This window comes from Brenneria tiliae, from assembly GCF_023347575.1.
GTDB lineage: Bacteria > Pseudomonadota > Gammaproteobacteria > Enterobacterales > Enterobacteriaceae > Brenneria > Brenneria corticis.
Map to the genome: position 1 here is coordinate 57,672 of NZ_JAKPCB010000097.1, position 215,875 is coordinate 273,546.

Here is a 215,875-nt window from a genome sequence, read left to right on the forward strand (position 1 = left end):
GTGGCGATCACCGACGGTCTGGTCAGGCTGTTCGCCAACCGCTACACCGCGTTGGAAATCGGCCGCAATCTGGGGCTGGCGGCGATGAATAATCTGCCGATGATGCGCGATGCCCTGGCCCGGCGTACGCTGGGCTGGGTGGAGCGTTAACCGGACACAACGGGGAAAAACCAATATGCAATCATTCGACGTGGTTATCGCCGGCGGCGGCATGGTCGGTCTGGCGCTGGCCTGCGGTTTGCAGGGCAGCGGCCTGCGCATCGCGGTGCTGGAACAACAGCCGGTCGAGATCCGCCCGCTGGAACAGGCGCATGCGCTGCGGGTGTCCGCCATCAACGCCGCCAGCGAATGTCTGCTGCGCCATCTGGGCGTGTGGGAAAATCTGCTGGCGCTGCGCGTCAGCCCTTACAACGCCATGCAGGTGTGGGATAAAGACAGCTTTGGCAAGATCGGCTTCAGCGGCGAAGAGTTCGGTTTTTCCCATCTGGGACATATTATTGAAAACCCGGTCATCCGCCAGGCGCTGTGGCAGCGCGCCTCTCAGCTGAGCGACGTTACGCTGCTGGCGCCCGCGACGCTGAAACAGGTGGCCTGGGGGGAAAACGAAGCCTTTATCACCCTGCAGGATGACAGCATGCTTACCGCCCGGCTGGTGGTCGGCGCGGACGGCGCGCACTCCTGGCTGCGCCGGCACGCCGATATTCCGCTGACCTTCTGGGACTACGGGCATCATGCGCTGGTCGCCAGCATCCGCACCGCGGCGCCGCATGAATCGGTGGCGCGCCAGGTATTTCACGGCGACGGCATTCTGGCGTTTCTGCCGCTCGGCGATCCGCACCTCAGTTCGATCGTCTGGTCGCTGCCGCCGCATCAGGCTCAGGCCATGCTGGAGCTACCCGCCGGGGAGTTCAACCAGCAGTTGGCGGTGGCGTTCGATACGCGGCTGGGTCGGTGCGAGCTGGAAAGCGAACGGCAGACCTTTCCGCTGACGGGGCGCTATGCGCGCAGTTTCGCCGCCCATCGGCTGGTGCTGATCGGCGATGCCGCGCACACCATTCATCCTCTGGCCGGCCAGGGCGTCAACCTGGGTTTTATGGACGTGGCGGAATTGATTTCCGAGCTGAAACGCCTGCAAGCGCAGGGCAAGGATATCGGTCAGCATCTCTATCTGCGGCGTTATGAACGCAGGCGTAAACACAGCGCGGCGCTTATGCTCGCCGGCATGCAGGGCTTTCGCGAGCTGTTTGACGGCGACAATCCGGCCAAAAAACTGCTGCGCGACGTCGGCCTGCTACTGGCGGATAACCTGCCCGGCGTCAAACCGACGCTGGTGCGGCAGGCCATGGGATTAAACGATTTGCCCGCCTGGCTGGAGAAAGGGAAATAGCCCTCAGGGGGTCGCGCGCGAGCATTATGGCATCCGCCAGCCAGACTTGAGCCTGTTCTGATGACTTGTACCGGTAATGACGCTACTGGACTATAGGGTAAACTGCACGGGTTATTATTGTTTGAAACGGAAGGGAGATATGGCCCGCGCGGCGATAGTTCTCCATTGAACAGACAGGGTAAAAGGATTTCCGGGTAATGACTGAATTGACGACAAGACCGGCCGCATTGCACTTTCCTCATCGCGTTTTTGAAAGCCGGAATAAAATGGATGACTATCAGGCGCCGGACATGCGCTATGGCGACCATAGCGAATCCACCCTCAAAACTATCTTCAGCCTCACGGACGTTTCTACGCGGGTTAATCCCTATACGCACGCCGAGATAGAGGCTCCCGTCTGGACTTACCCGTATGAGCTGGGCCGCAGGCCAAACACCCGATACCTCACCACAGAAAAATGCCTGAGCCGCCTGTTCGCCGAGTTTCACGATCTTGCATGGCCTTTCGCTATGCGCGGGCCTTATGCGCCCCTTATCCATCAGATGATCGACCATATGCGCTACGGCAACGGAGCGACCTTCCGCAGCCCGCTGCTTGATCAGGCGCTGAGAGAACAGCTTGTCGAGGATTTGTCGAAAGACAGCACGGTACTTAATATCAAGGAGTCTCTCCGAGAAAATATCGACTGGAAAAATAAACTGTTTCCGGCAACGGCAGAAAGCGAAATCAAAGAAGCGATAATGAACAGTAAATTGCCAAAGTTTAACCGGCTCGTTGACAACGTCAACGGTATGGGCATTACCGTCCATGATATCTGGTCAGCCCATATCACTCTCAAGTCTCTGCATATTGGCGATAACGACTTTCACGCCGTGATTAACTACCGGGTGCAGGATCATTTCGGGCTGAATGACGAGGATATATTGAAGTGGCTATTTCGCCAGTTTCGTTTCTTTCGCATCTGGTTTGTTCTGCAACACTACGGCCCGCTGGCGCACCGGCCGTTTATCAGCGAGATGGAAACCGAGGTGGAAATAACCGGGACGAGAGGATAAATGAAGATGTTATCGAAAAAGCGTGTAATCGCCGTGCTAACCGTTCTGGCCGTCCTCTACGGCATTATCTGGCTTTCCCGGCCGGTAAAAATCGTGGCGATTCATCAGAATCAGCATTTCAGTCATGTACTGGTGCTGAACTTCCCGCTGACCAACCGTGGGAAAATCGACTGGTGGCTGAAGAATAGAGCGATGCTGCAAGAGCAATACGCCATCCCCAAACGCTCGTCTTATGGCTCCTTCAGCATCACCTTCTGGGATTTCGGTGAGGGGTACAAGGAAAGCGACTACGATCGCCGATGCTTTGAGGATATGCCGGCAGAGAAAAACTGCATCGAAAAACAAATGGTTTTCGCTATAAACGACAATGGCAGAGGCGATATTACTCTTAAAACCCCTAGCCAGTGGTACAAACAGCAGCCGGACGAGAAAATCGTCCCTTACGAACCCCGAGTGCATATAGTCAGATGAATGTCTCATGAGGAAAACAGCCGTTTATCAACGGGATGATTACCAGGGATGAGCCGTATAAAGATTTTATCGAAAAAGCGAGTGATTGCCGTTTTGAGCATTTTGACCGCTGTGCACGCCATTATCTGGCTTTCCCGGCCGGTAAAAATCGTGGCGATTCATCAACGCAACAATTTCAGCGATGTGCTGGTGCTGAACTTTCCGCTGACCAACCGCGGGAAAATCGACTGGTGGCTAAAGAATAGGGCGATGCTGCAAGAGAAATATGCCATCCCCAAACGTTCGTCCTATGGTTCATTCACCATCGATTTCTTGGACTTTAGCGAGGGTTACAAGGAAAGTGAATATGATCGATTGTGCTTTGAGGATATATCGGCAGAGAAAAACTGCATCGAAAAAGAACTGGTTTTCTCTATAGATGACAATGGGAAAGGCAGTATCCTTCTCAAGACGTCTACTCAACTATACAAACAGAAACCTGACGGCGAGTTCGTCCCTTTTGAATTTCAAATGGAAGTTAGATGAATACCTATATGTCGATGCACAGCCTATTCCCCCGCCTCGCAGGCGGGGATGTCGTAATAGCAGGAGATTATTCGTCCGCGCCGACGCGCACCACCAGCTTGCCGAAATTTTTCCCTTGCAACAGCCCGGCAAACGCCTGCACGGCATTTTCCAGCCCGTCCACCACGTCTTCGCGGTATTTGATTTTGCCTTGCGCCACCAGCGGAGATACGGCTTGCCAGAATTCATCGAACCGCGGGCCGTAGTCATTAAAAACAATGAACCCCTGCATGCGGATGCGCTTTTTCAGCAGGGTTCCCATCAGCAGCGGCAGGCGATCCGGCCCATCCGGCAGACCGGTGGCATTGTAGCTGGCGACCAGTCCGCATAGCGGCACGCGGGCCGAGGTATTGAGCAGCGGCAGCACCGCATCGAATACCTTGCCGCCCACGTTTTCGTAATAGATATCGATACCGTCAGGACAGGCGGCCTTGAGACGATCGGCAAAATCCGCCGCGCGGTGATCGATACAGGCATCAAATCCCAGCACCTCAACCGCATAGCGGCACTTCTCCGCCCCGCCGGCGACGCCCACCACACGGCACCCCTGCAGTTTTCCGAGCTGTCCGACCGTCGCCCCCACCGGGCCGGTGGCCGCCGCCACTACCAGCGTTTCCCCCGCCTTGGGCTGCCCGATATCCATCAGTCCCATATAAGCGGTAAAACCCGGCATCCCCAGCACGCCCAGCGCATAGGAGGGATGGTCGGGGGACTGCCCCAGATTGGTTAACGCCCGGCCGTCGGAAACGGCATAGTCCTGCCAGCCGCTATAAGCCTGCACCCAGTCGCCCGGACGATAATCCGGGTGTTTCGAGGCAGCGACCCGACTGACCGTCGCCCCGACCATCACCTCCCCCAGTTCGACCGGTTTGGCGTAAGAAGGCGCGTCGCTCATGCGCCCGCGCATATAGGGATCGAGCGAAAGGAAAACCGTGCGCAGCAGGACTTCCCCCTCTTTTATCTGCGGGATCGGCTGCTGCTCCAGGCGAAAATTATCCTGCGTGGGCGCGCCGTGCGGACGTGAAGCCAGCACAATCCGGCGATTGATCCGATCTGTTTGCGGCATGACTATTCTCCTCTCGAATAAAGCGGAAGCCGTTCCGGAATCTCCAGAAAACGATAAAAGGCGAGAGACGTTCGGCGTCGGCTACCGGCGACATGAATTTAAGCATAGCCTACCGCGCCCTGGCGCCGCTGCATACGCAGCAGAATATCGACAACGTCCGTTATCAGGAATAATCGTAGCCAAGGAGAGTAAATTTTTTATTTCTTATGCTATAACCCAGCCATAAAAATAATATATTTACAGGCTTAATTTTCTCAATGTATTATCCTCATGGCCGGCGGATTTATTATCTTGCCGCGCCATTCGCAAGGATATTCAATTTCATTTTTCGCATAAGTAATACCAGCATGTTGATGCGGTGCCGACAGTCGTTGATTAAAGGAAGGTCCATTTATGCTAAAGCCCAAGGATTGCCGTAACTTACAAGACGTAAGAGAAGGTATTGACGCCATAGATAAGCAGATATTTACTCTTTTCCTGCAGCGCCTGGATTATGTCTATTCGGCCAGCCGCTTTAAGCCCGACGAAGCCAGTATTTCAGCGCCGGAACGCGTGGAAACCATGCTGGATGAGCGCCGGCGCTGGGCAAAAGATCATCATGTCGATGAGAATTTTATTGCGTCATTATACGAAAACATTATTCATGAATTCATTAGTGCGCAAATTAAATTTTGGCGGACCAGTAAATCGTCATAGACTAATTTAATTAAAATATCATATCTATATGATACAAAAACTGCCAGGGAATGAATGGATACGCCGAAATAATAGTCGCGTTTATTTCAGTGCTTCACGACAAAAGGAAGAGAGTATGGGAACGCCATTTCATCACCACAGTTTCTTGTTTTCGTCCGCATTTCGCAGCCTTTATACCGAAGGCGTATTTAAAACCTTAACCTGGCCCGCGTCCGATCCGTCCGCGCTGTGCCAAAAAGTGGCGCATGGATTCGAACAGGCGCGTCTTGCCGGCATAACGCATCCGATCGTGGTGGGCGCCATCCCCTTTGATGTGCGTCAACCGTCATCCCTGTATATTCCTCACGCCTGTCATTTTTTGTCGCGTGAAGCATTCAAACGGAAACTGAGCGCGACGCCGCAAACGCCGCTGCGCATCGTCGACCAGCAGCCATATCCGCAGCAGGAATATTTTCTCGCCATGGTGGAAAACGCCGTAAACACCATACGCCAAGGGGAATTGCAAAAAATCGTCTTATCGCGCCTGCAGTCATTACAGGTTGAGCATCCGCTGAATACCATCGCTCTGCTGGCAACGCTGGCCGATCAAAACCCAAACGGCTACTACTTTCACTTACCCCTGGCGGAAAAGCGCTATTTGTTTGGCGCCAGCCCTGAACTTCTGCTGCGACAACAGGGGCGCGCAATCTGGACCACGCCGCTGGCAGGCACCGCCAAGCGCGCCGCCGATGAACGGCAGGATCGGGATAACCGCGATCGGCTGCTGGCATCGCGTAAGGATCGTCACGAACACCAACTGGTGATAGAAGAAATTCGCAAAACGCTGGCGAGCTACTGCTCATCCCTCAGCATTCCGCCACAGCCCGAACTATTGCAGACGCCCAACCTCTGGCATTTGGCCAGCCCGATAGCGGGAGAGCTGAAAGCCGACAATAGCCAGTCGCTGTCGCTGGCCGGCCTGTTACACCCTACCCCCGCCCTGTGCGGCGTGCCAAAGGAAAAAGCCCGCCGGTTGATTGGCGAGCTGGAACCTTTTGAGCGCGGCGTTTTTGGCGGCATCGTGGGGTGGAGCGACGACGAGGGAAATGGCGAGTGGGCGGTAACCATTCGCTGCGGCACCAGCCAGCAGCAAAACATTCAGTTGTACGCCGGCGCCGGTATCGTCGCCGACTCCGACCCCGCCGCCGAATGGCTGGAAATAGAGGCCAAGATGCGCACCATGCTGCGCGCCCTCGGTCAATAGACGCGTATGGGAGCGCCGGAATCCCCAGAAAATAATTAAGCATTATTTGATACATCGCCTTAGATAGCAGGATGTGGTTTTTTAAAGGTTCTCCTTCGCGTAAAAAATCGCGCTGAGGTGGGCGTGGCCGCCGGGTGAGCGGCACGGACGCCGCGAAAGCCAGTGCCGCGCCGGGAGCGCGTCAATGGCGGCCCGACCAGCGGTCACGAACGCCGAAGGCATCGCGTAGCGACGCGATTTCGCGAAAAGCCCGGGGTCACGGGGCGGCGGCGACTGAGCCGCCTCGTGTCGGGCGCGTGCTGCGACGGTGGCAAAAATCGACTGGGGTTAGTGCGCACGAAACCCTCACTGCGCTTACAGAATTCCTTCTCCAGATTTGTGGAGGAGCCCTCAGCCCAATGGGGGATTAGCTGACGACAAATACCCGGCAATGCAAAATATGCGAACCATCGCACGGTTATTTTATCGCCCGATAAAATAATATATACGCTTAAACACACGGCCGATGCAGAGTTATTATTTATTCAGCGCGCAAAAATCAGCCACGCCCGTCGCATATGCTTATTTAATTTAGTTAGTAAAGCTATTATTTTAAATCGTTATAATGCTAAATAATTAGCCATATTAGTTTCATTTTAAAAATAAATATTTACATAGATATACAATTTGAAATAACAAATAACCCACATCTCGACATCCGGCATCATTATTTTCACATTATCTGCCGTCATATCAGCAATATAAAATCGATCATGTTTGGCGATAGGTGTATTATCATCGCCGAATAAGAGCCGATCCCGATAGATAACGGCGTTGTTGCCCGTTTGGATAGGCTGGTTTGCCAATATCAAATGCTTCTCATCATTGGTGAGGATATGTGCGGCCCAGCGTTCCTGACGGCAAATAACAGCGCGCTATGTGGATTGGTTCTTGCTCCATTTCCATCGGTCACTCTATTAATTAAACAACGTGATGCTTGACTGGATTTAATTCCGCACAGAATTTGTACGGCATTAAACCTGTTACCAGGTTATTAAGGGAGAATAGTATGCAGTTACGAACCACAAAGGAAAAAATCCTGTTGGCAATACTCGTCGGGATAATTGCCGGCCTCGTTTGCGCCCTGGCCAAGTTTGGCTGGGAAATTCCTTTTCCGCCAAGAACGCCGCTGCGGGATATGACCAACCCGCCGCAGGAGTTACTGCAACAGCTCGGCATGTCCTATGAACTGTCGCACATCACCTATCTGTATAATGGCAACGCCAGACCAATCATGAGCTTTATCATGCACTTTGGTTTTTCTATTACCTTTGCCGTGCTCTATTGCGTCATCGCCGAGTTTAATCCCAAAATCAAACTCTGGCAGGGCGCCTTTTACGGTCTGGTGCTCCACATTGTATTCCACGTTTTCCTGCTGCCGCTGTTCGGCACCGTTCCGGCGCCGTGGGATCAGCCGTTCGCCGAGCATTTCTCTGAGCTTTTCGGCCATATGTTCTGCTTCTGGCTGGTGGAAATCGTCCGTCGCGATATACGCAACCGTATTACTCATGCGCCGGATCCTGAAGTCGCCGCGGCTGAAGCCACGCGCTGATTTCTCCTGCTCCGCCATACCGGCCGCCTTATCCACAGGCGGCCGTTTTTATCTTCTCGCCGAACCTAGCCGTTTCAACTCGCTTCCCGCCGGTACTACCGTTGTTGCTATATGCTTTTTTTGCATTAAAAAGTATTTTTTGTGCTTTTACTCCTTGACGCGACCTCCCTACATTTACAACACATAAAATGGGTTAACGTAAATTTCAAGGACTCAGGGAATGGAAAAAAAATCATCAGCAGCGCGGTTTCCATCGGCTAAACTTCTCACCGCAGGCGCTTTATCCCTGCTTTTTGCCTTCAGCCCCAGCGCATGGAGCGCCGACAATAGCGAAAAACCGGTTCAGGGCGGCATACTCAACGTCGGTCTGGGTAGCGATACCCCAACCATCGATCCCCACACCACCGCCTATTCCGTCGCCGCGGTGGTCACGCGCAACGTTCTCGACTCGCTGGTCGGCCAGGCCGAGGACAACAGCTTTACCCCCTGGTTGGCGGAGCGCTGGGAAATCAGCGACGATCGCAAGGTCTACACTTTCCATTTGCGCAAGGATGTGACCTTCAGCGACGGCACCAAGCTGGACGCGGCGGCGGTGAAATACAACTTCGACCGCATTCTGGATCCGAAGACCATCTCCCCGTACTCCAAATCGTTGCTGGGACCGGTCGAGGCCGTCGAAACCCCGGACGAGCACACGGTGGTTTTGCGCTACAAGGAAGCGTTCGCGCCGCTGTTGCAGGGGCTGAGCCTGCCCTACCTGGGCATTCAGTCGCCGACCTACCTGAAGAACACTCCCAACACCAGCAACACCGTGGTGGGCTCCGGTCCGTTTATTCTCGACTCATTCGTGAAAGGTAGCGGCAGCAAGCTAAGCAAGCGCGCCGATTATAATTGGGGGCCGGGCTACGCCACCCATCAGGGTCCGGCTTATCTGGACGGCATCGAATTCAAGTTCCTGCCGGAAGCCGCGGTGCGGCTGGGCGCGCTCAACAGCGGACAGGTTCATGCCATCGACGCCATTCCGCCGGTCAACCACGCGCAGGTGCTTAAAAACGGCAAATTGCAGGTAGTCTCCTACGAAAACCCCGGCGTCAACCGCGTGCTCTACCTCAACATTGCGCAGGGACCCTTCCAGGACGTCAAGGTGCGCCAGGCGTTCCAAAGCTCGGTGGACGGCCCGGCGGCGGTCAAGGCTACCTTCTTCGGCACGCTGAAAGCGGCGGACAACGTTCTCGGCCCCTCCACGCTGTACTATGATCCAGCCATCGCCTCCACCTGGGGATTCGATACGAATAAGGCCAATCGCCTGCTGGATGAGGCCGGCTGGTCGACGAAGGACGCCCAGGGCTACCGCACCAAAGACGGCAAACGCCTGACCGCGCGCTTCATTTACGTCCCCAACAATGTGGAATCGGCCGATGTAGCCCTGTTTCAGGCGGTACAGTTCCAGGTCAAACAGACCGGGTTCGATCTCAAGCTCGATCCGGTGGATTCGGGCATCTTCTCCAGCCGCACCGCCTCCAGCGACTACGACATCGCCTCCAACTTCTTCGTGCGTCCCGAGCCGGACATTCTGCGCACCGTATTCCACTCCGCCTACATCCCGCCGCAGGGCAACAACCACGCCCGCGTAAACACGCAGGACGACAAACTGATCCGCGCGGTGGGCGCCGGCGACGAGGAACGCAAGCGCCTGTACCATGAAGTGCAGCGTGAAGTGATCGAACAGGCCTACGTGGTGCCGCTGTACGTCCCGGCATACCAGTTGGGGCTGTCGAAGAACGTGCATGGCGTCAACTGGGCCACCAACGCCAAACCGAACTTCTACGATGCCTGGATTAGCCGCTAACCTACGCGCCGCCGGCAAACGCCTGTTCACCATCGTCGCCGTGCTGTGGGGCGCGGCGACGCTGTCGTTCATCGCCGTCAAGCTGATTCCGGGCGATCCGGTGTCGATTATTATCGGCGGCGGCGACGCCGTGGTGGACGAGGCGTTCCGCGCCGAGCTGGTGCAACAGTTCGGCCTCGACCAGCCGCTGTGGATGCAATACCTGCGCTACTGCGGGCAGGCGCTGAGCGGCGATCTCGGCGACAGCTACCAGTTTCGTCAGCCGGTGGCGACGGTGATCGCCGGCGCACTGAAGGAAACCGTGCCGCTGGCGCTCAGCGCGCTACTGCTGGCCCTGACTCTGGCGATCGTCAACGCGCTGGCCACCGCCGGGCGGCAGCACCGCCTGCGCCGCCTGCTCTCCGGACTGGAACTGATCCTGCTCAGCACCCCGGTGTACTGGATCGGCATCCTGCTGCTCACCCTATTCAGCTTCAAGCTCCAGTGGTTCCCGATTACCGGCAACGACGGCATCGCCGCGCTGGTGCTGCCGGTGATCACCCTGAGCCTGCCGCTAATGGCGGTGTTCAGCCAGGTGCTGCGGGACGGCCTGGAAGAGGCGCTGTCGCAGCCCTTCGCTCTTACGGTGCGTACGCGCGGCGTCGGCGAGACCGCGCTGCGCCTGCGTCACGCCCTGCGCCACGGCGCGCTGGCGATCTCCACGCTGACCGGCACGCTGCTGGCCGGCGTGCTGGGCGGTTCGATCCTGACGGAGACGGTATTCGGGCGCGCCGGCATCGGCCAGATTACCCTGCTGGCCATCGAAAACCGCGACATGCCGCTGGTGCTGGGGCTGGTGATGTTCTCAGCCTTTCTGTTCGTGGCGATCAATCTGCTGATCGACGCGCTGTACCTGCTGATCGATCCGCGCCTGAGGAAAAAGGAGTTGCCCCATGAGCAGTGATCCCGTGCTGCTGCCGCGCAGGCCGGCGCCGGTTTACCGTAATCCCTGGCTGGCGCCGGGCACGCTGCTGCCGGCGCTGATCGTCGCGCTGCTGGTGCTGGCGGTGTTCTTTCCGACGCTATTTACCCGCTACACCCCGAACGACATGGACTTCGCAGCGGTGTTGCAGCCCCCGGGCCCGCACCACTGGTTCGGCACCGATCAGCTTGGCCGCGACGTGTTCGCCCGCGTGGTCCACGGCACCTCGCTGTCGCTGACCATCGGCGTCGGCGCCACCCTGCTCGCCTGCACGGGCGGCATCCTGCTGGGAACGGCGGCGGCGCTGGCGCCGCGGGCGCTGCGTCAGCTGCTGGTGCGCCTGCTGGACATCCTGCTTGCCTTTCCCGACCTGCTGCTGGCGCTGCTGGCCATCGCCGTGCTGGGACGCGGCCCTGAGAATACGCTGCTGGCCGTCGGGCTGGCCGGCATCGCGGGCTACGCCCGGCTGGTGCGCTCGCAGGTATTGCAGGTCAAGCTGTCCGGCTACGTCGAGCACGCCGTTGCGCTGGGAGAATCGCCGCTTTACATCATTCTGCGTCACATCGTTCCCAACACCGTGCGTCCGCTGCTGATCCTGGCGACCATCGGCATCGGTCAGGCGGTGCTGGCTGCCTCCGCGCTGAGCTTCCTGGGGCTGGGCGTGACGCCGCCCACCGCGGAGTGGGGAGCGCTGCTGTCCGACGGCCGCAACTTTCTGGACAGCGCGCCCTGGGTCAGCCTGCTGCCGGCCAGCATGATCGCCCTGTCCGTCATCTCCATCACCCTGCTGGGACGCCGGTTGCAATCCATCGTGGCAAAAGGCGGCGCATAATGACTTCCCAAACAAAGCAACACCCCGCGCAACCGCTGCTGCGGGTGGAGGGTCTGCACGTTAGCTTTCCCTCTCCACACGGTCCGGTGGAGTCGGTGAAAAACCTTGGTTTTCAGGTTAATCCCGGTGAAATTCTGGCGCTGGTCGGTGAATCGGGTTCCGGGAAATCGGTTACCGCGCGCGCGCTGGTCGGCCTGGCGGGCGAACATGCCGACGTGCGCGCCGACGCCCTCGATCTGCTGCGTCATGACGGCAGTCGCTGCGACCTGCGCGACCTGACCGATCGCGACTGGCGGGGCATCCGCGGCCGCGAGATCGGCTTTATCCTGCAGGATGCGCTGGTCTCCCTCGATCCGCTACGCAGGATCGGCCAGGAAGTGGCGGAGCCGATCCTCACCCATCGGCTGGCGCCGCGCTCGGCGGTCGCCGGACGGGTGGCGGCGCTGCTGGAACAGGCGGGCATTCCCGACCCGGCCAACCGCGCCGCCCAGTATCCCCATGAACTCTCCGGCGGCCTGCGCCAGCGGGCGCTTATCGCTTCCGCGCTGGCGGGCGGTCCGCAGCTATTGATTGCCGACGAGCCTACCACCGCGCTGGACGCCACGGTGCAGAAGCAGGTGCTGACGGTGTTTACCGCCCTGGCGCAGGCCGGCCACGGCGTGCTGCTGATCACCCACGATCTGGCGGTGGTCTCGCAGGTGGCGGACCGGGTGATCGTCATGCAGAAAGGCGAACTGGTGGAGTCCGGCTTGGCCCGCCAGGTGCTTTCCGCGCCGCAGCACCCTTATACCCGCCGCCTGCTGGCGGCGATCCCCACCGCGGCCACGCGCGGCAACTGGCTGGCGGGCGAGAATCCGCTGCGCGATCTGCCCGCCGGGGTCTTGTCGTCGCTCAGCGCGCACGACGAAACGGTTTCGGAGGTGGCGCTGAAGGCGGATCGGGTATCGGTCTCCTTTACCCGCCCTGACGGCAGCCGGATGCATGCCGTCAATCAGGTATCGCTGGAAGTAAAACGCGGTGAAACGCTGGGCATCGTCGGCGAGTCCGGTTCGGGCAAAACCACCCTGGGGAAAGTCATTCTGGCGTTGCGGAAACCGGACAGCGGCGAGGTATGGCTGGCGGATAATCCCTGGAGCGCGCTGCCGGAGCGTGAACGCCGCCCGCTGCGCGCCCGAATCCAGACCATCACCCAGGATCCGCTCGGTTCGTTCGATCCGCAATTCACCGTGGCGCAGATCCTCCAGCAGCCGCTGCGTTTACGCCGCGATCTCAGCCAGGCGGATCGGCAACGGCGCATCCTCACCCTGCTGACGCTGGTCGGACTGACGCCGGACCTGCTGGCGCGCCGCCCGACCGCGCTCTCCGGCGGTCAGCGGCAGCGGGTCTCCATCGCTCAGGCGCTGGCCTCGGAGCCGGATCTGCTGATCTGCGACGAGCCGGTTTCCGCGCTGGACGTCACCACTCAGGCGCAGGTGCTGGATCTGCTGGTGGCGCTACAGCGTCAGCTGCGGCTCACCATGCTGTTTATCTCCCACGATCTCGGCGTGGTGCAGCATATGAGCCATCGCATCGCGGTGATGAAAGACGGCGAAATCGTCGAAACCGGCGACGTGGAGCAGATCTTCAACCAGCCGCAGCATCCTTATACGCGGCTGCTGCTGTCGACGGTGAATTAATCCGCGGGGTGATTGTGGTTCTCATCGGGAAACGTCTGCTGGCGCAGCGACTTGGGCGCCAGCGAAAAGGCTTTGCGAAACTGGGTGGAGAAATGGTTGCTGTCGCTAAATCCGCAGGCATGGGCGATGGCGGTGATCGAATCATCGCTTTGCTGCAACCGCCGGCGGGCCTCCAGCAGCCGCAGACGATTGAGATAGCGCTGCGGCGTCATGCCGGTATGCTGTTTTAGCTGCCGGTGCAGCGTGCGCAACGGCAAAGCGAACTGCGCGGCCAATACCTCCCAGTCTATCTCTTCGGTGTAGTTGTTCTGCAGCCACCCCAGCAGGGCCTGAATCCCCTGGCGGTGACTGCCCCGCGCCTGGGTCTGAAAACAGTGTTGCCGCAGGTCCACCAGCATCTGTAAAAACAGGCTTTCGCTGGCGGCGATATCCTCCGCCGTTGAACTGCGCGCCAGATTGGTCATGATGGCGATACGCTGCTTCAACTGCTGCATGGCGGCTTGATTCAGCTGCCACTGTCCCTGCCACTCGCCGTCGGGGCCGTAAGGCAGAAACGCGGTAATATCGGAAAGGAAACGAAAATCGCGCGGGGAGCGGTACAGCACGTTGGTCAGGCAAAGTCCGTCAACGTTTTCAAACAGATGGCGATCGTTATCGCGCACAAAGAACACCGTGCCGCGGCACAGGGCGTAGGGCTGGTCGTTAAATACGTGTACGCCGGCCCCCTGCTCCACCAGCACAATTTCCCAGAAATCATGGTAGTGCTCAGGAAAAGCCACCTGCGGCGTACGCGGCTCCACCGCCACGGTCACCGCCCGCGAAGCAAAAAATTCATCACCACGTAGTTGCGTCATTTCAGTTGTTACTCCAGCCAGACACTCGCCAACCCGTTACTCAATAGTAGCCATTCGCCGCATGGCGAACCTTAAAATATCCCTGTCGGATCACAATAGCATCCCCGTAATCTTCGGGATTGTGAGCCAATTCACAGCCAGCTTTGTCGTTTTGCCAGTCCCCCCCGTCAAATGGCACTCACCGAAAGGTTGCGCACGCGGCGAATCCTTACACTCGTTCTCATCGAACAGAAAGGGGATACGGCTATGGCGGTGAAGAATATCGTGGCGGTGGATCTCGGCGCCTCGAGCGGGCGGGTGATGCTGGCCACGTTTCAGACCACGACGCAGCATCTGGCGTTGAAGGAAATTCACCGCTTCAGTAATCAGCTGATTTTACAGGACAACCATTACGTCTGGGATCTGCCCGCGCTGGAACAGGCGATCCTCACCGGTTTGCACCGGATAGACGATATGGGGATCCGCCCCGACAGTATCGGCATCGACACCTGGGGCGTGGATTACGTGCTGCTGGATAAAGCCGGCTCGCTGGTCGGCCTGCCCTACTCCTATCGCGACCACCGTACCGACGGCGTGATGCCGCACGTCATCGCCGAACTGGGACGGGAAAATATTTATCGGCGCACCGGCATCCAGTTTCTGCCGTTCAATACCCTTTATCAGCTCAAGGCGCTGCGCGACCGGCATCCCGAATACCTGGAGCAGGTGGAGCATCTGCTGCTGATCCCGGACTATCTGCACTACCGCCTGACCGGGAAGATCACCAGTGAATACACCAACGCCACCACGACGCAGCTATTCAACCTGACCGAGCAGGACTGGGATGCGTCGCTGCTGGCGTATCTGGGGGTCCCGCGGCGCTGGTTTAGCCGCCCGGTGCAATCCGGCCACCCTATCGGACAATGGACGGCTCCCAGCGGGCGGCGGATTCCGGTTACCGCCGTCGCCACCCACGACACCGCCAGCGCGGTGGCCGCCGCGCCGCTGGATGATGAAAACAGCGCCTACCTCAGTTCCGGCACCTGGTCGCTGATCGGCATCGAGAGCGCCGTCCCCTATAACAACGCCCAGGCGCTGGCCGCCAATATCACCAACGAAGGCGGCATCGACGGCACCTTTCGGGTGCTGAAAAACATTATGGGGCTGTGGCTGCTCCAGCGCGTCTGCCGGGAGCAGGGCATTCAGAATCTGAACGCGCTGATTGGCCAGGCGGCGCAACTGCCGGAATTTACCAGCCTGATCAATCCCAACGATGCGCGTTTTATCAACCCGCCGTCCATGAGCGAGGAAATCCGCGCCTTTTGCCGCCAGCACCGGCAGCCGGCGCCGCAGAGCGGCGCCGAACTGGCGCGCTGCATCTTCGACAGCCTGGCCCTGCTTTATCACCAGGCGATTGAGGAGATCGGCGCGCTGCGCCAGTCGCCGGTGCGGCAGCTGCATATCGTCGGCGGCGGCAGCCAGAACGCGTTTCTCAACCAGCTCTGCGCCGACGTGTGCCAGATCCCGGTCCTGGCGGGACCGGTGGAAGCCTCCACGCTCGGCAATATCGGCTGTCAGCTGCTGGCGCTGAACGCCGTCGCCGATTTGCGCCAATTTCGCCGTTTGTTAACCGAGAACTTTCCGCTGCACCGCTACACCCCACGTTCAGATATTGATTTTACCGGGCATCGTCGTCGCTTCCTGACGCTGTGCCGGACCAACGAGGAGCCGTATGAACAACACTGCAATTGAAACCGCCTGGCATCTGGCGAAGACGCGTTATGCCGGTATAAATGTCGATGTGGATAGCGTACTGGAGCAGTTGGACCAGATTCCCGTGTCCATGCACTGCTGGCAAGGCGACGACGTCGCCGGATTCGAAAATGCCGCCGGCGAGCTGACCGGCGGCATTCAGGCCACCGGCAGCTACCCCGGCAAGGCGCGCAACGCCGACGAACTGCGCGCCGATCTGGAGCAGGCATTCACCCTGATCCCCGGCCCCAAACGGCTGAACCTGCACGCCATTTATCTGGAGTCGCCGAGCGCCGTGCCGCGCAACGCCATCGAACCCCAACACTTCGCCAACTGGGTGGCCTGGGCCAAAACCCACCGCCTGGGGCTGGACTTTAACCCGACCTGCTTTTCCCATCCGCTCAGCGGCGACGGTTTTACCCTTTCCCACCCGGATGAAAAGGTCCGCCGCTTCTGGATTGAACACTGCCAGGCCAGCCGCCGCATCTCCGCCTACTTTGGCCGCGAGCTGGGTACGCCGTCGGTGATGAATATCTGGGTGCCGGACGGTATGAAAGATCTCACCGTGGACCGTCTGGCCTTCCGCCAGCGTTTGCTGCACGCGCTGGACGAGGTGATTGCCGAACCTCTCGACCCGGCGCATCACATCGACGCCGTAGAGAGCAAACTGTTCGGGCTGGGGGCGGAAAGCTTTACCGTCGGCTCCAACGAATTCTATCTGGGCTACGCCGCCAGCCGCGGCACCGCCCTCTGTCTGGACGCCGGCCATTTCCACCCCACCGAGGTGATTTCCGACAAGATTTCCAGCGCCATACTCTACGTTCCCCGCCTGCTGCTGCACGTCAGCCGCCCGGTGCGCTGGGACAGCGATCACGTGGTGCTGCTGGATGATGAAACACAGGCCATCGCCCATGAGATCGTGCGCCATCGCCTGCTTGATCGCGTGCATATCGGGCTGGATTTCTTCGATGCGTCCATCAACCGTATCGCCGCCTGGGCGATCGGCACCCGCAACATGAAAAAAGCCCTGCTGCGCGCCCTGCTGGAACCGACCGACACGCTGCGCCGGCTGGAGCAGGAAGGCGACTACACCGCCCGCCTGGCCCTGCTGGAAGAACAAAAATCCCTGCCGTGGCAGGCCGTCTGGGAACAATACTGCCAGCGCCACGATGTCGCGCCGGGCGGCGAGTGGCTGCAACACGTGCGCCAGTATGAACAAACCATCCTCAATCAACGTCAAGGGTAAGATTATGCAAGCGATTCACGCCTCCTGGTTCGTCCGGGGAATGATTAAAGCCACCAGCGATATGTGGCTCAAAGGGTGGGATGAGCGCAACGGCGGCAACGTCAGCCTGCGCCTGACGGCCGAGGACGTTACGCCCTATGAGAGCGACTTTTACCCGCAGCCGCGCCATGAAGCCTTGACTCAGGCCATGCCCGAACTGGCGGACAGCTGGTTTATCGTTACCGGGTCGGGTAAGTTTTTCCGCAATGTGCAACTGGACCCGGCGGATTCGCTGGTGCTGCTGCAGGTGGACCCTGACGGCAAGGGCTATCGTATTTTCTGGGGGCTGACCGGAGGAGGATTGCCCACCTCGGAGCTGGCGTCGCATTTCCAGTCGCACATCGTACGTATGGACGTTACGCAGGGGCGCGATCGGGTGATTATGCACTGCCACGCCACCAACCTCATCGCCCTCAGCTACGTGCTGGAATTGAACAGCCCGGTATTTACCCGCGAGCTGTGGGAGGGCAGCACCGAATGCCTGGTGGTGTTCCCCGACGGCGTCGGCATCGTGCCCTGGATGGTGCCGGGCACCGACGCCATCGGCACCGCCACCGCCGAACAGATGCAGCGCCACTCGCTGGTGCTGTGGCCGTTCCACGGCATCTTCGGCAGCGGTCCGACGCTGGATGAAACCTTCGGCCTGATCGATACCGCCGAAAAATCGGCGGAAGTGATGGTGAAAGTCAGATCGATGGGCGGCAAGAAACAGACCATTTCCACCGAAGAGCTTATCGCCCTGGGCCAACGCTTCGGCGTAACGCCGATGGAAGCCGCGCTGCGCGTGGCGCCGTAAAGCCCGGCGGCATTGACGTACAGGAGCGCGCGCCATGTTGCGTAAAGCATTTGTGATGTCCGTTTTTCCCGGCCGCCACGCCGAGTACCGGCAGCGGCACAACCCTGTCTGGCCGGAGCTGGCCGCGGTGCTGAAAGCCCACGGCGCGCATCGCTACAGCATCTTTCTGGACAAACGGCGTAATCTATTGTTCGGCTACGTTGAAATCGAGTCCGAAGCGCGCTGGAACGCCGTGGCGCAGACGGAGGTATGTCGGCGCTGGTGGCGATATATGACCGAGGTGATGCCCGCCAATGCGGACAACAGCCCGGTCAGCGACGAACTTGAATCGGTTTTTTATCTGGAATAGCAATTGACACCGCACCTTCAAGGTCGGCTGCCCGACCGGGAAGAGTGCGGTTTTCCATCCGGCGCCGCAAGCGCGCTACTGCGCCGTCGCAGGCAGATAGCCGGCGGTCTCGCGATAACCGGCGGATTCGTGATAACCGACGGGCTCGTTGACGTGGAACTTATCCACCGTGCGCGACAGCTCCTGCGCCTGATCGCTCAGCGACTTCGCCGCCGCCAGCGCCTGTTGCACCAGCGCCGCGTTCTGCTCGGTGCTCTGATCCATCTGGGAAACCGCCAGATTCACCTGCTCAATCCCCGCGCTCTGTTCCGAGCTGGCCGAACTGATCTCGCCCACCATGGTGGTGACGCGCTGCACGCTCTCGACGATCTCGCTCATGGTATCGCCGGCGCGCTTCACCAGTTCCGTACCCTCGCCGACTTTGGATACCGAGTCGTCGATCAGGTTTTTGATCTCTTTCGCCGCCGACGCGGAGCGCTGCGCCAGCGTACGCACTTCGCTCGCCACCACCGCGAAGCCCCGGCCTTGTTCGCCCGCGCGCGCCGCTTCCACCGCCGCGTTCAACGCCAGAATATTGGTCTGAAACGCAATGCCGTTGATCACGCCGGTGATGTCCACTATCTTGCGCGAGGAGACGTCGATGGAGTCCATGGTATCCACCACCTGCTTCACCACCGAGCCGCCGCGCAGCGCCACGTCCGAGGCGGACACCGCCAGTTCGTTGGCGTGGCGCGCGTTCTCGGCGTTCTGCTGTACGGTCGCCGTCAGCTCCTCCATCGCCGCCGCCGTCTGCTCCAGCGCGCTGGCCTGCGATTCGGTGCGCGACGACAGGTCTTCGTTGCCGGTGGCGATTTGCTGCGAGGCGGTGGCGATGGAGTTGGTGCTGCCGCGCACCTGGCTCACCAGATGCGAGAGGTTATCGCGCATGGCGCGGATGGCATACAGGATGCTGGTCTGGTCGCCGGCGCGGGTCTGTACGTCCACCACCAGATTGCCGTCGGCGATCTGCCTGACCACCTCGACCGCGTACTGCGGCTCGCCGCCCAGCTGGCGCAGCAGCGTGCGCAGCATGTTCCACGCCAGCGTAGAAATCACCAGCAGCAACGCCACGCCGATAGACAGCAGGATAATGGCGTTGCGCCAGAAAGCCTGCTGGATATCATCGATATAGTCGCCATAGCCGATGGTCCAGTCCCAGGGTTCGAATTTGATAATCGCGTACAGCTTCTCAACGGTATCCGTGGCCCCCGGACGCGTGCCGTGGGCTATCACCTCGCCGATGACGTTACCCTGCAAGGCCGCGCGATAACGCTCTCCGGCCTCTTTGCCGCCCTTGGCGTCGACGATGCCCACCCGCTTGGGATTGGGATGGACGTAGTTGATATCGTTGGTGAAGCCGCGCACGAAGAAATAGCGATCGCCCTGATGAAAGCTGCTGATGGCCCGTTTGGCCTCGGCCTGCGCCGCTTCAGACGACAACTGGCCCGCCTTTTCAAGATCGTAGGCCTTCTGCGCGGCGGCGTGGGCCAGCTCCACCAGGGTCGAAAGCTGACCGACGCGCTCTTTCATCATCGACTGGTATAGCGTGTTCAACGCCACCGCCGACAGTATAATTAATCCCAACAGCGTGGTACCGCACAGCAGTATAATGCGTGTTTGCAATTTCATAGCGTCTACTCCCTGGCACTTTTCGGATTATTCTTAGGGTAAAAATTGCACTATACATTATGGCTTTACGTTACACCATAGCTGCCGGGGGCTAAAACAAGGCGGGCGTTGCCGCCGGGACGATCCACCGATTTTTCCGCCGCCCGGCGACTTAAAACGCCATCACCGCCTGTAACAGATGCCGGGCGTAAGGGTGCCGTACCTGCCCCAGCGTCGTCATATCATCGACCCGTTCAATCACCCGCCCCTGCTGAAGAAAAATGACCCGCTGACACAGATAGGTAATCGCCGTCAGATCGTGGCTGATAAACAGATAGGTCAGCCCCAGTTGCCGGCGCAGGTCCGCCAGCAAATCGAGGATCTGCACCTGCACGGTGACATCCAGCGCGCTGACCGCCTCGTCCAGCACCATAAAATCCGGCTTGCCGGCAATGGCGCGGGCGATGCAGACACGCTGCATTTGTCCGCCGCTGAGCTGATGCGGGAAACGCTCGCACACCTCCTCCGTCAGCCCGACCTGATCCAGCAGCCCGACCACCTGCCGCCGCACCTCGTCGCGCCGGACGCCGCCGCGCACCAGCAACGGCTCGGACAGGATATGCAGCACGTTCATAAAGGGATTGGCCGACGAGGTATAATCCTGAAAAACCGCGCTGACGCGCAGCGGTTTTTTGCCGCGCGGTCGCCAGAAGCGCAGCGGCGCATACAGCGGCCGGCCGCCCAGTTTGACCTGCCCGCTTTTCGGCGCTTCCAGCCCCAGCAAAATGCGCCCCAGGGTGCTTTTGCCGCTGCCGCTCTCGCCGATAATCCCCAGGCATTCCCCCGCCCGCACGTCGAACGACACGCCGTGCAGCACCGGCTGCCATGCGGCGGCGCCGTCCTGGGCGCGGTAGCCATGATGCACGTTGTCCACTTCAACCAATATGCTCACCGACTTTCTCCTGACTCACGTCTTCCGGCCCCTGGCGCGGCGGATTGACCAATATCTGATAACGCTGCTGCAACGCCTGGCGCGACGCCACCAGAAAGCGGGTATGCTGATGTTGAGGCTGGCGCAGCACCTGCCGTACATCGCCCTGCTCCACCGCCCGGCCCTGATGCATCACCAGCACCCGGTCGGCAATGCGGTTTACCACGCCGAAATCGTGGGAAATAAATATCATGGTGGTGCCCAGGCGTTCACGTATCGCGCGGAACTCCTCCATAATGTCGTACTGGGTTACCGAGTCGAGCGCGGTGGTGGGCTCATCGGCAATCAGCAGCTGCGGCTCCAGCGCCAGCGCAATGGCGATCATGATCCGCTGCAGCATGCCGCCGCTGATCTGGCTGGGGTATTTATCAAACAGCAGCGTCACGTCGCGCAGCCGGACGCGCCGCATCATCTCCAGCGCCATCGCGCGCGCGTCGCGCCGATTCAGCGGCAGATGCGCGCGGAAGGTCTCAACCATCTGACTGCCGAGGGTCTGCAAGGGATCGAAGGCGCTCATCGGATGCTGCAGGATCATACCGATGGTTTTACCCCGCAGACGGCGCATCGCTTCCGCGTCCTGCGCCAGCAGATCCGCGCCATCCAGCCAGGCCAGCCCCGAGCGGGTAAACTGTCCGCCCAGCAGCCCCATCAGCGCGCGGCAGGTCAGGCTTTTGCCGCTGCCGCTTTCGCCGACGATGCCCAGACAGGCGCGGCGCGGCAGGGTAAACGAAATATCATGCAGCAGATCGCGTCCCCCGGACGCCAGCCCGACCCGCAAATTTTCCACCCGTAATAGATCGCTCATCGGTGAGACTCCCTTGGGTCCAGCGCATCGCGCAGACAGTCGCCCAGCAGATTAAACGCCGCCACCACCACCAGAATCGCCAGCCCCGGCGCCAGCATTTGCGTCGGGTGGCTCATCATCACTTTCTGCGCTTCGCTCAGCATCGTGCCCCACTCGGCCGTCGGCGCCTGTACGCCCAGCCCGAGGAACGACAGCGCGGAAATATTCAGGATCACCCAGCCGGTATCCAGCGTCGCCAGCACCACGATCTCCGCCAGCGCATTCGGCAACAGGTGGCGCCGCAGAATAAACCCCAGCGGGGTGCCGCTGGCCCGCGAAAACAGGATATAGTTTTTCTGGCTGTGTTTGATCACGATCCCGCGGATCATGCGGGTATACCACGCCCACTTCACCAGAATATTGGCCAGGATCACGTTAAAGATCCCCACGCCGAGGATGCCGACGATCGCCAGGATCATGATCTGGCTGGGAAACGACAGCATAACATCGCAGCAGCGCATCATAATCTCATCCAGCCGCCCGCGAAAATAGCCGGATAAAAAACCGAACAGGCAGCCGATCGCGATGGTGATCGCCATGGTGAGCAGCGCCAGAAAAAGCGTGGTGCGCACGCCAAACATCAGGCGCGATAACACACAGCGTCCGAGATGATCGGAACCCAGCGGGAAACGCGCGCCGAAGTCGGCGTATTTGCGGGCGATATTGATTTTATTGGGATCGTTGGGCGCCAGCCACGGGGCGAAAATACCGATGGCCACCACCACCGCGAGCATCAACAGGCAGAGCAGCGCGACCTTATCGCGCAACAGTTTGTGCGAAAACAGCATACTATCCCTCTTGCCGCAGAGCGGGGTCCATCCAGCGCTGAATGATATCCACCAACAGATTGCAGATCACAAACAGCACGCCCATCATCAGGATATAAGCCTGAATCACCGGATAATCGCGGTTGAAAATAGCCGAAATGCATAACCGCCCCACCCCCGGCCAGGCAAAGATATTTTCGATAATCACCGTTCCGGCCAGCAGTTGCGGAATGCTCATCCCCAGCGCGGTAATACTGCTGTGCAGCGAGTTTTTCAGTACGTGGCGCAGGATGATGCTTTTTTCCGTCAGCCCGCGGGCCCGCGCGTAATACACATAGTACTGCTGCATATTTTCCAGCATATTGTTGCGGATCAGGCGGATATAAATCGCCACGTAAACCATGGACAGGGTGACGGCGGGCAGAATGATATGTGAAAAGGTGCCGCTGCCGCTGGTGGGCAGCAAATCCCATGACAGCGCAAACCACCAGATAAGCAGCAGCCCCAGCCAATAGCTGGGCATCGCCGTTCCCAGAAACACCAGCGTGCGCACCAGACGATCGAAAACGCTGTCTTTAAACACCGCGCTCAACACCCCCAGCGGCACGCTGACGCACAGGATAATGGCCAGCGCCAGCGCGGCCAACGCCAGCGTCGCCGGCAGACAGCGGGCGATCTCGTCCAGCACCAGACGGTTGTTGACGTAGGAATAGCCAAAATCCAGCCGCACGGCGTCATACAGCCAGTTGAGATAGCGCAGCAGGAAGGGGCGATCCAGCCCCAGCTGCAGGCGCATCTGCGCGATGGACTCCGGCGTCGGGATGATCTCATTCACCCGCAGGGCGACTTCCGCCGGGTCCGCCGGCACCAGATTCAACAGCAAAAAAGAGAGGAACGAGATCCCCAGCAAAATCGGCAACGTCAGCAGCAAACGGCGACAGAGATATCTTTTCACACGGCAACCTATACTTTCACTGGCTTGTCAGACCGCTTACCCGCCGGTTAATCGCGATACATGCGATCAAACGGGATCTCAAACTGCGACGGATTGAAATCCACGCCTTGCAGGCTCTTCACATACACCGCCCGGTTACGTTCATAGGTCAGCGGAATATAAACCGCTTCTTCATGCAAGGTGGTCAGCACATAGCGGTATAATTCCTGGCGCTCCTTTTCATCGGTGGTGACCAGCGCGTGCGCAATGCTGCCGTCGATCCGCTTTTTCTGCGCCAGCCCCTGCTGGGCCGCGTAGTCGCCGTAGACCGGCAGTTTCATGCCGGAGAGGAATGACTGCGGATCGTAAGGCGTGCCCCAGGAAATATTGAACACGATATCGAAGCTGCCGGCTTTCTGCCGGTCGCGATAAGCCTGTTCCTCTTCGCCATACAGCCTGAGCTCGATGCCCAGCTCGGCGAACTCGCTTTGCAGATACTCGGCGATGACTTTCTGCGAGGCGGTGTTGCTGTCGTAATAAATGCCGATGGATAACGGCTTGCCCTCTTTCTGGCGCCAGGCCCACCCGCTTTTCTGCCGCCAGCCCGCCGCATCCAGCAGCTTTTTAGCCTGCTCAAGGTCGTAGGCGTAGGGTTGCAGATCGATATTGCTGTACGGCACGTTTTTCGCCAGCAGGGTATCCGCCGGCACTTCGCTGCCGTTAAAAATCCCTTCGGCGATATCGACTTTATTCACCGCGTGCTGCAACGCCTGACGCACGCGCACATCTTTCAGGTTTTCCGACGTCGTATTAATCAACAGCATGCGGGTCGAAACCGGCTCGGATAGTTGCGTAGCGAATTTTTTATCTTTACCCAGCTGGGCGAACGCATCGGCATCGATCATGTTTTTACCGTAGATCAGCTCGATCTCCCCTTTCTGCAAGGCCAGCAAACGGGTTTGCGTATCGGGAATAACCTTCATCACCACTTTTTCCAGCTTCGGCTTTTCGCCCCAGTAGAGCGGATTGAGGGTGAATATCGCGTACTCGTCGGTTTTATGCTCGCTCAGCACGTAAGGGCCGGTGCCGATATAGCCGTTAACCCCCTGCTTCGTTCCCCCCTCTTTCATGGCGGCGGGTGAAATAAAGCGCATCGGCCGGGTAACCGCCAGCTCGATCAGGAAAGGGTAATAGGGCTCTTTCAACGTAAAGCGCAGGCGGCGTTCATCCAGCGCTTCCACCTTGTCGATGATGCGCACCATCTCCAGCCAGCCATGCCGTTCGCGGTTAGCCAGTATCGCATCAATGTTCTGTTTCGCCGTTTGGGCGTTGAACGCCGTCCCGTCGCTGAATTTCACATCTGAACGCAGTATAAAGGTATACACCTTGCCGTCCGCCGAGGTTTCCCATTTTTCGGCCAGCCAGGGCTCAATGCCCTGCGGCGTCACTTTCACCAGCGATTCATACAGCATGTTCTGCGCCCAGATCTCGCCGGAGTAGATATGCGGGTTGAGATCGCGGGTGTCGCGGAAATTGGCGAAGGTCAGGGATTGGGGCTGCTGAGCGCCAAGCGGCGCGGCGGCCAGGGAAGAGAGGCAGAGCAACAATGAGGTAAAGAGCCGGCGGGATTGGCGTTTTCCGCCATAAACAGCATCTTTCAATTCAGGCATAGTAATAATCCGTTTACCAAAAAAGCGCCGAAGCGCAAAAAAGTAATGTAAAACCGCCCGCTATTTTACCGGCGATCGCCCAAATAATACTCATTATCGTTTTTGAAATTATGACTTGGCGCAGAGAAATCGCCGGAATTGATGCCCGCCCGGGGGCCTGAGCGAACATAACGGATTAACGTAACCGCAACGCATATAGCCGCAGCGCAATACCGGGATCAGGCGGGTAATTGCGGCGACTACATTTCATTACGGCGTAAAATGGTATTACAATCGGGCCGAAACCGTTTCGATTTCCCAATGGCACGAAAAGCAAGAGCGAACACCATGACAACCGCAATCCCCGTCGACCTTTTGATGCGCCCGATCACCGCGCAAGACAACGCCGCCATCGCCCGCGTTATCCGCCGTGTTTCCGCCGAATTCGGTTTGACGGCCGACAAAGGCTACACGGTATCCGACCCCGACCTGGACCACCTGTTTGAGCTGTATAATCGGCCGGACAGCGCCTATTGGGTGATTGAGCACCTGGGGGAAGTCGTCGGCGGCGGAGGCATCGCGCCGTTGACGTCGGGCGATGAGGACGTGTGCGAATTACAGAAAATGTATTTTCTGCCGATTCTGCGCGGCAGAGGACTGGCCAGGCAGTTAGCCATACAGGCGCTGGATTTCGCCCGCCGGCGGGGTTTTCGCCGCTGCTATCTGGAAACCACCGGCCACCTGACCAGCGCCATCCGGCTGTATGAATCACTGGGGTTTGAACATATTCCCCATTCCATGGGCCATACCGGCCATACCGATTGCGAAGTGACCATGCTGAAAGTGCTGTAATCAGCGGCCGGCTTTGCGACCGCGCCGGGAGGGAAGCGCCGCCGCCGGCCGCGGGCGGTTTCACCCCCGCGGCGTTGCATAAGGCGGAACGCGGCGATTAATGACGTTTTCCGTCGTCATCTTCGTCGTAGAAATCCTCGTCGGTCCCTTCTTCGCCGTCGGGATCCTCAAAATAGGTGCCCCAGCCGTCATAGTTGACGCCATAACGCTCGGCCAGCGTCAAAAGCTGTTCCACCTGCGAGTCGATCAGCTCCGCATTCAACGCCACTTCGCTGATGGCGTCGCAGCACATCAGTAAAATCCCGTCTTCCACTTCAAGCTCTTCCGCATCCGTCACTTCGTAACCCAGTTTGAACGCTTCCACGGCGACCTTTTCCAGCACCTCGAACTTCTCGGCGGAGAAATGGTGCTCGATGGTATAGAGCGCATCCGGGTCGCTGCCGTCATCCAGCAGTTCTTCGATGATCAGGCGCGTCTCTTCACGTTGTTCTTCCAGCAATTCGCGGTTAGCCATGCCTCTATCCTCATTAATCGGCGTAATATTGCGCCATTCTCCCACAGCGTCGCGGCCGTCTCCACCATAAAGTTTGCCGCCGACACTTGAAATTGAATAATTACACATATAAAGTGAATTTTAATTCAACATCTAGCGTTGAGCCGCATGGAGATATGCCTCATGAACCCGTTTTACAAGCGTCATTTTTTAAGATTAATGGATTTTACGCCGGTAGAAATTACCGCGCTGTTAGCCCTGTCGGCGCAGCTGAAAGCCGATAAAAAAAGCGGCGCCGAAGTCCGCCGCCTGTCGGGCAAAAATATCGCACTCATCTTCGAAAAAGATTCGACCCGCACTCGTTGCTCTTTCGAAGTTGCTGCGTACGACCAGGGGGCGCAGGTGACCTACCTGGCGCCCAGCGGCAGTCAAATCGGGCATAAGGAATCCATCAAGGATACCGCGCGCGTTCTGGGCCGCATGTACGACGGCATCCAGTATCGCGGCTACGGTCAGCGGATCGTGGAAACGCTGGCGCAGTATGCCGGCGTTCCGGTGTGGAACGGGCTGACGGACGAATTCCACCCGACGCAGCTGCTGGCGGATTTACTGACCATGCAGGAGCATTCACCCGCCAGGGCGCTGTCCTCCATTAAGCTCGCCTATGTGGGCGACGCCCGCAACAATATGGGCAATACCATGCTGGAGGCGGCCGCCCTCACCGGGCTGGATTTGCGGCTGGTGGCGCCCGAAGCCTGCTGGCCGGAAGCGGGACTGGTGGCGGAATGCCAGGCGGCGGCCAAACGGACCGGCGGCAGCATTACGCTGACGGAGGATATCGCCGCGGGCGTGGCGGGGGTCGACTATATCTATAGCGACGTGTGGGTCTCCATGGGCGAACCCAAGGAGACCTGGCAAGAGCGCATTACGCTGCTGAAACCTTATCAGGTGAATATGGCGATGATCGCCGCCACCGGTAATCCCCAGGTGAAATTCCTGCACTGCCTGCCGGCGTTCCATGACGACCAGACCACGCTCGGCAGACAGATGGCCGAGCAGTACGGACTACAGGGCGGAATGGAAGTCACGGACGAGGTGTTCGAGTCCGCGCACAGCATCGTATTCGATCAGGCGGAAAACCGCATGCACACCATTAAAGCGGTGATGGTGGCGACGCTAAGCCAGGATTAGCGCGCCCCGGCCTCCTCCCCTTCGCCGGCTGTCTCTATACACAAATCCAAGGAACCTCTAGAGGCCATGTGTCTTCTGGTCTTGGGTTCATTCTTGGTTCTTTGTTTTTTGCTTTTCGTCGGCGTAAGAAATCACGCTGAGGTGGACGACCCCGCGAATGCGCCGCAGGGAAGCGGCGCAAGCCAGTGCCGCGTCGGACAAAAACGCGGGGAGCGTTTTTGAACAGCACTTGTGCTGGCCCGTTAGGGCGAGTCCCATGGATGGGACGAGTATTCCGCGTCACTGGCGGTTCGGGAAAGGGGGCGACCGCCGAAGGCATCGCGTCAGCGACGTGATTTCAGCCACAGCCTGGGTCCGGAGGGTGGTGGCGCTTGAACCACCCTGCGTCGGGCGCGTGCTGCGACATAGCAGAGAAATGACGGCCTTCTAGCGCACGAAATAACGCTGAACTCACATATAACGTTAACAGTATATGTGACTAAGAGACAGCCTTCGCCGGGAAGGAGAAAACAGTCAGCGCACCAGCGACGCGTCGATTTTCACCACCGCCTTGCGCACCGGCGCGGGCTCACCCACGGCGCACAGCGGCTTGTGTACTTCGCCGGGGAAAAAGACCACGAAGTCTCCCGGTTGTATCACCAGCTGTTTTTCCTGCTCGCCCGCCGGTAAAAAGGCGATATCTTTATCCGCCAGCCAGTCGACGTCCGCTTTACCCGCCGGCAGGTTGCTGAACGTCATCCCTTCCACGCCCGCCAGCACAATCTGAATATCCAGATATTTGCCGTGGTACTCGGCGCGGCGCTGTTCCAGCGCCTCGGTGCTGTCGTTGGAAATCAGCACGAAGGCGTTATCGCCGTCGATATCATGCCTGCCCAGCGGCGTATCCGCCGTAATGTTGCGCTTAACGTACTCGATGGCGTCGCGCAGTTTCGCGGGCAGATAAGGAACCAGTTCAAGATGGTGGATATTGCCAGTGATCATGATTATCCCCGTTTTAGAATGAAACCGTGTTTTATAAACCCTAATCGTACCCAAGGTTATACGCTGCAAACCCGTTGCCCGCCAGTGCGTTATCCTGAAAAGGTGAGCTGGATTTTATGAGAGCGTTGACAAAGCTATGGGTAACAGCGACTCCAAATCCGTCATTCCTGCGTAGGCAGGAATCTTCCTGACATCAACGCATTAGCTGAAAGCAGATCCCCGCCTGCGCGGGGATGACTATAGCGGAGTGGGTTCGTCAGCAGTCTGTGGATTTTATGCTGTTATTCTGCCGCCACTTAGCGCAGGGGCTACTCATTTCGCAATCGATTGCCATGAGTAAAAAATCATCTTTTCCGCTTGAATTAGCGTCATCGGCGCGTATAATTTCCGACAATTTGCCGGGAGGGAACATGCACTGCTGCATAACGAAAAAACCCGCTGACTATGCTGGTTATCAACCGCAACTGCCATCCGGCAGGCAGCCGGCGTTTTCCTTTCCGTTGCTTGACCGATCGTTGATGAAAAGCCCCTCGATGAGGGGCTTTTTTTTGCCTGTCGTTTATGGCGAACCAGACAACAGCGCCGTTTACCGGACCTAACCGTGGGGAGAAAAACAAAAATGGTCAATCCGCTTTATCAAAAACACGTCATTTCAATTAACGACCTCAGCCGAGAGGAGCTGGAGCTGGCATTGCGGGTGGCCGCCAGCCTGAAAGCCAACCCACAGCCGGAGCTGTTAAAGCACAAAGTGATTGCCAGCTGTTTTTTCGAGGCCTCGACGCGCACGCGCCTGTCCTTTGAAACCGCGATGCACCGGCTGGGGGCTTCGGTGGTGGGTTTTGCCGACAGCAGCAACACCTCGCTGGGCAAGAAAGGCGAAACGCTGGCCGACACCATCTCGGTTATCAGCCAGTATGTGGACGCCATCGTCATGCGCCACCCGCAGGAGGGGGCATCCCGCCTCGCCGCCGAATTTTCCTCCGGCGTGCCGGTGCTTAACGCCGGCGACGGCGCCAACCAGCACCCGTCGCAAACGCTGCTCGACCTGTTTACCATTCAGGAAACCCAGGGCCGCCTGAGCAATATCAATATCGCCATGGTGGGCGACCTGAAATACGGCCGTACCGTGCACTCGCTCACCCAGGCGCTGGCGAAATTCGACGGCAACCGCTTTTATTTTATCGCTCCGGATGCGCTGGCGATGCCGGACTATATCCTGACCATGCTGGAAGAAAAAAATATTCCCTACAGCCTGCACAACGGCATTGAGGAGGTCGTCTCCGACCTCGACATTCTGTATATGACGCGGGTGCAGAAAGAGCGGCTGGACCCGTCGGAATATATCAACATCAAATCGCAGTTCGTGCTGCGCGCCGCCGACCTGCACAGCGCGCGCGATAACCTGAAAGTGCTGCATCCGCTGCCGCGCATCGACGAAATCACCATCGATGTGGATAAAACCCCCTACGCTTACTATTTCCAGCAGGCGGGAAACGGCATTTACGCCCGTCAGGCTTTGCTGGCGCTGGTACTGAATCGAGAACTGGTTGCGTAAGAGAGAGGAATAGTCATGACTCACGATAATAAATTACAGGTAGAAGCCATCCGGCGCGGCACGGTTATCGATCATATTCCCGCCCAGGTGGGTTTTAAGCTGCTGACCCTGTTCAAGCTGACCGCCACGGACCAGCGCGTGACCATCGGGCTGAATCTGCCCTCCAACCAGCTCGGCCGCAAGGATCTGATCAAAATCGAGAATGTGTTCCTCACCGAGCAGCAGGCGAATCAGCTGGCGATGTATGCGCCGCAGGCCACCGTAAACCAGATTGACGACTACGACGTGGTGCGTAAGCTGGCGCCGACGCTGCCCGACCATATCGACGACGTATTAACCTGCCCCAACAGCAACTGCATCAGCCGCAGCGAGCCGGTGTCATCCTCGTTCAGCGTCAAACAGCGTGAAGGCGACGTGCATCTGAAATGCAAATACTGCGAAAAAGAGTTCGAGCGCCGCGCCGTTCTGCAGGATCGCTAGACAGGCTTTCTTTCATCGCCCCGCTTACGGCCATTGCCTGACGCGGGGCTTTTTTGAATAATGGCGTCGTCAGTATCCTTTTACCCCCAATCAGGAGATATCATGTCACGCTCTATCAGCACCGAACAGGCTCCGGCCGCCATCGGCCCTTACGTACAAGGCGTCGATCTCGGCAGCCTTATCTTCACCTCCGGCCAGATCCCGGTTGACCCGCAAACCGGTCTGGTCGCCGATGACATTACCGCCCAGACGCGCCAGTCGCTGAGTAATGTGCAAGCCATTGTGGAAGCCGCCGGTCTGAAGGTTTCCGATATTGTGAAAACCACGGTATTCGTTAAAGACCTGAACGATTTCACCACCCTCAATGCGGCCTATGAAGCCTTCTTTACCGAGCACAACGCCCCTTTCCCGGCGCGCTCCTGCGTGGAAGTGGCGCGCCTGCCCAAAGACGTGAAAATCGAGATTGAAGCGATCGCCGTACGCCGCTAAGTCCGGTTAGCGGTCATAAACCTCAATAGACGCGCCGTTCGGCTGCGTCTTTTTTATGGCGGGCTATCCTTGCCCGCCACCCTTACGGGCCGTCGCTGGAAGCGACGTTTAAAATTTCTCCCGGAAATTTTTTATGGCGGGCTATCCTTGCCCGCCACCCTTACGGGCCGTCGCTGGGAGCGACGTTTAAAATTTCTCCCGGAAATTTTTTATGGCACGCCATATCCCTGGCCGCCGTAAGCGACGATTTTTTATCCGCCGGCGAGCCGCCACGGTGCAGGCCCCAAGGCGTCGCCCCAATAGAGTGCGACATTTTGCGCCAAATGATGGCGCGGACGCTCTTTGTCAAAATGGCGCATTTTATGCATTGCACTATTATCGCTATTAAGCGTGATGCAGGGGATGACAATGATAAAAATGACGCTTCCGACACCGTCTTACTATGATGAGATGCTTTCCGTAGCAGGCGAACAGCGCCGGCACTACGACTCTTATTGGCAATGGCTGCAACAAACCGACCAGCAGGCGATCAGGCAGAAAAAGGAGCAGGCCGAGCTGCTGTTTCATCGCGTCGGCATCACTTTTAACGTCTATGGCGAAGAAGGCGGCACCGAGCGTTTAATTCCTTTCGACAGCGTGCCGCGCATTATTCCCGCCCATGAGTGGCGCCAGCTCGATCGCGGCATCCGCCAGCGGGTGCAGGCGCTGAACGCCTTTCTGTACGATATCTATCACCAGCAGCATATTCTTAGAGCCGGCATTATTCCCAGCGAACAAGTGCTGGCCAACGAGCAATATCAGCCCTGTATGCAGGGAGTGGATCTGCATAACAATATCTATGCCCATATCACCGGCATCGATATGGTGCGCAACAGCGACGGCCGCTATTACGTACTGGAAGACAACCTGCGCACCCCGTCCGGCGTGTCCTACATGCTGGAAAACCGCAAAATGATGATGCGGCTGTACCCGGACCTGTTCGCCAGCCAGCATATTGCGCCGGTCGAACGCTACCCCAGCTACCTGCTGCAAACGCTGCGCGAAAGCACCCCGGTCGACGACCCGACCGTGGTGGTGATGACGCCGGGACGGTTTAACAGCGCCTATTTTGAACACAGTTTTCTGGCGCAGCAGATGGGCGTGGAGCTGGTGGAAAGCGCCGATCTGTTCGTAAAAGCGGGCGCCGTGTATATGCGCACCACCGAAGGCCCCTGCCGGGTGGACGTTATTTACCGGCGCGTGGATGATGCCTTCCTCGATCCGCTGGCGTTCCGCGCCGACTCCATGCTCGGCGTTCCCGGCCTGCTGTCGGTGTACCGCGCCGGCGGCGTGGTGCTGGCCAACGCCATCGGCACCGGCGTGGCGGATGATAAGTCCATCTACCCTTACGTACCGGAGATGATCCGCTTCTACCTCTCCGAAGAGCCGATTCTGGGCAATATCCCCACCTGGCAGTGCCGCGATCCGCAGGCGCTCAGCTATGTCCTCGGCAATCTGGAGAACATGGTGGTGAAAGAGGTTCACGGCGCGGGGGGATACGGCATGCTGGTCGGCCCCAGGGCGACGCGCCAGCAGATTGAGGACTTCCGCCGGCGGCTGCAGGCCAATCCGCACAATTACATCGGCCAGGAGACGCTGGCGCTCTCCACCTGCCCCACCTTTGTGGAAGACGGACTGGCTCCCCGCCATATCGATCTGCGTCCGTTCGCGCTGGCGGGGGAAGAGATCCGTCTGATACCCGGCGGATTAACCCGCGTGGCGCTGACGGAAGGCTCGCTGGTGGTCAACTCGTCGCAGGGCGGCGGCACCAAAGATACCTGGGTCATGGAGGAGGAGGAATAATGTTAAGCCGCACAGCCAGTGAACTCTATTGGATGGCCCGCTATCTGGAACGGGCGGAAAGCCTGGCCCGGGTGCTGGACGTCACCTATAAATTATCCATGATGCCGCGCCACAGCCAGCAGCAGCGCGACCTGGCGCTGCCGCTGAATCTGACCTATACCCACGAGCTGTTCCAGCAGCGCTACGCCCGTTTCTCCATGAACAACCTGCTGAACTTTTTCGCGCTGGACAGCCAAAACCCCAGCAGCATCTACAACTGTATCGAAATGGCCTGGAACAACGCCCATGCCGTGCGCGGCAGCCTCTCTTCCGAAGTCTGGGAATGCATCAACACCACCCGTATCGATATCCGCAGCCTGCACGATCAGGGGGTGGATAAAATCGGCATCGACGCGTTCTTCGACTGGGTGAAAGAGCGCGCGCACCTGTTCCGCGGCGCGATGTTCGGCACTCTGCTGCGTAACGACGCCCAGTGCTTTATTCGCCTCGGCACCCTGATCGAACGCGCCTACGCCACCGCGCAGCTGCTCAGCCTGAAAGATCGGCAGTTGAATAGCGATCCCGATCCGGTGCGCGAATATTACCGGCTGGATACGCTGCTGCGGGCCGTCAGCGCGCGCGAAGCCTACCATAGCATCTATCGCCAGCCGATCAGCCGGGAAACCGTGACCGAATTACTGGTGCTGCGGGGGGATGTGCCGCGCTCGCTGCACGCCTGTATCGACGATCTGGTGCAACAGCTGGAAACCATCGGCAGCCAGCGGGCCAAGGTGCCTCACCGCCTGGCCCATCTGCTGCGCGTGGAGCTGCGCTTCAGCACCCTTGACGACATCCTGGCCAAGGGCCTGGAAGCCTACCTGAATGAATTCATCAGCAAGATCAATGAACTGGCCGACAGCATCCGTCATACCTATCTGGAGGCGCTATGAAACTGACCATCAACCACCTGACCCATTATCACTATGATGAGGAAGTGAAATTCAGCACCCAGTACCTGCGTCTGACCCCCAAAAACTCGGCCCGCCAGCAGATCAGGGAGTGGAAGCTGACGCTCCCCGCCGCGGCCGTCGCCACCACCGACGCCTACGGCAATGTGCTGCACGTGATGACCCTGGACGTTCCGCATCACGACATCACCATCCACGCTCAAGGCGTGGTGGAAATCGCCGATAACGCAGAACAGGCCTACGACGGCGGCGCAGCGGATGCCCTGTCGCCGCTTGTGTTCCTGCGCACCACGCCGCTGACGGAAGCGGATGGCAGCATCCGCGCCTTTGCGCAGCGCTATTACCGGCCGCAGGAGGCGGAAGAGAGCCTGAACACGCTGATGGCGGAATTACAGCTGAAAATGCCGTATACTCCCGGCGCCACGCAGGTTCAGGACACCGCGGCGCAGGCGTTCGCCATGGAGAAAGGGGTGTGTCAGGATCATACCCACGTCTTTCTGGCCTGCTGCCGCAGCCTGAATATTCCGGCCCGCTATGTCAGCGGTTACGTTTATAGTCAGGATACGCAGCATGTGGCCATGCACGCCTGGGCGGAAGTCTGGCTGCACGATCGCTGGCAGGGATTTGATATTACCAATAACACCCGTTTGCTCCATCAGCATCTGTGGCTGGCGGTGGGCATGGACTATCTGGACGCCTGCCCGGTGCGCGGCTCGCGGCTGGGCGGCGGATGTGAAGAGATGTTTTCCGAGGCTGAAGTACGTCTGTTCGAACGCCAACAGCAGATACAGCAGCAACAGTAGATTTTAACGAAAAGGTGCTTTATGACGTACTGTGTGGCCATGCGTCTGTCTGACGGTTTGGTATTTGCTTCGGATTCCCGCACCAATGCCGGCGTCGACCACATTTCAACGTTTAAAAAACTTCATGTCTTTCATGAAGATAACCAACGCGTGCTGGTGATCCAGTGCGCCGGGAATCTGGCCACCACCCAGAGTATCATCAGCCTGCTCTGCGCCCGCATCGAGGCGCAGGAAACGCCCAATCTGCTGCAAGCCGGCACCATGTACCACGCCGCCATGCTGCTGGGAGAAACGGTGCGTGAAGTGATCCACCGCGACAGCCAGGCTCAGCAGAGCGGTAGCAACACCAATTTCGGCTGCAATCTGCTATTGGGCGGTCAGATCGCCGGCGAGGCGCCCAGGCTGTTCCATATATATCCTGAAGGCAACTTTATCGAAGCCACCGAGGATACGCCCTATTTTCAGATCGGCGAAAGCAAGTACGGCAAACCGATTATCGATCGGGTGCTGAGCATGGATACGCCGCTGGAGCAGGCGATGTGCTGCGCGCTGATCTCCATTGACTCCACCCTGCGCAGCAACCTGTCGGTGGGGCTGCCGCTCGACGTGATGATCTACCGGGCGAACAGCTTCGACACCCGCGAACAGCAGCGTGTTACCGAAAATAACCCCTATTTCATCCAAATCCGCAAGGCGTGGTCGGAAGGGTTGCTGCATACCTTTCGCCAACTGCCGCCGTTTCCGGAGATAAAATAGTCATCAATAGGTTACTTACGCCTTGGCGGCGCTAACCTCCCGCAGCCAGCCGCAGCGCATCTCCGGCACGGCCATCAGCAGCCGCCGCGTATAGTCGTCCAGCGGCGGCGATAATGCCTCCGCCACCGGCCCCTGGCGGACGATCCGGCCGTGGCGCAGCACCGCCACGCTGTCCGCCACCTCGCGCACCACGTGAAGGTCGTGGGTGATAAACAGGTAAGCCACCCCGGTTTCCTGCTGGATCTGCCGCAATAGCGCCAGCACATCGCGCGCCACCAGCGGATCGAGCGCCGACGTCGGCTCGTCGCACACGATCAGCTCAGGCTCCGCCGCCAGCGCGCGGGCGATGCACACCCGCTGTTTCTGGCCGCCGGAAAGCGAGCCGGGATAGCGCTCGGCAAGCGCGGCGGGTAAGCCGACCCGCTGTAGCAAATCCCGCACCCGCGCGCCGCGTTGGGCGACGGGCAAATCCGTCAGGCAGGCTATCGCGCGTTCAATCTGCACCCCGACGGTCAAACGCGGATTCAGCGCCGTATCGGGATGCTGATGAATCATCTGCACCGCCTGAAAATGGCGGCGGGTACGCTGCGCCAGGCGCGGCGGCAGCGACTCGCCCTGCAAGACGACGTCGCCGTTCTCCGGCGCCAGCAGCCCGCACACCGCGCGGCCCAGCGTCGATTTCCCCGAGCCGGACTCGCCGATCACCGCCAGCGTCCGGCCGCGGGCCAGCTGCAGGGACACCGTTTCCAGCACCGGCTGCCGGCCATAGCTGGCGCTGACGCGCCGAATATCCAGCACGATGTCGTCCGACGGCGGCCGCGGCGCTTTAGGTTCCCCCCGCGCCAGCAGCAGCTGGCGGGTATAGTCTTGCGCCGGCTGGGCCAGAATCTGCGCGGTGGCGCCGATTTCCACCTGCCGCCCGCCGCGCAATACCATGATCCTGTCGCTAAGCTGCGCCACCACCGCCAGATCGTGGCTGATATAGAGCGCGGCGACGCCGGTCAGGCGAATAATGTCCGCTATCGCCTGCAATACGCCCAGCTGCGTGGTGACGTCCAGCGCGGTGGTCGGCTCGTCAAAAATGATCAGATCCGGCCCGGCGATAAGGGCCATGGCGATCATCGCCCGCTGGAGCTGGCCGCCCGACACCTGGTGCGGATAACGGCGGAAAAACGCCGCCGGGTCCGGCAGGGAGAGCCGGGCGAACAATTCCAGCGCCCGTTCGGTGGCCTGCCGGCGCGCTAGCGCCCGGTGGATCACCGCCGCCTCGATCACCTGTTCGCCGATGCGCCGCGCCGGATTAAACGCCGCGCTGGCGGACTGGGCCACGTACGCGATGCGCCGGCCGCGCACCTTGCGCAGTTGCCGCTCGGACAAGGCCGCCAGGTCGCTATCCGCAAACCAGATATGCCCTTGCCGAATGCGCATACCGTGGCGGCAATGGCCGAGAATGGCCTGCCCGATGGTGGATTTTCCGGCGCCGGACTCGCCAATCAGCCCCAGTACTTCCCCTTTGCGCAGGTTGAAGGAGATATCGTCCACCAGCGTCCGATCGCCGGCCGCCACCTGAAGATGCTCCACCCGCAATAAATCAGCCATGACGGCCTCCCCGCCAGCTACGCGCGTTGCGGCTGAGCAGCCAGTCCGCCACCAGGTTCAGCGATACCGCCAGCAGCGCAATCGCCGCCCCCGGCACCAGCGCCGCCCAGACGCCGAACAGAATGCCGTCCTTATTATCCCGCGCCAGACCGCCCCAGTCCGCCGTGGGCGGCTGGATCCCCATGCCAAGAAACGACAGCGCGGAGAGAAACAGCAGGATGAAAATAAAGCGCATGGCGAACTCCGCCACCAGCGTGGTGGCCGCGTTGGGCAGGATTTCGCGCCACAGGATCCAGCGCATGGACTCGCCGCGCATGCGGGCGACCTCGATAAACTCCTGCGCGGCGATATCCACCGCCAGCGAACGGGCCACGCGCAGCACCCGCGTGGCTTCAAGCACGCCGAGCACCACAACGATGATGGCGGTGTTTTTCGGCAGCAGCGCCAGCACCACCAGCGCCAGAATCAGTGTCGGGATCGCCATCAGCACGTCATTGACGCGGGAAATCAGCTGATCCGCCCAGCCGCCGCATACGCCGGCCAGAAACCCCAGCAGCGTGCCGAGTAAAAACGCCAGCAGCGCCGCCAGCGCCGTTACCGTCAGCGACGTGCGGGTTCCCCAGATCAGGCGGGAAAACAGATCCCGCCCCAGATTGTCCGTCCCCAGCAGCGCCTGTTCCGTCGGGCCGATCCAGGGACCGCCCACCACCTGATCGGCCGGATAGGGCGCAATCCAGGGCGCCAGCACCGCCAGCAGAATAAAAACGCCCAGCCCCAGCAGGCCGAGCAGCGCGGAAGGTTTTAGCGCGGGCATTCGGCTGGCTCCTTTTCTGTTTGCATATTGCACTCTATTCTTCGCCGGGCTGATTCCATTCGGGGATCAACGGGCATGGCGCAGACGGGGATTGGCGATCAGCGCCACCACGTCCGCCAGGAGATTCAACAAGATATAAATCGCCGCCAGCACCAGCGCGCAGCCCTGAATCACCGGCATATCGCGCTTACTGATGCTGTCGACCATATACTGCCCCAGTCCGGCATAGACGAAGACGTTTTCCACAATCACCACGCCGACCATCAGATAAGCCAGATTCAGCACGATCACGTTGATGATCGGCCCCCAGGCGTTCGGCAGGACATGGCGCAGCAGGATGGCGGAGGGCGCCAGGCCTTTCAGCAAGGCGGTATCGACATAGGCGGCGCTCTGGGCGTTAATCAGCGCCGCGCGGGTCATATTGCTCATATGCCCCAGCACCGCCAGCAGCAGGGTGACGCCAGGCAGGACTATCGCCGTCAGCCGGGATGACAGCGGCATGCCGGCGCTGACGTTGCTGTTGCTGGGCAACCACATCAGGGTGATGGAGAACACCAGGATAAGCAGATAGCCGGAGAAAAATTCCGGCAGCGCCACCGCCGTGCGGGTAAAGCTATTCAGCAGTTGATCCAGCCAGCCGCCCTGATAGCGCACGGAGATAAAGCCAATCAGCAGCGCCAGCGGCACGGCGATAGCCGCCGTCCACCCCGCCAGAAACAGCGAATTCTCCAGGCGGTAGGCCAGCACCGGGGCGATGCTCTGCCGGCTGGTAAAGCTCTGTCCGAAATCGCCCCGCACTATCCCGCCCAGCCAGGAAAAGTAGCGGGATAGCGCCGGCTGGTCCAATCCCAGCTGCGCATTGAGCGCGTGCACCGCTTCCGGCGTGGCGGACTGGCCCAGGATCGCCGCGGCCGGGTTGCCCGGCAGCAGTTGAATGCCGGCGAAGATCAGCACCGACACCACCGCGAGCATCGCCACGCCCGCCAGCAGCCGGCGGGCAATCATCAGCGCCAGCGGAGAGCGGGGGATTAAAAACCTTGGACTACCTGATATCACCGTCGCATCGCCCGTTTTCAACTCGCCAGCCATACTTTTTCGGCGGCGCGGTTACCGCTTAGCGGGAAGCCGGGGATGGCATGGAAACCTTTGACCTTATTGTTGCAGGCATCCAGCGTATCGGCATACAGCGGGATGATTTCGCTGCCTTTTTCCACCAGCATCACCTGAATATCGTGGTAAATCTGCCGGCGTTTATCCTCGTTCTGTTCACCGCGCGCCGCCTGCACCAGCTGATCAAACGCCGGCTCATGCCACAGCGATTCGTTCCACGGCGCCTTGCTGGTAAACACCAGGGACAATAGCGCATCCGCCGTCGGGCGCATCGACCAGTTGGAAGAGACGAACGGTTTCTTCATCCAGACGTTATCCCAGAAGGCATCGTCCGGCACGCGCTCCACCGTCAGCGGAATGCCGGCGCGCTGCGCGGAAGCCTGATAGAGCTGGCCGGCATCCACCGCGCCGGGAAAACCGGCATCCGCGACCGACAGCACCAGCGGACCTTTGAAGCCCGCTTTTTTCCAGTGAAACTGGGCTTTTTCCGGATCGTAAGGACGCTGCGGAATATCTTTGGCGAAATAGCGGTTCGACGGAAAAATCGGGTTGTCGTTGGCGACGCTGGCGTAGCCGCCCAGCACGGTATCGACGATTTGCTGGCGATCGATGGCGTATTTCAGCGCCAGACGGCCGTCCAGCGAATCGAACGGCGCCACGTTGCCCAGGCCGGGGAAGGTGAAAATAAAGCCGTCGCGCGTACGCAACAGTTGCAGGTTGGGCATCCTTTCGATGCGGCTGACAACGCGCGGATTGACGCGGTTGATAATGTGCGCCGAGCCGCTCACCAGCGCCGCCACGCGGGCGGTGGAGTCGTTCATCGCCAGCGTTTCCACCGAATCCACGTGGCCGCGTTCGCTGTTCCAGTGATTCGGGTTGCGCTTAACCAGCGTGCGCACGCCCGGCTGGAAGCTCTCCAGAATAAAGGCCCCGGTGCCGATGCCTTTATCAAAGGATTCATTTTCCGCGGTAATGGCGAAGTGAACGTCGCTCAGCAGCGAGATAAATTCCACGTTCGGTTCGCTCAGGCGAATGGTGACCTCATGGGCGCCGGTCGCTTCCAGCGAGGTGACCGGGTCCAGATAGCCTTTTACCGATGAGCTGGACTGCTCGCCGCGGTGGTGATTGAGGGAGTAGACCACGTCTTTCGCCGTCAGCGTGCGCCCATCGTGGAACTGCACCCCGGAGCGGATATTCAGGATCCAGGTGCGGCCGCCTTCAGCGCTGGACCAGGACTCCGCCAGCGACGGGATCAGTTCGCCCTTTTCGTCAACTTCGACCAGGTTGTTAAACAGCTGGGAGCCGACGAAATACATATAGGTTTCAAACCAGAAAGCGGGGTCGAGACGGTCGGTGCTGGAGGCGTTGTCCACCCCGATAATCAGATGCCCGCCTTTCCGCGGGACGTCGTTGCCTTCCGCTCCCCACGCATAGCCCAGAGGCCAGCCGGCGGTCGCGGCGACGGCGGAGACAGCGCAGGCGCCCTTGATAAAATGACGACGATTCATGTATTTATTCCTTTCGTTATCCCACCGTTGCCGATGGCTTTTTTCTTCTTCGCTGCGGTAAATCCATTCAAGATTTATGCCTGCAACAGTAGCGTGCGCCCGCCCTATTCCGCCGTCCGGCATCGAACCCGCTACGCCCTGCGTATAGCCCGTTGCGCGAACTGAAAAACGGTGCGCTCACCTTAGTGAAAAAACGTTTGGATGTCTAGATGCCTTTATAGCCAAAACGTCGCCGCAGGGCGCGATACCGCGCCCGCCAGGGCTTAGCAAATTCCCGGCATTTTATTGTTGTTTTTTGTACAAGAGTGAATTATCTACGACACTCGATTTTCTTTGCTCTACGTCAAAAAAATGGTGATACGCAGGCGCAAAATTCAATATATAGTGTCTATCATATAAAGTATGAACTATATATAGTGCTTATCCACAATATCATCCACAGCCCCCGCAGCCCTTGCGCGCCGCGGTTTTCCCCTGTGGATAACATTGACTGAGGAAAAAAACGTGAAACCAGTAGTGATTAAACGGGACGGCTGCCAGGTACCTTTTGATGAAGTTCGCATCAAAGAAGCCGTCGAGCGAGCGGCGCAGGCCGCCGGCATCGACGACGCGGACTACTGTGCAACCGTAGCCTGTGCGGTCGCTCAACAAATGCAGGATAAGCGACGCGTAGACATTCGCGACATCCAGAATGCGGTCGAAAACCTGTTGATGTCCGGCAAATACAAACAATTGGCGCGTACCTATATTGAATATCGCCACGATCGCGACGTCGCGCGCGAGCGTCACGGCCGGCTGAACCAGGAGATCCGCGGGCTGGTGGAACAGAGCAATATGGCCTTGCTGAACGAAAACGCCAACAAAGACAGCAAAGTCATTCCCACCCAGCGCGACCTGCTGGCGGGGATCGTCGCCAAGCACTATGCCAAACAGTACATTCTGCCGCGCGACGTGGTGCTTGCCCATGAGCGCGGCGAGATTCACTATCACGATCTCGATTACTCCCCCTTCTTCCCGATGTTCAACTGCATGCTTATCGATCTGGGCGGCATGCTGACCAAGGGATTTAAAATGGGGAACGCGGAAATCGAGCCGCCGAAATCGATTTCCACCGCCACGGCGGTCACCGCGCAGATTATCGCCCAGGTCGCCAGCCATATTTACGGCGGCACCACCATTAACCGTATTGATGAAATTCTGGCGCCGTTCGTCGCCGCCAGCCATAAAAAACATCAGGCCGTGGCGCGGGAGTGGAACATTCCCGATGCGGAAGGCTATGCCCTCACCCGGACGCAAAAAGAGTGCTACGACGCCTTCCAGTCGCTGGAATATGAGGTGAATACGCTGCATACCGCCAACGGCCAGACGCCGTTCGTCACCTTTGGCTTCGGGCTGGGCACCAGTTGGGAATCCCGGCTGATCCAGGAGTCCATTCTGCGCAACCGCATCGCCGGGCTGGGTAAAAACCATAAAACGGCGGTGTTCCCCAAACTGGTGTTCGCCATTCGCGACGGGCTGAACCACAAGCCTGCCGATGCGAATTACGACATCAAGCAGCTGGCGCTGGAATGCGCCAGCAAGCGCATGTATCCCGATATCCTGAATTACGATCAGGTGGTCAAGGTTACCGGCTCCTTTAAAACGCCGATGGGCTGCCGCAGTTTCCTCGGCGTCTACGAAGAGGACGGCGAACAAATCCACGACGGCCGCAATAACCTGGGGGTGATCAGCCTGAACCTGCCGCGTATCGCGCTGGAAGCCGAGGGCGACGAGGCCCGCTTCTGGACGCTGCTCGACCAGCGCCTGGCGTTGTCGAAAAAGGCGCTGATGACGCGTATCGCCCGGCTGGAAAACGTGAAGGCCCGCGTGGCGCCGATTCTCTATATGGAAGGCGCCTGCGGCGTGCGCTTAAAAGCGGACGACAGCATTGCGGATATCTTCAAGAACGGCCGCGCCTCTATTTCGCTGGGCTACATCGGGCTGCATGAGACCATTAACGCGCTGTTCGGCAATGAGGTTCACGTCTTCGATAGTGCGCAGCTGCGTGAAAAAGCCGTCGCCATCGTCGCCCGTCTGAAAGCCGCCACCGAGCAGTGGAAAAAAGAAACCGGCTACGGCTTCAGCCTGTACAGTACGCCGAGCGAAAACCTGTGCGACCGCTTCTGCCGGCTGGATACCGCCGAGTTCGGCATTATTCCGGGCGTAACGGATAAAGGCTACTACACCAACAGCTTCCATCTGGACGTGGAGAAGAAGGTCAATCCGTACCAGAAAATCGATTTTGAAGCCCCCTACCCGCCGCTGGCCAACGGGGGATTCATCTGCTACGGCGAATACCCGAACCTGCAACATAATCTGAAAGCGCTGGAAGACGTGTGGGACTACAGCTACCGCCACGTCCCTTATTACGGCACCAACACGCCGATCGACGAGTGCTACGAATGCGGCTTCACCGGTGAATTCGAGTGTACCAGCAAGGGCTTCACCTGTCCGAAATGCGGCAATCACGACTCGGCCCGCGTCTCCGTCACCCGTCGGGTGTGCGGCTATCTCGGCAGCCCGGATGCCCGGCCGTTCAACGCCGGCAAACAGGAAGAGGTTAAACGGCGCATCAAGCACCTGGGCAACGGGCAGTTGGGTTAACCGCGCCGGGCCGCGCCAAAACGCGGCTTTACCCCTTATCAAACGGCCTTTACGCAGATGAATTACCACCAGTATTACCCCGTTGACGTGGTCAACGGCCCCGGAACGCGCTGCACCCTGTTTGTTTCCGGGTGCGTGCATCAATGCCCCGGCTGCTACAACAAAAGCACCTGGCGGCTTAATTCCGGCCAGCCGTTTACGGCGCAACTGGAGGATCGAATCATCGCCGACCTCCAGGACAGCGAGATCCCGCGGCAGGGCCTCACCCTGTCCGGCGGCGATCCGCTCCATCCGCAGAACGTGCCCGACGTTCTGCGCCTGGTAAAACGGGTGCGCGCGCAGTGTCCCGGCAAGGATATCTGGCTGTGGACGGGCTATGTGCTGGCGGAACTGACCGAGGAACAGCGGCAGGTGGCGTCCCTGATCAACGTGCTGGTGGACGGTAAATTCGTTGAGGATCTCAAAGATCCGGCGTTAATCTGGCGCGGCAGCAGCAATCAGGTTATCCACTACCTGCGCTGATAGCCGCACCGCGGCTACAAAGCCGTTGTCTGCCCGGCCAGCGTACGCAGCTGGTCGGACTCCAACACCGCCACCTTCGCTTTCGGCTGCGGCGAAAACGCCTGATTCAATAAGGCCTGCGCCACGGTTTTCCCCTCTATCGCCCGCCATTTCGCCGGAAAAAAGCGAAAGAGCGCCGCGAGCAGGCTCTCCAGAGGACGATGGTTTTCCCTCTCCCCCACAAGCAGCGAGGGGCGGGCCAGGGTCAGATGTTGCCATCCCTGCTGGCGCAGGGACTTCTCGGCCGCGCCTTTGACTCGCGAATAAAAGAAGGGCGACGTCGCATTGGCGTTGAGCGCACTGACCACCAGCAGATGTTTCGCCCCCAATGCCAGCGCGGTTTTCGCCCCCTCCACCACCAGCGTGTAATCCACATAGCGGAACGCCTGTTTACTCCCCGCGGCCTTCAGCGTCGATCCCAGACAGCAAAAGGCGATATCGATGGGGGAAGTCAGTTGAGAAAGCGCCGCGGCAAGATCGGCGTTGTGGGGATTCACCACTTTTTCGGCAGAAGGCAACGGCTTACGGGTGGGCGCGTAAATCGTTTCAACCCGGTGATTGGCCTTTAAAAGCTGCAACAGTTCATTGCCTACCAGTCCCGTCGCCCCTAATAGCAATACCCGGCTCATATATTCTCCTGTGGTTATCTATGTTTTTACTATCATGGCGTCATGCCCGGTGCGTTGCCAATAGCGTTTCTTCCCAAAACCCAGCGCGTTGTCCGTCATTTTCAGTTCGGTCAGCCGCAAGCGCCACACCGGCGCCGCGGAGGCCCTGGCGACCGGGAAACGCGCGTTGTACCGCTCCCGCGCCTGCCGCTCGTCCTCCCCTTGCAATAACTCGGCCTGCGCGCGGAACTGCACCCCTTTAATCAGCAAAACGCTTTTCGGCTGGCCGCTGACCGCCCCGGCGACCCGCGGCTGCCGCGACATCAGCTCGCCATGACGAGTGTGCGGCTCGGTCATCAGATAAAAAGCCACCTGTTGTTCGTCATAAGTGTAGAAGCAACTGGCGCACCATAAATCCGAATTATCGCCCACGCACAGCGTCAGTACGTGCAGCTTCTTCAGATAACGGGAGATGGCGTTAAGGTCGTTTTCTGTTTCCACCTGTCCTCCTGCCATAAGTTGGCATCTCAGTTAACCTTCTGGACATAGGTATCCTGCGGCGCCAGTAAACGCCCTTCGGCGGAGCGGGGCGCCATCGCCGGCAGGGGATTGTCGGTTTGCCGCTCCAGCAGCCGGGAGTGCGCTTCACCCGGTTCAAACAGATGCCGCTCTCCCCACTGGCGCAGCACCACCACCAGCGGGAAAAGCTGAGCGCCTTTGGAGGTCAGCACATATTCCTGATAGGCCGAGCCGTCGGACGCCGGCCGCACCGCCAGAATATCCTCTTCCACCAGACGGCGCAGACGATCGGTAAGAATATTGCGCGCCACCCCCAGACTACGCTGAAAATCGCCGAAACGCCGACGATCGTCGAACGCATCGCGAATAATCAGCAACGACCACCGATCGCCGATAACATCCAGCGCACGCGCCACCGGGCACGCATCCTCTTTCATACTTTTGCGTTTCACCATCGGTCTCTTATCCCGTTTCCGTCTTATCAGACCCTGCGCCAGCCGGCTGATTTTTCACTGGCGCCATAATTCTGGTTGCATTTTAAAACCCCTATCATTAGGCTGCAACCAGTTGCATTTTGAAACTCATTGCGCGGAGTTGTATCATGACCACGGAAAACCGTATCGCCGTCTCAACCCTACCCGCCCCCATGCCGCGGCTGATGGTTCTTTTGCTGGCCGCCGCCTGCGGGCTAAGCGTGGCGAACGTCTATTATGCGCAGCCGTTGTTAGACGCGCTGTCGGCGGATTTCGGCATCGGCACCGCGGCGATCGGCGGCGTCATGACCGCCACCCAGGTCGGCTGCGCGCTGGCGTTGCTGCTGCTGGTGCCGTTGGGCGATCTCGTTAACCGGCGTCATTTAATGTTAGCCCAGCTCGGCGCCCTGACGGCGGCGCTGATCGCGGTGGCACTGGCGACCACGCCGCTTTATTTACTGGCCGGCATGTTGGCCGTAGGAATGCTGGGCACCGCAATGACGCAGGGGCTGATCGCCTATGCCGCGACCGCGGCGGCACCACAGGAGCGCGGGCGCGTTGTCGGCGCGGCGCAGGGCGGCGTGGTGATCGGGCTGCTGCTGGCGCGCGTTATGGCGGGCATTATCGCCGACTTGGCGGGCTGGCGCGGCGTTTATCTCTTTTCCGCCCTGCTGATGCTATTGCTGGCCGTCGCGCTGTGGCGCGCGCTGCCGCATCAGGCCCGGCCGGCGCGGCGCTCATCCTATCCGGCGATGCTGTTCTCTATGCTGGCGTTGCTGCGCGAGGAGCGCACGTTGCAGATACGCGGCGTCATCGCTTTACTGATGTTCGCCGCCCTGAACATCTTCTGGAGCGCGCTGGTATTGCCGCTAAGCGCCGCGCCTTATTATCTTTCCCACACCGCGATCGGCGCCTTTGGGTTAGTGGGCGTGCTCGGCGCCCTGGCCGCCGTCAAGGCGGGCGACTGGGCGGACAAAGGGCGGGGGCAATGGGTCAGCGGAGGCGCCCTGTTATTGCTGCTGGCGGCGTGGCTGCCGCTGGGGCTGACCCCCTATTCGCTGTATGCGTTGACCGTCGGCATTATCGCGCTGGATCTCGGCGCGCAGGCGATTCACGTCGCCAACCAAAACATGATTTTCAACACCCGCCCGGATGCCCATAGCCGGCTGGTAGGGTGTTATATGCTGTTTTACAGCGTCGGCAGCGGACTGGGCGCGATGGCGGCGACCATGGTTTATGCCTCCGCCGGCTGGACGGGCGTCTGCCTGCTCGGAGGCGCCGTCAGCCTGTCGGCGTTGGTTTTCTGGGGCATCACCCTGGGCAGGATGCCGGTTTCCGCGCCGTCGCGATCTTAACGCGGTTTTTTACCCCGCTTAGCCGGCTTTTGAGCGGAATGCTTAGCGGCTGCGCTATTTTTACCGCCCGGCGCCGTTTTTTTAGCGGCGGATTTATCGACGGCGGCCGGCGCGGTAAAGCGGGTCAGCGCGGGGCGGCCGGCGCCCTTTGTTCCTGCTTCCGCACGTTCTCCCGGCGCGGCGGCGGGGATCAGGCAGCCGGGCCGGTTGCCGATCAGCCGCTTCATCCCCATGGCGCTCAGCGCGTCGCGGATCAGCGGCCAGTTCGCCGGATCGTGATAGCGCAGCAGCGCCTTATGCAGCCGGCGCTGGCGCTCGCCGCGCGGCACCACCACGTCCTCGCTCTTGTAATCCACCTTGCCGAGCGGATTCTTGCCGCTGTAATACATGGTGGTGGCGTTCGCCAGCGGGGAAGGATAAAAGTTTTGCACCTGATCCAGGCGGAAACGGTTCTCTTTCAGCCACAGCGCCAGATTGACCATATCCTCATCCCGGGTGCCCGGATGCGCGGCGATAAAATAGGGGATCAGATACTGCTGCTTTCCCGCCTGTTGCGAATAATCGTCAAAAAGCTGCTTAAAACGATGATAGCTGCCCATTCCCGGTTTCATCATTTTCGACAGCGGCCCGGCTTCGGTGTGTTCCGGGGCGATCTTCAGATATCCCCCGACGTGATGCTCGGCCAGCTCCTTGATATAGCGCGGATCTTCCACCGCCAGATCGTAACGGACGCCGGAGGCGATAAGGATTTTCTTGATCCCTTTCAGACTGCGGGTGCGCCGGTAAAGTTTAATGGTCGGCTCATGGTTGGTATCCATATGCGGACAGATTGCCGGATAAACGCAGGAAGCCCGCCGGCAGCTCTGCTCGGCGCGCGGCGACTGGCAGCGCAGCATATACATATTCGCCGTCGGGCCGCCCAGGTCGGAGATCACGCCGGTAAACCCCGGCACGTTATCGCGGATCTCCTCAATCTCTTTGACGATCGACGCTTCCGATCGGCTCTGGATAATCCGCCCCTCATGCTCGGTGATCGAACAGAAGGAACAGCCGCCGTAACAGCCGCGCATAATATTGATCGAAAAGCGGATCATATCGTAGGCCGCAATCACCGCCTTACCGTAGGAAGGATGCGGAACGCGCTGAAACGGCAGCGCGAACACCGCGTCCATCTCCTCGGTAGAGAGCGGGATCGCCGGCGGATTAATCCACACGTAACGGTCGCCGTGCTTTTGCATCAGCGCCCTGGCGCAGCCGGGATTGGTTTCATGATGTAATATCCGCGACGCATGGGCGTACATCACCTTATCGCCTTTCACTTTTTCAAATGACGGCAACAGCACGTAGGTTTTTTCCCACGGCTTGGGTTTCGGCGCCCGCACGGTAATCGGCCGAGCCGCCTCCGCCGCGGGAACCTCCCCCTCTGAGCAGGGCAAATCCTCGCCGTAGGGATTGATAATCGGTTCGATGCGGCCGGGTTTATCAAGCCGGGTGGAGTCAACCCCCGTCCAGCCGACCAGCGCCGTTTTACGCATCACCGCGGTATTGCGCACATCGTGGATAGCGCTTATCGGCTCACCCGCCGCCAGCCGGTGCGCCACCTCCGCCAGCGGCCGCTCGCCGTTGCCGTAGATCAGCATGTCCGCCTTGGCGTCCACCAGCACCGAGCGCCGCACGGTATCGGACCAGTAATCATAGTGGGCGATGCGCCGCAGGCTGGCCTCGATGCCGCCGAGGATCACCGGAATATCGTTATAGGCTTCCTTACAGCGCTGGCTATACGCCAGCGTCGCGCGGTCCGGCCTTTTCCCGCCGATATTGCCGGGGGTATAGGCGTCGTCATGACGTAATTTGCGGTCCGCGGTATAGCGGTTGATCATCGAATCCATATTCCCGGCGGTGACGCCGAAAAACAGATTGGGCTTGCCGAGACGCATAAAATCGTTTTTCGACGTCCAGTCAGGCTGCGCGATAATACCGACGCGAAACCCCTGCGCTTCCAGCAGCCGCCCGACGATCGCCATGCCGAAGCTCGGATGATCGACATAGGCGTCGCCGGTCACCACGATCACATCGCAGCTATCCCACCCCAGTTGCTCCATCTCCCGGCGCGACATGGGAAAAAACGGCGCGGTGCCGTAACACTCGGCCCAATAACGCGGGTACGAGAACAGGGTTCGTTCGGGCTGGATCAGGCTGGTCGGCATAGAGGTTCTTCGTTGTCGGGAAATACCCCGGATAACGTTTGCTGGCCGCATAACCGGGAAATGGGTGCGGAATTATACGCGGACCGCAATAACGCCGCTGGCCGGAATCACTCCGGCATGCGGCGGATCAAGCTTTTTCGCCGGAAACCGCGTTTAAAAACGGGGAGTCGTTTATTCCGCCAGGGGCGGTCTTTGCTAAAGTTCGACCGTAATAAGAAGCGTAAAATATATTTTATGTGATATAGGCTTCATATCAATAATGAATGTTCGATTCACCTCACAGAAAAATAATAAAAATGCTCGGCAGTATTACCGTGATTTTATTTATTACCAGTCTAATAATTTTTCTCGGTATTACTTAAAACAAGAAGATAGTTATGCCTATTATCGAGACCATCGAATCGCAAGATTTGAACAACGCCATCACGCGTATCCTGCAGAGGATTTCGTGCGAACCTGCCCAGCGGATGGTGCTCTATAAAATGCTGTCACTTTGCGAAACCGCTCGCTCGGCCGTCGAGATCGAGCAGGCATTGCTTTCCTATCCCGAAATGAAAGTGGTGCTGCAGCCGCCGTCGGTGCTACTGGCATGGCTGGCACAGGCGGGTGGCGTTGAACAGCTTGCGGGGGAGGATTCGGCGCCGCGATGGCGTACCACTCCGGCTGGCAGGCATGTGGTTCGGCGCGAGCACCCCACAGCACGACTGACCCGCCTGCTGGCTCAGGAACCGGTTTACCGTCCCCTCTATCTGCAGGTTCTGCAAGCCTGTGTGGTCCCAAAAACCAAATCCGGGATCGATGCAATGCTGCGGGATAATCCGCTGTTTGAGCATCCCAAAGTATATGCCAGTTATTTTATCGAGGCGCTGGAACAGGCGGGGGGACTGGAGTGGAACGATGGATGGCAGACCACCCGCAGCGGAATAAAAGTAATCGACGAAAATAATTATCCTGACTGATATCTAACCTATTTCCGATTTCTGTTTTTGGTATAGGAAACATCCACTATAAAAATAACAGAGAGAAGCATATGGAACAGTCGGTACTCAGTAGAAGAGATTTTTTCAAGGCAACGGCCATAACCGGCGTTGCCGGAGTGCTCGGGGGTTCACTGTGTGATGGACTGATCCCGCGTGTAACCGCGGCGACTCAGCCTGAGGCGGAAACGCCGGTCACGACGAAAATCGTCAAGACGAACTGCAGAGCCTGTATTCATAATTGCGGCGTGCTGGCCCATGTCAGAAACGGCCGGGTGATCAAGCTGGAAGGTAATCCAGAATATCCCATGTCCAAGGGCGCTATATGCGCCAAAGGTCTTGCGGGCATAGCGGCCCTTTACCATCCCAATCGTAATAAATATCCGATGCTGCGCGTAGGGGCGCGCGGGGAAAATAAATGGAAGCGCATCACCTGGCCCGAGGCAATTGACACTATTGCCAAAAAACTGATGGAAACCCGAGAGAAATATGGCGCGGAAACCGTTTTCGGTTCTACCGGCGGCGGCGGCAATCCCGAGTTTTTCAGCCTTCAACGGTTTTGCAACGCATTCAATACGCCGAACTGGTTTGAACCGGGCTGCGCCCAGTGCTACCTGCCGCGAACACTCGCTTTTGGACTGATGTATGGTGGTCCAGATACCAGTATTGCCGATTCGAAAAGTCTGGAGATTTACAACCCCGATACCGAAATGAAGACGCTGGTGATGTGGGCGACCAATGCCTCCTATAACAGCCCGGCGGGAGGAGGACGTGCGGTGAATGAGCTGCGCGCCAAAGGGGTGCGTACCCTGGTCATCGACCCACGATTCACCCCTGATGCCGCCAAAGCCGATATCTGGCTGCCGATCCGGCCGGGTACCGACGTGGCGCTGATGCTGGCCTGGATCCGATATATTTTGGCCCACCAGCGTTATGATGAGGAATTTATCACCCGCTGGACCAACCTGCCGTTCCTGGTAAATACCCGGACCCGGATGCTGCTGCGAGCCAGGGATCTGACGCCAGACGGCGAGCCTGACGTCTATGTAGTCTGGGATGGCAAAAGCAATTCCGCCCGGCCGCTTCCTTACCCCTGGGACGATAAACTGGAGCCGGTGCTGGATGGCGAATTTACCGTCAATGGCGAGGTGTGTAAAACCGGCTTCCGCCTGCTGAAGGAAAGGGTGGAACCCTATAGTCTGGATAAAGCGGCTGAAATTTGCTGGCTTGACGTGGAGAAAATCACCAAAGCGATCGAACTTTATCTACAGGGACCCGGCGGCATTTCGCTTGGTGTGGCGACCGATCAAAATGAAAATTCGGTACAGGCCGCCATGGGGGCGGTATTACTCAATTCGTTGATGGGGAATGTGGAGAAACCGGGTGCGCTGATGCAACGTTTCCCTTCGAGCGGCGTCGCCCCTTTCGATACCTATATCGTGCCGACGGCCAAGAAGCTGCTTTCGGAAGAGCAGTTGAATAAACGGCTGGGCGGTATTGAATATAAAGGGCTGCTACAGTGGTGGGCCGCGCATCCCTCAAGCGTGCAGGACGCCATTCTGACCGGCAAGCCTTATCGGCCGCGGGTGTGGCTCGAACGTTCCGGCAACAAGCTGGCCATGCAGGGCAATGCCTCATCCTGGCTGCCGGCGATTGAGCAGATGGATTTCATCGTCCATATGTATATATATCCCACCTCGTTCTCGGCTTATGCCGATATTTTGCTGCCCGCCGCAGAGTGGCTGGAAACGGATATGCTGGTGGAGTCGCTCAATACCGTGTTTGCCAGACAAGCCGTCACCCATATTTGGGAAACGGAGAATGAGACGCTGTTCTGGGCCAAACTGGCCAAACGCTGTGCGCAACTGGGGCATGAGAATTGCCAGAAGGCATTCGATGCCGAATTTATGGGCGAGGATTTACCCTATTGGGAGACGATGGAGGAACTGCTGGATGCCCGGCTGGCTCCCCTGAATATTTCCTGGAAGGAGTTCATTGGCAAAGTCCCTTACGAATTCCTGCCCTATCAGCAGTGGTTACGTTATTTCGTTTACCGGCAAATTGATCCCCATACCGGCCAGCCCACTGGGTTTGACACGCCCTCAAGGAAACTTGAACTCTACGGCGAGGTTTTCATCACCCTCGGGCGAACCGGTGAGCCTTACACCACCTATAAATTACCTCCGGCATCAAAAGACTACGATCCGCTGCCGTATTACGTTGAGCCTGCCGAAAGTCCCAACCAGGAGATTGCGAAAAAATACCCGTTGGTGATGACCAACGGACGCCTGCCGATTTTCCATCACGGCACGTTAAGAAATTCGCCGTTTATCCGGGAAATTTATCCGGTAGCTGAAATCTGGATTAATCCGGTCACGGCGGGCGAGCGAGGCGTGGCGCAGGGAGACTGGGTGTGGATCGAATCACTGCGCGGCAAAATCAGGGCCAAAGCCCGCGTCACCGAAGGGATCCCGCCGCGGGTGGTTTATATGGAACGGTTCTGGAATCCCGAAACGCTCAATACGCCCACGCAGGGCTGGCGCGAAATGAACGTCAACATGCTCACCAAAAACGATGCCCCTTTCAACGATGTCGTCGGTACGTACACGCTGCGGGGATTTCAGGTCAACGTGTCGAAAGCGGATGGCCCGCCCGCCGGTATCTGGCAGAAGCCGGAAGACTTTACGCCCTGGCTACCGCAACCGTCCGATCCGACGAAATCAGTGGAGTTCTAGCTATGGTACAAAAAACATTGGTTATCGATCTGGATCGCTGCATTGGCTGCTATGCCTGCGAGGTCGCCTGCAAGCTGGAGAACGGCGTCGCGCTGGGCGTGTTTTACAATAAGGTTCTGACCGTGGGACCCAGCGGCACGTTTCCGGATCTGGAACAATACTTCCTGCCCACCGTCTGTCAGGGATGTACGGACCCGCCCTGCGTGAAAGTGTGCCCTACCGGGGCGTCGTACAAGACCGACGATGGGCATGTCCTGATCGACAAGGAAACCTGCATCGGCTGCCGGTATTGCATGATGGCCTGTCCGTATGGGGCGCGCTCTTATAATGAGGAGACCCATACGGTGGAAAAATGCACGCTTTGCAACCATCTGGAAGCCGTCGGTGAACAGCCCGCGTGCGTAAAAGCCTGCTGCGGCAATGCACGCTTCTTCGGCGATATCGACGACCCGGACAGCAATGTCGCCAGGGTGCTTAAGGAAGCGGGAAGCGATAGCGTGCATGCCCTGCCTGACGTGGGGAATCATCCTTCGGTTCGCTATATCTTGCATCTCCAGACGGCCCTATGGCGGGAAAATCAACCGGTCGACGCCTGGAGGAACAGACAAAATGGGTAGCGAATGGGCGCTGGTGTTCTTCACGGCGTTTGGCGATCGGTGGTCTGCTTGGTGTTTTCGTCGGAGCAGTCGTGTTTAGCGTGCGGATGTTCAATCCGGGCTCTTCCATACGGCATTTTTTCTGATTGGCTGAATGGCAAGCGCTTAGTTACGGGAACTGGCGAAGTCCGGGAGAGCATATCCTCCCGGACCGCCGGTGGTGTCGTCATCGGAAAGCGGGTGGATCATATGCGGGAATACGCTGCGCTCATAACCAATCGTGAAAATTTATACCGATTACTGGGGCGCCTCTACCAGGCCGAAGTGGATAAGTCCTTGCTTGGCCGGATGGTGGAACTGGGTTTCCCCGCCGAGTGCGAAGAACCCGAACTGAGCGGGGGATATCGTATGCTTACGGCTTATCTGCAGAATTCCGGCCCGGATCCCTTGACCGACCTGGCGGTAGACTATGCGGCGGTTTTCCTGGGGGCGGGCATTGCCGAGGGCATTGTCGCCTACCCCTACGAGTCGGTTTATACCAGCCCGGAGCGGCTGGTCATGCAGGATGCCTGGGAGCAAGTGGTGTCGTTATACCAGGCTAAAGGATTGAACAAGGCCGGGGCACTGGATATCCCGGAAGATCACATCGCTCTGGAATGTGAGTTTATGGCGACCCTGTGCCGCGATAGCGGGCAGGCCGTTGCCGCACAGGACCTGCCGGGCGTTTCGGCCAGCCTGCGGGAACAGCAGAGGTTTCTTGCGCAACACCTGCTGAATTGGGTTCCTGCGTTCTGTGCCGACATCCAGAAATGCGCCCAAACGGACTTTTATAAGGCTATTGCGGGTATCACCACTGGCTATTTGCGCCTTGAGCAAATCCTTATTGAGGATTTGATCCACGCAGTGGGAGATTATCGTTCGTAGGCCGTCCAACTTAGCCCTGTCTTGGCCCGTAAGGCGGTTAATCCGGTGTCCTTATGCCGTATTCAGGCATCAACGAGTCTGAATCGGGGTTTAAGATTATTGGTGGCGGCGGCCGTCACCGCACGGAGGCCGGCGACCAAAAAACGGGCCGACTATGATGAATCAAGCTGAAGCAGAAGGCGATACGACACCCGGCTTATCGCCATCAATCGTCATCGTCCGGGAACGTTGTACTCATTACCGGCACGCGGCGTCAACCTGCTCGCGCTGTTCCTCGGCCTGTCCGGTTGGGGCGATAAAACTGTCTGAAAACCATCCCATGTTGTCGCCGATGGATTGTACGGCGTGCGGCGCCTGTGCCGCCGTGTGCTCAATGGACGCGATAGCGCTGCAAACGCCTACCGACCGCGCGCTGGCCGCGGACATCGCCGTGACGGCCAGCCGCTGCGGCACGGTCACGCTGGCCTGTAAACAGGCGGCAAATGTATCGCCGAAGAATCTGTCCCTGTCCTGCCTCGCACGTCTCGATCCATCTTTGCTGCTCCAGGCGCCCGCCAACGGCGCTCTGGAGATTAGAATGTTCACAAATGATTGCGGCAGGTGCCCCGCGGGGAATATGTCTCCCCACTTGCACACCATAAAAGCCAAGGCCGAGAAGGTTGCCATGGCGCTTGGTATTCACCTGCGGATTTCGATCGATATCTCCGCATCGGACGTTGATTTTTCTCGCCGAGCCTGGTTGACCAAATTGCTTGGCAAGGGAAATGGCCTCGAAGGGACGATAACCATTGCGACAACATTCCGTGACGCAGCTTCCGACCATGGCGAAACCGCCGTCCTGCCGCCGGAAAAGCGCCGGCGTTTCGTCGCATCGTTACGTTCGCTGGCCGAGCGGGGAGAAGGAACCTTCAGCAATAGCACCGCTCTATTCCCCTCGCCTGAACTTGATGCGGAACGGTGCGTCGGGTGCGCGCTGTGTGCCGACTTTTGCCCGACCGGCGCGCTGGCGTCCGAAAACGACGCCGGAATGCTGCGTATCACCTATAATACCGCTGCCTGCACCGCCTGCGGCCTATGCGTCGATGTGTGCTACCGCCAGGCGATCGCCTTTTATCCGGCTGGCGATATCGGCAGCATTCTTGATCCAGAGCCGCTAATACTGATAGAACGACGCGAAAACAACGACCTTCTGTCATCCTGCGAAGACAAAATAAGCGCTCTTTTAGGAACGCAGGTCTACCGTACGTAGCCAATCGCGTAGATATAGCATTATCCTCCCGTCAGCGGATAGCCGTCGGCCAGCGCCGCGATATGTTCCCTCTCGGCCGTATCCTGTGGCTTTTGCGCGTAGCCAATCTGTTCCTGACCCGGCGTTTCCGGCGTCAGCGGATTTGACTGGCCGATAAATACGCCGCCTTTTTCAATCGACAACTCATCGGAAAAAATCTCGCCGGTCATCTTTCCCTGAGCCAGTATGGCAACCGTACCGGCGTAAATGCGCCCTTCGACATCGCCGTTAATAACGATCTGCTGCGATTTCATTTCGCCTTTGACTTTGCCGATGTGCTCCACTTTAATGGTGTTTTCGCACAGCACCTCGCCTTCGATATGGCCTTCAACGGTGATATTGCCTCCGGCTTCCACCTTGCCGGTTATCTGCGCGTCCTGAGAGATAAAGGTGTCTTTTTTTACCCGCACCGGGCTGACGGAATTAATCAACGCGGCGGGATTGTTTATTTCGCTCATCTCCGGCGATTTTTCCGCTGTTTTTTTGTTTTTATCAAATGAGAACATGAGGTTATTCCTTTTAGCCTTATAATAAAGCGCCGTCAGCGCAGGTATGCCGATTCCCAGCGCGACCGCCAGCGCCTGAGCGTAAAACAGCGCGGGCAAATCCAGGTAAATATCCGCCAGCCAGACCATCACCAGCAGCGCCCACGCCGCCCATAAAACCCATAACAGATTGTAATTACGCACGGCGGTAGCGCCGGCATCGCAGCGTTTCCGGAAAGATAAGGGGGTGACGGCTCATATCCTTTCTCCTTTTAGCCATTAATCCTGATGCCTGACGCCATGCCAGGCTGCTCCTTATCAGGTATCGGATAGAACGCGTTTTTGTTTAACCCGTTGCGGCATTCAGCAGGGATAAACCGTCGTTGTCATGGCGAAAGCATGATGCCGGTATCATTTTTTACGTCCTTCTCTTACACATCCTTTGCTAATAAGTTGCGTAGCTAAACCGATTCTTCTATTTTAGCAAGCAGTTTAAATATCCCTGATAAGAGTAATTTTATGGCACACAAAATTTGGGTGATGGGCGACGCCGTCGTCGATCTCATTCCGGAAGACGCCGATCGTTACCTCAAATGCCCGGGAGGCGCGCCGGCGAATGTGGCGGTGGGCATCGCCAGACTGGGAGGGCGCAGCGCCTTTATCGGCCGGGTAGGCGACGACGTTTTCGGCCGCTTTCTGCAAGAGGTGCTGGAGCGGGAACAGGTGGATACCCGGCACATGATCCGCGACCGCGAGCATCGGACCTCCACCGTGGTGGTGAGCCTGGATCAGCAGGGCGAACGTTCGTTTACCTTTATGGTGCGCCCCAGCGCCGATCTGTTTTTACAAGCGGATGATTTGCCCCTATTCAAACGGGGCGAATGGCTGCACCTCTGCTCCATCGCCTTATCCCAGGAGCCCTCGCGCAGCGCGGCTTACGCAGCGATGCAACGTATAAAAGACGTGCAGGGATGGGTGAGTTTCGATCCCAATATCCGCGAGGATCTCTGGTCCGATCAACAGACGCTGCGCGAGTGTCTCGACCGCGCCTTGTCGCTGGCGGACGTGGTCAAACTGTCGCGGGAGGAGCTGGCCTTTCTCAGCGGCGCCGACGAAGTGGAAGCCGGCATCGAACAGCTGATGCAACGCTATCCCATCAGGCTGCTGTTGGTCACCCTGGGCAGCGAAGGCGTATGGCTGCACAACCGTCAGCAGCGTCAGCACTTTCCGGCGCCCTATGTTACCCCGGTGGATACCACCGGCGCGGGGGATGCCTTTGTAGCCGGGCTATTACAGGGGTTAGCCGAGTACGACGATTTATCGCAGCCGGTTGCCTGGGACAAGGTTATCGAACAGGCGCAGCTGTGCGGCGCGCTGGCAACCACGGCCAAAGGCGCCATGACGGCGCTGCCGCTGGCGCAGCAACTTCATTCCACCTCGCTGGCCAGATCCTGAACGCCGCATCGGCTTGCTGATACCGTTTTGCAGTCAGGATCACAGTTACAGAATCGGGTTAGTGAAATTTCTTGCCAACCCGACTGCCCGCCTTTATTTTCCACTTGAAAAACCGGTTTAGCATTTTAGCAAAACAACCCTCTGTCGATACAAAAAAGCACCTCCAGGAAGAGAACAAAAATGAAACTAAACTACCTTGCCGTAACAATAGGGTTACTCCTCTCCAGCCCTTTCTACGCGTCTGCCGCCAGCACGGACAGTATTGAAGCCCGTCTGAATGCCCTTGAGCAAAGACTGCAAGCGGCCGAACGCCGGGCGCAGACGGCCGAAGCCAGAGCCGAGGCCGCCGAAAAGCAGACCCGGCAACTGGAAGCCCGCACCGCGCAAACCGAACAGAAAACCCAGCAGGTTGAGCAACGCGCCACCGCGCTGGCCAGTCAGAAATCGGTTGCCGACGGTTTTGAATTTCATGGCTATGCCCGCTCAGGCCTGTCGATTAATGACTCCACCACCAGTTCAAAAACGGATATCGGTCCCGGCATGTCTCCCGCCGGCCAAACCGGCGGACACATCGGCCGTCTGGGCAATGAAGATGACACCTATCTCGAGCTGAAGCTGGAACACAAGCAGCAACTGGATAACGGCGCCACCACCCGCTTCAAGGTGATGATGGCCGACGGACAGCGCAGCTATAACGACTGGACCGCGGCCAGCAGCGATCTCAACGTGCGTGAAGCCTTCGCCGAACTGGGGTCGCTTCCCTCTTTCACCGGCGTGTTCAAAGACACCACCCTGTGGGCCGGTAAACGTTTCGACCGCGACAACTTCGATATTCACTGGCTGGACAGCGACGTGATCTTCCTGGCCGGCACCGGCGGCGGGATTTATGACGTGAAGTGGACGGACAGCTTCAAGAGCAACTTCTCGCTATATGGCCGCAGTTTCGGCTCGCCGGACGGTTCGGATAGCTCGGAAAACGACGACATTAAAAACTACGTTTTCACCGCCAATAACTATGTCGGTCCGTTCCAGTTCATGCTCAGCGGTATGAAAGCGAAGGATAACGAAGCCCGCCCCAACACCAGCGCGGACGTGACCAATGTGAATGCCGGCGACAAAGGTTATCACGCCATGGTCGCCTATCACGGCGACAGCTTCTTCGGCCTGCGCGAAGGGACATCCAAAGTCGCCGTGCTTTACGGCCATGGGCTGGGGGCGGAAGTCAAAAACGTCGGTTCGGACGGCAATCTGACCAATGACGCTAACACCTGGCGTCTGGCGACCTACGGCACCACCCCGATCAACAAAAACTGGAGCTTCGCGCCGTCGATTCTGGCGCAAACCAGCTCCGATCGCTACGTCGAGGGCGACAGCTACAAATGGATCACCTTCAATGCGCGCCTGATTCAGGAAATCACCGAAAACTTTGCGCTGGCCTATGAAGGCAGTTATCAATACATGGATCTCGATCCCAAAGGCTACACCACGTCGAGCCTGGGCCAGTTGAACAGCGTCAGCGGCGGCTTCTACAAGCTGACCTTCGCCCCGACGTTTAAAGCGGGCGATATCGCCAACTTCTTCAGCCGTCCGGAACTGCGTCTGTTCGCCAGCTACGTGAACTGGGATAAGCGGCTGGATAACTACTCCAGCGAAGACACTTTCGGCTCCAGCGGCTTTACCGCGGGCGGCGAATGGAATTTCGGCGTCCAGATGGAAACCTGGTTCTGATAGCCGGATAGCATGACCGCGCCGGTTATCAGAAGCGGTAACCGGCGCTGAGGATACCGCGTATCCCAATAATAAAAGAGGAATAAAATGGACATTACCGCCACAGCGACAGCCCTTATCCCGTTATTGGGTGGGAAAGAGAACATCGCCAGCGCCGCCCACTGCGCCACCCGTCTGCGCCTGGTGCTGGCCGATGATAGCCTGGCCGACAAAAAAGCGATTGAAAATGTCGAAGGGGTCAAAGGCTGCTTTCACAACGCCGGGCAAATTCAGATAATTTTCGGCACCGGACTGGTGAATAAAGTTTATGCCGAATTTATCAAAGCCGCCGGTATCAGCGAATCCAGTAAGTCCGAAGCCGCCACGCTGGCGGCGCGGAAGCTGAACCCGTTGCAGCGCCTGGCGCGCCTGCTGTCAAATATCTTTGTTCCCATTATTCCGGCGATCGTGGCATCCGGTCTGCTGATGGGCCTGCTCGGATTGATCAAGACCTATGGCTGGGCCGATGCCGGCAGCGCGATTTTCATCATGCTGGATATGTTCAGCTCCGCCGCCTTTATTATCCTGCCCATTCTTATCGGCTTCACCGCCGCGCGGGAATTTGGCGGCAACCCCTATCTCGGCGCGACGCTGGGGGGCATTCTCACCCATCCGGCGCTCACCAACGCCTGGGGGATCGCCGGCGGTTTCCAGACCATGAATCTGTTCGGTCTGGATATCGCCATGGTGGGTTATCAGGGCACGGTATTTCCGGTGCTGCTGGCCGTCTGGTTTATGAGCATGGTGGAGAAACGCCTGCGTAAGGTGGTGCCCGACGCGCTGGATATCATTCTCACCCCCTTCCTGACCGTGGTTATTTCCGGCTTTATCGCCCTGCTGATCATCGGCCCGGCGGGCCGGATGCTGGGCGACGGCATCTCGTTCATACTGAGCACGCTGATTTCGCACGCCGGATGGCTGGCCGGGCTACTGTTCGGCGGGCTTTACTCCGCCATTGTTATCACCGGCGTTCACCACAGCTTCCACGCCATTGAAGCCGGTCTGCTGGGCAACCCCAATATCGGCGTAAACTTCCTGTTGCCCATCTGGGCGATGGCCAACGTCGCCCAGGGCGGCGCCTGTCTGGCGGTGTATTTCAAAACCAAGGACGTGAAGATCAAGGCTATCGTTATCCCCTCCTCGTTTTCCGCGCTGCTCGGCATCACCGAGGCGGCGATATTCGGTATCAACCTGCGCTTTGTGAAACCGTTCCTGGCCGCGCTGGCCGGCGGCGCGTTGGGCGGCGCCTGGGTGGTATTCAATCACGTCAGTATGACGGCGGTAGGATTGACGGGCTTTCCGGGATTGGCGATCGTCCAGGCTGGCTCTATGCTTAGCTATCTGATTGGTATGCTTATCGCCTTTGGCGCGGCGTTTATCATTTCATTCCTGCTGAAATATAAAACGGATAACGCATAATGACGGAAACCCATCTGTTAAAACGTATGGCGCACGCCCTGATGGCTAACCAGAGCCGGCTTGGCGCCGATCCTCACCGCCCGCACTGGCACCTGTCGCCAAACGTGGGGCTGCTCAACGATCCCAATGGATTTATCCAGCATAACGGGCGTTACCATCTGTTTTATCAGTGGAATCCTTTAGCCTGCGCCCACGGAGCGAAATTCTGGGGGCACTGGAGCTCGCCCGACCTGGTGAACTGGCGTCACGAACCCGTGGCGCTGGTGCCCAGCGAAAGCTATGAGACGCACGGCTGTTATTCCGGTTCCGCCGTGGTTGATGATGGCGCCATCACCCTGATTTACACCGGCAATGTGAAATACGCCGACGGCTCGCGCAGCGCATTCCAGTGCCTGGCCAGAGAAAACGCCGACGGCGAGTACGACAAACTAGGCCCGGTACTGACGCTGCCCGAAGGCTATACCGGCCATGTACGCGACCCGAAGGTATGGCGCCGCGACGAGCGCTGGTACATGGTGCTGGGCGCGCAGGACAAGCAGCTCCAGGGCAAGGTGCTGCTGTATCGCTCCGACGATCTGCGCGGCTGGGAGCCGATCGCCGAAATCGCCGGTTCGCGCCTTGGCGGACTAGGAGATTTCGGCTACATGTGGGAGTGCCCGGATTTATTCAGGCTGAACGGACAGGATGTCTTGATCTGCTGCCCGCAGGGCGTGCCGGCGCAAGAAGAGCGCTACCTGAACACCTTCCAGGCCGGTTACCTGGTCGGGACGCTGGATTATCAAAGCGGCGACTATCCGCACCGTGGATTCAGCGAACTGGATCTCGGCTTTGAGTTTTACGCGCCGCAAACGACATCAAGCGAGGACGGACGGCGTTTGCTGTTTGGCTGGATGGCCATTCCCGATGAGAACGAGTTTTTTGCGCCGACGATCGCCCACGGCTGGATCCATACCATGACCTGTCCGCGGGAGCTGACGCTGCGTGAAGGCCAGCTCTATCAACGGCCGGCGCGCGAACTGCAACAGCTGCGAACGCAGCATTTTGCATGGCAAGGCGTCGCCGACTATGCGCCGCCGCTGCCGGTGAACAGCGCCGAAATCACCCTGACCGCCCAGGGCGAATTCCAGCTCGACATCGCATCCCTGATGGTGCTGTGCTGGAACGGCGAATGCCTGACCCTGAGCCGGCATAACCGCCGCACCGGCGAACCGGAACATCGCTACTGGCGCGGAGAACTGCACCAGCTACAGATATTATGCGATCGCTCCAGTATCGAGATTTTTATCAATGACGGCGTAGCCGTGATGTCCGCCAGCTATTTCCCCGACGGCGACGCCGCCATTAGGTTCAGCGGGCCGGGAAGATTGGCATTGCAGCACTGGCTGTTGACGCCATCCGTGATAAAATGACGCCCCTTTTCTCTGACAGCAGAAAGATTCGCGGTGAAACAGACTAAACGCATAACAATCAGCGACATCGCCGCACTCGCGGGGGTTTCGAAATCCACCGCGAGCCTGGTGCTGAACGGCCGCAGTAAAGAGTTCCGCGTTTCCGATGCCACCCGCGATCGCATTCTGGCCGTCGCCCGCGAGCAGCGCTATCAGCCCAGCATCCATGCCCGATCCCTGCGTTCGTCGCGCAGCAATACGCTGGGGCTGGTGGTGCCGGAAATGACCAACTATGGTTTTGCCGTTATCTCGCGCGACCTGGAAATGCTGTGCCGCGAAGCGGGGCTACAGCTGCTTATCGCCTGTACGGACGAGAACGCCAGCCAGGAGATGATGGCCGTCAACAGCCTGATACAACGCCAGGTGGACGGGCTGATCGTCGCATCCAGTATGCTCAGCGATGCCGAATACCAGAAAATCAATCAGCAGCTGCCCGTTATTCAGTTCGACCGGGTGATTGGCGAGTCCGACCTGCCGCTGGTGATCACCGAGGCGATGGAATCGACCGCGACGCTGGTCGAGCGCATCGCCCGCCAGCACGGCGACGAGTTCTATTTTATCGGCGGTCAATCGCGCATTTCGCCTACCCGCGACCGTCTGGCCGGCTTTCAGTTGGGATTACAACGCGCGGGGATCGAGTGTCGGCCGGAATGGATTATTCACGGCAATTATCATCCCAGCTCAGGTTATGAAATGTTCGCCCAGCTCTGCGCCGAGCTGGGCCGGCCGCCCAAAGCGCTGTTTACCGCCGCCTGCGGCCTGTTGGAAGGGGTGTTGCGTTACCTGAACCAGCATAACCTGATGGAGAGCGATATCCGGCTGTGCAGCTTTGACGATCACTATCTGTTCGACTGCCTGCCGTTGAAGATCGACACCATTGCCCAGGACAGTGAAAGTCTGGCGGGAAACAGCTTTGAGATGATTACCACGCTGATCGAAGAACGCGCGCTGACGCAGGCTAAGCGCTATATTCCGCCGATATATATTCACTGGCGGCACCCTGACTCACGTCAGTGAGCCAGGAAAACGCGCATGATGATTATTTAGCCGCCGACTCCGCGCCCACCAGCCCCACCTTGAGGTATCCGGCTTTGCGCAGCGCATCCATCACTCTCATCATGGTTTCATAATCCACGCTTTTATCCGCCTGAAAGAAGATGGTGGTTTCTTTATTGCCGCTGGTGGTGGCGTCCAGCGCCTGCGCCAGCGACTGCTCGCTTACCACGTCATCGCCGACATACAGTTGCTTATCGGCTTTCACCGTCAGGTAGACCGGCTTTTCAGGGCGCGGCTGCGGCGCCGCGGACGACGCGGGCAAATCAACGCGCACGTCCACCGTCGCCAGCGGCGCGGCCACCATAAAAATAATCAGCAGAACCAGCATGACATCGATAAACGGCGTCACGTTGATATCATGCATTTCTCCGTTTTCGCTCACATCATCGTTTAAATGCATGGCCATGACTTATCCCACCCGCAGTTTTTGCGCCGATGAAGCTGCCCGGTTATCGTTGCTGGCCGCCACATCAAGGTCACGGCTCAACAGCAGCAGCACCTGGGCGGCGACATCGCCCACCAGCGCTTTATATCCCGTAATCCAGCGGGCAAAGATGTTATAAATCACCACCGCCGGGATAGCGGCGACCAGGCCGATAGCCGTCGCCAGCAACGCCTCGGCGATGCCTGGAGCAACGACGGCCAGATTGGTGGTCTGCGTTTGCGCAATGCCGATAAAGCTGTTCATGATGCCCCATACGGTGCCGAACAACCCGATAAACGGCGCGACCGCGCCGACCGTCGCCAGATAACCATTACCGCGCCCCATATGGCGGCCGGTGGCGGCAACGCGGCGTTCCAGGCGAAAAGCCGCGCGCTCTTTAATCCCGTTGTTATCGTCGGAGCGTTCGGACAGCTCCAGTTCACTCAGCGCATCCGTCAGCAGTTGCTTCGCCACGCCACCGTTTTTGAACGTGTCCGCCGCATCCACGGCATCCCCCAGCGTTCTGGCCTGTTCCAGCGTCAGATATTCGCGACGGGCGCGACGCTTGGCGCCCGCCAGCTCCACGCTTTTACTGAAGAAGATCGCCCAGGTAATGACCGAAGCCAGCAGCAGGCCGACCATCACCGTTTTCACCACCAGGTCCGCATGCTGATACATGCCCCAGACGGACAGGTCCGTGGTCATCAGGTTATTGGTGCCCGGCGCGGCGCTGGGCGGCAGGGCGAGAGATGAAGCGGGAGCCTGCGGTGCCGGTTCAGCCTGCGTTGCAGGAGTTGCCGATTCAGCCTGCGTGGCGGGCGCCTCCTGCGTTGCCGGAGCGGGAGCGGACGATGTTGCGGCATCGCCAGTATTTCCATCCGACAACGGGGTTGTAGCAGGCGCCGCAAACGCATGCCCGCCGAGCCCCGCGGTCAACAGCAGAGCAACCAGCACGCTGCGGAAAAGTGCGCTGAACGCGCAACGTTTTTTTTGCCAGGCTGATGATACCTGTTGGGTAATGCTACTGACAGCCGTATTCACGCTGTGCCTCCACCATTAATCCATCACTAATGACACAAGAAATCAGCCTGAAATAATACCAAACCCTGAGCGAATTGATAGTCGTTCTCATTATTATTTATGCTTGTGGAACTATTTTTTTTACATCATTACATGATTGAATTAAGCATTTGCATTACTGGCAGGCGCATTATGTGATCCGGATAAGTTATCACACCATTTATGCCGTATTCGAAAAAGTGGTCTGATAACAACAAAATTAAAAAAATAGCGTTAAAACATCATGTTATAAAAATAATTTTCGATAACACCGAACAAATAATATATAAAACGGCATTTCATATTACATTTGGCTTTTGTGATACGGGTCATTATTATAAGTTGTATAATAGGTTAGATTATCCCTGAGAATTAAGAGGGATTTCACCAGGATAATAGCCGGGCAAGGCATACCTCTCTCACTCTTCCGTTAAACCTTGCTCTTCATAAAATTAATTTTTTATTAAAAACAATTAGTTGAATGACTTCATACCACCCTACCCATTACTTCTGGAGATAACTCAATGAAGCTGTCAAAAATATTGATAAGCCTTTGTCTGGGCTCTGCCGCACTATTTATAAGCCATGCTATTCAGGCGCAACAAATTAAAGCCTCCGATGTTCATCCCGAAGGTTACCCTAACGTCGTTGCGGTACAAAAGATGGGGGAAAAGCTGAAAGCAGCCACCAATGGCAGACTGGAAATCAAAACCTTTCCCGGCGGCGTTCTTGGCGATGAAAAACAAATGATTGAACAGGCTCAATTGGGCGCTATTGATATCATTCGCGTATCCATGAGTCCGGTGGCGGCAATATTGCCGGAAATAGAAGTACTCACCCTGCCATATATTTTCCGCGATGAAGATCATCTCCACAAAGTGCTGGACGGTAAAATTGGTCAGGAAATTGGCGACAAAATTACCAACAGCAATAAATCCAAATTGGTATTTCTCGGCTGGATGGATGCAGGCACGCGTAATCTGATCACCAAAGAGCCAATCAATAAGCCGGAAGATCTCAAAGGAATGAAAATCCGCGTACAGACCAGCCAGGTAGCCCTGGCGACATTAAAAGCCATGGGGGCCAACGCCATCGCCATGGGAACCAGCGAAGTATTCAGCGGTATGCAAACCGGTGTTATTGACGGCACGGAGAATAATCCGCCAACCTATGTTGCCCACAACTATCTGCCCGTCGCGAAAAACTTTACCTGGAGCCGCCACTTTATCATCCCGGAAGTGTTTCTTTATTCAAAGACAAAATGGGATAAACTTTCCAAAGAAGATCAAACGTTTATTTTAAAATTTGCTAAAGAAGCGCAGCAGGAGCAGCGTATTCTGTGGAATGAGTATACTCAGCAATCCCTGGAAAAAATGAAGGCTGGCGGCGTTCAGTTCCATGAAATAGATAACGATTACTATTTCAAAGCCACACAGTCTGTACGAGACCAGTTTGGCGGGAAATATCAGGACCTGATTAAAGCCGTCGCCGACGTAAAATAATAAACTTATTAAACGGGTAGAAAGCCTCCCTATTTTACCCGTCATTACCTATAGTAAACAGGTGAAAATATGGCTCGCACTTATATCGCAACCATGGACATGCTCTATCTTATCGCTATGTGGGTTTCCGGGCTGGCGTTATTAATTATGACGCTGATTATCCCCGTGGGCATATTCGCGCGCTATGTACTGAACGCCGCATTATCCTGGCCTGAACCTATATCTATTATTTGCATGGTGACTTTCACGTTTGTCGGCGCGGCCGTCAGTTATCGCGCCTGTTCGCATATTGCCGTCAGCATGCTTACCGATCGACTGTCCGACGCCGGAAAGAAAGTCTGTTCACATTTAGCGAATATGCTGATGCTTTTAATCAGCCTATTTATCCTTTATTACAGCACCGTGTTATGTATGGGATTATGGGAACAGCCCGTAGCGGAATTTCCTTTACTTACCGCGGGTGAAAGTTATCTGCCTTTACCTATCGGCTCGTTAATCACCCTTCTCTTTATTATCGAAAGAGTTTGCTTTGGCCCGCAGGATAAACGTCCTGTGGTGATGCTCGGCAGTTCTTAATCCGGAGCCAATACCATGGATGCATTTGTTTTAGTCGCGACGCTGGCGGTATTACTGGCCGTGGGCGTCCCCGTCGCTTATGCCGTAGGATTAAGCGCCATCGCCGGTGCTTTTTGGATCGACCTGCCGCTTGAAGCGGTAATGATCCAGATAACTAACGGCGTAAATAAATTTTCACTGCTGGCTATCCCCTTCTTTATTCTGGCGGGCGCCATCATGGCTGAAGGCGGTATCGCCCGTCGTCTGGTCAGCTTTGCCTATATCTTTGTCGGTTTTATTCGCGGCGGTTTATCACTGGTCAATATCGTCGCCTCGACATTTTTCGGCGCCATATCCGGCTCATCCGTGGCAGATACCGCCTCGATCGGCTCCGTCATGATCCCGGAAATGGAGAAAAAGGGCTATCCGCGCGATTTTTCCGCGGCGGTCACCGCCAGCGGTTCCGTTCAGGCGATTCTGACACCCCCCAGCCATAACTCCGTTATCTACTCACTGGCAACCGGCGGCACCGTTTCCATTGCTTCGTTATTTATTGCCGGCATCATGCCCGGCTTACTGCTTAGCCTGACCATGATGGTAATGTGCGTGGGCTTTGCCCATAAGCGTGGTTACCCAAAAGGCGAGCGGGTGCCTTTTCGCCAGGCGCTGAAAATCTTCGTTGATACGCTATGGGGGCTGATGACCGTCGTCATCATTATGGGGGGGATCCTTTCCGGCATCTTCACCGCAACCGAATCTGCCGCCATCGCCTGTCTGTGGTCGTTCTTCGTCACCATGTTTATCTATAAAGATTACAAATGGTCCGAATTACCCAAGCTAATGTATCGTACCGTGAAAACCGTCACTATCGTGATGATTCTGATTGGCTTTGCGGCGGCATTCGGGGCCATCATGACCTATATGCAGCTTCCAAGCCGTATCACTGATTTTTTCACTTCTATTTCTGATAACAAATACGTCATCCTGATGTGGATTAACATCATGCTGCTATTGGTCGGCACCCTGATGGATATGGCGCCGTTGATTTTAATTCTGACCCCGGTTCTGTTACCCGTGGCGATCTCTCTGGGTATTGACCCCGTACACTTCGGTATGATCATGCTGGTTAACCTCGGCATTGGTTTGATTACCCCGCCGGTGGGTTCGGTATTATTCGTTGCCAGTGCGGTCAGCAAACAGAAAATCGAACAGGTGGTTAAAGCAATGCTACCGTTTTATTGCGGACTTTTTGTGGTGCTTATGCTGGTTACCTATATTCCCGCCATTTCGCTATGGCTGCCTAAATTATTTGGCGTGCATACCGGTTAACGGACCTAAATCGCCTGTTCAAGCGGACATTATTAAAACGCCCGATGCGTAACATCGGGCGTTATGGCTGACCGTGGGGAAGAAAATCGTCTACATATTACAGCGCGGCGATAGTGGCCTGCTGTTCCAGCAATTTCACTTTTGCCGCCGCATAGCCGTCGAGTTTTTCACGCTCTTTCGCCACCACCGCTTCCGGCGCGCGCGCCACAAAACCTTCGTTGGACAGCTTGCTTTCGATGCGGCCGATTTCAGTTTCGATTCTGGTCACTTCTTTTGCCAGACGCTCCAGCTCCGCCGCTTTGTCAATCAACCCCGCCATCGGGATCAACAGCTCGGCGCCTTCCACCAGCTTGGTCACCGACACCGGGCCTTTATCACCCGCCGGCAACAGCGTAATGCTTGCCAGACGCGCCAGCGTCTGAATAAAACCGCGGTTCTCCTCCACCCGGCGCGTCGCCTCGGCGCCGGCGCCGCGTAACAGCAGCTCCAGCGGTTTACCCGGCGCGATATTCATTTCCGCACGGATATTACGCACGGCGATAATCGCCTGTTTGATCCATTCCAGATCGTGCAGCGCCTGGGTATCTTCCTGCGCGGCGTCGAACTCGGGGAAAGGCTGCAGCATGATGGTGTCGGCGCTAATGCCTTTCAGCGCTTTCACCCGCTGCCAGATGGTTTCGGTGATAAACGGAATGATCGGGTGCGCCAGACGCAGCAAGGCTTCCAGCACGTTCACCAGCGTATGGCGCGTACCGCGCAGCTCCGCCGCCGTTCCGCCGTTCATCACCGGCTTCGCCAGTTCCAGATACCAGTCGCAGAACTGGTTCCAGGTGAACTCATACAGAATATTGGCGGCGATATCGAAACGATAGCTGTCCAGCGCTTCGCGGTAGGCTTTAACCGTACGGTTAAATTCGGCCAGGATCCAGCGGTCGGCCAGCGACAAGACTTTATCTCCGCCGTTAAAGCCGCAATCCTGATCTTCAGTATTCATCAGCACGAAACGGCTGGCGTTCCACAGCTTGTTACAGAAGTTGCGGTAGCCTTCCAGGCGTTTCATATCCCAGTTGATATCGCGCCCGGTGGAGGCCAGCGCCGCCAGGGTAAAGCGCAGCGCGTCGGTGCCGTGCGGTTCGATGCCGTTCGGGAACTGCTTTTCGGTACGCTTGCGGATTTTTTCCGCCAGCTGCGGCTGCATCATATTGCCGGTGCGTTTTTCCAGCAGGGCTTCCAGCGAAATCCCGTCCACCATATCCAGCGGGTCGATCACGTTGCCTTTGGACTTGGACATCTTCTGCCCTTCTTCATCACGGATCAGCCCCGTCATATAGACCGTGTGGAACGGCACCTGCGGCTTGCCGTCTTCATCCTTGATAAAGTGCATGGTCAGCATGATCATGCGGGCAATCCAGAAGAAGATAATGTCGAAGCCGCTGACCATCACGCTGCTCGGATGGAAGGCTTTCAGGTCCGGCGTCTGTTCCGGCCAGCCCAGCGTGGAGAAAGTCCACAGCCCGGAGGAGAACCAGGTGTCCAGCACGTCTTCGTCCTGATTCAGCGCCACGTCGTCAGCCAGATTGTTTTCGCGGCGCACTTCCGCCTCGTCGCGGCCGACGTAAACCTTGCCTTCGGCGTCGTACCAGGCCGGGATGCGGTGCCCCCACCACAGCTGGCGGGAAATACACCAGTCCTGAATGTCGCGCATCCAGCTGAAGTACATGTTTTCGTACTGCTTGGGCACGAACTGGATACGACCGTCCTCAACGGCTTCCACCGCCGGTTTGGCCAGCACCGCCGCCCGCACGTACCACTGATCGGTCAGCATCGGCTCAATCACCACGCCGCCGCGGTCGCCGTACGGCACCGTCAGGTCGTGCGCCTTGATCTCTTCCAGCAGGCCGAGATCCTCAAAGGCCGCCACCACGGCTTTACGCGCGGCAAAGCGTTCCAGACCGCGAAATGCCGGCGGAATATCGCTGCTGTAAGCGGCGCTGGCTTCGCCGTTGGTATCAAACACTTCGGCCTGCTGACGGATATCGCCGTCAAAGGTCAGAATGTTGATCATCGGCAGCTGGTGGCGTTTACCCACTTCATAGTCGTTGAAGTCGTGGGCCGGGGTGATCTTCACGCAGCCGGTGCCTTTCGCCATATCCGCGTGTTCGTCGCCGACGATCCGGATGCGGCGCCCCACCAGCGGCAGGATCACTTCCTTGCCGATCAGATCCTTATAGCGCGGATCTTCCGGGTTCACCGCCACGCCGGTATCGCCCAGCACGGTTTCCGGACGGGTGGTGGCCACCACCAGATAGTCTTTGCCGTCGGCGGTTTTGGCGCCGTCGGCCAGCGGATAGCGCAGGTGCCACATGGAGCCTTTCGATTCGCGGTTTTCCACTTCCAGGTCGGAAATAGCGGTGCGCAGCTTCGGATCCCAGTTCACCAGGCGCTTGCCGCGATAAATCAGGTCTTCTTTATACAGGCGGACAAACACTTCCTTCACCGCGTTGGACAGACCTTCGTCCATGGTAAAGCGCTCGCGCTCCCAGTCGACGGAGTTGCCCAGACGGCGCATCTGCCGGGTAATGGTGCCGCCGGATTCGGCCTTCCACTGCCAGATTTTATTGATAAACCCTTCGCGGCCGTAATCATGGCGGGTTTTACCCTCTTCCGCCGCGATCTTGCGCTCCACCACCATCTGGGTGGCGATACCGGCGTGGTCGGTGCCCGCCTGCCACAGGGTATTTTTCCCCTGCATACGCTGATAGCGGATCAGCGTATCCATAATGGTTTGCTGGAAAGCATGGCCCATATGCAAGCTGCCGGTGACGTTGGGCGGCGGGATCATGATACTGAAGCTTTCCTTGCTGGTATCGCCGTTCGGCTTGAAATAGCCTTGTTCTTCCCAGCGCTCGTAGAGCGGCTGCTCGATATCTTGCGGGTTATATTTCGTTTCCATTATGCTCAAAATTCAGTGGGTTGGCGGTTTGGCCGTGGTCAATTGAAAGCCGACGCCGCGATAGGCTTTATAACGGTCGCGCGCCAACTGTTTCAGGGATTCTTCGTAAGGAACAAAGTCTATCACTTCATGGAAAGCGGTGGCAAAATCTGCGAAATACGGCAGCAGGCTGATGAGCAGATCCCGCGGGGCGTTTCCCCGCCGCTCGGGCCAGGCCAGTTCGACCGGCGCACCCTGACGCGGCCCCTCGCCCGCCAGATTGTGCGGCACAAACGAATGGGGATCGCGCTGCCACAGCGCTTCATCCAGGCGTACGGCCTGCTGCTCGTTTTCGCAGGCGATCAATACCCGCTTTCCCGCACGCCAACGTTCCGCCGCCACATCGCATGCCAGCGCCTCATGGGCGCTGAGCTCACCGCTTTTGCCGTCGTGTTCGAGAAGATAGAACGTTGCGTTTTTCATTGTTTACACTATTGATAAGGGCCGGAATTCCCGGCCCGGTATAACTGGTTTATTCAGGCGCGGTTTACTGTGCCTGACAGATTACCATCATTCCACGTCGTTCAGCCCGGCGCGATTGAGCAGAAACTGCGACAACAGCGCCACCGGACGACCGGTCGCGCCTTTGGCCTTGCCTGAACGCCACGCCGTACCGGCGATATCCAGATGCGCCCAGTTATATTTGCGCGTAAAACGCGACAGGAAGCAGCCCGCGGTAATCGCGCCGCCGGGCCGGCCGCCAATATTGGCCATATCGGCGAAATTGGATTCCAGCTGCTCTTGGAACTCATCGGTTAACGGCAGACGCCACGCCCGATCGCCGGACTGCTCGGACGCGCCCAGCAGCTCGTGCGCCAGCGGATTATGGTTCGACATCAGCCCGGTGAGATGGTGGCCCAGCGCAATCACGCAGGCCCCGGTCAGCGTGGCGACGTCGATAACCACGTCGGGTTCGTAACGTTCAACGTAGGTGAGCGCATCGCACAGCACCAGACGGCCTTCGGCATCGGTATTCAGCACTTCCACCGTCTGGCCGGACATGGTGGTCAGCACATCGCCCGGACGGTAGGAACGCCCGTCAACCATGTTTTCACAGCCGGCCAGCACGCCGACGATATTCAGCGGCAGCGCCAGCTCCGCCGCCATGCGCATCACGCCGTAAACCGTGGCGGCGCCGCACATATCATATTTCATTTCGTCCATGCTGTCGGCGGGCTTGATGGAAACGCCGCCGGAATCAAACGTCAGCCCCTTGCCGACCAGCACGATCGGCCGGGCATCCACCGCGGGATCGCCTTTATATTCAATGACGGACATCAGTGATTCATTCTGCGAACCCTGACCGACCGCCAGGTAGGCGTTCATGCCCAGCGTTTTCATCTGCTGCTCGCCAATCACCCGGGTAATGATGTTCTGGCTGTAGGTATCGGCCAGTTGACGCGCCTGCGACGCCAGATATGCCGCATTGCAGATATTGGGCGGCATATTGCCGAGGTCTTTCGCCGCCTTGATGCCGGCGGCGATAGCCAGGCCGTGCTGAATGGCGCGCTCGCCGCCGGTCAGCTCGCGGCGCGTCGGCACGTTGAACACCATTTTGCGCAGCGGACGACGCAGCTCGACCTTATTACTCTTAAGCTGATCAAAGGTATAGAGCGACTCTTTCGCGGTTTCGACCGCCTGACGCACTTTCCAGTAGGTATTGCGGCCTTTCACGTGCAGTTCGGTCAGAAAACAGACCGCTTCCATTGAGCCGGTTTCATTCAGCGAGTTGATGGTTTTCTGAATCACCTGCTTGTACTGCCGTTCGTCCAGTTCACGCTCTTTGCCGCAGCCAATCAGCAAAATGCGTTCCGAAAGGATGTTGGGTACATGGTGCAACAGCAATGATTGACCCACTTTGCCTTCCAGTTCACCGCGGCGAAGCAGCGCGCTGATATAGCCGTCGCTGATTTTATCCAGCTGTTCGGCGATCGGGGACAGGCGACGCGGTTCAAACACGCCGACGACAATGCATGCACTGCGTTGTTTTTCCGGGCTACCGCTTTTTACGCTGAACTCCATGTACTCTCCTGAATCTTAAAGACAAAGACAGCATCAACGGCTAGAATGTGACACTCCGTAATACTTTCCCGCCGTTGCGTTAACATAACCTGTGTTAATCTTAACGACGTAACGAATCTGCTTCGATGACTATAAGCAGGTTCTGATACAACAGCGCCAACACAGTATGTTGTAATACAGTTTTAGCTACGAAAGGTTGCCACAAATGAGTATAAATGGCGAGTTAGCGAAGAAACTATCGACTTTCCTGCAAAAAGACAAGTTTTCACAGGCGTAATCAAGCGTGATCATCATTCGATATCTGGTACGGGAAACATTCAAAAGCCAACTGGCCATCCTTTTCATTCTGTTACTGATTTTCTTTTGCCAGAAATTAGTGCGGATACTGGGCGCCGCGGTTGACGGCGACATCCCGACGAATTTGGTTATCTCCCTGCTGGGATTGGGCGTGCCAGAGATGGCGCAGCTCATTCTGCCATTAAGTTTATTTCTTGGATTATTGATGACGTTCGGCCGCCTGTATGCTGAAAGTGAGATCACAGTGATGCATGCCTGCGGCATCGGCAAACGCGTATTGCTGAAGGCCGCCGTGGTGCTGGGACTGCTGACGGCGGCGATGGCCACCATCAATGCGCTGTGGCTCAGCCCGTGGTCATCGCGTCATCAGGAAGAAGTTCTGGCCGAGGCGCGCGCCAATCCCGGTATGGCCACGCTGGTGGAAGGCCAGTTCCAGTCCACTCAGGGCGGCAGCTCGGTGCTGTTTGTCGGCAACGTCAGCGGCCAGACGTTTGAACACGTTTTCCTGGCGCAGCTGCGACCCAGCGGCAACGCCCGGCCTTCCGTGGTGGTGGCCGACCGCGGACGCATCTCCCAGGACCGCGACGGTTCCCAGGTGGTGACGCTGGATAACGGCTCCCGCTATGAGGGCACCGCCCTGCTGCGCGACTTTCGCATCACGGATTTCACCAACTATCAGGCCGTTATCGGCCACCAGACCGTTACGCTGGATAACAGCGACGCGGAACAGATGAACATGCGCACGCTGTGGCACTCGGACGATCATAACGCCAGAGCCGAGTTTCACTGGCGCCTGACGCTGATCCTGGCGGTGCTGATCATGGCGCTGATCGTCGTGCCGCTGAGCGTGGTCAATCCGCGCCAGGGCAGAGTCCTGAGCATGCTGCCCGCCATGCTGCTGTACCTGATCTTCTTCCTGCTGCAAAGCAGCATTCGTTCCAACGCCGGCAAAGGCAAAATCGATCCGATGATATGGACATGGCTGGTCAACCTGGCCTACCTCGGCATTGCCGTGCTGCTGAACATCTGGGATACGGTGCCGATGCGCCGGCTCCGTTCTCGTTTGATACTGAAGAGGGCGTTCTGATGTTTGGCGTACTGGACCGCTATATCGGTAAAACGATTCTTACCACCATCATGATGACGCTGTTTATGCTGGTCTCCCTGTCGGGCATCATCAAATTCGTCGACCAGTTGCGCAAGGTCGGACAGGGGAACTATTCGGTATTCGGCGCCGGGCTCTACACGCTGCTCAGCGTGCCGAAAGATATCGAAATCTTCTTCCCGATGGCCGCGCTGCTCGGCGCCCTGCTGGGGCTGGGAACGCTGGCCACGCGCAGCGAACTGGTGGTAATGCAGGCATCGGGATTTACCCGACTGCAAATCGCCGGCGCGGTGATGAAAACGGCGATTCCCCTGGTGCTGCTGACCATGGCGATTGGCGAATGGGTCTCGCCGACGGGCGAACAGATGGCGCGTAACTACCGCTCCCAGATGGTTTCCGGCGGCTCGATGATCTCCACGCAGAATGGCCTGTGGGCCAAAGACGGCAACGACTTCATCTTTATTGAGCGCGTACTCGGCGATAACGAAATTTCCGGGGTCAACATCTATCACTTCGACAAGGAAAACAAGCTGCTATCCGTGCGCTACGCGGCATCGGCCTCGTTTGAGGAAGGCGTATGGAAACTCACCCAGGTGGATGAGTCCGACCTGAGCGACGGCAAACAGATCGGCGGCAGCCAAACCCTGAGCGGCGAATGGAAAACCAACCTGACGCCCGACAAACTCGGCGTGGCGGCGCTCGAACCGAATTCGCTTTCCATCCGTGGACTGCGCGACTACGCCGACTACCTCAAACAAAGCGGACAGGAAGCCAGTCGTTACCAACTGAATATGTGGAGCAAGATATTCTCCCCGATATCGGTCGCGGTGATGATGCTGATGGCGGTATCTTTCATCTTTGGCCCGCTGCGCAGCGTATCCGCCGGGACCCGCATCGTCATCGGCATCAGCTTTGGTTTCCTGTTCTATGTGCTGAATGAAATCTTCCGCCCGCTCAGCCTGGTGTACGGCATACCGCCGGTATTGGGCGCCATATTGCCAAGCGCCGCGTTCCTGGTCGTCAGCGTGGTGTTGCTGCTGAAACGCCGCTAGGCCGAACCGGCAAAGTCACTGAACGGCTATCGCTTCAGTGACTTTGCACCGGCAGGCTGGTTACAGCGCGGCCCGACTCCCCTCCCCGGCGCTGAAAACGCGATAACGCCTTGCCAAAGATGATTTTTTCAGCACTTGACCCGACGGCGGGCGGATTAAAGTTGCGCGCAAGTCGGCAAACGGTATAATGCACCCGTTTTCCGCATACCTCTTCGTGCCGAAGTGGCGAAATCGGTAGACGCAGTTGATTCAAAATCAACCGTAGAAATACGTGCCGGTTCGAGTCCGGCCTTCGGCACCATCGGAACATCAATAGACGTCAATGGACGTCTTTTTTTGTGCCTGAAATCCAGTATCCGCAAGGCTTTCCTCGCTTTTTCACTCAACCTAAGTCAACCTGATTCAATCTACATCAACTTACTGATGCGGATACAACTGCGGGTATATCCCGGTTCGATAATGTTTGTACCCACACAGAACCCTTGAAAGGATATTCATCATGGCTCTGAGTGATGTGAAGGTTCGTGCTGCCAAATCTGAAACAAAAGCCTATAAGCTTAAAGACAGTGTGATCTTGCCCAGCAACGGTGGACACTGCCTTAAGCGAGGTTTCTTTCCTCAAATTGCACCGGGCTTAGCCCGCCGTTAGCACTATGCCGTCGGTGCCGATTGTAGTCTATCTCGATATACTCGAATACCGCCGATTTCATCTCCCCCCGCGTGTTGAACCTCTCTCCGTGGATTAGCTCCACTTTCAGGCTGTGGAAGAAGCTTTCCGCACAGGCGTTATCGTAGCAACAGCCCTTTGCGCTCATACTGCATATCAGTCCATTGTCTTTGATAACACCCTGATAATCATGGGAACAATACTGGCTCCCTCTGTCAGAGTGAACTATCACGCCTCGCGGCATCTTTCGCCGCCACAGCGCCATTTTCAGCGTATTGCACGCCAGTTCCGCCGTCATTCGTTCCGACATCGACCAACCCACCACCCGGCGCGAATACAGGTCGATAACCACCGCCAGGTACAGCCAGCCTTCCTCTGTCCACAGGTAGGTGATATCCCCAACGTACTTCTGGTCCGGCCCCGTTGCACTGAAGTCCTGTTGCAACAGGTTCGGTGCCACCGGCAAGTTATGCCGGCTGTTTGTCGTGGCTTTAAACTTGCGCGCCGCTCTGGCCCGTAATCCCTGACGTCGCAGACTGACCGCCACCGTTTTACGGTTCCAGCCATGGCCAGCTTCACGCAACTCCTGCGTCAAACGGGGCGCGCCATAGCGCTGTTTTGCCTGTATAAAAGCTTGTGCCACCCGCTCATCACACTGCTGACGACGCATCTGCCGCAGCGAGAAGGATTGTCGGCGCTTCAACCACGCATACCAGCCACTGCGCGAGACGCACAGTACCCGGGCCAGGCTTTTCACTGAGAACGCCGCCTGATGTTGGTGTATAAAACCGTACTTCACTTCAGGCGTCTGGCGAAGTAGGTGGCCGCCTTTTGGAGGATGGCCAGTTCCTCATCCCGCTCGGCCAGTTGGCGCTTGAGGCGGGCGATTTCTGTTGCTTGTTGCTGCTCACGCTCAGAGGTGGAGCCCTGCTGACGTTGTTTACTGCGCCAGACGTAGAGTTGAGAGTCGTGCAGGCCGAGCTCCCGGGCAGCTTTGGCTACACCGATACGCTCAGCCAGCGCCTGCTGGCGAAATTCCGGGGTATATTGATTACGGGATGTCTTCTTCACAGATTTTGCTTGCGTCATGGTTCACCTTGTTAACGATTTTACTCGCTTAACAGCGTGTCCACTATTCGTGGGTAGGATCAAGCCTCACCGGGAAGGTGGCAACTTGAAGGCTCTGGTTGTGAACAAATCAGTTTGAATTATGCACAACTTTAGCTATTGAGCAATAGAGTAATTTGCACGTGGGTAAAGCGAACTCTCTGGTTTCTTTGAATATATTGTTATTGCTTTAACGAATTATGATTGACGTCGTAGTATGTACACTCAGATGCGCTATACGGTAGAATTGTGTCTAAAAATGCTCAGATACGTTGAAAATCTGAGACATTTAACAGCAAAAGAATTTTGTAAGGGATAGATTTCTCGTACGAACTTAAGAATCTCAGTCCCTTTGAGACTCTGTGTTACTTGGGCTTAGAGCATCTGAGGAAACACGGATTTGATTTAGAAAATTTTATTAATTTACAAGGTATTCAATACCATATGAATCTCTACTATAAAACAGAACTTGGAAAGCTCTATCTTGGGGACACTCTTGAGGTCCTTAATGATGAGGAGATTAGTAAATATGTAGGGAAAGTAAACCTTATCGTTACATCACCACCTTTCCCATTGAATAATAAGAAAAAATATGGTAATGAAATAGGCGAGGCATACCGAGAATGGTTTAAAAAACTGACACCTGTCTTCAATCAACTCCTTGCTGATGATGGCTCACTTGTCATTGAGATAGGTAACGCTTGGGAACCGGAGAGGCCTGTACAATCAACTTTGCACTTAGAATGTTTGTTTGAAATGACAAAACAGCGGAATTCTGAACTCCGATTAATTCAGGAGTTTATTTGTTATAATCCCGCAAAATTGCCATCTCCTGCTCAGTGGGTCACTGTTAATAGGTTGCGTACTGTTGATAGCTATACTCATGTTTGGTGGCTTGCTAAGACTGATTATCCGAAAGCAGACAATAAAAAAGTCTTACGGCCTTATAGTAAAAGTATGCGGAAATTATTAGAACGCCAAAGTTATAATTCTGGAATGCGTCCATCTGAGCACAATATCAGTGAAAAAGGCTTCCTGAAAGATCATGGTGGAAGCATATCTCACAATTTTTTTGAACTTGAGCCTATAGATGAGTCTCGAGAGGTTCGCTTACCACACAATGTAATGTCTTTCTCAAATGTATCATCTAATGATTTCTTTATTAGAAAATGTAAAGAAATGAACATAAAACCACACCCGGCGAGAATGAACAAAGGTATAGTTAATTTCTTTATTGATTTTCTGACAGATGAAAATGATCTTGTATTTGATCCTTTCGGTGGTAGTAATACAACAGGTTTTTGTGCCGAATTGAAAAAAAGAAGATGGTTAGCAATAGAAGCGGATGAGAAATACGCAGAACAATCAAAAATAAGATTCGAAGACCCTGAATTGAAAAAGGAAATCATATGAATTTAAATTCGGCTTTATCAACAGATTTATTAAAAGAAGGCAGGAATAAGGAACAGTTTGTTGGTCGACCTTTCTATCTATCTTATGATCTTGCCAGACTGTTAGTTTGTGATGCCTGGAAAGCTCAGGTTAAAGGGATACCAGCCGGTTGTTTTCTGCTTGCATTTTACGATGGTGAAGACGGTGTTGAAGAGGCTGTATTGCTTAGGGCACTTTCTCAGACAAAACTCCCTACTGATAATGATGTAATATCATCAATGATAGAGTATTACAAGGATAACTTAGATATATCGGGGCGAGCTGGTAGTTTGAAAGGCGGGAAGTTAGATGAATTTACACGTTACGAATTTAGCTTTTCAGGTTTAGAATGTAGGGTTCTCGGTGTATTTTATAGAACACAGAAAGGGAATATAGAATTTGGTGCTGACCTTGAGAACTTTTATGCAGCTAATAATTACACTGTATACAAAGCCAATGGAGATGTTCTTGAATTTATAGTTAATCAACGAGATGATGGAGGTCTAGTTGGTCAGGACTCTGAATTTAAAATTGGTAGCGTAAGATATTCATCTAGCCGTAGACATCAATCTCAAGAGGAAAATGTTAATGTATGGGTAAATCCTAAAGATTTTTTAGGAAAAAGGTCTGCTATGTTTGGGATGACCCGTACTGGTAAGTCGAACACTGTAAAAAAAGTGATAGAAGCAACAGAGGAAATTTCAAGAAAAGCTTTAATGCTATTGGATTCGGCTTCTCCTGAAACATCTGAGTTTACATCTTCTGGAAGTCCAACATTTCCAGTAGGGCAGATTATATTTGATGTGAATGGTGAGTATGCAAATGCAAATAGACAGGATTCTGGTACAGCTATCTATGATCTATATAAAGAAAAGGTTTATAGATATAGTGTATTAGAGAAAAATGATTTTAAAGTGATGAAAGTTAATTTCTTTAAAGATATTGAAAGTGGTTTTAGTCTTATATCTAGTTACTTTCAAGAGCAATCTTTAGGGGGCGACTATGTTAACAACTTTATTGCAGTTAGTTTTGAAAAACCGGAAAGCACAAATCTGAATGGTTCAGAATGGACAAGATATAATAGATTAGTTGCTGCCTATAAATGTTGTTTGTACAGAGCTGGTTTCAAAGCGCCGAATGGTGAAAAAATTAAATTTACTGGTGCGGCGGAAATCAATGGTGAAATTCTAGAGGGTAGAGTTTTGGATCCTAAACAAGGATTAACCCTTGAAGAGGCTTGCACATGGTTTGAAAGAGTATGGGAACAATATGACGAGCTGAAATTTTTCAAAGATTATATAAATAAGAAAGGATATGAATGGGCAAATGATGATTTAAAATCAATGATGGTATTTTTAACGACTTACAAATTACCGGGTAAAAAAAATCAAGTAAGTGGTTATAAGAAGATTCGTGTAAAACAATTGCATAATTTACACACTACGAGTATGGATGAATCGTTTGAAATAGAAATTCCTCGTCTGCTACAACAAGGTAAAATTGTTATTGTTGACTTGTCACAAGGTGAACCGGTAGTCCAGCGATTATTCTCTGAGAAAATTTGTCGTTCCACATTCAATATCTCCATGGATCGCTTTATCAATAACCTTCCAAATAATTTTATCCAATTTTATTTTGAAGAGGCACATAACTTATTTCCTAAAAAAGATGATAAAGATCTTAGTCAGATATATAACAGAATTGCTAAAGAAGGAGCTAAGCTACATTTAGGGATGATATATGCTACTCAAGAGGTTAGTTCTATTAGCTCGAATATACTAAAGAATACACAAAACTGGTTTATCGCACATCTGAATAACATTGATGAAACAAAAGAGCTTGAGAAATATTATGATTTTAAAGATTTTACACATTCATTAGTTAATTTTTCTGCAACTAATGATAAAGGTTTTGTTAGGATGAAAACTTATACAAATCCTTTTATTGTTCCGGTCCAAATTGATCGTTTTTTAGCTAATAAGGGTATGTGATGAGTTATAGTGCAAAAGGCAATCGCCCATTTGAGTGGGCTAGTAAATCACAACATACTCATGTGATCAATGATCCGTCTGTCCAAAATTTGATGAATAGATGTAAATTCCCCTCTACCAATGAAGAGTCGAAAAATGATGTCCTTGAGCATTCTATTGAAATAAATACAGGTGTATCTAGGGACGTAACGACCATCATAGCTGTCGATGGTGGTTATACTGAGGTTACTGTAAGGAAAAATTATCCGAGCTCAAAGGTTGCATTCTTTCAATTTGGTGGACTGGAATTTAGTTTAGAGGACTTAAAACAGTTGGGGGATTATCCCTTTATCCATCCAGAAAAAATGGAAAAATTCAAAAAACTAGCAAGATTTAAACTTGCCATCCCTACAAAGGCAACGTCTTTAGATTCTCTTTCAATGGTTGATTCTGTCAGAATACCTATAATTGAGTTTTTTAATGAGAGTAGGGACGGTAAGAAATATATAGACACACTTAAGTGGTTAGTATTTAATGAGTTTAAAAAGAGAAGCATCGACTGTGATTCATCTCTTCACCAAATAACATTTGGGAGTTTGCCTAAACGGAATGGAGAGATATTTAAAGATGTTATTGTTAATAAATTTGATATAGATAATCAGGGGTATTTTATTTATGGCGGAGAGACATTTAATCTTATTGATATTTTAAGGTTTCATGAGGTTGTAGATGAAGAGTTAGGGGCTAGCGGTATTTTAGGATACTTGACGAATGTGATTGAGCATATAATTATTGTTCATTGCATAAAAGAAATTGTAACTCGGAAACCTTCATTTTTGAAACGATTTCTTTTCATTAAAGATGGCCCTTTAGGTTTCTTTGGTCAAACAGCAAAATTGCATAAAGATATGAGGGAATTATGTAACTTATATATTGATGAGTATTCGCTAAAATTAGTCGGCTTAGAAAAATCAGGTTCTTTTGTTGAACATGCAGAGCAAATCTCTTCTGGAGATAGTGCTTGTTTGCTAAAAGGTCAAGCGCTGCCACTTTTTAATAATTATATTTATAAACATATACTTCCTGGCCCTACCACTGAAGAGGAGTTAGATAAGGTTCCTCCATATGCCTCAACTTCTTATTACAGCGGGAAGTTGATTTATCGTAGTAAATCGGATAGGGTTTGGGTTTTAACTATACCTATTAAAAACAGTGAAGAAATCAAAAGATTAAATAGAAATTCATTCTCTAATTTAGATGAGATTCTTAATGTTGTTGAACATCTGAAGTGTGACATGTATGAGAATGCTATTGTACCTATCGCATTAGTTAATCAGCTAGTATCTCTTGCAAATCACCCATCTTCTAATATGTTAGAAAAATTTGCCATTCAATCAATGAATGAATAAGTGCACTATATCTTAGACATGAAGGTGAATTAATGTTCACCTTCATGTCCTGTTAAAATAATTAAGTGTATATGATTTTCTATAGACATATTAGGTATGTTTATTATTAATATTGTTTATTCACAATAATCTCCCCACCGCCGGTTGCGGTAGGAATAGCCGTTACCGGCTACCCCCCGCACAGATCCGGACGTGCGCTGCTAACGCATCCGGCTCCTACTTCGGGTGTCTGGCGTAGAAACGCTGCACAGGATAAGGATGGACGACTCTGGGTTTGGGGAGCCAACGCTCTGCCAGTGAGCTGTAACGTTCCCAACTCATGCTGTGGCGTTGGCTTCTTCGCCTCAGGGATTTCAGCCACATTCGCTTTACTTCCCTCACGAACTGACCTACCGCTCTGGCATTGAAGGGAACACCGTAATAATTTATGTGTCCCTGCACTACCCGCTTCAGCCAGCTACCCGTTTGGGCGGGCTTCTCGTGCAGTCGTTTACGAAGTGCCTGCTTTATTTGCTTCAGTTGCGTCAGGCGCCGTTTCCGTTTCGTTGTGCGCATCACCGCATCCTTACCGGTATGTAATCGCCCGATATAGTGCGTGAAACCCAAAAAATCAAACGTGTGATCTGTCCTTGATTTAGTGCCCACCTTGTTTTCAAATCAGTCAACGAAAGCGAGGTCACTATGACGAGACAACAATATACCCCGGAGTTCAAGCGCAGAGCCGTGGCGTTACTGCTCGAAAGCGGCAAGTCTGTTGCCCGTATGGCACAGGAGCTTGATATCAAAGAGAACACGCTCTATAACTGGAAAAAACTCTATCAGGATAAGGCGGATGCCGCTTTTTCCAACTCGCCCCAGCTTTCCGAACAGGAGCTGGAAATTCGCCGCCTTAAAGCCAAAATCGCCGAACTGGAAGAGGATAAGCTCATCCTGAAAAAAGCGGCGGCGTTCTTTGCGCGGGAAAGCCGCTAAGATACGCCATGGTCGCTCAGTTATCGGCTTTCCATGCGGTGAAACGGGTTTGCCTGCTGCTCAATGTCAGCACGCGGGGTTACTGGTCGTGGCGCAACCGAACGCCTGGTCTGCGACGACAGGAGGATGACATACTGAGCCGGCGGCTCATTCAGTTGCATCACGACAGCCGGGGAACTTATGGTATCCGGCGTCTGCAAAGTGATTTACAGGATGAACAGCGTTTTCATGGTAAAAGCCGCATCAGCCGTCTGATGAAACAGTCCGGTCTGAAAGCCGCGAATCAGACGCGCTATAAAGTGACGACGAACAGCCGGCACGATTATCCGATAGCGCCCAATCTGCTAAACCGGGAATTTAGCCCGGCAGAAGCGGATGTGGCGTGGGCTACGGATATAACGTATATCCGCACGGAAGAAGGCTGGCTGTATCTGGCGACAGTCATAGACCTGTATTCCAGACGAATAATCGGCTGGAGTCTGAGTAACAGACTGAAAACTCAGGTTGTGATTGACGCACTGGAAATGGCGATAAAACAGCGAAAGCCGACAAGGCAGGTAATAGCGCATTCGGACAGAGGGAGTCAATATGCGAGCCATCGATATCGGGATGTACTGAAAGATAACGATTTGCGCTGCTCAATGAGCGGAAAAGGTTGCTGTTACGACAATGCGGTAATGGAAAGCTTCTATCACACGCTGAAAACGGAGCTGATGCGGGGAAAAGGGTTTGTCAGCAGAGAACAGGCGATGAACGCCATATTCGATTATATAGAGGTGTTTTACAATCGCCGTCGCAAACATTCGACACTGGGTTATCAAACGCCGGTGGATTATGAAATGGCGGCGTAATTAGGTGGGAATAATTGAGCCTGTACATAAATTTGTGTAATTGCCTGATTTTGATATGTTCAATCCAACATCAAAAGCAGGTTAATTTATGGACGAAAAACAGTTACAAGCCCTGGCTAACGAACTGGCCAAAAATCTCAAAACCCCTGAAGATCTCAGCCAGTTCGATCGCCTGCTGAAAAAAATCAGTGTCGAAGCCGCCCTTAATGCTGAAATGACCCACCATCTCGGGTACGAGAAAAATCAGCCCAAAACGGGTCCCAACGCCCGCAACGGGTATTCCACAAAAACTGTCATTACCGGCGATGGCCCGCTGGAACTGCGTACTCCGCGTGATCGTGACGCCACATTCGACCCTCAACTGGTGAAGAAAAATCAGACTCGTATAACCAGCATGGATAATCAAATTCTGTCGTTATACGCCAAAGGCATGACTACCCGCGAAATCGTCGCGACGTTTAAGGAACTGTATGACGCGGAGGTGTCGCCGGCCCTGATTTCAAAAGTCACGGACGCGGTGATGGAACAGGTTGTTGAATGGCAGAATCGGCCGTTGGATAGTCTTTATCCCATTGTTTATCTTGACTGTATTGTCCTTAAGGTCCGACAGGACAGCCGCGTCATCAACAAATCCGTGTTCCTGGCCCTGGGCATCAATATCGACGGTCAGAAAGAGCTATTGGGTATGTGGCTGGCGGAAAATGAGGGGGCGAAGTTCTGGCTGAATGTGCTGACGGAGCTTAAAAACAGAGGCCTGAACGACATTCTCATCGCCTGCGTTGACGGTCTGAAAGGCTTCCCTGACGCAATTAACGCGGTATATCCGCAAACCCGCATCCAATTGTGCATCGTCCATATGGTGCGTAACAGCCTGCGCTTCGTCTCATGGAAGGACTATAAGGCCGTCACTCGCGACCTGAAGGCGGTTTATGGGGCAGCGACGGAAGAAGCGGCGTTGCAGGAGTTGGAAACGTTTGCCAGGGTCTGGGATGAGCGTTACCCGCAAATCAGCCGGAGCTGGCGGGCAAACTGGGCGAATCTGTCAACGTTCTTCGCGTACCCGGATGACATCCGTAAGGTGATTTACACGACCAATGCCATAGAATCGCTGAACAGCGTCATCCGGCATGCGCTCAAGAAGCGCAAGGTGTTCCCAACAGATGACTCAGTGAGGAAAGTGGTGTGGCTGGCGATACAGTCGGCATCAAAAAAATGGACGATGCCGATACAAAACTGGCGGCTGGCGATGAGCCGCTTTATTATCGAGTTCGGTGACCGCCTGGACGGTCACTTCTGAGAAACGGCATTTACACAGAATCGTGTACAGGGTCCCGGTGGAGTCTGTCATGAAGTCCGTGGATATTGTCATGCAGGTTATCTGCGTAACGCTCCCATGTGACCCCATCGCAGCCCGGTGCGGACTGGCGCTTGAGTTGCAGAAAGCTCTGCCACAGCAGGCTTTCATCCATGTGGTGAAAAAGATTAGTAAACTGTTGCTTCTTATTCTGTTTCGCTATTTTTCGCACAGCCGGCAGGCGTGACGTCGCATTTTCCCGGCTCTGTGTCCGGATACGGGCGCACTGTTGGCTGTTCCCCTCAGTCGGAAGCCTTCCCTCCATCAATTCCGCCACATTGTTACCTGTCTTGTTCACTGATTTCTCCGGTACTATGCTTCCGTCCGACTTCCTGAACACGGCACTATCTCCGCACGACGGCTTAAACGGCCCCGGCCCATGTGCTCATCATGGGCAGCCGTTCAGGATCTCCCAGGTTCCGTGTGTAGAACTTCCTCACATGCACAGGGTCTCCGACCCCGGGAGGCATGACTGTGGCTCGCCAATAACACCACCGTCATTGTTGGTTTCTGCTTCGCTTAACAGCATCACCGCCTCCAATTCCCGATTACGTGGCTCAATACCTGGCCTATGAGTACCTTCGCTAACACTTCACGCCAGAAGTTACCCGCTGACGCGCATAGCTAAAGGACCGGGCGAGTGGCTAACCTTTACCCGGAAGGGACTTTCACCCTCTGTTCTATCACCAGCTTTCCTGGCGTACTAAGCGTCCGGCAAACTCATATTGTTAACAAAACTCTGCTGCCACATGCTGTCCTCATTCAATAAAACGAACCTGAGGTAAAATATGGCAAAACGTTATTCTCACCGTGAACGGCAACAGCATCTCGACGCCTGGCAACAGAGCGGGTTAACTAAACAACACTATTGCCGGCAACACGATTTGAACCCGGCCACCTTTTATTACTGGCTCAAACATCATCACGATGACGCTACCGTGGCCGCTCCCGCAGCATTCATTCCTGCGCGCCGGGTTATGCCAGGGAATAACGACGCCGACACGGTGACGCTCAACCTCCCCAACGGGTGTTCGGTCTGCTGTCTTCCCGCTCAGTTGCGGGCCGTGATGCAGGCCCTGTCCCTGTGTTAACGCCGCAACACATCTGGCTGGCGCGCGAACCGGTCGATATGCGCCGGGGGATTGATACCCTGACCCAATACATTACCGACCACCTGCACCAACCCTGGCAAGGGGAAGCCGCTTTTGTCTTCTGCAACAAGGCGCGCTCGCGTATCAAAGTCCTGCGTTGGGACAAGCACGGCGTCTGGCTGTGTCTTCGCCGTCTTCATCAGGGGCATTTTATCTGGCCGAAACAGGGGGATGTCGCCTGGATACTGTCGCCGGAACAGTTCGACTGGCTGATGAAAGGCATCGACTGGAAACGCGTCGACGGGCTGGATTTAACTCAATGGAAATAAAGATAAAAATTAATTAAGGCATTGATTTTAAATGACAACAATATCCTGCCTTGATAAAATAAAGGCATGGATATCGACTCGCTGCTGACTTCACAAAATCCCGATGACCTGCGCTCTCTGGCGTTGAAATTACTCGCGGACCTTGAGCAGCAGACGCAGCGAAACCAGACGCAGGCAGGTTATATCCAGCAACTGGAAGAGGCGCTGAAAAATGCCCGTCACTGGCGTTTTGGCCGTAAAAGTGAAGCCTTCCAGGGTGAACAGCGCGGACTGTTCGATGAAGATATCGAGGCCGATGCCGCCGATATCGAGCAGCAGCTGGTCACATTATTACCCGAACCTGAAGCGGAAAAACCCGCAGTGCCTAAGCGCCGACCGCTGCCGCCTGAACTGCCGCGCCAGGATATCCACCTGGCCCCGGCATCCGATAGCTGCCCGGACTGCGGCCATGCCCTGCGCTTCATCCGCGACGAAATCAGCGAGCGGCTGGAGTATGTACCGGCCCGCTTCATCGTGCATCGCCATATCCGTCCGCAGTTCAGCTGTGAACACTGCGATACCGTCGTCAGTGCCGCGCTTCCGGCGCAGCTGATAGAAAAAGGCCAGCCCGGTCCGGGCCTGCTGGCGCAGGTGGTGTGTGCCAAAAGCCTTGACCACCTGCCGCTCTACCGTCAGCAGGCGATATATCAACGCAGCGGTGTCGACCTCCCGCGCAGTACCCTGGCGGGCTGGTTCGGGGCGGTTGGCGCGGCGCTCAAACCGCTGGCCGACGCGCTCCATCACGACCTGTTGCAGCATCCGGTGCTCCAGGCCGACGAAACCCCGCTGTCCATCCTCGACCCCGGCAAGGGGAAAACCCGGCGTGGTTACCTCTGGGCCTATATCACCGCCCGGGGTGCTGACCGGTCGATAGTGCTTTATGACTGTCAGCCGGGACGCAGTGGCCAATATGCCCGTGATGTGCTTGAGGGCTGGCGCGGCACCCTGGTGGTGGACGGTTATGCCGGTTACCAGGCGCTGTTCGACAGCGGCCAGGCACTTGAGGCCGGCTGCTGGGCACACGCCCGGCGCAAGTTCTTCGAGCTGTTCACTGCCAACAAAAGCCCGGTAGCCAAACTGGCTCTCGATGCTATCCGTGAGTTGTACAAACTTGAGCGTAAAATCAAACAGCGGCCGGCGGATAAAAAACGCCAGTGGCGACAGCGCTATGCGAAACCCCGGCTGGCGGTCTTCCATCAGTGGCTGGTGTCGCAACAGCCGCAGGCCGCGCCCAACTCCGCGCTGCGCAAAGCGTTGGACTACACCCTGAAACGCTGGCCGGCCTTACTGCGTTATCTGGATGACGGGCGGGTCCCCATAGACAATAACCGCACGGAAAACTGCATCCGTCCGGTAGCCGTAGGCCGCAAGAACTGGCTTTTTGCCGGATCGCTGCGCGCCGGGCAAAGGATGGCGTCTATCCTGAGCCTGCTGGAAACCGCGAAACTGAACGGCCACGATCCTTATATCTGGCTACGTGACGTATTAACGCGCTTGCCTACCTGGCCCAACAACCGGATCAGCGAGTTGTTGCCCTACGCCGAAAATAGCTTTAGCTGATACCGACCAGTCTATAATGTTACTTCAGTGGCGCAATGTGAGTTCGTCGGACGCTTACCCTTTATTCGTTTTTACGCTGCAGATTTTAGCCCGGTTTCTGGCTTATCCGGATTCAGCATCACTACACCTATAAAAATATAACGTTTAGGCTCTCCCGCAAAAAACAGTTTAGCAAAATCAACGAGGAGTTTTATTGATGCAGAGCTAATCGCTTTGTGCCGATACGGCCATCACCTGATCGTTGATCAATTTGGCCCCCGAGTCATGTGATCGCGCCTCACGCCGCTTTAGAATATAAACCCGCCACCGCAGTTATTACCCCCGACCCATACAGCGCTGGCGACGATCATCTACCCGCTTCGCGAACCACGCCGTGGTCAGTTTGCGGGTGATTTTCGGGCTTTCCAGCGCGATGCCCGGCAGGATTTCACGCGGTGCCCTCTGCCCCGCCGATTTATCGGCCAGCGCATAGACCCGTTCATACAGACTGGTTTTTTCAAACGCCAGGCTATCCCCCTTCTCCAGCGCCCGGCGGATCGCGGCATCGCTCATATCAAGACGTTTGCCGAGCGAACGTACCGCCCGTTCGGTCGCTCCCGCTTTATCGGAGCCGTGATTGATCAAATCGCCATCCAGCGCCAGCGGAATGCCGCTTAACCGGCTGACGGCACGCTGGAATGCCGCATTGCGGCTGGCGTACCAGCCGGCGTTAAAATCGGCAAAACGGTAGAGGGAGCGGGAATAATTCGCCGGATAACCCAGCAGGTGCATAATGCCGAAATACATTCCCCCGCGACGGCTGAATACTTCACGGCGAATGGAGCCGTCAACCTGGTAGGGGTAGTTTTTGGCGTTGGCCTCGGCGAACGCGATGCTCACCTGCATCGGCCCGCCGGTATGCACCGGGTTCAGGCGGCCGAACAGTTTTTGCCCCATCGGCACCATATTGATGAAATCGTCAAAAATGGCGCTCAGCTCTTTTTCACTGCGCACCTTGTCCAGCCGTTCGCTGTAACTCTTGCCGTTGGGAGATTTGATCAACAGCGCGGTGCGCACCAGAAAAGGCGGGATATGAAGTTTTTCCGCCCGGCGATCAATCTCCTGCCAGGCGATTTTCGCCAGACCCGGCACCTGCGGATCGGCCTTGAACGTCGATTCCTGTTCGGTGACCGCCAGTACCGAGCACAGGTTTTCATCGCTGGGATCGATGGCCTGCGCGCTAAAAGCCGCGGCGATATCCGTCGCCCAGCCCTGACGATCGCCGACATTGGCCGGCATCAGTTGCAGCAGCCGGGCTTTGACATCCGCCGGGCGCGGCGCCGGCGTCTGCGAGGTCTGGCTCGAGCACCCGGCCAGCGTCAGCAACGCCATCAGACAAAGCGGGCGCAGCCCGGAAACGCGGTAATATGACATCTTATTCCTGAGTATGAGGAGGAAAGCCGAGCAACGTTAACGCAGCAGGCGCCGATGATCCAGCGGACAAAGAGCAGTCGTACGCTTTTGTCGCCACAAGACCGCTTGCAGCGCGGCATCGGGAAAAATTTCACAAAACTCATATTAATCTTATTTAAAATCATTAAGTTGCTATATTTTCGACATTTTTACAACGCGAGGTGATATTTTTCGCCTCCGTTAACTTCAGCGTAGCTACACCTAGTTATAAGAAAAAATTAATCAGTGACATGCGCTGCATTTTTTCCAGGATCGGATGGCTAAGATGGCGTCAGTCAGCACGCCTACCGGCAATGCATATGGGTTAAACTACACGTTTAGTTAAGTGTTTCAACAATCCAGTGCCCTTGCACCCTAGGCAATATCAAATGGTCAAACGAACAATGTCAGCCAATAAGTCGATTGATATGTATGCAGTCCACGTCTTCGTGACGGTGGCTGAGGCAGGAAGCATGACCGCGGCCGCCACGCGGTTAGGGCTGACGCCGTCAGCGGTCTCGCAAACAATCAGGCTATTGGAGGATGATTTTGGCGTGATGCTGGTCAACCGGGGCAGACGCCCTTTTGTGTTGACGCCCTACGGCATTGCGTTAAAAAACCGGGGCGAGGTGCTTACCGAAGAGATCGCCAACCTGAAAGCGCAGGTTCTGGAGGCGGGGCGCGGCATCAAACCCGACCTGCGCATCGGTCTGGTCGACTCTTTCGCCATCACCTGCGGTTCGGTGTTCACCAAACGGCTGTTAAGCAGTTCGTCGCAGTTGCTGATCCGTACCGGATTAAGTCCGCAGCAGGGGGAAGCCCTGATGCGTCGCGAACTGGATCTTATCGTGACCAGCGATCCGCTGATGGATACGGACAGCGTGGTGCGCTACCGGCTGTTTACCGAAGGCTATTTTATTATTACCCCTCCGGAATATCGCCAACGCATAAAAACCATCGAGGATATTCGCGAGCTGTCCGCCGCGCTGCCGCTGGTGAGGTTTAATCGCAATTCACAGATTGGCATGCAGATTGAGCGCTATCTGCGCAGAATCGATATTCGCGTTCCCAATATGCTCGAATTTGATAATGCGGATACCTTAACCTCCATGGTGTCGGCGGGAATCGGCTGGGCCGTTACCAGCCCCATCAGTTTTTTACAATCGGAAACCTATTCCCGGCAGGTTCTGACGCATATGCCGGAGCCGCTGAATATTAAACGTTCGCTTTATATTGTCGGGCATCGTGACGAGTACAGCGCTTTTTTTGACGAAGCATGCGATGTGACCCATGAAATTATCAAGACCGTATTTATTCCGAAACTGAAGAACCTGAATCGGGGCATCGAAAAACTGGTGTCTATTAATTCAGAGGATGCGGAATAGCGCGTCGATAAAGTTTTCGGCAGTAAGGAGAGGCGCCATCCGTGTAGGTAAAACAGCATTATAAAATTAGCGCGCTGCAACGCGATAATTGGGGGTTAATCATCCTGAAAATAATTCCCGAACATGATTGATAAAATCGTGATGGTTGAACATCGTCTTAAAAATAAGCAAGCCGTATTTTCCACCGATGTTAATCATCGGCTCAATATTCGAAATATAGTCCAATGCAATAAAGGATAATGGTTATGTCAAATAACATCCGTATAGAAGAAGATCTGTTAGGTACACGTGAAGTTCCCGCCAATGCGTATTACGGCGTTCATACGCTACGGGCTATTGAAAATTTTTATATCAGCGACAATACCATCAGCGATATTCCGGAATTCGTCCGCGCCATGGTGATGGTGAAAAAAGCGGCGGCGTTGGCCAACCGCGAATTGCAGACCATTCCGCGCAAGATTGCCGATACGATTATCCAGGCCTGTGACGAAGTGCTGAATAACGGCAAATGCATGGACCAGTTTCCGGTGGACGTCTATCAAGGGGGCGCCGGCACCTCGGTTAATATGAACACCAACGAAGTGCTGGCGAATATCGGTCTGGAGTTGATGGGGCATCAAAAGGGCGAATATCAATACCTCAATCCCAACGACCATCTGAACAAATGCCAGTCCACCAACGACGCCTACCCGACCGGTTTTCGCCTGGCGGTATACAGCTCCATCCTGAAACTGGTGGATGCCATCGCCCAGTTGGGTCAAGGGTTCGAGCGTAAAGCCAAAGAGTTTGAACATATCCTGAAAATGGGCCGCACCCAGTTGCAGGATGCGGTTCCGATGACGCTGGGTCAGGAATTCCACGCTTTCAACATCCTGCTGAAAGAAGAAAACAAGAATCTGCTGCACATCGCCGAACTGCTGCTGGAAGTGAATCTGGGCGCCACCGCCATCGGCACCCGTCTGAACACCCCGGATGAATATCAGCACCTGGCCGTGAAGTATCTGGCGCAGGTCAGCGGACTGCCGTGCGTGCCGGCCGAAGACCTGATCGAAGCGACCTCCGACTGCGGCGCCTATGTGATGGTGCACAGCGCCCTCAAGCGTCTGGCGGTGAAACTGTCGAAGATCTGTAACGACCTGCGTCTGCTCTCTTCCGGCCCGCGCACCGGTTTGAACGAAATCAACCTGCCGGAGTTGCAGGCGGGGTCTTCCATTATGCCGGCGAAGGTTAACCCGGTGGTGCCGGAAGTGGTGAATCAGGTGTGCTTCAAGGTTATCGGCAACGACACCTGCGTTACCATGGCGGCGGAAGCGGGCCAGCTCCAGCTGAACGTGATGGAACCGGTGATTGGGCAGGCCATGTTCGAGTCAACCCATATTCTGACCAACGCCTGCTATAATCTGCTGGAGAAATGCGTCAACGGCATTACCGCCAATAAAGAGGTGTGCGAAGCGTATGTCTTTAACTCCATCGGCATCGTGACCTACCTGAACCCGTTTATCGGCCACCATAATGGCGATATCGTCGGGAAAATTTGCGCCGAAACCGGCAAGAACGTGCGTGAAGTGGTACTGGAGCGCGGCCTGCTCACCGAAGAGCAACTGGACGACATCTTCTCCATTCAAAACCTGATGCATCCGGCCTATAAAGCCAAACGCTACACCGACGACAAAGAATCCGTTTAATCACCCTATTTGCCAACAACGGTCAGGCACATGGTTATCCACGCCATGTGCCGTCAACCCATAAATAAAAAATCATAAAAATCATAATAATAGATATACTCGACCGCTTTCGAGATGCAGAGAGGCGATAACCGGACGAATCCTGAAGCGGTGAATCAGTTCGGCGATCGGGCGCGGCCCGCGCTCCTGCAACGCCAAAGAAGGCGGGTATATCACATTGTATTAAGGAGCATTGTATGCTGATCCCGGAACTCATTGTTGTGCTGTTCGCCATCTACCTGGGGGCGCGGCTCGGAGGCATAGGTATCGGCTTTGCCGGAGGCCTGGGCGTGCTGATTCTTACACTGGGTTTTCATATCAAGCCGGGGGCGATCCCGTTCGATGTTATCGAAATCATCATGGCGGTTATCGCCGCTATCGCCGCCATGCAGGTGGCGGGCGGCATGGATTATCTTGTCAGCCTGGCGGAAAAACTGCTGCGCCGGCACCCTAAATACGTCACCTTTCTGGCCCCGCTGGTAACCTATTTTATGACCCTGCTGGCCGGTACGGGGCATACCGCCTTCTCGACGCTGCCGGTTATCGCGGCGGTGGCCAAGGAACAGGGAATAAGGCCTTCACGCCCGCTGTCGATCGCCGTGGTGGCTTCGCAGGTGGCGATTACCGCCTCGCCGATTTCCGCCGCGGTGGTGTTTGTCGCCGGTATTCTGGAGCCCTACGGCATCGGTTATCTGACGCTGTTGGGTATTTGCATTCCCACCACCCTGACCGCCGTCCTGCTGGCCGCCGTCATCACCAATTTCCTGGGCAAGGAGCTGAAAGATGATGAAATTTATCAGGAGCGTTTGAGAAAAGGCGACGTCGCCGTAGGCAATATCAATACGCAGGAGATAAAACCCGGCGCCAAGGTGTCGGTGCTGCTGTTCCTGATCGGCATTATCGCAGTGGTGTTTTACGCCACGGCGATCAGCGATAACGTCAAACTGATCGCCAACCCGGTATTGCCGCGCAATGAGGCCATCGTGGTGTTTATGCTGACCATCGCCACGCTGATTTGCCTGGTCGCTAAAATCGATACCGCGAAAGTGCTCACGGCCAGTACCTTCCGTTCGGGGATGAGCGCCTGCGTCTGCGTGATGGGCGTCGCCTGGCTGGGGGATACTTTCGTCAAGGCGCATATCAGCGACATTCAGGAAACCGCCGGCACGCTGTTGCAGAGCTACCCGTGGATGCTGGCCGTGGTGCTGTTTTTCGCCGCCATGCTGCTCTATTCACAGGCAGCCACCGCCAAGGCGCTGATGCCCGCGGCGCTGCTGCTCGGGGTTTCGCCGATAACCGCCGTCGCGTCGTTCGCCGCCGTTTCCGCCCTGTTCGTCTTGCCGACCTACCCGACCTTGCTGGCCGCGGTGGAAATGGATGACACCGGCTCGACCCGCATCGGGAAATATGTGTTCAACCACTCGTTTCTGATACCCGGCGTGCTGACCATTTCGCTGTCGGTCATCTTCGGCTTTATTCTCGGCAATATCCTGCTGTAACTCGCCAGGTGAGCGGCGCCCGGCAAGCGCCGCCACTGTTTCTTCCATAGTAGAAAACCGCGCTTTGATATATGATGCATATATCAAACATCATTTGGGAGGACATGCCGATGCCCCGCATTGTCATCGATTTACCTGAAGAGGATCTCCGACAGCTGGATAACCTGAAGGCCATTCGCCGCGTGGCGCGGGCCGAGATAATCAGGCAAGCTCTGGCCGGCTATCTGGAAAATAATCGCGCGGATGGCAATAACAATGCATTTGGCCTGTGGAAAGACCAGAACATTGACGGGGTTGATTATGAAAATCAGCTCCGCGAGGAGTGGGAATGACGGCTCAATCGGTCCTGTTTGATACCAATATCCTGATTGATTATTTAAACGGTATTGCGCAGGCGAAAAACACCCTTGAAAAATTTAGCCACAAACCGGCCATCAGCGTTATTACCTGGATGGAAGTGATGGTCGGCGCGAAAAAAATGTCCCAGGAGCAAGAAACCCGGACTCGCCGGTTTTTAGCGCAGTTTTCGTTACTGCCGGTGACCGATGAAGTATCTGAACGCGCCGTTATAATCCGCCATGAAACTAAAATAAAACTGCCTGATGCGATCATATGGGCGACGGCTCAGGTAAACGCCAGGACGCTGATTTCGCGCAACCCGAAAGACTTTGGCCCCGAGTCAGGCGTGATTGCGCCTTACCAGCTTTAGAATATAAACCCTTCACCGCTATTTTTCCCTTCAATCAGAAAAGCACGTCCACAGGCGGCGTAAGCCGTGATAACGTAGAAAATATCAGGTAAGCGGGGGTCATCCCGGCGTTAATCGCCCGGTGCGGCCAAAAAAGAGATAAAGGTGATATCGGTTATGACAAGCAAGAAAACGGCAACAGTATTGGTCAGCGCGGGGCGCAGCAAAAAATTTACCCAGGGATCGGTCAACCCCGTCATTCAGCGGGCCTCCTCTCTGGTATTCGATACCGTCGAGGACAAGAAGCACGCCGCCATCAATAGGGCCAGGGGCGCGTTATTCTACGGCCGGCGCGGCACATTGACCCATTTCTCTTTGCAGGAAGCGATGGTCGAACTGGAAGGCGGCGCGGGCTGTGCGCTGTATCCCTGCGGCGCGGCGGCGATCGCCAATACGATCCTTTCGTTCGTGGCGGCGGGCGACCATCTGCTGGTGACCGGCTCCGCCTATGAACCCACGCAGGGCTTCTGTGATACGGTTCTGAGTAAGATGAATATCAGCACCACCTATTTCGACCCGTTGATCGGCGCCGGCATCAGCGAGCTTATACAGCCAAACACCAAGGTCGTGTTTCTTGAATCGCCCGGCTCCATCACCATGGAAGTACAGGATGTCCCGGCGATTGTGCAGGCCGTTCGCCGCGTCAATCCGGAGATCGTGATCATCATGGATAACACCTGGGCGGCGGGCGTGCTGTTCAAAGCGCTGGAGTCCGGGGTCGATATCTCGGTGCAGTCCGGCACCAAGTATATTGTCGGCCACTCCGATGCCATGCTGGGTACGGCGGTGGCGAACGAGCGCTGCTGGGTCCAGCTACGCGAGCATTCGTATCTGATGGGGCAAATGGTGGATGCCGATACCGCCTATGTCGCCAGCCGCGGCCTGCGTACGCTGGGGATCCGGCTTAAACAGCATCAGGAAAGCGGCATTCGCATCGCAAAATGGCTATCTGAACGCCCCGAAGTGGCGGTGGTCAATCACCCCGCCCTGCCGGAATGCAAAGGCCATGAATTCTACGTGCGCGATTTTAAAGGAAGCAGCGGCCTGTTCTCATTTGTATTAAAAGACAAACTGAGCAAAACGCAGCTGGCCCACTATCTGGATAACTTTGAACACTTCAGTATGGCGTATTCATGGGGCGGCTTTGAATCGCTGATTCTGGCCAACCAGCCGGACGATCTGGCATCGATCCGTCCGGCGGCCGGCATCGATTTCAGCGGCACGCTGATTCGGTTACATATCGGGCTTGAAGACTGCGACGATTTAATCGACGATCTGGCCAGCGGCTTTAACCGGATCAAGGAAGTGTGATAGACCGCCGGGCATCTATTTGATTTAACTGCATCAGCGATGGGTAAAGCGTGTATCATGGTAAGGTATTTTATTGACCGATACCGCTTTGCCCTAACTTAACGATTATCCTAATAAGCATTTAACCTTAACAAATTAAGCTTTTAGCCCTGCGTTGCCATCCGCGAATCAAGCACGATAGGATCGGCCATTTTTAGGGCTTCAGTCACCTGGCAGGACGTAATATGAGTGTGGTTCACGACATTATTCAGGCGCTATGGCAGCAGGATTTCAGCGCGCTGGCCGATCCCCATGTCATCTGGGTGGTTTACGGTATTTTGTTTACCACCCTGTTTTTGGAAAACGGTTTGCTGCCCGCCTCTTTTCTTCCCGGCGACAGCCTGCTGCTGCTGACCGGAGCCATGATCGCCAAGGGCGTGATGAGTTTTATTCCCACCCTGCTGCTGCTGACGGTGGCGGCAAGCCTCGGATGCTGGTTCAGCTATCTTCAGGGCCGCTGGCTGGGCGATACCCGGCTGGTGAAAAGCTGGCTGCTGCAGTTGCCCGCCCACTATCATCAGCGGGCTTATCACCTGTTCTACCGTCACGGACTGGTGGCGCTGCTGATCGGCCGTTTTCTGGCCTTTATCCGTACGCTGTTGCCCACCATCGCGGGTATTTCCGGACTCAGCAATACGCGCTTTCAGATATTCAACTGGCTCAGCGGTTTCCTCTGGGTCGGCGGCATCGTCACCCTCGGCTACAGCGTGAGCCACATTCCGCTGATAAAGCGCTATGAAAATCAGGTGATGACGGCATTGATTCTTCTGCCCGTGGTGCTGCTGGTGAGCGGATTAATCGGCATGCTGGTTATGGTATGGCGCAAGAAACGCTCAGCGGCCTGATCGCCCCAGGGCATATTCCTTAGCCCGCGAAACACGCCTCCGTTTCTCTACTATAATTAATCGATCTGCCCCCTAGGGTGCAGAACCGATATCGCATCGGCCGCACCGGTAACGGGCTAGCTACTCCCGTTAATCACTGATTAACAATTAAAAAAGGAGAGTGATATGACGCAACCCAAACTTAAACTGGCTGACGGCAATATCATCCCCCAGTTGGGCCTCGGCGTCTGGCAGGCGAGTAACGAAGAAGCGGTGACCGCCGTCACCGAAGCATTAAAAACGGGTTATCGCGCCATCGATACCGCCGCCATTTATAAAAACGAGCAGGGCGTCGGCCAGGCATTGCAATCCGTTGGCGTGCCGCGTGAAGAACTGTTTATCACCAGCAAGCTGTGGAACAGCGATCAGAAAGATCCGCAGCGGGCATTGGAAGAGAGCCTGCGAAAACTGCAGTTGGACTACCTGGACCTTTATCTTATTCACTGGCCGCTACCGCAGCAGGACACCTATGTGGAGGCCTGGCGCGGGCTGATTAAATTACAGCAGCAGGGGCTGGTAAAAAGCATCGGCGTCAGTAATTTCCACACCCACCACCTGCAACGGCTGAAAGATAACACCGGCGTGTGGCCGGTTATCAATCAAATTGAGCTGCACCCGCTTTTCCAACAGCGCCAGCTGCATACCTGGAACGCCACCCACCGTATTCAGACCGAGTCCTGGAGCCCGCTGGCGCAAGGCGGCGCGGGCGTATTCGATCAGCCCATTATCCGAAAGCTGGCGGTGAAGTATGATAAAACCCCCGCGCAAATCGTCATCCGCTGGCATCTGGATAGCGGATTGGTGGTCATCCCGAAATCCGTCACCCCGGCGCGCATCAGAGAAAATTTCGACGTGTTCGATTTTCGCCTGGATAAAGATGAACTGGGCGAGATAGCGAAGCTGGACAGCGGCAAACGTCTGGGCCCCGATCCCGATACGCCGGAAAAGGAAAAAGAGTGACGCCTCCTTCCCCTCGCCGGCCGAGTGCCGGCGATATTTCACCCACGACGCTCAATCCGTTACCTGAAACTCATACACATCGCTGCGGCAGTATACTTCGCAGTATTCCAGCAGCTCGCCCTGCGCGTTATAGGTATGCTGACGGCTTAGCAGCAACGGCGCCCCCACAGGCACGCCGAGATGCCCGGCAACGTCCGCCGGCGACGCCACCGCTTTTAGCCGATAGCGCTTTTTATCCGGGTAGATATTGTGCGCCGCCCAGTATTGATACAGAGAGTGTTCCAGCCGTTCCGGCTCCGGCAGCAGCGCCAGCGGGATCCAGGTGGTTTCCAGCGACGCCGGCTGCTCATTAATCAACCGAACCCGTCGCAGGTGAGTGACCTGGGTATCTTGTGGCAATGACATCTCTTCGGCGATCGCCGCGGGAACTTTTTCCCTGCGCCTTTCCAGCCACAGATTGCCCGCCGCGCCGCCCAGTTGCTGAACCAATGCGGTAAACCCCGCCTCATCGTCATCCAGAGAATAATTTAAATGCTGACAGACTCTGGTGCCGACGCCCTGCTGACGCACAATCAGGTCTTTTGCTTCCAGCAGCGCCAACGCGCGGGAAACCGTAACGCGGGACAACCCGACTTGCTGAGCGATCAATCTTTCCGCCGGTAAAAATTGGCCGGCTAGCGCTTTGCGCTGATCGATTGCCGACTCAAGCAGCGCGGCAAGTTGCATATAACGAGGTGCTGAAGACGGTTCGGCCAACCTGGCGCGCACCCAAAGAAGTAATTCCTGCATACCGCAGCCTTTTCATTGTTTTACGCTGCTTCCAGCATACCCAATTGTTAAACACAAATACTAAACCGGATGTAGAGTGTAGGACAAGATTCGCCAGGACTTGGATTGGCATCATAAAGGCATTAAATTGGCCTTGCGCGATGGATTTAATTTTCGTACTCTGAAAAAAGAAGCGCCAACACCAGGGTCATTTTTAACGACCTATCAGAAATCCTCGCGCGCCATCCCCGGCCGTCTTTAGCGGCGGACCGTCGGCGACGCAACGAGGATGCCATCGGAGTGATGGACGCAGGAGCCGGTTCGCCGCTGTTTGGTCGGACCGAGAATATTCTGCCCGACCCCGATAATAATATCGCCGGTGAACCTGCCGACGTTACGCATAAAACCGACGCATTCACCACGTTCCGACATTGATAAAATCATACCCTGCCGGATCCGCTGGCGCCGACTAAGCTTTATGTTACGCTGAGAATCGGTACGGAAAAGGAGCATGCCGATATGAGGGACGCACGGCAAGACGCCGCAACACCACCGCAAAACAAAGTATGGAAAGTCGAAAGCACCGGTATCGATTTGGTGCCGGAAGCCGAGCGCACCGGCAGGCCGCTGGAATTATTCTGGATCTGGTGCGCGGCGAATATCGGCATCCTCGGCATCGTCTACGGCGCCATTATCGTGTCGTTCGGTCTTTCCTTTATCCAATCAATCCTTGCCGCCATTCTCGGCGTGGCCAGCTTCGCGCTGGTCGGCTTCACGTCATTTGCCGGTCAAATCGGCCGCACCGCCACGCTGACGCTCTCGCGCACGATTTTCGGCGTTAAAGGCAATATCGCGCCCACGGCATTCAGTTGGTTCAACCTGATGGGCTGGGAGGCGGTTAACCTGATTACCGGCACCCTGACGCTGTCCGCGCTGTTTGAAGCCACAGGGTTAAGCGGCAGCCACTCGCTGACCGCCGTGTGTCTGCTGCTTTTCGGCGGCCTGACGATTGCCGTCAGCATCCTGGGACAGAACACGCTGATCCTGCTGCAAAGCTGGATCACCCGTATTTTCGGCACCATGACGCTGGCGGTGGTGATTTATATTCTGTTCAACACCCCGTGACATAAGGTGCTGGCGCTGCCGTCCGGCGACTGGCTAAGCGGATTTTTGCCCGCCGTTTCGGTGATTGCCGCCGGCACCGGCGTAGGCTGGACTATCGCCGGCGCGGATTACAGCCGCTATCAGAATCCGTCGTCCGGCCGCGGCCGCGTGTTTGCCGCCGTCGTCGGCGGCGCGGCGCTGCCGCTGGTACTGCTGATGCTGGCCGGTATTCTGCTGTCGTCGCAACTGCCCGAGCTCGCCAGTTCGGCCAACCCGATCGCGCTGATCGGCACGGCGCTGCCGCCCTGGATGTCGGTGCCCTATCTGTTGACCGCCACGGCGGGCATCGTCACCATCGCGGTATTAAGCCTGTATTCCGCCGGCCTTAACCTGCTGACCATCGGCGTGAAAATGCGCCAGTCGGCGGCGGTGGCTCTCGACGCCGTGCTGGTGGTCGCCATCGCCATCTACGTGCTGTTTATTTCCGGCGATTTTCTGACGCCCTTTATCTCCTTTCTGATTTTCTGCGGCCTGTTCCTCGGCCCCTGGTCGGCGGTGTTTATCCTCGATTACCTGCTGATTCGCCGCCGCCATGGCTATGACCAGGATGCGCTTTTCGGCCTGAACGGCAAAAACCGCGGCGTACGCTGGGTTCCGCTGTTTTGCTGGCTGCTGGGCGCCGTATCCGGCCTGATGGTGACAAAAACCGGCTTTATCGACGGGCCGCTGGCGCGGGGTATCTTCGCCGATTCCAGCCTGGGGCTGTTTGTCGCGTTCGGCGTCAGCCTGGTCGCCTACTGGCTCTATCTGCTGGTTAACCCGCAAGAGAAACGGGCATGACGCCGTTTGCGCCCGAACGTCCGGTGGTGGTGGTCGGCGGCGCCTGCGGCGATATGCTGCTGGCGCTTCCGCGCCTGCCGCGCCGCGGGGAAGATATTGAGGGGAAAGATCTCGGCCGGCAGATCGGCGGCTGCGCCTTTAACGTGGCCCGCACCCTGCACCGCCTCGACGTGCCGATAATCAACGGTATGCCGGTGGGCAACGGGCCGTGGGGAAAAGCCGTCGCCGCCGCCATGGCGCAGATGAACCTGCCGGTGCTGATGCGCCATACGGAGATGGATAACGGCTGGTGCCTGGCGCTGACCGAGCCTGACGGCGAGCGGACGTTTATCGGTATTACCGGCTGTGAAGCGCACTGTAGCCGGGAAATGCTGCAACGGCTGGCGCCGCCCGACCATGCCCTGCTGTACCTCAACGGTTACGAACTGTTCGGCGCCGGCGGCCGGGCGCTGCGCGAGTGGGCGCTGGCGCAGACGGCGCAAAAGCTGATTGATTTTGGCCCGCGTTTACCGCTGATCCCGGCGGATTTTATCGACGCGCTGTCCGGCAGCAATACCATCCTGACCTTGAATCGCGATGAAACCGAACGGCTATGCGGCGCAGGCGACCCGGTTGCACAGGCGCTGCGCTACGCCCGGCGCAGCGGTTTAACGCTGATCTGCCGCCTGGATAAGGAAGGGGCGTGGATTTGTCCCGCCGACGGCGAGCCGACCGCCGTGGCGCCCTACCCGGTAACGGTGGTGGATACCATCGGCGCCGGCGACGCGCACAGCGGCGGCCTGCTGGCCGGCCTGTCGGCGCACTGGCCGCTGCGCGATGCCGTCGATCTGGCCAATCAGGTGGCGGCCTGCGTGGTGGCAGGTCAGGGCGCGGCCGCCGCGCCGGACTGGGATACCCTGCGCCGGCGCTTCCCCACACCGCGACAGCCGTAGCCGGCCGCCGTCCGGCAGGGCGGCCCTAAATCGGCGCCTGCACGACAAGTTGCCCGGTCGAGCCGCGATCGGCCATTTCCAGCGTTTGGCTGTAATACAGAAAGGGGAAAGCCGCCGACGACGGCTGGGTGAAATACACCAGCAGCTCTACGTCGCTATCCACCCAAACCGTATCCTTCCAGCCGCTGTCCTCTACCGGCACCGCCCCGCCGTTGACGCTGCGCACCAGAAACTTCACCCCTTGAATATGGAAGGGCTGGGGAGTATCCGCATGGATTAGCCAGCGCTCGCAGCGGCCCGGCTGCGTCTGCACGTCGGCGCGCGTCATATCCCACATCGCCCCGTTAATGCCCGGCAGGCTGTCGCCCAGACGGAACTCGCGGGTGCGGCTGATACTGCCTTCGATAATGTTATCCGCCAGCAGACGCATCGGCAGGTTATCGGTCACCAGAGGTAATAACCCCGTGGGCTTCAGCGTTAATATCTGCGTCGAAATCAATATGCTGGACGGCTCAAACAATCCGCGCAGGCGATCCATAATCCCGGCGGACTCGCCGGCGGTCAGCGTCGTCTCATCCCCCTGCGACATATCGATCAGGATTTCCCGCCGTTCGCCCGGCGCCAGCGAGATCTGACTGACGGCCATCGGCGCCGGCAGCAACCCCTGATCGCTGGCGATAACGTGGATCGGGCGTCCGTCGCTCAGGCGCATGATATAGCGGCGGGCGTTCGAGGCGTTGACCAGCCGTAAGCGCACCCAGCCGCGGGATACCTCGACAAAGGGATTCTGCACGCCGTTGACCAGCAGTATATCGCCGACAAAACCGCCGCTGCCCGGCGGGTCGTAAATCGGCGCGCCAAAGTTATCCAGGCGTTTATCCTGAATAATCAGCGGAAAATCGTCCACGCCGTAGTGATTGGGCAGCGGCAAGGATTTACTGATGCTGTCTTCCACCAGCCACAGCCCCGCCAGCCCGTTGTAGACGTGCGGCGCCATGCGGTTCGGCGTATTGGCGTGATACCAGCAGGTGGCCGACGGCTGGCGGATCGGCAATACCGGCGACCAGTCCATGCCCGGCGATATAATGCGCGCCGCGCCGCCCATCAGCGAACCGGAAACCTGTAATCCGCCGATGGTCATGGATACCGGTTCAGTGAGCCGGTTGCTGTAAATCAGCTTGACGTCATCCCCGTCAAACACGCGCACCGTCGGCCCCAGATAACGCCCGTTAATACCCCAGACCGGCGTTTTACGCTCGCCGCTGAAAGCCCAGTGGGCGCGTTGCATCGTCAGAAACAGCGGCTGCCCTCGGCGCGACTCCAGCAAGGGGGGGATCGGCAATGCCGTTGGCGTGCCGCCTGCTCTCGCCGACAGGGGCCGGCTCCCCGCATACAACGCAAAACCCGATGCCTGAATAAACTGACGTCGGCTGAGTGACATAGTTGCTCCGTAAACCTGTTAAACCGTATGCAAAATGTAGCTTCCGAACCAAAAAGCGGAAGATAATAAAATGAATGTAAACTGCCGGCGGCGCTGCCGGATGCATTATCCCCGCGGCCGTCGGGTTGTCACGTGGCGGTTTATTTTTTTTCCGCCGCTTCACGTTCGGCGACTTCGGCGTCCAGCTGCGCCAGTTTGGCGGCCATCAGCTCATGGCAGTGCGCCGCCAGTTCACGGACCTGCTCTTTAGTGTAGGAACGGGTATCGATCGGCGGCAACATTTCCACAATCACATGGCCGTTATTCCAGCGATTCAGCTTCACCTTATTGCTGGTGGTGGAAACGCAAATCGGCACGATCGGTACTTCCGCGCTGATGGCGGCATGAAAGGCGCCGGTTTTAAACGGCAGCAGCCCGCGCCCGCGGCTGCGCGTGCCTTCCGGGAACATCCAGATGGAGATATTGTTTTCTTTGATGTGCTTGACCACCTGGGCGATGGTGCCGTGCGCTTTGGCCCGGTTGTCGCGGTCAATCAGCAGATTGCCCGCCAGCCAGTACAGCGGACCGAAGAAAGGGATCCACAGCAGGCTTTTCTTGCCCACGGTGACCGTACGCGGCTGCACCGCGTTTGATGCGGTGACCATATCGTAATTATTCTGGTGATTGGCGATATAGATACATTTGCCGTAATGCGCCGCCTCCGGCGGGATCCGCAGCTCGACCTTCAGGCCGAACAGCCTGGACAGACGCCCGAACATATGACCGAACGTCGCCACATGGCGTGGATTTTTAGGACTGAAAAGACAGTAAATGGAGCCAAAAATACAGATCAGCAGCGAAAATAGAATCACCACGATAAAACGAAGAATGAATAACATAACAACCTCATTAGCCAACCGCCGCCGCTAGTATATACCTTTCAGCAACGCTAGTGGCTATCGCGACGTCGCGATAAAACATAATGGCCTTTTTTGCTGACCGGATAGCGATCCTTTCAGCGGACAAAAACCGCCGGGAGCGGGAAAAACGGGGAACAGGCGGCCGCCTGTTCCCCCGGCGTGGATGATTTACTCTTCGCTGCCGCCGTCGCCCGGTCGTTTCGGCGCATCGACATCAATGCGATCGATACGCTGCAGGCCGCGCAGCAAGGTGCCTTTCCGTCCGCGCTCGGACTGGTATTTCTGCAGCTCGTTGGCGCGCAGAACCAGTTTGCGTTTACCGAAGTACAGCGTCACCGACGCCTGCGGCGGCAACAGCAGCAGCCAGGTCAGGCGATCCTTGCCGCTGGCGAAGTCCGCCGACGAAATAGAGATAATTTTATTGCCTTTCCCTTTCGACAGTTGCGGCAGGTCGGAAACCGGGAACAGCAGCATCCGGCCCGCGGCGGTGATCGCCAGCAGCGTATTGTCATCCCCGTTGATCTCCAGCGGCGGCAGCACCCTGGCGTTGTCCGGCAGGGTGATAATCGCTTTGCCGGCGCGATTGCGCGCCACCAGATCGTTAAAGGTGCAGACAAACCCGTAGCCGGCGTCGGACGCCATCAGCAAGGGCTGATCGTCCGCGGCCATCAGCACCTGCTCCACGGTCGCCCCCGGCGGCGGCGTCAGCTTGCCGGTTAACGGTTCGCCCTGTCCGCGCGCCGAAGGCAGCGTCAGCGGATCGAGCGCATAGCTGCGGCCGGTCGAGTCAATAAATACCACCGGCTGATTGGTTTTACCCCGGGCGGCGGAGCGGAAGCTGTCGCCGGCTTTGTAACTCAGCCCGGACGGATCGATATCATGCCCTTTGGCGCTGCGCACCCAGCCCATCTCCGACAGCACGATGGTGACCGGCTCCGAAGGCACAAAGTCATGCTCGCTCATCGCTTTCGCTTCAGCGCGTTCCTTCAGCGGTGAACGGCGCTCGTCGCCGTAGGTCTGGGCGTCCGCCTGAATTTCCTTTTTCAGCAGGTTGCTCAGCTTACGTTCAGACGCCAGCAAGGCCTGCAAATGGTCGCGCTCTTTCGCCAGATCGTCCTGCTCGCCGCGGATTTTCATCTCTTCCAGCTTGGCCAGATGGCGTAATTTCAGTTCCAGAATCGCTTCGGCCTGGGTTTCGCTCAGGCTGAACTGGCGCATCAATACCGGCTTCGGCTCGTCTTCCGTACGGATGATGTGGATCACTTCATCAATATTGAGGAACGCAATCAGCAACCCTTCCAGAATATGCAGGCGCTTAAGCACCTTCTCCAGCCGGTAGTTCAGGCGGCGGCGCACGGTATCACGGCGGAATACCAGCCATTCGGTCAGAATTTCAACCAGGCCTTTTACGCCGGGACGACCATCCAGACCGATCATATTCATATTGATGCGGTAGCTTTTTTCCAGATCGGTGGTGGCGAACAGATGGTTCATCACCTGATCCAGATCGATGCGGTTGGAGCGCGGCACCAGCACTAAACGGGTGGGATTTTCGTGGTCCGACTCATCGCGCAGGTCTTCAATCATCGGCAGCTTTTTGGCGCGCATCTGGCTGGCGATCTGCTCCAGCACCTTGGCGCCGGAAACCTGATGGGGCAGCGCGGTGATCACCGCTTCGCCATCCTCTTTTTTCCAGATGGCGCGCATACGCACCGAACCGCGCCCGTTCTGGTAAATTTTACGCACTTCGTCGCGCGGGGTAATGATTTCCGCCTCGGTGGGGAAATCCGGCCCCTGAACGTGCTGCAACAAATCCTCCAGCGTAGCGCCGGGCTTATCGATCAACGCCACCGCGGCGGCGGCGACTTCGCGGATATTGTGCGGCGGGATATCGGTCGCCATCCCGACGGCGATCCCGGTGGTGCCGTTCAGCAGAATATTCGGCAGACGGGCAGGCAGCATTTTCGGCTCCTGCATAGTCCCGTCGAAGTTCGGCACATAGTCCACCGTGCCCTGCCCCAGCTCGTTAAGCAGCAGCTCGGCGTATTTGGACAGCCGGGATTCGGTATAACGCATTGCCGCGAACGATTTCGGATCGTCCGGCGCCCCCCAGTTCCCCTGACCGTCCACCAGCGGATAACGGTAGGAGAACGGCTGCGCCATTAACACCATCGCTTCGTAACAGGCGCTGTCGCCGTGCGGATGGTATTTACCCAATACGTCGCCCACGGTACGGGCGGATTTTTTAAACTTGGCGCTGGAATTCAGGCCCAGCTCCGACATGGCATAGACAATACGGCGCTGCACCGGCTTCAGCCCATCGCCGATAAACGGCAACGCCCGGTCCATGATGACGTACATGGAGTAGTTCAGGTACGCATTTTCAGTAAACGTGTGCAGCGCCAGGCTTTCCGCGCCGTCATGCGTCATCTCGCTCATTTATCTCATTTCCTCACATCGCGGCGCGATTATTACCCTCTTCGGCGCGCCGCACAGCGGTATGGTCGGCGGGGATAATACCTTATCCGGCCAGGGTCTGTCACAAACAACAGCGGCGGTACGCCGTGTTCACCATCCAGGGTTCAACCTGAAAAAGGCGGCTCCGCCATCCCCGCGCCCAAGGTTTTATTAAGAATTATTCATCATTATTGCAACACCAAATGATAATGATTAACATATGGTAATGATTATCATTCCCTTATTTTTTATAGTGTTATCGCCGTAAATTTCGGGTCGCCGCAGGGCAGATACCGGCCGTTTGTTTTCCGCCATCGCCATTGATTGCCGGCACCGCTACCGAGAGTGCCGGCCGGACAGTTCCATAGCAAAGAGTATCATCATGATAATTAATAAGAATTTAAATAAAATCCTGCTTACCGGGGTATTAGCCGGCGTCGCGTTCAACGGCGCTGCCGCTGAAACTCAGACCATCCCACAGGCTAATGCGGCCGACGAATCACACCCAGCCGGCGACGTAATGACGGTTTATGCGCCGAAAATCGAGAAAAAGGCGGGTTCGACAGTGACGCTGACCGCCGAAGAGATACAGAAAAACGGCGGCAATGATTTCGGCACCATTATGCGCTATCAGCCATTAATCAGCGCCACCGGCTCGGGCGGCGGCTCGACCGCCGGTAAAAGCGGCTTCGATCGCGGCGGTTATACCGGCTACAACATCCGCGGGATAGAGAGTAACCGCGTCGCCATCGATGTTGACGGCATTGCGCTGCCCAACGCCACCGGACGCAGCTACGCCAGCCGGGCAGGGTTAAATACCTTTGGCATGGGACGAGACTACATCGACCCTTATCTGTACGGCCGGGTCAATATCGAATCCGGCGCCACCTCCGCCGAGCGGGCCATTAACGCGCTCGGCGGTGCGGTATCCTTTGTGCCCAAATCAGCCGACGATTATCTGTCCGCCGGCAAGCATGACTACTTTGGTTTCCAGAGCGACTACGACTCAGCCAACCGCGGTTGGCATAACGGGATCACCGCCGCGGGCGGAGATGGAGAACTACGCGGCATTGTGGTCATCAGCCGCCGGGACGGTCAACAAACCCGCAATAACAGCGGCGATATCTCCGCTTATCCGGCGAACTGGCACTCCAATGCGATATTGGCTTCAGGCATCTGGCAACCGAATGATGAACACCAGCTTACCGCTACGGTGGACTACTACCATAAAACCAACCATACCCATTACGATTACTGGGGCAACCTGCCCGCCAGCGACACCATTTACGGCACGGCGCAGCAAAGCAGCCAAACCCGCCGCTGGAATGTCAGCCTGAAAGATCGCTGGACGCCAGTCAACAATACGCTGGTCGATCTGGTCGATAGCCGCATTTTCTTCCAGAACAGCGAATCGCACGATAATACCTGGCTGCCGGCGACCACCGGCGCTTCCGCTCACGATAACCACCGGGTTTACTCCGACTACAATGTCAAAACCTATGGACTGGAAACTCGTATGGTGAAAGGCTGGGAGCGGCATGAATTCAGTTGGGGCTTCAATGCCAGCGCCTCCCGGACGGAACGGCCGTTCAGGCAAGACCCCAATCAGAGCGGCGCCAATAACATCATGAAACCGGAGGCGGACAGCGAAAGCCACACTCTGGGCGGATTTGTTCAGGACACCATCAGTTGGGATCTGGCTGGCCACGCGTTCTCAGTGGTTCCCGCGGTGCGCGTAGCGCATCAACGAACCAAACCGACGAATCTGGGTAATATGAACGGCGACGGCAGCGTGATCGGCGAATCCGACGTCAGCGCGCTCTATGGCAAGGCCAACAGCGATACCCAGGTATTACCGGGACTGAGCCTGCTGTACGAAATTACCCCGACGCTGACCACCTACCTGCAATACCAACGCGGCGCCCAGTTCCCCGATGCCAGTCAGCTGTATGGCAGTACCAATCTTGACGCCAATTATGCCGGTCCATTCCAGTACGCCTTTATCGGCAACAGCGATCTGGATACCGAAACCAGCAATAACGTCGAGTGGGGTCTGAAAGGTGAAGCGACGGAAGGCGTAACCTTCCGCGGCGCCCTGTTCTACAACACTTACAAGAATTTTATCGCCAATACCCGCTACCGCCGCAGTGCCGATCCTGAGAAATTCGTCAACGTTCCCAGCAATATCTCCACTATCTATCAGGCGGAAAACCGCGATAAAGCCTATATCTACGGTGGTGAAATCAGCGCCACCTTCAACGTCGGCACCTGGTTCGAACAGGTCGACGGTCTGAGCACCACGCTGGCCTTCGGCTATACTAAAGGCGCGGCCAAATCCAGCTATCAGGGCGACAAATATGTCGATCTGGACAGCGTTGCGCCAATGAAAGCGGTGGTCGGCATTGCCTATGACGATCCGCAGCAGCGTTACGGTGCGGCGTTAACCTCCACCTTCCAGAAAGGTAAACAGGCCTCCGCCACCAACAGACAGAGCTATAACAACGCCGGCGCCCCCATCACCGACGCCACGACCGACTATATGCGCATTCCCGGCTATGGTCTGGTCGATCTCACCGCCTACTGGCGCGTGCTGCCCAATGTGAAACTGAGCGGCGGCATCTATAACCTCACCGACCGCAAATACTGGGATTATCTAAGCAGCCGGCAGATTGAAACCGCCACTATCCAGGATCGCTACGAACAGGCCCTGGCCGTGGCGCCCGGCCGCACCTTCCAGCTTGGCGTCAACGTGGATTTCTAATCCCGACCGGCGTCAGGGCATAGCCCTGACGCCCCGCGCCCCTCAACCCAGACGGGACCTTAGCTGCTTGCGGTCGATTTTCCCCACCGCGTTTTCCGGCAGTTTTTCCAGCCAATAATAGCCGGCCGGCGCATGGCTGGCCGGCAGAAACGCCTTGATATGGTTATCGAGCTCCCGTTCGTCCGGCGCGCCGCCCGGCACGGGTTCGATAAACGCGACCGGCACCTCGCCCAGATCCGCGCAATGGCGGCCGACCACGCAGCAGCTGCGGACCGCCGGATGTTTCAGCAGGATATTTTCGATAAGTTCCGGCGAGATATTTTCCCCGCCTCTGACGATCAGGTTTTTCAGCCGCCCGGTGATGGTTAAAAAGCCCTCCCCGTCAAAACGGCCGATATCCCCGGTGCGTAGCCAACCGCGTTCTATCGGGCTTGGCGCGCCGTCCGAGCCGACATAGCCGCGCATCAGCGAATCGCCGCGAATGCAGATTTCCCCCTCCGCCGCCGCATTCCAACCGCCGGGGCTGAACAGGGCAACCTGCTGCCCCGGCAGCGTTTGCCCCACCGTACCGATCTTTCTGCCGCCGGGCGGATTCATGGTCGACGTACAGGTCGCTTCGGACAACCCGTAGGAAACCAGCAGCTCCACCCCGAACGCCGCCTCGATATCCCGATGCAGCGACTCCGCCAGCAGCGCCGAACCACAGCGCAAAAAGCGCAACGATTTAACGTCCAGAGGGTGCGGGAGCGCCTTTACCACCTCCAGCACGCGCGAATAGATGGTCGGCACCCCGGTCATATAGGTTACGGCGTAGTCCGACAGCCATGACGGCACCCGTTCCGCCCGGAACCTGTCGGCCAGAATCACCGTCGCCCCTTGCAGCAGCGGCGCGATAATCTGGTTATTGACGCCGTTGGTATGGTGCAGCGGCATCAGATGCAGCAACCGATCGGCCGGGGTAATGCGCGTCACGGCGATAACGCCGCGCGCATTATTACGCAGATTGCGATGCGACAGCACAATTCCCTTGGGCTTGCCCGTGCTGCCCGAGGTAAACAGCAACATCGCCGGCTCGTCGCCCGAACCGGCGGAAACATCCTGCTCTTGTCGCCGCTCCCGGCTTAGCAGGGCCGACGAGCGATAAACACGCACGCCTTCCGGCACGCCGACATCTTCCTCGTCCGTTACCAGCACTTTCATCGCCACCGCGGCCATGCGCTCGGCGATAACCGGCCAGGAAACTCGCGGCTCCATAAAGCTCGGGCAGAACCCCGCCTCCATCAGCCCCAGGAACAGGGCGACGCCGTCGACCGAGCGCGGCAGCCGAATACCGACAAACCGCGCCTCCCCCGGCGCGAACCCGGGACGCAGCAATCTGTCGGCGCCCGCGGCGTAGGCGCTGACCCGCTGATAAAAATCATCATAGCTGACGTGCTGCGCCTCTTCAGGCCGCGGGGCGGGAACGATAAACGCCGTGCGCCCGGCTAGCGCATGGGGACGGATGCTGCGCAGAAAATCCACTGTTTCTCCCTCGGTGGAAGGCATGTCGTTACCATTCAGCATAATTTATTCATCAATATGCAGATTCAGATCCGCCGCAAAGCGGCCGTCGGCATCCAGTTCGCGCAGCGCCTGCCGCTCCGCGCGCGTCGGCAGCGGCGCCGGCTCGGCGGCGGCATAATCAAAGGCGAATCCGGTCATGGCGATAATCTGTTCGACGCTTTTCGCCGGGTGCCGGTATTTCAGCGCCAGCCGGCCGTGCCGCTTTTCAAACACCGCCGACGGGGTGACCAGACCGCTGACGCCGCCGCTGGCGGTGGTGAAATCCAGCCTGTCGACCAGCGTGCGGGGAGAGTGCTCGGTGCGCCACGTCACCGAGCGTCTGGCGGTCGGCAGCATGACCGCTGCGCCCCCGCCCCCCGGCAGACGCACCTTGGGCGCGCGCCAGTCGCCGATACAGGACACGTTGGTATTGCCTTTGCCATCCACCTGCGCCGCCCCCAGAAAGCAGAGATCCAATGCGCCTCTGGCGCACAGATCATAGAAATCCTCGTTGGCGAAAATCGCGCGCGAGCCTTCCGCCAGCACCGGGTCTGAGCTGGATAGCGGCACGAAAGAGGGCGTAGGGTCGACGCCGCCGGCGACATTGATATAGGTGAAGTCAAAGGCGTAGCTTTTTTTGGCCAGCAGACACGCCAGCATGGCAACCGAAGAGTTCACCCCGGAGAAGGTAATTTCATCGGGCCGGATAAACCTGGCCAGATTGACGACCAGAAATGAAAACGGCGAAAAAGAGAGGCTCATCACACTACTCCACGCTTTCCTGAGACGCCTCCGGCGCCATATCCAGATGCTGCTGCAGGAACGACGCGTCCCGCTGCGCCAGATAACCCTCTATCGCCGAACCATCCAGCGGATAATACGGCCAGCACGACCCCGGCCACCCGCCCCGCGGCACCACGGCGACGGCCTCGACCATAAAGTGCGGGATCAGCGTCAGTTCCGGGCGCGCCGCAAAGGCTTCTTCCTCCACCAGCTTTTCCGCCGTCAGCAGTACGCGCCCCGCCGCTCTGGAAATGAGATGGTCCCAGTTCGCGGTGCCGAACACCCGGCCGTCGCCATAGCGCGTCGCTTCGGCGACGTGTATCACCGCCACGTCAGGCTTGATGCGCGGGATAACCCAGGTGGTTTCGCCGGAGCCATAGGGATCGGGCAGCGCGACCCATTGATTGAGCGCCGCCAGATCGGAACCATGCACCCCCGCCACCGGCTGAAACGGCACGCCAAACGCGGCGGCCCGCAGCCCCGCCGTCAAGGTGGCGCAGGCGTGCTCTTCCAACGCCAAACGGCCCGTCTCCACCGCGCGGCGATACCAGGGCGCCAGGCCGAAATTCCCTTCCATCGCCACGATACCGCAGCGCGCTTTGGTCGCCACGCCCGCGCGGCAAAGAATGTCGATATCGTATCCCGGCGATTGTTTGATCAGTTCGATATCCCGCCGCCGCTGCCGGATCAACTCGCGGATCAAGGCGAACGGCGAACGATGCAGACAGGTTCCTCCCACGGCCAGCGACGAGCCGTCGGCAATGCGGGCGGCCAGTTCACCGAGAGAGACCAGCTTATCGCGGGGCTTTTTCGCCCCGGTTAGCGCGTTATATGACATAGACAGCTGTCCGTTAATGGCCGACAAGATTAAATTTCGCGATGCCGTCCCGCTTCAGTTGCTCCACCAGCTGCAATTCCCAGTCGATGTACCCCTGCATGGCCGATTTCGGACTATCAACGCCCTCATAGGGTCGTTTATAAACGTCATCAACCGGAATCAGGGTAAAACCGAACCCCGGCTCCAGCGGAAGGCGGGCCTCGCGCCAGCCGCGCGTTCCCCCCGCCAGCGCAAAGCAGCGTTTGTCGGTCAGGCGTTCAAGTTCGGGCAACGTCGCCCGCGCCAACTCGCCATCGGCGGAGGTCAGAACCAGATTTTCCGCGCCGGAAAGCGCGGGCAACAGCTGCGGCAGATAAATCCCCGGACAGAACAGGGCGCCGGAAATATGACCTTTGGCATAGACGCTGCTGCGCGATAAATCGATGACCGCCGTTTTGCCCTGCTCCAGCCAACGCGACAGCGTTTCCGGCGTAACGGTCGGGGCGGCCGTCGCCGGCGTCTTCTCCGGCGGCGCGACGGCGGGTTTCAAATCCGCCGCCAGCCCTCCTTCCAGCACGGCGACGTCTTTCCAGCCCATCTGGCGCAGCCAGGAGGCGGTGACCGCCGCGCGCACGCCGTCATCGTCGGCCAAGACGATACGGGCGTTGCGGATGCCGATATATTCGTCCGTCGCCTGCACCAGCTGCCCTCCGGGGGCGTGCCGGAATCCTTCGGCCCTGACGAGCCGATACTCTTCCGGGCTGCGCACGTCGAAGCAGAACAGGCTGCGGGCGTCCGACTCCTCCCGCCACGCCCGCAGCTCGTCGCGGGTGATAAAGCGCGCTCCCGCCCGTTTCGCCAGGGCCTCGGCGGCGGCGCGCGCTTTGCGCAGGTTCTCGGCGCCGACCCGCTCCGGCGCCCTGCGGCCGGCGCCGTATTCCAGCTGTAAACCGGCTATCAGCCAGCCGATGGTGCCGTTACGCAGCGCGACGACATGCTTGAACAGCCCGGAATTAATCAGCGACTGCGCGCCGATAATCGAGCGCGTCCGGCCCGCGCAGTTCACCACGATCGTCGTGTCCTCATCCCTGACCAACTCCGCGGCGCGCAAGACCAGCTCCGCGCCGGGAGCGCTGATCGAACCGGGGATCGTCATCACCTGATATTCGGAAAACGGCCTGGCGTCGAGAATGACGATATTGTCGCCGTTGCCGATGCGTTCCTGCAACGCTTGCGCCGTAATCATCGGCGTGTCGGCATAGTGCGCGACCCACTCGCCGAACGCTTTCGAAGGCACGTTGACGTCACGAAACAGTTCGCCGCCGGCCTGCAGCCACGCGGCCAGATCGCCCTTCACCGCGACGATATTCTGGTAGCCTTTCGCCGTCAGCCGCCGGTACGCCGTTGGCGCCAGCCCTTTATCGGCGTCAAACAGGACGACGGGCGCCCGGCGGTTCGGCACCAGACGCGCGACGCTCACCTCCAGCTCCGACAGGGGGATATTCACCGCCAGATAAGGCTGGGCCCGGCTGAACTCTCCCTCTTCCCGCAGATCGATTAACGCGAACTCGCTCTCCGAGCGCAGCAGCGCCAGAGTCTGTTCGCTATCGATATAGGATAATGCGCGGTCATTACTCATGGATCACATACTCTTTAACGTTGACTTTTTGCTGTAAAATACGGTGTTTCGTCAGCCAGTCCACGGCGAACTGGAACTGTTTAAGAAAGTCCTCATCGTTCGGTTTGAAAAACTGGTAGCTTCGGTTGAGGGAAATAAAGTAATTCTTGATTTCATCGCTGTATTTCCCCGCTTTCTGGCTGACCGCCTCCACCTCCTGTGGATGCGCGCTCGCCCATTCGCCCTCGGCGGCAAAGGCTTCGCTGACGGCTTTCACAATATCGGGATGCTGCCGGGCAAAGTCTTTATGCACCAGGAAGGAGTTGAAGTCATAAAGCGCGTCCAGATCCTTTTCTTCAAACACGTTGTGCGCTTTATAGTTCTGCCGCGCGATATCGATCGCCGGGCTCCACCATGACCAGGCGTCCACTTTGCCGGCGCCCAGCGCCGCCGCCGCGTCCGCCGCGTTCAGATAAACCGTTTTGATTTTATCGCGCTCGATGTTGTGTTTTTCCAGCGCGGCGACGAATAGCACCTCTCCCAGGCCAGAGCGGTTAACGGCGACCGTTTTGCCGATCAGATCCTCGAACTTGTTAATGCCGGAGTCGTCTTTGGCGATAATGGCGGAGGTTCTGGGCAGATAGATATAGAATTGCGTAAACGCCACCGGCGAGCCGGCGAGAATGGCGGCCACCCCCGGCGTGGTCGAACCGCCGAAGCTGAAATCCGCCGAACGCCCCACTACCGCCTGAATCGACTGGGCGTGGCCGGGAAAAGGACCGACCCACTCCACGCGAATGCCCTGCGACGCCAGGCGCTTATCCAACTCTCCGCGCTCTTTGGCCAGCAGCGTGATATTTCCGCCGCCCCGGGCATAGGTCAGCCTCACCGTCTTGTTCTGCTCCGCCTGATTATCCGCATTGGCGTATAATGGCGCCAACAGTGCGCCCACCATCGTCAATATCATGCCGAAGCCGGTTATTGTTAATTTTCGCTGCACCTGCGCCATATATTTCCCCTGAAAAATTAAACCGATAATGAAACCCTTTTTATTCCCGGCGCCATAATACGCATAGGCCGCAATATATCGGGCGGTCAGTTAAGCGATACGCCTAATTCCGCCAACAGCTTGTTGTGAATAACCATTCTGTCGTCATATTCATTAACCAAATATTCGCTGTCGATACGGCCGTTTTTCATAATTAATATCCGATCGGCCAGGGTAATCGCTTCGTCGACGTCGTGCGTAACCAGCAGCACGCCGGGCTGATGTTTGCGGATTAACGTTTTGAGCAGCAAATGCATCTTGATACGGGTTAAGGCGTCCAGAGACGCGAAGGGTTCGTCCAGCAACAGTATCTGCGGTTCCTGGATAAAGGCTCTGGCAATCGCCACGCGCTGCGCCTGCCCCCCGGACAGGTTTCTCGGCCAGTCGGTCAAACGGTCGCCCAGGCCGACCTCTTCCAGCGCCAGCGCCGCTTTGCGCTTTATCTCCCGCCTGTCGGCGCCGTTCATGCCCAGCGAGACATTGCGCCATAGCGCCTCCCAGGGCAGCAGGCGGTGTTCCTGAAAAACGACGGCGGGAGAACCGGCCACGCTGATTTCGCCGCTTTGCACCCTATCCAGACCGGCTATCGCCCGCAGCAGGGTGGTTTTTCCACAGCCGCTTTCCCCCAGCAAGGCGACGAATTCCCCTTTCATCAGCGTCAGATTGATGCGGTTCAATACCACCTTTTCGCCGTAGGCTTTCACCAGATGGCGGATGGACACCGCCGGCGAAGGCTGCGGCGCGGCTGATTCCGCCATCAGCTTTTATCCGCCGCGTAATTCGCATGCCAGGCGAGAAAATGGCGCTCCAGCGCTCTGGCGACGGCGTCGGCGCTCATGCCGATAAGCGCGTAAATGACTATCGTCAGTACGATAATATCCGTCTGCAGGAACTCGCGCGCGTCCACGGCCAGAAAACCAATGCCGCTGCTGGCGCCGACGGTTTCCGCAATCACCAGCGCCAGCCACGCGGTGGCGAGGGAGTAACGGACGCCGGTTAAAATAGAGGGAAGCGCCGCCGGGAAAACGATGCGTCTGATGGTGGTAAACACGCTTAATTTCTGCACCTTCGCCAGTTCAAACAGCTTAGGATCAATCTGTCTGATGCCTAACGTGGTATTGATATACATAGGAAAACTGACGCCCAGCGCCACCATGAATATTTTCTGCTCCTCGCCGACGCCGAACCATACTATAATCAGCGGAAGCATCGCCAGAAACGGAATGGCGCGCATCATTTGAATCGTTCTGTCGAGAAGAACGCCGACGATAATGGAAAATCCCACCGCCAGCCCCAACGAGAAACCGGCGGCCGCGCCGATACCCCATCCGATGGCCGCCCGCGACATGCTGACCAGCAGGTCTCGCTGCAAGCTGCCGTCGCGGAATAGATCCACCGCCGCGGCAAAAACCTTACTCGGCGCAGGCAATATTTCGGGCATTATCCAACCGGAGCGGCAGGCATATTCCCAGAGCAGGAATAATAGGAAAGGGATGAGCCAGGACAGCAACGGCTTCCATCGGGAATGGGAAAATAAGGCTTTGAGAATAATTAATCTCGCCAGATATTTATTCCCTGAACCGGAATCGATGCTCTGATTGTACATAGAAGCTATTCCGCATTAACAGGATCGAATTAGCCCATCTTCGCAATAGCGCGCAAAGACATAATAAAAATATAACAATAAGTTATACGATTATTATTCTTAAAAAGAGTGCGGATGTAAAAGCAGAATTTCTCCTATGGTTAGTTTTATATAAAATATAGCGAACCCTGCGCGCCGCCAATCCCGGCGACACGCGGAAAACAGGCGGGTTATACTTCGATCTCCGCCCGGTCGCCTTTCTCCTGCAGCCAGTTGCGCCGATCTTCCGCCCGCTTTTTCGCCAGCAGCATATCCATCATCGCCATCGTCTGGTCGATATCCTGGTCGTTGATCGTCAACTGCACCAGCCGGCGGGTATTGGGATCGAGCGTGGTTTCCCGCAGCTGCAGCGGGTTCATTTCACCCAGCCCTTTAAAGCGCTGCACGTTGGGTTTGCCCTTTTTACGCTTGAGCTGTTCCAGCACGCCCGCTTTTTCCTCTTCATCCAGGGCGTAATACACCTCTTTGCCGAGGTCGATGCGGTACAGCGGCGGCATCGCCACATAGACATGGCCGCCCTTCACCACCGAGCGGAAATGGCGCACGAACAGGGCGCACAGCAGCGTGGCGATATGTAAGCCGTCGGAGTCCGCATCCGCCAGGATGCAAATCTTGCCGTAGCGGAGCTGGCTTAAGTCGTCGCTATCGGGATCAATGCCGATGGCCACCGAAATATCGTGCACTTCCTGCGAGGCCAGTACCTCATCGGAGGAGACTTCCCAGGTATTCAGAATCTTGCCCTTCAGCGGCATAATCGCCTGAAATTCACGCTCCCGCGCCTGCTTGGCGGAGCCGCCCGCCGAGTCCCCTTCCACCAGAAACAGCTCGGTGCGGTTAAGATCCTGCGAGGTGCAGTCCGCCAGCTTGCCGGGCAGCGCGGGGCCGCTGGTCAGCTTTTTGCGCACCACTTTTTTGGCCGCGCGCATGCGGCGCTGGGCGCTGGCGATGGCCAGTTCGGCCAGCTGTTCCGCCGCCTGAATATTCTGGTTCAGCCACAGGCTGAACGCATCTTTCACCACGCCGGAAACAAACGCCGCGCACTGACGCGAAGAGAGGCGCTCCTTGGTTTGCCCGGCGAACTGCGGGTCCTGCATCTTGACCGACAGCACATAGGCGCAGCGCTCCCAGATATCGTCGGCGCTCAGCTTTACGCCGCGCGGCAGGATATTGCGGAACTCGCAGAACTCGCGCATGGCGTCCAGCAGGCCCTGGCGCAGACCGTTGACGTGCGTGCCGCCCATCGGGGTGGGGATCAGGTTGACGTAGCTTTCGGTCAGTAACTCCCCCCCTTCCGGCAGCCACAGCAGCGCCCAGTCCACCGCCTCGGTGTCGCCGGCAATCGCCCCCAGAAACGGTTTTTCCGGCAGGGTGATCAAACCATTCACCGCTTCGCACAGGTAATCGTTCAGCCCGTCCTGATAGCACCAGCGCTGCTCGGTATTATTGAGCTTATCTTTAAAAACGATTTCGACGCCGGGACAGAGCACCGCCTTGGCTTTCAGCAGATGCGTCAGGCGGGAAACGGAAAAACGCGGGCTGTCGAAGAATTTTTCATCCGGCCAGAAGTGAACGCGGGTGCCGGTGTTGCGCCGGCCGCAGGTGCCGGTGACGGTAAGATCCTGCACTTTGTCGCCGTTCTCGAACGCCATGTCGTACACCTGGCCGTCGCGCCGCACCGTCACTTCCACCCGCGAAGAGAGCGCGTTGACCACCGAGATCCCCACGCCGTGCAGGCCGCCCGAGAACTGATAGTTTTTATTGGAGAATTTACCGCCCGCGTGCAGGCGGCACAGAATCAGCTCAACCGCCGGGACGCCCTCTTCAGGGTGGATATCCACCGGCATCCCGCGGCCGTCATCAATCACTTCCAATGACTGGTCGGCGTGCAAAATCACGTCAATACGGCGCGCGTGACCGGCCAACGCCTCATCGATGCTGTTGTCTATCACCTCTTGCCCTAAATGGTTGGGGCGGGAAGTGTCGGTGTACATTCCCGGGCGACGGCGCACCGGTTCCAGTCCGCTGAGTACTTCAATCGCATCGGCGTTATAACTTGATTGCGTCATGGTTTGATTTAATTCGTTGTTTTAAATGATAAGTGGTGAACTATACCGCTGGTGCGTCATGGGCGAAAGAGCGGCGGGCAAGGTTCATTTTCGCACTGTCGCCCTCATCGCCGTCGGCACCCTGTCGATCAGTCTGTCGCGAGCCCCAGAAAATTCACGATGGGCGGAAAAAAGCGCTCAAATCCGACAAAGGCATGATTGCCCCCTGATTCCACCGTCTGGCGGCAGGACGTGTAATAAGCGACGGCCTGACGATAATCCAGCACTTCATCTCCGGTCTGCAACAGCAGCCACAGCAAATCAGGCGACTCCAGCGGCTCAACCTGCATGACTTTGAGATCGTAAACGTGCCGCGACTCTAGCACATATTGCTCGCTCGTGTAGGGGTTCTGATACTCCCCCAGATGGTCGAGCAGCAGTTCAAACGGCCGCACGGCCGGATTCACCACGACGGCGGGCAAGGTGAAACACTGGGATAGCCAGGTGGCATAATAACCGCCGAGCGAAGAGCCGACAATGCCCAGCGGGCGGCCCGCATGCGCCAGCACCAGCGACTCCATCAGCTCGGCCGCCTCATCCGGATAAGGCGGAAGCTGCGGCGTCAGCATTTCAATCGCGGGATGATGAACCGTCAGCCACGCTTTCAGCGCCGTGGCTTTCGCCGAATTGGGCGTGCTGTTGAAACCGTGCAGATAGAGTAAGGTCGGCATCAGTAACCGTCCGAATCCATATCCGGCAGGAACTCATTGCCCGGCAGACGAAACACCTCGGTTTCCAACTGGCCGTCCGGCATTAAATCCAGATAGCGCCAGCCGGGCGCCACGTCGTCGATGGCGAAACTGGTGCAATGGGGTTTGAACTGGACGCAGGTGGAGGGCGTAGCCAGCAGACGACGGCCGTGCCAGCCGAGATCCAGCTCCTGATGAATGTGTCCGCAAAGAATGGTATTCACCCGCGGGTAACGGGCCAGCACCGCCGCCAGACTGTGCGCGTTGCGCAGGCTGTGCTGGTCCAGCCAGGTACAGCCGGAAGGATGGGGATGATGATGCAACAGCAAGAGCGTGTAGCGATCCGGCTGACTTTGCAGAGTGCGTTCCAGCCATTCGAGCTGATAATCGCTCAGCTCGCCGTGGGGCACGCCGAAAACCTGGCTATCCAGCAGAATAGTCTGCCACTTATCGCCCAGCAGCACATGCTTGGACGGCGCAATGCCCGCTTCCGCCAGCGCATCCACCATCGCCGGCTGAAAATCATGATTACCCGGCAGCCACACGCAGGGCGCGGAAAGCTGCCGGATCCCGCGGGAAAAATGGCGATAGGCTTCCAGCGAGTGGTCCTGCGCCAAATCTCCCGTCGCGACGATTAAATCGACCGCATATTGCTGAGCCTGTATGGCATCCAGCACCGCGTGATAACTGCGGTATGTGTTAATACCCAGCAGTGTTTCATGCTCGCCGGCAAAAAGGTGGGTGTCCGTTATTTGTAAAATCCTGATTCTGGCCCCATTCGCCACAGGAAGTGTCAACAGGCTTTCCAAATGATGGTGTCCTTGGTTACTTAAATCTGTCTAACAAACCGGGATCGACATCGAACCATACGCCAAACAATATTTTAGCCAATCAGCAAGAAACTGATTAATCTGATGCTTTTCGTCACGCTGATGTAACTTATTATTCGGATAATCATAACGTGCTTTGAAGCGAAAGATCTGCTGACTGGCACACACTTCCGCAACCAGCGCGTCATGATACAGCCTGACCGTCATCATCGGCAGGCTCCAGTAGCTTACCGCCGGCGCGACCTGCTTAATCTCCACCAGCGAAGTGTAGCGGGTAGACTCAAGAATCGTTAAACGATAGACAGCATGATTAACGCGATAAACCGCGGTTTCACCGACTTCGTCGATACGGGGCAGCAAACGCCGTAACTGCATGAAATTGGTTTCGCACAGCCTCATCATTGCCGGGAAATCCGGGGTATAACGCTTCATAAATTCAACCCGCCCACGTGTTTCGCAGTTTTTCATGGTGCAACGCCAACCATTGCAAGGCAATGACGGACGCTGCGTTATCGATAATCCCATCCTCAACCCACTGATAAGCCTGTTCACGGCTGACGACGTGCACCCGGATATCTTCGTTTTCCTCCGCCAGCCCGTGAATACCGTCCGCGGTGCGGGCATCCACCTCGCCCACCATAACGGTCAGGCGTTCGCTGGTGCCGCCCGGGCTGGCAAGATAGCTGACGATTTGCCGGCAGCGGCCGACGGCCAGTCCCGCCTCTTCCTGCGCTTCCCGGCGCGCCACCTGCTCCATGCTCTCTCCCGGTTCAATCATGCCCGCCACCAGTTCAAGCAGCCAGGGGGAGACGCTGGTGTCATAGGCCGCAATGCGGATCTGCTCGGCCAGCACCACCTCGTCGCGCACCGGATCATAAGGTAACAGGACAACCGCATGTCCGCGCTCAAAAATCTCGCGGCTGACTTCATCGCTCATCTCGCCATTAAACAGGCGATGGCGGAAACGATAGCGCACCAGCGAAAAAAAACCGTTGTATAATTTTTCACGTGCGATAATTTCCACATCGTCTTTATCGAAAGTAACCGGGCTGGGTATTGAATGCGCCATGAATAAACTCCTGTAACGGGTATTGGTGGAATCCGCCATTGTAGGGCGAAAATCCCGGTCATCAAACTCGCGGTTATTTGTGGTAGATTTGCATCAAGGCAGAATCCGTCGTCTGCACAGCAGGCATTATTACCGTAAACCGTTGTAATACGGCAAGCGCTCGCCTCAGGCCCGAGTAGTCCGGAATCGCCTGAGCCGGCGGGACTCACGGAAAGATGGCACATTCAGCTACCTTATCCTATTGGCAGATTCTGATAGAATCGACGATTATTCGTTATATCGACAGCGCTACCATAGCGACATTGCTGCACAACAAGGAATGCAAATGAAGAAATTGCTCCCTCTTCTGATTGGTCTGAGCCTGGGCGGTTTTAGTGCCATGGGGCAGGCAGAAAATCTGTTACAGGTCTATCAACAGGCTAAAACAACCAACCCGGATTTACGCAGCTCGGCAGCAACCCGCGACGCGGCGTTTGAAAAAATCAATGAAGCCCGAAGCCCGCTGCTGCCGCAGCTGGGTTTAGGCGCGGATTATACCTATAACAACGGCTATCGCGACAACGATGGCGTGGACAGCGATGTGAAAAGCGCGTCATTGCAATTGACGCAAACCCTGTTCGATATGTCCAAATGGCGCGCCCTGACACTGCAGGAAAAACAGGCCGGTATTGAAGATGTCACTTTTCAGAGCGCGCAACAGACGCTGATCCTGAATACCGCCACCGCTTATTTCAACGTTCTGCGCGCGATCGATTCCCTCTCTTATATCAACGCGCAGAAACAGGCGATTTATCGCCAGTTGGATCAAACCACCCAGCGCTTTAACGTCGGCCTGGTGGCGATTACCGACGTGCAGAACGCCCGCGCGCAGTATGACAGCGTATTGGCAAATGAGGTTCTGGCGCGAAATACTCTGGATAACGCATTAGAAGTGCTGCGGCAGGTAAGCGGTAATTTCTACCCGCAGCTGGCGGGATTGAATATCGAACGTTTTTCGACCCAGAAACCGCAGGGGGTGAACAACCTGCTGAAAGAGGCGGAAAACCGCAACCTGAATCTCTTATCGGCGCGATTGAGCCAGGATCTGGCGCGCGAACAAATCCGCTACGCGCAGACCGGGCACCTGCCGACGCTGGATCTGACCGCATCGACCAGCGTAAGCGATACCAAATACTCCGGTTCTCAAACGCGTAACAGCAATCAGTTCAATGACAGCGACGTCGGTCAAAACCAGGTTGGCATCAATTTCACGCTGCCGCTGTATAGCGGCGGCGCCACCAGCTCGCAGGTGAAACAGGCGCAGCACAGTTTCGTCAGTTCCAGCGAACAGCTGGAAAGCGCTCACCGTTCCGTGATCCAGACCGTGCGCTCGTCGTTTAACAATATTTCCGCCTCCATCAGCAGCATCAACGCTTATAAGCAGGCCGAAGTTTCCGCGCAAAGCTCACTGGATGCGATGGAAGCCGGTTACCAGGTAGGAACCCGCACCATCGTCGACGTGCTGGACGCCACCACCACGCTATATGACGCCAAGCAGCAGCTTTCCAGCGCCCGTTATGATTACCTGATCAATCAGTTGAATATCAAATCCGCGCTGGGCACGCTGAACGAATCCGACCTGCAAACGCTGAACGCCGCGCTAGGCCAGCCGGTGTCGACCACGCCGCCGGTCGCCGACGATAGCGGCAGCGCGCCGCTGGCCGCCGGCACCACGTCGGCATCGTCCGGTTTGCTGCGGTAATCCACGCCAGGGGAACATGTTGTTCCCCTTTTCCCCCTCCGGAGCGCTGCCGGTCAGATAAAGCGAAGCGCCGCACAACTGAATGTATAGCAACGTAAAGAGTGGCTCGGTTACCGCCATTGGTGCTTTAAATTCAAGCAGCCTTCCCCTATTCTTAAGCGCAATTGTTAACAATTGGGCATGATGTCTTTTCTCTGGGATTAACACGATGAAACGCACCAAAAATATCAATCAGGAAACGTTCCGCAAAGGGTGGCGAACCTATCGTTTGGCGCCTATCGCGCTGGCGGTCAGTACGGTATTCATACTGGCCGGCTGTGAGCAGGCCGATGAAACGGTTTCGCTGTATCAGAACGCCGACGACTGCTCCGCCGCCAATCCGTCCATGAGCGCGCAATGCACCACGGCATACAATAACGCGCTGAAAGAGGCGGAAAAAACCGCGCCGAAATACGCCACCCGCGAAGACTGCGTCGCCGAGTTCGGCGAAGCGCAGTGTACTCAGGCGCCGGCGCCGGCACAGGCCGGGGTAGGCTCGGGCGCGGCCGCTGAATCCCAGCAGAGCGGCAGCTTCTGGATGCCGCTGATGGCCGGCTACATGATGGGCCGGATGATGGGCGGTTCAGGTTTCGCGCAGCAGCCGCTGTTTACCTCGAAATCCCCGACCAGCCCGGCCAACGGCAAGTTTGTCGATGCCAGCGGTAAAAATTACGGCAACGCGACAACCGGCCGCAGCATCAACGTACCGAAAACGGCGCTGGCCCCTAAACCGGCCACTACCTCCACCGTTACCCGCGGCGGATTTGGCGAAACCGTCGCCAAACAGACCAGCATGCAGCGCAGCAACGCCAGTTCCAGCACTTCCCGTAGTATGGGTGGCTGAGGACCTATTTAATGAAGCGGATTGAAATCAAGGAACGCCCCGACTGGCGTGAGAAAGCCACTGAATTCGGCTTCCGTTTTCACACCATGTACGGCGAACCCTACTGGAGTGAAGAGGCGTACTATCAGTTTACCCTCGCCCAGATTGAAGAGCTGGAAGATACCACCGCGGAGCTGCACCAGATGTGCTTGCAGGTGGTGGAAAAGGTCGTTAACAGCGACGCGCTGCTGGCAAAATTCCGCATACCCAAACACACCTGGGAATTTGTCAGAAACTCCTGGCGCACCAACCAGCCGTCGCTCTATTCACGCCTCGATCTGGCTTATGACGGCCAAACGCCGGCCAAGCTGCTGGAAAATAACGCCGATACGCCGACATCGCTCTACGAAGCGGCATTTTTCCAATGGCTGTGGCTGGAAGATCAAATCAAGGCCGGGCAGCTGCCGCAAACCGCCGATCAGTACAACAGCATTCAGGAAAAGCTGATCGAACGTTTTGAAGATCTTAAACTAAACCGCGGCTTCGGCCTGCTGCATTTCGCCTGCTGTCAGGATACGGAAGAAGATCGCGGCACGGTGCAATATCTGCAGGATTGCGCGCTGGAAGCCGGTCTGCCGAGTGAATTCCTATATATGGAAGAAATCGGCCTCGGCGAAAAAGGCCAGTTTACCGATCTGGAAAATCAGGTCATCAGTAACCTGTTCAAGCTCTATCCGTGGGAATTCATGCTGCGCGAGATATTCTCCACCAAGCTGGAGGATGCCGGCGTGCGCTGGCTGGAGCCCGCCTGGAAAAGCATTATCTCCAACAAGGCGCTGCTGCCGATGCTGTGGGAAATGTTCCCCGACCACCCGAACCTGCTCCCCGCCTATTTCACCGAGGATGAACACCCTGCGCTGGAGAATTACGTCATCAAGCCGTTGTTTTCCCGCGAAGGGGCCAATATTCAAATCGTGGAAAACGGCCGGGAAATCGCCGCGGTGGGCGGGCCATACGGCGAAGAGGGCAAGATCATCCAGCAGTATCACCCCCTGCCCAGGTTTAATGGCAGCTATACGCTGATCGGCAGCTGGCTGGTAAACGATCGGCCCTGCGGCATCGGCGTTCGTGAAGACCGCGAGTTGATCACCCAGGATCTGTCGCGTTTCTACCCGCATACGATTGTGGATTGACGGTAAAAGGCACGGTTTTCAGGCCGTGCCTCAGCACAATATCTATCCCACCTGCACCGACAGCATACTCAGCGACCCCATCGCAATGCCGTCGATCGGGATGCCGACGGCCTCTTTGCCATCCCAGCTTCCCAGCACGTACAGCAACGGCAGATAGTGATCCGGCGTCGGGTTGGATAATGCCGCGCCCTCATGCTGCATAAAGTTGATCAGCGGATGATTGTCTCCCTGATAGCTCAGGTTATCTCGTACAAACTGATTGAACGAAACCGCCCAGGGATAGGGCTCCGCTTCCCCGTCCCATTTGACCATCCGCAGGTTATGCACCACGTTGCCGCTGGCGACGATCATAATGCCCTCGTCACGCAGCGCCGCCAGTTTACGCCCCAGCTGGTAGTGATACCCGGCAGGCTGCGTGCCGTCGACGCTCAGCTGCACCACCGGGATATCCGCCTGCGGATACATTTTGATCAGCACGCCCCAGGCGCCGTGGTCCAGCCCCCATTCGCCGCCGTCCGCCGCCACCGGGATCGGCGCCAGCAGCCGTTGAATTTTTTCGGCCAGCTCGGGCGAGCCGGGCGCCGGATACTGCGTATCGAACAACGCCTGGGGAAAACCGCCGAAATCATGGATGGTGCGGGGTTTTTCCATTGCCGTCACCGCCGTGCCGCGGGTATACCAGTGGGCGGAAACCGCCACGATAGCTTTGGGACGCGGCAACGTTTCCCCTAACGCCTGCCATGCCTGGGTATAGGGATTATTTTCCAACACGTTCATCGGGCTACCATGGCCGAGGAACAGTGCGGGCATCCGGGAAGTGTGGTTCATAAAAATATCCTTGATTTATCAGCGTCGTGCCGCAGCACGTTATGGGGCTACTTTACGCCTTTAGCGCGCCGAAAAAAGTCGGATATCCGTGATGAAGAGCATCAATAAATTTGAAGAGAATGGCGACAAATAAAAAAAACGGCCAGCGTGCGTAGTAAAACGCTCGTTGGCCGTATAACAAATTAAGGGAGTTGACCGTTAAGCCGCTTTCTTTCATGAAAAGCGTCGTGGACAGTCATTCATCTTTATTGCCTGTTGGCACAGGTAGCAACTCCGCCGCAGCGCAGTTTTACAAAATTAAGGGAGTCGACCGTTAAGCCGCTTTCTTTCATGAAAAGCGTCGTGGACAGTCATTCATCTTTATTGCCTGTTGGCACAGGTAGCAACTCCGCCGCAGCGGAGTTTTACAAAATTAAGGGAGTTGACCGTTAAGCCGGGTTCTGTCGTGGACAGTCATTCATCTAGGCCAGCAATCACTCACTGGCTCAAGCAGCCTACCCGGGTTCAGTACGGGCCGTACCATGTGAACCCCTATTTGGCCTTGCTCCGGGTGGAGTTTACCATGCCGCGAACTGTTGCCAGCCGCGCGGTGCGCTCTTACCGCACCCTTTCACCCTTACCTGATCCCGCTTTCGCGGGCCATCGGCGGTCTGCTCTCTGTTGCACTTGTCGTAGGCTTGCGCCTCCCAGGCGTTACCTGGCACCCTGCCCTATGGAGCCCGGACTTTCCTCCCCTCCGCCTGTCTCCCCCGAAAGGGACGGCAGCGAAGCGGCGACTGTCTGGTCAACTCCGGCGCGGATTGTATAGTGTTTTACCTTATGTGTCACCCTTGCTGCCGGTCGAGAGCGTACTTATACAGCGCATTCTTCTTTACGCCGTGGATTTCCGCGGCTAACGCGGCGGCTTTTTTCAACGGCAGCTCCCGTTGCAGCAGGGATAACGTACGCAACGCCTCGGCCGGCAGCGCCGCGCTATCCGCTTTATGGCCTTCCACAATCAGCACCATCTCGCCCTTGCGGCGATGTTCATCCTCTTTCACCCAGGCCAGCAGTTCTCCCACCGGCGCGCCGTGAATGGATTCCCAGGTTTTAGTGATTTCGCGCGCCAGCACCACGTAGCGTTGCGGCCCCAACACGTCGCTCATGTCCTGCAAACTGTCCAATAAGCGGTGCGTCGACTCGTAAAAAATCAGGGTTCTGGGCTCTTCCAGCAGCCCGCGCAGCGTATCCGTCCGCGCCTTGGTTTTCGCCGGCAGAAAGCCTTCATAGCAGAAACGATCGGAAGGCAGCCCCGCGGCTGAAAGCGCGGTAATCGCCGCGCAGGCCCCCGGCAGCGGGACAACCCGGATCCCCGCTTCGCGACAGCGGCGCACCAGGTGATAACCGGGGTCGTTAATCAAGGGCGTTCCGGCGTCGGACACCAGCGCAATGCTTTGCCCCGCCTGCAATTTCGCCAATAGCGCCTCCGCTTTTTGCTGTTCGTTATGATCGTGTAATGCGAACAGCCGCGCATTAATGGCAAAATGTTGTAACAACAGGCCGGTATGACGGGTATCCTCTGCGGCAATCAGGTCGACACGCTGCAACACGCCGAGCGCGCGTTGGGTGATATCGCCCAGATTGCCAATCGGCGTGGGGACAATGTAAAGGGTGGATGCAGAAATATCTGCTTGTTGGTCTTGATTCATTGTTTCATCCGGGTTGCCGATTTAATATTGAGCATCTTTAAAAAAAATCATTGGATACAGTATGCTTTCCTTTCTTTTCGTCCGTACCCAGGCAGGGCGCATTATTCCCGTCCTGTTGGCGGCGCTGTTTCTTGCAGGCTGTCCGGGTCAGGCGCCGCAGAGCCCGCCCCCCGAAGTCCAAGGCAGGGCCGATGCTTCATCCGATTATTATCTGCAACAGATGCAGCAGAGCGGCGATAATAACAAGGCTGACTGGCAATTACTTGCTATTCGTGCCTTATTGCGCGAAGGCAAAGTACCGCTGGCCGACCAGCAGTTTAGCGCATTACCGGACGCATTAAGCGCGTCTCAGCGGCAGGAGCAGCAATTGCTGCGCGCGGAGCTGTCGGCGGCGCAAAACAATATGGACGGCGCGAATGCCGCCTTGAGCCAACTGGACGTCAGCGCCCTCTCCACCCAGCAGCAGCTGCGCTACCATGAGGCGCAAATCAAGGCGAATCAGGGACGTCCGTCCATCACATTGCTGCGCGCCTATATCGCTCAGGAACCGCTGCTGCAGGGCGACGCCCATCAGACCAATCTCGATCAGACCTGGCTGGCGCTGGTGCAGATGACGCCGCAGGAGTCGGGTTCATTACTGATCAACGCCGATGAAAATATTCTGCAGGGCTGGATCGATCTGCTTAATACCTATCAGAACAACCGCCAGTCGACCGATCAGCTAAAAGCGGCGCTTCAGGACTGGCAAACCCGCTATCCGCGCCATCCGGCGGCCAAAACGCTGCCGACGCAGTTAAGTCAGGTGGTTGATTTCCAGCAGCCGCCGGCCGGCAGCATCGCACTGCTGCTGCCGTTAAACGGTCAGGCGCAGGTGTTCGCCAATGCTATCCAGCAAGGGTTTAACGCGGCCAAAAGCGGCCTGGCGACGCTGGCGCAAACCGCGCCGGCGGCGGTAAGCGACGCCCAACCGAACGCGTTCCCGGAGCAGAACGCCGTTGCGGCGACTGATGAGGTGGATGAACAAAGCGGTCAGGACGGCCAGCCGACCGAGGCATACAGCAGCGACGTTAATGCCGTCGCCGCCGCGCAGCCTCCGCTGCCCAGTTCGCTGCCGGTAAAAGTGTATGACACCTCATCACAGCCGTTGGCTAATGTGTTGTCCCAGGCGCAGCAGGACGGCGCGTCCCTGGTTATCGGACCGCTATTGAAAAACGAAGTGGAACAACTGCCCGCCAGCCACTCTCCGCTGAATATTCTGGCGCTCAATCAGCCGGAACAGGTGCAGAACAGTCCCAATATCTGCTATTTCGCCCTGGCGCCGGAAGATGAAGCCAGGGATGCCGCGAAGTTTATTTATCAGCAGGGTAAACAGCAGCCCTTGCTGCTGGTGCCGCGCGGCGCCCTCGGCGATCGCGTCGTCAACGCCTTTGCGCAGGCCTGGAGCCAGCAAGGCGGCGGCAGCCCGTTGCAACAGCGTTTCGGCAACGCTTTCGAGCTAAAACAAGCCATCAACAGCGGCGCCGGCCTGAGCCTGAGCGGTCAGCCGGTGAATATAACGCCGCCGCAGGCGCCGTCGGGGGTTACCGTGGGCGGCCTGACCATTCCGGCGCAGATTGAGCCGACGGTGAACCCATCGGTAAGCGGCAATATTGACGCCGTTTATATCATTGCTACCCCCGATGAGCTGACATTGATCAAACCGATGATCGATATGCGCACCACATCGCGCTCGCGCCCGGCGCTGTACGCCAGTTCGCGCAGTTTCCAGGCCGGCAGCGGACCTGATTTCCGGCTGGAAATGGAAGGGTTGCAGTTCAGCGAAATCCCGCTGTTGGCGGGCGCCAATCCGGCGCTGATGCAGCAGGTTACCAGCCAGTTCAAAAATGACTATTCGCTGGTGCGCCTGTACGCCATGGGAATGGACGCCTGGACCCTATCCAGCCGGTTTGGCGAAATGCGTCAGATCCCCGGTCACCAGGTGGCCGGCGCCACAGGCGTGCTGAGCTCGACGTCCGACTGCGTGATTAACCGGCAAATGACCTGGCTGCAATATCGTCAGGGACAGTTGGTGCCGGCATCCTGAACCGGCGCGCGACGGGCGCGGATTATGAACGGCAGGCCCGGCGCTACCTTGAAGGCGCCGGCCTGACCTTCGCCGCCGCCAATGTAACGTTGCGCGGCGGCGAGCTGGATTTGATCATGCGCGATAGGCAAACCTGGGTATTTGTGGAAGTGCGCTACCGGCGCAATGCCGACTTCGGCGGCGCGGCGGCCAGCGTGACCCGGCAGAAACAGCGGCGCCTGCTCCATGCCGCCGCCGTCTGGCTGGCGCAGCGGGGAGCGAGCTTTGATACGGTGGACTGCCGTTTCGACGTGCTCGCCATCACCGGCGATCGGTTTACCTGGATACCCAACGCCTTTAACGCGCAGGGATGATACATTGCGGAGCCGACGCCGCGCGATCGCGGCGACAGACCGCGAATATTGCAGGAGCAGGCTATCGACCGGCTGCCTGGGTTGTTTATTAATGGACGCTAATTAAAGTAGGTTAATTCAACGTGCTGGATAGAATAAAAGTTTGTTTTACCGAGAGTATTCAAACGCAGATCGCTGCTGCGGAAGCCTTACCTGATGCCATCTCCCGCGGCGCGGTGGCGCTGGTGCAGAGCCTGCTGAACGGCAATAAAATTCTGTGTTGCGGCAACGGAACCTCAGCCGCCAATTCCCAGCATTTTGCCGCCAGCATGATTAATCGCTTCGAGGCCGAACGCCCCAGCCTGCCGGCCATCGCACTTAATGCCGATAACGTGGTCTTAACTGCGATCGCCAACGATCGGCTGCATGAGGAAATCTACGCCAAACAGGTGCGGGCGCTGGGACAAACCGGCGACGTATTGCTGGCGATATCAACGCGCGGAAATAGCCGTGACATAGTAAAAGCGGTGGAAGCGGCGGTAACCAGAGATATGACCATTGTAGCGCTGACCGGCTACGACGGCGGCGAGCTGGCCGGGCTGCTCGGGCCGCAGGATGTGGAGATCCGCATTCCTTCACACCGCAGCGCCCGTATTCAGGAAATGCACATGCTAACGGTTAACTGCCTGTGCGATTTAATTGATAACACACTTTTTCCACACCAGAACGATTAAGGAGCACTACATGAGGATAAGTTCTGCATTTGCCGTGCTGTCTATCGCCCTTTTATTACAAGGCTGTGTCGGCGCGGTAGTTGTCGGCAGCGCCGCGGTCGCCACCAAAAGCGCCACCGATCCCCGTACGGTGGGGACGCAGGTCGACGACGGTACGCTGGAAATCCGCGTAACCAATGCGCTGAGCAAAGATGCGCAACTGAAGAAAGACGCGCGCATTATCGCCACCGCTTATCAGGGGAAAGTGCTGCTGACCGGGCAATCTCCCAACTCGGAACTCGCCGACCGTGCGAAACAGATCGCGCTTGGCGTGGAAGGCGCGGCCGAAGTTTATAATGAAATACGCCAGGGCACCCCGGTCTCGCTGGGCACCGCGTCAAGGGATACCTGGATCACCACCAAAGTGCGTTCGCAGATCCTGGCGAGCGACACGGTTAAATCTTCCAACGTGAAAGTCACCACCGAAAATGGCGAAGTGTTCCTGCTCGGCCTGGTTACCCAACGCGAAGGCGCGTCGGCGGCGGAGATCGCCAGCAAGGTCAGCGGCGTGAAACACGTCACCACCGCCTTTACTTATCTGCAATAAGATCCGACCGCTGATGGAAACATCAGCGGTTTTCACTCTCCCGCGGCGGACGATAGCAGCCAGAGCGCTCGCCGGGTCTCCATGCCGACAACGGGACGCGCTTTCCCCCGACCGACCTCCTCTTCACCGGACAACAGGGCGGAGAACCCCGCTTGCTCGATCCGGGCGCGATAGCGCGGCGTCTTCAAGGCTTGATCCGCCTGCAGCATCAGCGGTATCAGGCGGCTGCTCCGCCTGTCCAGCGTCTTATGCGGCCAAGCCTTATGCTCATCAAGATAAGGCGCCATAAAATCCAGCGCTTGAGGCAGACTGCTCCCCTGCGGCGTTTGATATTGCCACAGATTTTCGCCGACCCGGGCGGCCAGCACCGCCATATCCGTTATCGCCTGAAGATTGAAGTAGCTGTAGTGAAAAGAGCGGGTCCGCGCCAGCTCCTCCGGCTGCGAGCCGTCAGGCATCAGCTGATGATCCAGCTTACGCCGCAGTAGCGCCGCCATGGATTTCACCACCTCCGTTTCCCCCACATACCAGGCGATGCCGGCCGTCTGTACGGCATACCAGCTGCCGTGGTTATTTTTTGCCGCGGCTTCTTTTCTGCCCGGCTGACTGGTCTGCAGCCAGTGTAAATATTCACTCATCCATCGCCGCATATGCTGCTCATCCCGCGTGGTCCAGCCGGGCGCCTTGCGCAGCATAATCAGCGAATCAACGATACGGGTGGAAAAATAGCGGCCGTCCAGTACGCCGGCGCCCCGCCCCGTCGCTATTCCCGGAATGCCTTGCGCATAATTCAGATTGGGATTCATACGGGTGGCGGGATCGATAAACCAGGTGCGGATCATCGCGATCGCTTTATCCGCATATTGCTGTCTGCCGGAAAAATACCATGCCAGCGTCAGGGCCTGAACCCGAGAGGTGAATGTCGCCAGCCGCACACCGTCCGTGCTCTCATCCTTGCTGGCCGGGTTTACCTGCCCGTCGCGCCGCACCCAGGGGAACCCGTCGGCTTGGTGCGGATCGGGCCACCAGTAGGCGCCCAGGCTCAGATAATCATGTCTGGAACCGCTGGGCGGCGTCGCCGTTTTCCGGGTGACGCTGGGATTAGGCGCATCGAGCGCCCGATCGGCCTCGGCGAGCAGTTGGTCGTACGCCAGACGCGTTTGCGGCCGCTCGGTATTTTGCCGTAGCTGTTGCTTTACCGACGCCAGCCGGGAGGGCTGTAAAAAGGCATAGGGCGGATCGGTTTCATCAGCCGCGCTGATTGTTGGCGCGCTTGCCCACCATAGCAGGGCAAACACTGGCAAATAGCTCAACCGCATGTTTTCTCCTCCGCGCCGGGAACCTGCTCAGCGTAATCCGTTGGCGCGCAAAAACGCTTCGCCGCCGATCTGACGCATCTGGCGTAAAATCCACTGCTGACGCTGCACCACGTACCCGGACGGCGCGTTCACGCGAAAACGAATGGGATTGGGCAACACCGCCGCCAGCAAAGCCGCTTCGCTGGCCGTCAGCCTGCCGGCGGGCTTGTTGAAATAACGCCTCGCGGCGGCTTCCACTCCAAAAATACCGGGGCCGAACTCGGCAATATTGAGATAGACCGTCAGGATCCGCCGCTTGCTCCACACCAGTTCAACCCCGGTGGTAATCCCGGCTTCGAGCGCTTTGCGCAGCCAGCTGCGGCCGTCCCACAGAAACAGATTTTTCACCGTCTGCTGCGAGAGCGTGGAGGCCCCGCGGATCCGCTGCGTATTACGCTCGTTATGTTTCAGCGCCGAGCTGATGGCCTCAAGATCAAGCCCCCAGTGCTGAGGGAAGCGCTGATCTTCGGCGGCGATCACCGCCAGCGCCATCACCGGGGCAATCTCATCCATGGCGACCCAGTCCGAATGCGCCACGTAGGAAAAATCACCGCTCAGCCAGGCGCTGATCTGACGCTCCGCCATCACCGCGGAAAACGGAACCGGCAGAAAAGAAAACAGTACGATCCCCGCCAGCCAGCAACCCGTCACGGCCAGCAGGGCGCGTACGACCAGGCGTTTAATACCGCTCAGCGGCCCCCTACGGCGTCGGTTCGAGCTCATTCAATAAAATCCAGCACGCGGCCCACCAGCTTATCAATCCCCTTTGCCGCTTCGCTGATTGAGCCGGCCAGCATGTAGGCGGGCGTGGTGATAATTTTGTGCTCGGCGTCCACCACGATATCATCGACCGGGCAAACCACGTGAATCCCCCCCATTTCTTCAATAGTTTCAGCAACATCAATATCATTACCGATGGTAATTCTGACCGCTTCTCCCAACAGCTTAGGCAGCAGTGCGGGGCTGATGCAAATAAAGCCAATTGGTTTGTTTTGCTTATAAATTGTCTGTGTGAGTAATTTCAGATTTTCATCAATCCGGCATGCCGAACCCTGGGTGGCGAGGTCGCTTAAATTTTTAGCCGAGCCAAAACCACCGGGCACGATCAACGCATCCAGCTGCTGCGCATCCGCCTCCGAAAGCGGCTGGATTTTTCCTCGGGCGATGCGCGCCGATTCAGCTAAAACGTTGCGATTCTCATTGGTTACGTCACCTGTCAGATGATTGATCACGTGGAATTGCGGTTTATCCGGCGCAAAGCAAACCGCTTGCGCTCCCGCCCTGTCCAACGCCAGCAGCGTCAGCACGGCCTCATGAATCTCCGAACCGTCATAAACACCGCACCCGCTCAGCACAACGCCGACTCTTTTCATCGTCTTTTCCCCCATTTCATTACATCAACTAATTGATTTTTTAATTGACAAACACTAATCTACATCACACATTTTAATGATTCTTGTAACATACGTTTCCGCTTTTGCTATTTTGTTGCTTGATGAAGATGTAAGATTGATAAGGTAAGAATATCCGCACTTGCGAGCTCACGAACCCTGATATCTAAGATGCAGGTGCCCGTTTTCCCTGGTGTTGGCGCATAATTCGCGCACCCCGGCCTCGGTCGGGGTCATTTTTTTTCCGCCTCGGCCACCCAATCCCGCAGCACCTGAACATCGTGACGCCAGTCGTGTTTAAGTTCGTCGATCCATTCCTGGACGTTGTCCCACCAGGCCGGCAATGTCGGCGTCTGTATCTGCTGGGCAACCTGTTGCAGATGACGCAGCCCCACCGATCCCGCCGCCCCCTTAATCTTGTGCCCCTCTTCGGTAATGCCTTTCTGATCGCGCGCCGTCATGTTGGAATCAAGAATAGCCAGATAGCCCGGCATCATTTTTTCGAACATATCCAGGCTTTGGTGAATCAGTTTGGGCCCGACCAAATCCAGGTACTGTTCCAGCATCGCAATGTCCAGCAGGTCCTCGTTAACCATTTCGCCACCTTTTTCAGTCAGCGGATCGTCGCCACGCGCGGTGTGATGATCCCAATATTGTTTGATAACCAAGGTCAGCGCCGGCACCGACAGCGGTTTACTCAGTACGTCGTCCATACCGGCGTCCCGATACTCTTTTTTATCTTTCAGCACGTTGGCGGTTAACGCCACCAGCGGCGGCAGGCTGCGGTCGGCGTAGCGCTGGCGTATCTGGCGCGCCACGTCCAGCCCGGTCATATCCGGCAGTTGAATATCCAGCAGCGCCAGGTCGAACTCATCGGGATCGAACATATCCAGCGCTTCCTGCCCGGTCATCGCCACTTCCACGCTGCTGCCCAGTTTTTCCAGCACCGAGCGCGCCACCACCACATTCAGCTCAATATCCTCCACCAGCAGCACGTGCAGCGCCGGCAGCGGCATCTCATCATCCGCATCCTGATTGCCGCCGGCCTCTTCCACCGCCGGCGCCGTGACCGTCAGGGTGAAGCAGGAACCTTTGCCCTGAACGCTGGCGACCTGGATGTCGCCCCCCATATTCTGGGCCAGGCGTTTCGACACCGACAGGCCGATGCCGGTTCCGGTCGCCGGTTTTCCGCCGTGCTGGTCCTTCACCTGATAGTACATGGCGAAGATTTTTTCCAATTCATCCGCCGGGATCCCCATGCCGGAATCCTCGACCTCGAAGCGCAGACGGTCGCCCTGTTCATGCCATACGCGCACCACGATTTTTCCCTGCGGGGTGAACTTCACCGCGTTGCTGAGCAGGTTCCACAAGATCTGCCGCAGACGCGTGCCGTCGGTAATGATTTTCTGCGGCAGCGGCTGGTGCGGCTCCACTATCAGCTTCAGCCCCTTGGGCTGAGCCAGCAATCCGCCCAGATTCTCCAGATCGACCAGAAAGCCGGTGAAATCTATCGGCTGGTTATCCAACTGCACCTTGCGGCGCTCCTGCTTGTCCATTTCAATTACGTCGTTGAAAATATTGCCCAGCGTGATGGCGCTGACATGAATGGTTTTTAAATACTTCTGCTGTTCCGCATCAAGCTGCGTATCCAGCAGGATGCGGCTTAACCCGACGATGCCGTTAAGCGGCGTACGCAGCTCGTGGCTGATGGTTGAGATAAAAGTGGTCTTCTCCCTGCTGGCGCTCTCTAACGCGTCCTGGTAACGCTTACGCTCCGTTATATCGCGTCCGAAGCCCATGAGCCCGTGGCGTTTGCCCATGCGATCGTAAAAGGGCACCTTGCGCAGCTCAAAACAGGCTTTGCGGCCGTCGGGATACACCAGCCACTGTTCATAGGTCAGCGACACGTTGTGGCGGAACACTTTTTCGTCCGTTTCCATCACCTTCTCGGCGATGTCCGGCGCATAGACATCCTTCGGCGTCAGGCCGATAAGCTGTTTCTGGCTTTTGCCCACCAGCAGCTCCATGGCGCGGTTGCAGCCGGAAAACTCTTTGTTTTCATTGCGGTAATAGACCAGGTCGGGCGAAGCGTCGAGGAAAGAGCGCAACAGCGCGGACTGCTGTTCCAGCTCCACCTGCGCCTGCTCGCGGCGGGCCATCTCTTCTTTCAGCTTGCTGACGACCTGCAGGCGCGCCTCTTCCGATTTGATGCGATCGGCGATTTCCTGATTAAGCTGGGCGATGTTTTCCTGTAGCTGTTGGTTCAGCTCCAGATCCCGGTGGCGCATCTCTTCCAGCTTCGCCACCAGCTTCGCCAGCCGCTGGCGCGACTCCTCCAGCTGTTCCACCACGACGGAGAGGAAATAAACCGCCCAGGGGGTAATCAGCAGCCCGAAAAAGACCGAGCGGACGACATCGATATTCTCCACTTCCCCGCTGAGCAGCAGGGTAACGGCCATCTGCACCACCATCGCCAGCAGCACCAGTACCGAAGCCAGCAGCAGTGAAAAACGGACAAGCCCCAGTTTTACCATTAAATCAACGTAGTACTGGGCCAACAGGCGGATTTGCTTCATAGCGGTTTCCTTAGTCACGAACCAGCGAATCATATCGTAAAATGACCGCCGGTGCGGTGCCGGTTACGGCAGATTCGCCACATCGTCCGCCAACGGCGCATTTTACCGCGCGGCGCTAAATATCGCGGTACAGATAAGGCGTGCCCAGCGCCGATCCCTGCACGCCGTGGATCTGTAAATAGCGATCCAGCTCGACCATGCCGGTCCAGCGATTTTCACACCACAGCGGCGCCAGCAGCGTCGGGCGGCGGGCGCTGGCGGAAATGCGATGATAGACAATCTCCGGCGGCGTACGGCGGATCATCTCGCCGGCGGTCGTCACATACTCTTCCAGCGCCAGCGCGGGTAATCTGCCCGCCCGCCAGGCTTTGGCCATAATACTGCCCTCCACGATATGCAGCGGATGCAGCTTGATGCCTTCCACGCCGGTTTCCACCACCTGGTCGAGCGTGGATAAGCAGCGCTGCGCATCCTCGCCCGGCAGACCGACGATCAGGTGGCAGCACACCTTCAGGCCCCGCTGGCGGGCGCGGCGCGCGGTCTGCTGATAGCTGGCGAAATCATGCCCGCGATTAATACGGCGCAGCGTTTTGTCGCTGGCGCTCTGCAGGCCCAGCTCCAGCCACACCTCATAGCCGCGCTCATGGTAGCCGGACAGCAAATCGAGCACCGCGTCCGGCACGCAATCCGGCCGGGTGCCGACGCACAGCCCCACCATATCCGCCTGAGTCAGCGCCGCCCGATACATATTTTCCAGCACCTGAACTTCGGCATAGGTGCTGGTATAAGCCTGAAAATAAGCCAGATAACGCTTTGCCCGCTTGACCTTGCCGGCCTGCGCGGCCAGCTGCTGGGCGATGCCGCGCTGCTGCATCTGTTCATCGGCAAACGAGGCGACATTACAGAAGGTGCAGCCTCCCCGCCCCAGCGTTCCGTCGCGGTTCGGGCAGCTAAAACCGCCGTGCAGCGTGAGCTTATGGATCTTTTCTCCGTAGCGGCGCTGAAGATTTCCACCAAACATATTGATTAATTTTTGTAATTGCATATTCTGATTAGCCCTCTTGAGGAAGAGCAGCCTACTCCGTCAGCCCCAGCGCCGCGATGACGCCGATCAATCCCCGTCCGGCAGTTAAAATGCATGATTATTCGCTTTTAGTGAAAATAAACGCATATTCTCGATAATTAATTTTTCTTATCCGGCTGCCTACCTTCATTAAAAGATGACGTGAAAATGAAAAACAGTGGCATAAATCAAAAAAATCGGGCAAAGCAGTACAAGATTCCGAAAATAAGAAAAATTGCAGCATGTAGCGGAGATATTGTGATATAGGCATAGTGATACAGCTCACAGTATGCCCTCATCCAATAGTTGCCAATCAGTATACTTTAGCTAAAAAAATCATTAACTTTCATAGGTATAACTAAAAACTATCCCTTATAGGCACATTTTGCACTGTTATTTGACCTGACCAGGCTTTCTCGCTAATTTGGGAATCCGCTGGAAGCTTTCCCGATGAGTCCCTGACTCGTCATATTTATGCAGTAAATGAAGACTCCCTCTACAAACAAGTCATTTACCACTTGTGAGACCGTCACGAGAGGCCGAAGAAGAGAGCGGCAGGTACACGCAGCTCGACGCCAAGGTGCTTTCTCGCAGTAGGTTGTGAGAGTCACACAGAGCCCGGGGAGGTTCACTATTATGTTGTACGATGCATCCCAAGAGAGAGACAACTGTGGTTTTGGCCTAATCGCCCATATAGAAGGCGAGCCGAGCCACAAGGTCGTGCGTACCGCAATCCACGCACTGGCCCGCATGCAGCACCGTGGCGCGATCCTTGCTGACGGCAAGACCGGCGACGGCTGCGGCCTATTGCTGCAAAAACCCGATCGTTTTTTCCGCCTGGTGGCGGAAGAGCGCGGCTGGCGCCTAGCCAAAAATTACTCCGTCGGCATGATGTTTCTCAATCAGGATGAGGAGCTGGCCCGCGCCGCCCGCCGGATTGTGGAAGAAGAACTGCAAAATGAAACGCTGTCGGTGCTTGGCTGGCGCGAAGTGCCGACCAACCCGGACGTTCTGGGCGAAATCGCCCTTTCCTCGCTGCCGCGCATTGAGCAAATCTTCGTCAACGCCCCGGCCGGCTGGCTGCAGAGCGATATGGAACGCCGTTTGTTTATGGCGCGTCGCCGCATCGAAAAACGGATTGAAGATAAAGAATTCTACGTTTGCAGCTTCTCCAACCTGGTGACGATCTATAAAGGCCTGTGCATGCCGGCGGATCTGCCGCGCTTCTATCTCGATCTGGCGGATCTGCGCCTGGAATCGGCAATCTGCCTGTTTCACCAGCGTTTCTCCACCAACACCGTGCCGCGCTGGCCGCTGGCGCAGCCGTTCCGCTATCTGGCGCACAACGGCGAGATCAACACCATCGCCGGCAACCGCCAATGGGCGCGCGCCCGTGCTTATAAATTCAAAACCCCGCTGATCCCCGACCTGCAGGACGCCGCGCCGTTCGTCAACGAAACCGGCTCCGACTCCAGCTCGCTGGATAACATGCTGGAACTGTTTCTCAGCGGCGGGATGGACATCATCCGCGCCATGCGTCTGCTGGTGCCGCCGGCCTGGCAGAACAACCCGGATATGGATCCGGAGCTGCGCGCCTTCTTCGACTTTAACTCCATGCATATGGAGCCGTGGGACGGCCCGGCGGGCATCGTGATGTCCGACGGGCGCTACGCCGCCTGTAACCTGGACCGCAACGGCCTGCGTCCGGCGCGCTACGTCATCACCAAAGACAAACTGATCACCTGCGCCTCCGAAGTGGGCATCTGGGATTATCAGCCGGATGAGGTGGTGGAAAAAGGCCGCGTCGGACCGGGCGAGCTGATGGTTATCGATACCCGCCACGGGCGCATTCTGCATTCGGCCGAAACCGATGACGACCTTAAAAGCCGTCACCCGTATAAAGAGTGGATGGAGAAAAACGTCCTGCGCCTGGTGCCGTTTGAAGACCTGCCGGACGACCAGGTCGGCAGCCGCGAATTTGACGATACCCTGCTGGAAACCTATCAGAAACAGTTCGGCTACAGCGCCGAAGAGCTGGATCAGATCCTGCGCGTGCTGGGCGAGAACGGTCAGGAGGCCACCGGCTCGATGGGCGACGACACGCCGTTCGCCGTGCTTTCCAGCCGTCCGCGCATTATTTATGACTATTTCCGCCAGCAGTTCGCCCAGGTGACCAACCCGCCCATCGATCCGCTGCGCGAAGCGCACGTGATGTCGCTGGCCACCTGTATCGGCCGCGAAATGAACGTCTTCTGCGAAGCGGAAGGCCAGGCTCACCGTCTGAGCTTTAAATCGCCGATCCTGCTTTACTCCGATTTCACCCAGCTGATCTCGCAGGATCAGCAACACTACCGCGCGGATACGCTGGACCTGACGTTCGAACCGCAACGGCAAACGCTGCAACAGAGCGTTGAAAAGCTGTGCGACGAGGCGGAGCACAAGGTGCGCGACGGCGCGGTGCTGCTGGTGCTTTCCGACCGCGGCATCTCCGCGCAGCGCCTGCCGGTGCCGGCGCCGATGGCCGTCGGCGCCATTCAGCGCCGTCTGGTGGAGAAAAGCCTGCGCTGCGACGCCAACATCATTGTTGAAACCGCCAGCGCGCGCGATCCTCACCATTTCGCGGTGCTGCTCGGCTTCGGCGCCACGGCGATTTACCCTTACCTCGCCTACGAAACGCTGGCGAAGATGGTCGATAACCACACCATTGAAAAAGCGCATCGCGCGGTGATGCTCAACTATCGCAACGGCATCAACAAAGGGCTGTACAAGATCATGTCCAAGATGGGCATATCCACCGTCGCCTCCTACCGCTGCGCCAAACTGTTCGAAGCCGTCGGTCTGCATCAGGACGTCTCGTCCCTCTGCTTTCAGGGCGTGGTCAGCCGCATCGGCGGCGCCAACTTCAGCGATTTCGAGCAGGATCTGCTGAACCTGTCCAAACGCGCCTGGCTGAAACGTAAGACGCTGGATCAGGGCGGCCTGCTGAAATTCGTCCACGGCGGCGAATACCACGCCTACAACCCGGACGTGGTCACCACGCTGCAGAAGGCGGTGAAAAGCGGCGACTACGCCGATTACGAGCACTATTCCCGCCTGGTCAACCAACGTCAGCCCGCCACCCTGCGCGACCTGCTGGCGCTGAAGCCGCAGGCGGGCGCCGCCATCTCTATCGACGAGGTGGAGCCGGCGACGGAAATGTACAAGCGCTTTGATACCGCGGCGATGTCCATCGGCGCCCTGAGCCCCGAAGCCCACGAGTCGCTGGCCGAGGCCATGAACGGCCTGGGCGGTTTCTCCAACTCCGGCGAAGGCGGGGAAGATCCGGCGCGCTACGGCACCAACAAGGTTTCCCGTATCAAGCAGGTGGCGTCCGGCCGTTTCGGCGTCACCCCGGCCTATCTGGTCAACGCCGACGTGATTCAGATTAAAGTGGCGCAGGGCGCCAAGCCCGGCGAAGGCGGCCAGTTGCCCGGCGATAAGGTTACGCCGTACATCGCCAGACTGCGCTACTCGGTGCCGGGCGTGACCTTGATTTCACCGCCGCCGCATCATGATATTTATTCAATCGAAGACCTGGCGCAGCTGATTTTCGATCTGAAACAGATCAACCCGAAAGCCATGATTTCGGTCAAGCTGGTTTCCGAGCCGGGCGTCGGCACCATCGCCACCGGCGTGGCGAAAGCCTATGCCGACCTGATCACCATCGCCGGTTACGACGGCGGCACCGGCGCCAGTCCGCTGACCTCGGTGAAATACGCCGGCTGTCCGTGGGAGCTGGGCCTGGTGGAAACCCAGCAGGCGCTGGTGGCCAACGGCCTGCGCCACAAAATCCGCCTGCAGGTGGATGGCGGCCTGAAAACCGGGCTGGATATCATCAAGGCGGCGATACTGGGCGCGGAAAGCTTCGGCTTCGGCACCGGACCGATGGTGGCGCTGGGCTGCAAATACCTGCGTATCTGCCACCTGAACAACTGCGCCACCGGCGTCGCCACCCAGGACGAAAAACTGCGGCGCGACCACTATCACGGCCTGCCGGAGCTGGTCGCCAACTACTTCCACTTTATCGCGCACGAAACCCGTACGCTGATGGCGGAACTGGGCGTAAGCCGCCTGGTGGATTTGATCGGCCGCACCGATCTGCTGCTGGAGCTGGATGGCTTCACCGCCAAGCAAAACAAGCTGGATCTGTCGCCGCTGCTGCAAACCGCGACGCCGCAGCCGGGCAAGACGCCGTACTGCACCGAAAGCAACCCGTCGTTCGACAAGGGGCTGCTGAACAAGGAGCTGTTGGCGCAGGCGCAGCCATACGTGGAAGCGCGGCAAAGCAAGGCGCTCTACTTTGATATCCGCAACACCGACCGTTCCGTCGGCGCCACCCTGTCCGGCGCGATTGCCGCGCAGCATGGCGATCAGGGGCTGGCGAGCGATCCGATCAAAGCCTACTTCTCCGGCACCGCCGGGCAGAGCTTCGGCGTGTGGAACGCCGGCGGCGTCGAACTGACGCTGACCGGCGACGCCAACGACTACGTCGGCAAAGGGATGGCGGGCGGCAGCATTGCCGTGCGTCCGCCGGTGGGCTCGGCGTTCCGCAGCCATGAAGCCAGCATCATCGGCAATACCTGCCTGTATGGCGCCACCGGCGGCAAGCTGTTTGCGGCAGGTCGGGCGGGCGAACGTTTCGCGGTACGCAACTCCGGCGCCATCACCGTGGTGGAAGGCATCGGCGACAACGGCTGCGAATACATGACCGGCGGCATCGTCTGCGTACTGGGCCGTACCGGCGTCAACTTTGGCGCGGGCATGACCGGCGGGTTCGCCTACGTTCTTGACGAGGACGGCGAATTCCGCAAACGCGTCAACCCGGAACTGGTGGAAGTGCTGGATGTAGAACAACTGGCTATTCATGAAGAACATTTGCGCGGCCTGATTACCGAGCATGTGCAGCATACCGGTTCGCAACGCGCAGAAGAGATCCTCGCTAACTGGCCGGCATGGGCATCCAAATTTGCTCTGGTGAAACCGAAGTCAAGTGATGTGAAGGCATTGTTGGGTCACCGTAGCCGTTCCGCAGCCGAGCTGCGGGTTCAGGCGCAGTAAGAGGTCATCATGAGTCAGAATGTTTATCAATTTATCGATTTACAGCGCGTTGATCCGCCCAAAAAACCGCTGAAAATTCGTAAAATTGAATTTGTTGAAATTTACGAGCCGTTCTCGGAGAGCCAGTCCAAAGCGCAGGCCGATCGCTGCCTGTCCTGCGGCAACCCTTACTGCGAATGGAAATGCCCGGTTCATAACTATATTCCCAACTGGCTGAAGCTGGCGAATGAAGGCCGGATTATCGAAGCGGCCGAGCTATCGCACCAGACCAACAGCCTGCCGGAAGTCTGCGGCCGGGTGTGCCCGCAGGATCGCCTGTGCGAAGGCTCCTGTACGCTGAATGACGAATTCGGCGCGGTCACCATCGGCAATATCGAACGCTATATCAACGATAAGGCGCTGGAAATGGGCTGGAAGCCGGATATGTCCGGCGTTCAATCCACCGGTAAACGCGTGGCGATTATCGGCGCCGGCCCCGCCGGCCTGGCCTGTGCCGACGTACTGGCGCGCAACGGCGTACAGGCGGTGGTGTTCGATCGCCATCCCGAGATCGGCGGCCTGCTGACCTTCGGCATCCCGGCGTTCAAGCTGGAAAAAGAAGTGATGATCAAGCGCCGTGAAATCTTCAGCGGCATGGGCATCGAATTCCGCCTGAACACCGAAGTGGGTAAAGACGTGCAGATGAAAGATCTGCTGGACGAGTTCGATTCGGTGTTCCTCGGCGTCGGCACCTATCAATCCATGCGCGGCGGGCTGGAAAACGAAGAGGCGCCGGGCGTCTATGACGCGCTGCCGTTTCTGATCGCCAACACCAAGCAGCTGATGGGCTTCGAAGCCTCATCCGCAGAGCCTTACGTCACCATGCAAGGCAAACGCGTGGTGGTGCTGGGCGGCGGCGATACCGCGATGGACTGCGTGCGCACGTCGATTCGCCAGGGCGCGACGCACGTTATCTGCGCCTATCGCCGCGATGAGGAGAACATGCCGGGCTCCAAGCGCGAAGTGAAAAACTCGCGTGAGGAAGGGGTGGAATTCAAATTCAACCTGCAGCCGCTGAGCATTGAAATTAACGAGGCCGGCAAAGTGTGCGGCGTCAGAATGGCGCGCACCGAGTTGGGCGCGCCCGATGCCAACGGGCGCCGCCGCCCTGAAATCGTCGCCGGTTCGGAGCACGTGCTGGAAGCGGATGCGGTAATTATGGCTTTCGGCTTTCGTCCCCACAAGATGACGTGGCTGGCGGAACACGACGTCGAACTGGACGGCCAGGGCCGCATCATCGCCCCGGAAAACAGCGATAACGCTTTCCAGACCAGCAACCCGAAAATCTTTGCCGGCGGCGACGCCGTACGCGGCTCGGATCTGGTGGTGACCGCCATTGCCGAAGGGCGCAAAGCGGCAGAAGGCATTTTGGACTTCCTGGAAGTCTGACTCCCCTTGCCCGGACCGGTATTTTCGGTCCGGGCAGCATCGCGCTCCGCCGATAATCTCGGCGAATTCCCCATCCCGCCTGGAAAAATCCCGCTTAGCGTCTACCATTGTTACGTGCTTGCACGTTGATATTAATGGAAATTTAAAACTAGGAGATAACATGACGGTTAAAGTAGCGCTTGTTACTGGCGCAGGTCAGGGGATCGGCCGCGCTATTGCGCTTAGACTGGCGAAAGACGGCTTTGCCATCGCCGTGGTTGACTACAACATGGATACCGCCCATAACGTGGCGCAAGAGATTGAGCAGGCCGGCGGCCAGGCAATCGCCCTTAAGGCTGACGTTGCCGATCGGGACGCGGTTTTCGCCGCTGTCGCAGAGACCCAGCAAAAATTCGGCGACTTCAACGTCATCGTTAACAACGCCGGGATTGCGCCCTCCACGCTTATTGAAGACATTACCCCGGAAATCGTCGACCGGGTGTATAACATCAATGTCAAAGGGGTTATCTGGGGTATCCAGGCTGCGGTCAAGGCGTTTAAATCCCTCGGCCACGGCGGCAAAATCATTAACGCCTGTTCTCAGGCGGGTCACGTTGGCAACCCGGAACTGGCGGTATACAGCTCCAGCAAATTTGCCGTGCGCGGTCTGACGCAAACCGCCGCGCGCGATCTGGCGCCGCTGGGCATTACCGTGAACGGCTTCTGTCCGGGAATTGTAAAAACGCCGATGTGGGAAGAGATCGACCGCAAAATCTCCGAATCAGCGGGAAAACCCGCGGGCTACGGCACCGCCGAATTTGCCAAACGCATCACCCTGGGACGCCTTTCCGAACCGGAAGACGTTGCCGCCTGCGTCGCCTATCTGGCCAGCCCTGATTCCGACTATATGACGGGGCAGTCCTTGCTGATCGACGGCGGTATGGTATTCAGTTAAAACTATATACTTTACCCACAGCCGGGCGTCGCCAGTCCGGCTGTTCTCCTTTCATTCCAGCGTTTCCCACTCCTCGCGCGGTCGGATTTATTACGACAGGCTCTGCTCGTTCAGTGAATCAATCACGTCCTGTTCCGTTAATAACGGCGTGGACTGCGAGAAAGAGTAGTAAGGGGGCTTATTGTCGATATATATTTGCGCCACAAACTCCTGCCCGCCCTGATCGTCAAACAGAGCCGCGGGGACAAAATAGGTGGCGGGAGAGAGAAGCTTATAAAACAGGTGTGAACCACAGACCTTGCAGAATGCCCGTTCAGTCCAATCGGAAGAGCGATACAGGGTAATATTTTCCTCACCTTCTATGCTGATATCATCTTTGCAATCAACGGACATAAAAGGCCCGCCGCCCCATTTCTGGCACATGCCGCAGTGACAGGCCGTCACCTCGGTTACCGGATGCGCGGTAGAGATTGTCACTCCGCCGCATAAACAATGGCCTTGATGCATTATTCCTCCTTAACCATCCCGCCTGAAATGCCTGACGCCTCCGCACAGGACGGCGCTCATCGTCTAATGTCAGCCTCAGTTATAGCACATGCGGTATACTCATCTTTTTCCGTCGCCGGATTTTAAGATGATGATCAATTTTCAATCGGTATTTCCGCAGGCGTCATTATCGAAAACCGAACTGACCGTGCTCGGTTATATCTACACGCATCCGCAACGCTGTATTGAAAACGGCGTACGCGCGGTTTCCGCAGCCTGTTACAGTTCGCCCTCCACGCTGGTCAGGCTGGCGAAAAAGCTCGGCTTTCGCGGCTGGCTGGAACTGGTCTATTTCATCAAATTCAACCTGATCAAAAGCACCGCCGACCACCCGGCGGTCGCCGCCGGGCTCTATCACAGCCGCTTTATGACCACCCGGCCGGAGGACGGCATGGCGGCGTTTCTGGACGGGCTGCGCCATCAGCGTCTGCTGATCCACGGCAGCGGTTTCTCGCAGCTGGTGGCGCAGTATTTCTACAACAAATGCCTGACGGTGGGCATCAACAGCTATCTGGCGCTATGGCCAGACCTGGATATTCTGGGAGAGAAAGGCCGGCTGCAATTCGACTGTGCGTGGGTGATTTCCAAATCCGGCCGCAGCCATTCAGCGTTGGCATGGCTGGAAGCAACACGGAAAATCGACCTGCCGCTGATCTGCTTCACCGGCGACGGCGCCAGCCCGCTGGCCGCGGCGGCGCAACGGGCGTTTATTTTTGACGATCACCAAAAATACGACGACGATATTTACTACGCCAACCCCTTTTTCGGCTATTGCCTGCTCGGCTTCGAGCGGATCATCGGCGCCTGGCTGAATCAGGGCGACCCGGACGCCGGCGATCACCAGCCGGCGCAATAATCCCGGTGCGCTTTCAGATACGCCGCCACCAGCTTGCGCGCCAGCGAATAGGAGTTGACCAGCGGATGCACCATCAGCGCCTTTACCGCCAGATGCCGGTCGCGCGTTAGTATCGCCTCCACCGCCAGCCGTTCATACTCTTTAACTTTGCCGATCAGATTGCGCTGGGTTTCCGGCACCTCGCCGACCTCAATCGCTTGCAGGCCGTCACGCCCCAGTTCACAGCTGATTTCGATCACATCGTCGTCATGAAGAAAATCAAGCGCGCCGCGATTGGCCTGGGAAACCACCACCCGTTTGTTTTGCCCGCTGCCGACCGCTTCCAGAATATCGATGGCGACCCCGGCATAGCCGCCGCTGTCCGGCTGTTCAATGAATTGTCGTAATGTTATCGGCTGCCGCACGTGCGCCTTGCCCTGATTCGACTCGCGCTGCATATAGCTGTTTTCACGAACCAGATAGTGCGACAACCAGACATCGAAAGCGCGTTCCGGGTTGGCGGTGATATCCAACGCCGACAGTTCGCGCAGCATCGCCTGATTGATGACGGCGATTTGCTCGCCGCGCGTCTCTCCGGCCGCGAGAATCGCCTCCAGCGCCTCTTCGCGGTAATAATAGTAATACAGATACTCATTCAGCAGTTGGTTATGATTCAGCGCCACCAGCTCCGGAGAGAAATATTTCATGCCGCTTTCGCGATAAAGACGCGGGTCCGCCAGCAGGCGCGCGGTCACGTCCGCGCCGCGCAGCCGCACGTTATGGAACCAGGAAAGGTGATTCAGGCCGTAGCAATCCACCTTGAGATCCTTCGCTTCACACCCCAGCAAAACGGCCAACTCGCCGATCAGTTCGCTGGGGGCATCGCAAATGCCGTACACCCGGCGCTGAAAACCGGATTTCAAAATCGCCTCGGTCACCATGCCGGACGGGTTGGTGAAGTTGAACAAGACCGCATCCGGCGCCGCCACCTCTTCAATCAGCCGGCAGTAATCGACAATCACCGGGATGGAGCGCAACGCCATGGCGAAACCGCCGGCGCCGGTGGTTTCCTGTCCCAATACCTGATGGTCGAGCGCGATGCGTTCATCGAGCACGCGCCCTTGCTCGCCGCCGACGCGCAGCGTGGTGATAATCGAGTTCGCTCCCGTCAGCGCCGCGCGCGCGTCGCTACTCAGGCTAAAGCGGACATCGGGACGGATACGCTGAAACACCTCGCGGGCAATCTCGCCGTAAATCGCCAGTTTGGTTTCGTCCGTATCCATAAATACGACGTCGCTGACTCCAATGCGATGCGCATGATAAGCAATGGATTTTGCCAGGAAAGGGGAGCGTACGCCGCCCCCGCCCAATACCGTTAATTTCATCTCTTTTTCCTTTCACCGTCTGGTATCCGCCAGCAGGCGATCTTCCACCTGCCGGCGGATGGTGCCGACATGAACACCATAAATCACCTGAACGTTATTGCCGTGGCGGATCACGCCCTTCGCGCCACCCGCCTTTAACGCCGCTTCATCCAGCAACGCGCTCTCTTTCAGTTCCACGCGCAGACGCGTAAAGCAGTTATCCACCGCCAGAATATTCGCCGCGCCGCCCAGCGCATCGACCACATCAGCCGCCAACGACGCTTCCCGAATTTTTTCCTGCTGCTCCCGGTACTCCTGTTTTGAATAGAGCCTTACCGCGTCATCATCTTCACGGCCGGGCGTTTTCAGGTTGAGCCGGGTCACCAGGGTTTTGAAAACCACGTAATACACGCCGAACTGTACCAGGCCGATGGCAATCCACAGCGGCCAGCGCGTGAGCGACGCCGGCAACGGCAGGTTGTAGGCCACAAATTCAACCAATCCGCTCGCCCCCCAGGGACGCACATCCAGCAGATAACACGCCACCTGGCTCAGCGCCGTCAGCACTGCGTGGATCACCCACAGCAGCGGAGAGATAAACAGGAAAGTGAACTCTATAGGTTCGGTGATGCCGACCAGAATGGAGGTCATCATCGCCGGGATAAGGATCGCCTTGGCCTGAAGCCGTTTTTCCGGCTTCGCGGTGCGGTAAAACGCCAGCGCCGCGCCGGAAAGCCCGAAAATGGTCACCATCCCCTGCTGCGAGAAGCGCAACGACGGATCCATCAACGGCGAAAGCGCCGGGTCACGCATATAAGCGAGGAAAATCGCCTGAGAACCGGAGACGGATTCGCCATTGGCGAATAGCGTGCCGCCGATGGCGGTCAACTGGAACGGCGACCAGATGAAATGGTGCAGCCCGGTGGGGATCAGGAATTTCTCAAAGAAGCCATAAACGAAAACCCCGCTCGCTCCGGCGGTTTTCATAAACCCGGTGAGCGAACTGATGCCCTGCGCCACGACCGGCCACAGATAGCTGAACGCAATGGCGTACGCCAGAATAATCGGCGTCATGGCGATCAGCACCAGTTTGGCGCCGCCATACACCGACCAGATGCCGCCCAGCTCCTTTTGCGCCAGCCGGTTATACACCCAGGCGACGGTCACGCCCAGAATCAAGCCCAGAAAGATCCCCATATCGATCACATGAAAACCGAGGGTCTCCGTTTGTCCGGTGCCGAAATATTCGCCATTGACCTTTTCCGCCACCCGGCCGCTCAGCTCCAGAAAGGAAGCATTGGCGCCGAGGAACATGATGAAGCTCATCAGCGCCACCAGCGCCGCTTCGCTCTTATTGCTTTTCGCCATACCGTAGGCGATACCGACGGCGAAAATCAGTCCCAGATTGCCAAACAGCGGCCAGAAGGTATCGCCAAGCAGTTTTCCAACCTGCTCCAGCGGCGCAGAAGAAAACAACGTGGGGTTGGAGAGAATGGAACTGAGGGCCAGAATCAGGCCGATAACGGGTAAAAACAGCACCGGCCCCATCATGGCTTTGGAAAATGACTGTAACCGGCCCAGCAGTGAATCAGAGAGTATCTTCATATCAAGTTCCTCATGGGGGAACAGATTAAGGGCATTATTGATTGTTGTTGGCGTTTTCCCGGTGAAGGCGCAAAAACGGTATGACTGATTCGTTTCCAACCGCTTATGTTCAAGTTATAAAAGCCGTTTTGCCGGAAAACAATAAACCGGCGCAAATAGGCACCGGTAAGCAGGCCGTGACAACCTGTTTCACCTGTTTTGGCCCAAAGTCGTTGAAAAGCCGTCATAAGTTGACCGTATGACGCCTTGGCGTTTTAAATAGAACAGCGCATGGCGGGCAGGAAAAATAGGGCGGGTAAATATATATGCCGGAATGGCAATGGGCGAAAAAACGAGTACATTGTGTATGCTGTATCTTCTTCACTGATACAGAACGGAAAATAATGAACGTCACCATCCGCAACGCAGAAAAAAAAGACGCTGAAATCATCCTTGCCATGATTACCGAACTGGCTATTTACGAAAAAGCGCGCCATGAAGTGGTTACCGACCAACAAGGCATCGAAGACAGGTTATTCGCTCCGGACAGTAAAACGGAAGCCCTGATATGCGAGGCGGATGGCGTCCCGGTGGGCTACGCGGTATTTTTCACCAGCTATTCCACCTGGCTCGGGCGCAATGGCATTTACCTTGAAGACCTGTACGTCACGCCGGACTGCCGGGGAAAAGGGATGGGCAAAACCCTGCTGCGGCATATCGCACGGCTGGCCGCGGAACGTAACTGCGGCCGTCTGGAATGGAGCGTACTCGACTGGAATCAGCCGGCGATCGATTTTTACCGCAGCATCGGCGCGGCGCCCCAGCACGAATGGATTCGCTATCGCCTGGAAAATGAAACGCTGCGCGCGTTTGCCGGGGAAAAGAACTAGTCGTGCCTCACGACGTTTAACGCCTCACCGCACACTATATTCTTAACCATGCACGGCCCGTCATAACGGACGGACCGCTTCCCGCCGCTTACGCCGACACCGGAGGAACTCCCCTTATCGTGCAACCTCGTCAGAGTGTTGCCTTGTTCTGTATTGGTTCGTTGATGGTCATTAGCACCAGCAAGCACAGAAACGAGCAGATAGCCATAAAACCGAATACATAACCCCAACTGAAGTTATCCAGCAGAAGCCCCGCAATTAGAGGACATGCCGCTCCACCCAGCTGTCCTCCAGTGTTGATAATGGAACCGGCAATAGGAAACACCTCTTTGGTTGTGAGCGCCATGGGATAAACCATGTAGGCGGAGAAACCCAGGTTGAACAGGATACCGGTTAACAACAGCAGTCCTCCAAGGATAATGGGATTATCCGGTGCGTTGATCAGCGTTATCATCATGACCACGGTTGCAATGGCGGAGGCCATCATCAAAGGTTTTCTGCGTTTGTTTAGCAGTCTGTCCGAACACCATCCACCCAACAGGTTACCGATCACGGCGCCAATCCAGGGAGCGGATGCAAGCATCCCCATTTTCATTACCGAGAAGCCTTTCTCATTCATTAAATAGGTTGGGATCCATGCCAGCAAAACGTTCACGATGCCCATCATGAAAAAGTAGCCGAGCATGCTGCCAAGTACGTTCCATGATTTAAAGATTTCTTTTTTGGTACCGATCAACGGAACTTCTTTAGTACGGATTATCCTGTCTAATAATTTGAAGGATTTTTCGTTGGCATAGATAGGCCGCGATTTTTTCGTGTGTGCTATGACTTTTCCGGTAGGGATTTTCTCTTCAATGATATCTAATTCTTCCGGCGAGCAAAATTTACTTTCTCGTGGTGAATTGGTAACGATTAAATACCAGATGACGGAAAGAAACAGGCCCGGAATGGCAAAGAAATAGAAAACGTAATGCCAACTGTAGTGATAGATAATGATGGCACATAACGGAGGAACAAGGACCGGGCCAAATTTCGCCGCTGATAAAAAGATTGCCGTGACCAGTCCTTTTTCCGAGGCCGGGAACCAACGATTAATGGTCGACGTAATACCGATGGGTAAGGGTCCTTCCGCCAGGCCCAATATAAACCTCGATACTTTTAACCCAAGAATTGAGGTAGAGAAACCAACAAAGCACGTTGCCAGCGAAGTCAATATCATTGATATTGAAAATATCTTTCTCACGCCAAATTTAGCATAGAGGAAACCACTAGGTATTTGTGCTATGGCATAGGCCAACAGAAAAAGACTGGCCAGTGCCCCCGCTTCGGTGTTGGACATATGAAAATCAGATCGGATAAAGGGTAACACAACACCGATATTTGCTCTGTCAGCAGCAGCTACGGTATAAACGCAAAAGATAAGTGATGCAATGACCCAGCGAAAACGCCCTGGTTTATTATTTGTGCTATTCATTGTTTTTCCCATCAAAGATAAATACAGTTTTTTTCCAAAAGTTTTTCATCCACCCACGACATATCCCATTCGTCATTTTCTATCTGGGTTTTGATATTTTCTTCTTTTTCTGTAACGTATTTTGTTTTTTCTAATATGGACTCAAGGTCATTCTGCCTGACGACGACAGCACCATCAAGGTCTGCAACGATCATGTCCCCCGGAGTGATAACAACACCATCGATAGAAATAGGAAAATTAATCTCTCCAGGGCCATCTTTAAAAGGACCGGCAGGGGTTGCCCCTAAAGCAAATACCGAAATAGGTGATTGTTGAATAAAATCCAGATCGCGAACCATACCGTTGATAATGATCCCTGCAATGCCTTTTTTCATCGCCCAGCGCAGCATGAGCTCTCCCATCAGCGCATTTTTTTCACCACCTTGCCCATTCACCACAATAACATCACCTGGAGAAGCCACTTCAATTGCCTTGTAAAACAAAAGGTTATCTCCACTACGCAAATTGACCGTCAAGGCCGGACCTGCGAGTTTTAAGTCATTCAGTGGCCTGATTTTATTGCTCAGGCAGAACTGACGATTCATGACGTCGCCGATATTTGCCGCCGGTAGTTTCCTGAACTCATCTATCAAATATTTTTGTGGTCTATTAAAATATTTTTTAATCTGGAATCCGTTATTTGACATAAACACTCCGATTTTACCCAATTAAAAATGTGACGCACTTCTAAAAAATGAAATTTATTTACTTTACGCTCAATAAAAACAGAAAAAATTAATTATTGGTGAATTAATGTAGTGACATATTTAATTGCCAGGTCTTTTTGTGTAAAGAGAAAATAATAAATATTAAATATCAATTATTGGAATATATGCAGGTGGAGAAATGAATGCTATCTTACTAAAAACATTTTTAACCATTGTAAAAGCAGGGAGTATCAATAAATCGGCCGAGGAACTTTTTGTTGCTCAATCCACTGTAACCAAAAGATTACAGGTACTTGAAAATGAATTAGGATTTAATCTATTTGAGCGAAATAAGGGTATAAGAGAAATAAAACTGACAGAGGCAGGTAGTTCTTTCCTTGAGATTGCTGAGAAATGGTATGATTTTTTTCTGGAAATAGAAACTATAAAATCTAATGAATCGAGAATAAACATTACAATAGGATGTCTGAATAGTATTAATTTCGCAATCTTTACTCCTCTTTACCGGGCGCTTATTAACCACGAAAGTAAAATGAATGTGAAAATCGTGACAACGCACTCCATCGATATTTTTGGTTTGATTGAAAAACGAATAATTGATGTTGGGTTCTCTTTCTCGGATTTGAAATCTCAAAACACCATGAGTTTTAAACTATACAGTGAGCCTATGGTCGGGTTGTGTCTTCCAAGCTCTATTCTGGCGGGAAAAGAAGAGGTTAAGCTTGAGCAACTTCAGGTTAAAGATGAGTATTATGTCCGCTGGGATGAGGATTTTGAACGCTGGCATATGCAAGGGTTTGGGCGTATTCATGGTTTTAATGCTCAGTTTGATAACGGTCATCTGATCATGAACTTATTATCACATGGAACAGACTGGGCTATTGTCCCCAGTTCTACGGCTTTATTTGCCCAAAAACAGCACGGATGCGTATCCTTTCGTCTGGCTCAAAACTGTCATCCGCCCAGTAGAGTGGTTTATATGGTTATGCATAAAAACCAGAAGAAAAGTACGCAAAAAGGCGTGGCTAAACTGGCTGCTTTATTACATGAATTATCTGGATTGTTAGCGAAAGAAATTCCGGGTATCGAGTTTTATACCCAAAATATTATTGAGAGTTTGGAAGTTGATTGAATATCAACTAAAGATTATTTTTCTGATGGTTATGATTTTTCAGTATCTTATGAGACATAAAAAAGGGCACTGTCAGTGTGCCCTTAATAAATCAGGTGACTTATTTAACCACCCGCAACGACGGTCTTCCTCCCTTGGGAGGCTGCGGCGGATCGTCATCGGGATTATCGTTTTCATCCGCGGCGTCCGGATTATTGTCGACGATCGACATCACCGTACTGGCGGTGACGTCCTCATCCTGAAAATCGTCGAGTTCGCCCGTCGATTCATAGGCGGGTTCCGGCTCAAACATGGTGCCGGCGCCGTTCTCCCGGGCGTAGATCGCCAGCACCGCCGCCATGGGTACATATACCTGACGCGGCACGCCGCCGAAACGGGCGTTAAAGCGCACGCTGTCATCAGCCAGCTCAAGACCGCCGACGGCTCGGGGTGCGATATTCAGCACAATCTGCCCGTCGCGGGCAAATTCCATCGGGACCATAACACCCGGCAGAGTAATATCGACCACCAGATGAGGCGTCAACTGGTTATCCAGCAGCCAGTCATAAAAAGCCCGTAACAGATACGGACGACGCGGAGACAGTTGAGACAACGCCATGTTGTTTAACCTCTGGTTTGCAAACGCATTTCACGTTCAGCTTCCGTCAGGGAAGCGAGAAACGCATCACGCTCGAATACGCGCGTCATGTAGCCTTTCAATTCTTTCGCACCAGAACCGCTCAATTCAATGGCTAATTGCGGCAGGCGCCATAACAGCGGGGCCAGATAACAATCCACCAGGCTGAACTCTTCGCTCATAAAGTAAGGCGCTTCGTTGAACACCGGCGCAACCGCCAGCAGTTCCTCGCGCAGTTGTTTACGGGCGCTATCCGCTTCCTGAGCGCTGCCCTGCATGATTTTCTTCAGCAGAGAATACCAGTCGTTCTCAATGCGGTGCATCATCAGACGGCTGTTGCCGCGCGCCACCGGATAGACGGGCATCAGCGGCGGATGAGGAAAACGCTCATCCAGATACTCCATGATAATACGTGATTCATAGAGCGTCAGTTCCCGATCGACCAGCGTCGGAACCGAACCATAGGGATTGAGGTCAATAAGATCCTGCGGCAGATTATCCAGGTCTACCTGCTCAATCTCGACACTCACCCCTTTTTCCGCCAGTACGATGCGGACCTGATGGCTAAAAATGTCGGACGGACCAGAAAACAGCGTCATTACCGAACGTTTGTTGGCAGCGACAGCCATGAAAACCTCCAAGTTTATCGAGAAAATACGGCGAATAACCGATCTGCTACCGTTCCGCGAGCCCATATTCTGCGTTTTTGTCACTCGATATCGGAAAAAGCGACTCGCTGGGAAACAGGCACAAAAGTGGCGAATAGTTTATCAGATTTTGTTCGTTCTGTGGGGATATAAGCGCAGCTTCATCGTTAACCCACGGAAAATAAAGATTATTTTTTCAGAAAGGATAGCCCGCCATAAAAAAACCCGGCGACCATCACCGGGTTTTTTCGCATTGATTTCGCTGCAGCGCAGCAGGAAATTAACGCTTGGAGAACTGAGGACGACGGCGAGCTTTACGCAGACCGACTTTCTTACGTTCAACCTGACGAGCATCGCGAGTCACGAAGCCTGCTTTACGCAGTTCGCCACGCAGCGACTCATCGTACTCCATCAGCGCGCGGGTGATACCATGACGGATCGCCCCGGCCTGACCGGAGATACCACCACCTTTAACGGTGATGTACAGGTCGAATTTGCCAACCATGTCGACCAGTTCCAGCGGCTGACGAACTACCATGCGGGCAGTTTCACGACCGAAGTACTGTTCCAGACTACGCTGGTTGATAACGATATTGCCGCTGCCCGGTTTGATAAACACGCGAGCGGCGGAACTTTTGCGGCGACCAGTGCCGTAGTATTGATTTTCAGCCATTGCCTATAATCCCGATTAAATGTCCAGAACTTGCGGTTGCTGTGCCGCGTGATTGTGCTCGGTGCCCGCGTAAACTTTCAGCTTACGGAACATGGCACGACCCAGCGGGCCCTTCGGCAGCATGCCTTTAACCGCGATTTCAATCACGCGCTCAGGACGGCGGGCAATCATCTCTTCAAAGGTCGCTTGTTTGATACCACCGATGTGGCCGGTGTGGTGGTAATAAATCTTGTCAGTACGCTTGTTACCGGTTACGGCAACTTTATCTGCGTTCAGGACGATGATGTAATCACCCGTATCAACGTGCGGAGTGTATTCCGCTTTATGCTTGCCGCGCAGGCGACTAGCCAGTTCAGTTGCGAGGCGACCCAGGGTCTTACCGCTCGCGTCAACAACGTACCAGTCGCGTTTTACGGTTTCTGGTTTAGCTGTAAAAGTTTTCATTAAAAGCTTACCCAATAATTAGTTACACGCAGGTGTTCACCTAAACGCTAAAAAACAGTCGAGGCTCACACGACCATCAAGTCCAGCAAACCTACCCCTTCGAATAGCCATTGCCGGCACTATAAAGTTTTTGGGAAAAAAACTTTGTTGTAACGTGGGGTCGCAGGATTATAGAGAAGTCGCCGCCAAAGATCGACCTTTTTCGTCGCCGGAACGGGAAAAACCGCCGCCCTATTACGCCAGATGCTGCTGGCGCAGATACTCCTCGCTCTGCATCTCCTGCAGACGCGATAAACAGCGCTGGTACTCAAACTTCAGGCGCTCTCCCTGGTAAAGCTCGAACATGGAGACCTGCGCGGAGATAACCAGTTTGATCCTCCGCTCGTAAAACTCATCCACCAGCGCCAGAAAACGGCGGGCGGTATTCTCCTCCGCGCCGCCCATCACCGTAACGTTGTGCAGCAGCACGCTGTGATAAAGGCGCGACAGGACGATGTAATCGTTCTGGCTGCGCGCCTGCGCGCACAGCGTGGCGAAGTCGACGGCCAGCACGCCCTCGCTCGCGCCGAGGGTGGGCAGAGGGTGATGATTTATCTCCAGGACCGGGCCCGGCGTCACCCACGGCTGCCCCGACAGGCGGGTAAACATCTGCCGCATCGTCGTTTCCGTCTGCGCGTCAAGCGGCGTCAGATAGAGATGGGCCTGCGTCAGCGTCCGTAAGCGGTAATCAATCCCCGCGTCGACGTTCCGCACTTCGCAATGCTGCTTGATCAGTTCAATCGCCGGCAGAAAACGCGCCCGCTGCAGGCCGTTGCGATACAGTTCGTCCGGCGGAATGTTCGAGGTGGCCACCAGGGTGATGCCGCGGGAAAACAGCGCGCGCAGCAGCTCGGCCAACAGCATGGCGTCCGTAATGTCGCTGACGAAGAACTCATCGAAACAGAGCACGTCCGTTTCCGCTTTAAAGCCGTCGGCGACCTTTTCCAGGGGGTTTTCCTGCCCCTGGAACAGGTTCAGCTCCTGGTGCACCCGCAGCATAAAGCGGTGAAAGTGCAGCCGCAGTTTCCGCTCCGTCGGCAAACTGTGAAAAAACAGGTCCATCAGCCAGGTTTTGCCGCGTCCCACGCCGCCCCACATATATAGCCCCTGAACCGGAACCGCGACGCGTTTATCGCTTAATCCCAGCCACGCGCGCCATTTCCCCGGCCCGCCGGCGGAGCGCGCCGCGCGCTCGCACAGCGCCTGATGGATGGTCTCCAGGCGCGCCACGGTTTGATGCTGTACTTCATCGGGCTGATATTCCCCGGCTGACAGCGCTTGCCGGTAAAGCGCCAAGGGTGTTGTTTGCCGCATAATGTTCGCAATCCCTGAGAAAAAATTTAATCGTGTTTTGCTGCGCGTTACCGTCGATTTGAGTCGTAATCGTAGCAGTTAACCACCTTGATGCCAGATATCGGCCAACATTACCCTAAGCCATCGCGCTTCAGGATTCCACTCGGACAAGATTAGCGGTTATAGTGACAATTATTAAGTGAAAAACCCTACGGAACAACGAAGTCAAAATAGGAGTCCTTATGACTTGGGAGTATGCGCTGATTGGTTTAGTCGCCGGTATTGTCATTGGTGCCGTCGCCATGCGTTTTGGCAATCGTAAGCTGCGCCAACAGCAGACGCTGCAGCACGAACTGGAAAAAAGCAAAGCCGAACTGGAAGAGTATCGTCAGGAACTGGTCGGGCATTTCGCCCGTAGCGCGGAGCTGCTGGATAATATGGCGAATGATTACCGCCAGCTTTACCAGCACATGGCCAAAAGCTCCAGCAGCCTGCTGCCGGATATTCCCGGCCAGGATAACCCGTTTAAATATCGCTTGACCGAGGCGGAAGCGGATAACGATCAGGCCCCGGTCGATATGCCGCCGCGCGACTACTCCGACGGCGCCTCCGGCCTGCTGCGCGGCGAACCTCCCGTGCGCAAGTAACGGCGATTGCTTATGGTGTGAGGCCTCATCAAGCCTCACGTTTTTCGCTCGACTCCCCTCCGGTAAAATCAACGGCGTAGGCTATAGTTACAATCTACTGACGAAATATCAGTGAACTTTACACACCGATCGCCACTCTGACTCTTCACCGAGTGTTTAAGTTTATATATCATCATTTTATTCATCAGCTGGTCGTGAGAGAGTTAATCAACAATGAAGAAAAAATCTTTATTATTTAGTGCACTGGCAATGAGCATAAGCTTAACCCTGTCGTCGCTCCCGGCCGCTAACGCCGCGCTGCCCGCCGTGGTTCCCGGGCAGCAGCAGCTTCCCAGCCTGGCGCCCATGCTGGAAAAAGTGTTGCCCGCGGTGGTCAGCGTGCATATCGAAGGCACCCAGGTACAACGCCAGCGTATCCCCGAAGAGTTCAAGTTCTTCTTCGGCCCCAATCTCCCGACGGATAAACAAAGCACTCGTCCCTTTGAAGGTCTGGGCTCGGGCGTCATTATCGACGCCGCGAAAGGCTACGTCCTGACCAATAATCACGTAATCAACAATGCGGATAAAATTCGCGTACAGCTGAATGACGGGCGCGAATACGAGGCGAAATTGATCGGCCGCGACGAACAGAGCGATATCGCCCTGCTGCAGCTGACCAACGCCAAAAATCTGGTTGAGATCAAAATGGCCGACTCCGACCAGCTGCGCGTGGGCGATTTTGCCGTTGCAGTGGGGAACCCGTTCGGCCTGGGGCAAACGGCCACCTCCGGCATCATCTCGGCGCTGGGCCGCAGCGGGCTGAATCTGGAAGGGTTGGAAAACTTCATTCAGACCGATGCCTCCATCAACCGCGGCAACTCCGGCGGCGCATTGGTTAACCTCAACGGCGAACTGATCGGCATCAATACCGCTATTCTGGCCCCCGGGGGCGGAAATATCGGCATCGGCTTCGCCATTCCCAGCAATATGGCGCAAAACCTGGCGCAGCAGCTGGTTGAGTTCGGCGAGGTGAAACGCGGCGTGCTGGGCATCAAAGGCAGTGAAATGACCGCCGAAATGGCGAAGGCCTTCAAGGTCGATGCGCAGCGCGGCGCGTTCGTCAGTGAAGTGCTGCCGCAATCCGCCGCAGCGAAAGCGGGGATCAAGGCGGGCGATGTTCTTACCTCGCTGGACGGAAAACCGATCAACAGCTTCGCCGAACTGCGCGCCAAAATAGGCACCACCGCGCCGGGCAAAACCGTGAAGATAGGCCTGCTGCGCGACGGTAAACGCCAGGAAGTCTCCGTGGTTCTGGATAACAGCGCCACCGCCACCACCAGCGCGGAAACGCTGTACCCGGCGCTACAGGGCGCCTCCCTGACCAACGGGCAGGTGAAAGACGGCAGCAAAGGCGTACAGATTGATAACGTCGCCAAAGATTCGCCCGCGGCGCAGATTGGCCTGCAGAAGGGCGATATCATCATCGGCGTCAACCGTGAGCGGGTGGAGAACATCACCCAGCTGCGTAAGGTTCTGGAGGCGAAACCTGCCGTTCTGGCGCTGAACATCGTGCGGGGCGACGAAACGATTTACCTGCTATTGCGTTAATCATTTCGCCAAACCGGCGCCCCGAAAGGCGGCAGCCGGTAAGCCCGCGCTAAAAAATCGGACACGGCGCTCTGCCCTGTCCGATCGTCTCATGATATTCTCACCGGCATACTCTTTTTACAGTAAACACGCCCATGCTTGTTAAGTTACTCCGTTCCGCGCTGCTTGGTTTGATCGTCGCCGGCATTCTGCTGGTTGCATTTCCCGGACTGCGACCCAATACCCCCTGGTTTAAAAACGGTGAGAGTAATGACAACGCGCAGGAAGATGCGCCGCTAAGCTACTATCAGGGGGTGCGCCGCGCCGCGCCGGCGGTGGTCAACGTCTATAACCGGGTTCCCAATCCCCAACAGCAGAACGAACTGGAAATCCGCACCCTCGGCTCCGGCGTCATTATGAATGACCAGGGTTATATTCTGACCAACAGGCACGTGATCAACAACGCGCAGCAGATTCTGGTCGCCCTTCAGGACGGCCGACTCTTTGAGGCGATGGTCGTCGGTTCGGACACCCTGACCGATCTGGCCGTATTGCGTATTGACGGCACCAATTTGCCGGTTATTCCAATCAATCCGCAGCGCACGGCGCATATCGGCGACGTGGTGATGGCCATCGGCAATCCCTACAATCTGGGACAAACCATCACCCAGGGGATTATCAGCGCCACCGGCCGCATCGGGCTTAGCGCCGCCGGGGAGGATAATCGCCAGAACGGCCGTCAAAACCTGCTGCAAACCGATGCCTCCATCAACCGCGGCAACTCCGGCGGCGCGCTGGTGAATACGCTGGGCGAACTGGTCGGCATCAATACGCTCTCTTTTGATAAAAGCAGCGACGGGGAAACGCCTGAAGGCATCAGCTTTGCCATCCCCATCGCTCTGGCAAACAAAGTGATGGGCAAGCTTATCCGTGACGGCCGGGTAATCCGCGGTTATATCGGCATCAACGGCGTACAGATGGAAAATATCGACAGCAAAAGCTTCGGACAGGGAAGGCTGAGCGGGATTCTGGTCAAAACGGTCGATCCGGGCGGACCGGCGGATAAAGCGGGGATTCAGGTGGATGATATTCTGTTGAGCGTCAACAATAAACCGACCCGCTCGGTGATTGAAACCATGGATCAGGTAGCGGAATTACGTCCGGGCACCGTGATCCCCATTACCATCGAACGCGATAAAAAAGCGATAACCTTGAATATGACGATTCAGGAGTTTCCGGTCAACTGAACCGGGCGGTGTGGTCCTACCGCCCGGTCCGCGCCGCTTATTCGCCGGCTTTGACGCGTTCGATATTGGCGCCCAGCGCCCGTAGCTTATCTTCGATACGCTCGTAGCCGCGGTCGATATGATAGATGCGGTCGACCACCGTCACCCCCTCGGCAATACAGCCCGCCAGCACCAGACTGGCCGACGCGCGCAAATCCGTCGCCATCACCTGGGCGCCGGACAGCTTTGCCACGCCGTGGCAAATCACCGTGTTGCTTTCGATTTCCGCCTGGGCCCCCATGCGGATCAGCTCCGGCACGTGCATAAAGCGGTTTTCAAAAATCGTTTCGGTGATAACGCCGGTGCCTTCCGCCACCAGATTCAACAGGCTGAACTGCGCCTGCATATCCGTCGGGAAACCGGGATGCGGCGCGGTACGGATGGTCACCGCTTTCGGACGCCGGCCCTGCATATCAAGGCTAATCCAATCCTCGCCGGTTTCGATATCCGCACCGGCTTCGCGCAGCTTCGCCAGTACCGCGTCCAGCGTATCGGGACGGGTTTGGCGGCAGAGCACTTTACCGCCGGAAATCGCCGCGGCGACCAGGAAGGTTCCGGTTTCTATACGGTCCGGCAGCACGCGGTATACGCCGCCGCCCAAACGCGCCACGCCTTCAACGGTGATCTTATCGCTGCCCGCGCCGCTGATTTTCGCCCCCAGCGTGTTCAGGAAGTTTGCCGTATCGACAATTTCCGGCTCGCGGGCCGCATTTTCAATAATGGTCGTCCCTTCGGCCAGCGTCGCCGCGCTCATGATGGTCACCGTGGCGCCCACGCTGACTTTATCCATAACGATATGCGCGCCTTGCAGACGACCGTCCACCGAGGCCTTGACGTAGCCCTCTTCCAGGGTGATTTTCGCTCCCAGCTGTTCCAGGCCGTTGATATGCAAATCAACCGGACGCGCGCCGATGGCGCATCCGCCCGGCAGTGAAACCTGGCCCTGCCCGAAACGCGCCACCAGCGGCCCCAGCGCCCAGATGGAGGCGCGCATGGTTTTCACCAAATCATAAGGCGCGCAGAATACGTCGACCGCGCTGGCGTCGACGTGCACCGAACCATTACGTTCAACGCGCGCCCCCAGTTGGCCGAGCAGCTTCATCGTGGTATCAATATCTTTCAGCTTCGGCACATTCTGGATCTCTACCGGCTCTTCCGCGAGCAAGGCAGCAAACAGGATGGGGAGAGCGGCGTTTTTGGCTCCGGAAATGGTGACTTCACCGGTAAGCCGGGTCGGCCCCTGCACACGAAATTTATCCATAGCGGCTGTTTCTCAATGTTTCAAATTCAATCTTGCGAATCACATAACCACAGGCTTAAAAACCGTTAAGCTTGCGATCGCGCTGCCACTCTTCCGGCGTATAAGCCTTGATCGACAGGGCGTGAATGCGGTTATCCGCGATGTACTCCATCAGCGGGGCATAAACGGTTTGCTGCTTCTTCACCCGACTCATTCCGGCGAACTGCTCGCCCACCACGATGACCTGAAAATGGCTGCCATCGCCGGATACATGGGCTTCCTTGAGTGCCAATGCGTTTATCAGCACGTCTTTAATTTCATTATTTTCCATCGCTCTCGATTTCTATGTCAGGGGGGATGATAAACAGGGTGGTATCTTAGATGAATACGGCGCTATCTTAAACAGAGAAATCCCCTTAAAACATTTCTCAACGTCGCCGGCGGCTCGGCGTTGCGTGAGATCCCCGCCTGCGCGGGGATGACGGCGCTGATTGCCCGCGCCGATAAGGCGCTCACTCGTGAGATCCCCGCCTGCGCGGGGATGACGAGTTTATCAGCAGCCTGGGGGAATTCCGCCGGCAAATCGCCGATATCGGCCATGCCGCTTAAGACACAGGGATGATTTCATTCAGGTTATACAAGGCTATCAGCGTTTTTAACCGATCTCCCGCCCCGATGATTTTCAGTTCGACGCCCTGCTGCGACCGCTGGTGGTAAAAATGAAGCAACAGCGCCAGACCGGAGGAATCAACGCGATCCAGCCCGGACACATCCAGCGTCGTTTTTTCCGCCAGCAGCTTGTCGCGCTGCTGCCACAGCGGCAGCAGCGTTTCCCGATCCAGCGCGCCGGCGACAAGCAGCGTCGATTGCTGCGACCGCCAGCTCAGTGCATTAGCCATTTTTCTTACCCAGCCCAGTGTGGTTTATCCGGATCAGTTTTGCTGATCCAGCGTAATCTTTCGTTCCGCCGCGGCTTGCAGCTGCTGGGTCAGGCCGTCCACGCCTTTTTGACGCAGCGTCGCCGCCCATTCATTCTGCTTGGTGGTGATCATGCTGACGCCTTCCGCAATCATGTCATACGCCTGCCAGTTGCCGGACTGGCTGTTTTTACGCCACTGGAAATCAAGGCGCACCGGCGGACGGCCGCCTTGATCGAGAATGGTGACGCGGATGGAAATAATATTGGCGTCGCCCAGCGGTTGATCGGGGGCGATCTGATAGGTTTGCCCGTGATATAGCGCCAGAGCCTGGCCGTAGGCCTGCTCCAGATAGGCCTCAAACGCTTTGAAATAGGCATCGCGCTGAGCGGGCGTGGCGTCTTTGTAATAACGGCCGAGGACCAGCGCGCCGGCATATCTGATCTGTACGTACGGCAGCAGTTCTTCACGCACCACGTTGCGCAAATAGTCCGGATTTTGTCTGATGCGCGGCTGTTCGGTTTTCAGGCGGTCAAAGGTTTTTTGCGCCGCCTCGCTCATCAAACGATAAGGGTTGGTTTGATCCGCGGCGTTGGCCAACGGCGCAACCACCAGCAGAGCCACCATCAGTAAACGTTTAAACATACAGCTATCCTCTTATGGATGTGAAGTCGCAGGTTGGCCCGCAGGCTCGGGCGTCGTCGCGGAATTCGTTGCCGGCGCGGCGCTCCCCTGGCCGGCATTATCCTCGCTATTGCCGCCGCTTTTATATAAGAATTGGCCGATGAGGTCTTCCAGCACCATGGCTGACTTGGTGTCCTGAATAACCCCGCCGTCTTGCAATATCGAGGTGCCCATCTCTTCATCCTCGAAACCGACGTTCAACGCCAGGTACTGCTCGCCCAGCAGGCCGGAGGTGCGGATCGCCAGCGAGCTGGTATCGGGAATATGGTCGTAACGCTGCTCAATATCCAGCGCCACGCGGGGCAGGTAGCTTTTCTCATCCAGCGAAATATCCGCCACTCTTCCGATCACCACGCCGCCGATTCTGACCGGCGAACGGGCCTTCAGCCCGCCGATATTGTCAAACGTCGCGTACAAGCGATACGTCGGCTGGTTGCCGATCGATTTGATATCGGCCACTTTCAGACACAAAAAGATGATGGCGCACAGCGCAATCAGCATAAATGCGCCAACCCAAATTTCACTTTTCTTTGTTTGCATCGACTCAGTTCCCAAACATCAGTGCTGTCAGCACAAAATCCAATCCCAATACCGCCAACGATGAATGCACCACGGTACGGGTCGTTGCGCGGCTGATCCCTTCCGAAGTCGGGATCGCGTCATAACCGTTGAACAGCGCTATCCAGGTCACGGTAATGGCGAACACGATACTTTTAATCACGCAGTTCAGTAGGTCCTGCCGCCACTCGACGGCCCCCTGCATGGCGGACCAGAAAAAACCGCCGTCTATGCCTTTCCAGTCGACGCCGACCAGCGACCCGCCCCAGATGCCGACCGCGACAAAAATGATCGCCAGCAGCGGCATACTGATCAATCCCGCCCAGAATCGCGGGGCGACCACCCGTCTTAGCGGGTCCACGGCCATCATTTCCATACTGGAAAGCTGCTCGGTGGCCTTCATCAGGCCGATCTCCGCCGTCAGCGCCGACCCCGCCCGCCCGGCAAACAACAGCGCCGTTACCACCGGGCCGAGTTCGCGCAGCAAAGACAGGGCGACCATCATCCCCAGGCTGGCCTCGGCGCTGTAGGTCGTCAGCACCAGATAGCCTTGCAGCCCCAGAACCATGCCGATAAACAGGCCGGACACCATAATGATCAGCAGCGACTGTACCCCCACGCCGTAAAGCTGTTTGATAAGCAGCGGCCACTGTTTTCTGAATTCAGGCCTGCCCACCAACGCGTTGAACAGCATCAGTCCGGCACGGCCAAAAGAAGCGCAGGTAGAAATTCCCTGACGTCCCAGCGACGCCAACGCCTGTAATAACATGAATTATTTAACCCCCTGCTGAACCTAACAGCGCGGTTTTATAGTCACCCGCCGGCAAACGGAAAGGCACCGGCCCATCGGCGATACCGTCCAGAAACTGGCGTACGCGGGAGTCGCCGTTGGCCTGCAACTGCGCCGCCGTTCCCTCCGCCACCACATGCTGGTCGGCCACGATGTAAGCATAATCGGCGATGCTCATCACCTCCGGCACATCATGGGAAACCACGATACAGGTGACACCCAGCGCGTGATTCAGTTCATCGATCAGCTTTACCAGCGTTCCCATGGTTATCGGATCCTGCCCGACGAAAGGTTCATCGAACATGATCAGCTGCGGGTCAAGCGCAATGGCCCGCGCCAGCGCGGCGCGGCGCGCCATGCCGCCGGAAAGCTCGGCGGGCATCAGGTTGGCGGCCCCGCGCAGCCCCACGGCTTCGAGCTTCATCATCACCGTGCTGTGCAACAGCGGCTCAGGCAAACGGCTGTGCTCGCGCAGCGGCCAGGCGACATTATCAAACACGTTCAGGTCGGTAAATAACGCGCCGGACTGAAACAGCATGCTCATCTTTTTACGCGCGTCATACAGCGCCGAACGCGATAACGTCGGAATGTTGTCGCCATCGAACCAGATTTCACCGCTATCCGGCTGTAACTGCCCGCCAATCAAACGCAGCAGCGTGGTTTTGCCGATACCGGAAGGCCCCATAATCGCGGTAACCTTGCCTTTAGGAACATTCAGCGTGATATCTGTAAAAATCTGTCGTTTCCCGCGTCGAAAGCTCAGGCCGCGGATTTCGACCAGATTGGTAACCTTAGGGTCCATGATCTTATATTCCTTACCGATCAGCGTGTTGCATACGATCGCTGGTTTTTGACGGATAACCGTCCTATGAACTCATCCGTAAAGCCTAACGGTTGTACTCGCTCAAGGTGCGAATTTTACAAAAAATTACGGTAAGTTCTTGTCCAAAGAGGCGAAACAAAACCGCCGCAGGTTTTACTTTTCCGCCCCGCGCGGTCAGAATTAGCGCTAATCATGAAAAGCACCCTCTTTGGGCAAAATTCGTCCGGAACGGCTGGTTTATCAACGGGTGATTATACCTTATAAAGGACGCCGCATGCTCTTTGCGACAGTACTCTTGATTGTTGGTTTAGTATTGCTGGTCTACGGCGCCGATCGCCTGGTCTACGGCGCGGCGGTTCTCGCGCGTTCTGTTGGCGTCCCGCCGCTGATTATCGGCATGACCATCGTCGGCTTCGGCACCTCCCTGCCGGAATTGATCGTCTCGGTCACGGCGGCGCTAAGCGACCAGATCGATATGGCGGTCGGCAACGTGCTGGGCTCCAATATTGCGAATATTCTGTTAATTCTCGGCAGCGCGGCGCTGATTCGTCCTTTGACGGTACACTCCGCCCTGTTGCGCCGGGAGTTCCCGCCTATGCTGCTGGTCACCGTTTTGTGCGGTTTTTTACTGCATGATAGCTATCTGAGCCGCGCCGACGGCGCGCTGCTGCTGATTGCCGCCGGACTCTTTATGCTGCTGATGATCAGAATGGCGCGCCAGGCGCAGCAGGACGGCGTCGATAGCCTGACCCGCGAACAGCTGGCGGAATTGCCGCAGGAAGACAGCAACCAGACGGTGGCCGTGCTATGGCTTATTCTCGGCCTGATTATTTTACCCATGGCCGCCCGCATGGTGATCGATAACGCCACGGTGATCGCCCGCCATTTTTATATCAGCGAACTGACCATCGGCCTGACCGTGCTGGCGGTCGGCACCAGTTTGCCGGAGCTGGCGACCGCCATTGTCGGCACCCTGAAAAAAGAAGATGATATTGCGCTGGGCAATCTTATCGGCTCCAATGTTTTTAATATCGCCATCGTTCTGGGCGTACCGGCGCTGCTTTCGCCGGGCGTACTCAATCCGCTCGCCTTCCAGCGCGATTATTGGGTCATGCTGGGCGCCAGCGCGCTGTTGACGGCGCTGTGCCTCAGCCGGAAACGCCGCATCGGACAACGCGCTGGCGCGCTGTTGCTTTGCGCCTTCGTCGCCTACCTGGCGGCGTTGTTCCTGTTTCCCTGAGCAGAACGTCGGAACTATTAACCAGAACATCAAAACAAGCAGGATTATCCAGGTATGTCACATTTTGAACTACAGCCCGGTTTTGATTTTCAGCAGGCCGGCAAGCAGGTACTGAAGATTGAACGCGACGGGCTGGCGCAGCTGGACCAGTACATTGACGACAACTTCACCCGGGCCGGCGAAAAAATATTCCACTGCCAAGGGAAAGTGGTGGTGATGGGCATGGGGAAATCCGGCCATATCGGCCGCAAAATGGCCGCCACCTTCGCCAGTACCGGCACGCCGGCCTTCTTCGTTCATCCGGGCGAGGCCAGCCACGGCGATCTGGGCATGGTTACCCCGCACGATATCGTGATCGCCATTTCCAACTCCGGCGAATCTCATGAAATTCTGGCGCTGATCCCGGTGCTGAAACGTCTGCAGGTGTTCCTGATCTGCATGACCGGCAACCCCGAAAGCACCATGGGAAAAGCCGCCGATATCCATCTGTGCGTTCGTGTTCCGCAGGAAGCCTGTCCGCTCGGGCTGGCGCCGACCAGCAGCACCACCGCCACGCTGGTGATGGGGGATGCGCTGGCCGTCGCGCTGTTACAGGCGCGCGGCTTTACCGCCGAAGATTTCGCCCTATCCCACCCCGGCGGCGCGCTGGGACGCAAGCTTCTGCTGCGCGTCAGCGATATCATGCACGCCGGCGACGAGATCCCGCACGTCTCCCATGACGCCTCCCTGCGTGACGCCCTGGTGGAAATTACGCGCAAAAATCTGGGGATGACGGTAATCTGCGGCGCGGATATGAAAATCCAGGGCATCTTCACCGATGGCGACCTGCGGCGGATTTTCGATATGGGAATCGACTTGAACAGCGCGCGTATTGCCGATGTGATGACCGCCGGCGGTATCCGCGTGACGCCGCAAACGCTGGCGGTGGATGCCCTGAACCTGATGCAATCACGCCATATTACGTCGCTGCTGGTGGCGGAGGACGATCGTCTGGTCGGCATCGTTCATATGCACGATATGCTGCGCGCCGGCGTGGTGTGATACAACATGGCGGCCAACAAACCACGCACGGCGCGTTAAATACTGTAGGGTATAGAGGATAAACATGCATGAGTGAAATCAGGGCGCAAACCGATACCTGTTACGGACCGGTCGATCGGCAGGTACTGGATAAGGCCCGCGACGTTCGTCTGCTGATCTGCGACGTTGACGGCGTACTGTCCGACGGCCTGATTTACATGGGCAATCAGGGCGAAGAGCTGAAAACGTTCAACGTGCGGGATGGCTACGGTATCCGCTGTTTGCTGACGTCGGGTATTGAAGTCGCCATCATTACCGGCCGCACCGCCAATATGCTCGTCGATCGCTGTAAGACATTGGGGATCGCCCACCTTTATCAGGGGCAATCGGACAAGATTTTGGCCTTCAACGATCTGTTGGATAAACTGTCGCTGACGGTCGGGCAGGTCGCCTACATCGGCGACGATCTGATCGACTGGCCGGTGATGGCCCAGGTGGGCTTAAGCGTCGCCGTCGCCGACGCGCATCCGCTGCTGTTGCCGCGCGCCGACTACGTCACCCGCATCGCCGGCGGACGCGGCGCGGTGCGTGAACTTTGCGATTTGATTCTGTTCTCACAGAATAAGCTGGAGCATGCCAAAGGGTTGTCGATATGAGTAAAACAAAGCGTTGGCTGACAGCCTTGCTGGCACTGCTGGCTCTCGTGCTGATCGGCTGGAATTTCGCCGATCGCGACGCGGCGCCCCCGCCCGATAATCAGGATAACGCCGTGCCGGTTTACACCAGCGAGAAAACCGCGACGCGGGTTTACAGCCCCGCCGGGAAGCTGAGTTACCGACTGATTTCCGATAAAGCGGAATATTTCAATGACGAGCAGCTGAGCTGGTTTACCGCCCCGGTCGCCACGCTGTTTAACGAACAGGGTACCGCCACCTGGTCGGTGCGCGCCGATCGCGCCAAGCTGACCAAAGACAAAATGCTCTATCTGTACGGTCACGTCGAGGTCAACAGTCTGACCAATGACTCGCAGCTGGAGCGGATAAAAACGGACAATGCCCAGGTTAATCTGGTGACGCAGGACGTCTCCTCCGACGATGAAGTCACGCTATACGGCGCCAGTTTCACCTCAAACGGGATGAAAATGCGTGGTAATCTGCGTGAAAAGACAGCCGAGTTGATCGAAAAGGTAAAAACTTCTTATGAAATTCAACACAAATAACCCGATGCGTCATGCTCTGTTCGCCAGCTCGCTGTTCGCCTTCAGCATTCCGGCCTTCGCCGTAACCGGGGACAGCGAGCAGCCCATTCATATCGATTCCGCCCAGCAGGCCCTTGATATGCAAGGCAACACAGTAACCTTCACCGGCAACGTGGTGGTCAGGCAGGGCACCATTGAGGTGAAGGCGGATAAGGTGGTGGTGATTCGTCCGCAGGGCGAGCAAGGCCGAGAGGTGGTCGAAGGCTACGGCAATCCGGTCACGTTTTACCAGATGCAGGACAACGGCAAGCCGGTGAAGGGCCACGCCCAGAAAATCCGCTACGAACTGGAGAAAGATTTTCTGACGCTGACCGGCAATGCCTATCTGGAGCAGCTGGACAGCAATGTCAAAGGCGACCGTATCACCTATCTGGTGAAGCAACAGCAGATGGAGGCGTTCAGCGACAAAGGCAAACGCGTAACGACGGTATTGGTCCCCTCGCAGCTTCAGCAGAAAGATAACAAGGGGCAATCCTCCCCTGCTCAGCAACCGCAACCACGAGTCACTGAATAATTTATGGCAACATTAATCGCAGAAAATCTGGCCAAGGCGTATAAAGGCCGTAAGGTCGTGAAAAATGTCAGCCTGACCGTCAATTCCGGTGAGATTGTCGGCCTGCTGGGCCCCAACGGCGCCGGGAAAACCACCACGTTCTATATGGTGGTGGGGATTGTGCAACGCGATGAAGGGAGGATTGTGATCGATGACGAAGACATCAGCCTGCTGCCCCTGCACGATCGCGCGCTGAGAGGGATCGGCTACCTACCCCAGGAAGCGTCCATCTTCCGCCGGTTGAGCGTGTATGACAATCTGATGGCGATATTGCAGATCCGTAAGGATCTGACATCGGAGCAGCAGGAAGACCGCGCCAACGAGCTGATGGAAGAATTCCATATTATTCATTTGCGCGATAGTCTGGGACAATCGCTGTCCGGTGGGGAAAGGCGTCGGGTGGAAATTGCCCGCGCGCTGGCGGCGAATCCCAAATTCATCCTGCTGGATGAGCCTTTTGCCGGCGTCGATCCCATTTCGGTGATTGATATCAAAAAAATAATCGAGCATCTGCGCGACAGCGGACTGGGCGTGTTGATTACCGATCATAACGTCCGCGAAACGCTGGATGTCTGTGAGCGCGCCTATATCGTCAGTCAGGGACATTTAATCGCTCACGGCTCCCCTACCGAGATACTGGCCGACGAACAGGTCAAACGCGTCTATCTGGGCGAAGGCTTCCGACTCTGATAGGGTAGGATTTTTCATTGAACGATATAGTAAGTAAGGACGTCGGCGCTACATGAAGCAAGGTTTGCAACTCAGGCTTAGCCAGCAACTGGCCATGACTCCACAGCTACAACAGGCCATCCGTCTGCTGCAACTGTCCACGCTTGAACTGCAACAAGAGATTCAACTGGCGCTGGAAAGTAATCCGTTGCTTGAGCAAACGGACAACCACGAAGAAATAGAGTCATTCGAGACCGTCGACAGCGACTCGCTGGACACCGGTGAAGCGCTTGAGCACAAGGATATGCCGGAGGAGTTGCCGCTCGACGCCACCTGGGACGAAATTTATTCCGCCGGCACGCCTTCCGGCACCGGCACCGACTATCGGGACGAGGAACTGCCGATCTACCAGGGTGAAACCACCCAGACTCTGCAGGATTACCTGATGTGGCAGGTGGAGCTGACGCCGTTTTCGGATACCGACGCGGCCATCGCCACCTCCATCGTCGACGCCGTGGACACCACCGGCTATCTCACCGTGCCGCTGGAAGACATTCTCGACAGCATCGGGGATGAAAGCGTCACGCTGGATGAAGTGGAGGCGGTGCTCAAGCGGGTACAACGCTTTGATCCCGTTGGCGTCGCCGCGCGCGATCTGCGCGATTGTCTGCTGGTTCAGCTTTCGCAGTTTGCCGAGGATACCCCCCGCCTTGGCGAGGCCCGGCTGATTGTCGGCGACCATCTCGACCTGCTGGCGAATCATGATTTCCGCAGCCTTATCCGCGCCACCCGCCTGAAAGAAGAGATCCTGAAGGAAGCGCTGGCGCTGATTCAGTCTCTCGACCCCCGTCCGGGGCAGTCAATCAATACCGGGGAGTCGGAATATGTCATCCCCGACGTGCTGGTGCGCAAAATTCAGGGACGCTGGGTGGTCGAATTGAATAGCGACAGCGTTCCCCGATTGCAGATTAATCAGCAGTACGCCGCGCTGGGCAACAGCACGCGCAGCGACAGCGACGGCCAGTTTATCCGCAGCCATTTGCAGGAAGCCCGCTGGCTGATAAAAAGCCTGGAAAGCCGTAATGATACCCTGCTCAAAGTCACCCGCTGCATTGTCGAACAGCAGCAGGACTTTTTCGATCGCGGGGAAGAATTTATGAAGCCGATGGTGCTGGCTGATATCGCCCAGGTGGTGAATATGCACGAATCCACCATTTCCCGCGTCACCACGCAGAAGTTTCTGCACAGTCCGCGCGGCATTTTTGAACTAAAATATTTCTTCTCCAGCCACGTGAATACCGACAGCGGGGGCGAAGCCTCGTCGACCGCCATCCGGGCGCTGGTGAAAAAGTTAATCGCTGCGGAAAATCCCGCCAAACCTTTAAGCGACAGTAAGCTCACCACGCTGCTCTCCGAGCAGGGCATCATCGTGGCGCGGCGTACGGTGGCGAAATACCGAGAGTCTTTATCTATCCCACCATCAAATCAGCGTAAACAACTGGTTTGATCTCAACTAGAAGGAAGACGCTATGCAGCTAAACATTACCGGACACCACATCGAAATTACGCCGCCGCTGCGCGATTTCGTGAATACAAAGTTCGCCAAATTAGAGCAATACTTCGACCGTATCAATCTGGTCAACGTGGTACTTAAAGTGGAGAAAGTACAACAAATCGCCGAAGCCACGCTGCACGTTAACGGCGGAGAGCTGCATGCCACATCAGAAGCGGAAGATATGTACGCCGCCATTGATTTGCTGATCGATAAACTGGCCCGGCAGCTAAACAAGCACAAGGATAAGCTTAAACAGCACTGATTTTTCTCCCGGCCCGAACGGGCGGGGAACAGACCCGGCCCACAAAATACCCGGGCCGGGCTCACCGGAAGTGGAAGCGTCGTCAAGTGATCAAGTGAAGATAAAATGAACAACGATCCCGTTTTGCAGCTCAGCACCGTGTTACGTCCCGAGTGCACCCGAAGTTCCGTCCACTGCCAAAGTAAAAAACGGGCATTGGAAATTATCAGCGAACTGGCGGCCAGGCAGCTTAATCTGTCTTCGCAGATTATCTTTGACGCCCTCCTGGCGCGGGAACGCATGGGCAGCACCGGCATCGGCAACGGCATCGCCATCCCGCATGGCAAGCTCGAGGACGACAACGCCCTGGGCGCGGTCGGGGTATTTATCCAGTTGGAACAGCCTATCGCCTTCGACGCCGTTGACAACCAGCCCGTCGATTTGCTTTTTGCCTTGCTGGTTCCGGCAGAACAATGTAAAACCCATTTACATACGCTATCGCTGGTCGCCGGGCGACTGGCCGATAAAACCGTTTGCCGGCGTCTGCGCGCCGCGCAAAGCGATGAAGCGCTGTATCAGATTATGACGGAAGCCGGTTAAATCAGGTGGTGATGATGAGCAATGGCGGCACGATCGGTAATCACCGTTTTCCAACCATTCATCGTGCAAACAATCATGATCAAAACAATGGCAGCGACAGGTCGCCATCACGCTGCCAGGGGGGAATCGCCAGATGGTGCTGATGATCGTCAGTGGTCGCTCGGGCTCAGGAAAATCCGTAGCCCTGCGCGCGCTGGAAGATATGGGATTCTACTGTGTAGACAACCTTCCTGTGGTTCTGCTGCCGGAACTGGCCGCTACGCTGGCTGAGCGCAATATCTCCGCGGCGGTCAGCATCGACGTGCGCAATATGCCGGAGTCGCCGGAAATCTTTGAGCACGCCATGGCCCAGCTGCCGCAAAGCTTCTCCCCACAGCTGCTGTTTCTGGATGCCGATCGCAATACGCTGATCCGCCGTTACAGCGATACCCGCCGTCTGCACCCGCTGTCCAGCAAGAATCTGTCGCTGGAAAGCGCCATCGATCAGGAAAACGATCTGCTGGAGCCGCTGCGTTCACGCGCCGATCTGATCATCGACACCTCCGAAATGTCGGTGCACGAGCTGGCTGAAATGCTGCGCACCCGCCTGCTCGGCAAACGGGAACGCGAACTGACGATGGTGTTCGAGTCTTTCGGCTACAAGCACGGCATCCCGATCGACGCCGACTACGTGTTTGACGTGCGCTTCCTGCCCAACCCCCACTGGGACCCGAAATTACGCCCGATGACCGGTCTGGACAAGCCGGTGGCGGCCTTTCTCGACCGCCATACCGAAGTGCATAATTTTATTTATCAGACCCGCAGCTATCTGGAACTGTGGCTGCCGATGCTGGAAACCAATAACCGCAGCTACCTGACGGTGGCCATCGGCTGTACCGGGGGCAAACATCGTTCCGTTTATATTGCGGAACAGCTGGCCGACTACTTCCGCTCGCGCGGCAAAAACGTGCAGTCGCGCCACCGCACGCTGGAAAAACGCAAGCCGTCATGACCGTCCGACACACCGTGGAAATCAAAAACAGGCTGGGTATGCATGCCCGGCCCGCCATGAAACTGTTCGAACTGGTGCAAAGCTTCAACGCCGAGGTGATCCTGCGCAACGACAGCGGCATCGAAGCCGAGGCCAGCAGCGTGATCGCCATGCTGATGCTGGACTCGGCCAAAGGCCGTCTTATCGAAGTGGAAGCGAGCGGCCCGGATGAAACGCAGGCGCTGGCCGCCGTGATCGAGCTATTCGAAGCCGGATTCGACGAAGAATAAACGCCGGACTGGCGCCTCCCGCTCTACTCTCCGGCGATTTTCATCTCCGGCAGCAGCACCGAACCGCACTGGATATTGCTGCGGGTTTCGATATCATCCCCGACCGTGACGATATTGCGCAACATCTCTTGCAGATTGCCGGCGATGGTAATCTCGCTGACCGGATACTGGATTTCACCGTTTTCCACCCAAAAACCCGAGGCGCCGCGGGAATAATCCCCGGTAACGCCGCTCACGCCCTGGCCCATTAATTCGGTCACCAGCAATCCCTTGCCCATCTGCCGGAGCAAAGCGTCAAAACCCAGCCCCTGTCCGGCAATACGCCAGTTATGAATGCCGCCGGCATGGCCGGTGCTCTTCATCCCCAGCTTGCGGGCGGCGTAGCTGGTCAGCAGCCAGGTTTGCAATACGCCGTCTTTGACGATTTCCCGCTGCCGGGTGCGCACCCCTTCGCTGTCGAACGGCGTTGACGCCAGCCCTTTGCGCAGGTGCGGCAACTCTTCAATCGTCAGCCACTCGGGCAGGATCTGCCGACCGAGCTTATCCAGCAGGAAGGTGGATTTACGGTACACGCTGCCGCCGCTGATGGCGCCGACCAGATGACCGAACAGCCCGGTCGCCACTTCGGCGGAAAACAGCACCGGCGCCCGCATGGTCGGCAGCTTGCGCGGCGACAAACGGGATAGGGTGCGGCGCGCGCACTCCGCGCCGACCCATTCCGGCGTACGCAACTCATCCAGCGAGCGGCCGATGGTGTAGGCGTAGTCGCGCTCCATATCGCCGTTCACTTCGGCGATCACGCAGCTGGACATGGAGTGGCGGCTGGAACAGTAGCTTTGCAGCATACCGTGGCTATTGCCGAAAACCTTAATCCCATAGTGGCTGTTAAAGCTGCCGCCTTCGGTATTGGTGATGCGCTTATCGGCCTGCAGCGCGGCGTGTTCCGCGCGGGCCGCCAGTTCAATCCCCCGCTCCGCATCCAGCTCCGACGGATGAAACAGATCCAGATCCGGCGCATCGAACGCCAGCAGGTCTTTATCCGCCGGGCCGGCGAACGGATCGACCGAGGTATAGCGGGCGATATCCAGCGCGGCCTGCACGGTGCGGGCAATGGCGTCCGGGCTGAGATCGGTCGATGACGCGCTGCCCTTGCGCTGCTGGTGGTACACCGTAATCCCCAGCGCGCCGTCGCTGTTGAATTCAACGTTTTCCACCTCACCATAGCGGGTGCTAACGCCAATTCCCGTCGTTTTCGACACCGCGACTTCCGCCGCATCCGAACCCGCACGCGCCAGTTCCAGCGCCTGTGCGACAGCCTGTTCCAGCGCTTTACGCTGTTGTGCAACCTGAGTGATTATCGTCATCGTTCTGCCATAATGAGTAAGAAAACACCATGCCGCCGAGTCTAACAGAATCTCAGGAGAAGCGCGCCTTTCGCCGCGATGGACGCCGCCGGGCATGGGTGATACTTTAGTATCACTTTCGCTATCGGAGGCAACCATGAAAGTCGAATTGGTGACCAACCTGAAACGACAGGCGACCAAAATCCTTGCGGATCTGCGTGAGTCCAAAGAGGCGATCCTGATTACCGAACACGGCCAGCCATCCGCATATCTTGTCGACGTGGAAGATTATGAATTCATGCAACGCCGTCTGACGCTGCTGGAAGCGCTGTCCAAAGGCGAAAGGGCCGTGCTGGAGCTGCGCACCGTCTCCCACGCTCAGGCCAGGGAACGCCTGCATAAATGGCTGAAATAGTCTGGACGGAACCGGCGCTCGATCAATTGAACGAGATTGCGGAGTACATCGCCCTGGATAACCCGATGGCGGCCAGTTCGCTGGTGCGGAAAGTATTCGCCAAAGTAGAGCGCCTGGAGCGCTTCCCGCAGTCGGGCAGCGAGCCGCCGGAACTGCCGAATTCCGTCTACCGCGAGGTGGTTTGCAGTCCCTGCCGGGTTTTTTACAGAAACGATGAAGACGCCGTCATCATCCTGCACGTCGTACGCGAAGAGAGGCAGTTACGCCGATATTTGCTGGCGGCCAGGGAGCAGTAAGGCGGTATCGACTTACAGGATGCCCAAACGGAAGCTGCGGACAATTTCGCCCAAAGCCCAAACCTGTTAGTATCGGCCTCTTTTTATACGGGCCAACGCTATGCGTCGTAACTCCCGAAAATTTTTTATGGAGCCAACCATGAACGACAACCCCGAAGACTGGCTTGATGAGGTCCCGGACAATAACCAGGACGACGACGATGAAATTATCTGGGTCAGCAAAAGCGAGATTAAACGTGACGCCGAAGCGCTGAAAGATCTGGGCGCGGAGCTGGTTGAACTGGGTAAAAACGCGTTGGAGAAGATCCCGCTGGACGACGATCTGCGCGCCGCCATCGAACTGGCGCAGCGCATCAAGAAGGAAGGCCGTCGCCGCCAGTTGCAGCTCATCGGCAAAATGCTGCGGGCCCGCGATCCGGAGCCGATTCAGGCCGCATTGGACAAGCTGAAGAACCGCCACAACCAGCAGGTGGTGCTGTTTCACAAGCTGGAGCTGCTGCGCGACCGTCTGGTGGCGGAAGGCGACGACGCCATCCCCGATATTCTGGCGCTCTACCCCTCAGCCGATCGCCAGCAGCTGCGTTCGCTGGTGCGCAACGCGCAAAAAGAGAAAGCGGCCAATAAACCGCCGAAATCCACGCGGCAGATTTTTCAGTATTTGCGTGAGCTGTCGGAAACCGAAAACTGACGGCAGAGCGGGGTAAGCGGCGTTACCCCGAGTTGGAGAATAGCCGCGCTTAATCACTCAACGCGTGCTGATATTTATGCAGCATGGCGATTAAACGCCCGACCGGCGCCGTAATGCCCGGCGGCAACCGTCGATCGGCCAGCTCCCGCCGGTACTCGCCAAGCTCATCCAACAGTTGCGCAAAAGACCGGCTGCGCGTGATGCCTCGCCGGGCGTCGACCACCTGCTGCGCCGTGGCGCGCAGTTGGCGATGAAAAGAGGAGAGCGCTTCATCCTGCGGAATATCCAGCGAATGCAGGCGCTGATGCGCGATAATCAACGACAGCGCCAAACGATATTTGGCGATATCGCCGGGGAACATGTTGAGCAGCAGAAATAGCTGCTGATAGAGCGCGGGCAAATGGTTCTTTTTACGCCGCGCCTGATTGGTGGTTAACGCCGATACCGCGCTGTAAACAAAGCGGTTCAGCAGCGTGCGCCCGGTACGGGCTTTGGCATTATCGCGAATCAGCAGAATGACCAGCAGCGCCAGGAAACAGCCGATGATCTGCCCGATGGCGCTATCCAGAAACTGACTGATATCGAACGTCATCGGGTTATCCAGCACCAGAATATTAATCGTACTCGCCAGCGCGCCCAGCGACCCCAGACGCCGCTTCTGCACCTCGATACCGATAAAGAAGGCCATCGCCCCCAGGCTGAGGCACAGCAGCAACATGCTCTGCTGCGTCGCGGGCATGATAACCATAAACATCAGCGCCCCCAGCGGCAGCGCGAAAATCGTGCCGTAGAGGAAATCGATCGCCATCATTTTGGGATTCGGCAAACGCATCGCCAACGACGTCACCACGGCAATCATCACCATACAAACGCTGCCCGATGTCCAGCCGGTAGCGAGCCAGAATAAGCAGCCCACCGCGGTCGCCACTCCCGTACGCAATCCGTTGATCATGGCATGGTGGGTTTCGGCGGACGGCGCTTTAACCTCGACGTCGCTGCTTAGCACATCGGCTTCCACTTTACTGATACGTCCGTTGGTCCGCACGCCTTTGGCCAGCAGCTGATAGCGTGTCGCGGTTCCGACCCAGCTACTCACCGTAGGCGGGATCGCCCGACTGTGGCTGGCGGCAATCAGGTAACGCAGCGTTTTCAGGCGCTGGTGGACATCCCGCATCGATTCAACCGGCTGATCGATGATCCATTTCAGGCTGCCTTTCACCCACGAAGCGTGGTCCTGCAAAATCAGATAGGTTTCGCAGGACTGGGTAATCAGCGCCAGCGATTGCGTATGCATCGCCTTCAAACGTCGACTGCCGTTCTGCCAGCGCGACGACTCCATCATCAAATGAGTGCGCATGCCGTCCAGCGCCGCCGTTTTACGCACCAGCCCATGCCAGGCGGCATCGATCGCCTCTCTTTCCGCCTGATTGATGCAGAGTTGCAGTAACCGGTACTGATCCACCAGCAGCGCTTCGACGCCTCGGTCAACCTCTTCCTTTATCGAACGCGGAGAGAACGCCAAATCCGCCAGAATGACGCACACGATGCCCAGCACGATTTCGCTACAGCGCTCGACGGCAAACTGCGGGGTCAGCAGCGGCGTCTCCTGAATAGAGACGATGATGATCAACGAGGTGTAGCCGGCCAGCCCAAACACATAGGCGTTTTCAACTTTGACCAGTGAAGCGAGCCAGGTGCAGACTCCCGCCCACAAACAGCACAGCATCAGCATCACAACCGGCGCGCGGATGGTCATGATAATAATGACCAATGCGCCGAAACAGCCGATAAACGTTCCGATAATACGCAACATGCCGCGATGGCGGATAGCGCCGGAAAACGGTTCGCCCCCCGCCGCAAAGGCCGGAACGGAGGAGACGATCGCCGCCGTCAGCACCGACCAGCGCGGAGTCGCCAACTGCAAATGAAAACCCAGCAGCAAGGACAGGACAATGGCGAAACTCAGCTTAAACGCAAAGCGGAAGCGCACGAATATTGGGCTTTTCATGATATCAGCCGAACTCGCGCAGGCGGTATAACAGGCGAATCAGCGGCGACGGCTTGCTGTCTTTGTCCACCTGCTCCCCGGTAATCACCACGGTGGCGGTGGTGCCGGCCGGATACAGTTCGCCCATTTGGCGATCGAGTTTGATTTTCACCGGCACGCGCTGCGCCAGGCGCACCCACTCCAGGTTGGAGTCGACGATCGCCAGCCCCTTATCGTCAACGCCGCTACTGCTGTTGTTCACCCCGACGGGCACGCTCTCCACCGTGCCGTAGAAGATGCGCTCACTGCCCAGCGGCGTGATCTCAGCACGATATCCACGGCGCACCCGTTCCAGTTTGGTTTCTTCCATATACGCCAGCAGGTAGAACGAATCTTTTTTCACCAGCGCGACGGCGGTTGAACCGCGGGTAATAAACTCCCCGCGCTGCACATTCAGGTTGGTGACCCAACCATCGGCTGGCGCACGCACCACCGTGCGCTCCAGATCCAGCTGCGCCAGCGCCAGTACGGACTGTGCCTTGGCAAGCTGGTGGATCGCCGTTTCCAGCGCATTGCCCGACTGGTCGATATCCTCCTGCGACATCGCATGAATGCCCAAACGCGTCCGGCGGGCGGCCTCGCGCTTTTTCTCCGTCATCAGCGCCTGATAATAGGCCACATCGGCCGCCGCCTGTGCCTGCGCCTCGCTATAACGGGGTCGATCCACCACGAACAGCACGTCGCCCTGTTTCACCAACTGGTTGTCCGTCACCCGCACATCGGTAAGCAAGCCGCTGACATCGGGGGCGATGGCCACCACATCCGCGCTAAACTTAGCATCCCGCGTCCAGGGCGATTCGGTATAAAACGCCCAGATACGAAATACCGCCACAATGGCGAACAACACCACGACCAGCGTGACGGCCACGCGGCCCAGTTTTTTCATGAGCGAGGAGATAAAGAAAGATTGCACCAAGAACCTCAAAGACCGTAGCGGAACAGCAGATAGAACAGGCAGCAGAATAATGCGGTATTAAACAACGCCGGATGCCAGACGAAGTCATAAATCCCCGTCGGCTGCAACAGCCGGTTCACGACGAAAAACAGCGTCAGCGACACCAGCAGAACAAAAAAGACCGGCGGAAACGACAGTCCGAACAACACCATAACCGGCAGCGAACTCATTCTCTTTTCCTTTATGTTTCATTAGCGGTAACGCATCGCGGCGATGGCGGATGCTGGCGCTGATTCGATAAGCGATGCCGAATCAGCATTTTTCACGCTACGGTGATAACGATGAATGGCTGCAAGCGTTATATAACCCCTCCGGCCTCACCGGATAGGCTATATTATGAATGGTTAATCTTGTCCTATCTACATAGTGTGATCTAAATCACTTTTAAGCCAGAGTGAATAATGGAACGACTAAAAAGTATGGCGGTATTCGCCCGAGTGGTGAAGTGCGGCTCTTTTACCGCGGCGGCGCGCCAGCTCCAGATGAGCGTTTCCGCCGTCAGCCAGACCGTAACCAAGCTTGAAGACAAATTGCAGATCAAGCTGCTTAATCGCAGTACGCGCAGCATCGGCCTGACCGAAGCGGGGAAAATCTATTACCACGGCTGCTGCCGCATGCTGCACGAAGCGCATGAGGTACATGAGCAGCTTTACGCCTTCAACAGCACCCCGACCGGCACACTGCGCATCGGCGGCTCTTCGACCATGGCGCAGATCGTGCTGTCCACCATGACCGCCGATATGCTGAAAGAGTATCCGGGTCTTTCCGTTAATCTGATCACCGGGATCCCCGCGCCTGATTTGATCGCCGACGGTCTGGATATCGTCATCCGGGTCGGCGCGTTGCAGGACTCCAGCCTGTTTTCCAAACGGCTGGGCTCGATGCCCATGGTGGTGTGCGCCGCCAAAGGCTATCTGGCGCAGCACGGCGCGCCGGAAAAACCGGCCGACGTGGTCAATTTCTCCTGGCTGGAATATAGCGTACGCCCGGATAGTGAATTCGAACTGATCGCCCCTGAAGGCATCGCCACCCGGCTGGCGCCGCCGGGGCGTTTCGTCACCAACGATCCGCAGACGCTGGTGCGCTGGTTAAAAGCCGGCGCGGGCATCGCCTATGTTCCCCTGATGTGGGTGACTGAAGAAATTCGGCGCGGCGAAATGGAAATTCTGTTCAACCGTTACCATTCCGATCCGCGCCCGGTTTATGCGTTATATACCCGCAAAGATAACCTGCCGCTGAAAGTACAGGTCTGTATCAACTATATGATTGAGTATTTCAGGAAAGTCGCCCTGACATATCAGGAGTATCGGCAGGATAGCGAGACGGATAAAGACTAAAAAAACCGCGGCGGTAAGCGCGCGGTTTTTCATAAAGATGGCGTGGAAACGGCGTGTGATTACGCCGTGCCGCCCACCGTCAGGCTTTCCAGCTTCAGCGTCGGCTGGCCCACGCCGACGGGCAGGCTCTGCCCCTCTTTGCCGCACACGCCGACCCCTTTATCCAGCGCCAGATCGTTGCCCACCATCGAGATCTGCTGCATCGCCTCAATGCCGGAACCAATCAGCGTCGCCCCTTTCACCGGGCTGGTGATGCGCCCGTTCTCGATCAAATAGGCTTCCGAGGTGGAAAAGACGAATTTGCCGGAGGTGATATCCACCTGGCCGCCGCCAAAATTCGGCGCGTACAGGCCGTACTCGACGCTGGCGATAATCTCTTGCGGCGTGGATTTCCCGGCCAGCATATAGGTATTGGTCATGCGCGGCATCGGCAAATGGGCGTAGGACTCACGGCGGCCGTTGCCGGTCGGCGCCGCGCCCATCAGACGGGCGTTGAGTTTATCCTGCATGTAGCCTTTCAGGATGCCGTTTTCAATCAATACGTTATATTGTCCCGGCACCCCTTCGTCATCCATCGCCAGCGAGCCACGGCGGCCGGCCAGCGTACCGTCGTCAACCACGGTGCAAAGCTCGGAGGCCACCAGCTTGCCCATCTGGCCGCTGAATACCGAAGTGCCGCGGCGGTTGAAATCCCCTTCCAGACCGTGACCGACCGCTTCATGCAGCAGCACTCCCGGCCAGCCGGCGCCCAGCACCACCGGCATGGAGCCTGCCGGGGCCGCTACCGCCGACAGATTGACCAACGCCATGCGCACCGCTTCCTTCGCCCAGGCTTCGACGCGAGGCTCGCCCTCGTCCGTTTCCCAGAAATAGTCATAGCCGCCGCGCGAGCCGCCGCCGCTGGAGCCGCGCTCGCGCTTGCCGTCCGCTTCCACCAGTACGCTGATAGAGAGGCGAACCAGCGGACGAACATCCGTCGCCAGCGTACCGTCGGTGGCGGCCACCAGCACCAACTCATACACGCCGGTCAGGCTGGCGGTGACTTCCTGCACCCGGGCATCGGCGGCCCGGGCCACGGCGTCGGCACGCTGCAGCAGGGCGATCTTGTCTTCGCGGCTCAGGCTGTCCAACGGGTTAAACTGCGGATAAAGCGCGCGGTGGGACACTTCGCCCAGCGTATGTGCCGTGCCCGTCCCCTGTTCGCGCACGATGCTGCGCGCCGCCTGAGCGCTTTGGTGCAGCGCGTTCAGCGTGATCTGATCGGCATAGGCGAAACCGGTTTTTTCACCGTTGACGGCGCGGATCCCCACGCCCTGATCGATATTGTAGGAGCCGTCCTTGATGATGCGGTCTTCCAGCACCCAGGACTCATGATAGCTGGACTGAAAATAGAGGTCGCCGTAATCCAGACGACGTTCATTTAACAGCTCCAGCACAGAGGAGAGGTCTTGAAGATTCAACTTGTTTGCGGTGAGTAATTGCTCACTGACAAAAGACAGACTCATATTTTTTCACTCTTTATTAGATGAAATCGGGTGAACGCGGCGCGCCGACCGGGTATGCCGCTACTCGCCTTTCTTCCGGCTCGTTTCACGCTGCACTTCCTGAATCTTTGGTTGATCGAGACTACCGGAAATCTGGTAGCGGATCAGCGAAATCTTGTTCCATAACGGCGCCAGCACCTTGCTGGCGGCAAATACGGCGGCCCCCACCACCGGGTTCACGGCAAATGCCGCCGCCACGCCCACCGTGGCGGAGATTTCCGGCGCCACGGTCACGTCCATATTAACCTGGCGTTTCACCAGGTCGACGTCGCCTTTCATGGCGATATCCGCTTCCAGCCCGTCGACCAGCATATCATCGGTATGCAGCACGCCGTCTTTAATCCACGCCGTGCTGCGAATGGAATCAAAGTAGAAACCGCTGCCGAAGGTGTCGCTAAAATCAAGCTGGAGTTTACGCAGCAGAGCGTCGAAACTTATCAGGCGCAGTAACTGCCCCGCCTGTCCCGTCCCCACATCGGCAACTTCGCCTTTACCTATCCGCGTATGCAGTATGCCGCTCAGGCTGGCGATATCCGGCGCCCAGGGCGTGCCGCGCCAATAAAGATCGTAATCGACGGCGAAAGACCCGGCGCGCAGCGGCGTATCGATGCCGAACCAGTCGGCATTCTGCACCAGGCTATCGCCCGATACCCGCCCCTTCAGCGCGGTGCGCACCCCCTGCGGGTTGTCCTGCCAGCTGCCGTTCACCGTCAGGCGGGCTTTACCCGTATCGATAATGCCGTCGCTTAAGGTCAGTTTCTCTTTTTCCGGCTGCAACATTCCCTGAATATGACCGAAATTCTGCCCGACAAACCAGCATTGACGGCAGTTTATCTGCAATGCGGGCCAATTCTCAAAATTCATGCCCACGTCGCTTAACGGCGATTTTTTCTCAGCCAGCGCCACCGGGTTGGTCGCCTCATCACCTTTCCACTGCGGATTGTAATAAAGATAGCGGATATCGCTGCGCCATACGCCGCGCCGCGGTATATCCAGCGTCGCGTCGATTTCACGCCCCCGAGCCTGCACCTCGCTGCCGCTCAGGGTATTTTTGCTGATAATCGACAGATCGTGCCATTGCTGCCCCAGCAGCTGGAGCTGCGGGGTACGCAAGGTGACTTCCGTCGGAAGGCGGAAACGGCTGGCGGCGCTATCGACGTTCAGCGACGAGCGCGCGGAGGGCAGCAGCCCAAGCCAGCGTTCGCCGTCCAGCGCGGGAAGGTCGAAAACCAGCGCCGACGCCGACGGCAGCGGCGGCAAGCCGCTCCCTTTGCGCCAGTTGGCACGCGCCAGCGTTACCGTATCGCCTTTCAGCAACCATTGGCTGTTGAACCAGTTATCCTTGCCCAGGTTACCGTGCAGAGTGAAGCCGTGCAGATCGCCTTTGGCCTTCACCTGTAAAGGCAAATTCTCCCCGGCGGGTTTATTCAGCGGGCTGGGTAAGTGACTGCTCACTTTGCTTAAGTCCGCCTGTAGATCCACGTCAAACTTCGGAACGCCCTGATAAGGCAGGCTCACCGACACGGCGCTTTGCCAATCCGCGCCGCCGGATATCTGTTGCCTTAACGGCGCCGGCATGCCGGGGAAACGGGACGGTTGCCACGTCCCCTGCAGCCCGACATTCACCTGATAGGCCCGCTCCTGCTCTTCGGTGGTGAAATCCACCGTTATCGGCTGATTCAGCCAATTCGCCCGCAGGGTTTCACTGCGCAGATTGCCATTGTCGTAGCGGAACCCGCCGGTCAGATTTTTTAGCGTGCTGGATAACGGCTTAATGTAAAGGCTGTTGTTATTCAATACGATATCGCCGCCGGCCCGGACTTCTCCGCCGGCCAGCGGGATGTCCAGATTCAGCGTCCCCTGCACCGGCCCGCCAAGCTGTAACTCCTCCAGCGCGGCCCCCAGCGAAGATTTCAGCGGCGTTTGCCGGAAGTAGTTACCCACTTCCGGGCCGGGACCGTTTAACTCGCCCGCGACCAACAGCCGTTCTTGCTGATAATCAGGGATCGCCGCGCTGATATTCCTGCCTTCCACTTTCCCCAGCCAGGCTTGCGGCGCCAGCATCCATAGGCCGTTATTGGCGAAATCGAGATTGATATCCAGCGGCGTTAACGCCGGCCACCCCGGCTGAAACGCAAAGGTGGAATTTTTCACCGGCGCCCAGACTTCAAACTGCCCTTCCCTGTGGGAGAAGGGAAAACGCTGCGGATTACCCGCCAGTATCAGCGTGCCGTTATCCACCCGTCCGCTCTTCAGCGCTCCGCTCAGATAATCCACCAGTTCTTTTCCCATCAGGGGCTCGGGATAGTAACGCCAGGCGTCCGCGGCGTCCGTCAAACGCAGCCCCGCCAGCAGGTCCAGCCTGGGCTCGCCCTTGGCGGGCTGCCGATAATGAAAATCGCCGTTGATCCACAGCGACCTGGCCTGAACGTCCAGCCCGTGACTCCACAGCTCCCATCCCTGACCGTCGTAACGCCAGTCAAGTACGCCGCCGGCCTGGCTGATTTCCAGCGGCGCCCGGAAGGTCCCGTTGTTCGGCAGCGTGCTCTCGGCCAGATGCAAATCCACCTGCCCGCGCTCGACGCTGCCGCTCACGGAGCCGGAAAAGTGATCCATACCCGGCAACCGCTGCCACGCCTGCCAGCTCACGTCATGCCAACGGGCCTGAAAACGGCTCTTCTCCGGCTGTTGCAGAGGAATATCCACCGCGAGCGTACTGAGCCTGCCCTGTGGCTGCAGCAGTTCCCAGCGTTCCTTTAATTGCGGCGTGGTGGTGGACAGCAGCGGCAACAGCGCGCCCAAACGCGCCAGATCCAGATTGCTGGCGCGCAGGCGTAATTCCTCCTGCCGATCCGGTCCCAGCAACTGGGTGTTCTGCGGCAGCCAAAGCGCGGAAAATTGACCTTTTGGCCAGGGGACGCCGTCCGTAGTCAGATTCAGCTCCGGCACGGCAAGCCGCCAGCCATTTTCCTGACGGCCGACGTGCAAAACCGTATCGTCGACGTCCAGGCGATGGGCGTCTTCGCCTTCTCCCCAGGTCGCCGTTCCCTGATTGAGAAACACATGCCCGCCGTAAATATCGCCCTTGCGCACGTCAAGCCAGGCGGCCAGGCTGAAGTCCGCGCTTTCCAGCCCGGTGTTGTTCTTCATCCAGCGGCTGAACCAGGGCTTCATATCGATATTGTCGGCCTGCAGGTAAAGCGTGCCGTTATTGAGCACCCCCTGATCATCGTCCAAATCCATCCGCATCTGCACCACGCCGTGCTGGCCGTTAAAGCTCGACAGGCTGATCAGCCCCTCGGCCCGATGGCGTTTGTCGGCGTTCAGCCAGGTAAGCTGCGGAATGCTGAATTCGGCGCGGGCGCCGGACGGCGTAAGAAAAGAGATATGGCTGTCGCGCAGATCGAAGTGATCGAACTGACGCAGAAAAAGATCGTTCAGTCTCCCCGAGGTCATCAGGTCATCGTTCTGGCGCTGCCCGAAGAGCGTGGTATTGAGATCGAGCCGTAGCTGATAGAAGGTGAGATCGCGGAACTGCCAGCGCCAGTGCAGCAATGATTGCCAGACGTCCAGCGCCAGCGTAATGCGTTCCGCCCGCCAGTCCGACTCCGGCAGGGAAGTGTGAAAATTTTTAATTTCCAGCGTGGGGCCGAAAGATTCCCAGCGTCCTTGCAGCGAGCCGATTTCCAGCGGAACCCCGGCAACGGACTGCGTCCAGGCCACCAGCCGTGGCCGGAAGTGATCGAGCTGTGGCAGCACCAATCTTAAACCGCTGACTAACAGCGCAACAATCACAATAAGAGTGGCGCCCGTCGCTAGTAATATTCCGGGCAATCGCCTCACGTATTTCTCCTTGTTTTCGCGAAAGCCGCTTTCATCGGGGGAGTGCGGAGTATGCCGTTCAACCCTAAGCGCGCCCGAAAAGCGCCCCCAGTGGTGAAGCGGGTTGCAGGCAAACTTACATCATGACCACGTCGAACTGTTCCTGACTGTACAGGGGTTCAATCTGCACTCTGACCTGTTTGCCGACAAAAATTTCGACCTCGGCCAGCGCGTGCGATTCTTCGCTTTTCAGCGCTTCCCCCACCGCCGGCGAGGCATAGACCAGGAAGCGATCGGTATCATAAGCGTGATGGACGCGCACTATCTCCCGCATAATCTCGTAGCAGACGCTTTCCACCGTTTTCACCGTTCCCCGCCCATGGCAAGTCGGGCACTCATGGCACAATACGTGTTCTATACTCTCACGGGTGCGCTTACGGGTCATCTCCACTAATCCTAGTTGAGAGAAGCCATTAATACTGGTTTTTACCCGATCTTTACTTAATGCCTGCTCCAGAGAGTGCAGTACGCGGCGCCGGTGATCTTCGTTGTTCATATCGATAAAATCGATGATGATAATGCCGCCGAGATTGCGCAGCCGAAGCTGGCGGGCCACCGCCTGGGTCGCCTCGATATTGGTATTGAAGATGGTTTCGTCCAGATTGCGGTGGCCGACGAATGCCCCGGTATTGATATCGATGGTGGTCATGGCTTCGGTCTGATCGATAATCAGGTAACCGCCGGATTTCAATTCGACCTTTCTGTCCAGCGCCCGCTGAATTTCATTTTCCACATCGAACAGATCAAAGATGGGCTGCGTGCCGACGTAATGCTCCAGCTTATTGGTCATTTCCGGAATATATTCCGCGGTAAATTCCAGCAGGGAATCATAGGTCAGCCTGGAGTCCACGCGGATACGGTCCAGCTCCGCGCCGGCGAAATCGCGCAGGATGCGCTGCGCCAGGGCCACTTCGCCATAGAGCTGATATTTGGTCTGGTTACGTTTTTTACGCTCCATAACCTTGGTCCACAGGCGCTTGAGAAACGCCGCGTCCTGGGAAAGCTCCACCTCGCCGATCCCTTCCGCGGCGGTGCGGATAATAAACCCGCCCTGCTCGTCGCAATAGTCGGCGACGGTTTTCTTGAGACGCTCGCGCTCGGCCTCGCTTTCAATGCGCTGTGAAACGCCGACGTGCGACGCCCCCGGCATAAACACCAGATAGCGCGACGGCAAGGTGATATCCGTGGTCAGGCGGGCGCCTTTGGTGCCCAGCGGATCTTTCACCACCTGCACCATCAGATCCTGTCCCTGACGCACCAGTTCGGCAATATCGCGCACATGAAAGTTTTTCTGTTCGTCGCCGGCGACGCACTCGGTGTGCGGCATAATATCGGACGCGTGCAGGAACGCCGCCTTATCCAGGCCGATATCCACAAACGCCGCCTGCATACCCGGCAATACCCGGCTTACCCGGCCTTTATAGATATTGCCGACGATGCCGCGCTTGGCTTCACGCTCAATGTGGATTTCCTGCAATATACCGCCATCAATATAGGCGACCCGCGTTTCCGACGGGGTAACGTTCACCAGTAGTTCAGCAGCCATGTTTTCCTCTCGCAATCCGCAGCGCGGCAAAATTACCGAACAACTCATGAGTTTCCACCAGCGGTAATCCTACCACCGCGTGGTAACTTCCCTTTATCGATTTGACAAAACAGCCGCCTTTGCCCTGAATGCCGTAAGATCCGGCTTTATCCATCGGCTCGCCGCTGGCGATATAATTATCGATATCCTGACGGGAAAGCGGGCGAAATACGACCTCGGTCACCACCAGACTACTTAACGTATCGCGCCTGTCGGCCAGCGCCACGGATGTCATCACCTGGTGACGCTGCCCGGAAAGCTGCGCCAGCATCCGGGCGGCATGAGCCTCATCGCGTGGTTTTTCCAGCACCTGTCCGTTTAATACCACAATAGTATCCGCGCCCAGCACCGGCAAATCCGCCGGCGCGACCCGTACGCCCGCCGCCGCTTTCTCATGCGCCAGGCGGCGGACATAGGTTTCCGCCGCCTCATCCGGCAAACGCCGCTCCTCCACCGCCACGCTCAGCTGCGCAAAAGGGATATCGAGCAGCGCGAGCAGTTCCCGGCGACGGGGGGAAGAAGAAGCCAGATACAGTTGATGCATGGGCAAGCCTTATTGCACGGTAAACTGACGGCGTATTTTACGCATCAGCAGGAACAGCCACGGCCAGAGCACGCCATCGACCACGCTATTCCAGAAAGCCTCCGGACGAAAGGCGATGTTAATCACCAGAAACTCCGCCCAGAACACAATCAAATCCATCAGCAGCGAAAGCAGCATGACGATCAATGCCTGCTGCCATAGCGCCATATTACGAAACAGCTGGAATTTAAACGACACCAGATAAGCGATAATACTTAAACCCAGCGCCCGCACGCCCAGCGTGGATCCCAAAATCAGATCCATAATCATGCCCAGCACAAACCCGGTTCCCACGTTAACCCGGTGCGGCAGCGCCATCACCCAGTAAATCAGGAACAGCGTCAGCCAGGAAGGGCGATAAGCGTAAATCTGTTCCGGCCACGGCATAATCTGCAATACCATCGCGATCAGAAAAGAGAGCCAGATAATCCAGTTGCCATGACGACGGTAGCGATTCATCAGCGTACTCCCGGCGGCGCGGCGGCAGGATCGGCGACCGGCGGCGGCGGCCCCATTTCGTCAGGCGAAGGCAATACCTGCGGCATCATCTGCATCAGCCGCTCATTGGCGACGCGGTGAACTTCCGCCGGCGGTAAAGCCGTGCTGGCGTTTCTGTCCACGCCCCACAGCAGCAGCAGATAGCGCAAACGCTGCAGGCCGGCGGTCGGGCGCGCCCGTATCACCGTATAGGCCCGTTGGGTATCGATGGCGACCGATGACACCACCGCGACAGGATAGCCTTCCGGGAAACGGCCCCCCAGCCCCGACGTCACCAGCACATCGCCGACGCGAATATCCGTGTTATTGGGCAGGTGCTCCAGCTGCAGGTCGTCGGTACAGCTATTGCCGGCGGCAATCACCCGGATATCATTGCGCAGCACCTGGATCGGCAACGCATGGGAAACATCGCAAATCAGCAAAACCCGGCTGGTAAACTGTCCGACCGCGATCACCTGGCCGACCACGCCTTTGTCGCTGATGACTGGCTGGCCTTCGTACACGCCGTTTACCCGGCCTTTATCAATCACGACCTGGTCGCTGTAGGGATCGGTTCCGGCGGATATCACCTGGGTCACCATCTTTTGCTCATCCTGGCGCAGCGGAGAACCCAGCAGTTCGCGCAGGCGGGCATTCTCTTGCTTCAGTTGCCCCAATAGCAGCAAGTCGCTGTTTTTCATCAGCAACTCCTGACGAAGCGCGGTGTTTTCCAGCCCCAGCTGTTCACGACTGGCCAAAGATTCCGACATGTTATCCAGCACCTGGCGCGGGCCATTGGCCAGAAAATAGAAAGGACTGACGGCGGTATCCATATAGGTTCTGATTTTAACGAACGCACCGAGCCGACTGTCAGCAATAATCACCAAAATCGCGGTGACGACAGCAAGAAAAAGTCGCAGTTGCAGGGAAGGTCCCCTGCTAAAAATCGGCTTCATAAAATTTGCGTATTCCTTTCATCGACGGCAGCAATAAATCGCCAGGAGCGATTTTCAACGTCGCTTGCGACGGCCCGCAGGGTGGCGGGCAGGGATAGCCCGCCATAATAAATCGCCAGGAGCGATTTTCAACGTTGCGCGGCGGCATAAAAAAAGGGGCCGCCGTGCGGGATGAAAAACCTATGCCTTCCCCCATACGGCCCCCCTTTTCCGACCGAATTATTCTTCGCTGAACAAATCGCCGCCGTGCATGTCGATCATTTCCAACGCTTTACCGCCGCCGCGCGCCACGCAGGTTAACGGATCTTCAGCCACCACCACCGGGATGCCGGTCTCTTCCATCAGCAGGCGGTCCAGATTGCGCAGCAGCGCGCCGCCGCCGGTCAGCACCATGCCGCGTTCGGAAATATCGGAAGCCAGCTCCGGCGGACACTGTTCCAACGCCACCATCACCGCGCTGACGATACCCGTAAGCGGTTCCTGCAAGGCTTCCAGAATCTCATTGGAGTTCAGGTTAAAGCCGCGCGGTACGCCCTCGGCGAGGTTACGGCCGCGAACCTCGATTTCCAGCACTTCATCGCCCGGATACGCCGAACCGATCTCATGCTTGATGCGCTCCGCCGTCGCTTCGCCGATCAGCGAGCCGTAGTTACGGCGAACATAGTTGATAATCGCCTCATCAAAGCGATCGCCCCCGATACGCACGGACGAGGAATACACCACGCCGTTAAGTGAAATCACCGCGACTTCGGTGGTGCCGCCGCCGATATCCACCACCATGGAGCCGGTGGCTTCGGAAACAGGCAAACCCGCGCCAATCGCCGCCGCCATCGGTTCCTCAATCAGGAACACCTCGCGCGCGCCGGCGCCCTGCGCCGATTCGCGAATCGCCCGGCGCTCCACCTGCGTGGCGCCGACGGGCACACACACCAGCACCCGCGGGCTCGGACGCATAAAACTGTTGCTGTGCACCTGCTTGATAAAGTGCTGCAACATTTTTTCAGTCACAAAGAAATCCGCAATCACGCCGTCCTTCATCGGGCGAATGGCGGCAATATTACCGGGCGTACGGCCCAGCATCTGTTTAGCGTCATGGCCTACGGCGGCTACGCTTTTCGGAGAACCGGCACGATCCTGACGAATAGCGACCACCGAGGGTTCATTCAGTACGATGCCCTGCCCTTTAACATAAATCAGGGTATTGGCGGTACCCAGGTCGATGGACAAGTCATTGGAAAACATGCCACGAAATTTCTTAAACATAACGAAAGGATAATCCTGCAAGCTGGGGGCGAAAAATAAATTCGCCTACTTTACCAACCACACGAAGCAGCGACAAGGCACGAAAACGCTCTGCTTCGGTGAAAAAAGTCTGTGTTGCGCAACATCGGTCTTGCAGAGAAATAGGGCGTAAAACGCCTTTTCTCCGGACGGCAAGGCAGATTATCACTTTCCGCCCGACGGAATAGCACTAACACAGGACATAAAATCTCACATTTAATCGGATTACAGCTAATGTAAGCGCACACTAACTAAAACCAAAGCCGACTCATTCTACGTCAATTCGAACAGGACTTTTACACTAAACGCGATAGTGCGGTGAATATTTTTTCAGCTCATGGCTCACCGGCACCGACGCGGCAAAAAAATCGCCCTGTCCGCCGTAAACGCCCTTATCCAATAACGTGCGCCACTCCTCTTTGGTGCGCACGCCGGCGGCAAAAACCTTGGTTTGCGTTCCTTTACAGGCTTCCGTCAGGCTTTGCACAAATAACTGATTTTCCGGACGGCGTTCAAGGCTGCGCACCAGGCCCGGATGAAGCTTGATGATCTCCACCCGCAATGACTTGATATAGGTCGTACTGACCAGCGTCAATCCCGCCTGGGTGACCGCCAGGCGGCATCCCAGTTCCTGGATAAGATTCAGCGCCGGGCGCAAACGGCCGATATATTGACAGACGTCCGCCTCCGCAAGTTCAAATAAAATGCATTGTCGTTGCTTTTTAGGACATTGCAGCAACGTTTCCTGTAGCCAGCAAAGAAACGTCTTCTGTAAAAGCGAGTCCACGCTAACCGGCATCGCCAGAGTTTCATCGGGCCAGTTGGCCGATAGCGCGACGATGCGCGCAACCAGCTGCCGGTCGTAGCTGACGCTCAGGCCAAGCTGCTGCACCAGCGGCATATACTCGGCCGCCAGCAGCTCCTGCGCGCCGTCATAAATGCGGGTCATCATTTCCCGATGATGTACCACGCCTTCCCGGGTTACCGCCGGTTTCTGATACAGTCTCGGCCCGCCGCGCGCCAGCGTTTGTTCCAGCAGCGTGCGCCATTTCACACTGCCGCGCCCTTTGTCCGGCACCTGCCGGTCAAAGACGCACCAGCCATTGCCGCCCTGCAACACGGCATTGCGCGTGGCGTCCTCCACGCTTTCCATCACCTGCTCGGGGCTTTGTCCGCTGCGATAGGCGCAAATGCCGATATGGATCATATCCTCGCGATCGATCAACGGCGTAACGGGCAGGATATCAACGGCTTTCACCAGCTGCGCCGCAATATTATCCGCTTCCTTCAGCGTGCTATGGGGTAATAACACCGTGAAATCGCTGTGGTAATAGCGCGCCAGCAGCGCCGACGGGTAACGCATCACAAACGTCGACAGCAAATTCACCAGCGTAAAGCTGTATTCCTGGCTCGCCCCGCCATAGCCATGCGTTTCCTGCAAGGTTTCAAAATCAGGCAGACGAATCATCATCACCGTGCCATGGGTGCCGACATTTTCGATATCTTCCAACTGCGTCGTCAGCTGATTATCAAAAAACAGGCGATTGCTCAATCCGGTTTCCGCATCCTGCGCGGCGAAGGCGCGGATCAGGGTATCGACCCGGCTGCGCTCCTCTCGGGCTTCAACCAGATCGGCCAGCAGCAGATCGATGGCGCCGCTGGCGTTCACCGGCCACTCGCCCGCCGAACCCTGCATAACCGACTCGCGCTCCCCGTTCAGAATACGTCTGGCTCGCGCCTCAAGCTCTTCCTGCCCGGCGGTTTGACGCCGTAGCCAGCGAATAGACAGATACAGCATCAGCGCCATCAGGCAAATCGCCAGCAGCACCGATAGCGTCGAGAGAAAAAAGCGCGGCATGCCAATCAGCGGATTGAGGTAAGTCGCATCCACCACCATATCCAGATGATGCATCAGCGGAAGCCGGCGATGATGGTACTCGTAGCTACGGCGATCGTCGGCCTCGGGCAGCCGCACCGCATACAGCGTTGAGTCGGGATTGCGGATCTCCAGCGCCACCACGCCGGCGGTTTTCATCATCGCCGGCAGCCAGAACCTGATATTATCCGGCGATTGCACCAAAAGCGCCTGATCGATGCTGGTCGCAACCTCTCTTAGCTGCTGCGCCGTTCTCTGCTGGCTATAATGGAAGAGGCTAAAGATGCTGCTGCAAAGCAGCAGGAAAACCGCCAATGCCGTCAACAGCGCCATAAGTTTGGAGAATCTGGTCGTAAATCCCATCCCTGCGTCCTATTCCTGATTCTGCGGGTTTGTTGTTTTTTATCAGTTCGCATACTACCTGTTACAAATATAGTCGCTATACGATTACCTACTTTTTTCTTGCCACAGGAGAGCATACATGCAGGCTTTAGTGCTCGAACAGCTAAACGGACTCATTCAGCCGCAGATCCGTGAACTCGATACGGATCAACTGCCCGCCGGTGATGTGACGGTTGATATCAGTTGGTCCGGCATCAATTATAAGGATGCGCTGGCCATCACCGGTAAGGGTAAAATCATTCGCCAGTTTCCGATGGTTCCCGGCATCGACTTCGCCGGAACGGTCCGCCACAGCGACAGCGAGCGTTTTCAGCCCGGACAATCGGTGATTCTTACCGGATGGGGCGTGGGTGAAAATCACTGGGGCGGTCTGGCCGAGCAGGCGCGGGTGAAAAGCGACTGGCTGGTGGCCCTGCCGGCCGGGCTGGATGCCAGAAAAGCCATGGCGATAGGCACCGCCGGCTTCACCGCCATGCTATGCGTGATGGCGCTGGAAGACGGCGGCGTAACGCCGCAAAGCGGCGACGTGGTGGTGACCGGCGCCAGCGGCGGCGTCGGCAGCACGGCGGTGGCCCTGCTTGCCGCGCTGGGCTACCGGGTCGCCGCCGTCAGCGGCCGCGCCGGGAACGCCGGCTATCTGCAACAATTGGGAGCGCAACAGGTGCTGGAACGCAGCGAATTCAGCGCCGACGCCCGGCCGTTGGAGAAACAGCGTTGGGCGGGGGCGATCGACACCGTCGGCGATAAGGTGCTGGCAACCCTGCTGGCGCAGATGGGTTACAACGCCACCGTTGCCGCCTGCGGCCTGGCCGGCGGCATCGCGCTGCCCGCCACGGTGATGCCGTTTATCCTGCGTAACGTCCGCTTGCAGGGGGTAGACTCGGTGATGGCGCCGCTGCCGCGCCGCGAACTGGCCTGGAAACGGCTGGCGGAATTGCTGCCGGAGACCTTCTACCGGCAGGCGACGCATGAAATCGCGCTGCCGGACGTCCCCGCCGCCGCCGCCGCGCTGCTGGACAACAAGGTGACGGGCCGTACGCTGGTACGCATCCGCTAACCTGGGCTACCCGCCGCTCAGGCCGCCGTCAGCGGCGGCCTGTTATTTATGCTTGTAACACCCGGCAAAAAAGTATTTACCGTTCGCCGCCGCCGTTCCCCGCGCAATTCATCTATAAATAAGTTATTGGCAAACCATCATTATCGTCGGCAATAACCATCGGCGGGAGTTCCACATGTATAAAAATCGCCAGCTGACCGAGGCGGACGTCACGCCGGAGAGCGTATTCCTCCAGCGCCGCCGCGTATTAAAGGCGCTGGGCATCACCACGGCGGCGCTGTCGTTGCCATTCTCCGCGCAGGCGGATCTGCTCGCCTGGTTTAAAGGCGACAACGATCGCCCCAAGGCGCCGCCGGGCAAAGCGCTGTCATTTACCCAACCGGCGGATTGGCGTCCCGACCTGCCGCTCACGCCGGAAGATAAGGTCACCGGTTATAACAATTTCTATGAATTCGGGCTGGATAAGGGCGATCCGGCGGCCAATGCCGGCGGGTTGCAGACGGAAAGCTGGAAAATCCGCATCGACGGCGAGGTCGCCAAGCCCATCACGCTGGATATCGACGACCTGCTTAAGCGTTTTCCGCTGGAGGAGAGAATTTATCGCCTGCGTTGCGTCGAGGCCTGGTCGATGGTCGTCCCCTGGATCGGGTTTGAGCTGGCGAAGCTGATTAAATTTGCCGACCCCACCGGCCATGCCCGCTATATCGCTTTCCAGACGCTCTACGATCCCGAACAGATGCCGGGACAGAAAGACCGCTTTATGGGCGGCGGCCTCGACTACCCTTATGTCGAAGGCTTGCGACTGGATGAGGCGCTGCACCCGCTTGCGCTGCTCACCGTCGGCGTTTACGGCAAAACGCTGCCGCCGCAGAACGGCGCGCCGGTCAGATTGATCGCGCCGTGGAAATACGGCTTTAAAAACATCAAATCCATCGTGCATATCCGCTTCACCCGCGAACGCCCGCCGTGTACCTGGAATCTGGCGGCGCCCAATGAATATGGCTTTTACGCCAACGTCAACCCGCACGTGGATCATCCGCGCTGGTCGCAGGCGACCGAACGCGTTATCGGCGCCGGCGGTATTCTGGATGTGCAACGGCAGCCGACCCTGCTGTTCAACGGCTATGCCGAGCAGGTGGCGTCGCTGTATCGGGGCCTGAACCTGCGGGACAACTTTTGACCGGCGGCGGCGCAGTAGCGCTGATTGAGGAGATAACGTCTGAATGCGGCTGACCATGCGACAGATAACCTGGCTGAAAGTCATTATCCATCTGGCGGCTTTTTTACCGTTGCCGTGGCTGATACTGGCGGTCGATCAGGGATGGCTGAGCGCCGATCCGGCAAAAGATATCCAGCATTTTACCGGCCGCATGGCGCTGAAGCTGTTGCTCGCCACGCTGCTGCTCACGCCGCTGGCTCGTTACGCCAGGCAACCGCTGCTTATCCGCTGCCGGCGCATGGTCGGGCTGTGGTGTTTTGCCTGGGCGACCTTGCATCTGGCGAGTTACTCGCTGCTGGAACTCGGGATAAGCCATCTGGGTTTGCTGGGAGAAGAGCTGCTTCGCCGCCCCTATTTAACGCTGGGAATGATTAGCTGGCTGGTTTTATTCGCTCTGGCGCTGACATCGCCCCAAATAGCGATGCGCAAGATGGGATCCCGCTGGCAAAAACTGCATAACCTGGTCTATCTGGTCGCCATTCTGGCGCCAATCCACTATCTTTGGTCAGTCAAAACGCTCTCGCCCCAGCCGGTTTTATATGCGCTGGCGGCCCTGATATTGTTATTGTCGCGTTATAAAAAATTTCGCCGATGGGGGCGTTAAACGCCGAGACAGGTCTGACGCCGAGCGCGGCAAGCACCGGCCGTTTCACCGACGATTTACGGCTACTGCGGGAATATCTCCGCAGATAAGACCAGTATTTGGCTGCTAATTGCGACGAAATGGTTATAATGCACGACTTTGTTTTCCCCACGGCGGACAATTTGCGTTGGAAAGGTGACAAACGCATGGCTTCGCGCTATTTTGTGCGACACTGTTTTTGCAATCCGGGCGAATCGCGGGAGATGGCAGCATAATGGCCGACAAGTTTCACATTTTGCTTTTGAATGGCCCTAACCTGAATCTGCTGGGTACGCGCGAGCCGGATAAGTACGGCAAAACCACGCTGGCGCAGATCGTCGGCAGTCTGGAAACGCAGGCGCAGGTGCTGAATGTGCAATTTTCCCATCTGCAGTCCAATGCGGAACATGTTCTGATCGACAGAATTCATCAGGCCAGAGGAAACACGGATTTTATTTTGATCAACCCGGCGGCGTTTACCCATACCAGCGTTGCGCTGCGTGACGCTCTGCTGGCGGTTGATATCCCGTTTATCGAAATTCATCTGTCCAACGTGCATGCGCGTGAAGCTTTCCGCCGTCACTCCTACCTGTCCGATATCGCGGTGGGGGTGATTTGCGGCTTCGGGGCAGAGGGTTATAACCATGCTTTACAGACAGCGGTAACACGCCTGTCAACTTCCAATTAAACAGAAGAGTACGGAACCACATCCATGGATATTCGTAAAATCAAGAAACTGATCGAACTGGTTGAAGAGTCCGGCATCGCCGAACTGGAAATTTCCGAAGGTGAAGAATCAGTACGCATTAGTCGTGCCCCGGCGGCGCCAAGCTACCCGATGATGCAACAGGCCTATGCGCCGATGCTGCAGCAACAACCGGCGCTGGCCGCCGCCGTCGCGCCGGCGCCCGCCGCGGAAACCACTGCCGTACCGGCCGCCATCAGCGGGCACATCGTGCGCTCTCCCATGGTCGGTACGTTCTACCGCACCCCCAGCCCCGATGCCAAAGCGTTTGTCGAAGTGGGCCAGCAGGTAAATGTCGGCGATACGCTGTGCATTGTCGAAGCCATGAAAATGATGAACCAAATCGAAGCCGACAAAGCGGGCGTGGTCAAAGCGATCCTTGTCGACAACGGCCAACCGGTTGAATTTGACGAGCCACTGGTTGTCATCGAATAACGAGGCTTACCATGCTAGATAAAATCGTTATCGCTAACCGCGGAGAGATCGCGCTGCGTATTTTGCGTGCCTGCAAAGAGCTGGGCATCAAAACCGTCGCCGTTCACTCCAGCGCGGATCGCGATCTGAAACACGTACTGCTGGCGGATGAAACCGTGTGCATCGGTCCGGCGCCGTCCACCAAAAGCTACCTGAACATTCCGGCGATCATTTCCGCGGCGGAAATCACCGCTTCCGACGCCATTCACCCGGGCTACGGTTTTCTGTCCGAAAATGCCGATTTCGCCGAGCAGGTCGAACGTTCCGGCTTTATTTTCATTGGCCCGCGCGCCGACACCATTCGCCTGATGGGCGATAAAGTGTCCGCCATCAACGCCATGAAAAAAGCCGGTGTACCCTGCGTTCCGGGTTCCGACGGCCCGTTAGACAGCGATATGGATAAGAACCGCGCCTTTGCCAAACGCATCGGCTACCCGGTGATCATCAAAGCCTCCGGCGGCGGCGGCGGCCGCGGCATGCGCGTGGTGCGCAGCGATAAAGAGCTGGAACAGTCCATCAATATGACCCGTGCGGAAGCCAAGGCGGCTTTCAATAACGATATGGTCTATATGGAAAAATATCTGGAAAACCCGCGTCACGTGGAAATTCAGGTATTGGCCGACGGTCAGGGCAACGCCATTTATCTGGCCGAGCGCGACTGCTCCATGCAGCGCCGTCACCAGAAAGTGGTGGAAGAAGCGCCGGCGCCGGGCATCACCGCCGAACAGCGCCGTTTTATCGGCGATCGCTGCGCGAAAGCCTGTATCGATATCAATTATCGCGGCGCGGGCACCTTTGAATTCCTGTACGAAAACGGCGAGTTCTACTTTATCGAGATGAACACCCGTATTCAGGTGGAGCATCCGGTAACCGAAATGATTACCGGGGTGGATCTGATCAAAGAGCAGCTGCGTATTGCGGCGGGCCAACCGTTATCCATCAGGCAGGAAGACGTTCAGGTGCGCGGCCACGCGGTGGAATGCCGTATCAACGCCGAAGACCCGAACAGCTTTCTGCCGAGTCCGGGTAAAATTACCCGTTTCCACGCGCCGGGCGGCTTCGGCGTGCGTTGGGAATCCCATATTTACGCCGGCTATACCGTGCCGCCGTACTACGATTCCATGATCGGCAAATTGATCACCTACGGCGAAACCCGCGAAGTGGCTATTTCGCGGATGAAGAACGCGCTGGCGGAACTGATTATCGACGGGATCAAAACCAACGTCGATCTGCAGATGAAGATCATGAACGATGAAAACTTCCAGAAAGGTGGCACCAATATCCACTATCTGGAGAAGAAACTCGGTTTGCAGTAAATCTGCGGTTTTATGTCGGTAAAAGGTCGGTGCAAACCGGCCTTTTTACTTTTCTGTCAATTCGGACTGGGCAAATCGACCGCATGCCGTAAAATTCCCGGTTTCGCACTATCAACACCAGCTTACCTGGGGGAAAAATGGATACGCGTTTTCTTCAGGCTCATCGGGAAGCCCGCTGGGCGATGGGCCTGACGCTGGCTTACCTGATAGCCTGGACTCTCACCGCTTACCTGCCCGACAGCGCTCAGGGCATTACCGGCCTGCCCCACTGGTTTGAAATGGCCTGCCTGCTGCTGCCGCTTATTTTCACCCTGCTGTGCTGGCTGATGGTTCGCGTCGTCTTCCGCGATATCTCACTGGAGAATGACGATGCAAAATGAGGTGCTGCTGCCGCTGCTGGGCTACCTGCTGCTGGTTTTCGGGCTCTCGGTCTACGCCTATCGCCGCCGCCAGGCGGGCAACTTTCTCAACGAGTATTTCCTCGGCGGGCGCTCAATGGGCGGCTTTGTGCTGGCGATGACCCTTATCGGCACCTACGTCAGCGCCAGTTCATTTATCGGCGGTCCGGGCGCGGCCTACAAGTACGGGCTGGGCTGGGTATTGCTCTCCATGATCCAGCTTCCCACCATGCTGCTGTCGCTGGGCATTCTGGGGAAAAAATTCGCCATTCTGGCAAGACGTTATAACGCGATTACCCTCAACGATATGCTGTACGCCCGCTACGGCAGCCGGCTGCTGGTATGGTTCGCCAGCATTAGCCTGCTGGTCGCCTTTATCGGCGCCATGGCGGTGCAGTTTATCGGCGGCGCGCGCCTGCTGGAGACGGCGGCCAACATCCCCTACGATATCGGCCTGCTGATTTTCGGCGTGACCATCGCGCTGTATACCGCGTTCGGCGGCTTCCGCGCCAGCGTGCTGAACGACGCCATGCAGGGCATCGTCATGCTGCTGGGCACGGTGATCCTGCTGGTGGGCGTTATCCACGCCGCCGGCGGCCTGCACAGCGCGGTGGACAAACTGCAGCAGATCGACCCCGCGCTGGTCACCCCGCAGGGCAGCGATCAGATCCTGTCGATGCCTTTTATGGCCTCTTTCTGGGTGCTGGTCTGTTTCGGGGTTATCGGCCTGCCCAACACCGCCGTGCGCTGCATCTCCTACCGCAACAGCCAGGCGCTGCACCGCGGCATTATTATCGGCACCATCGTGATCGGCATACTGATGCTGGGTATGCATCTGGCCGGCGCACTGGGCCGGGCGGTGATGCCCGACCTGACCATCCCGGATCAGGTGCTGCCGGCGCTGATGGTTTCCGTGCTGCCCCCGCTGGCCGCGGGTATATTTCTCGCCGCGCCGATGGCGGCTATCATGTCCAATATCAACGCGCACCTGCTGCAGGCCTCCGCCACGATAATCAAAGATCTTTATCTCAGCGTGCGCCCGCAGCAAATGCGCAATGAACGGCGCATCAAACGCCTTTCCAGCATGACGACCCTGCTATTGGGGTTATTGGTGCTGCTGGCCTCCTGGCGCCCGCCGGAGATGATTATCTGGCTAAACCTGCTGGCGTTCGGCGGGCTGGAAGCCGTGTTCCTGTGGCCGCTGGTGCTCGGCCTTTATTGGGAACGCGCCAACGCCACGGGCGCGTTAAGCGCCATGTTCAGCGGCGCATGCAGCTATACGCTGCTGGCCAGCTTCGATCTTCATCTGGCGGGCTTTCACCCTATCGTGCCGGCGCTGACGCTAAGCCTGCTGGCGTTTATTATCGGCAACCGCTTTGGGCGCAGCATGCCTGAACCAGCGACCGCCCCCACTTCACTTTAAATGTAATAGAGACTGCTATGCCGTGGATTCAACTGAAAATCAATACTTCCGGCAGCCATGCCGAACAATTGGGCGACGCGCTGATTGAGAGCGGCGCGGTGTCCGTGACGTTTCAGGATACCCACGATACGCCGGTATTCGAGCCGCTGCCCGGAGAAACCCGCCTGTGGGGCGATACCGACGTTATCGGTTTATATGACGCGGAGACCGAGATGACCGACGTTATCGCCGCGCTGGAGCAGGAGCCGCTGCTGGGCGCCGGATTTCAGCATAAAATCGAGCAGTTGGAAGATAAGGACTGGGAGCGCGAATGGATGGATAACTTCCACCCGATGCGTTTCGGCGAACGGCTGTGGATCTGCCCGAGCTGGCGCGATATTCCCGACCCGACGGCGGTGAACGTGATGCTCGATCCGGGCCTGGCTTTCGGCACCGGCACCCACCCCACCACCGCGCTCTGCCTGCAATGGCTGGACGGGCTGGATTTACAGGGCAAAACCCTTATCGACTTCGGCTGCGGCTCCGGCATCTTGGCCATCGCGGCGCTAAAACTGGGCGCCGCCCGCGCTATCGGCATCGACATCGACCCGCAGGCGATTCAGGCCAGCCGCGACAACGCCCAGCGCAACGGCGTGTCCGAGCGCCTGGAGCTCTATCTGCCGCAGGACCAGCCCGCCGACCTCAGCGCCGACGTGGTGGTCGCCAATATTCTTGCCGGCCCGCTGCGTGAGCTGGCGCCATTAATCAGCGATCTGCCGAAAACCGGCGGGCTCCTCGGCCTGTCGGGCGTGCTGGCGACCCAGGCCGCCGGCGTCGCCGAAGCCTATCAGGACAAATTCCGGCTTGACCCTGTGGCGGAAAAAGAAGAGTGGTGCCGCATTACCGGCATACGTAAGTAATCCTCGCCAGAGCTTATCGCCACCGCAAGCCGTCGGGTTTGCGGTGGTTTCCGCCCCGTCTCGTCCTTTCGGACCGCCGCTGCGCTTTTATCAACGGTTTAACCACGTCAAAGGCAGGTGTATCCTCAATGTCTCGTCGGACCTTCATCGGTTATTTCACGCGATGAAGTGAGTCATCATATTGTTTTAAATGGATTAACCCAATGAAGTATAAACTTTTCGCCTCCCTCGCCGTTACCGTCTGCTTTTCGCTTCACGCTGCCGAACATGCCCACTGGAGCTATGAAGGACAGGAAGCGCCCGCGCACTGGGGCCAACTCTCCCCCGATTTTTCCCTGTGCGCCACCGGTAAGAACCAGTCGCCGATAGATATTCACGGCGCGCTAAAAACCGTTCACCACGACTTACAGCTCGCTTATCACCCCGGCGCACAGCACATCGTCAACAACGGTCATACCGTTCAGGTGAACGTGGGCGCCGGCAGCACGCTGACGGTGGATGACGACACCTTTACCCTGCGGCAGTTCCATTTCCACGCTCCCAGCGAAAACGAGATCGATGGCAAAACATTTCCGTTAGAAGCACACTTTGTCTACCAGGATCAAAAGGGTGCGTTAACGGTAGTGGCTTTGATGTTTGAACAGGGCGACGCCAATCAGGAGCTGGAGAAAGCCTGGCGCCAGATGCCGTTAGCCCTTGATAAACCGGTTGCATTGACCGCGCCGCTGAATATCGACGCGCTGGTGCCCGCAGCATATCGGCATAGTTATTACCGCTTCAGCGGTTCACTCACTACGCCGCCATGTTCCGAAGGCGTACGCTGGCTGGTGCTGGATAAACCGGCCACCATTTCAGCCGAACAGGTCGCCGCATTCATCGCCGCCGTTCATCATGCCAACAACCGCCCCGTTCAGCCTTTAAACGGCCGCGTTATCGTTAATTAGGTCGGTTGTTTCCCGCCGCTCCCGGCCGCTTCGCCCCGGGAGCCCGCGTTTGCCGCATTATGGTGCATAAAATTTATCCCTGTTCTTGGTTTATTAACAACGCAATCCCCTGCAAAGGGCGGATATCAATGCAACTCCTGCTTCAATCACCGCATATTACAGATAAATTGCGCAGCCGCCGGAATATTTTCCTGAACAAAAATAACGCATAAATAACCAAAACCTATTGTTAAATATAGATAATATTTTCTCACCTCAAGCTGAAACGCGTTTTCTTTGATCGCCGCCGGCCAATTGGTCAAAGTTTGGCCTTTCATATCGGGTGAAAAATGCGTAATATACGCGCCCTTGCAGACACAGTATGGTCACTCTTTGTCTATGCGCATTGGACAATTTCAGCTTACCAATCGTTTGATAGCAGCGCCGATGGCCGGTATCAGCGATCGCCCATTCAGAGCACTCTGTCACACGATGGGCGCTGGAATGACCGTGTCCGAAATGCTGATTTCCAATCCGGAAGTCTGGCATTCGGATAAATCGCGTTTGCGTATGGTGCATAGCGATGAGCCCGGGATCAGGGCCGTGCAAATTGCCGGCTGTGACCCGGATGAAATGGCGGTGGCGGCGAAATTCAATGCGGATTTCGGCGCGCAGATCATCGACATCAATATGGGCTGTCCGGCCAAAAAGGTGAACCGCAAGATGGCAGGGTCTGCGTTGTTGCAGTACCCGGATTTGGTAAAACGAATCCTCTCGGCGGTAGTGAAAGCGGTAGACGTGCCGGTAACGCTGAAAATCCGCACCGGCTGGGCGCCAGAGCACCGTAACTGTGTAGAGATTGCCAGATTGGCTGAAAGCTGTGGGATTCAGGCCCTGACCATTCACGGACGCACGCGTGCGTGCCTGTTCAATGGTTCGGCGGAATACGACAGCATTCGGACAGTTAAGCAGGCCGTTTCCATTCCCGTTATTGCGAATGGCGACGTGACTTCCCCGCATAAAGCCAGAGCGGTTCTTGATTACACCGGGGCAGACGCCCTGATGATAGGACGGGCCGCTCAGGGAAGACCCTGGATCTTTCGGGAAATCCAGCATTATCTGGACACCGGGGAGTTGCTGGCACCGATGCCGTTGGCAGAGGTCAAGCGCTTGTTGATCAAGCATATACGGGAATTGCACGACTTTTATGGTCCAGGCAAGGGATTTCGTATAGCTCGTAAGCACGTATCCTGGTATCTCCGGGAGAACGCCCCAAACGACCAGTTTAGGCGCACATTCAACGCCATAGAGGATGCCAGCGAGCAGCTGGAGGCGTTGGAGGCATACTTTGAAAATCTTGCGTAAACAGAAAAAGAGCTGACAGAACTATGTTCGAACAACGCGTGAATTCTGACGTACTGACCGTTTCCACCGTAAACTCTCAGGCACAGGTAACCCAAAAACCCCTGCGCGACTCGGTTAAACAGGCCCTGAAGAACTATTTTGCCCAATTGAATGGTCAGGACGTGAGTGACCTGTATGAGCTGGTATTGGCTGAAGTTGAACAACCCCTGTTGGACATGGTGATGCAATACACCCGCGGCAACCAAACCCGCGCCGCCCTGATGATGGGCATCAACCGCGGCACCCTGCGTAAGAAATTGAAAAAATACGGCATGAACTGATTCACCACCGTACCTGGTTGATTTGAAAGGCGCTTGTCGGCAACGACGGGCGCTTTTTGTTTATATGGACTACACATAGACCACAGGTTGCTTTCCTCCCTCTCGCTCCCCGTATTTTTCAGAACACACCGTTCTACAGCGATGTATTACCTATGTATCTCGCAGAACAACACAGAGGCGCTTGCCGATGTCTAACAAAAGTATCATACTTAGTATGATACAAATGACTTGCCCGGTGGTGGCCTGATGAGGGTTTTCAAAAACGCCTGGTTCGAACGGTTTGCCCGCAGGCAGCATATATCCGATAAAGCACTGCTGGACGCGATTAGACGCGCGGAGAAGGGTTTAATAGACGCCGATCTGGGCGGTGGGGTCATCAAGCAGCGCGTGGCACGGCCGGGACAGGGAAAATCGGGGGGATTCCGCACCATCGTCCTGTATCGCACGGAAGAACGCGCTTTCTTCATCTATGGCTTCGCCAAGAGCGACCGGGCCAACATTGACGACGATGAAGTCACTTTGTTCAAAAAGATGGCGTTCCGTGTGCTGGAACTGTCGGATGAACACCTGAATCAGTTGATTGGTAACGGCCAGTTTTTGGAGGTTTCACATGGTGAAGAAATATCGTAGCGACGCCTATGCGGCGATCCATGAAACGATGGATGCGCTGCATGAAGTGGGCGCGATCGACAAGCAGACCATGCGTGAATTCGACGAGGCATGCCTGGCTCCGGTATCGCCCATGCCCCCCGAACGCATCCGCGCCTTGCGTGAGCGTGAGCGCCTGTCCCAGCCCGTATTCGCCCGCTATCTGAACGTAAGCAAGAACCTCGTTTCCGACTGGGAACGAGGTGTGAAAAGACCGGGTGGCCCGGCTCTGCGTCTGCTGGCTATCGTGGAAAAAAACGGAGTACAGGCGATTGTTTGATATTCCTAATGTTGAGTTTCTTGCACTTTGTATCTACCCGCCACCAAAACACCATAACCTTTTATGTTGAAAGATTTTTAGCAGATCCCTCTCGGTACTACTGCTCCATATCGCCAAAAGCCCCCTGCCAGTCAGCATCAAATTTCGCTATCGCCGCCTGCACCGCCGGTGTGTTGATAAACTGGTCCGCCACATCAACCGGCAGCGTGATCGCCTGACATCCCGCCAGCATACATGCCAGCGCCTGACGCGGGGTTTTGAAACTTGCCGCCAGTACGCCCGCGTGCGGGGCATGCAACGTCAGCAGCTTCTGTAAATCGCGCACCGTCTGAACCCCATCGCCGCCTTGCGCATCGAGCCGATTGACATAAGGCGCCACGTATCTGGCGCCCGCCAGGGCGGCGAACAGCCCCTGCGCCGCACCGTAGATGGCGGTCCCCAGCACCGGTATGCCCTCGCTGTGTAAGATTTTCATTGCCGCCAGCCCCTCTGCGGTAGCGGGAACTTTGATAATCAAATCGTTAACGTATTGCCGCATCAGCAAAGCCTCTTTAACCATATCCTCTGCCCGGTGAGCGATCGCCTGAGCAAAGAGATCCCCTTTTCCCTCCAGTACCTGATGCAACGCCGGTAACAGTTCATGCAGCGGCTTACCCGCAGCGGCGACAATGCTTGGGTTCGTCGTGATGCCGGCCAGCGGCAAGATACGCGCCAGTCGTTCAATGGCGATGATATCCGCCGTATCGAGAAAAATCTTCATTACCCTCTTCCTCCACAGGATGCGTCCTACAATCATTTCCTATTTATGTTTCACAATGAACCAAATAACTTTCAAAGTGTGATCAATTTAAAATTTAAAAAACATATTTGGATATATTTTGATAGCACGTCAACAAGACAACACGCGGTTTCGCGTCTTGCGGCATCAACCCGAGGAAACAGGAGCGCTATATGATAGACGTCATCACCCATGGGGCTGAGTGGTTCATCGGCCTGTTTCAGAAAGGAGGGGAAGTTTTTGTCGGCATGGTGACCGGCATACTTCCTTTGCTGATTAGCCTGCTCGTTATTATGAATGCGCTGATCGTGTTCGTCGGTCAGGAACGCATCGAACGTCTGGCCCAGCGCTGCGCGGGGAACCCGCTCTCCCGCTATCTGCTGTTGCCAGTTATCGGCACATTCGTCTTTTGCAATCCCATGACGTTAAGTCTGGGCCGCTTTATGCCGGAGAAGTACAAGCCGAGCTACTACGCCGCCGCCTCTTATAGCTGTCACTCCATGAATGGCCTGTTCCCGCATATTAATCCTGGGGAGCTGTTCGTCTACCTCGGGATCGCCAGCGGTCTGACGACGCTCGGCCTGCCGCTGGGCCCGCTGGCGGTTAGCTACCTGCTGGTGGGGATGGTGAGCAACTTTTTCCGCGGCTGGGTCACGGACCTGACCACCACGTTATTTGAACGCAAAATGCGCATCCAGCTTGACCGTCAGGTTCAGCTTTAACGGGGAAACCATGATGAACAACGTGATTCGTATTGAAAAAGGCGAAAGCGGCTGGGGCGGCCCGCTGCTGATTGAAGCGGCTCCGGGCAAAAAAATTGTCTATATCACCGCGGGAACGCGTCCGGCGATTGTCGATCGCCTGAGCGAACTGACCGGCTGGCCGGCCGTGGATGGCTTTAAAGACGGCGAGCCGCCGGCTGAAGAGATCGGTATCGCGGTGATTGACTGCGGCGGCACGCTGCGCTGCGGGATTTATCCCAAACGCCGCATTCCGACGGTCAATATCCATTCGACCGGCCGTTCCGGCCCGCTGGCGCAGTTTATTGTGGAAGATATTTACGTATCCGGCGTACGGGAAAAAAACATTCAACGGGTGGAAACCGCGTCGGCAACGCCCGCCGCCATCCCTTCCGCGGCGGGAAAAACCGCCGGCGACACCGCATCCGCCGGCCTTGGCCGGGATTACGACAGCAGCAAAAAAATCACCGAACAGAGCGACGGGCTGCTGGCCAAGGTCGGTATGGGCATGGGTTCGGTAGTCGCAGTGTTCTTCCAGGCCGGTCGGGAAACCATTGATACGGTATTGAAAACTATTCTGCCGTTTATGGCGTTCGTCGCGGCGCTGATCGGCATCATTATGGCCTCGGGGCTGGGCGATATGATTGCTCACAGCCTGACGCCGCTGGCAAATAGTCCGATCGGCTTGGTCACGCTGGCGTTGATTTGTTCATTCCCCCTGCTTTCTCCGTTTCTGGGGCCGGGCGCGGTGATTGCCCAGGTGATTGGCGTGCTGGTCGGCGTACAGATCGGTTTGGGAAACATTCCTCCCGCTCTGGCGCTCCCCGCTCTGTTCGCCATTAACGCTCAGGCCGCCTGTGACTTCATCCCCGTCGGCCTGTCGCTGGCGGAAGCGAAACAGGACACCGTGCGCGTCGGGGTGCCGTCCGTGCTGGTGGGCCGCTTTCTTACCGGCGCGCCGACCGTGCTGCTGGCCTGGGTAGTATCCGGTTTTATCTACCAATAACCGTTTTGGGAGTCGGTATGAACACGGTTTTTCAAACCATATTTACCCGTATCGGCGACAACGCTGCGGAGGCATTGGCCGAAGACATGATGATCACCTTTCGTGAAGGAGCTCCCGAAGACATCGAATCATTCTGCTTTATCCACCAACATGGCGATCTGCACGGCGAACTACGCGCAGGGGACAGGCTGATGCTATCGGACAGGGCCTATCCGATTACCGCGGTAGGTTCGGTGGCGACGCAGAATCTGCGTGAACTGGGTCATATCACCATCCGCTTTGACGGCGCCGCCGAAGCAGAGTTTCCCGGTTCGCTGCACGTTGCAGGTAAGACGCCGACAGATATCAAAGTCGGCGGTAAATTAACGATTTTTTCTTAAATATCAGGTGGGGAAATGCATATGAAACAGGTTGCGGTAGTCATCGGCGGCGGACAGACCCTCGGTGCGTTCCTGTGTGAAGGCCTGGCGGAAGCGGGTTATCAGGTTGCGGTCGTTGATTTAAATGCTCAACACGCCATGCAGGTAGCGGAAACGATCAATGCTCGCTACGGCGCCGGATGCGCCTGCGGCTTTGGCACTGACGCCACGGATGAAGTACAGGTTGAACGGTTGGCGCAGGCGGTTGACGCTCGATTCGGTCAGGTCAATCTTTTGGTCTATAGCGCAGGGATGGCGAAGGCGGCCCCCATTACGCAGTTCCGGCTCAATGATTTTGATTTGTCTTTACAGGTGAATCTGGTGGGATATTTCCTGTGCGCCCGCGAGTTTGCCAAGCTGATGATCCGTGATGGCATCGCCGGGCGCATTATCCAGATTAACTCCAAATCAGGGAAAGTCGGCAGTAAGCACAATTCCGGCTATAGCGCGGCCAAGTTCGGCGGGGTTGGGCTGACTCAGTCGCTGGCGCTGGATCTGGCGGAGTTCGGTATTACCGTCCACTCGCTCATGCTGGGCAATTTGCTGAAATCGCCGATGTTCCAGTCATTATTGCCGCAGTATGCCGAGAAACTGGGCATCCGACCGGAAGAGGTGGAGCAGTACTATATCGATAAAGTGCCGCTCAAGCGGGGCTGCGACTATCAGGATGTGCTGAACACATTACTGTACTACGCCAGTGATAAAGCCTCTTACTGTACCGGCCAGTCGATCAATATTACCGGCGGGCAGGTCATGTTCTGAATACGCAATCCCCGGCGCAATGCCGGGGGAACAGGAGGTGAACGATGAGTCCGGCATCATTATTGATTACCTTTGCGGTATGCGCATGGCTGTTACAAATCGCGCTGGGCTGGTGGCAATTGCGTCGTTTCAATCAGGCGTTTGACGCGTTGTACCGCCAGGGAAACAGGGTTGGCGTAGGCCGCGCCGCCGGAAGGTTTAGCGCCAGAGTGCTCGTGGCGCTGGCGTTTGATGAGCAGGAGCGGGTGTGCGACGCTTTTATCATGCGCGGGTTTACGGTCTTTGCCCGGCCGCAGCGGATGAAAGAATGGGTGGGAGTGAAGAGAACGCAACTGGCGCCAAATGTGATCTTTCCCATAGAACCGGCTTGCCGCGCCGCGCTTTCGTTGGCGATTGAAGCGAAATCATGATATTTTCATTTTAAAAGATATTTCCTTTCATTTGGCAGTATTTTCATGCGCCAAGTTTCGTAAAGGAAAGCGTTAAAATGACCTATCGGATGGATATCGCAATGAAACCTAAACAACGTCAGGCGGCGATCCTGGAATATCTGCGCACGCATGGCAAAACGTCCGTGGAGACGCTCGCCGGCCGTTTCAGCACCACGGGTACGACAATCCGTAAGGATTTAACCGCGCTGGAAGAAGAGGGGGCGGTTATCCGTACTTACGGCGGCGTGATGCCCAGCCGGGAAGAAGGCGATCAGCCCATCGACCGCAAAACACACATTAATACCAAGAAGAAAAAACAGATTGCCCACGCGGCCGCGGCGCTGATTAATGACGGCGACTCGCTGATATTCGATGCGGGCAGCACCGTGCTGCAAATGGTGCCGTGGCTGACGCAATTCAACAATATTACCGTTATGACCAATAGCCTGAGCATTGTTAATGAGCTGGTTGAACTGGATAACGATCAAACCATCCTGATGCCGGGCGGCACCTATCGCAAAACCTCGGCCTCGTTTCACGGCAGTCTGGCGGAAACCGCCTTTTCCCATTTCAGTTTTGACAAGCTGTTTATCGGCGCCGACGGCGTCGATCTGAATGCGGGCGTCACCACCTACAATGAACTGCACGCCGTCAGTCAGGCAATGTGCCGCGCCGCGCAACAGATTATCCTGCTGGTGGACTCGTCCAAGTTTGGCCGCAAAAGCCCCAATGTGGTCTGCGAGCTGAACGCGGTGGATATCCTGATTACCGACAGCGATATCAACCCGGACTACCTGACAGAGTTAAGGGATAAGAACATTAATGTCATTGTGGTGGGGGATGGCGATGAATGAGCCTATGCTGGCCCGGCGATCAACCTGCATGCTCTGCACGCCGCCAGCATCGCCTAAAGGGCAAATTTACTATATTCAGTTCTGATATAACCCATCACGCAATGTAATTTATCAAAATAAACCTTCTGGCGTAGATTCATTATCAATAAAAGTTATAAGCCATATGATGCCCATTACCCACAGGAACCATAATGAAGAAATTACATTTCGCTATACTGACTGGCGCACTGTTCGCAACGAGCGTCTTTGCACAGGCGCAGGATGATCTCGGCGCCATCAAGTCCGCCGGGGTGATTAAAATCGGTACGGAAGGCACCTACGCCCCCTACACCTACCACGATAAATCGGGTCAGTTGGTGGGGTTTGATGTGGATATTGGCCGCGCGGTTGCCGAAAAACTGGGCGTCAAGGCGCAGTTTATCGAAGGCCGCTGGGACGGGCTAATCGCCGGCGTGGACGCCAAACGCTACGATGCCGTCATCAATCAGGTCGGCATCACTAAAGAGCGTCAGGCCAAGTACGACTTCTCCAAACCTTATATCGACTCGAAAGCGGTGCTTATCACCCAGGCCGATAACGCCACCATCAAAGACTTCAGCGATCTGAAAGGCAAAAAATCGGCGCAGAGCCTGACCAGCAACTACGCGAAGCTGGCCACCAGCCACGGCGCGGATATTGTGCCGACCGATGGATTCAACCAGTCTTTGGATCTGGTGCTCAGCGGCCGTGCCGACGCCACGCTGAACGACAACCTGTCTTACCTTGATTTCAAAAAACAGAAGCCAGACGCGAAGGTAAAAGTTATCGCCACCGCGCCTACCGGCGAACCTTCTGCTATTTTGGTGCGTAAAAACCAGCCGCAGCTGGTGGACGCGCTGAATAAGGCATTGGATGAAATCAAAGCCGACGGCACCTATAAAACGATAGCCGTGCGCTACTTCGGTCAGGACGTATCTCAATAATATCCCTGTTAGCGGAGTCATTTTTCATGCCGCCCTGGCTAGAGCTTATGGCGGACTCTTTCTGGAGTCTGCTGTCCGCAGGATTAAAATTTACCGTCCCCCTGGCGATTCTTTCCTTTATTTTCGGTCTGGCCGTGGGGGTAATTGTCGCCCTGATCCGCCTCTATGGCCCGAAGCCATTGAAATGGATCGGCGACTTTTATGTCTGGGTTATCCGTGGGACTCCGCTGCTGGTTCAGTTATTTCTCATCTTTTACGGGCTTCCCAGCGCGGGTATCACCCTGGATGCTTTCCCCGCCGCGTTAATCGGGTTCACCATCAGCGTTGGCGCATACAGCTCGGAAATCGTCCGCGGGGCGATATTATCGGTACCGCGAGGCCAATGGAGCGCGGCACACTCCCTGGGCATGAACGGCGCTCAGGCAATTCGCTGGGTAATATTTCCACAGTCGGTGTTCGTTTCATTACCCCCGCTATCCAACACCTTTATCTCCTTAATCAAGGATACCTCGCTTGCCGCCGTGATTACGGTTCCGGAAATGTTTTTATCCGCACAGCGTATTGTTTCCGTCACCTACGAACCGCTGATTCTTTATATCGAGGCCGCGTTGATTTATCTGATGTTCAGCACAGTGCTGAGCCAGCTGCAGGTGAAGCTCGAAAAGTATTACCAGCGCCATATCGTGCACTGACTCCGGACGGGTGGCGCCACCTTTAAATTCCGCGTTGCCCCTCTATTGGCGCGCGGACGCTGCATTAGCGTCCGCAGCCGGTTCTTAAACTATACCTGCCACCCGCCCCGCCGATTTATAGGCCGATACCCTCGGCACGGTTCGATGATAAAATCCGCTCCAGCGCCATAAAGTTGAACGTGAGAATTACAATATTGGGTGATACATGTTGTTACTGATCGATAACTATGACTCCTTTACCTACAATCTGTATCAGTATTTTTGCGAGCTGGGCGCTGAAGTACTGGTCAAGCGTAATGATGAGCTAAGTCTGGAGGATATCGAACGGCTATCGCCGTCGCGGCTAGTGATCTCTCCCGGGCCATGTACGCCGGATGACGCGGGTATTTCGCTGGCGGCCATCCGCCATTTTGCCGGCAGGTTGCCCATCCTGGGCGTGTGTCTTGGCCATCAGGCAATGGGACAAGCATTCGGTGCGCGTATCATCCGTGCTCGCCAGGTAATGCACGGTAAAACCTCGGTTATACAACACAATAATACGGGAGTTTTTGCCGGGCTGTCGCAGCCGCTGACGGTAACACGCTATCACTCGCTGGTGATTGAACCCGCGTCCCTGGCAGACTGCTTTGAGGTGACCGCCTGGAGTGAACGTGACGGCAAGCATGATGAAATCATGGGGATTCGGCACCGTTCACTGCCATTAGAAGGCGTTCAGTTTCATCCGGAAAGTATTCTCAGCCAGCAGGGACACCAGCTTTTAGATAATTTTCTTAAAATAGAGTCAGATAGGAAATAATTTTTCTCTCCGGGCGATTTAACATTGCCTGAGAGTGATTTTTTATGCATATTTATTGATTATATTTTCACTCAGAGTTGTTGATATCGGAGCATATAAGCAGATGGCAACGGATAAAAAAGCAGTAACGCGGGAAACTCACGACAAAGTTATTTTGCCGGTTTATGCACCAGCGCAGTTTATACCGGTAAAAGGTAAAGGAAGCCGGGTGTGGGATCAGCAAGGACGAGAATACATTGATTTCTCCGGTGGTATTGCCGTTACCGCGCTCGGCCACTGTCATCCCGCTCTGGTAGCCGCGCTGCAGCAGCAGGGAGAAAAGCTGTGGCACACCAGCAATATCTTTACCAATGAGCCTGCGCTACGTTTGGCCAGCAAGCTGATTAACGCGACGTTTGCCGATCGGGTATTTTTTGTCAACTCCGGCGCCGAAGCAAACGAAGCGGCTTTCAAGCTGGCACGCCATTACGCGATTAAGCGTCACAGCCCGTATAAAACCAAAATCATTGCGTTTTACAATGCCTTTCACGGACGTACGCTGTTTACCGTTTCCGTTGGCGGTCAGGCTAAATATGCCGATGGTTTCGGGCCGAAGCCAGCCGATATCGTGCACGTTCCTTTTAATGACCTGGCGGCGGTCAAAGCGGTGATGGACGATCATACCTGCGCAGTGGTATTGGAGCCCGTTCAGGGCGAAGGCGGCATTACGCCGGCGACCCCTGAATTCCTGCAAGGCGTACGTGAACTGTGCGATCAATACCAGGCGCTGCTGGTATTTGATGAAGTCCAGTCCGGGATGGGCCGTACCGGTAAGCTGTTTACTTATATGCATTACGGTATTACGCCAGATATTCTCACCACCGCCAAAGCCTTGGGCGGCGGCTTTCCCATCAGCGCCATGCTCACCACGGAAGAGATCGCCTCAGTAATGACCGTTGGCGTACACGGCACGACCTATGGCGGCAACCCGCTGGCCTGTGCAGTAGCGGAAGCGGCGCTGGATACCATCAATACGCCGCAAGTGCTGTCGGGCGTAGCGGAGCGTCATAACCTGTTTGTCGGGGCGTTGGAAAAGATCAACCAGCAGTACGGTATCTTTGAGCAGATCCGCGGCATGGGATTATTACTGGGGGCAGAGCTTAAGCCGCAATGGCATGGCCGGGCGGGCGAGTTTCTGGCCGCAGCGGCACAACATGGCGTAATGGTATTGATGGCGGGACCAAATGTGATTCGTTTCGTACCTTCACTGGTCATTGCCCCCGAGGATATCGAACAGGGAATGGCGCAGTTTACCAAAGCGGTAGCGCAGGTGGTCAACGCAGCCGGTTGATGCCTGACAGTTTACGGCCCACATCCCTGTGGGCCGCCCTTCGGGCCGGTGCGCAGCACCGTTCAAATCCGCTCCCGGCGGATTTGTCCTACTGAAGTGCACCTCACCGACAAACAACAGATAAAGCAAAAAGCCCCATGCTTTCGCATGAGGCTTTCTACTTGTTTGATGCCTGGCAGTTCCCTACTCTCACATGGGGAGACCCCACACTACCATCGGCGCTACGGCGTTTCACTGCTGAGTTCGGCATGGGGTCAGGTGGGACCACCGCGCTATCGCCGCCAGGCAAATTCGTTTTATTCCAACCGTTGCTCTATCTCTGCAACCATCGGAACCAATCTCGAAACAAGCTGATTTTATTGTGAGTCGCTCTCAAAACACCTTCGGTGTTGTAAGGTTAAGCCTCTCGGGTCATTAGTACCGGTTAGCTCAACGCATCGCTGCGCTTACACACCCGGCCTATCTACGTCGTCGTCTTCAACGGCCCTTCAGGGGACTCAAGGTCCCAGGGAAGACTCATCTCGAGGCAAGTTTCCCGCTTAGATGCTTTCAGCGGTTATCTCTTCCGCACTTAGCTACCGGGCAATGCAATTGGCATCACAACCCGTACACCAGTGGTGCGTTCACTCCGGTCCTCTCGTACTAGGAGCAACCCCTCTCAATCTTCCAACGCCCACGGCAGATAGGGACCGAACTGTCTCACGACGTTCTAAACCCAGCTCGCGTACCACTTTAAATGGCGAACAGCCATACCCTTGGGACCTACTTCAGCCCCAGGATGTGATGAGCCGACATCGAGGTGCCAAACACCGCCGTCGATATGAACTCTTGGGCGGTATCAGCCTGTTATCCCCGGAGTACCTTTTATCCGTTGAGCGATGGCCCTTCCATTCAGAACCACCGGATCACTAAGACCTGCTTTCGCACCTGCTCGAGCCGTCACTCTCGCAGTCAAGCTAGCTTATGCCTTTGCACTAACCTCCTGATGTCCGACCAGGATTAGCTAACCTTCGTGCTCCTCCGTTACTCTTTGGGAGGAGACCGCCCCAGTCAAACTACCCACCAGACACTGTCCGCAACCCCG

Annotated in this window: 199 protein-coding genes, 1 tRNA gene, 2 rRNA genes, 1 other RNA gene and 3 pseudogenes (1 of these 206 running past the window's edge); 122 read left to right on the forward strand and 84 right to left on the reverse strand. The window is 56.8% G+C overall.

Going from position 1 to position 215,875, the window contains the following annotated elements:
• From ubiH to MFP24_RS11525, 5 genes are all read left to right on the forward strand, one after another.
• Positions 1-150 carry the final stretch of a 2-octaprenyl-6-methoxyphenyl hydroxylase gene (gene ubiH, locus MFP24_RS11505; RefSeq protein ID WP_249230222.1) on the forward strand. 1,029 nt of this gene lie to the left of the window's left edge, so 150 of the gene's 1,179 nt are visible here — the last part of the coding sequence; the start codon falls outside the window, past its left edge; the stop codon is at positions 148-150.
• A gap of 25 nt (positions 151-175) precedes the next feature.
• Positions 176-1,387 carry an FAD-dependent 2-octaprenylphenol hydroxylase gene (gene ubiI / locus MFP24_RS11510; RefSeq protein ID WP_249230223.1) on the forward strand — a complete coding sequence of 404 codons (1,212 nt, stop codon included), beginning with the start codon at positions 176-178 and terminating at the stop codon, positions 1,385-1,387.
• 197 nt (positions 1,388-1,584) lie between these two features.
• On the forward strand, positions 1,585-2,442 hold the full coding sequence (locus tag MFP24_RS11515) for a DUF3289 family protein (RefSeq protein WP_249230224.1): 858 nt from the start codon (positions 1,585-1,587) through the stop codon (positions 2,440-2,442).
• 6 nt (positions 2,443-2,448) lie between these two features.
• A complete protein-coding gene (locus tag MFP24_RS11520; RefSeq protein ID WP_249230225.1) occupies positions 2,449-2,913 on the forward strand; it encodes a DUF943 family protein in 465 nt (154 codons plus the stop codon).
• A gap of 48 nt (positions 2,914-2,961) precedes the next feature.
• Positions 2,962-3,438 carry a DUF943 family protein gene (locus MFP24_RS11525; protein ID WP_249230226.1) on the forward strand — a complete coding sequence of 159 codons (477 nt, stop codon included), beginning with the start codon at positions 2,962-2,964 and terminating at the stop codon, positions 3,436-3,438.
• A gap of 67 nt (positions 3,439-3,505) precedes the next feature.
• Here the strand turns inward: MFP24_RS11525 and curA are convergent, their stop codons facing one another.
• On the reverse strand, positions 3,506-4,543 hold the full coding sequence (gene curA, locus MFP24_RS11530) for an NADPH-dependent curcumin/dihydrocurcumin reductase (protein WP_249230227.1): 1,038 nt from the start codon (positions 4,541-4,543) through the stop codon (positions 3,506-3,508).
• Positions 4,544-4,936: 393 nt separating this feature from the next.
• On the opposite strand from curA, the gene MFP24_RS11535 reads away from it, so the two are divergent.
• The 7 genes from MFP24_RS11535 (at position 4,937) to MFP24_RS11565 (ending at position 13,391) form a co-directional block, all read left to right on the forward strand.
• The gene (locus tag MFP24_RS11535) at positions 4,937-5,239 is read left to right on the forward strand and encodes an isochorismate lyase (RefSeq protein ID WP_249230228.1); all 303 of its coding nucleotides are present in this window, start codon (positions 4,937-4,939) and stop codon (positions 5,237-5,239) included.
• 115 nt (positions 5,240-5,354) lie between these two features.
• On the forward strand, positions 5,355-6,482 hold the full coding sequence (locus MFP24_RS11540) for an isochorismate synthase (RefSeq protein WP_249230229.1): 1,128 nt from the start codon (positions 5,355-5,357) through the stop codon (positions 6,480-6,482).
• A 1,048-nt stretch (positions 6,483-7,530) separates the two neighbouring features.
• On the forward strand, positions 7,531-8,073 hold the full coding sequence (locus tag MFP24_RS11545) for a YagU family protein (RefSeq protein WP_136167907.1): 543 nt from the start codon (positions 7,531-7,533) through the stop codon (positions 8,071-8,073).
• A gap of 220 nt (positions 8,074-8,293) precedes the next feature.
• The gene (locus MFP24_RS11550) at positions 8,294-9,922 is read left to right on the forward strand and encodes an ABC transporter substrate-binding protein (protein ID WP_249230230.1); all 1,629 of its coding nucleotides are present in this window, start codon (positions 8,294-8,296) and stop codon (positions 9,920-9,922) included.
• Positions 9,903-10,865, forward strand: a complete 963-nt coding sequence (locus MFP24_RS11555; protein WP_249230231.1) for an ABC transporter permease — start codon at positions 9,903-9,905, stop codon at positions 10,863-10,865. Before MFP24_RS11550 ends, MFP24_RS11555 begins: the two co-directional genes overlap by 20 nt.
• Positions 10,855-11,715 carry an ABC transporter permease gene (locus MFP24_RS11560; protein WP_249230232.1) on the forward strand — a complete coding sequence of 287 codons (861 nt, stop codon included), beginning with the start codon at positions 10,855-10,857 and terminating at the stop codon, positions 11,713-11,715. Before MFP24_RS11555 ends, MFP24_RS11560 begins: the two co-directional genes overlap by 11 nt.
• Entirely contained in the window at positions 11,715-13,391 is a 1,677-nt protein-coding gene (locus tag MFP24_RS11565) for a dipeptide ABC transporter ATP-binding protein (protein ID WP_249230233.1), read from the forward strand. Before MFP24_RS11560 ends, MFP24_RS11565 begins: the two co-directional genes overlap by 1 nt.
• Here MFP24_RS11565 and rhaS read toward each other — a convergent pair.
• A complete protein-coding gene (gene rhaS, locus MFP24_RS11570; protein ID WP_249230234.1) occupies positions 13,388-14,245 on the reverse strand; it encodes an HTH-type transcriptional activator RhaS in 858 nt (285 codons plus the stop codon). The two genes, MFP24_RS11565 and rhaS, sit on opposite strands and share 4 nt — an antisense overlap.
• A gap of 246 nt (positions 14,246-14,491) precedes the next feature.
• On the opposite strand from rhaS, the gene rhaB reads away from it, so the two are divergent.
• From rhaB to rhaM, 4 genes are read left to right on the forward strand one after another with little or no spacing between them, the layout of a single operon-like run.
• Complete coding sequence (gene rhaB, locus MFP24_RS11575; protein WP_249230235.1) at positions 14,492-15,976, forward strand: rhamnulokinase; 1,485 nt, start codon at positions 14,492-14,494, stop codon at positions 15,974-15,976.
• Entirely contained in the window at positions 15,957-17,222 is a 1,266-nt protein-coding gene (locus MFP24_RS11580) for an L-rhamnose isomerase (protein WP_249230236.1), read from the forward strand. The genes rhaB and MFP24_RS11580 overlap by 20 nt, the downstream gene beginning before the upstream one ends.
• A 4-nt stretch (positions 17,223-17,226) precedes the next feature.
• Entirely contained in the window at positions 17,227-18,057 is an 831-nt protein-coding gene (gene rhaD, locus MFP24_RS11585; RefSeq protein WP_249230237.1) for a rhamnulose-1-phosphate aldolase, read from the forward strand.
• 34 nt (positions 18,058-18,091) lie between these two features.
• Positions 18,092-18,406, forward strand: a complete 315-nt coding sequence (rhaM, locus tag MFP24_RS11590; protein WP_249230238.1) for an L-rhamnose mutarotase — start codon at positions 18,092-18,094, stop codon at positions 18,404-18,406.
• A 75-nt stretch (positions 18,407-18,481) separates the two neighbouring features.
• Here rhaM and MFP24_RS11595 read toward each other — a convergent pair whose 3' ends face one another.
• The 6 genes from MFP24_RS11595 to nikA all read right to left on the reverse strand — a co-directional run bounded on the left by MFP24_RS11595 (position 18,482) and on the right by nikA (position 25,259).
• Positions 18,482-20,074, reverse strand: a complete 1,593-nt coding sequence (locus MFP24_RS11595) for a methyl-accepting chemotaxis protein (RefSeq protein WP_249230239.1) — start codon at positions 20,072-20,074, stop codon at positions 18,482-18,484.
• 151 nt (positions 20,075-20,225) lie between these two features.
• Positions 20,226-21,005 (reverse strand): ABC transporter ATP-binding protein, encoded by a 780-nt coding sequence (locus tag MFP24_RS11600; RefSeq protein WP_249230240.1) that lies wholly within the window; start codon positions 21,003-21,005, stop codon positions 20,226-20,228.
• Positions 20,989-21,849, reverse strand: a complete 861-nt coding sequence (locus MFP24_RS11605) for an ABC transporter ATP-binding protein (RefSeq protein ID WP_249230241.1) — start codon at positions 21,847-21,849, stop codon at positions 20,989-20,991. The genes MFP24_RS11600 and MFP24_RS11605 overlap by 17 nt, the downstream gene beginning before the upstream one ends.
• A complete protein-coding gene (opp1C, locus tag MFP24_RS11610) occupies positions 21,846-22,676 on the reverse strand; it encodes a nickel/cobalt ABC transporter permease (RefSeq protein WP_249230242.1) in 831 nt (276 codons plus the stop codon). The genes MFP24_RS11605 and opp1C overlap by 4 nt, the downstream gene beginning before the upstream one ends.
• A gap of 1 nt (position 22,677) precedes the next feature.
• Positions 22,678-23,610, reverse strand: a complete 933-nt coding sequence (gene opp1B, locus MFP24_RS11615) for a nickel/cobalt ABC transporter permease (RefSeq protein WP_249230243.1) — start codon at positions 23,608-23,610, stop codon at positions 22,678-22,680.
• Between the two features lie 47 nt (positions 23,611-23,657).
• Positions 23,658-25,259 carry a nickel ABC transporter substrate-binding protein gene (gene nikA / locus MFP24_RS11620; protein WP_249230244.1) on the reverse strand — a complete coding sequence of 534 codons (1,602 nt, stop codon included), beginning with the start codon at positions 25,257-25,259 and terminating at the stop codon, positions 23,658-23,660.
• Positions 25,260-25,586: 327 nt separating this feature from the next.
• Between nikA and MFP24_RS11625 the strand changes: the two genes are divergently transcribed.
• Positions 25,587-26,090 carry a GNAT family N-acetyltransferase gene (locus MFP24_RS11625; protein ID WP_249230245.1) on the forward strand — a complete coding sequence of 168 codons (504 nt, stop codon included), beginning with the start codon at positions 25,587-25,589 and terminating at the stop codon, positions 26,088-26,090.
• 97 nt (positions 26,091-26,187) lie between these two features.
• Here MFP24_RS11625 and rraB read toward each other — a convergent pair whose 3' ends face one another.
• On the reverse strand, positions 26,188-26,604 hold the full coding sequence (rraB, locus tag MFP24_RS11630; RefSeq protein WP_249230246.1) for a ribonuclease E inhibitor RraB: 417 nt from the start codon (positions 26,602-26,604) through the stop codon (positions 26,188-26,190).
• A 92-nt stretch (positions 26,605-26,696) separates the two neighbouring features.
• Between rraB and argL the strand changes: the two are divergent.
• Together argL and argF are read left to right on the forward strand one after the other, a co-directional pair.
• A pseudogene (gene argL / locus MFP24_RS24400) lies at positions 26,697-26,744 on the forward strand (putative translational regulatory protein ArgL); the annotation flags it as partial.
• Positions 26,745-26,766: 22 nt separating this feature from the next.
• The gene (gene argF, locus MFP24_RS11635) at positions 26,767-27,774 is read left to right on the forward strand and encodes an ornithine carbamoyltransferase (protein ID WP_249230247.1); all 1,008 of its coding nucleotides are present in this window, start codon (positions 26,767-26,769) and stop codon (positions 27,772-27,774) included.
• A 513-nt stretch (positions 27,775-28,287) separates the two neighbouring features.
• On the opposite strand, the gene MFP24_RS11640 is transcribed toward argF, so the two are convergent.
• Positions 28,288-28,755 carry a NanQ anomerase/TabA/YiaL family protein gene (locus MFP24_RS11640; RefSeq protein ID WP_249230248.1) on the reverse strand — a complete coding sequence of 156 codons (468 nt, stop codon included), beginning with the start codon at positions 28,753-28,755 and terminating at the stop codon, positions 28,288-28,290.
• A 619-nt stretch (positions 28,756-29,374) separates the two neighbouring features.
• On the opposite strand from MFP24_RS11640, the gene pyrB reads away from it, so the two are divergent.
• The 7 genes from pyrB (at position 29,375) to MFP24_RS11675 (ending at position 35,627) form a co-directional block, all read left to right on the forward strand.
• Entirely contained in the window at positions 29,375-30,310 is a 936-nt protein-coding gene (pyrB, locus tag MFP24_RS11645) for an aspartate carbamoyltransferase (RefSeq protein WP_249230249.1), read from the forward strand.
• A gap of 15 nt (positions 30,311-30,325) precedes the next feature.
• On the forward strand, positions 30,326-30,790 hold the full coding sequence (pyrI, locus tag MFP24_RS11650; RefSeq protein ID WP_009114621.1) for an aspartate carbamoyltransferase regulatory subunit: 465 nt from the start codon (positions 30,326-30,328) through the stop codon (positions 30,788-30,790).
• 102 nt (positions 30,791-30,892) lie between these two features.
• Positions 30,893-31,279 carry a 2-iminobutanoate/2-iminopropanoate deaminase gene (ridA, locus tag MFP24_RS11655; RefSeq protein WP_249230250.1) on the forward strand — a complete coding sequence of 129 codons (387 nt, stop codon included), beginning with the start codon at positions 30,893-30,895 and terminating at the stop codon, positions 31,277-31,279.
• 408 nt (positions 31,280-31,687) lie between these two features.
• Positions 31,688-33,121: a circularly permuted type 2 ATP-grasp protein gene (locus MFP24_RS11660; RefSeq protein ID WP_249230251.1), complete on the forward strand. Its 1,434-nt coding sequence runs from the start codon at positions 31,688-31,690 to the stop codon at positions 33,119-33,121.
• The gene (locus MFP24_RS11665; protein WP_249230252.1) at positions 33,121-34,050 is read left to right on the forward strand and encodes an alpha-E domain-containing protein; all 930 of its coding nucleotides are present in this window, start codon (positions 33,121-33,123) and stop codon (positions 34,048-34,050) included. The genes MFP24_RS11660 and MFP24_RS11665 overlap by 1 nt, the downstream gene beginning before the upstream one ends.
• Positions 34,047-34,871 (forward strand): transglutaminase family protein, encoded by an 825-nt coding sequence (locus tag MFP24_RS11670; RefSeq protein WP_249230253.1) that lies wholly within the window; start codon positions 34,047-34,049, stop codon positions 34,869-34,871. Before MFP24_RS11665 ends, MFP24_RS11670 begins: the two co-directional genes overlap by 4 nt.
• Positions 34,872-34,892: 21 nt before the next feature.
• Positions 34,893-35,627, forward strand: a complete 735-nt coding sequence (locus MFP24_RS11675; protein WP_249230254.1) for a proteasome-type protease — start codon at positions 34,893-34,895, stop codon at positions 35,625-35,627.
• A 15-nt stretch (positions 35,628-35,642) separates the two neighbouring features.
• Here MFP24_RS11675 and MFP24_RS11680 read toward each other — a convergent pair whose 3' ends face one another.
• The 4 genes from MFP24_RS11680 to MFP24_RS11695 form a co-directional block, all read right to left on the reverse strand.
• Positions 35,643-37,226: an ABC transporter ATP-binding protein gene (locus MFP24_RS11680; protein ID WP_249230255.1), complete on the reverse strand. Its 1,584-nt coding sequence runs from the start codon at positions 37,224-37,226 to the stop codon at positions 35,643-35,645.
• Complete coding sequence (locus MFP24_RS11685) at positions 37,219-38,040, reverse strand: ABC transporter permease (RefSeq protein ID WP_249230256.1); 822 nt, start codon at positions 38,038-38,040, stop codon at positions 37,219-37,221. Before MFP24_RS11685 ends, MFP24_RS11680 begins: the two co-directional genes overlap by 8 nt.
• 66 nt (positions 38,041-38,106) lie before the next feature.
• Positions 38,107-39,045, reverse strand: coding sequence for an ABC transporter permease (locus MFP24_RS11690; protein ID WP_249230410.1), 939 nt, complete (start codon positions 39,043-39,045; stop codon positions 38,107-38,109).
• 68 nt (positions 39,046-39,113) lie between these two features.
• Positions 39,114-40,658, reverse strand: coding sequence for an ABC transporter substrate-binding protein (locus MFP24_RS11695; RefSeq protein WP_249230257.1), 1,545 nt, complete (start codon positions 40,656-40,658; stop codon positions 39,114-39,116).
• Between the two features lie 504 nt (positions 40,659-41,162).
• Here MFP24_RS11695 and nrdD point away from each other — a divergent pair.
• Together nrdD and nrdG are read left to right on the forward strand one after the other, a co-directional pair.
• Positions 41,163-43,301 (forward strand): anaerobic ribonucleoside-triphosphate reductase, encoded by a 2,139-nt coding sequence (gene nrdD, locus MFP24_RS11700; RefSeq protein WP_249230258.1) that lies wholly within the window; start codon positions 41,163-41,165, stop codon positions 43,299-43,301.
• 57 nt (positions 43,302-43,358) lie between these two features.
• Positions 43,359-43,823, forward strand: a complete 465-nt coding sequence (gene nrdG / locus MFP24_RS11705; protein ID WP_249230259.1) for an anaerobic ribonucleoside-triphosphate reductase-activating protein — start codon at positions 43,359-43,361, stop codon at positions 43,821-43,823.
• A gap of 14 nt (positions 43,824-43,837) precedes the next feature.
• Here nrdG and MFP24_RS11710 read toward each other — a convergent pair whose 3' ends face one another.
• From MFP24_RS11710 to MFP24_RS11720, 3 genes are read right to left on the reverse strand one after another with little or no spacing between them, the layout of a single operon-like run.
• Positions 43,838-44,491 (reverse strand): NAD(P)H-binding protein, encoded by a 654-nt coding sequence (locus MFP24_RS11710; protein ID WP_249230260.1) that lies wholly within the window; start codon positions 44,489-44,491, stop codon positions 43,838-43,840.
• An 18-nt stretch (positions 44,492-44,509) separates the two neighbouring features.
• Positions 44,510-44,971: a YhbP family protein gene (locus MFP24_RS11715; RefSeq protein WP_249230261.1), complete on the reverse strand. Its 462-nt coding sequence runs from the start codon at positions 44,969-44,971 to the stop codon at positions 44,510-44,512.
• A 26-nt stretch (positions 44,972-44,997) separates the two neighbouring features.
• A complete protein-coding gene (locus tag MFP24_RS11720; RefSeq protein WP_249230262.1) occupies positions 44,998-45,444 on the reverse strand; it encodes a winged helix-turn-helix transcriptional regulator in 447 nt (148 codons plus the stop codon).
• A gap of 146 nt (positions 45,445-45,590) precedes the next feature.
• Between MFP24_RS11720 and MFP24_RS11725 the strand changes: the two genes are divergently transcribed.
• A complete protein-coding gene (locus MFP24_RS11725; RefSeq protein WP_249230263.1) occupies positions 45,591-46,817 on the forward strand; it encodes an MFS transporter in 1,227 nt (408 codons plus the stop codon).
• On the opposite strand, the gene MFP24_RS11730 is transcribed toward MFP24_RS11725, so the two are convergent.
• Positions 46,814-49,024 (reverse strand): YgiQ family radical SAM protein, encoded by a 2,211-nt coding sequence (locus MFP24_RS11730; RefSeq protein WP_249230264.1) that lies wholly within the window; start codon positions 49,022-49,024, stop codon positions 46,814-46,816. The two genes, MFP24_RS11725 and MFP24_RS11730, sit on opposite strands and share 4 nt — an antisense overlap.
• A 377-nt stretch (positions 49,025-49,401) precedes the next feature.
• On the opposite strand from MFP24_RS11730, the gene MFP24_RS11735 reads away from it, so the two are divergent.
• The 6 genes and pseudogenes from MFP24_RS11735 (at position 49,402) to MFP24_RS11760 (ending at position 55,505) form a co-directional block, all read left to right on the forward strand.
• On the forward strand, positions 49,402-49,983 hold the full coding sequence (locus tag MFP24_RS11735) for a hypothetical protein (protein WP_249230265.1): 582 nt from the start codon (positions 49,402-49,404) through the stop codon (positions 49,981-49,983).
• A 71-nt stretch (positions 49,984-50,054) separates the two neighbouring features.
• Positions 50,055-52,736, forward strand: a complete 2,682-nt coding sequence (locus MFP24_RS11740; protein WP_249230266.1) for a molybdopterin-containing oxidoreductase family protein — start codon at positions 50,055-50,057, stop codon at positions 52,734-52,736.
• A 2-nt stretch (positions 52,737-52,738) separates the two neighbouring features.
• Positions 52,739-53,353 carry a 4Fe-4S dicluster domain-containing protein gene (locus tag MFP24_RS11745; RefSeq protein WP_249230267.1) on the forward strand — a complete coding sequence of 205 codons (615 nt, stop codon included), beginning with the start codon at positions 52,739-52,741 and terminating at the stop codon, positions 53,351-53,353.
• Positions 53,354-53,581: 228 nt separating this feature from the next.
• Positions 53,582-54,256, forward strand: coding sequence for a TorD/DmsD family molecular chaperone (locus MFP24_RS11750; RefSeq protein ID WP_249230268.1), 675 nt, complete (start codon positions 53,582-53,584; stop codon positions 54,254-54,256).
• 157 nt (positions 54,257-54,413) lie between these two features.
• Positions 54,414-54,578 (forward strand): annotated as a pseudogene (locus MFP24_RS24250) (hypothetical protein); the annotation flags it as partial.
• A 255-nt stretch (positions 54,579-54,833) separates the two neighbouring features.
• Positions 54,834-55,505, forward strand: a complete 672-nt coding sequence (locus MFP24_RS11760; protein ID WP_249230270.1) for an ATP-binding protein — start codon at positions 54,834-54,836, stop codon at positions 55,503-55,505.
• 20 nt (positions 55,506-55,525) lie between these two features.
• Here MFP24_RS11760 and MFP24_RS11765 read toward each other — a convergent pair whose 3' ends face one another.
• The gene (locus tag MFP24_RS11765; protein WP_249230271.1) at positions 55,526-56,233 is read right to left on the reverse strand and encodes a bactofilin family protein; all 708 of its coding nucleotides are present in this window, start codon (positions 56,231-56,233) and stop codon (positions 55,526-55,528) included.
• A gap of 315 nt (positions 56,234-56,548) precedes the next feature.
• On the opposite strand from MFP24_RS11765, the gene cscK reads away from it, so the two are divergent.
• The 5 genes from cscK to MFP24_RS11790 all read left to right on the forward strand — a co-directional run bounded on the left by cscK (position 56,549) and on the right by MFP24_RS11790 (position 63,135).
• Positions 56,549-57,484, forward strand: a complete 936-nt coding sequence (gene cscK / locus MFP24_RS11770) for a fructokinase (RefSeq protein ID WP_249230272.1) — start codon at positions 56,549-56,551, stop codon at positions 57,482-57,484.
• A 180-nt stretch (positions 57,485-57,664) separates the two neighbouring features.
• Complete coding sequence (locus MFP24_RS11775; protein ID WP_249230273.1) at positions 57,665-59,212, forward strand: carbohydrate porin; 1,548 nt, start codon at positions 57,665-57,667, stop codon at positions 59,210-59,212.
• 87 nt (positions 59,213-59,299) lie between these two features.
• Complete coding sequence (locus MFP24_RS11780; RefSeq protein ID WP_249230274.1) at positions 59,300-60,670, forward strand: sucrose-specific PTS transporter subunit IIBC; 1,371 nt, start codon at positions 59,300-59,302, stop codon at positions 60,668-60,670.
• Entirely contained in the window at positions 60,670-62,079 is a 1,410-nt protein-coding gene (locus tag MFP24_RS11785; RefSeq protein ID WP_249230275.1) for a glycoside hydrolase family 32 protein, read from the forward strand. Before MFP24_RS11780 ends, MFP24_RS11785 begins: the two co-directional genes overlap by 1 nt.
• Positions 62,080-62,112: 33 nt before the next feature.
• Entirely contained in the window at positions 62,113-63,135 is a 1,023-nt protein-coding gene (locus MFP24_RS11790) for a LacI family DNA-binding transcriptional regulator (protein WP_249230276.1), read from the forward strand.
• A gap of 22 nt (positions 63,136-63,157) precedes the next feature.
• On the opposite strand, the gene exbD is transcribed toward MFP24_RS11790, so the two are convergent.
• Both exbD and exbB read right to left on the reverse strand, forming a co-directional pair.
• Positions 63,158-63,580 carry a TonB system transport protein ExbD gene (gene exbD, locus MFP24_RS11795; RefSeq protein WP_249230277.1) on the reverse strand — a complete coding sequence of 141 codons (423 nt, stop codon included), beginning with the start codon at positions 63,578-63,580 and terminating at the stop codon, positions 63,158-63,160.
• Between the two features lie 3 nt (positions 63,581-63,583).
• Complete coding sequence (exbB, locus tag MFP24_RS11800) at positions 63,584-64,639, reverse strand: tol-pal system-associated acyl-CoA thioesterase (protein ID WP_249230278.1); 1,056 nt, start codon at positions 64,637-64,639, stop codon at positions 63,584-63,586.
• 542 nt (positions 64,640-65,181) lie between these two features.
• Here exbB and MFP24_RS11805 point away from each other — a divergent pair.
• From MFP24_RS11805 to MFP24_RS11815, 3 genes are all read left to right on the forward strand, one after another.
• Positions 65,182-66,159: a TRAP transporter substrate-binding protein gene (locus tag MFP24_RS11805; protein ID WP_249230279.1), complete on the forward strand. Its 978-nt coding sequence runs from the start codon at positions 65,182-65,184 to the stop codon at positions 66,157-66,159.
• A gap of 69 nt (positions 66,160-66,228) precedes the next feature.
• Complete coding sequence (locus MFP24_RS11810; protein WP_249230280.1) at positions 66,229-66,735, forward strand: TRAP transporter small permease; 507 nt, start codon at positions 66,229-66,231, stop codon at positions 66,733-66,735.
• A 15-nt stretch (positions 66,736-66,750) separates the two neighbouring features.
• Entirely contained in the window at positions 66,751-68,043 is a 1,293-nt protein-coding gene (locus tag MFP24_RS11815; RefSeq protein WP_249230281.1) for a TRAP transporter large permease, read from the forward strand.
• 97 nt (positions 68,044-68,140) lie between these two features.
• Here MFP24_RS11815 and MFP24_RS11820 read toward each other — a convergent pair whose 3' ends face one another.
• The 3 genes from MFP24_RS11820 to pepA all read right to left on the reverse strand — a co-directional run bounded on the left by MFP24_RS11820 (position 68,141) and on the right by pepA (position 73,057).
• Positions 68,141-70,996, reverse strand: a complete 2,856-nt coding sequence (locus MFP24_RS11820; protein ID WP_249230282.1) for a valine--tRNA ligase — start codon at positions 70,994-70,996, stop codon at positions 68,141-68,143.
• Positions 70,997-71,008: 12 nt separating this feature from the next.
• Complete coding sequence (locus tag MFP24_RS11825) at positions 71,009-71,458, reverse strand: DNA polymerase III subunit chi (RefSeq protein ID WP_249230283.1); 450 nt, start codon at positions 71,456-71,458, stop codon at positions 71,009-71,011.
• Positions 71,459-71,545: 87 nt separating this feature from the next.
• On the reverse strand, positions 71,546-73,057 hold the full coding sequence (gene pepA / locus MFP24_RS11830) for a leucyl aminopeptidase (protein ID WP_249230284.1): 1,512 nt from the start codon (positions 73,055-73,057) through the stop codon (positions 71,546-71,548).
• A gap of 283 nt (positions 73,058-73,340) precedes the next feature.
• On the opposite strand from pepA, the gene lptF reads away from it, so the two are divergent.
• From lptF to MFP24_RS11845, 3 genes are all read left to right on the forward strand, one after another.
• Entirely contained in the window at positions 73,341-74,441 is a 1,101-nt protein-coding gene (lptF, locus tag MFP24_RS11835; protein ID WP_249230285.1) for an LPS export ABC transporter permease LptF, read from the forward strand.
• On the forward strand, positions 74,441-75,511 hold the full coding sequence (lptG, locus tag MFP24_RS11840) for an LPS export ABC transporter permease LptG (protein ID WP_249230286.1): 1,071 nt from the start codon (positions 74,441-74,443) through the stop codon (positions 75,509-75,511). The genes lptF and lptG overlap by 1 nt, the downstream gene beginning before the upstream one ends.
• Before the next feature lie 216 nt (positions 75,512-75,727).
• Positions 75,728-75,812 (forward strand) — tRNA-Leu (locus MFP24_RS11845).
• A 298-nt stretch (positions 75,813-76,110) separates the two neighbouring features.
• Here the strand turns inward: MFP24_RS11845 and MFP24_RS11850 are convergent.
• Positions 76,111-77,267, reverse strand: a protein-coding gene (locus MFP24_RS11850; RefSeq protein WP_249230287.1) for an IS3 family transposase whose coding sequence is annotated in 2 segments (ribosomal slippage) — positions 76,111-77,015 and positions 77,015-77,267 — 1,158 coding nt in all. Because the reading frame shifts where the segments join, the coding sequence is not laid out codon by codon here.
• 462 nt (positions 77,268-77,729) lie between these two features.
• Between MFP24_RS11850 and MFP24_RS11855 the strand changes: the two genes are divergently transcribed.
• From MFP24_RS11855 to MFP24_RS11880, 6 genes are all read left to right on the forward strand, one after another.
• Positions 77,730-78,698, forward strand: coding sequence for a DNA-methyltransferase (locus tag MFP24_RS11855; protein WP_249230288.1), 969 nt, complete (start codon positions 77,730-77,732; stop codon positions 78,696-78,698).
• Entirely contained in the window at positions 78,695-80,707 is a 2,013-nt protein-coding gene (locus tag MFP24_RS11860) for an ATP-binding protein (RefSeq protein ID WP_249230289.1), read from the forward strand. Before MFP24_RS11855 ends, MFP24_RS11860 begins: the two co-directional genes overlap by 4 nt.
• The gene (locus MFP24_RS11865) at positions 80,707-82,095 is read left to right on the forward strand and encodes a hypothetical protein (protein ID WP_249230290.1); all 1,389 of its coding nucleotides are present in this window, start codon (positions 80,707-80,709) and stop codon (positions 82,093-82,095) included. The genes MFP24_RS11860 and MFP24_RS11865 overlap by 1 nt, the downstream gene beginning before the upstream one ends.
• A 681-nt stretch (positions 82,096-82,776) precedes the next feature.
• The gene (locus tag MFP24_RS11870) at positions 82,777-83,067 is read left to right on the forward strand and encodes a transposase (RefSeq protein WP_094102313.1); all 291 of its coding nucleotides are present in this window, start codon (positions 82,777-82,779) and stop codon (positions 83,065-83,067) included.
• 8 nt (positions 83,068-83,075) lie between these two features.
• Positions 83,076-83,918 carry an IS3 family transposase gene (locus MFP24_RS11875; RefSeq protein WP_249230291.1) on the forward strand — a complete coding sequence of 281 codons (843 nt, stop codon included), beginning with the start codon at positions 83,076-83,078 and terminating at the stop codon, positions 83,916-83,918.
• Positions 83,919-84,006: 88 nt separating this feature from the next.
• A complete protein-coding gene (locus MFP24_RS11880) occupies positions 84,007-85,215 on the forward strand; it encodes an IS256 family transposase (RefSeq protein WP_249230292.1) in 1,209 nt (402 codons plus the stop codon).
• A gap of 10 nt (positions 85,216-85,225) precedes the next feature.
• On the opposite strand, the gene MFP24_RS11885 is transcribed toward MFP24_RS11880, so the two are convergent.
• The gene (locus MFP24_RS11885; protein WP_249230293.1) at positions 85,226-85,570 is read right to left on the reverse strand and encodes a hypothetical protein; all 345 of its coding nucleotides are present in this window, start codon (positions 85,568-85,570) and stop codon (positions 85,226-85,228) included.
• A 490-nt stretch (positions 85,571-86,060) separates the two neighbouring features.
• On the opposite strand from MFP24_RS11885, the gene tnpA reads away from it, so the two are divergent.
• The 3 genes from tnpA (at position 86,061) to tnpC (ending at position 88,291) form a co-directional block, all read left to right on the forward strand.
• Positions 86,061-86,363, forward strand: coding sequence for an IS66 family insertion sequence element accessory protein TnpA (tnpA, locus tag MFP24_RS11890; protein WP_249230294.1), 303 nt, complete (start codon positions 86,061-86,063; stop codon positions 86,361-86,363).
• On the forward strand, positions 86,357-86,692 hold the full coding sequence (gene tnpB / locus MFP24_RS11895) for an IS66 family insertion sequence element accessory protein TnpB (protein WP_249230295.1): 336 nt from the start codon (positions 86,357-86,359) through the stop codon (positions 86,690-86,692). The genes tnpA and tnpB overlap by 7 nt, the downstream gene beginning before the upstream one ends.
• A 66-nt stretch (positions 86,693-86,758) precedes the next feature.
• Positions 86,759-88,291, forward strand: coding sequence for an IS66 family transposase (tnpC, locus tag MFP24_RS11900; protein ID WP_249230296.1), 1,533 nt, complete (start codon positions 86,759-86,761; stop codon positions 88,289-88,291).
• A 315-nt stretch (positions 88,292-88,606) separates the two neighbouring features.
• Here the strand turns inward: tnpC and MFP24_RS11905 are convergent, their stop codons facing one another.
• The gene (locus MFP24_RS11905) at positions 88,607-89,704 is read right to left on the reverse strand and encodes a DUF1615 domain-containing protein (RefSeq protein ID WP_249230297.1); all 1,098 of its coding nucleotides are present in this window, start codon (positions 89,702-89,704) and stop codon (positions 88,607-88,609) included.
• Positions 89,705-90,111: 407 nt separating this feature from the next.
• On the opposite strand from MFP24_RS11905, the gene MFP24_RS11910 reads away from it, so the two are divergent.
• The 8 genes from MFP24_RS11910 to dkgA all read left to right on the forward strand — a co-directional run bounded on the left by MFP24_RS11910 (position 90,112) and on the right by dkgA (position 98,272).
• Complete coding sequence (locus MFP24_RS11910; protein ID WP_318011337.1) at positions 90,112-91,107, forward strand: LysR family transcriptional regulator; 996 nt, start codon at positions 90,112-90,114, stop codon at positions 91,105-91,107.
• Between the two features lie 245 nt (positions 91,108-91,352).
• Positions 91,353-92,792 carry an aspartate ammonia-lyase gene (aspA, locus tag MFP24_RS11915; RefSeq protein WP_249230299.1) on the forward strand — a complete coding sequence of 480 codons (1,440 nt, stop codon included), beginning with the start codon at positions 91,353-91,355 and terminating at the stop codon, positions 92,790-92,792.
• A gap of 236 nt (positions 92,793-93,028) precedes the next feature.
• Positions 93,029-94,330: an anaerobic C4-dicarboxylate transporter gene (locus MFP24_RS11920; RefSeq protein WP_249230300.1), complete on the forward strand. Its 1,302-nt coding sequence runs from the start codon at positions 93,029-93,031 to the stop codon at positions 94,328-94,330.
• A gap of 110 nt (positions 94,331-94,440) precedes the next feature.
• Entirely contained in the window at positions 94,441-94,662 is a 222-nt protein-coding gene (locus MFP24_RS11925) for a ribbon-helix-helix domain-containing protein (RefSeq protein ID WP_249230301.1), read from the forward strand.
• Positions 94,659-95,039 carry a type II toxin-antitoxin system VapC family toxin gene (locus MFP24_RS11930; protein WP_249230302.1) on the forward strand — a complete coding sequence of 127 codons (381 nt, stop codon included), beginning with the start codon at positions 94,659-94,661 and terminating at the stop codon, positions 95,037-95,039. Before MFP24_RS11925 ends, MFP24_RS11930 begins: the two co-directional genes overlap by 4 nt.
• Positions 95,040-95,195: 156 nt before the next feature.
• Complete coding sequence (gene metC, locus MFP24_RS11935) at positions 95,196-96,389, forward strand: cystathionine beta-lyase (protein ID WP_249230303.1); 1,194 nt, start codon at positions 95,196-95,198, stop codon at positions 96,387-96,389.
• Positions 96,390-96,613: 224 nt separating this feature from the next.
• Positions 96,614-97,273 carry a DedA family protein gene (locus tag MFP24_RS11940; protein ID WP_249230304.1) on the forward strand — a complete coding sequence of 220 codons (660 nt, stop codon included), beginning with the start codon at positions 96,614-96,616 and terminating at the stop codon, positions 97,271-97,273.
• Between the two features lie 165 nt (positions 97,274-97,438).
• Complete coding sequence (gene dkgA, locus MFP24_RS11945) at positions 97,439-98,272, forward strand: 2,5-didehydrogluconate reductase DkgA (RefSeq protein ID WP_249230305.1); 834 nt, start codon at positions 97,439-97,441, stop codon at positions 98,270-98,272.
• A gap of 51 nt (positions 98,273-98,323) precedes the next feature.
• On the opposite strand, the gene MFP24_RS11950 is transcribed toward dkgA, so the two are convergent.
• Positions 98,324-99,061, reverse strand: coding sequence for a GntR family transcriptional regulator (locus tag MFP24_RS11950; RefSeq protein WP_249230306.1), 738 nt, complete (start codon positions 99,059-99,061; stop codon positions 98,324-98,326).
• A gap of 237 nt (positions 99,062-99,298) precedes the next feature.
• Positions 99,299-99,472, reverse strand: coding sequence for a hypothetical protein (locus tag MFP24_RS11955; protein ID WP_249230307.1), 174 nt, complete (start codon positions 99,470-99,472; stop codon positions 99,299-99,301).
• 87 nt (positions 99,473-99,559) lie between these two features.
• Between MFP24_RS11955 and MFP24_RS11960 the strand changes: the two are divergent.
• Both MFP24_RS11960 and MFP24_RS11965 read left to right on the forward strand, forming a co-directional pair.
• Positions 99,560-100,984 (forward strand): annotated as a pseudogene (locus MFP24_RS11960) (purine-cytosine permease family protein).
• A complete protein-coding gene (locus tag MFP24_RS11965; RefSeq protein ID WP_249230308.1) occupies positions 100,981-101,916 on the forward strand; it encodes a PfkB family carbohydrate kinase in 936 nt (311 codons plus the stop codon). Before MFP24_RS11960 ends, MFP24_RS11965 begins: the two are co-directional and overlap by 4 nt.
• Positions 101,917-101,941: 25 nt before the next feature.
• Here the strand turns inward: MFP24_RS11965 and ftsP are convergent, their stop codons facing one another.
• The 3 genes from ftsP to parC form a co-directional block, all read right to left on the reverse strand.
• Positions 101,942-103,357, reverse strand: a complete 1,416-nt coding sequence (gene ftsP / locus MFP24_RS11970) for a cell division protein FtsP (RefSeq protein WP_249230309.1) — start codon at positions 103,355-103,357, stop codon at positions 101,942-101,944.
• A 140-nt stretch (positions 103,358-103,497) separates the two neighbouring features.
• Positions 103,498-104,235: a 1-acylglycerol-3-phosphate O-acyltransferase gene (locus MFP24_RS11975; protein ID WP_249230310.1), complete on the reverse strand. Its 738-nt coding sequence runs from the start codon at positions 104,233-104,235 to the stop codon at positions 103,498-103,500.
• A gap of 189 nt (positions 104,236-104,424) precedes the next feature.
• Positions 104,425-106,695, reverse strand: a complete 2,271-nt coding sequence (gene parC, locus MFP24_RS11980) for a DNA topoisomerase IV subunit A (protein ID WP_249230311.1) — start codon at positions 106,693-106,695, stop codon at positions 104,425-104,427.
• A 400-nt stretch (positions 106,696-107,095) separates the two neighbouring features.
• Between parC and MFP24_RS11985 the strand changes: the two genes are divergently transcribed.
• Positions 107,096-109,474 carry a TonB-dependent receptor domain-containing protein gene (locus tag MFP24_RS11985; protein ID WP_249230312.1) on the forward strand — a complete coding sequence of 793 codons (2,379 nt, stop codon included), beginning with the start codon at positions 107,096-107,098 and terminating at the stop codon, positions 109,472-109,474.
• 42 nt (positions 109,475-109,516) lie between these two features.
• Here MFP24_RS11985 and MFP24_RS11990 read toward each other — a convergent pair whose 3' ends face one another.
• The 12 genes from MFP24_RS11990 to nudF all read right to left on the reverse strand — a co-directional run bounded on the left by MFP24_RS11990 (position 109,517) and on the right by nudF (position 121,620).
• The gene (locus tag MFP24_RS11990; protein WP_249230313.1) at positions 109,517-111,037 is read right to left on the reverse strand and encodes a class I adenylate-forming enzyme family protein; all 1,521 of its coding nucleotides are present in this window, start codon (positions 111,035-111,037) and stop codon (positions 109,517-109,519) included.
• Positions 111,038-111,040: 3 nt separating this feature from the next.
• Positions 111,041-111,778, reverse strand: a complete 738-nt coding sequence (locus MFP24_RS11995) for a CoA-transferase subunit beta (RefSeq protein ID WP_249230314.1) — start codon at positions 111,776-111,778, stop codon at positions 111,041-111,043.
• Positions 111,779-111,782: 4 nt separating this feature from the next.
• Positions 111,783-112,637, reverse strand: a complete 855-nt coding sequence (locus MFP24_RS12000) for a CoA transferase subunit A (protein WP_249230315.1) — start codon at positions 112,635-112,637, stop codon at positions 111,783-111,785.
• Positions 112,638-112,650: 13 nt separating this feature from the next.
• On the reverse strand, positions 112,651-114,255 hold the full coding sequence (locus tag MFP24_RS12005) for a rhodanese-like domain-containing protein (RefSeq protein WP_249230316.1): 1,605 nt from the start codon (positions 114,253-114,255) through the stop codon (positions 112,651-112,653).
• The gene (locus MFP24_RS12010) at positions 114,248-115,243 is read right to left on the reverse strand and encodes an ABC transporter substrate-binding protein (protein ID WP_249230317.1); all 996 of its coding nucleotides are present in this window, start codon (positions 115,241-115,243) and stop codon (positions 114,248-114,250) included. The genes MFP24_RS12005 and MFP24_RS12010 overlap by 8 nt, the downstream gene beginning before the upstream one ends.
• A gap of 86 nt (positions 115,244-115,329) precedes the next feature.
• Positions 115,330-116,040, reverse strand: coding sequence for an ABC transporter ATP-binding protein (locus MFP24_RS12015; protein ID WP_249230318.1), 711 nt, complete (start codon positions 116,038-116,040; stop codon positions 115,330-115,332).
• Positions 116,040-116,723: an ABC transporter permease subunit gene (locus tag MFP24_RS12020; RefSeq protein ID WP_249230319.1), complete on the reverse strand. Its 684-nt coding sequence runs from the start codon at positions 116,721-116,723 to the stop codon at positions 116,040-116,042. Before MFP24_RS12020 ends, MFP24_RS12015 begins: the two co-directional genes overlap by 1 nt.
• Before the next feature lie 374 nt (positions 116,724-117,097).
• Positions 117,098-118,993 (reverse strand): DNA topoisomerase IV subunit B, encoded by a 1,896-nt coding sequence (gene parE / locus MFP24_RS12025; RefSeq protein WP_249230320.1) that lies wholly within the window; start codon positions 118,991-118,993, stop codon positions 117,098-117,100.
• A 128-nt stretch (positions 118,994-119,121) separates the two neighbouring features.
• Entirely contained in the window at positions 119,122-119,703 is a 582-nt protein-coding gene (gene yqiA, locus MFP24_RS12030; protein ID WP_249230321.1) for an esterase YqiA, read from the reverse strand.
• A complete protein-coding gene (cpdA, locus tag MFP24_RS12035; RefSeq protein ID WP_249230322.1) occupies positions 119,703-120,530 on the reverse strand; it encodes a 3',5'-cyclic-AMP phosphodiesterase in 828 nt (275 codons plus the stop codon). Before cpdA ends, yqiA begins: the two co-directional genes overlap by 1 nt.
• Positions 120,531-120,560: 30 nt before the next feature.
• Complete coding sequence (locus tag MFP24_RS12040) at positions 120,561-120,983, reverse strand: DUF1249 family protein (RefSeq protein WP_136167543.1); 423 nt, start codon at positions 120,981-120,983, stop codon at positions 120,561-120,563.
• Between the two features lie 4 nt (positions 120,984-120,987).
• On the reverse strand, positions 120,988-121,620 hold the full coding sequence (gene nudF, locus MFP24_RS12045) for an ADP-ribose diphosphatase (RefSeq protein ID WP_249230323.1): 633 nt from the start codon (positions 121,618-121,620) through the stop codon (positions 120,988-120,990).
• Between the two features lie 325 nt (positions 121,621-121,945).
• Between nudF and tolC the strand changes: the two genes are divergently transcribed.
• The 3 genes from tolC (at position 121,946) to MFP24_RS12060 (ending at position 125,416) form a co-directional block, all read left to right on the forward strand.
• On the forward strand, positions 121,946-123,361 hold the full coding sequence (tolC, locus tag MFP24_RS12050; protein WP_249230324.1) for an outer membrane channel protein TolC: 1,416 nt from the start codon (positions 121,946-121,948) through the stop codon (positions 123,359-123,361).
• Positions 123,362-123,569: 208 nt separating this feature from the next.
• Complete coding sequence (locus MFP24_RS12055; protein ID WP_249230325.1) at positions 123,570-124,244, forward strand: DUF1190 family protein; 675 nt, start codon at positions 123,570-123,572, stop codon at positions 124,242-124,244.
• An 11-nt stretch (positions 124,245-124,255) separates the two neighbouring features.
• Positions 124,256-125,416: a glutathionylspermidine synthase family protein gene (locus MFP24_RS12060; RefSeq protein ID WP_249230326.1), complete on the forward strand. Its 1,161-nt coding sequence runs from the start codon at positions 124,256-124,258 to the stop codon at positions 125,414-125,416.
• A 42-nt stretch (positions 125,417-125,458) separates the two neighbouring features.
• Here the strand turns inward: MFP24_RS12060 and ygiD are convergent, their stop codons facing one another.
• The 3 genes from ygiD to rsmI all read right to left on the reverse strand — a co-directional run bounded on the left by ygiD (position 125,459) and on the right by rsmI (position 127,932).
• Positions 125,459-126,244 (reverse strand): 4,5-DOPA-extradiol-dioxygenase, encoded by a 786-nt coding sequence (ygiD, locus tag MFP24_RS12065; protein ID WP_249230327.1) that lies wholly within the window; start codon positions 126,242-126,244, stop codon positions 125,459-125,461.
• A gap of 413 nt (positions 126,245-126,657) precedes the next feature.
• Positions 126,658-127,036: RNase P RNA component class A (gene rnpB / locus MFP24_RS12070), an RNA gene on the reverse strand.
• Between the two features lie 32 nt (positions 127,037-127,068).
• The gene (gene rsmI, locus MFP24_RS12075; protein ID WP_249230328.1) at positions 127,069-127,932 is read right to left on the reverse strand and encodes a 16S rRNA (cytidine(1402)-2'-O)-methyltransferase; all 864 of its coding nucleotides are present in this window, start codon (positions 127,930-127,932) and stop codon (positions 127,069-127,071) included.
• 61 nt (positions 127,933-127,993) lie between these two features.
• Between rsmI and MFP24_RS12080 the strand changes: the two genes are divergently transcribed.
• The 4 genes from MFP24_RS12080 to dolP all read left to right on the forward strand — a co-directional run bounded on the left by MFP24_RS12080 (position 127,994) and on the right by dolP (position 131,667).
• On the forward strand, positions 127,994-130,015 hold the full coding sequence (locus MFP24_RS12080) for a penicillin-binding protein activator (protein WP_249230329.1): 2,022 nt from the start codon (positions 127,994-127,996) through the stop codon (positions 130,013-130,015).
• Positions 130,012-130,368: a YraN family protein gene (locus tag MFP24_RS12085; protein ID WP_249230411.1), complete on the forward strand. Its 357-nt coding sequence runs from the start codon at positions 130,012-130,014 to the stop codon at positions 130,366-130,368. Before MFP24_RS12080 ends, MFP24_RS12085 begins: the two co-directional genes overlap by 4 nt.
• Positions 130,369-130,490: 122 nt before the next feature.
• Positions 130,491-131,081, forward strand: coding sequence for a DnaA initiator-associating protein DiaA (gene diaA / locus MFP24_RS12090; RefSeq protein WP_136167529.1), 591 nt, complete (start codon positions 130,491-130,493; stop codon positions 131,079-131,081).
• A 10-nt stretch (positions 131,082-131,091) separates the two neighbouring features.
• The gene (gene dolP / locus MFP24_RS12095; RefSeq protein ID WP_249230330.1) at positions 131,092-131,667 is read left to right on the forward strand and encodes a division/outer membrane stress-associated lipid-binding lipoprotein; all 576 of its coding nucleotides are present in this window, start codon (positions 131,092-131,094) and stop codon (positions 131,665-131,667) included.
• 32 nt (positions 131,668-131,699) lie between these two features.
• Here the strand turns inward: dolP and MFP24_RS12100 are convergent, their stop codons facing one another.
• The 5 genes from MFP24_RS12100 to mnmL all read right to left on the reverse strand — a co-directional run bounded on the left by MFP24_RS12100 (position 131,700) and on the right by mnmL (position 138,037).
• Positions 131,700-132,986 (reverse strand): alginate lyase family protein, encoded by a 1,287-nt coding sequence (locus MFP24_RS12100; protein ID WP_249230331.1) that lies wholly within the window; start codon positions 132,984-132,986, stop codon positions 131,700-131,702.
• Between the two features lie 27 nt (positions 132,987-133,013).
• Positions 133,014-133,748 (reverse strand): monofunctional biosynthetic peptidoglycan transglycosylase, encoded by a 735-nt coding sequence (mtgA, locus tag MFP24_RS12105; RefSeq protein WP_249230332.1) that lies wholly within the window; start codon positions 133,746-133,748, stop codon positions 133,014-133,016.
• Positions 133,745-134,398 (reverse strand): isoprenoid biosynthesis glyoxalase ElbB, encoded by a 654-nt coding sequence (gene elbB, locus MFP24_RS12110; RefSeq protein WP_249230333.1) that lies wholly within the window; start codon positions 134,396-134,398, stop codon positions 133,745-133,747. The genes mtgA and elbB overlap by 4 nt, the downstream gene beginning before the upstream one ends.
• 251 nt (positions 134,399-134,649) lie before the next feature.
• Entirely contained in the window at positions 134,650-136,992 is a 2,343-nt protein-coding gene (arcB, locus tag MFP24_RS12115) for an aerobic respiration two-component sensor histidine kinase ArcB (protein ID WP_249230334.1), read from the reverse strand.
• A gap of 115 nt (positions 136,993-137,107) precedes the next feature.
• On the reverse strand, positions 137,108-138,037 hold the full coding sequence (mnmL, locus tag MFP24_RS12120) for a tRNA modification radical SAM protein MnmL/YtqA (RefSeq protein WP_249230335.1): 930 nt from the start codon (positions 138,035-138,037) through the stop codon (positions 137,108-137,110).
• Between the two features lie 654 nt (positions 138,038-138,691).
• On the opposite strand from mnmL, the gene gltB reads away from it, so the two are divergent.
• The 3 genes from gltB to MFP24_RS12135 all read left to right on the forward strand — a co-directional run bounded on the left by gltB (position 138,692) and on the right by MFP24_RS12135 (position 145,514).
• Positions 138,692-143,152: a glutamate synthase large subunit gene (gene gltB / locus MFP24_RS12125; RefSeq protein ID WP_249230336.1), complete on the forward strand. Its 4,461-nt coding sequence runs from the start codon at positions 138,692-138,694 to the stop codon at positions 143,150-143,152.
• Between the two features lie 9 nt (positions 143,153-143,161).
• Positions 143,162-144,580 (forward strand): glutamate synthase small subunit, encoded by a 1,419-nt coding sequence (locus tag MFP24_RS12130; protein ID WP_249230337.1) that lies wholly within the window; start codon positions 143,162-143,164, stop codon positions 144,578-144,580.
• Positions 144,581-144,740: 160 nt separating this feature from the next.
• Positions 144,741-145,514 carry a (S)-acetoin forming diacetyl reductase gene (locus MFP24_RS12135; RefSeq protein ID WP_249230338.1) on the forward strand — a complete coding sequence of 258 codons (774 nt, stop codon included), beginning with the start codon at positions 144,741-144,743 and terminating at the stop codon, positions 145,512-145,514.
• Between the two features lie 90 nt (positions 145,515-145,604).
• Here MFP24_RS12135 and MFP24_RS12140 read toward each other — a convergent pair whose 3' ends face one another.
• Positions 145,605-146,021 (reverse strand): GFA family protein, encoded by a 417-nt coding sequence (locus MFP24_RS12140; protein ID WP_249230339.1) that lies wholly within the window; start codon positions 146,019-146,021, stop codon positions 145,605-145,607.
• A 133-nt stretch (positions 146,022-146,154) separates the two neighbouring features.
• Between MFP24_RS12140 and MFP24_RS12145 the strand changes: the two genes are divergently transcribed.
• Positions 146,155-146,916 carry a MurR/RpiR family transcriptional regulator gene (locus tag MFP24_RS12145; RefSeq protein WP_249230412.1) on the forward strand — a complete coding sequence of 254 codons (762 nt, stop codon included), beginning with the start codon at positions 146,155-146,157 and terminating at the stop codon, positions 146,914-146,916.
• On the opposite strand, the gene MFP24_RS12150 is transcribed toward MFP24_RS12145, so the two are convergent.
• Together MFP24_RS12150 and MFP24_RS12155 are read right to left on the reverse strand one after the other, a co-directional pair.
• Positions 146,898-148,280, reverse strand: a complete 1,383-nt coding sequence (locus MFP24_RS12150; protein WP_249230340.1) for a family 4 glycosyl hydrolase — start codon at positions 148,278-148,280, stop codon at positions 146,898-146,900. The two genes, MFP24_RS12145 and MFP24_RS12150, sit on opposite strands and share 19 nt — an antisense overlap.
• Before the next feature lie 12 nt (positions 148,281-148,292).
• A complete protein-coding gene (locus MFP24_RS12155) occupies positions 148,293-149,864 on the reverse strand; it encodes a PTS transporter subunit EIIC (RefSeq protein ID WP_249230341.1) in 1,572 nt (523 codons plus the stop codon).
• A 383-nt stretch (positions 149,865-150,247) separates the two neighbouring features.
• Between MFP24_RS12155 and MFP24_RS12160 the strand changes: the two genes are divergently transcribed.
• Complete coding sequence (locus MFP24_RS12160) at positions 150,248-150,733, forward strand: GNAT family N-acetyltransferase (RefSeq protein WP_249230342.1); 486 nt, start codon at positions 150,248-150,250, stop codon at positions 150,731-150,733.
• 130 nt (positions 150,734-150,863) lie between these two features.
• Here the strand turns inward: MFP24_RS12160 and MFP24_RS12165 are convergent, their stop codons facing one another.
• Together MFP24_RS12165 and MFP24_RS12170 are read right to left on the reverse strand one after the other, a co-directional pair.
• Positions 150,864-152,207, reverse strand: coding sequence for an MFS transporter (locus tag MFP24_RS12165; protein ID WP_249230343.1), 1,344 nt, complete (start codon positions 152,205-152,207; stop codon positions 150,864-150,866).
• 11 nt (positions 152,208-152,218) lie between these two features.
• Positions 152,219-152,893 carry an RraA family protein gene (locus tag MFP24_RS12170; RefSeq protein ID WP_249230344.1) on the reverse strand — a complete coding sequence of 225 codons (675 nt, stop codon included), beginning with the start codon at positions 152,891-152,893 and terminating at the stop codon, positions 152,219-152,221.
• A gap of 199 nt (positions 152,894-153,092) precedes the next feature.
• Here MFP24_RS12170 and MFP24_RS12175 point away from each other — a divergent pair, with 199 nt between their 5' ends.
• On the forward strand, positions 153,093-154,046 hold the full coding sequence (locus MFP24_RS12175; RefSeq protein WP_249230345.1) for a LysR family transcriptional regulator: 954 nt from the start codon (positions 153,093-153,095) through the stop codon (positions 154,044-154,046).
• 100 nt (positions 154,047-154,146) lie between these two features.
• Here MFP24_RS12175 and sspB read toward each other — a convergent pair whose 3' ends face one another.
• From sspB to zapE, 5 genes are all read right to left on the reverse strand, one after another.
• Positions 154,147-154,644 carry a ClpXP protease specificity-enhancing factor gene (sspB, locus tag MFP24_RS12180; RefSeq protein ID WP_249230346.1) on the reverse strand — a complete coding sequence of 166 codons (498 nt, stop codon included), beginning with the start codon at positions 154,642-154,644 and terminating at the stop codon, positions 154,147-154,149.
• 5 nt (positions 154,645-154,649) lie between these two features.
• Entirely contained in the window at positions 154,650-155,291 is a 642-nt protein-coding gene (gene sspA / locus MFP24_RS12185; protein ID WP_249230347.1) for a stringent starvation protein SspA, read from the reverse strand.
• A 298-nt stretch (positions 155,292-155,589) separates the two neighbouring features.
• A complete protein-coding gene (gene rpsI, locus MFP24_RS12190; protein ID WP_011091939.1) occupies positions 155,590-155,982 on the reverse strand; it encodes a 30S ribosomal protein S9 in 393 nt (130 codons plus the stop codon).
• Between the two features lie 15 nt (positions 155,983-155,997).
• Entirely contained in the window at positions 155,998-156,426 is a 429-nt protein-coding gene (gene rplM / locus MFP24_RS12195) for a 50S ribosomal protein L13 (protein WP_009114737.1), read from the reverse strand.
• A 234-nt stretch (positions 156,427-156,660) separates the two neighbouring features.
• Complete coding sequence (gene zapE / locus MFP24_RS12200) at positions 156,661-157,779, reverse strand: cell division protein ZapE (RefSeq protein WP_249230348.1); 1,119 nt, start codon at positions 157,777-157,779, stop codon at positions 156,661-156,663.
• A gap of 221 nt (positions 157,780-158,000) precedes the next feature.
• On the opposite strand from zapE, the gene zapG reads away from it, so the two are divergent.
• From zapG to degS, 3 genes are all read left to right on the forward strand, one after another.
• The gene (gene zapG, locus MFP24_RS12205; protein WP_249230349.1) at positions 158,001-158,405 is read left to right on the forward strand and encodes a Z-ring associated protein ZapG; all 405 of its coding nucleotides are present in this window, start codon (positions 158,001-158,003) and stop codon (positions 158,403-158,405) included.
• A gap of 213 nt (positions 158,406-158,618) precedes the next feature.
• Positions 158,619-159,992 carry a serine endoprotease DegQ gene (gene degQ, locus MFP24_RS12210; protein WP_249230350.1) on the forward strand — a complete coding sequence of 458 codons (1,374 nt, stop codon included), beginning with the start codon at positions 158,619-158,621 and terminating at the stop codon, positions 159,990-159,992.
• A gap of 134 nt (positions 159,993-160,126) precedes the next feature.
• Positions 160,127-161,218, forward strand: a complete 1,092-nt coding sequence (gene degS, locus MFP24_RS12215; RefSeq protein WP_249230351.1) for an outer membrane-stress sensor serine endopeptidase DegS — start codon at positions 160,127-160,129, stop codon at positions 161,216-161,218.
• A gap of 37 nt (positions 161,219-161,255) precedes the next feature.
• Here degS and murA read toward each other — a convergent pair whose 3' ends face one another.
• Entirely contained in the window at positions 161,256-162,518 is a 1,263-nt protein-coding gene (gene murA / locus MFP24_RS12220) for a UDP-N-acetylglucosamine 1-carboxyvinyltransferase (protein ID WP_249230352.1), read from the reverse strand.
• Positions 162,519-162,573: 55 nt separating this feature from the next.
• Positions 162,574-162,828, reverse strand: a complete 255-nt coding sequence (gene ibaG, locus MFP24_RS12225) for a BolA family iron metabolism protein IbaG (protein ID WP_249230353.1) — start codon at positions 162,826-162,828, stop codon at positions 162,574-162,576.
• A 120-nt stretch (positions 162,829-162,948) separates the two neighbouring features.
• Here ibaG and MFP24_RS12230 point away from each other — a divergent pair, with 120 nt between their 5' ends.
• Complete coding sequence (locus tag MFP24_RS12230; RefSeq protein WP_249230354.1) at positions 162,949-163,119, forward strand: hypothetical protein; 171 nt, start codon at positions 162,949-162,951, stop codon at positions 163,117-163,119.
• Here the strand turns inward: MFP24_RS12230 and mlaB are convergent.
• Genes mlaB through mlaF form a run of 5 tightly spaced genes read right to left on the reverse strand, consistent with a single transcriptional unit; the run spans position 163,103 to position 166,248 of the window.
• Complete coding sequence (gene mlaB / locus MFP24_RS12235; RefSeq protein WP_249230355.1) at positions 163,103-163,396, reverse strand: lipid asymmetry maintenance protein MlaB; 294 nt, start codon at positions 163,394-163,396, stop codon at positions 163,103-163,105. The two genes, MFP24_RS12230 and mlaB, sit on opposite strands and share 17 nt — an antisense overlap.
• 33 nt (positions 163,397-163,429) lie before the next feature.
• Positions 163,430-164,059, reverse strand: a complete 630-nt coding sequence (gene mlaC / locus MFP24_RS12240; RefSeq protein ID WP_249230356.1) for a phospholipid-binding protein MlaC — start codon at positions 164,057-164,059, stop codon at positions 163,430-163,432.
• A gap of 12 nt (positions 164,060-164,071) precedes the next feature.
• Complete coding sequence (gene mlaD / locus MFP24_RS12245; RefSeq protein ID WP_249230357.1) at positions 164,072-164,638, reverse strand: outer membrane lipid asymmetry maintenance protein MlaD; 567 nt, start codon at positions 164,636-164,638, stop codon at positions 164,072-164,074.
• A 4-nt stretch (positions 164,639-164,642) separates the two neighbouring features.
• Positions 164,643-165,425 (reverse strand): lipid asymmetry maintenance ABC transporter permease subunit MlaE, encoded by a 783-nt coding sequence (mlaE, locus tag MFP24_RS12250; protein ID WP_249230358.1) that lies wholly within the window; start codon positions 165,423-165,425, stop codon positions 164,643-164,645.
• A gap of 7 nt (positions 165,426-165,432) precedes the next feature.
• Positions 165,433-166,248, reverse strand: coding sequence for a phospholipid ABC transporter ATP-binding protein MlaF (gene mlaF / locus MFP24_RS12255; protein WP_249230359.1), 816 nt, complete (start codon positions 166,246-166,248; stop codon positions 165,433-165,435).
• A gap of 295 nt (positions 166,249-166,543) precedes the next feature.
• Here mlaF and MFP24_RS12260 point away from each other — a divergent pair, with 295 nt between their 5' ends.
• The 11 genes from MFP24_RS12260 to npr all read left to right on the forward strand — a co-directional run bounded on the left by MFP24_RS12260 (position 166,544) and on the right by npr (position 174,665).
• Positions 166,544-167,509, forward strand: coding sequence for a calcium/sodium antiporter (locus tag MFP24_RS12260; protein ID WP_249230360.1), 966 nt, complete (start codon positions 166,544-166,546; stop codon positions 167,507-167,509).
• A gap of 54 nt (positions 167,510-167,563) precedes the next feature.
• Complete coding sequence (gene kdsD / locus MFP24_RS12265; protein ID WP_249230361.1) at positions 167,564-168,550, forward strand: arabinose-5-phosphate isomerase KdsD; 987 nt, start codon at positions 167,564-167,566, stop codon at positions 168,548-168,550.
• Between the two features lie 68 nt (positions 168,551-168,618).
• Entirely contained in the window at positions 168,619-169,185 is a 567-nt protein-coding gene (gene kdsC, locus MFP24_RS12270) for a 3-deoxy-manno-octulosonate-8-phosphatase KdsC (protein WP_249230362.1), read from the forward strand.
• Positions 169,182-169,748: an LPS export ABC transporter periplasmic protein LptC gene (lptC, locus tag MFP24_RS12275; RefSeq protein ID WP_249230363.1), complete on the forward strand. Its 567-nt coding sequence runs from the start codon at positions 169,182-169,184 to the stop codon at positions 169,746-169,748. Before kdsC ends, lptC begins: the two co-directional genes overlap by 4 nt.
• Positions 169,729-170,301, forward strand: a complete 573-nt coding sequence (lptA, locus tag MFP24_RS12280) for a lipopolysaccharide ABC transporter substrate-binding protein LptA (RefSeq protein ID WP_249230364.1) — start codon at positions 169,729-169,731, stop codon at positions 170,299-170,301. Before lptC ends, lptA begins: the two co-directional genes overlap by 20 nt.
• Positions 170,302-170,304: 3 nt before the next feature.
• Positions 170,305-171,030, forward strand: coding sequence for an LPS export ABC transporter ATP-binding protein (gene lptB / locus MFP24_RS12285; protein ID WP_009114754.1), 726 nt, complete (start codon positions 170,305-170,307; stop codon positions 171,028-171,030).
• 52 nt (positions 171,031-171,082) lie between these two features.
• Complete coding sequence (gene rpoN, locus MFP24_RS12290) at positions 171,083-172,516, forward strand: RNA polymerase factor sigma-54 (RefSeq protein ID WP_249230365.1); 1,434 nt, start codon at positions 171,083-171,085, stop codon at positions 172,514-172,516.
• A gap of 22 nt (positions 172,517-172,538) precedes the next feature.
• Positions 172,539-172,826, forward strand: a complete 288-nt coding sequence (hpf, locus tag MFP24_RS12295) for a ribosome hibernation promoting factor (RefSeq protein ID WP_249230366.1) — start codon at positions 172,539-172,541, stop codon at positions 172,824-172,826.
• Positions 172,827-172,931: 105 nt separating this feature from the next.
• Positions 172,932-173,405: a PTS IIA-like nitrogen regulatory protein PtsN gene (ptsN, locus tag MFP24_RS12300; RefSeq protein ID WP_249230367.1), complete on the forward strand. Its 474-nt coding sequence runs from the start codon at positions 172,932-172,934 to the stop codon at positions 173,403-173,405.
• Between the two features lie 133 nt (positions 173,406-173,538).
• Complete coding sequence (gene rapZ, locus MFP24_RS12305; protein ID WP_249230368.1) at positions 173,539-174,396, forward strand: RNase adapter RapZ; 858 nt, start codon at positions 173,539-173,541, stop codon at positions 174,394-174,396.
• Positions 174,393-174,665 (forward strand): PTS phosphocarrier protein NPr, encoded by a 273-nt coding sequence (gene npr, locus MFP24_RS12310; RefSeq protein ID WP_249230369.1) that lies wholly within the window; start codon positions 174,393-174,395, stop codon positions 174,663-174,665. The genes rapZ and npr overlap by 4 nt, the downstream gene beginning before the upstream one ends.
• A gap of 23 nt (positions 174,666-174,688) precedes the next feature.
• Here npr and pmbA read toward each other — a convergent pair whose 3' ends face one another.
• Positions 174,689-176,029: a metalloprotease PmbA gene (gene pmbA, locus MFP24_RS12315; protein WP_249230370.1), complete on the reverse strand. Its 1,341-nt coding sequence runs from the start codon at positions 176,027-176,029 to the stop codon at positions 174,689-174,691.
• 136 nt (positions 176,030-176,165) lie between these two features.
• On the opposite strand from pmbA, the gene MFP24_RS12320 reads away from it, so the two are divergent.
• From MFP24_RS12320 to yjgA, 3 genes are all read left to right on the forward strand, one after another.
• Complete coding sequence (locus MFP24_RS12320) at positions 176,166-176,423, forward strand: type II toxin-antitoxin system Phd/YefM family antitoxin (RefSeq protein ID WP_249230371.1); 258 nt, start codon at positions 176,166-176,168, stop codon at positions 176,421-176,423.
• Positions 176,411-176,719 (forward strand): type II toxin-antitoxin system RelE/ParE family toxin, encoded by a 309-nt coding sequence (locus MFP24_RS12325; RefSeq protein WP_249230372.1) that lies wholly within the window; start codon positions 176,411-176,413, stop codon positions 176,717-176,719. The genes MFP24_RS12320 and MFP24_RS12325 overlap by 13 nt, the downstream gene beginning before the upstream one ends.
• Positions 176,720-176,858: 139 nt before the next feature.
• The gene (gene yjgA, locus MFP24_RS12330) at positions 176,859-177,407 is read left to right on the forward strand and encodes a ribosome biogenesis factor YjgA (RefSeq protein ID WP_249230373.1); all 549 of its coding nucleotides are present in this window, start codon (positions 176,859-176,861) and stop codon (positions 177,405-177,407) included.
• Between the two features lie 49 nt (positions 177,408-177,456).
• On the opposite strand, the gene aaeB is transcribed toward yjgA, so the two are convergent.
• Genes aaeB through aaeX form a run of 3 tightly spaced genes read right to left on the reverse strand, consistent with a single transcriptional unit; the run spans position 177,457 to position 180,579 of the window.
• Complete coding sequence (gene aaeB, locus MFP24_RS12335; RefSeq protein WP_249230374.1) at positions 177,457-179,415, reverse strand: p-hydroxybenzoic acid efflux pump subunit AaeB; 1,959 nt, start codon at positions 179,413-179,415, stop codon at positions 177,457-177,459.
• 4 nt (positions 179,416-179,419) lie between these two features.
• Complete coding sequence (aaeA, locus tag MFP24_RS12340) at positions 179,420-180,340, reverse strand: p-hydroxybenzoic acid efflux pump subunit AaeA (protein ID WP_263458491.1); 921 nt, start codon at positions 180,338-180,340, stop codon at positions 179,420-179,422.
• A gap of 35 nt (positions 180,341-180,375) precedes the next feature.
• Positions 180,376-180,579 (reverse strand): p-hydroxybenzoic acid efflux pump operon protein AaeX, encoded by a 204-nt coding sequence (gene aaeX, locus MFP24_RS12345; protein ID WP_109053754.1) that lies wholly within the window; start codon positions 180,577-180,579, stop codon positions 180,376-180,378.
• Positions 180,580-180,810: 231 nt separating this feature from the next.
• On the opposite strand from aaeX, the gene aaeR reads away from it, so the two are divergent.
• On the forward strand, positions 180,811-181,746 hold the full coding sequence (aaeR, locus tag MFP24_RS12350; protein ID WP_249230376.1) for an HTH-type transcriptional activator AaeR: 936 nt from the start codon (positions 180,811-180,813) through the stop codon (positions 181,744-181,746).
• A gap of 59 nt (positions 181,747-181,805) precedes the next feature.
• Here aaeR and tldD read toward each other — a convergent pair whose 3' ends face one another.
• The 8 genes from tldD to csrD form a co-directional block, all read right to left on the reverse strand.
• Positions 181,806-183,251, reverse strand: a complete 1,446-nt coding sequence (tldD, locus tag MFP24_RS12355) for a metalloprotease TldD (RefSeq protein WP_249230377.1) — start codon at positions 183,249-183,251, stop codon at positions 181,806-181,808.
• A 60-nt stretch (positions 183,252-183,311) separates the two neighbouring features.
• On the reverse strand, positions 183,312-187,133 hold the full coding sequence (gene yhdP / locus MFP24_RS12360) for an AsmA2 domain-containing protein YhdP (protein ID WP_249230378.1): 3,822 nt from the start codon (positions 187,131-187,133) through the stop codon (positions 183,312-183,314).
• Positions 187,134-187,248: 115 nt separating this feature from the next.
• Positions 187,249-188,718 (reverse strand): ribonuclease G, encoded by a 1,470-nt coding sequence (gene rng, locus MFP24_RS12365; RefSeq protein WP_249230379.1) that lies wholly within the window; start codon positions 188,716-188,718, stop codon positions 187,249-187,251.
• The gene (locus tag MFP24_RS12370) at positions 188,708-189,301 is read right to left on the reverse strand and encodes a Maf family protein (RefSeq protein WP_249230380.1); all 594 of its coding nucleotides are present in this window, start codon (positions 189,299-189,301) and stop codon (positions 188,708-188,710) included. Before MFP24_RS12370 ends, rng begins: the two co-directional genes overlap by 11 nt.
• A gap of 9 nt (positions 189,302-189,310) precedes the next feature.
• A complete protein-coding gene (gene mreD, locus MFP24_RS12375; RefSeq protein WP_249230381.1) occupies positions 189,311-189,799 on the reverse strand; it encodes a rod shape-determining protein MreD in 489 nt (162 codons plus the stop codon).
• Entirely contained in the window at positions 189,799-190,773 is a 975-nt protein-coding gene (gene mreC / locus MFP24_RS12380; RefSeq protein WP_249230382.1) for a rod shape-determining protein MreC, read from the reverse strand. Before mreC ends, mreD begins: the two co-directional genes overlap by 1 nt.
• Before the next feature lie 219 nt (positions 190,774-190,992).
• Positions 190,993-192,036, reverse strand: coding sequence for a rod shape-determining protein MreB (mreB, locus tag MFP24_RS12385; RefSeq protein WP_009114770.1), 1,044 nt, complete (start codon positions 192,034-192,036; stop codon positions 190,993-190,995).
• A 319-nt stretch (positions 192,037-192,355) separates the two neighbouring features.
• Positions 192,356-194,293: an RNase E specificity factor CsrD gene (gene csrD / locus MFP24_RS12390; protein WP_249230383.1), complete on the reverse strand. Its 1,938-nt coding sequence runs from the start codon at positions 194,291-194,293 to the stop codon at positions 192,356-192,358.
• Positions 194,294-194,411: 118 nt separating this feature from the next.
• Here csrD and acuI point away from each other — a divergent pair, with 118 nt between their 5' ends.
• From acuI to MFP24_RS12460, 14 genes are all read left to right on the forward strand, one after another.
• Positions 194,412-195,389, forward strand: coding sequence for an acrylyl-CoA reductase (NADPH) (gene acuI, locus MFP24_RS12395; RefSeq protein ID WP_249230384.1), 978 nt, complete (start codon positions 194,412-194,414; stop codon positions 195,387-195,389).
• A gap of 175 nt (positions 195,390-195,564) precedes the next feature.
• Positions 195,565-196,569, forward strand: coding sequence for a protein-methionine-sulfoxide reductase catalytic subunit MsrP (gene msrP / locus MFP24_RS12400; RefSeq protein ID WP_249230385.1), 1,005 nt, complete (start codon positions 195,565-195,567; stop codon positions 196,567-196,569).
• A gap of 43 nt (positions 196,570-196,612) precedes the next feature.
• A complete protein-coding gene (msrQ, locus tag MFP24_RS12405) occupies positions 196,613-197,212 on the forward strand; it encodes a protein-methionine-sulfoxide reductase heme-binding subunit MsrQ (protein WP_249230386.1) in 600 nt (199 codons plus the stop codon).
• Between the two features lie 253 nt (positions 197,213-197,465).
• Complete coding sequence (aroQ, locus tag MFP24_RS12410; protein WP_249230387.1) at positions 197,466-197,918, forward strand: type II 3-dehydroquinate dehydratase; 453 nt, start codon at positions 197,466-197,468, stop codon at positions 197,916-197,918.
• A gap of 24 nt (positions 197,919-197,942) precedes the next feature.
• Positions 197,943-198,410 carry an acetyl-CoA carboxylase biotin carboxyl carrier protein gene (accB, locus tag MFP24_RS12415; RefSeq protein WP_249230388.1) on the forward strand — a complete coding sequence of 156 codons (468 nt, stop codon included), beginning with the start codon at positions 197,943-197,945 and terminating at the stop codon, positions 198,408-198,410.
• A gap of 11 nt (positions 198,411-198,421) precedes the next feature.
• On the forward strand, positions 198,422-199,765 hold the full coding sequence (gene accC / locus MFP24_RS12420) for an acetyl-CoA carboxylase biotin carboxylase subunit (RefSeq protein ID WP_249230389.1): 1,344 nt from the start codon (positions 198,422-198,424) through the stop codon (positions 199,763-199,765).
• Between the two features lie 137 nt (positions 199,766-199,902).
• Positions 199,903-200,145, forward strand: coding sequence for a YhdT family protein (locus tag MFP24_RS12425; protein WP_249230390.1), 243 nt, complete (start codon positions 199,903-199,905; stop codon positions 200,143-200,145).
• Positions 200,135-201,586 carry a sodium/pantothenate symporter gene (panF, locus tag MFP24_RS12430; RefSeq protein ID WP_249230391.1) on the forward strand — a complete coding sequence of 484 codons (1,452 nt, stop codon included), beginning with the start codon at positions 200,135-200,137 and terminating at the stop codon, positions 201,584-201,586. Before MFP24_RS12425 ends, panF begins: the two co-directional genes overlap by 11 nt.
• 17 nt (positions 201,587-201,603) lie before the next feature.
• Positions 201,604-202,485: a 50S ribosomal protein L11 methyltransferase gene (prmA, locus tag MFP24_RS12435; RefSeq protein ID WP_249230392.1), complete on the forward strand. Its 882-nt coding sequence runs from the start codon at positions 201,604-201,606 to the stop codon at positions 202,483-202,485.
• Positions 202,486-202,688: 203 nt separating this feature from the next.
• Entirely contained in the window at positions 202,689-203,429 is a 741-nt protein-coding gene (locus tag MFP24_RS12440; protein WP_249230393.1) for a carbonic anhydrase, read from the forward strand.
• A 378-nt stretch (positions 203,430-203,807) separates the two neighbouring features.
• On the forward strand, positions 203,808-204,773 hold the full coding sequence (dusB, locus tag MFP24_RS12445; RefSeq protein WP_249230394.1) for a tRNA dihydrouridine synthase DusB: 966 nt from the start codon (positions 203,808-203,810) through the stop codon (positions 204,771-204,773).
• 23 nt (positions 204,774-204,796) lie between these two features.
• Positions 204,797-205,093, forward strand: coding sequence for a DNA-binding transcriptional regulator Fis (gene fis / locus MFP24_RS12450; protein WP_005975342.1), 297 nt, complete (start codon positions 204,797-204,799; stop codon positions 205,091-205,093).
• Between the two features lie 246 nt (positions 205,094-205,339).
• On the forward strand, positions 205,340-205,723 hold the full coding sequence (locus MFP24_RS12455; RefSeq protein WP_249230395.1) for a type II toxin-antitoxin system RelE/ParE family toxin: 384 nt from the start codon (positions 205,340-205,342) through the stop codon (positions 205,721-205,723).
• Positions 205,704-206,021 carry a helix-turn-helix domain-containing protein gene (locus tag MFP24_RS12460; RefSeq protein ID WP_249230396.1) on the forward strand — a complete coding sequence of 106 codons (318 nt, stop codon included), beginning with the start codon at positions 205,704-205,706 and terminating at the stop codon, positions 206,019-206,021. Before MFP24_RS12455 ends, MFP24_RS12460 begins: the two co-directional genes overlap by 20 nt.
• Positions 206,022-206,118: 97 nt before the next feature.
• Here MFP24_RS12460 and fsa read toward each other — a convergent pair whose 3' ends face one another.
• Positions 206,119-206,781, reverse strand: a complete 663-nt coding sequence (fsa, locus tag MFP24_RS12465) for a fructose-6-phosphate aldolase (protein WP_249230397.1) — start codon at positions 206,779-206,781, stop codon at positions 206,119-206,121.
• Between the two features lie 191 nt (positions 206,782-206,972).
• Here fsa and srlA point away from each other — a divergent pair, with 191 nt between their 5' ends.
• The 10 genes from srlA to argD all read left to right on the forward strand — a co-directional run bounded on the left by srlA (position 206,973) and on the right by argD (position 214,791).
• Positions 206,973-207,521, forward strand: coding sequence for a PTS glucitol/sorbitol transporter subunit IIC (srlA, locus tag MFP24_RS12470; RefSeq protein ID WP_136167434.1), 549 nt, complete (start codon positions 206,973-206,975; stop codon positions 207,519-207,521).
• A gap of 13 nt (positions 207,522-207,534) precedes the next feature.
• Positions 207,535-208,545, forward strand: coding sequence for a PTS glucitol/sorbitol transporter subunit IIB (gene srlE / locus MFP24_RS12475; protein ID WP_249230398.1), 1,011 nt, complete (start codon positions 207,535-207,537; stop codon positions 208,543-208,545).
• A 17-nt stretch (positions 208,546-208,562) separates the two neighbouring features.
• Positions 208,563-208,925: a PTS glucitol/sorbitol transporter subunit IIA gene (gene srlB / locus MFP24_RS12480; RefSeq protein ID WP_249230399.1), complete on the forward strand. Its 363-nt coding sequence runs from the start codon at positions 208,563-208,565 to the stop codon at positions 208,923-208,925.
• A gap of 21 nt (positions 208,926-208,946) precedes the next feature.
• Complete coding sequence (srlD, locus tag MFP24_RS12485) at positions 208,947-209,726, forward strand: sorbitol-6-phosphate dehydrogenase (RefSeq protein WP_249230400.1); 780 nt, start codon at positions 208,947-208,949, stop codon at positions 209,724-209,726.
• A gap of 44 nt (positions 209,727-209,770) precedes the next feature.
• A complete protein-coding gene (gene gutM / locus MFP24_RS12490) occupies positions 209,771-210,136 on the forward strand; it encodes a transcriptional regulator GutM (RefSeq protein ID WP_249230401.1) in 366 nt (121 codons plus the stop codon).
• Positions 210,137-210,237: 101 nt separating this feature from the next.
• A complete protein-coding gene (srlR, locus tag MFP24_RS12495; RefSeq protein WP_249230402.1) occupies positions 210,238-211,011 on the forward strand; it encodes a glucitol operon DNA-binding transcriptional repressor SrlR in 774 nt (257 codons plus the stop codon).
• Between the two features lie 191 nt (positions 211,012-211,202).
• Complete coding sequence (locus MFP24_RS12500) at positions 211,203-211,973, forward strand: amino acid ABC transporter substrate-binding protein (RefSeq protein ID WP_249230403.1); 771 nt, start codon at positions 211,203-211,205, stop codon at positions 211,971-211,973.
• Between the two features lie 26 nt (positions 211,974-211,999).
• Complete coding sequence (locus MFP24_RS12505; RefSeq protein WP_249230404.1) at positions 212,000-212,665, forward strand: amino acid ABC transporter permease; 666 nt, start codon at positions 212,000-212,002, stop codon at positions 212,663-212,665.
• 205 nt (positions 212,666-212,870) lie between these two features.
• Positions 212,871-213,461: an aminodeoxychorismate synthase component II gene (locus tag MFP24_RS12510; protein WP_249230405.1), complete on the forward strand. Its 591-nt coding sequence runs from the start codon at positions 212,871-212,873 to the stop codon at positions 213,459-213,461.
• A 103-nt stretch (positions 213,462-213,564) separates the two neighbouring features.
• Positions 213,565-214,791: a bifunctional acetylornithine/succinyldiaminopimelate transaminase gene (gene argD / locus MFP24_RS12515; RefSeq protein ID WP_249230406.1), complete on the forward strand. Its 1,227-nt coding sequence runs from the start codon at positions 213,565-213,567 to the stop codon at positions 214,789-214,791.
• A gap of 170 nt (positions 214,792-214,961) precedes the next feature.
• On the opposite strand, the gene rrf is transcribed toward argD, so the two are convergent.
• Together rrf and MFP24_RS12525 are read right to left on the reverse strand one after the other, a co-directional pair.
• Positions 214,962-215,077, reverse strand: a 5S ribosomal RNA gene (gene rrf / locus MFP24_RS12520).
• Positions 215,078-215,184: 107 nt separating this feature from the next.
• Positions 215,185-215,875 (reverse strand): 23S ribosomal RNA (locus tag MFP24_RS12525); the annotation flags it as partial.

Coding starts and splice junctions, on each gene's coding strand:
- ubiI (WP_249230223.1), top strand. CDS start 176: ATGCAATCATTCGACGTGGTTATCGCCGGCGGCGGCATGGTCGGTCTG.
- MFP24_RS11515 (WP_249230224.1), top strand. CDS start 1,585: ATGACTGAATTGACGACAAGACCGGCCGCATTGCACTTTCCTCATCGC.
- MFP24_RS11520 (WP_249230225.1), top strand. CDS start 2,449: ATGTTATCGAAAAAGCGTGTAATCGCCGTGCTAACCGTTCTGGCCGTC.
- MFP24_RS11525 (WP_249230226.1), top strand. CDS start 2,962: ATGAGCCGTATAAAGATTTTATCGAAAAAGCGAGTGATTGCCGTTTTG.
- curA (WP_249230227.1), bottom strand. CDS start 4,543: ATGCCGCAAACAGATCGGATCAATCGCCGGATTGTGCTGGCTTCACGT.
- MFP24_RS11535 (WP_249230228.1), top strand. CDS start 4,937: ATGCTAAAGCCCAAGGATTGCCGTAACTTACAAGACGTAAGAGAAGGT.
- MFP24_RS11540 (WP_249230229.1), top strand. CDS start 5,355: ATGGGAACGCCATTTCATCACCACAGTTTCTTGTTTTCGTCCGCATTT.
- MFP24_RS11545 (WP_136167907.1), top strand. CDS start 7,531: ATGCAGTTACGAACCACAAAGGAAAAAATCCTGTTGGCAATACTCGTC.
- MFP24_RS11550 (WP_249230230.1), top strand. CDS start 8,294: ATGGAAAAAAAATCATCAGCAGCGCGGTTTCCATCGGCTAAACTTCTC.
- MFP24_RS11555 (WP_249230231.1), top strand. CDS start 9,903: ATGCCTGGATTAGCCGCTAACCTACGCGCCGCCGGCAAACGCCTGTTC.
- MFP24_RS11560 (WP_249230232.1), top strand. CDS start 10,855: ATGAGCAGTGATCCCGTGCTGCTGCCGCGCAGGCCGGCGCCGGTTTAC.
- MFP24_RS11565 (WP_249230233.1), top strand. CDS start 11,715: ATGACTTCCCAAACAAAGCAACACCCCGCGCAACCGCTGCTGCGGGTG.
- rhaS (WP_249230234.1), bottom strand. CDS start 14,245: ATGACGCAACTACGTGGTGATGAATTTTTTGCTTCGCGGGCGGTGACC.
- rhaB (WP_249230235.1), top strand. CDS start 14,492: ATGGCGGTGAAGAATATCGTGGCGGTGGATCTCGGCGCCTCGAGCGGG.
- MFP24_RS11580 (WP_249230236.1), top strand. CDS start 15,957: ATGAACAACACTGCAATTGAAACCGCCTGGCATCTGGCGAAGACGCGT.
- rhaD (WP_249230237.1), top strand. CDS start 17,227: ATGCAAGCGATTCACGCCTCCTGGTTCGTCCGGGGAATGATTAAAGCC.
- rhaM (WP_249230238.1), top strand. CDS start 18,092: ATGTTGCGTAAAGCATTTGTGATGTCCGTTTTTCCCGGCCGCCACGCC.
- MFP24_RS11595 (WP_249230239.1), bottom strand. CDS start 20,074: ATGAAATTGCAAACACGCATTATACTGCTGTGCGGTACCACGCTGTTG.
- MFP24_RS11605 (WP_249230241.1), bottom strand. CDS start 21,849: ATGAGCGATCTATTACGGGTGGAAAATTTGCGGGTCGGGCTGGCGTCC.
- opp1C (WP_249230242.1), bottom strand. CDS start 22,676: ATGCTGTTTTCGCACAAACTGTTGCGCGATAAGGTCGCGCTGCTCTGC.
- nikA (WP_249230244.1), bottom strand. CDS start 25,259: ATGCCTGAATTGAAAGATGCTGTTTATGGCGGAAAACGCCAATCCCGC.
- MFP24_RS11625 (WP_249230245.1), top strand. CDS start 25,587: ATGACAACCGCAATCCCCGTCGACCTTTTGATGCGCCCGATCACCGCG.
- rraB (WP_249230246.1), bottom strand. CDS start 26,604: ATGGCTAACCGCGAATTGCTGGAAGAACAACGTGAAGAGACGCGCCTG.
- argF (WP_249230247.1), top strand. CDS start 26,767: ATGAACCCGTTTTACAAGCGTCATTTTTTAAGATTAATGGATTTTACG.
- MFP24_RS11640 (WP_249230248.1), bottom strand. CDS start 28,755: ATGATCACTGGCAATATCCACCATCTTGAACTGGTTCCTTATCTGCCC.
- pyrB (WP_249230249.1), top strand. CDS start 29,375: ATGGTCAATCCGCTTTATCAAAAACACGTCATTTCAATTAACGACCTC.
- pyrI (WP_009114621.1), top strand. CDS start 30,326: ATGACTCACGATAATAAATTACAGGTAGAAGCCATCCGGCGCGGCACG.
- ridA (WP_249230250.1), top strand. CDS start 30,893: ATGTCACGCTCTATCAGCACCGAACAGGCTCCGGCCGCCATCGGCCCT.
- MFP24_RS11660 (WP_249230251.1), top strand. CDS start 31,688: ATGATAAAAATGACGCTTCCGACACCGTCTTACTATGATGAGATGCTT.
- MFP24_RS11665 (WP_249230252.1), top strand. CDS start 33,121: ATGTTAAGCCGCACAGCCAGTGAACTCTATTGGATGGCCCGCTATCTG.
- MFP24_RS11670 (WP_249230253.1), top strand. CDS start 34,047: ATGAAACTGACCATCAACCACCTGACCCATTATCACTATGATGAGGAA.
- MFP24_RS11675 (WP_249230254.1), top strand. CDS start 34,893: ATGACGTACTGTGTGGCCATGCGTCTGTCTGACGGTTTGGTATTTGCT.
- MFP24_RS11680 (WP_249230255.1), bottom strand. CDS start 37,226: ATGGCTGATTTATTGCGGGTGGAGCATCTTCAGGTGGCGGCCGGCGAT.
- MFP24_RS11685 (WP_249230256.1), bottom strand. CDS start 38,040: ATGCCCGCGCTAAAACCTTCCGCGCTGCTCGGCCTGCTGGGGCTGGGC.
- MFP24_RS11690 (WP_249230410.1), bottom strand. CDS start 39,045: ATGATTGCCCGCCGGCTGCTGGCGGGCGTGGCGATGCTCGCGGTGGTG.
- MFP24_RS11695 (WP_249230257.1), bottom strand. CDS start 40,658: ATGAATCGTCGTCATTTTATCAAGGGCGCCTGCGCTGTCTCCGCCGTC.
- nrdG (WP_249230259.1), top strand. CDS start 43,359: ATGAATTACCACCAGTATTACCCCGTTGACGTGGTCAACGGCCCCGGA.
- MFP24_RS11710 (WP_249230260.1), bottom strand. CDS start 44,491: ATGAGCCGGGTATTGCTATTAGGGGCGACGGGACTGGTAGGCAATGAA.
- MFP24_RS11720 (WP_249230262.1), bottom strand. CDS start 45,444: ATGGTGAAACGCAAAAGTATGAAAGAGGATGCGTGCCCGGTGGCGCGT.
- MFP24_RS11725 (WP_249230263.1), top strand. CDS start 45,591: ATGACCACGGAAAACCGTATCGCCGTCTCAACCCTACCCGCCCCCATG.
- MFP24_RS11730 (WP_249230264.1), bottom strand. CDS start 49,024: ATGCCGACCAGCCTGATCCAGCCCGAACGAACCCTGTTCTCGTACCCG.
- MFP24_RS11735 (WP_249230265.1), top strand. CDS start 49,402: ATGCCTATTATCGAGACCATCGAATCGCAAGATTTGAACAACGCCATC.
- MFP24_RS11740 (WP_249230266.1), top strand. CDS start 50,055: ATGGAACAGTCGGTACTCAGTAGAAGAGATTTTTTCAAGGCAACGGCC.
- MFP24_RS11745 (WP_249230267.1), top strand. CDS start 52,739: ATGGTACAAAAAACATTGGTTATCGATCTGGATCGCTGCATTGGCTGC.
- MFP24_RS11750 (WP_249230268.1), top strand. CDS start 53,582: ATGCGGGAATACGCTGCGCTCATAACCAATCGTGAAAATTTATACCGA.
- MFP24_RS11760 (WP_249230270.1), top strand. CDS start 54,834: ATGTTCACAAATGATTGCGGCAGGTGCCCCGCGGGGAATATGTCTCCC.
- cscK (WP_249230272.1), top strand. CDS start 56,549: ATGGCACACAAAATTTGGGTGATGGGCGACGCCGTCGTCGATCTCATT.
- MFP24_RS11775 (WP_249230273.1), top strand. CDS start 57,665: ATGAAACTAAACTACCTTGCCGTAACAATAGGGTTACTCCTCTCCAGC.
- MFP24_RS11780 (WP_249230274.1), top strand. CDS start 59,300: ATGGACATTACCGCCACAGCGACAGCCCTTATCCCGTTATTGGGTGGG.
- MFP24_RS11785 (WP_249230275.1), top strand. CDS start 60,670: ATGACGGAAACCCATCTGTTAAAACGTATGGCGCACGCCCTGATGGCT.
- exbD (WP_249230277.1), bottom strand. CDS start 63,580: ATGGCCATGCATTTAAACGATGATGTGAGCGAAAACGGAGAAATGCAT.
- MFP24_RS11805 (WP_249230279.1), top strand. CDS start 65,182: ATGAAGCTGTCAAAAATATTGATAAGCCTTTGTCTGGGCTCTGCCGCA.
- MFP24_RS11810 (WP_249230280.1), top strand. CDS start 66,229: ATGGCTCGCACTTATATCGCAACCATGGACATGCTCTATCTTATCGCT.
- MFP24_RS11815 (WP_249230281.1), top strand. CDS start 66,751: ATGGATGCATTTGTTTTAGTCGCGACGCTGGCGGTATTACTGGCCGTG.
- MFP24_RS11820 (WP_249230282.1), bottom strand. CDS start 70,996: ATGGAAACGAAATATAACCCGCAAGATATCGAGCAGCCGCTCTACGAG.
- MFP24_RS11825 (WP_249230283.1), bottom strand. CDS start 71,458: ATGAAAAACGCAACGTTCTATCTTCTCGAACACGACGGCAAAAGCGGT.
- pepA (WP_249230284.1), bottom strand. CDS start 73,057: ATGGAGTTCAGCGTAAAAAGCGGTAGCCCGGAAAAACAACGCAGTGCA.
- lptG (WP_249230286.1), top strand. CDS start 74,441: ATGTTTGGCGTACTGGACCGCTATATCGGTAAAACGATTCTTACCACC.
- MFP24_RS11855 (WP_249230288.1), top strand. CDS start 77,730: ATGAATCTCTACTATAAAACAGAACTTGGAAAGCTCTATCTTGGGGAC.
- MFP24_RS11860 (WP_249230289.1), top strand. CDS start 78,695: ATGAATTTAAATTCGGCTTTATCAACAGATTTATTAAAAGAAGGCAGG.
- MFP24_RS11865 (WP_249230290.1), top strand. CDS start 80,707: ATGAGTTATAGTGCAAAAGGCAATCGCCCATTTGAGTGGGCTAGTAAA.
- MFP24_RS11870 (WP_094102313.1), top strand. CDS start 82,777: ATGACGAGACAACAATATACCCCGGAGTTCAAGCGCAGAGCCGTGGCG.
- MFP24_RS11875 (WP_249230291.1), top strand. CDS start 83,076: ATGGTCGCTCAGTTATCGGCTTTCCATGCGGTGAAACGGGTTTGCCTG.
- MFP24_RS11880 (WP_249230292.1), top strand. CDS start 84,007: ATGGACGAAAAACAGTTACAAGCCCTGGCTAACGAACTGGCCAAAAAT.
- tnpA (WP_249230294.1), top strand. CDS start 86,061: ATGGCAAAACGTTATTCTCACCGTGAACGGCAACAGCATCTCGACGCC.
- tnpC (WP_249230296.1), top strand. CDS start 86,759: ATGGATATCGACTCGCTGCTGACTTCACAAAATCCCGATGACCTGCGC.
- MFP24_RS11905 (WP_249230297.1), bottom strand. CDS start 89,704: ATGTCATATTACCGCGTTTCCGGGCTGCGCCCGCTTTGTCTGATGGCG.
- MFP24_RS11910 (WP_318011337.1), top strand. CDS start 90,112: ATGGTCAAACGAACAATGTCAGCCAATAAGTCGATTGATATGTATGCA.
- aspA (WP_249230299.1), top strand. CDS start 91,353: ATGTCAAATAACATCCGTATAGAAGAAGATCTGTTAGGTACACGTGAA.
- MFP24_RS11920 (WP_249230300.1), top strand. CDS start 93,029: ATGCTGATCCCGGAACTCATTGTTGTGCTGTTCGCCATCTACCTGGGG.
- MFP24_RS11925 (WP_249230301.1), top strand. CDS start 94,441: ATGCCCCGCATTGTCATCGATTTACCTGAAGAGGATCTCCGACAGCTG.
- MFP24_RS11930 (WP_249230302.1), top strand. CDS start 94,659: ATGACGGCTCAATCGGTCCTGTTTGATACCAATATCCTGATTGATTAT.
- metC (WP_249230303.1), top strand. CDS start 95,196: ATGACAAGCAAGAAAACGGCAACAGTATTGGTCAGCGCGGGGCGCAGC.
- MFP24_RS11940 (WP_249230304.1), top strand. CDS start 96,614: ATGAGTGTGGTTCACGACATTATTCAGGCGCTATGGCAGCAGGATTTC.
- dkgA (WP_249230305.1), top strand. CDS start 97,439: ATGACGCAACCCAAACTTAAACTGGCTGACGGCAATATCATCCCCCAG.
- MFP24_RS11950 (WP_249230306.1), bottom strand. CDS start 99,061: ATGCAGGAATTACTTCTTTGGGTGCGCGCCAGGTTGGCCGAACCGTCT.
- MFP24_RS11955 (WP_249230307.1), bottom strand. CDS start 99,472: ATGTCGGAACGTGGTGAATGCGTCGGTTTTATGCGTAACGTCGGCAGG.
- MFP24_RS11965 (WP_249230308.1), top strand. CDS start 100,981: ATGACGCCGTTTGCGCCCGAACGTCCGGTGGTGGTGGTCGGCGGCGCC.
- ftsP (WP_249230309.1), bottom strand. CDS start 103,357: ATGTCACTCAGCCGACGTCAGTTTATTCAGGCATCGGGTTTTGCGTTG.
- MFP24_RS11975 (WP_249230310.1), bottom strand. CDS start 104,235: ATGTTATTCATTCTTCGTTTTATCGTGGTGATTCTATTTTCGCTGCTG.
- parC (WP_249230311.1), bottom strand. CDS start 106,695: ATGAGCGAGATGACGCATGACGGCGCGGAAAGCCTGGCGCTGCACACG.
- MFP24_RS11985 (WP_249230312.1), top strand. CDS start 107,096: ATGATAATTAATAAGAATTTAAATAAAATCCTGCTTACCGGGGTATTA.
- MFP24_RS11990 (WP_249230313.1), bottom strand. CDS start 111,037: ATGCTGAATGGTAACGACATGCCTTCCACCGAGGGAGAAACAGTGGAT.
- MFP24_RS11995 (WP_249230314.1), bottom strand. CDS start 111,778: ATGAGCCTCTCTTTTTCGCCGTTTTCATTTCTGGTCGTCAATCTGGCC.
- MFP24_RS12000 (WP_249230315.1), bottom strand. CDS start 112,637: ATGTCATATAACGCGCTAACCGGGGCGAAAAAGCCCCGCGATAAGCTG.
- MFP24_RS12005 (WP_249230316.1), bottom strand. CDS start 114,255: ATGAGTAATGACCGCGCATTATCCTATATCGATAGCGAACAGACTCTG.
- MFP24_RS12010 (WP_249230317.1), bottom strand. CDS start 115,243: ATGGCGCAGGTGCAGCGAAAATTAACAATAACCGGCTTCGGCATGATA.
- MFP24_RS12015 (WP_249230318.1), bottom strand. CDS start 116,040: ATGGCGGAATCAGCCGCGCCGCAGCCTTCGCCGGCGGTGTCCATCCGC.
- MFP24_RS12020 (WP_249230319.1), bottom strand. CDS start 116,723: ATGCCCGAAATATTGCCTGCGCCGAGTAAGGTTTTTGCCGCGGCGGTG.
- parE (WP_249230320.1), bottom strand. CDS start 118,993: ATGACGCAATCAAGTTATAACGCCGATGCGATTGAAGTACTCAGCGGA.
- yqiA (WP_249230321.1), bottom strand. CDS start 119,703: ATGCCGACCTTACTCTATCTGCACGGTTTCAACAGCACGCCCAATTCG.
- MFP24_RS12040 (WP_136167543.1), bottom strand. CDS start 120,983: ATGAAGCGTTATACCCCGGATTTCCCGGCAATGATGAGGCTGTGCGAA.
- nudF (WP_249230323.1), bottom strand. CDS start 121,620: ATGGCGCATTCAATACCCAGCCCGGTTACTTTCGATAAAGACGATGTG.
- tolC (WP_249230324.1), top strand. CDS start 121,946: ATGAAGAAATTGCTCCCTCTTCTGATTGGTCTGAGCCTGGGCGGTTTT.
- MFP24_RS12055 (WP_249230325.1), top strand. CDS start 123,570: ATGAAACGCACCAAAAATATCAATCAGGAAACGTTCCGCAAAGGGTGG.
- MFP24_RS12060 (WP_249230326.1), top strand. CDS start 124,256: ATGAAGCGGATTGAAATCAAGGAACGCCCCGACTGGCGTGAGAAAGCC.
- ygiD (WP_249230327.1), bottom strand. CDS start 126,244: ATGAACCACACTTCCCGGATGCCCGCACTGTTCCTCGGCCATGGTAGC.
- rsmI (WP_249230328.1), bottom strand. CDS start 127,932: ATGAATCAAGACCAACAAGCAGATATTTCTGCATCCACCCTTTACATT.
- MFP24_RS12080 (WP_249230329.1), top strand. CDS start 127,994: ATGCTTTCCTTTCTTTTCGTCCGTACCCAGGCAGGGCGCATTATTCCC.
- dolP (WP_249230330.1), top strand. CDS start 131,092: ATGAGGATAAGTTCTGCATTTGCCGTGCTGTCTATCGCCCTTTTATTA.
- MFP24_RS12100 (WP_249230331.1), bottom strand. CDS start 132,986: ATGCGGTTGAGCTATTTGCCAGTGTTTGCCCTGCTATGGTGGGCAAGC.
- mtgA (WP_249230332.1), bottom strand. CDS start 133,748: ATGAGCTCGAACCGACGCCGTAGGGGGCCGCTGAGCGGTATTAAACGC.
- elbB (WP_249230333.1), bottom strand. CDS start 134,398: ATGAAAAGAGTCGGCGTTGTGCTGAGCGGGTGCGGTGTTTATGACGGT.
- arcB (WP_249230334.1), bottom strand. CDS start 136,992: ATGAAGCAAATCCGCCTGTTGGCCCAGTACTACGTTGATTTAATGGTA.
- mnmL (WP_249230335.1), bottom strand. CDS start 138,037: ATGCAATTACAAAAATTAATCAATATGTTTGGTGGAAATCTTCAGCGC.
- gltB (WP_249230336.1), top strand. CDS start 138,692: ATGTTGTACGATGCATCCCAAGAGAGAGACAACTGTGGTTTTGGCCTA.
- MFP24_RS12130 (WP_249230337.1), top strand. CDS start 143,162: ATGAGTCAGAATGTTTATCAATTTATCGATTTACAGCGCGTTGATCCG.
- MFP24_RS12135 (WP_249230338.1), top strand. CDS start 144,741: ATGACGGTTAAAGTAGCGCTTGTTACTGGCGCAGGTCAGGGGATCGGC.
- MFP24_RS12140 (WP_249230339.1), bottom strand. CDS start 146,021: ATGCATCAAGGCCATTGTTTATGCGGCGGAGTGACAATCTCTACCGCG.
- MFP24_RS12150 (WP_249230340.1), bottom strand. CDS start 148,280: ATGAAATTAACGGTATTGGGCGGGGGCGGCGTACGCTCCCCTTTCCTG.
- MFP24_RS12155 (WP_249230341.1), bottom strand. CDS start 149,864: ATGAAGATACTCTCTGATTCACTGCTGGGCCGGTTACAGTCATTTTCC.
- MFP24_RS12160 (WP_249230342.1), top strand. CDS start 150,248: ATGAACGTCACCATCCGCAACGCAGAAAAAAAAGACGCTGAAATCATC.
- MFP24_RS12165 (WP_249230343.1), bottom strand. CDS start 152,207: ATGAATAGCACAAATAATAAACCAGGGCGTTTTCGCTGGGTCATTGCA.
- MFP24_RS12170 (WP_249230344.1), bottom strand. CDS start 152,893: ATGTCAAATAACGGATTCCAGATTAAAAAATATTTTAATAGACCACAA.
- MFP24_RS12175 (WP_249230345.1), top strand. CDS start 153,093: ATGAATGCTATCTTACTAAAAACATTTTTAACCATTGTAAAAGCAGGG.
- sspB (WP_249230346.1), bottom strand. CDS start 154,644: ATGGCGTTGTCTCAACTGTCTCCGCGTCGTCCGTATCTGTTACGGGCT.
- sspA (WP_249230347.1), bottom strand. CDS start 155,291: ATGGCTGTCGCTGCCAACAAACGTTCGGTAATGACGCTGTTTTCTGGT.
- rpsI (WP_011091939.1), bottom strand. CDS start 155,982: ATGGCTGAAAATCAATACTACGGCACTGGTCGCCGCAAAAGTTCCGCC.
- rplM (WP_009114737.1), bottom strand. CDS start 156,426: ATGAAAACTTTTACAGCTAAACCAGAAACCGTAAAACGCGACTGGTAC.
- zapE (WP_249230348.1), bottom strand. CDS start 157,779: ATGCGGCAAACAACACCCTTGGCGCTTTACCGGCAAGCGCTGTCAGCC.
- zapG (WP_249230349.1), top strand. CDS start 158,001: ATGACTTGGGAGTATGCGCTGATTGGTTTAGTCGCCGGTATTGTCATT.
- degQ (WP_249230350.1), top strand. CDS start 158,619: ATGAAGAAAAAATCTTTATTATTTAGTGCACTGGCAATGAGCATAAGC.
- degS (WP_249230351.1), top strand. CDS start 160,127: ATGCTTGTTAAGTTACTCCGTTCCGCGCTGCTTGGTTTGATCGTCGCC.
- murA (WP_249230352.1), bottom strand. CDS start 162,518: ATGGATAAATTTCGTGTGCAGGGGCCGACCCGGCTTACCGGTGAAGTC.
- ibaG (WP_249230353.1), bottom strand. CDS start 162,828: ATGGAAAATAATGAAATTAAAGACGTGCTGATAAACGCATTGGCACTC.
- mlaB (WP_249230355.1), bottom strand. CDS start 163,396: ATGGCTAATGCACTGAGCTGGCGGTCGCAGCAATCGACGCTGCTTGTC.
- mlaC (WP_249230356.1), bottom strand. CDS start 164,059: ATGTTTAAACGTTTACTGATGGTGGCTCTGCTGGTGGTTGCGCCGTTG.
- mlaD (WP_249230357.1), bottom strand. CDS start 164,638: ATGCAAACAAAGAAAAGTGAAATTTGGGTTGGCGCATTTATGCTGATT.
- mlaE (WP_249230358.1), bottom strand. CDS start 165,425: ATGTTATTACAGGCGTTGGCGTCGCTGGGACGTCAGGGAATTTCTACC.
- mlaF (WP_249230359.1), bottom strand. CDS start 166,248: ATGGACCCTAAGGTTACCAATCTGGTCGAAATCCGCGGCCTGAGCTTT.
- MFP24_RS12260 (WP_249230360.1), top strand. CDS start 166,544: ATGCTCTTTGCGACAGTACTCTTGATTGTTGGTTTAGTATTGCTGGTC.
- kdsD (WP_249230361.1), top strand. CDS start 167,564: ATGTCACATTTTGAACTACAGCCCGGTTTTGATTTTCAGCAGGCCGGC.
- kdsC (WP_249230362.1), top strand. CDS start 168,619: ATGAGTGAAATCAGGGCGCAAACCGATACCTGTTACGGACCGGTCGAT.
- lptC (WP_249230363.1), top strand. CDS start 169,182: ATGAGTAAAACAAAGCGTTGGCTGACAGCCTTGCTGGCACTGCTGGCT.
- lptA (WP_249230364.1), top strand. CDS start 169,729: ATGAAATTCAACACAAATAACCCGATGCGTCATGCTCTGTTCGCCAGC.
- lptB (WP_009114754.1), top strand. CDS start 170,305: ATGGCAACATTAATCGCAGAAAATCTGGCCAAGGCGTATAAAGGCCGT.
- rpoN (WP_249230365.1), top strand. CDS start 171,083: ATGAAGCAAGGTTTGCAACTCAGGCTTAGCCAGCAACTGGCCATGACT.
- hpf (WP_249230366.1), top strand. CDS start 172,539: ATGCAGCTAAACATTACCGGACACCACATCGAAATTACGCCGCCGCTG.
- ptsN (WP_249230367.1), top strand. CDS start 172,932: ATGAACAACGATCCCGTTTTGCAGCTCAGCACCGTGTTACGTCCCGAG.
- rapZ (WP_249230368.1), top strand. CDS start 173,539: ATGGTGCTGATGATCGTCAGTGGTCGCTCGGGCTCAGGAAAATCCGTA.
- npr (WP_249230369.1), top strand. CDS start 174,393: ATGACCGTCCGACACACCGTGGAAATCAAAAACAGGCTGGGTATGCAT.
- pmbA (WP_249230370.1), bottom strand. CDS start 176,029: ATGACGATAATCACTCAGGTTGCACAACAGCGTAAAGCGCTGGAACAG.
- MFP24_RS12320 (WP_249230371.1), top strand. CDS start 176,166: ATGAAAGTCGAATTGGTGACCAACCTGAAACGACAGGCGACCAAAATC.
- MFP24_RS12325 (WP_249230372.1), top strand. CDS start 176,411: ATGGCTGAAATAGTCTGGACGGAACCGGCGCTCGATCAATTGAACGAG.
- yjgA (WP_249230373.1), top strand. CDS start 176,859: ATGAACGACAACCCCGAAGACTGGCTTGATGAGGTCCCGGACAATAAC.
- aaeB (WP_249230374.1), bottom strand. CDS start 179,415: ATGAAAAGCCCAATATTCGTGCGCTTCCGCTTTGCGTTTAAGCTGAGT.
- aaeA (WP_263458491.1), bottom strand. CDS start 180,340: ATGAAAAAACTGGGCCGCGTGGCCGTCACGCTGGTCGTGGTGTTGTTC.
- aaeX (WP_109053754.1), bottom strand. CDS start 180,579: ATGAGTTCGCTGCCGGTTATGGTGTTGTTCGGACTGTCGTTTCCGCCG.
- aaeR (WP_249230376.1), top strand. CDS start 180,811: ATGGAACGACTAAAAAGTATGGCGGTATTCGCCCGAGTGGTGAAGTGC.
- tldD (WP_249230377.1), bottom strand. CDS start 183,251: ATGAGTCTGTCTTTTGTCAGTGAGCAATTACTCACCGCAAACAAGTTG.
- rng (WP_249230379.1), bottom strand. CDS start 188,718: ATGGCTGCTGAACTACTGGTGAACGTTACCCCGTCGGAAACGCGGGTC.
- MFP24_RS12370 (WP_249230380.1), bottom strand. CDS start 189,301: ATGCATCAACTGTATCTGGCTTCTTCTTCCCCCCGTCGCCGGGAACTG.
- mreD (WP_249230381.1), bottom strand. CDS start 189,799: ATGAATCGCTACCGTCGTCATGGCAACTGGATTATCTGGCTCTCTTTT.
- mreC (WP_249230382.1), bottom strand. CDS start 190,773: ATGAAGCCGATTTTTAGCAGGGGACCTTCCCTGCAACTGCGACTTTTT.
- mreB (WP_009114770.1), bottom strand. CDS start 192,036: ATGTTTAAGAAATTTCGTGGCATGTTTTCCAATGACTTGTCCATCGAC.
- csrD (WP_249230383.1), bottom strand. CDS start 194,293: ATGGGATTTACGACCAGATTCTCCAAACTTATGGCGCTGTTGACGGCA.
- acuI (WP_249230384.1), top strand. CDS start 194,412: ATGCAGGCTTTAGTGCTCGAACAGCTAAACGGACTCATTCAGCCGCAG.
- msrP (WP_249230385.1), top strand. CDS start 195,565: ATGTATAAAAATCGCCAGCTGACCGAGGCGGACGTCACGCCGGAGAGC.
- msrQ (WP_249230386.1), top strand. CDS start 196,613: ATGCGGCTGACCATGCGACAGATAACCTGGCTGAAAGTCATTATCCAT.
- aroQ (WP_249230387.1), top strand. CDS start 197,466: ATGGCCGACAAGTTTCACATTTTGCTTTTGAATGGCCCTAACCTGAAT.
- accB (WP_249230388.1), top strand. CDS start 197,943: ATGGATATTCGTAAAATCAAGAAACTGATCGAACTGGTTGAAGAGTCC.
- accC (WP_249230389.1), top strand. CDS start 198,422: ATGCTAGATAAAATCGTTATCGCTAACCGCGGAGAGATCGCGCTGCGT.
- MFP24_RS12425 (WP_249230390.1), top strand. CDS start 199,903: ATGGATACGCGTTTTCTTCAGGCTCATCGGGAAGCCCGCTGGGCGATG.
- panF (WP_249230391.1), top strand. CDS start 200,135: ATGCAAAATGAGGTGCTGCTGCCGCTGCTGGGCTACCTGCTGCTGGTT.
- prmA (WP_249230392.1), top strand. CDS start 201,604: ATGCCGTGGATTCAACTGAAAATCAATACTTCCGGCAGCCATGCCGAA.
- MFP24_RS12440 (WP_249230393.1), top strand. CDS start 202,689: ATGAAGTATAAACTTTTCGCCTCCCTCGCCGTTACCGTCTGCTTTTCG.
- dusB (WP_249230394.1), top strand. CDS start 203,808: ATGCGCATTGGACAATTTCAGCTTACCAATCGTTTGATAGCAGCGCCG.
- fis (WP_005975342.1), top strand. CDS start 204,797: ATGTTCGAACAACGCGTGAATTCTGACGTACTGACCGTTTCCACCGTA.
- MFP24_RS12455 (WP_249230395.1), top strand. CDS start 205,340: ATGAGGGTTTTCAAAAACGCCTGGTTCGAACGGTTTGCCCGCAGGCAG.
- MFP24_RS12460 (WP_249230396.1), top strand. CDS start 205,704: ATGGTGAAGAAATATCGTAGCGACGCCTATGCGGCGATCCATGAAACG.
- fsa (WP_249230397.1), bottom strand. CDS start 206,781: ATGAAGATTTTTCTCGATACGGCGGATATCATCGCCATTGAACGACTG.
- srlA (WP_136167434.1), top strand. CDS start 206,973: ATGATAGACGTCATCACCCATGGGGCTGAGTGGTTCATCGGCCTGTTT.
- srlE (WP_249230398.1), top strand. CDS start 207,535: ATGAACAACGTGATTCGTATTGAAAAAGGCGAAAGCGGCTGGGGCGGC.
- srlB (WP_249230399.1), top strand. CDS start 208,563: ATGAACACGGTTTTTCAAACCATATTTACCCGTATCGGCGACAACGCT.
- srlD (WP_249230400.1), top strand. CDS start 208,947: ATGAAACAGGTTGCGGTAGTCATCGGCGGCGGACAGACCCTCGGTGCG.
- gutM (WP_249230401.1), top strand. CDS start 209,771: ATGAGTCCGGCATCATTATTGATTACCTTTGCGGTATGCGCATGGCTG.
- srlR (WP_249230402.1), top strand. CDS start 210,238: ATGAAACCTAAACAACGTCAGGCGGCGATCCTGGAATATCTGCGCACG.
- MFP24_RS12500 (WP_249230403.1), top strand. CDS start 211,203: ATGAAGAAATTACATTTCGCTATACTGACTGGCGCACTGTTCGCAACG.
- MFP24_RS12505 (WP_249230404.1), top strand. CDS start 212,000: ATGCCGCCCTGGCTAGAGCTTATGGCGGACTCTTTCTGGAGTCTGCTG.
- MFP24_RS12510 (WP_249230405.1), top strand. CDS start 212,871: ATGTTGTTACTGATCGATAACTATGACTCCTTTACCTACAATCTGTAT.
- argD (WP_249230406.1), top strand. CDS start 213,565: ATGGCAACGGATAAAAAAGCAGTAACGCGGGAAACTCACGACAAAGTT.